Raw genomic sequence first — 225330 nt, 5'->3', positions numbered from 1 at the left:
GTCATACAGCGAGTTGGAGCCGCCCTCGTCTCTGGGGCAAAGCTCAGGACTGTGAACCTGCGTGATGTGGAACAGCACTGATCCTCCTCATGCACCCGCTCCAGTTGGAGACTCCATGGTGGACCGGGTTGGCGCCGATGTCACTGGAGACGACGACTGCGCGGCGCCCCGCACTGGGCGGTCGCCGGCTCCTGCACCGTGCGGTCAGCAATCGCCGCCACCGCCACCCCCACAGTCGCCGGATCCGAAGTCCTGGATGAACCCGATCCAGGCGCCAGGTATGCCCCGACCGGGGTCGCCACCCGTGGTCCGCTTTCCCTCCGTGTACGCGCTGGCCGGAAGGTCAAAGACGGTTCCGCAGCGCTGGCAGGTGGACACGATCCAGTCGTCGAGCTCTCGGTACTCCCACAGGTGACCATGAATCGCGCATCCGACCTTCTGTCTCAGCCTCATGGTCCGAGTGTCAGGGCCCTCGGGGCGCCCGTCTGTTCCGCGCGCGACACAGCAGCACGCGATTCTCGCTGCCGCCGAAGGTGCAGGGCAGGGACCCCAGGCTCAACCCATCCATCGATCCGTAGCCCGCGAGGCCGCTGACTCTTGGGCCGGATGAGGATGTTGTCGCGCGGGGCCGCCGGCCAGACAATGGGCCATGACCCGGCGCAGGCTCACGGACATCCTTGCGGTTTCGCTTGGAGGTCTGTACATCGTCGCGGGGATCGCGGAGACGACTCGCGCCGTGGTCACCGGTGACGGAGGGATCCCCTTCTGGTTTGGATCCCTGGTCGGTGGTGGCGCACTGATCCTGCTCGGAACGCTGGCTCCCCTTGGGCGACCGAGGTTGGCCCGCGGCCTCGTCACGGCGGGATGCCTCGCCGGGATTCTCGCGACCATGTGGACGCTGGTGATCCCTCTGTTCGCGCTGGCTGTCGTGGTCCTCGTGCACCTGAACGGCGAGGATGCCCTGCCCCGACAGTCGGCCTCCTGATGATCTCGATTCTCGGATCCTGGAGAGTTGCCGACGGCAACGGTGCCGCGCGTCAGCCCACGGAGCAGGTCGACATCTCGGTGACGCACTGGGCAGGGCAGTACGTGCCACCGAGCGCCTGGCCCCGCGTCTGCGGCCCGGACGGCTACACCGACCCGCCGGTCACGGATGCGACCGGTAAGGACTGCAACGTGTTCGACGGTGTCTTTCTCGACGACGGCCGAGGGCCGAGGCCGCGCTAGCGGCTCGCTTCGACGGCCCGCTGCTCGTCGTCTGCGGCCTCTTGAGCGACCGCCGCACCCTTGAGCTTGCGCGGCCAGGCACTGAAGTCGCCCAGCAGCGTGAGGAGCGCCGGCACCAGGATCGTCCGCACGACCAGGGCGTCGATGAGCACGCCCAGCCCCATGACGAACGCCAGCTCACGGAACTGCCGCAGCGGGATCAACGCAAGCATCCCGAAGCTCGCCGCCAGGGTGATGCCGGCTGCGGTGATGGCGCCAGACGTCTCCGGGATCCGCTCAGCGATCGCCTTGCGCAGCGTCGTGTGGTTGGCCCGGGTCCAGACGTGGCCGACCCCGTAGATGTTGTAGTCGGACCCCAGCGACAGCAGCAGGACCGAGGCGGCGAACGGGACGTAGAACGCCACGCCCTCGTGGCCCAGCCGGTCCTGGAAGACCAGCGTCAGACACCCCAGCGAAGCGGCGAGGGCAAGCACGCTGCAGCCGAGGAGGAGGACCGGTGCCACGATGGCACGCAGGAACACCATGAGCAGGACCAGGTTGACGAGCAGCACCGCGATCGCGATCCGCTGGAGGTCGGCGTTGGTCGCCGCCACGAGCTCGCTGGCCACGGCCGTGTCCCCTGCCACGCCGTAGCGGGCTCCTTCCAGCCCCGCCCGCTGCAGCATGCCGGGCATGGCCGCCGACAGGCGGTTGAGGTCGTGGATCGCCGTCGGGCCAAGCGGGTCGTGGTCGAGGATCACGAGGAGGCGAGCGGCATCGCCACTCTTGGTCACCAGCGCGCCTCGCACGACTTCGTCGGGCAGCGCGTTGGGACTGAGGACGCCGGCTACCCCCGGCTGTTTGTCCAGCTCCTGACCGAGGCGGGTGAGCTTCTCCCGGTCGGTGCCGACGCCGCTGCCTTGCAGCAGGAGCTCGGTCGGCGCGACGATCCCGGGCGCGAAGCCCGAGGACGCGGCCTGCGCGGCGGCATGCGGCTCGCTGTCCGTGGGGAGCGAGGCGACGAAGGAGACGCCCAGGTGGAGGCGCCCCACGTCGGCGGAGAGGGCCGCGAGCCCGAGCACACAGGCTCCTCCGAGGACGAGCGCCACCACCCTGACAGTCAGCACGCGGGCGGCGGCGCGCGCCACGGGGAGAGTGCGGCTCCGCTTGGGTCGGGTCGGCCAGAACAGGGCGTGACCAAAGATCGCCATGAGTGCCGGCAACAAGGTCAGCGAGACGACCACGGCGGACAGCACCGACAGCGAGAGCACGGGTCCGAAGGCGCGGAAGAAGCCCGACTTCGCCACCAGCATCGCGGCACTGCCCGCCGCCACCGCGATCCCCGCCACGAGGACGATCCGGCCGGTCTGCGCGGCCGAGGCCTTGGCCGCCGTCAGCTTGTCGAGGCCGTCTTCGAGGCCGGTGCGCATGCTGGAGAGGTAGAAGATGGCGTAGTCCGTCACGATGCCCAGCACCAGGGCGAGCACCAGTGGTTTGAGCTCCTCGGGCGCCCCGCCCTCCACGAACCCGCCGGCGTAGTTGGTGATGCGCACGGCCAGGAAGTACGACGCCGCGGCCGTCACCAGCGCGACGAGCGGGGCGACGACCGAGCGGAACTTGAGGGCGACGATCCCGATGACCGCCACGAGGGTGGCGCCCTCGAGCAGCAGCAGGTGGTCGTAGAGGATCTTCGACTGCGCAAGCTGGGCGGGGACGGTGCCCGTCACCCCGACGAGGTGGTCATCGGGCTGGTTGACGTGCTCTCGACCGAACGCGCCGGCAGCGGCGACCTCCGCGCCGAAGGTCGTGCCCGGCTTGGTGAAGACGTAGCTCAGCGCCGTGGTGCCCTGCTCCGACGACGACGGGAAGGCGCCCTGCGTGTTGGCGATGGGCACGACGGCCACGATGGGGCCGACGTCACCAATCGTGCGCTGGGCCACGCCGACCGCGCGCTCCAGTGCTCGCTGCTGCGCGGCCTGGGTCAGGCCGTGCTCGTCGCGTTGGACCAGCATCGTGCGCGACAGGATGGGGAACCCGAAGGCCTTGGCCGACGTGGTCTCCGTCGCGATGGCTCTGCTGTTGGGCGGTGCGAACCCGCCCAGATCCGCGTTGGGGGTGGTTGCCGGGAGCCAGACGGCGGCCGCGATCGCGCCGGCTGCCCACCCCAGCACGACGAACCAGCGGAGCCTGACCACCAGCCAGGCGTAGATCCTGGCGAACGAGCCGGCCTCGGACTTGCGCCACGACCTCATTGATCAGCCTTCCGTGTATGGAGAAAGGACTATCCCATTTCAGGGCCTGCCACATCCCGGGGCGTGCCTCGGGAGGTGGCAGGCCCACGCTGGGGCCAATTCTGGGTATGCCGCGTCGCGACGGTGCACGTCGCGACGGCGCGCCTCGCGCGGCATACCCCCCAAGCGGTCCATAGACGCGCCGACCGGGAGCGTGGCAGCGTGGATTCATGATGCGCACTATCGACGCTGACTATCTCGTCGTGGGGGCCGGTGCCATGGGGATGGCATTCACGGACGCGCTCATCGACCATGCCGACGTCCGCGTGGCCCTGGTCGACCGTCGCCATGGGGTCAGTGGGCACTGGCTCGAGGCGTACCCCTTCGTGCGCCTGCACCAGTCCTCTGCCTTCTACGGCGTCGCGTCGACCCTGCTCGGGGGAGGCCAGCTGCAGCAGCGTGGTCCCGAAGAGGGTCTTCAGGAGCGAGCGTCCCAGTCGGAGATCTGCACCTACTACGCGCGGATGCTCGACCGGATGGTGGAGTCGGGGAAGGTCGAGTTCTTCCCCAACTGCGAGTATGTCGCTGACCGCGGAGTCGTCTCGCGGATCTCGGGTGAGCGGTTCGAGGTGTCCGAGGGGTGCCGCATCGTCAACGCCGCCTACCTCGCCCCCAGCATCCCTGCGGAGAAGCCGGCGCCCTTCGATGTCGCCGACGACGCCAGGGTGCTGCCGGTCAACAACCTCGCCCGGCTGGAGGAGGCACCGAGCCAGTACGTCGTCGCCGGGTCGGGCAAGACCGCGACCGACGCCTGCATCTGGCTGCTGTCGCGCGGCGTCGACCCCGACGCGATCTGCTGGGTGCGGCCCCGCGACCCGTGGATGGTCAACCGGGCCGTGGTCCAGCCCAACCCCACGATCTTCCTCGGCATGGCCGCCGACACGATGCGGGCAGCGTCCCAGGCGACTTCGCTCGACGACCTGTTCCTCCGCCTGGAGGAGGCCGGCATCATGCTGCGGGTCGACCGGACGGTTCTGCCGACGATGGCCAAGGCCCCGACCCTGGCCACGTGGGAGCTCGAGCAGCTGCGCACGCTCGAGAACGTCGTGCGACGGGGGCACCTCAAGACCGTGGACCGGGGGAAGCTCTCCTTCGCCGACGGATCGGTCGCCGTCGCGGAGGACGCCCTCGTCGTGCACTGTGCGGCGGACGGGCTGAAGTACCCCCCGCTCGTCCCCGTCTGGCGTCCCGAAGGGATCACCCTGCAGGCGATCCGGGCCGGCTTCCCGTGCTTCGGTGCGGCCCTGGTCGGGTACGTCGAGGCGACCCGGCAGGACGACGAGGAGAAGAACCGGCTCTGCCCGCCGACGCCGTACGGCAACTCAATGGCGGAGTGGGCGAAGATGAACGTCCTGGGCACGCGGGCCGCCATGTCCTTCATGGCCGAGCCCGACATCAAGGAGTGGTCGAACCAGGTCGCGCTCAACCCGGCGCGCATCCCGCCCGGACACCCCGAGTCGGCAGCACTGGATGACGCGCGTGAACGCCTGGCCACCCACACCGGTCCCGGGTTGGCAGGGTTCGCCGCGCTGATGGGAGCCAACGGCTGAGGTGAGGTGAGGTCAGGCAGGCTTGGACCCCCACGCCCGCATCTGGCCGGCCACGGCATCAGCCTCGCGAGAGTCTTCGTGCAGCAACCCGTCCACCACTCCTGCCCGGTCCGCTGCCGAACGGTTCTGGCTGAGCTTGGCCTTCGCCTCGACCCGCTCGACCGAGATCTCGACCCCGACGATCGCGCGCAGCTGCCCCTGGAGGTACTTCTGCGGCGCATCGGCACTGCGCCACGGCGCCGCACGATGGCCCTCGTGCCGCTCGACCAGCTCGTCCACCGCCCCGCGGACCCACTCGCCGTCGTCGTGCACCGTCGCCCGCCCGCTGAGCTGCACGACCGAGTAGTTCCACGTGGGCACGACCCTGCCGTGCTCGGCCTTGCTGGCGTACCAGGAAGGAGAGATGTAGGCCTGCGGACCGGTCACGACCAGCAGGACGGGTTCGTCTGCGCGGATGGACCTCCAGTGCGGGTTCGCCCGCGCCAGGTGGGCGATGACGGTGTCACCGCGCCACACGATCGGGAGCAGGGTCGCCAGCGGGTAGCCGTCCGGACCAATCGAGACCAGCTGCGCCGAGCCGATCTCCTCGACCATCCGTCGGATGGCCACGACGTCGTCCAGGGCGTTGAAGTGCGGCAGGTACATGGCCGTCAGTCTCCCTCCGCGCTGAGCCGCACCCGGACGGCAGCACCCGCGCACAGGACGACGACCAGCCCGCCGACGATCGTGACCCAGGTCAGGTCCTCCCCCAGCAGCAGTCCCGCCCAGGCGATCGAGAGCACCGGCTGGACGAGCTGGACCTGGCTCACCTGGGCCATCGGGCCGATGGCCAGGCCGTGGTACCAGGCGAAGAAGCCGAGGAACATGCTGACCACACCGAGGTAGGCGAACGCCGCCCACTGCGTCGCAGTCGCGGACGGAGGCTGGTGCGACGCGGACAGCCCTGCCAGGAACACCATCAGCGGCGAGCACAGCACGAGCGCCCACGAGACCGTCTGCCACGCACCGAGCTCCCGCGCCAGCAGGCCACCTTCGGCATAGCCGACTGCCGCAGCCACCACGGCGCCGAAGAAGAGCAGGTCCGACCACCGCAGGTGCCCGAGGCCGCCCCACTGGGCCGACGCGAAACCCATCGCCGCGACCGCCCCCACCAGGGCGATGACCCAGAAGGCGACCGGCGGGCGTTCGTGACCGCGGAGCACGGCCATCGTCGCGGTGGCAGCCGGCAGCAGCGCGATGACGACGGCTCCGTGGCTCGCGGGCGCTGTCGTCAGGGCGAAGGACGTCAGCAGCGGGAAGCCGACGACCACCCCGCCGCCGACCACCGCGAGCCGCGCCCACTGGCGACCACGCGGCATACGTTGGCGGGTCAGGGCCAGTGCCGATCCGGCCAGCACTGCCGCGACCACGGCGCGACCCGATCCGATGAACAACGGCGACAGGCCGCCGACGGCCACCCGCGTGAACGGCACGGTGAACGAGAAGGCTGCTACCCCGACCAGTCCCCACAGCATCCCGGCCAGTGGCGTCGCGGATACCGCCGAGCCACGAATCAGAGTAGCGCTACTATGTTGCGTCATGGACAACGATAGCAGTTCCCGGATCGCGGCAACACTGCGCGACTGGATTGCCAGCGCTCCACCCGGGGCGCGCGTCCCCACGACGCGGGTCCTGGTCACCCAGCACCAAGCCAGCCCGGTCACCGTCCAGAAGGCCCTGCGCGAGCTCACGACCCAGGGACTCGTCGAGACCCGCCCCGGCGTCGGGACGTTCGTCCGAGCGGTCCGCACGGCACGCCCGTCGGACTACGGCTGGCAGACGGCGGCCCTGCGAGCACCCCAGTCACGCGGCCAGGCCGTCTCCACCGCGATGCGGAGCGCGCCCAACGACGTCATTGCCCTGCACTCCGGCTACCCCGAGCGCGAGCTGCTGCCCGAGCGGCTCGTGCGATCGGCCCTCACCAGGGCGGTGCGTGGGGACACGGCGACCTCGCGCCCACCGGCGGCCGGGCTCCCCGAGCTGCAGTCGTGGTTCGCGCACGAGCTGGGCGCCGCAAGCTCCGTGGGGGTCACGCCACCCGCCGCGAGCGATGTCGTCGTGCTGCCGGGGAGCCAGAGCGGACTCAGCTCGGTGTTCCGCGCCCTGGTGGCCGGCGGACAGCCGGTGCTCATGGAGTCGCCCACCTACTGGGGTGCCATCACCGCCGCTGCCCAGGCCGGGGTGCGCGTCGTCCCGGTGCCGTCAGGACACGACGGCCCCGACCCCGACGAGCTCGCGCGGGCCTTCGAGGAGAGCGGCGCCCGGGTGTTCTACGCGCAGCCCAACTACGCGAACCCCACCGGCGCCCAGTGGTCGACCGAACGCGCGGAACAGGTGCTCGACGTCGTCCGCGACCACGGCGCGTTCTTGGTCGAAGACGACTGGGCCCACGACTTCGGCATCACCACGACGCCCAGACCCGTTGCGGCGCATGATGATTCGGGCCACGTGATCTACCTGCGCTCACTGACCAAGAGCGTGTCGCCGGCGCTGCGCATCGCCGCCGTCATCGCTCGCGGACCGGCGCGGGAACGCATCCTGGCGGACCGCGGAGCCGACTCGATGTACGTCAGCGGCCTCCTCCAGGCGGCAGCTCTGGATGTCGTGACCCAGCCCGCGTGGCAGACGCACCTGCGCAGCGTCCGCGAACAGCTCCGAGCCCGACGCGACCTCCTCCTCGACAGCCTTCGCGAGCACGTCCCGCAGGCCCACGTCGAGCACGTGCCGACGGGTGGCCTGAACCTCTGGGTACGCCTCCCCGACGGGACGGACCTCGAGCGGCTCGCGGCGGACTGCCTGCGCGACGGCGTCCTCGTCGCCCCGGGGACAGAGTGGTTCCCCGCCGAGCCGGCGGGGGCCTACCTGCGACTGAACTACACCGGGCCCAATCCCGGAGCCTTCCCCGAGGGCGCGCGGATCCTGGGCGCGGCCCTCGAGCGGCTCCGCGCCTAGCGGGAACCACGTGAACCGGGCCTGCGCGTGACGCTGAACTTCCACCCTGACCGCCAGCACCGCGGCATACCGATCCTGCTGGCCATGGCGCGCGACGGGCGCTATCGCAACCAGTTCGAGACCGGCACCAGCAACGGTGGCCTCACGGCGCACCAAGGCGGCGATCAGGCCGGGGCCTGCCGCTCGACGAGGGACTTCAGGTTTGCCAGCTCCTTGCGAGCCTCAGTAGGGCTCAGGATCGCCAGCTCAATGACCTTGCCGACAGGACCGAGGCGGCGGCGCCACTGTGTGGAAACGTGGAGCTGCAGGTCGGTGCCACCCGATCGCCCGCTGAGGCGTGAGGTCACCTCGAGCTGCAGGCCGAAGTAGGCGTCAGTCCTCGTGACCAGTTCGTGGGGTGCGTCGGCGCGCAGCACCGTCGTGCGCGCGGACAGCGGGCCACGCCTCGAGACGTACGTGGAGCCGGGCTCGCCATGGCCACCCTGCAGCTCCCCGATGGACGGCTTTCCAGTCTGCCACTGCGGAATGCGGGTGGGGTCGACATAGGTGTGCCACACCTGCTCAGGTGTTGACTTGATCCAGACGGAGTGCTCCAGCTCGCCCACGCGATCCACCTCCGCGCCGACGACGACGCCGACACCCACAAGCGTACGCATCCGGCGCCCGCGCAGCCTAGGACCGCGTCCCCCCATCTGGCGGGCCTCGCGCGGGTCAGGCGGAACGGCGCAGGGCGGCGACGGGAGGCAGGTCGTCGAGCGCCGAGAAGACCGCCGTGTCGCAGACCGTGCAGCAGAAGCCGCCGGGCAGGTCGTCGATCACGGGCACGAGGATCCGCTCGCCCTGGCACTCGTCACACCAGGCCTGGACCGCGTGCAACAGCAGCACATCCGAGGTGTTGTCCATGCGTCGAGAGTGACAGGAGCCACCGACAGCCGGGTGGACCCACGCCGTTCAGCCGGGGACCATCCAGCCCAGGAGGGTCACGAGGCCGATGACGGCGCACACCACGAACAACCCTGCCAGGGCCACGGCAATGATCGTCGCAGCATCCGGGCCACCCTCTCCGGCGCTCGAGCCGGGCGGCGCGTCCGCACCCGGGGGCCGCGGCGAGCTGGTCGCGGTGGTTGGCGTCTTGGCCTGCTCAGCCCGTCGCCGCAGCGCGTCGACCCGCTTGTTGCCCTCCCGCTCCCGTACCGACCGCGGCAGGCTGCTCCACATCTGGCCGAAGTGGTCGCCGTGCCGTTCCCGCCACGCCTCGACCGCCTCGTCCACGTCCTTGCCGCGTCGGGCCGTGCCGAACCAGGCGGCCCCCGCCGCCGGCAGGTCACGCATCGCGTAGTTGACCTCGCCCAGCAGCTCCAGCGCCTCGGCGTCGAACTCCCCCGCCAGGTGTCCGACAAGGCGCTCGCGCGCCTTCCACTCCCGCCCGGCGTCGAGGTCGGCCCGAGCACGCTGGACCGCGTTGCTCGGCTGGCTCGAAGGCTGCGTCTGGGGTTCCTCGGTCACACCACGTGAGTATGCCGTGCCCTCCCCCGCGCGCCCGCGTCATCGGGGGCACGCGGCATACGTCATCCGTTTGGTGGGGAATCCCACAGAGGGGTTGCAATTGTTACCCACCGGTAGAATCATGGAAGTTACCGGCCGGTACGGGCCGGTCGACCACAAGTCACCACTCGGAGGGTTCCCCGACATGGGCCACTACAAGAGCAACCTGCGCGACCTGGAGTTCAACCTCTTCGAGGTCTTCGGCCGCGGCGACGTCCTGGGCACCGGCCCCTATGCCGATGTCGATGCAGACACCGCCAAGGAGATGCTGAAGGAGGTCGCGCGGCTGGCCGAGAACGAGCTGGCCGAGTCGTTCGCCGACGCCGACCGCAACCCTCCGGTCTACGACCCCAAGACCTACTCGGTGACCATGCCCGAGTCGTTCAAGAAGAGCTACCAGGCCTACGTCGACTCCGGCTTCTGGAACATCGACGTCCCGCGCGAGCTCGACGGCACCGTCGCCCCGCCGAGCCTGAAGTGGGCCATGAACGAGATGGTCCTCGGCGCCAACCCGGCGATCGCGATGTTCGCCGCCTCCTACTCGTTCGCCAACCTGCTCTACATCCTCGGCAACGACGAGCAGAAGAAGCTCGCCCACTGGATCGTCGACAAGGGCTGGCACTGCACGATGGTGCTGACCGAGCCTGACGCCGGTTCCGACGTGGGCGCCGGCCGCACCAAGGCCAGCGAGAACGCCGACGGCACCTGGAACGTCACGGGCGTCAAGCGGTTCATCACCTCCGGTGAGTCCGACATGACCGACAACGTCATCCACTTCGTGCTGGCCCGCCCCGAGGGCGCAGGCGAGGGCACCAAGGGACTGTCGCTGTTCATCGTCCCGAAGTTCCACATCGACCTCGAGACCGGTGAGCTCGGCGAGCGCAACGGCGCCAACGTCACCAACCTCGAGCACAAGATGGGCCTCAAGGTCTCGACGACCTGCGAGATCACCTTCGGCGACAAGGAGCCGGCCGTCGGCACCCTGCTCGGCGACACCCACGACGGCATCGCGCAGATGTTCCGCGTCATCGAGCACGCGCGAATGCTGGTGGGTACCAAGGCGATCTCGACGTTGTCGACCGCCTACCTCAACGCTCGCGACTACGCCAAGGAGCGCGTCCAGGGCGCCGACCTCACCCAGATGAACGACAAGGCCGCGCCCCGCGTGACCATCACGCACCACCCCGACGTGCGCCGCTCACTGATGACGCAGAAGGCGTATGCCGAGGGGCTGCGCGCGCTCGTGATGTACACCGCGACCCAGCAGGACATCGTGCACCAGGCGTTCCTCGAGAGTGGCTCCGAGGAGCTCGCCGAGGGCTCCGCCGCCGAGATCGCCAACCGGGTCAACGACCTCCTGCTCCCGATCGTCAAGGGCGTCGGCTCCGAGCGCGCATGGGTCCTCCTCGGGACCGAGTCGCTGCAGACCCTCGGCGGGTCCGGCTTCCTGCAGGAGTACCCGATCGAGCAGTACATCCGCGATGCCAAGATCGACACGCTCTACGAAGGCACCACGGCGATCCAGGGCCTCGATTTCTTCTTCCGCAAGATCATCAAGGACAAGGCCCAGGCCCTGTCGCACGTGGCCCTGCAGATCCAGGAGTTCGCCAAGGACCTCGGCGCCAGTGGCGGACGGCTCGACGCCGAGCGCGAGCTGCTCGGCACGGGCCTCGAGGACGTCCAGGGCATCATCGGCTACATGGTCGGCGAGCTGATGAAGTCCGACCCGCGCCAGGAGGGTGGCGAGCTGGCCAACCTCTACAAGGTCGGCCAGAACACCTCACGCCTGCTGCTGTCCGCCGGCGACCTCGTCATCGGCTGGCTCCTGCTTCGCCAGGCAGCGGTTGCGGCCAAGGCCCTTGAAGCAGAAGGGGTTTCGGCCAAGGACCGCGACTTCTACGAGGGCAAGATCGCTGCCGCGTCGTTCTTCTCACGCAACGTCCTGCCCAAGATCACCGCCGAGCGCGCGATCGCCGAGGCGACCGACAACGCCCTGATGGACCTCCCCGAGTCCGCGTTCTGACCCGTTCCCACGCAGGTATGCCGGGTGGTCCCGGCACGACGAAGCGGCACCGGATCAGTCCGGTGCCGCTTCGTCGTCGGTCAGGTGATGCCTGTGGGGTTGGTCAGGCGCGCGGGTCCACGTCGACCTCGTCGACACGGGTGCCGGTGGCCGGGTCGGTGTGGCTCACGCGGCGCGACGAGTAGCCGGCGCCCGTGGTGGTGCGGCGGGTGACGATCAGCGACAGCAGGATGGCCAGCACGCCTGCAGCCATGCAGATCCAGCCGATCATGCCGAGGTTGACCACGTCGGTGGACGCGTTGAGCGCGAAGGTCAGGATCGCGCCGACGACGATCAGGAAGGTGCCGACTCCGATGTACATGCTCACTCCTGGGGATTGCGGGCACTGGTCACCCGTTCCCTCAACTCTAATGGCCAAAAGCTCCTGACCTGCAGTGACGCGGCGCATTCTTCTCATACCGCCACGTCGCGACAGGGGCCGGAGAGCGGCACCGACTCGCCACCCCTTCCGGCAGCCCGTCGCGAGACCTGACCACCTTTCTGGCCAGTCTCTCTGTGGATTGTGCTTGTGTTCGAACAGATGTTCGACTATGGTTGCCTACATGTCAGCAGCCGCCAGCCTTCTCACCGCCCCACTCGGGACGGTCGAAGTGCTGCGCGAGATCGACGAGCTGCTGGATCGGGTCCACACCGGCGACGTGAGCGGCGGCACTGCCGCGGCGGCGGCCCTGGGCGACGTCGACCGGGTGATCACACGGCTGCAGGCCGTTCGGCTCTCACTCGTCGCCGAGGCTGACCGTTCTGAGGTCGCCGCCGACTCCGGGCTCACCGACACGTCAGCATGGTTGGCGGCGAGCACGCGGCGCGAGGGCGGTCAGGCGGCCCGTGACGTGCGGCTCGCGATGGCCCTGGATAACGGCCTTGACGCCACCCGTGAGGCCCTGGCCGCCGGCGACGTCTCCACCGAGCACGCCCAGGTGATCGCGACGGCCACCGCCCAGCTGCCCCACGGCGTGAGCACGCAGGAGCGGACGGCCATCGAGGCAGATCTCGTGCGCCGAGCCAAGCTGGTCGACCCGGGCACCCTGCGCAAGCAGGGCAGGCGGATCCTGTCGGTCGCGCAGCGTTCGCAGGCCGAGGTCGACGCCCACGAGGACCAGGTGCTGCGCAGCGAGGAAGATGCGGCGTTGGCCAAGGCGCGGCTGACGTGGCACCACAACGGCGACGGCACCACGACCGGCCACTTCACGCTGCCGACTCTTGCGGCTTCGATCCTGGCCAAGACCGTTCAACAGATCGCATCGCCCCGTCGGTTCGCCCAGCAGGCTGCCAAGGCGGCCAAGGCTGCAGGTGCCGCCACGCCTGCCGATGTCACAGCGGCCACCTGGGAGGCCTTCCAGGCGGACGGTGACTGGGCACACCGCTACGGCACGGCATTCGTCGAGCTGCTCGAGCACCTCCCCACCGACACGCTCAGCGGCAAGGTCGCAGCCACGGTGGTCGTCACGATCGACCACGACCAGCTCAAGGCTGCTGTCGGAGCCGCCCACCTTGACACCGGCCACGACATCTCCGCCGGGGAGGCCCGCCGACTGGCCTGTAATGCCGGCATCCTTCCGGCGGTTCTGGGTGGACGATCGGTTCCGCTGGACCTCGGGCGCCAAGAGCGATTCTTCACCGAGGCGCAGCGGGTCGCCCTCGCCACGACCTACGACACCTGTGCGGCGACAGGGTGCGATCGGCCCTATGCCTGGTCAGAGCTCCATCACGAGGATCCGTGGGCAAGCGGTGGTCGGACCGATCTGGCGCTGGCAGTCCCGGTGTGCGGATACCACCATCGCCGGATCCACGACCCGCGCTACTCACACCGGATCGACACGGACGGCCAGGGGAAGAAGTCCGTCATCTTCGCTCTCCGGACGTGAGGCGAGGACAGTTGGGCGGGGCGGCGCGGCGGCGCGGGCTGTGGCAGGCCCTGCGGGAGTTCGGCGGCGCGGCGGCGCGGGCTGTGGCATGCCCGGCGGGAGTTTGGCGGGGGCCGCGACTCAGCCGGCGAAGCCGCCTGAGTTGCCGCCGCCTGCGCCGGGAATCTTGAAGGATTCGGGCGGGCGTCCCGCGTCCCCTCGGTCGTCTTGTCCGTCGAACGTCGCCCCACGCCGCTGGAGTACCCAGGCAAGGACGCCGATCGCGACCAGCACTGCAAGCAGCCACCACATGTCGCCCACCCCTTCGCAGCGGCCCGCGCGGGAGCGAACCGATGACCCGAGGGTAGGCGCTGCGGCAGGATCTTGGGGGCCAACCGGGAACGCTACGCGCGCGCCCGCCCACTCGTAGGTCAGACGCCTCGCAGGTCGAGGGTCAGTTCGGTGGTGGCGCCGTCGACCAGCACGACGGGGATACCCCAGTCCTGTTGGTAGAGGTGGCAGGCGGCGTGTTCGGGCACCTCGCCGGTCTCGGGGTCGCCGTCGCACGACGCGGCCTGCACCGAGATGTGCAGCACTCCGTCGCCGGCCGCCGGGTCGAGGGTCAGCGTGCGCGTCAGGCCTTCGGCGCTGCCGGCACCTTCGCGCAGCAGGCCCTCGGGGGTCGCCGACACCATCAACCGAGTCGGGTCGCCCCAGCGGAAGTCGAGTTTCTGCCCCGTGGGCGGGGAGAAGCTGACCGTCAGGGTCAGGGGACCTGGCGCGACCTCGGTGCGGGGTCGCTGGGTGCGCTGGGCGAGGCCGTCGACGCGCTGGGCCTTGTCGGGCAACGGGATCCGCACGAGCTGGTGGGCCGCCGACTCGACCACCACCAGGCGCGCTCGAGGCGCGACACTCGAACGGTTCGGGGACTGGGTGTCGCCGACCTCGGTCAGCTCGATGACGGCATCGGAGGGCTCGCGCAGGCCGGTGGCCAGGGTGCTGACCTCACGGGTGACCGGATCGAACCGGCGGATCGCGCCGTTGTAGGTGTCGCTGATGGCCACCGAGCCATCCGGCAGGACGGTCACGCCGAGGGGGTGCTGGAGCAGCGCGTCGTCAGCCGTGCCGTCCCGGTGGCCGAAGTCGAACAGGCCCTGACCCACGTGGGTGGTGACGACGAAGCCTTCGTCGGTGACGTCGAGCGATCGCAGCGCGGAGGTCTCGGAGTCCGCGACCCACAGGCGCGACCCGTCCTCCGACACCGCGAGCCCCGACGGCTGGGCAAACCACGCCTCGTCCGCCGCTCCGTCGCGAATGCCCTCCGCGGACGTGCCCCCGAGCACCGCGACCGTGTTGTCAGCCGGGTCGGTGGCCAGGTGCAGGGCCCACAGCTGATGGGTCCCGGCCATCGCGATGACGACCCTGCCGATGAACCAGGCCAGGTCCCAGGGCGTCGAGAGGTCCTGCTTGAGGGCCGGGCCGCTGCCAGACCGTTCGCGCAGCTGGCGGCCCGTCCCGGCGAGCACCGTCCAGGTCCCGTCGGCGAGCCGCAGCCCGAGGATCCGGTGGTTGACGGAGTCCGCGACGACCACGTCGTAGCCGACTCGCTCAGCCGTGTCCGCCGGAAGGACCAGCACCCCCTGCGGCTCGTTCAGCGGACCGGACTCGTTCGTGCCGGCGAAGCGTCGGCGTTCGGTCTCCAGGTCGGGTTCGAGCCACACGAGCTCGTGGTGCGCCGTGTCGGAGACGAGGAACGAACCGTCCCGCAGGGCGGCCGCCTTGCCGGGGAACCGCAGCGCGGTCTGGGCGGGCGGCGGCGCGGCATACGGCGAGTTGCCGTGGCGCAGGGTGCCCTTGGCGCTGTGTTCGGCGATCAGCTCCTCGATGAGGACCGACAGGCCGTGGCCGTGTCCTTCGCCGGACATCGAGGCGACGATGTAGCCCTCGGGGTCGATGACGACCAGCGTCGGCCACGCGCGGGCGGTGTAGGCCTGCCAGGTGACGAGGTCGGGGTCGTCGAGCACCGGGTGGTGCACGGCGTAGCGCTCGACCGCAGCGGCGAGGGCGTCGGGGTCGGCCTCGTGCTCGAACTTCGGGGAGTGGACCCCGATCAGGACAAGGGAGTCCGCATACTCCTCCTCGAGCGGACGGAGCTCGTCGAGGACGTGCAGGCAGTTGACGCAGCAGAACGTCCAGAAGTCGAGCACGACGATGCGCCCGCGCAGGTCGGCCAACGTCACCGGCTCGCCGCCGGTGTTGAGCCAGCCCCGCCCGACCAGCTCGGGCGCGCGCAGGCGAGCTTCTCTCTTCACGGCAGCACTCTTCACAGGGGGTCTTTCAGTCGCCGGTCCTGCAGGACGGGGAACTGCTCGCGCCAGGTGGTCACCGCAGCCAGGTCGACGTCGACGCTGAGCACTTCCTCGCCGCTGCCGGCCATGGCCAGCGCTTCGCCCGTCGCCGAGATCACCTGCGAGTGGCCGCCCATCGCGGTGCCCGCGTGGGTGCCCGCGGTGTTGCAGGCGATGACGACGCACTGGTTCTCGATGGCACGCGCGTGGGCGAGCAGGGTCCAGTGCCGCACGCGCGCCGCGGGCCATGCGGCCGGGATGACGAAGACGGTGGCGCCGGCGTCGAGCTGGCGGCGATAGAGCTCGGGGAACCGCAGGTCGTAGCACGTCGACAGCGCCGCGCGGTGCGGAGCGCTGACCTCACTGAATTCTCCGCTGGGCAGGTCGACCAGGACGATGTCCTCGCCGGCGTCCATCAGCTTCGGTTCGCCCGAGCCGAAGCCGAACCGGTGGATCTTGCGGTATGCCGCGACGAGACTTCCGTCCGCGGCGTAGACGAGCGAGGTGTTCCAGAGTCCGTGGCCGTCCGAGCTCTTCTCTTTCCAGCTGGTGTCTCCCGCGGCGGGGCGCTCGACGATGGACCCGGCGTGGAGCATGACCCCGGCGTCACGGGCGGCGGCGGACATCGCGGCACCGATCGGGCCGTCGACGGGCTGGGCGCGCGCCTCCCACTCGCGGTAGGAGAAGCCGCCCGGCGCCCAGAGCTCGGGCAGCACCACGAGGTCGTGACCGGCCTGGGCGCGCACCAGGTCGGCGACGCGCGTGACGCGCTCCGCCATGGGTTCGTCGTCGCCGTACCCGATCTGCAGCACCGCAACCCGCATCGTCACCGCCGCCCCTCGCGTGGTCCTTCGTCTCGACGTTGGTCGTCTCGACGTCTCAGCTCCTTCAAGTGTGCGTTGTAGGCGGCCAGCTCTGCATCCCCGTCGCGGTCGGCCTGCCGGTCCTTGCGCTTGGTCTCGGCGCGGTCGGTGCGCACCCAGGCCATCGCGACGAGCAGGGTGAGGATCACGGTCGGCGCCTCGCCGATGCCCCATGCGATGGCGCCGGCTTCGCGCTGGTTGCCGAGGACGTCGCTCATCCACGGCAGCTTGAGCGCCTCGAAGAAGTCGGGGGCCAGCACCGTCGTGCTGCCGGTCATGACCACGCCGAAGAACGCGTGGAACGACATGGTCGCGAACAGCACGACGAGCAGCATGATCGGCGGCCACTTCTTCGGGCCGGGGTCGATGCCGATGAGCACCCAGGTGAACAGGTAGCCCGTGAGAAGGAAGTGCACGACCATCAGGACGTGCCCCGTGTGGGTGCGCAGGGCCAGCTCGAACAGCGGTGAGTAGTAGAAGATCGCGAGGCTGAAGAAGAAGAGGGCCGCCGCGACGACCGGGTTGGCGACCACTTTGAGCACCCGCGACTGCACCACCTGGAGGACGACCTCGCGGGGCCCCCAGGTCTTGTCGGTGCGGGCCGGCAGGGCGCGCAGGGCGAGCAGGATCGGCGCTGCCGGCACGAGCAACAGGGGCACGAGCATCGCGATGACCATGTGCATGACCATGTGCATCGAGAACAGCACGCGACCGTAGACCCCCGGCGCGCCCGAGGTCGCGTAGGCGAACACCGCCCAGCCCAGGACCCACACGACCGTCCGGTGCACCGGCCACGCGTCGCCACGGCGGCGCAGCCGCAGCACGCCGGCGACGTAGGTCCCCACAGCCACGACCGCGAGGCTCAGCCACAGCCAGTCGGTCGTCCAGGTCGTCAGCCACGAGGACCCCGAGAGCGGCCCGGGGTCGGGATAGCCGGTCAGGGCGAAGGTGCGGGAGGCGTCCGCGACGGGCACGTCAGGCACCGGTGGCGCACTGCGCGAGAGGGCAACCGCGGTTCCCAGCGCCACCCCCATGACGACGAGCTCGGCCGCGACGAGGCGCAGGAAGGTGGTGGTCCGGCCCCGCTCGAGGCCCGCCAGGAGCGAGCGACGGTGGCGCCACCCGGCATACCCGAGCAGGAGGAGCGCCACGCTCTTGACGACGAGGAGCACGCCGTAACGCGTGCCGAGGTCGCTCCACGTGCCCACCCGGATCAGGGCACTCTGCAGGCCCGACAGGGCCACCGCCGCGAAGCACCAGCCGGCCAGGGTCGAGAATCGCGCCGCCGTGGGGGCGAGGTCGCGGCCCAGGATCGGCTTCAGCACCGCGAGGGCGAGCAGGCCACCGACCCAGACGGTGACTGCGACGAGGTGGGCCGCGAGCGCGTTGACGGCGGTGCTGTGGTCGGTCGCCCCGGCCGCGTGTCCCGCGAGCGCGAGAGGCAGCAGGCCGAGCACCGAGATCACCGAGAGCCAGGCCATCGCGGCCCGGCTGGTGACGACCAGGGCGAGGACGGAGACGAGGGCTGCGACGCCCGCCGTGATCAACGCGACCCGGGTCGGCTCGATCCGCCAGGCGAAGGTCGTGAACTGCTGCGCGAACGACGGGTCGGAGAGCGGGACCCCGATCAGGTCGGCCATGCCGAGCACGGACCCGGCGGCGCCGGCGAGCGCCCACAGCCCGGCGGCGATGCCCGCAAGCCTGGTGGCGGTCAGCCGGCGGCTCGTGCGCGTCGTCTCAGGCACGAGGTATGCCGCGTGGACGAGCAGCCCCACCGTCACCGCGGCGGCGAGGTCGTGGACCACCCGGGCGTAGAGCAATCCCCACCGGACGAAGCCCCCGGGGTCGCCGATGACCGGGGCCGTCGCGGCCTCGCCGATGACGGCCGCCAGCGGGAGCGCCACCAGGGCCGCCAGCACGAGCGCCAGGAGCGCCAGCCGCCCCAAGGGAGCCGAGGGCGCCGCGGGGGCGTTCACGGTCTTGGCGACGGGAGAGGTCATGGCGACAGCCTAAGTATGGTGGAGCCATGTCCTTGCACCCGGCAGCACCCGAAGACCTGGCCGGACTCGTCACGGCCTACCAGCAGACGACCCAGGCAGTCATCGACCTGGGTCGGTCCTGCTCGGATGCCGACTTCGACCTCCCGACGGCCTGCCCCGGCTGGACGGTGAAGGACCAGATCTCGCACGTGGTGGGCCTGGAGTCGTGGCTGCACACCGGTGACGTCCCGCGCGTGGACCTGCCCGACTACGACCACGTGCGCCACGAAGCCGGCAAGTTCATCGAGCGGTCGGTGGAGCTGCGGCGGGGGATGCTGGGGGCCAAGGTGGTCAGCGAGCTGGAAACCATTGTGGCGCAACGGGTGGAGCAGTTCAGCGCGCCGGACATGACGCTCGAGACCATCGTTCGGGGAGCGTGGGGGCCGGCGCCGGCGGGCGAGAACCTCCGCACCAGGATCCTCGACATCTGGACCCATGAGCAGGACATCCGCCAGGCGTTGCGTCGGCCCGGCAACCTCGACTCCGGTGGCGCGACCGTGTTCATGGAGCAGCTCTTCGCCTCGCTGCCGAGGATGGTGGCACGCGACGCGGGCATCGAGCCCGGCAACGTCGTGATCATCGACAGCACCGGACCGGTGACCGGGCGAGCAGGCGTGTGGGTGGAGGCCAGCGACGACGGCAAGCCGCGCGGCATACCCCTGTTCTCGGGCATTGCCCACGACGGGGACCCCGACGACGTCTTCACGACGATCACCCTCTCGACCGACGCCCTCACCCGACGGGCTGCCGGGCGCGGTGGGCTGGAGGACATCCACTTCACGGTGCAGGGCGACGAGGACGTGGCCCGCCGAGTGCTGGAGAACCTGGTCCTCGTTCCCTGACCCACCTCTCCGCTCGTCGGCCGTCGGCCGGGTCGTTGCTTGCACCACACAACCATCTCGTGATACTTGTATGTCGCAAGCAACTTTCTGCACAGATCCCAGGTCGCCCATGTCCACGCACCACCTCGACCGGCAGACGGCTGAACGCGTCAGCGTCGGCCTGATCCGGCTGATGAAGCTCCTGCAGGCCCTGCGCCAGCACGCGCCACGCATCCACCCCGCGGTGGACGCCACCGCCTACCCGATCCTGTTCAACCTGGCCGCCGAGCCCCGGCGGGTCTCGGTGCTCGCCGAGTGCGTCCACTCCGACGTCTCGACGGTCAGCCGGCAGGTCAGCACCCTCGAGGCCCACGGTCTCGTCGACAAGGTCAGCGACCCCGACGACGGCCGCGCCCAGGTCGTCCGTCTCAGCGACGAGGGCCAGACCCTGCTCGCCGGCATCCAGCAGCAGCGGACCGAGTGGTTCGGTGAGCTGATGGCCGACTGGACCGCCGAGGAGGCCAGCGACTTCGCCGGTCACCTGGAGCGGTTCGGCGCCGACCTCGAGGGCTTCCGCGAGCAGCTGGTCGCCCGCCGCCCCGGCTCCACCTCCACGCCCACCTCCACGCTTGTTGGTCCCGCACCGTCCAGCCCCCCTCTTTCCAGCCCCACTCTTTCCACGGAGAACTGACATGGCAGCCGCCGCCCCCGCCCGTCCAGACGGACCCCTCACACACCGCCAGATCATCACGATCCTGACCGGCCTGATGATGGGGATGTTCCTCGCCGCCCTCGACCAGACCATCGTGGCCACGTCGATCCGCACGATCGCCGACGACCTCAAGGGTCTCGACGAGCAGGCGTGGGCGACCACGGCCTACCTGATCACCTCGACGATCGTGACGCCGCTCTACGGCAAGCTGAGCGACATCTACGGTCGCAAGAAGTTCTTCTCGGCCGCGATCACGATCTTCGTCGTCGGCTCGGTGCTCTGCACCCTGTCCCAGTCGATGCTGCAGCTGGCGTTCTACCGCGCCGTCCAGGGCCTCGGCGCCGGCGGTCTCTTCTCGCTCGCCCTCGCAATCATCGGCGACATCGTGCCGCCGCGTGAGCGCGCCAAGTACCAGGGCTACTTCCTCGCCGTGTTCGGCACCTCGAGCGTCCTCGGTCCGGTCATCGGCGGGTTCCTCGCGGGCCAGTCGAGCATCCTCGGTGTCGACGGCTGGCGCTGGGTATTCCTCGTGAACGTGCCGATCGGCATCGTCGCGCTGCTCGTCGTCTCACGCACGCTGCACCTGCAGCACACCCGCCTCGACCACCGGATCGACTGGTGGGGGGCGGCCACGCTGACCCTCGGGCTCGTCCCGCTGCTGCTCGTCGCCGAACAGGGCCGCGACTGGGGCTGGGGCTCCGGGCGGTCGATCGCCTGCTACGTCGTCGGGATCATCGGCGTCATCGCCTTCCTGCTCGTCGAGCGCGCCATGAAGGACGAGGCCCTGCTGCCGCTCACGCTGTTCCAGGAGCGGACCGTCGCGGTCGCGTCCGGGGCGTCGGTGCTCATCGGGATGGCCATGTTCGGTGGCCTCGCCTCGCTGCCGCTCTACCTGCAGATCGTCAAGGGCGCGTCGCCGACCAAGGCCGGTCTGCTGTTGCTCCCCCTGACCCTCGGCATCATGGTCGGCTCGATCGTCTCGGGCCAGATCATCAGCCGCACAGGGCGCTACCGCCGGTTCCCGATCATCGGCTCGGCCCTGCTGGCGCTCGCGCTGTTCGTCTTCCACTTCATCAAGGCGGACACCCCGCTGTGGCAGACCAGCATCGTGATGGTGGCCTTCGGGCTCGGGCTCGGCTTCAACTTCCAGCCGCTCACCCTCGCCGTGCAGAACGCCGTCTCACCGCGGCTGATCGGTGTCGCGACCTCGTCGGCGACCTTCACCCGGCAGATCGGCGGCACGCTCGGCACCGCGGTGTTCCTTTCCATCCTGTTCTCGACGGTGCCCGACAAGATCGCCACCGCGCTCAAGGCGTCGGCCGGCACCAAGGACTTCCAGGCGGCGCTGGCCGACCCGGCCAACGCCGAGTTCGCCAAGGGCCTGTCGTCGGCGGCCGGTCAGGCCGGCGGCACCGCGGGAGGGGTCCTCAAGGACAGCTCGTTCCTCAACGACCTCGACCCGCGGCTGGCCAAGCCGTTCCTCCAGGGATTCTCGAACTCGATGGACCTGGTCTTCCTCGTGGGTGCCGGGGTGATGGTGGTCGGCTTCCTCGTGATGCTGCTGCTGCCGCACGTCGAGCTGCGTGGTGGCTCGGCCTACTCGGAGCGCGGCGCTGCCGACAAGGCCGACTCCGACAAGGCTGACTCCGACAAGGCCGACGCTGAAGCCGCAGACGCCGCTGTCACCGCACCTCCCGCCATCGGTCACTGACGTAGGGGTCTTCCCTGACCCCGCCCTGAATCTGCACCGAACCTCCCCTGAATCTCCACGTAGCCGCGCCGGTCGACCCGACCTGCGCGGCTACTGTGGCTCGCGTGGAATCAGTTCACGCGGGGGTCGTGGTGCAGACCCAGCGCCTCACCAAGGACTACGGTCCGGTGCTCGCGCTGGACTCGCTCGACCTCGAGATCGGCCCGGGGATCACGGGACTGGTGGGAGCCAACGGGGCCGGCAAGTCGACGTTGCTCAAGATCCTGCTCGGCCTGGTCCCCGCGACCGGCGGCAGGGCGCACGTGCTCGGCCACGACATCGCGAGCCAGGGGTCGGCCATCCGGGCGGCCGTCGGCTACCTCCCGGAGCACGACTGCCTGCCCCCCGACGTGAGCGCGAGTGACTTCGTCGTGCACCTGGCGATGATGTCGGGGCTGCCCAAGGTCGCGGCCCGTGAGCGAGCGGCCGAGGTGCTGCGCCACGTCGGGCTGGCCGAGGAGCGCTACCGGCCGATGGGCGGCTACTCCACCGGCATGAAGCAGAAGGCCAAGCTCGCCCAGGCCCTGGCCCACGACCCCCGTCTGGTGCTGCTCGACGAGCCGACCAACGGCCTCGACCCCGCCGCGCGCGAGGAGATGCTCGGACTGGTCCAGCGGATCGGGCACGACTTCGGGATCGCGGTCATCGTGACCTCGCACCTGCTCGGCGAGCTGGAGCGGGTGAGCGACCACGTCGTCGTGCTCGACGGCGGCCACCTCCTGCGGGCCTCGCGCACCGACGAGTTCCTCGACGCCACGGGCGTCCTGCTGGTCGAGGTCCTCGGTGACGACGCGACCGCGCGCATGGCGCGGGCGCTGGCCGCTGCCGGCGTGGCCACCACTCCTCGGGGCGCCCTCCTGACCGTCGACGCCACGGCTGGGCAGCCCGACGGGCACGAGGTGCACGACCTGATCCGCGACACCGCGAGCGACCTCGGGGTCGGGCTGGTGCGGCTCCAGGTCGACCACCGTCGCATCGAGGATGTGTTCGTTGATGGGCCTGGCGCTGTCGAGGGGCATGGCGCTGTCGAGGGGCATGGCTCTGATGAGTGAGCTCTCCACCGACCCGTCATCAGCCACCCCCGAGGGCCGCAGCGTCATCCACGACCTCGGGTACCGCCCGTACACCGGTCCACGGCTCGGACCCACGGCCATTGCCCGGGCGTTGCTGGTCACCGGGTTCCGCAACGCGTTCGGCCTCGGCCGCTCCGGCCGGTCGAAGGTGCTGCCCTTCATCCTGCTCGGCCTCAACGTCCTGCCGGCCGTCATCATCGGTGGCGTGATGGTGCTGGTCGGCCTCAAGGAGCTGCCGGTCGGCTACGCGCAGTACGCCTCGACGACGCAGGTGCTGCTCGGCATCTTCGTCGCCTCGCAGGCGCCGGTGCTCTTCTCGCGCGACCTGCGGCACGGCACCATCTCGCTCTACCTCGCGCGCCCGCTGCCGTCTGCCACCTACGCCGTCGCCCGCTGGGGCTCCCTCCTCGGCGCGACCCTGGTCTTCCTGCTGCTCCCCGTCCTGATCCTGTATGCCGTGGCGCTGCTGGGGGAGCTCGACGTGTCCGACCAGTCCCGCGAAGCTGCCGTGGGCGCCGGGTTGGCAGTGCTGCTCGCCCTGTCGCTGGCCGGCGTGGCCGGGCTGATCGCCTCGTGGTCGACCCGACGTGGGTTTGCCGTGGTCGCCACCATCGCGCTCCTGTTGCTGGGCAACGGGATCGTGACGGCGATCCAGGGCATCGCCGGCGAGGAGCACCACCCACGGGTCGGTGAGGTCGCGGGGCTCTTCTCGCCCTACTCCCTCTACCGCGGGCTGATGGCGATGTGGGCCGACGGCGAGATCGCGACGCCACCGACGGGCGTGCCGATGCAAACCGCCTACGTCGTCGTGTTCGTCGGCCTGTCCGCCGCCTGCCTGGGCGGCCTGGTGTGGCGCTACCGACGGGTCGCGACGGCATGAGCGTCATCACGATCGACCAGGCCTCCAGGTGGTACGGCAACGTCGTGGCCGTCAACGGCATCTCGATGACGGTGCGACCCGGAGTGACCGGCCTGCTCGGACCGAACGGTGCGGGGAAGACCACGCTCATCGCCCTGATGAGCGGCTTCCTGGCGCCGTCGGCCGGCTCGGTGACCCTCGACGGCACACCGATCTGGCGGCACACCGACGCCTACCGCGCGATCGGCCTGGTGCCCGAGCGCGAGCTGAGCTTCGGTTACCTCACCGGTCGTGAGTTCGTGCAGGCGAACGCCGAGCTGCACGGGCTGGCCGACCCCGGCGCCGCGACCGAACGCGCCCTCGACGTGGTCGAGATGGGCGAGCCCGCAGCCCGCCGGATCGGGACCTACTCCAAGGGCATGCGGCAGCGCGTGAAGCTCGCGTCCGCGCTCGTGCACGACCCCGCCGTCCTCCTGCTCGACGAGCCGTTCAACGGCGTCGACCCCCGCCAGCGGCTCCACCTGATGACCGTGCTCCGTCGGATGGGGTCCGAGGGTCGCACCGTGCTCTTCAGCTCGCACATCCTCGAGGAGGTCGAGCAGGTGGCCCGGCAGATCGAGGTCGTCGTGTCCGGACGTCATGCGGCGTCGGGCGACTTCGGCCAGATCCGCAGGCTGATGACCGACCGCCCGGTGCAGTACGTCGTGGTGGGCGACGACGACCGTGGCCTGGCCAGCGCGCTGATCGCCGAGCCGTCCGTGGTCGCGGTGTCGCTGCGCCCGAAGGGCGGCGTGGACGTGTCCGTCTCCGACTTCGGCGCCTTCGCGGTCCGGCTGCCGCAGGTGGCCCGGCAGCACGGCATACGGATCCTCGAGCTGACGCCGACCGACGAGTCGCTCGAGAGCGTCTTCGCCTACCTGGTGGGGGGCTGACCGTGAACCAGACGATCCTGCGCCTTTCCCGCCAGGCCCTCCTCGGCCGTCGCCGCGGCCTGGTGCTGGTCATCATCCCCGCCGTGCTGCTGGCCCTCGCCGTCATCGTCGCGGCGCTGACCGACGACGCCGTCGGCTACGACGCCGTGCTCCATCTGGGCTTCACGCTCGCGCTGCCCCTTGTCGCGCTCCTCGCCGCCACCGCGGTGCTCGGTCCCGAGGTCGACGACGGGTCGATCGTCTACCTGATCTCCAAACCGGTGAGCCGACACGTCATCGCCCTCAGCAAGTTCGCGGTCGCGTGGGCTGCCACGGTCGCGCTCGGGGGTCTGCCCCTCCTGGTCGCAGGCCTGGTCCTCGACAGCGCGGACGCGCGCCAAGCCGTCGCGTGGGGTGTCGCCGGGGTGTTGGCGGGCACGGCGTACACGGCGTTGTTCCTCGCACTGGCAGCCTTCACCCGGCACGCCGTCGTCATCGGGCTGCTCTTCGCCCTGCTGTGGGAGGGGCTGCTCGGCTCGCTCCTCGGCGGGATCAAGTGGGTCTCCATCGGGGCGTGGGGGCGCGGGGTCGCCCAAGAGATCAGCCCGCAGGTGAGCGGTCCCGGCACCGGGCTGGCCTACGCCCTGGTCGCCGCGACGGTCCTCACCCTCGCGTCGCTCTGGTTCACCGGTGACCGGCTGCGGTCGTTCACCCTGCGCGGCGACGAGTAGCCCATGCGCGAAGGCCCGCACCGTCTCCGGTGCGGGCCTTCCAGGCGTTTGCTGAGCGGTCTTCTCAGCCCCAGACGAGGCCTCGCGCCGGGTCGGCCAGGATGGCGCCGACGTCGGCGATGAACTTGCTGCCGAGCTCGCCGTCGACCAGCCGGTGGTCGAACGACAGGGCCAGCTGGGTGACCCAGCGAGGCTCGATCGTCTCGGTGCCGTCCGCGGCCGTGACGACCCACGGCTGCCGACGGATCGCACCGAACGCCAGGATCGCCGACTCGCCCGGGTTGATGATCGGGGTGCCGGTGTCCACGCCGAAGACGCCGACGTTGGTGATCGTGATCGTGCCGCCGGACATCTCGGCGGGCTGGGTGCGGCCTTCCCGAGCGGTCGCCGTCAGCGCGCCGATGGCCTCGGCCAGCTGGCGCATCGACAGCTGGTCGGCGTCCTTGATGTTCGGGACGATCAGGCCCCGCGGGGTAGCGGCGGCGATGCCGAGGTTGACGTAGTTCTTGACCACGATCTCCTGGGCGGCCTCGTCCCACGTGGCATTGATCTCGGGGTGGCGTCGGATCGCCACGGTCATCGCCTTGGCCAGCACCAGCAGCGGCGTGACCTTGACGTCCTTGAACTCGCGGTCCTTCTTGAGGCGCTCGACGAGCTCCATGGTCGCGGTCGCGTCGATGGTGACCCACTCGGTGACGTGCGGAGCCGTGAACGCGCTGCCGACCATGGCCTGCGCGGTCATCTTGCGGACCCCCTTGATCGGGATGCGCGTCTCGCGCTCGCCACCACGGGTGAAGACCGGTGCGACGTATGCCGGCTGGCCGGCTCCCGTCGGAGCGGCCGGCGCCGTGGTGGCCGGCTGGGAGGTCCCCGCGGCGTGGGCGTCGATGTCGGCGCGGCTGATGATGCCGCCCTCACCGGAACCCGCGACCGCGGCCAGGTCGATGCCGAGGTCCTTGGCGTACTTGCGGACCGGCGGCTTGGCCAGCGCGCGGGCGCCACCCTCACGGGCGACGGGCACAGCCGGCACGGTCGCGACCGGCTGGTCCTCGGCCGGGCTGCTGGCCGGCTGGACGGCCGGTGCCACTGGGGCTGCCGAGGCGGCGGAGTCGCCCTTGCGGGGGCGGCGCTTGGCCTCGGTCTGCTTGACGCCGTAGCCGACGAGGACGGCCGTGCGACCGGTCGACGTGGTGCCGCCGATCTTGCCCTCCTCGATCTCCTCGTCATCCGAGGCGGCTGCCGCTGCGGCCGCCATCTTGGGAGCGGGCGAGCCCTCGATGCCGGGCTCGACGGCGCCGGCTGCTGGGGCGTCCTGCACCGGGGCAGTCTGGACCGGTCCACCTGCGGTGTCGACGGAGATGATCGGCGTGCCGACCTCCACCGTGTCGCCCTCGGAGACGTGCAGCGCCGTCACGGTGCCGGCGAACGGCACCGGCAGCTCGACGAGCGACTTGGCGGTCTCGATCTCGACGATGATGTCGTTGACCTTGACGGTGTCGCCGACCTTGACGTTCCAGGTGACGATCTCGGCTTCGGTCAGGCCCTCACCGGGGTCTGGAAGCTTGAACTCTTTGACAGCCATGCGTTTTCGCGCCTCTCTCAGAAGGCCAGTGAGCGGTCGACGGCGTCGAGCACCCGGTCGAGGTCGGGGAGGAACTCCTCCTCGAGCTTGCTCGGCGGGTAGGGCAGGTTGTAGCCGCCGACCCGGAGCACGGGAGCCTCGAGGTGGTAGAAGCACCGCTGCTGCAGGGCTGCCGCGATCTCGGCACCCATGCCGAGGAAGGTCGACGCCTCGTGCACGATGACGGCCCGGCCGGTCTTCTCGACGGACGCCGCGATGGTGTCGAGGTCGAGCGGGCTGAGCGTCCGCAGGTCGATGACCTCGAGGTTCTTGCCCTCTGCGGCGGCGGCCTCGGCCGCCTGGAGGCAGGTCTTGACCATGGGGCCGTAGGCGACAAGCGTCGCGTCGGTGCCCTCGCGGCATACCTGCGCCTTGAGCAGGGCGCGGGGGGCGGCGGACTCGTCCACGTCGCCCTTGTCCCAGTAGCGGCGCTTGGGTTCGTAGAACAGCACCGGGTCGTCGGACTCGATGGCCTGCTGGATCATCCAGTAGGCGTCCTCGGCGTTGGAACAGCAGACGACCTTGAGGCCCGCGGTATGCGCGAAGTAGGCCTCGTTGGACTCGGAGTGGTGCTCGACCGCTCCGATGCCCCCGCCGACGGGGATGCGGATGACCATCGGCAGCTTGACCTTGCCGAGCGAGCGGGCCCGCATCTTGGCGACCTGGCTGACGATGTGGTCGAACGCGGGGTAGATGAACCCGTCGAACTGGATCTCGACGACGGGGCGGTAGCCGCGCAGCGCCATGCCGATCGCGGTGCCGACGATGCCGGCCTCCGCGAGCGGGGTGTCGATGACGCGGTCCTCGCCGAAGTCCTTCTGGAGGCCGTCGGTGACGCGGAAGACGCCACCGAGCTTGCCGATGTCCTCACCCATGAGGACGACCTTGGGGTCGCGCTCCATGGCGGCGCGCAGGCCGTTGTTGATGCCCTTGGCGATCGTCATGCTGGTCATCAGTGGCTCCCCTCGCCCTCGAAGCCGGCGTGGTAGGCGGCGAACTCCTTGCGCTCTGCCTCGACGACGGGGTGCTCCTCGACGTAGATGTGGTCGAACATCGAGTCCGGGGTCGGGTCGGGCATCGACAGGCAGCCCTCGCGGACGGCGACGGCCAGCTCGTCGGCCTCGGCCTCGATCGTGTCGAAGAAGGCCTGGTCAGCCTTCTGGGTGTGCACCAGGTAGGACTTCAGCCGCTCGATGGGGTCGCGGTGCTTCCACACCTCGACCTCGGCGGAGACGCGGTACTTGGTCGGGTCGTCCGAGGTGGTGTGCGCGCCCATGCGGTAGGTGTAGGCCTCGATGAAGGTCGGGCCGTTGCCGGAACGGGCCGCGTTGAGCGCCTGCTGGGTCACGGCATACACGGCCAGCACGTCGTTGCCGTCGACCCGCACGCCGGGGAAGCCGAAGCCGCGCGCGCGCTGGTAGAGCGGGATGCGCGTCTGGCGCTCGTTGGGCTCGGAGATGGCCCACTGGTTGTTCTGGCAGAAGAAGACGACCGGGGCGTTGTTGACCGCGGCGTAGACGAACGACTCGTTGACGTCACCCTGGGCGGTCGCGCCGTCGCCGAAGTAGGCGATCACGGCGGCGTCGCGCTCGTCGTCGCCGGTGCCGACGTCGCCGTCGCGCTGGATGCCCATGGCATAGCCGGTCGCGTGCAGCGTCTGCGCGCCGATGACGATCGTGTAGAGGTGGAAGTTCTTCTCGTTCGGGTCCCAGCCACCGTGGTTGACGCCACGGAAGAGGCCGAGCAGGTTGAGCGGGTTGACCCCGCGGCACCAGGCGACGCCGTGCTCGCGGTAGGTCGGGAAGGCGTAGTCCTGCGGGCGCATCGCACGACCGGAGCCGACCTGGGCGGCCTCCTGGCCGAGCAGGCTGGCCCAGATGCCGAGCTCGCCCTGGCGCTGCAGCGCGGTGGCCTCGGCGTCGACGCGGCGGATGAGGACGAGGTCGCGGTAGAAGCCGCGCAGGTCCTCGTCGGTCAGGTCCTTGACGTACTCGTCGTACTCGGTGTTCTCGACGCGCTGGCCCTCGGGGGTGAGCAGCTGGATCATCTCGGGTCCACCGTCACCGACCTCCGGGACCGGGGCAGTGAGCTCGGCCAGCACCTCGTCCTCGGCGGGACTGGTGGCCGAGGTCGCGGCGTCGTTGCTGCCGGACTTGGCGACTGCGTTGTCGCTCACAGGCACTCCTTCTTCCGTCGAGCCGCGGGTGGCGGATCGTCGGCTCGGGCCGCGGTAACCCTGGCGGGGTCTCCGCTGCTGGATCTGCGGCAGGCTTGGGGCGCCGGTTTGTGGCGGCGCCCACGTGTGGGCCTTGCTGAGGCCCAAGATATCGGCAGCACCGGGAAATCTCAGAATCCGGACTCCTGCGTGCTCACCACCTGCACCTTTGTATGCCGCGCGGCTGGCTCGCCGCGGCATACCCCACCTTTATCGGGTGACCCGATAAAGGTGGGCTTCACCCGGGAACGGTTCCGGGGGGAAGCCGCCCTTTGTCCCTAAACCCGATAAAGGTGGGGTCACACCTCAGGTGAGGCGGGACTGGGAGCGCCAGAGGTCGATCCCGGCGTCGACGGCGTCGCGGTCGATCTCCTCGAGCTCGGCGTCGCTGAACCGCAGGTTGCTGACCGCGGCCGCAGAGTCCTCGAGCTGGCCGACCGAGGACGCCCCGATCAGGACCGAGGTGACCCGCTCGTCGCGCAGGGCCCACGCCAGCGCCAGCTGGGCGAGGGACTGGCCGCGCTCGGTGGCGAGGTCGTCGAGCTTGCGGATGTGGGTCAGCGACTCGTCGGTCAGCAGGTCGGGCGACAGCGACTTGCCCTGGCTGGCGCGTGACCCCTCGGGTATGCCGCCGAGGTACTTGTTCGTCAGCATCCCCTGGGCCAGTGGGCTGAACGCGATGCAGCCGATGCCCCGCTCACCCAGGGTGTCGAGCAGGCCGCCCTCGATCCAGCGGTTCACCATCGAGTACGACGGCTGGTGGATGAGCAGCGGGACGCCCATCTGCTCGAGCACCTCGGCCGCACGCTCGGTGCGCTCGGGCGAGTAGCTGGAGATACCGGCATACAACGCCTTGCCCTGCTGGACCGCGGTGGCGAGGGCCCCCATCGTCTCCTCGAGCGGGGTGTCCTCGTCGGGGCAGTGGCTGTAGAAGATGTCGACGTAGTCCAGGCCCATCCGGGTCAGGCTCTGGTCCAGGCTCGCCAGGAGGTACTTGCGGGAGCCGCCGATGCCATAGGGGCCGGGCCACATGTCGTAGCCGGCCTTGGAGCTGATGACGAGCTCGTCGCGGTAGGGCTTGAAGTCGGCCGCGAAGTGCCTGCCGAAGTTGGCCTCGGCCGCGCCGTAGGGCGGGCCGTAGTTGTTGGCCAGGTCGAAGTGGGTGATGCCGATGTCGAACGCACGGCGCAGGATGGCGCGCTGGACGTCGAGCGGCTTGTCGTCGCCGAAGTTGTGCCACAGGCCGAGGCTGACCGCCGGGAGTCGCAGTCCGCTCTGACCCACCTTGCGGTAGGGCATCGGGCCGTAGCGGTCCGGGCGGGCGAGGTACGGGGGGAGCCAGGTGTCGACCATGGCCCCAGTCTGTCGCGCCGGGAGGCGCTCGACTACCTGGGGCTGCTCGGCCCCGGGATGGGTGCGGCGCTCAACCCGCAGGTGCGATGTTCTGGTTGTGCCGGAAGACGTTGTCCGGGTCCCACTGCGCCTTGATCGCCCGCAGCCGGGCCAGCTTGGCCTCGCCGAAGGAGCTCTCGATCCGTTCGCGGCCCTCGTCGCCGATGAAGTTGAGGTAGACAGCGCCGGTCGTCCACGGCTTCATGGCGCCTGCCAGGGTGCGGGTGTGCGCGATGTTCGCCTCGGTGTCGGCCGGGTCGGGCCACATCGACAGGTAGTGGATGTTGAACGCGGCCTGCCGCTCGCCGAACGCCGTGGCGTCCTCCGGCACGCGCGCGACGGCACCGCCACCCGGCACGATGATGACCTGGCTGAGCGGCGACACCGGCGCGCTCGCCAGGGACGCGAGGGTCTCCACCGCCTCGTCCGGCAGCGCGTCGAAGAAGTCGGCGGTCCAGTAGTTCTGCATGCCGTGCGGGTTGGCGTCGTCGAGCATCTGCTGGAGGGCCAGGTAGGGCATCGGACCCACCTGCGCGAAGGCCGGCGGGCCGAACGTCAGCAGCGGCGCCAGCACCGTCTCGGCGTCCTCGAGCGGGCCCGTGTAGCTCACGATCACGCCGACGGCTGGCTTGCCACGAGCCGGCTCGGGCACCATCTCGATCGGCGGGGCGGTGATGAAGGCGACGCCGCCGCCCACCTCGTCGGGGGCGCTGGCGATGAAGTCACGGAAGTTGCGCAGCACCGCGGCACCCATCGGCGCCGGGTACATGAGCATGCCGCCGAAGACCAGCGGGCCGATCGGGTGCAGCCGCAGGGTGAAGCGGGTGACGACGCCGAAGTTGCCGCCACCGCCGCGCAGGGCCCAGAACAGGTCGGGGTGCTCGGTCTCCGACGCGGTGACGACGCTGCCGTCCGCGGTGACGACCTGTGCCTCCAGGAGGTTGTCGCAGGTGAACCCGAGCCTGCGCTCCAGCCACCCGCTGCCGCTGCCCAGCGCCAGGCCGCCGACGCCGGTCGACGAGACCCGCCCACCGGTCACGGCGAGCCCGTGCTCCTGGGTGGCGGCGTCGAGCTCTCCCCAGGTGCACCCGCCGCCCACCTGCGCCGTCGATGTCGCCGGGTCGACCTCGATGTCGCGCAGGCCGCGCAGGTCGACACACAGGCCGCCGTCGACCACGGCCGAGCCCTGGACCGAGTGACCGCCGCCGTAGACGGAGATCGGCAGGCCGGACGCCCGCGCGTAGCTGATCGCGGCCGCCACGTCGGAAGCGCTGCGACAGGTCGCGATCAGGCTCGGCGACCGGTCGACCATGCCGTTGAAGACGCTGCGGGACTGGTCGTACCCGTCGTCGCCCGGCGCCAGCTGCCGGCCCGAGAACTCCGGGATGGTGGGGCGGACATCAGTCACATCGGTCATGGCAGAACCCTCCGGGAGTGTTCAGCCGACTGTCCTCCCGCCGTCACGCCCTGCGCCTCCCCCAAAGGGACGACGAGCCCGGGCAAGGCCCGACCTACCCCGCGAGGGCGGTCAGGCGGGGTCGATCGGGTGCTCCGTGAGGAACTCGCCGGCCACCCGGATCAGCACGTCGTTGGCCTCCGTCTCGCCGATGGTCGCGCGGACGCCGTCGTTGCCGTACTGGCGCAGCATCAGGCCCGCCTCCTGGGCAGCGGCCGTGAAGTCGCCGGACCGGTCTCCGAGCCCGAACCACACGAAGTTGGCCTGCGTCTCGGGGATGAACCAGCCCTGGCCGCGCAGCATCTCGACCACCCGAGTGCGTTCTGCGACCAGGGCGTCCACGCGCTCCTTCAGCTCGTCGAACGCCTTGAGCGAGGCCACCGCCGCGGCCTGCGCGATCGAGTTCACGCCGAAAGGCGTCGCCGTCTTGCGCAGGGCAGACGCGACCGGGGGGTGCGCCACGGCATACCCGATGCGCAGGCCGGCCAGGCCGTAGGCCTTGGAGAAGGTGCGCAGCACCATCACGTTGGGGCGGTCGCGGTAGAGCTCCAGGCTGCGCGGCGCCTCCTCGTCCGTCACGAACTCGACGTAGGCCTCGTCGATGACGACCAGCACACGGCTCGGGACGGCCTCGAGGAACCGCTCGAGCTCGGCGTGGGTCACCATCGGGCCGGTGGGGTTGTTGGGGGTGCAGACGATGACGACCTTGGTGCGGTCGGTGATCGCGGCCTGCATCGCGTCGAGCCGGTGGCGGGCGTGGTCGTCGAGCCCGACCTGGACCGAGCTCGCCCCCGCGAGGGCCGTGACGATCGGGTAGGCCTCGAACGACCGCCACGCATAGACGACCTCGTCGCCGGGGTCGCAGGTGGCGGCGATGACCTGGCCGAGGACGCCGACCGAACCCGTGCCGGTGGCGATGTGCTCGGCCGGGACCCCGAGGGTTTCGGCGAGTGCCTGGGTGAGCTCCGTGACGGCCATGTCGGGGTAGCGGTTGATCGCACCGGCCGCCTCGCGCACCACGTCGAGGACCGACGGCAGCGGCGGATACGGGTTCTCGTTGGACGAGATCTTGTATGCCGTGACGCCCGCGGGCGCGGCCGCGGGCTTGCCGGGGACGTAGGCGGGCACCTGGTCGAGGGCCGCGCGCAGGCGGACGTCACTGTCGTTCGCGGAGACACTGTCGCTCATGCCTTCACTCTAGGCGCGGGCCACGGCGGGGCATGTCGCGTGGTCCCGCACCCTCGGTCAGCCCAACCTCTCGACGAGGTCCTCGCGCACATCCTTCGCGAGCTCGTCGTCCACGCGGGCGACCGGCGAGATGGTGGGCCAGAACTCGCCGATCCGGAGCTGGATCGCTCCGCCCTCCTCGAGGTCGCCGCGGACCCCGCAGCGACCGACGGGCGGCGGGTGCCCGGGGCCGTCCAGCGCCACCATCCAGTGCGCGGTCGGGCCGAGGAAGAGCAGCGCGAACCACTCGTCGTCCAACGACCTCACCAGCCGGTAGTCCCACTCGCTGGTCACCTGCCCGACGTACGCCCGGCGAATGGCCAGCCAGGCAGACACGGCGCGGAAGGCGGCCCACAGCAGGACAGCGGCGGCGCCGGCCACGAGGGCGGCGCGCACCGCCCTCGGCAGGCCCTCGACGAGGAGCCCGACGCCTGCCAGGACCACACCGGGCCACCACGTACCGGCGCCGACGGCCATGAGGTACCGGGCGTACCAGGGCTGGACCGGTGGGGTCGTGTGCCCTTCGTCGTCCCACCCTTCGCGCGCGGCGACTGCTGCGAGGAGCTCCTTCAAGGGGGCGTCGCGGCTCAGCTCCACGGTCGCGGGCTCCGCCGGTGCCACGACGTGGGTGACTGGACGCGCCTCCAACGGGGTGAGAAGCACGGCCGGTCGACGCATTCGTCCCACGGCGAAGAACGTCCCGATAGCGGCCAGGACCAGGGCCGCGCCCGCCAGCAGGAGGGTGGCCATGAGGTACGTGTCCTCGTGGTCCATGGCGCTCTCGTCGAACGGCCAGGCGAGCGCCCGGATCTGCACGGGCGCACCGACGGGCGGGAACGGTGCGTAGCAGTCGACCTGGGCGTACTCGTCGCGACCGTCTTCGTTCCAGCTCACCCCACAGCTCTCCAGGCCTTCCTCGCCGACGACCCGCACCATCGAGGCCTGCACGTCGTGACCGGCGACCCACAACGACTGGAACGCGACGAGGGCCAACAGGGCGAGGCACAGCGGTGCCAGGGCTTTTACGGGGAAGGAGGCCAGGAACAGGCGGACTCGCCCCGCGGGCTGCGGCAGTGCCTGGAGGGAAGCCGTGAACGCCTCGTCCCACTCCTCCACCGGGCCCAGCAGGTACCTCGTCCCGGCGGCGTCGGCGAAAGCGCGTTGCTCGGCATACTCGAGCAACTCGCTGTCCACCTGGCCGCGCCGCACCGTCGCCGACTCGTAGCCGCCGCGTCCGACGCGGAGGTTCACCCCCGCACCCACCACGCGGATGGTGTCCGCGTCGAGGACTGCCCTGCCGCGACGCTGGTCACCGTTGATGGTGACGAGCATCGGGACCGTGATCGCCCGCCCACGCCGGACCACCCCGAGACTGCGACCAGCGAGGCGGTCGGTGAACACGGCATACAGGAAGCCGCCGGCGGCGCAGGCCACCACCATCGCAGCGGGGAGGACGAGGGCTGACCAGGGAATCACGCAGGCAGCGTACGGACGACGCCCGGACGACGAATCCGCATCGCCACGGGCGATGCGGATTCGTGACTCGTCAGGACAGGAGGCGCGTCAGTCGTCGTCGCCGTCCGGGATGACCCAGCCCAGGACCATCGAGACGATCGTGATGATGATGGCGCCGAGCACCGCGTCCCAGAAGAAGTGGTCGATCGTGAAGCTGAGCCCCAGCGGTTCGGCGATCCACTCGGTCAGCTGGAGCATGAAGGCGTTGACGATGAAGGTGAACAACCCGAGCGTCAGGATGATGAACGGGAAGCTGAGCAGCTTGGCGATCGGCTTGACGACGGCGTTGACCAGCCCGAAGACCAGGGCGACCAGCAGCACGGTCGCGAACTTCGAGCCGAACTTGCCCTCCCCGAAGCTGATGCCCGACACGAGCCACGCGGCCACCCACAGTGCCACCGCGTTGACTGCGACCTTGATGACGAAGTTCATGGACCCGATCGTGCCAGATGCGCGGACCTTGACGAGCTAGACGTGGCGGCGGGAGGTGACGACCCGGAACCGGTTGGCCACGAACGCGGCGTCGACGTAGGCCGCGTTGGCCGCCGGGTTGGCGCCGGTGCCGTGGAAGTCGCTGAACGCCGCGGTCTGGTTGACGAAGACAGGACCCGTGAGGTTCTCCGACAGCGCGACTCCCGCGTCCGCCGCGGCATCGCGGGCGGCGTCGAGGACGTCCTCGCTCGTGGAGTAGACCGCCGCCGTCATCGCCCCGTGCTCGCGCACCGTGTCACGGAACTGTGCCAGCGACTGGTCGGTCCCGGACGTCGCGATGAGGAAGGTCACGGGCCCGAAGCACTCCTGGGTGTAGACGTCCTCGCGGCTGGCGTCCATGCTCACGAGGCCGGGGGCGCGGACCACCGCGTCGGGGTATGCCGGGTGGACGACCTCGCGCGAGTCGAGGACCACCGTGCCACCCGCCTCCTCGGCGAGCGCGGCGAGACCCGCGGCGTTGGCACGGACCCCGTCGTTGACCGTCGCACCGAGCAGCTCGACGGCGCGGGCGTCGTCACCGGTGAGCTTGCCTACCGCCCCGGCGAGCTTCGCCCCGAAGTCCTCGAAGGAGACGTGTCCCTCGTCGGTGGCGATGCCGTCGCGCGGGACGTAGATGTTCTGCGGGGTCGTGCACATCTGACCCGAGTAGAGCGCGAGCGAGAACGCCAGGTTGCCCAGCACCCCGCGCAGGTTGTCGGTCGAGTCGACGACGATCGTGTTGACGCCGGCCTTCTCGGTGTAGACCAGCTGGGCACGACCGGCGCCGTTCTCCTCGAGCCAGCCGCCAAAGCCCGGGCCGCCGGTGTAGTCGATGATCCGGACCTCGTCGCGCTCGGCGAGCACCTTGGCCAGGCCCTCACCCTCGGACTCGGGCGCGAGCTGGACCAGGTCGGGACTGAAGCCGGCAGCGGAGAGAACCTCACGGCACACGGCGACGGAGATGGCGAGGGGAAGCACGGCCCGTGGGTGCGGCTTCACGATGACGGGGTTGCCGGTGACCAGTGAGGCGAACAGCCCCGGGTAGCCGTTCCACGTCGGGAAGGTGTTGCAGCCGATGACGAGGGCGACACCGCGCGGCACCACGCGGTAGTCCTTCTGCATCCGCAGCGGTGCGGGGTTGCCCTCCTTGTCGCGGCCGGGCTTCTCCCAGACCACGGACGCGGGCACGCGCTCCTGCTCGACGAGGCCGGCGACGATCGACTCGAGCGCCCGGTCCTGCGCGTGCGGCCCGGCGGCCTGGAACGCCATCACGAACGGCTGCCCGGTCGTGTGCATCACCGAGTGGGCGATCTCGAACGAGCGCGCGTTGATCTGTTCGACGATCTCGACGCAGACCGCCGCACGGGTGCGGGCACCGGCGTCACGCCATGCGGGCGTTGCGTCGGCCGCAGCCGCCAGGGCCGCGTCGAGGTCGAGGTGCGGGTAGGTGATCCCCAGGGCGGGCCCGTAGGGCGAGACCTCCTCGCCGACCCACCCACCATCGGTGCGCACCTCACCCAGGCCACCAAAAGCACTGTCCCGCAAGGCTTCGTATGCCGCCTGGCCGGCCTCGGCCGACCCCTCGCCGTAGACGCGGGGGGAGGGCGACTCGGGGAACCGGCTGAAGTAGGACCGCTCCGCCAGGGCCGTGGTCGCCTGCGCGAGCAGCTCGGCGTGCTTGTCGACGAGGGGGTGGGTGCTGGGCGCCGTTGCCGTGGTCATGCCCTTCATCGTAAGGGGGTCTGGACATGACCTTAACCGTCGCTCTAGAGTAACCGTTGCCCATGAGTAACCAATCAGCCCTCGCCCTCGACGCCCTCGGCGACCCCAGTCGGCGCCAGATCCTCGAGCTCCTCACCGAGCGGCCCCGTGCCGTCGGCGAGATCGCCGCGGCCATGCCGATCGGCCGGCCCGCGGTCAGCAAGCACCTCAAGGTGCTCCAGGGCGCCGGCCTGGTGGACCACGAGAGCCGGGGCACGCGGAACCTCTACGCGCTCGCCCCCGACGGGCTCGTCGACCTCCAGCAGTGGCTGGTCGCGACCTGGGACACCGCGCTCTCCTCGTTCGCCACGTATGTCGATCAGCACGTAGAGCAACACCGCGTCGATGAACAGGAGTCGTCATGAGTGAAGCCCCGACCCTCACACCCGTGCGTCGCGAGATCCGGGTGCGCTGCGACGTCGACACCGCGTTCAAGCTGTTCACCGCCCACCTCGGGGCCTGGTGGCCGCTCGGAACGCACAGCGTCTTCGGTGCGCAGGCCAGTGTCGCCTTCGAGAACGGGTCCCTCGTCGAGCGCCATGGCGCTGAGAAGGCGGTCTGGGGCACGGTGCTGCGTTGGGAGCGACCGAGCGGATTCGCGATGACCTGGCATCCAGGGCACGGGCCGGAGCGGGCCACCGAGGTCGCGGTGGCGTTCGAGCCCCACGGCGACGGCACCCTGGTCACGCTGACCCACACCGGGTGGGAGCGACTGGCCGAGCCGGAGGCGGCGCGGGCGGAGTACGACCGCGGCTGGCCGCTGGTGCTCGCCCGGCTCGCGCAGCGGGTCGAGGCGGCGTCGGACACGGGCGCGCAGCCCGAGCCCGCCGGGGAGTGGTTCGCGCTGCACCACCGACCAGGGGCCAACCTTCCCGAGGGCGCGTCGATCTTCGCCCACCCGGGCTTCTCCGAACACGTCGCGTTCCTGCACCGACTTCAGGAGCGCGGCTGGCTGGTCGCGGCCGGTCCCGTCGACGCCGCCCGGGGTGAGGGGATGGCGGTCGTGCGCGTCCCGCCCGGGGAGGCCGACGAGCTGGTCCGCCTCGCCCACGAGGACGACGGCTCGGTCACCCGTGGAGTGCTCACGGTCGACGTGCAGCCCTGGGACGTGCGCTTCACGGGGTGAGCAGAAAGGCTCCGCCCCGTGGACGCGAGGGTATGCCGCGGGCTCGCCCCCCGCGGCATACCTCGCGGGTCCGTCGACCCGCGCCTGCTAACTGGGCGCGTTGGTGAACTCCTGCCACCCCGAGCCGAGCGCTGTCAGCCACCCGACCCTCACCCGGGCGGGCGGCGCGGAGCCCGACAGGGCATCTGCGCCGTTGTCGATGCGTTCCCTGAGAGCCGGCGGCGCGACGTCCCCGGGTGCCTGGTGGTCCTGGATGACCCAGTCCCCGGGGGTGCCGGCCCACTGTGCCTTCCGGGCAGCGGCGTAACAGGCGGTGAGGTGGTCGGCGACGTGTCGGGAGCAGGTGAGCAGCTCGACCGTGGCCGTGCGACCGGGCTGGCAGGTGACGACCCTGAACCCGCCCCACTCCGGATGGGTCGTCATGTCCAGCTGGGAGAGGCGGTCCCGGGTGACCCGTTGGATGGAGGCGTCGGTCGCGGCCCGGCGGACGATGCCGAGGTAGTACTTAGCAGTGGGAGTGTCCTTGCCGTGGACCTGCTCGATCGTCAGCCGCCACTGCTCGTCGGTGACTCCCTTCACCTGGCCCAACACGGGGAGCAGCTGCTCGGCCGAGGCGATGGCCGCGACGGCGCCCGTGCACGTCGCGGGGAACGCGACGGGAGTGAAGCCGTTCGCGGCGACTGCGGTGGCGCCTTCGCCGGGGCGGACGGTGATGCGCGCAGCTCCGGATGGTGGCGTCAGCCGGGTCGCGGACTCAGACTCGGGACTGTCCGTGTCACGACCGAGGGTGAACGCGGTGACGGCGACGGCTGCGATGGCCACGGCGGTGCCCGCCGCGAGGAGGCGCCGGTTCACTGGAGTTCCTTTCCGTGAGTCGACCACGCCGGGGGAAGGGCCCCGGGCATCTGCGGAAGAAGTCACTGCTGAGGGGACGGGGCGAGGGCGAAAGGGTGACGCGCCCTGCCGTTCCTTCTCTGCCAGACTCCGGACCATGGGCGAGCAGGCGGCACGGTGACCACGGACCTCACGCACGTCCTCCGGATGTGGGAGGACGACGAGGCTTCCCGGGCCCTCGGCATGGAAGCGACCGTCATCGAGGTCGACCACGCGGTGGTCCGCATGACGGTCACCGCCGAGATGGTCAACGGTCACGACATCGCCCACGGTGGCTACCTGTTCACGCTCGCCGACTCGACGTTCGCCCTGACGTGCAACAGCCGCGGTGCGTTGACCGTGGCGGCAGGTGCGGACATCACGTTCGTCACCTCCGTCCGCCTGGGCGAGGTCCTCGTCGCGGAGGGCCGGGTGCGGACGGCCTACGGGCGCAGCGGGATCACCGATGTCACCGTGACGCGCGAGTCCGACGGTGCGGTCGTCGCCGAGTTCCGCGGACGCTCGCGCTCGCTGCGGTCCGCGCTCCCGCCCGGGGAAGGACGACAGGCCTAGGGCACCCGCCGGCATGCCGCCCACGTGGTGGCCGCCCACGTGGTGGCCGCGCGCGCTGGGAGCCCGCCCGGCGGCATACGGTAGGCGCATGCGCGTCCTCGTCACCGGCGGTGCCGGCTACATCGGGTCCCACACCGTCGTCCAGCTCGTGGCGGCAGGCCACGAGGTGGTCGTCGTCGACAACTTCTCCAACGCCAAGCCGACGGTGGTCGGGCGGCTGGAGTCGTTGACGGGGGCGCACCTGGAGGTGCACGCCTTCGACCTGACCGACCGGGACAAGATCGAGTCGCTGTTCGCCGCGCGGCAGTTCGACGCGGTGATCCACTTCGCCGGGCTCAAGGCGGTGGGCGAGAGCGTGGACGTGCCGCTCGAGTACTACCAGAACAACCTCGACTCGACCTTCGCCCTGGTCCGCGCCATGCACCGGCACGGCTGCCACCGCCTGGTGTTCTCCTCCTCGGCCACCGTCTACGGCGACAACGCCCCGGTGCCGATGAAGGAGGAGTACCCGACCTCGGCGACCAACCCCTATGGCTGGACCAAGGTGATGATCGAGCAGGTGCTGCGCGACGTCGCCGCCACGGACGAGCGGTGGCGGATCGCGCTGCTGCGCTACTTCAACCCCGTCGGCGCCCACGTCTCCGGGACCATCGGCGAGGACCCGCAGGGCATCCCCAACAACCTGATGCCGTTCATCGCGCAGGTCGCGGTCGGCAAGCTGGAGAAGCTCAACGTCTTCGGCGGCGACTACGACACCCCGGACGGGACGGCCCTTCGTGACTACATCCACGTCGAGGACCTTGCCGCCGGTCACCTCGCGGCACTGACCAGGCTCGGCAGCACTGACGAGCGCGTCTCGACCTGGAACCTCGGCACCGGTCACGGGACGTCGGTCCTCGAGGTGCTGCACGCCTTCGAGAAGGCCTGCGGCCACGAGCTCCCCCACGAGATCGTCGAACGTCGGCCCGGCGACATCGCCGCCTCGTATGCCGACCCGTCCCGTGCCGAACGCGAGCTCGGCTGGAAGGCCACCCGCACCATCGAGGACATGTGCGCCGACCAGTGGCGCTGGCAGCGCGGCAACCCCTTGGGCTACCCCGACTGACCGGGAAGGGCCGCGACGACGTCGATCTCGACGAGGAAGTCGCCGAGGAACGAGCCGACGGTCGTGCGAGCCGGGTAGGGCGGCGTGACGAAGCGCTCGTAGGCAGCGTTGAAGCCGGGGAAGTCCCTGCCGGGGTGGTGCAGGTGCGCCGTCGCCTTGACCACGTTGTCGAAGTCCAGCCCATGGGCCGCGAGAACGGCGAGGACGTTGGTCAGGGCATGCGTGGTCTGCTCCTCGATCCCGTCGCCGACGACTGCTCCGCTCACGGCGTCGTGCGGGGTCTGGCCGGCGGTGAAGAGGAAACCGTTCGCGACGACGGCCTGCGAGTAGGGGCCAGCAGGGCCGGGGGCGGCTTCGGTGGTGACCTGGACGATCTGGGTGGTGGACATGCAAGGGCTCCGTTCGGGCGGGGGGCTAGAGGACCTTCGAGAGGAAGGCTCGGGTGCGGTCATGGCTGGGGGCACCCAGGACGACCTCGGGCGGCCCGCTCTCGACCACGACGCCCTGGTCCATGAACACGACCTGGTCGCCGACCTGTCGGGCGAAACCGAGCTCGTGGGTCACGACCACCATCGTCATCCCGGCCTCGGCCAACGACTTCATGACGTCGAGCACCTCGCCGACCAGCTCGGGATCGAGGGCGGACGTGGGCTCGTCGAAGAGCATCAGCTTCGGCCTCATCGCCAGCGCCCGGGCGATGGCGACCCGCTGCTGCTGACCACCGGAGAGCTGCTGCGGGTAGGCGCTGCCGCGATCGCCCAGTCCCACCCGCGCGAGCAGCTCGAGCGCCTCGGCGGCGACCTCGTCCCGCGGGCGTCGAAGGACGTTCACCGGGGCCGCCACGATGTTCTCCAGCGCGGTCAGGTGCGGGAACAGGTTGAAGCGCTGGAACACCATGCCGGCATCGAGGCGGGATCGTGCGGTCTGGCGCTCCTTCATCTCATGGAGGCGGCCGTTCCGCTCGGCGTAACCCACCAGCTGCCCGTCCACGGAGAGCCGACCGGCGTCGACCTTCTCGAGATGGTTGATGCAGCGCAGGAAGGTCGTCTTCCCTGAGCCGGAGGGCCCGATCAGGCAGGTCACGGATCCACGCTCGACAGTGAGGTCGATGCCCTTGAGGATCTGCGTGTCGCCGAAGGCCTTGCGGACCCCGACCGCTTCCACCATGGGGTTGCTCATCGTGCGAATCCCTTCCAGGCGCGGCGAGCCCGTGAGGACGAGGTGTCGAACCCTCGGCCGTAGCGCCGTTCGAGCCTGGTCTGGAAGAAGGTCAGGACGGTGGTCATGGCGAGGTACCACAGGCTGGCGACGATGAGCAGTGCGATCGTCTGGTAGTTCTCCGAGTAGATGATCTGGGCCTGGTAGAGCAGGTCGGCGATCGCGATGACGCTGACGAGCGAGGTGCTCTTGAGCATCGAGATGACCTGGTTGCCGGTGGGCGGCAGCACCACCCGCATGGCCTGCGGCAGGATGACGAGCCGCATCCGCTGCTGGCCGTTCATCCCCAGCGCCCGGCCGGCGTCGTACTGACCAGAGTCCACCGACTGGATCCCGCCGCGGATGATCTCGGCCATGTATGCCGCCTCGTTCAGCGAGAGGCCCACGACGGCGGCAACCAGCGGCGTGATCAGGGAGTTCGCGGAGGCGATCTCCCACGACGGGCCGGACGGGATGCCGATGGAGATGGTCGGGTAGAGGGCGGCGGTGTTGTACCAGAAGACCAGCTGCACCAGCAGTGGCGTTCCCCGGAAGAACCAGATGTAGCCCCGGCTCACCGTGCTGACGATCGGGTTGGCCGAGAGGCGCATGATGGCCAGCCCCGTGCCGAGGACGATCCCCACGGCCTCGGCGACCACGGTGAGCACGACGGTGAGACCGGCACCCTCGAGGATCGGGCGCGCGAAGAGGTACGACAGCACGACGTCCCAGTGGTAACCGGGGTTCTCGGCGATGTCCCACCCCACTCCCACAGCCGACACCAGCAGGAGCAGGCCGATCGCGGTGCGCACCGGGTGCCGCAGGGGTACCACTGTCGGCACCTCCTGCGTCGGGCCAGACACGCTGTCGACAACGCCTCCGGCGACTTGTTCGCGCATGACTCCTCCTACTGCGCGAAGTTGACGCGGGCGTCGTGGAGGGCGGCGGACTCGAGCCCGTAGGTGCCCAGGGCCTGCTGGTACGCCGGGGTCGTGATCACGGAGCTCAGGGCTGCCGCCACGGCCTTGACGAGTCCGGAGGACTTCGGCATGCCCACGCCCACCGGCGCGAGCTCGAATGTGGACGCGACGGCGATCGCGGGGCTCTGCTTGGCGGCGTAGCTGAGGATCGGCGAGTCCGCGAGCACGGCCTCCTGCCGTCCGCTGGTGAGGGCCGAGACCGCCTGACGCGTGTCCTGGTACTGGGCCGTCCTGATCGCAGGCTTACCGGCTGCCGAGCAGGCCTTGTCGAGGGTCGGCACGTCGACCGTCAGCTGGTAGGAACCGGTGAGCACTCCGACTGCCTTGCCGCACAACGAGTTCTGGTCGAGCTTCAGGGGGTTGCCCTTCGGGACTGCCACCGAGGTGCCGATCTGCATGTAGTCGACGAAGTCGAGCACCTTCATCCGCTCAGCGGTGGGGGTCATCGACGAGACCGTCAGGTCGTACCGCCCTGCGGCGATCCCGGGGATGATCTGGTCGAAGTTCACGACCTTGATCTCCACCGTGACCCCGAGGGCCTGCCCGAGCAGGCGCGCCAGGTCCGGGTTGATCCCGGTCATCTCCTTGGTGCCGGCGCGGTAGAACTGGACCGGCGGCTCGTTGGTCGGGATCGCGACGCGGAGCGTCTTGCTCGCCTTGATGGAGGACGGCAGGAGCCCTGCGGCCGAGGCGTCGACTGCAAGGGTGGGGCCCGCGGTGGCGGGGTGTGCGTCCGCCGTGGCGGGGTGTGCGTCCGCCGTGGCGGTGCCGCCCGGACCACAGGCGGTCAGCAGCAGCGCGCTCAGGGCGGCCGCGATCGAGCCTATGGAGCTCATCGAGCCGATCGACCTGCGGCGCCGGGCCGAGCCGGGCAGGGTCGACGTGTTCATGCGGTGCTCCTCTCGCCCGCGGAGCCGGTACGGACCCGTGGGGTGTCGACGAGTGGACGGTCCACTCGCGCTGGGGTGGGGGTGACGACGTCGCCGCGGTGCCTGAGCAGCTCAGGACCTCTCGCGCGGAGCTCGTCGATCGTCGTGACGCCGAGCAGCGCCATGGTGCGAGTCATCTCCTCGCGGAAGAGGCGCAGGACGTGGGCCACGCCCGCCTCTCCGGCCACGGACAAGCCATAGAGGTACGGCCGGCCGATCGAGCAGGCGGTGGCACCGAGCGCGATCGCCTTGACCACGTCGGAGCCGCGCCGGATTCCTCCGTCGACGATGAGCTCGACCCGACCGGCGGTCGCCCGGACGATCTCCGGGAGGACGTCGAGGGGGGAAGCCATGTGGTCGAGCTGGCGCCCGCCGTGGTTGCTGACCTGGATCGCGTCGATGCCGAGGTCGGCGGCCCTGACGGCGTCGGCCGCGTTCACACACCCCTTGAGGACGATGGGACCGGCCCAGCGGTCCCTGAGCTCGGCGAGGTCGGTCCAGTCCGTGGGTTCGTAGCTGCCCGCGAGGAGGGTGCGCCACATGGCCGGTGAACTGGCCAGTGGACCCTCGGGAATCGTGGCGTCGAGGTTCGGGAAGGCGATCGCGTCCTGTCTCAGGAAGCCCACGCTCCACGCGGGGTGCAGGGCACCCTCCACCAGGGTCCGCGGCTTGATCGACGGGGGTGCGGTGAAACCGTTGCGGTAGTCGCGTTCACGGTGCCCGATGGCCCGACAGTCGACATTGACGAGCAGGGCCTCGTAGCCGGCCCGCGAAACCCGGTCCAGAACGGCCTGGAGGGCGACCTTGTCCCTCGTGGGCTCGAGGTTGAACCACCGCCGCAGGCCGGGGGTCCCCGCACTGACCGACTCCATGGTGGTGGTGCTGAGGTGTGCCAGGCCGTAGGGGATCCCCGCGTCACGGGCAGCGCGGGCGGCCCCGATCTCGCCGTCAGGGTGGAAGAGCCGCGTGCCGCCGGTCGGGGAGAGCGTGAGCGGCAGGGCGACCGGGCCACCCAGGAGCCGTGAGCCCAGGTCGAGGTCAGCCACCGAGCCCCAGCGGGGCACGAACGTCCAGTCGTCGAAGGAGGTGCGGTTGCGCCGCAGGGACACCTCGTCCTCGGCGCCACCCTCGAGGTAGTCGAAGACGCTGCGGGGCAGTCGACGGCCGGCAGCGCGCCCCATGTCCTCGACGCTGAAGTACTTGCGGGACAGGCGTTCCGACCGCGTGGTCGGGGGGCCCTGCACCGTGACCAGTGCCCTGATGTCGCTGAGTCTCACACTGCCTCCGTCCTCGCCGATCCGGGTTGGGTCCAGATCGTGTCCCAGACGAGCGACTCAGGTCATGGAGGAAAGAACAGAAGAACGGAGGCGCGCTGGTGATAACGTCCAAGCGTGGACGAGGCCACTGAGCCGACACGTGCCGACGCACCCGATGCAGCCGCTGCAATCGATGCAGCCGCAACAGGTGCGCCCGACGCGCAGGTCGTCCGCCTTGCCGACTTCATCGAGCTCACGCATGCCGAGCTCCTGCATGCCAATCCCACGACCGACACCCTCGAGCACCGGGTCTCCGACGTCCTCATGTACGACCCGCTGGACGACTGGACCAACAGCGACGACCGCATCATCCTCGCGGTGGGCATCGCGGTCGGCACGCCGGACTTCGACCAGCTGCTGCACCGGGCGGCCAACAGCAACGCAGCGGCCGTCGTCGTGAAAGCCCACCGCGCCTCGGTCGAGCAGCTCCGCGAGGCAGGTGTCCGCCACAGCCTCGCCGTGCTCGTCGCCCCCGACTCGGCCGACTGGTCGCGCCTGGCGACTGTCGCCAGGGCCTCGGTGACCGGGGCTGCCGCGGACTCCGTCTCCGGTGCCCGGCTCGGCGACCTGTATGCCTTCGCCAACACCATCGCGTCGATCACGGACGGTGCCGTCAGCATCGTCGACCCGCGTGGGCAGATCCTGGGCTACTCCACGCTCCCTGGGCAGGAGATCGACGAGCTGCGCAGGGCGACCACGCTGGCCCTCCAGGAGACCACCCCTCCGGCGTTCGACGACGACTACAAGGTGGTCTACGCCTCCCCGCGAGCGGTCCACATCCCGCTGCACGAGGGTGGTTCCGACCGGCTCGCCCTGGCGGTCCGAGCCGGTGGTGAGCTGCTGGGGTCCGTGTGGGTCATCGACCCGGGAGGGGACCAGCGGGCGGCAGCGCTCGACGCCCTCGACCGGATCGCTCCGCTGATCGGGCTGCACATGCTCCACGCGCGGTCGGCGGCCGACTTCGGCGAGCGACGCAACGGCGACCTCCTGAGGACCCTCATGGAGGATCCCGCGCACGCCGCCTTCGCAGCGGCCCAGCTGGGCCTGCGCCCGGGAGGCGGCCTTGCGGTCGCGGCGTTCTCGGTCGTGCGGCCCGAGCCGGCGCGGCTCGACCTGGCGCGGGAGACGCACCGGCTCCTCCACCTGGTCTCCACGGTGTGCGACGTCTACGTCACCCAGAGCACCACGGCGCTCATCGAGTCGACCGTGTATGCCGTCCTCACCGGATCCGGGGAGGGCGCCCGTGCCAGACACCGTCGCGTCGTGCAGGAGGTCGCGTCCCACGCCCACACCATCAGCTCGTTCCCCATGGTCGCGGCGGTGGGGAGCATCGCGACGTCGGTCGACGCCCTCCCGAAGTCCAGGAGGGAGGCGATGGACACGCTCGCGTACCTGTGGGACCGGACGTCGGCACCCGCAGGCGCTCCGGCGGTCGGGCCAGTGGCGCTCTTCGAGGACCACCGCATACCCCTCAACATCCTCAAGGTCCACGCGTTCATCACCGACAACGAGCTCGGCGAGGGCGACGCGGTCGAGACCATCAGCGCCCACGACCGCCGGCACCAGACGGACTACCTCCAGACCCTGCGCGCGTACTGCTCGACGAACGGCAACATCTCCGCCATGGCGGACGCCCTCCACGTGCACAAGAACACCGTCCGCTACCGCTTGACCCGACTCGTCGACGAGTTCCACGTGGACCTCGACGACCCCCACGTCCGGCTCTGGCTCTCCCTCCGCGTAGCCACCGCCGATCTGGCGGACGAGGTCGACAGCCCGGCCTGACCCTCCTCGACCACGCCGACGCCTCGACGTCGGCGCCCGGGGCGAAATGTCGCGGATATGCGGAAAGACCCCTGACTCCTTGGTCCAGGGACCAACCACCGCACGCCATTTCCGTACGAGCGCCCAAGGTGTGGCGTCGGCCGCGATGTCATCCTCGTCGTGCGCCGATCGACGGCAGCAGGCAACAGGTGGCTCGACCGCTGAGTGCTGTTGACCAGTCACTCCCGGCCCGGCTCAGCCAGGGTCCGCGAGCACCGCCCCACTTGACCGACCACCTGACGCAGCACCTGGAGCCATACCGCCATGCCCGCCTACGCACACCCCTGGGCCGATGCCCTCTCTCGGCACGATGCACCTTCTCGGCACGATGCGGCTGCTCACCCGTCGAGCCGGCCCCTGCCCTCCGACGCGCCGCTGCCCTCCGACGCGCCGCTGCTGGCCGCCGCCCGCAACGGTGACACCCGAGCCGTTGCCGAGCTGTACTCCCGTCACCACGCGGCCCTGATCCGGATGGCGCGGCGCCGCGCCTTCCCCGACTACTCCGCCCAGGACCTGGTCTCCGAAGCCTTCGCCAAGATGCTCCACGCGCTGGCGACCGGGCACGGACCCGACGACAACGCGCTGGCCTACCTGGCCGTGACCGTCCGCAACCTGTCCGTCGCGCACATCCGGCGGCGCAGCCACCGCTACGCGCCGTCGGTCGCCGCGGACGAGACGCTGCTCGCAGTTCCCGACCCGCGTCCGGGAGTGGAGCACGATGTCCTCACCCGGGAGGGGCACGACGAGATGCGCGCCGCCCTCAACAGCCTGCCTCCCCGCTGGCGGGAGGTGCTGCTACTCACCCACGTCCAGGAGCTCAGCGTCGCCGAGGCCGCACACCGGCTCGGCACGACCCCCACGGGCTTGAGGGCCTTGTCCTACCGCGCCCGTCGAGCACTGCGTACCGCCTATGCGGCCCAGACGCAGAGCCAGCTGACCGCCGACGTGGGCTGACGCACGACAGGCGGGTCGCAACCGGACCAGGCCGAGGTCGTTGGACAGCAATGTCGTTGAATGGACGCATGGCAGAACAGCTGGCAGCCCAGCGTCCCTATCGGGTCACCGTCGTCTGCACCGGCAACATCTGCCGCTCCCCGATGGGCGAGTTCGTGCTGCGCGAGCGTTTCGAGCGGGCCGGCCTCGGGGACGCCGTCGTGGTCGACTCGGCGGGCACGCACTCGTGGGAGGTCGGCAGCCCGGCCGACCCGCGCACCCTGGCGGTGCTCGCCCGCAACGGCCACGACGACTTCGGGGGACGTGACCACGTTGCCCGACGGTTCGAGGCATCGTGGTTGCCGCACGTCGACCTCGTCCTGGCCGCAGACGCGGGGCACCTGCGTGAGCTGACCAGGCTCGCCCGCACCGAGGAGCAGCGAGCCAAGCTCAGGCTGTTCCGCTCGTTCGACCCGGATGCGGAGCGATCGGGGGCACTCGACATGGACGACCCCTGGTACGGCAACGACTCGGCGTTCGACCAGACGTACGCCGAGGTGGTCGCGGCCGCCGACGGCGTCGTGGAGCACGTCCGCCGCCAGCTCGTCGCCCGGAATAGTTGAATATCGAACTAGTGTTGTGCGGGCATGACCATGACCAGCAGGACCAGCACTCCCTTCATCCTCCGGCTCGAGTGGGCTCGCGGCCTGGTCGACGCCGGTGACTACGGCGCCGCGGCCATCGCGTTGAAGGAGCTGGTCGACGAGTCCGACGCGACCGAGACCGTGCACGGCACGGCCGAGCTCCGAACCCTGCTGGCTCGTGCCTACTTCGGCTCCGCCCAGCTGGGGCGTGCCGAGGCGGTGGTGCGGGGACTCGTCGAGGACGCCCCCGACGACGGCTACCTCCACCTCCTGCTCGGACGCACCCTGCAGCGTCAGTCGCAGCACGAACAGGCCTGGCGGCACCTCGCGCTGGCCCAGGTCCTGGGCGACTACGAGCGACCCGCCGCCTACGGTGAGTCCACCACCATGCCGACCAGCTGAGGGATGCCATGACCGACTACGGGCAGGACCTGCAGTTCGGGATCTTCCCGAGCCCTGACGCCACCGCTGCCGACCTGACCCTCGAGCTCAGCGAAGCCGCCGACGTCGGCGGCCTGGACCTCGTCACGATCCAGGACCACCCGTACCAGGCCAGGCACCTCGACGCCTGGACCCTGCTGACGGTCATCGCCGCGCGTACGACTTCGGTCCGCGTCGCCCTGAACGTCGCCAACCTGCCGTTGCGGCCACCGGTCGTGCTGGCCCGCAGCGTCGCGACCCTCGACCGGCTCAGCGGCGGACGCGTCGAGCTGGGCCTCGGCGCGGGTGCCTTCTGGGACGCCATCGTCGCCGCCGGCGGCACCCGCCTGTCCCCGGGTGAGTCGGTCGAGGCGCTGGCCGAGGCGGTCGCGGTGATCCGGGAGGTGTGGGCCGGGGCAGGGGCACCGTCCGTGCGGGTGGAGGGGGACCACCACCGCGTCGTGGGCCTGCATCCCGGCCCGGCTCCCGCGCACCCGGTCGAGATCTGGCTGGGTGCCCTCAAGCCGCGGATGCTCCGCCTCACCGGCACCGTGGCCGATGGCTGGCTCCCGAGCATGGGGTATGCCGCGCCGTCGGCTCTGCGGGGCATGAACCAGACCATCGACGACGCGGCCCGCAAGGCCGGTCGCGACCCGGCCGAGATCCGCCGGCTCTACAACATCGGCCCGCGGACCGGCGCCGAACAGCTGGCCGACCTCACGCTGGAGGAGGGGATGAGCACGTTCATCGCGCCGGTGTCCTCCCTCGCGGACGTCCAGCGCTTCGCGACCGAGGTGGCACCTGCCACGCGCCAGCTGGTCGAGGCCGAACGGGCACGGCGGGCCGCCGTGCCCGGCGCGGTGACCACCCGGCATACCCAGGGCGCTGCCACGGCAGCTGCCTCAGGGGCCGGCGCCCACCTCGTCGAGGTGCACGACGGCTTGCGGGCCGAGCTCAGCCGGTTGCGCGACATCGTCGAGCAGGTGGTGGCCGGCGAGGAGCAGGCGCACCGCGCACGCAACGCGATCAACGAGCTGACCATGCGGCAGAACAACTGGACGCTCGGGGCCTACTGCGCGCAGTACTGCCGTTTCGTCACGGGACACCACACCCTCGAGGACCGCTCGGTCTTTCCCCACCTGCGACGAAGCGACCCGGCCCTCGCCCCGGTGCTCGACCGCCTGGAGGCCGAGCACCTCGTCATCCACGACGTGCTCGAGCAGCTGGACGACGCCCTCGTCGGCCTGGTGTCGGGAGCCTCAGGGGGCTCTGCGACCGTCGAGCTGCAGCGCGTCGTCGACCGCCTGTCGACGACCCTGCTCGACCACCTGTCCTCCGAGGAGGAGGACCTGGTGCCTGCGCTGGACCGCTACGGGTTCGCCTGACCGGACAGCCCGCCGCGAGGAGCGGTCCGGGCGGCTTCAGCCGGCCAGGCCGCGGTGCCTCTGGTCCACGCCTGCGGCGCCGTACGGGTAGTCGTCCACCTGCGGGGCGCTGACCGTGGACAGCCGCTCGACGTGTTCGCGGCTCAGCTCGAGGTCGGCCGCCGCGAGGTTGTCGCCCAGCTGCTCGACCGTCCGGGCACCGAGGATCACCGAGGTGACGCCCGGCTGTGCCCCGACCCACGCGAGGGCGACCTGTGCGGAGCTCACGTCCAGCTCGGCCGCGACCTGACCGACCGCGTCGATGACGGCCCAGGTGCGCTCTTGGGCGTTGCGCGGTCCCCACGCCTCCATGCCCCGGGTCGGGTCGTCGCCGAGCCGGGACTCCCCGGTCGGGGTCGCGTCGCGCTGGTACTTGCCGGTCAACCACCCACCCGCGAGCGGCGACCACGGGAGCAGCCCCAAGCCTGCGTCAAGGCAGGCGGGGACGACCTCGTGCTCGATGTCGCGAACCAGCAGGTTGTACTGCGGCTGCAAGGTCACAGGGGCGGTCCACCCGTGCTCGCGGGCCGTGAAGACGGCCTTGGTGACCTGCCAGCCGAGGTAGTTCGAGAACCCGTAGTAGGAGATCTTGCCGGCGCCGACCGCGTCGTCGAGGAACCGCAGGGTCTCCTCCACCGGGGTCAGCGCGTCCCAGGCGTGCATCTGGTAGAGGTCGACGTGCTCGACGCCGAGCCGGCGCAACGAGTCGTCGAGGGCGCGCCGCAGGTGGCGGCGCGATAGCCCGAGGTCGTTGGGGGCGTCGCCCATGCCGAAGCGGCCCTTGGTGGCGATCACCACGTTCTTCGCATCCTCGGGGTGGGCCTTGAGCCAGCGGCCGATGATCGCCTCGGACTCACCGTCCTCGGCGTAGACGTCGGCCGTGTCCACGAAGTTGCCACCCGCCTCGACGAACGCCTCGAGGATCGCGCCGGACGTCGCCTCGGAGGCCTCGGCGCCGAAGGTCATGGTGCCCAGGCACTGGGTGGAGACGACGGTGCCGCTGCGGCCGAGAGTGGTGTATCGCATGGTGTTCACCGTATGCCGCCGCTCCCCGGACCGCGCGCCGCGGCAAGACACGTGGCCGGCGACAGCCACCGACCGCGCCGGACCGCGTCCACAGCGCTCTCGCCACTCTGGGAGACTGTCGCCATGGCTTCGCTTGCTGACGCGACCCCTCCCATCGCGCTGGGCGCCCTCGACGGCCGCTACCGCGGTGTGGTGGCTGCTCTCGTCGACCACCTCTCCGAACCGGCGCTCAACCGGGAGCGGGTGCGGGTCGAGGTGGAGTGGCTGATCTTCCTCACCACGCACCAGGTCCTCCCCGGCGTCCGGGCCCTGACCGACTCGGAACAGCAGCGGCTGCGCCAGGTCGTCGAGGACTTCGGTGCCGACGAGATCGCCGAGCTGGCACAGATCGAGAGCGACACCCAGCACGACGTCAAGGCCGTCGAGTACTTCCTCAAGCGTCGCCTCACCGCGATCGCCCCGGGTGACGAGGACCGCGGCCTCGCCGAGCTGATCCACTTCTGCTGCACGAGCGAGGACATCAACAACCTGTCCTACGCGCTCATGGTCAAGGGGGCCGTGACCGAGGTCTGGCTGCCGCGCGCCACCCAGCTCGTCGAGTCGGTGGCGACGATGGCGTCCGACCTGCGCGACGTGCCCCTCCTCGCGCACACCCACGGCCAGCCCGCCACGCCGACCACCATGGGCAAGGAGCTGGCGGTGCTGGCCCACCGGCTCGGCCGCCAGCTGCGACGCATCGGTGCAGCGGAGTTCCTCGGCAAGCTCAACGGCGCGACCGGCACCTACGGCGCGCACCTCGCCGCCGTCCCTGATGCCGACTGGCCGACCCTGAGCCGTGAGTTCGTCGAGTCCCTGGGTCTGCAGTGGAACCCGCTCACGACCCAGATCGAGTCGCACGACTGGCAGGCCGAGCTCTACGCCGACATCGCGCGCTTCAACCGGATCCTGCACAACCTGTGCACCGACGTCTGGACCTACATCTCGCTCGGCTACTTCGCCCAGGTCCGCGGCCAGGGCAGCGTCGGGTCGAGCACGATGCCGCACAAGGTCAACCCGATCCGCTTCGAGAACGCCGAGGCCAACCTCGAGGTCAGCAACGCACTCCTCGACGTGCTCTCCTCGACCCTCGTCAACAGCCGGCTCCAGCGCGACCTCACCGACTCCTCGATGCAGCGCAACATCGGAGTCGCCTTCGGCCACTCCCTGCTCGCCATCGACAACGCCGCGCGGGGACTGGCCGGGCTCGACGCCGTACCCGCCGCGATGGCCGCCGACCTCGACGCCAACTGGGAGGTCCTCGGCGAGCCGATCCAGTCGGCGATGCGGGCGCTGGGCGCCCAGGGAGTCGCGGGCATGGAGAACCCCTACGAACGCCTCAAGGAGCTCACCCGTGGCCGCCGCATCACCGGCGACGACCTGCGGGAGTTCGTCGCCGGCCTGGGGCTTCCCGAGGACGTCGCGAAGCGCCTCGCCGAGCTGACCCCCCAGAGCTACATCGGCGCGGCTCCCGCGCTGGTCGACTACCTCGACTGAACCACCTCGACCGACCCGTATGCCGCGGGGTCACCGCTGGGTGAGCGCGCGGCATACCCCATCGCCTGCAAGGGCGGACCACGCGGAGGTGACGTGAAGGCTCTCGGTTGGCTCGTGCTGGCACTGGTGTTCGTCGACGAGCTGCTCGCTGCCGCGGCGGCTGCCGTCTGGGGCAGCCACGTCGGCGGGGTGCTGCTGGCGACCGCGATGCCCCTCGTCGTGGTCGCGGTGTGGTGGACGTTCGCGTCACCCAAGGCGCCTCGGGGTGGCCCCGTCGTGCGGCCGGTGACCAAGGTGCTCGTGTTCGGGCTGGCTGGTGCCGGGCTGTGGGCCTCCGGCCACCCCGGCTGGGCGGTGGGGTTCCTGGTCTTCTCGGTCCTGGTGAACGGGCTCGCCCTCCTGCCGTCGATCCAGGCGCTGGTCTCCGAGGCCGACGCGCGGGGCGGACAGTCGGCGTAGCGTCGCCGTCATGGCCGCACGCAAGGCGAAGCTGTCGGACCTCGCTGAGATCGCCCTGTCCCTGCCCGAGGCGGAGGAGGGGAAGTCGTGGGGCAACCCGGCCTACGTGGTGCGGAAGAAGTCGTTCCTGCACTTCCGCGAGCCGCGCCCGGATGCCGTCGACCCCGAGACCGGTGAGCGGATGCAGGACGTGATCATGTTCGTCGTCGCCGACCAGAGCGACAAGGAGGCGCTGGTCGAGGGCGACGGGCCGTGGTTCACGACGCCGCACTTCGACGGCTACAACGCAGTGCTGCTGCGCCAGCGCGACCTCGGCCGACTGACCCGCGCCGAGCTCGCCGAGGTCATCACGGATGCGTGGGCGGCGAAGGCGCCGAAGAAGCTGGTCGAGTCCTACTTCGGTGAGGCCTGACGTTCCGCTCTCGGCGAAATCCGTTGTGCGGCAATGGTTTTCCCTGTGGATCGCTGGACCCAGCCGTTCGAACAGGTGTACGATTGAGGTATGTCAGTCAGCCCCTTGGCCGCCCAGCGCGATGAGGTCCAGCGCGATCTCTGGGCGCGCACGGCCGAGGTCGCGGGGCGACTCAACCGAGCGCAGGGCGAGCTCGTCGACCTGGCCGCGGAGGTCGTCGACGGCAACCACTGGGGTGACGGCGGGTTCCGCCCGCCGGAGCACTACTTCGTCGTGCGTGCCGGTCTGTCGCCCTCGCACGCGCGTGACGTCGTGGCAGTCGCGAAGCGCCGGCACGAGCTGACCGCGGCCTCGGAGGCTCTACGCGAGGGGCGCCTGTCGCTCGACCAGACCGCCGTCGTGGCCCACCACGCGCCGGCGAGCCACCAGCAGTCCGCCGCCGACTTCGCCCAGCACGCCACCGTGCCCCAGCTGCGTCGCGCCCTGAGCCGGCACGCGTTCGCCCCCGCGCCGGTGGCCGAGACCGAGGGGCCCGGTGACGACACCCCGACCGACTCACCCGGACTCGGCCCAGCTGCCGGGCTGCCCGGGCAGGAGGACTCGGAGCGGCGGGCCTGCGCTCGCCCTGACCTGTCGATGCACTACGACGTGGACGGCCGGTTCCAGCTGCGCTACAGCGCACCGGCGCCGATCGGCGCGCTCGTCGAGCAGGCCCTCAAGGAGGCCAAGGACGCGCTGTTCATGGCTGCGTCCAGTGCCAGCGAGGGCGAGGCCACAGGTGCCGACCAGACCGAGTCTCGCGGCATCGCGGCGACAGACCGACCGACCTACGCGGACGCGCTCGAGGAGCTGGCTCAGCGATCGCTCTCGTCCGTGAACTCGACGGGTCGGGCCAGCCACTACCGGGTCTACCTGCACCTCTCGACCGATGGCGCCTGGCTCAATGGTGGCGGAGCCATCCCGCAGCGACTGCTAGGGCGGTTCGTCTCTGACGGCGTCGTGCAGCCTGTATGGGAGACCGAGGGCCGACCCGTCAGCGTGGGACGCGCGATGCGGATCCTGCCGGAGCGGTCTCGTCGACTCATCGAGGACCGCGACCGGGGATGCCGGTTCCCCGGCTGCACGGCCACTCGGTTCGTCGAGGTCCACCACCTCCACGAGTGGGCCGACGGCGGCTCGACCGACGTCGACAACCAGGTCAGCCTCTGCCCGTTCCACCACGACGCGATCGGCCGGGGCGACTTCAGCATCGCGGGTGACCCGACCAGGCTCGACGGCCTGGAGGTCACCAACCGCCACGGCCTGCACGTGCGACCGCCCACCGCCGCCGAGCTCGCGCCACCACTCGGCGGCGACCCGCCGTCGAGGTGGCAGACCGGGCGCGGCGAACCTCCGGCATACCAACCACCCACTGGCGAACGCGCTCGATGGTCCGACATCGAGATCCTCCCCGACGCTGCGACGCGATGGAGACGGGAGCTTCACCTCGTCAACCCGCGTGACGACATCAACCATGGCGATGACGCCGACGACCCTCCCTTGACGTCAACTGGTGCGGACGACCAGCGGGTCCCCAGCAGCTACGGCACCTGGGACGGCTAGCCAGCGAGGACACTGCGCCCTAGAGCGAGAGCAGCACGAAGGCTTCGATGGCCTCGGCTTTGCCCTTGAGCTCCAGGGACCCGAGCGGCTCGGTCCGAGCACCCGGCAGCAGGTCACGGGTCGCGGCGCTGACGGCGACGCCTCCGACCGGTGCTTTGCCCTCGAGTCGGGAGGCGGTGTTGACCGCGTCGCCGATGACCGTGTGGGTCCGCCCGCCGCCGGCGCCCAACAGGCTGACCGAGACCTCTCCGGTGTTGACCGCTGCGCGGAAGCGGGGCCAGCCCGGGTGCTCGGCCGCCACCCGGGCGGTGGCTTCCTGCATGTCCAGTGCTGCGGCCGCCGCACGGCGGGCGTGGTCGGGCTGGTCGCCGCGGCGGTTGAAGGTGGCCATGATCGCGTCGCCGATGATCCGGTCGATGTCGCCGCCGTGGGCCCTGACGACCGGCGGGATGGCCACCTCGAAGTAGGTGTTCAGCATCGCCGTGACCTCTTGCGGCTCGTGTGTCTCGGAGAACGTCGTGAACCCCTGGAGGTCGGCGAACAGGATGCTCATGACCCGTCTCCCCGAGGTGGTCTGGTCGAGGTAGAGGCCGGCGAACCGCTCCTCGTGCCACTGCCGCTGCGCCCCCCACGCGACGAGGGCGAAGGCGCCCAGCATCAGCACGTGCCACTCCCACCAGCTGAGCCGCCAGTTGGGCGCGAACACCAGCGCCACCATCGCCTCGGCGAGCAGCACGACCGCCGCCGCCACCGCCAGCGGCATCGTCCCCCGTCGCCGACGCCACAGTGCCAGGTAGTGCAGCGCGGTCCAGGCGTACAGGCCGATCGACACCACGGCGAGGGCGACGAGCGGACCCGACGCGCGCTCCGGAGCGGTGTGGGAGTCGAGCGGCGGCAGACTGGCCAGCGACGCGACAGCCCACAGCACCATGACACCGACCAACGCCACGCGCAGGAGGGTGACCCGCACGATCACCCGGACCCCTGGCGGTCCGTCGAGAGGTGCCGTGGACCAGGCGGCGAACACTGAGGCGATGCCGAGGCCGACGGGCGTGGCCACCATGAAACCGGCGTTGGGGTGCGCCACCAGGACCCCTGGTGTGGCGAGCGCGTGCAGCCCGAGGAAGCCTGCGGCAGCGAGGAAGCTCTGGGACACGAGCAGGACCCGCGCGTCGCCGCGACGCGTGGCGGCGACGCCGGTGCCGTAGGCGACGATGGCGCTGAGCACGCCCGCCCCGAGCACGAGCCAGAAGTGTGACGGGTGGTGTTCCCAGGTCAGGTCGAGCGAGGGACGGCGCCGCAGCAGCACCAACCCACCGAGCGGTGCGCACGCTGCCAGCACCCCCAGCAGGATCGTCGTCCCCGGGGTGGCCGGGCGATCCCGGCCCGGCGTCGCCGTCACGGTCCGGCACCGGGAGGGGCTGCGCCAGCTGCGCCACCGGCGGCAGCGCCGGCGCCGCGCACCTGGGCGAGGTACTGGTGCAGCTGGGACACCACGACCGACCCCTCGCCGACCGCCGACGCCACCCGCTTGACCGAGCCGTCGCGGACGTCACCCACGGCGAAGAAGCCCGGCAGGGTCGTCTCGTACGGCATGGGCGGGCGTTCCAGCGGCCACCCCACGGACCCCATCGCGTCGGTGCCGCACACCACGAACCCCTTGTTGCGGTGCACGCGCTCCGGCAGCCAGTCCGTGCGGGGCTCCGCGCCGATCATCACGAACAGCCCGTCGGCCTCGAGGCGCTGCTCATCGCCGGTCGAGCGGTCGCGGACGACGACGTGGTCGAGCCAGCCGTCACCCCCGCCGCCGGACACCTCGCTCTCGGTGTGGACGGTGATCGTCGGGTTCTGCTCGATCTCCCCCACGAGGTACTGCGACATCCCCTCGCCCAGGGAGCCGGACCACACGACGAGGCGCACGTGCGCGGCATACCTGGCGAGGTGGAGCACCGCCTGCCCGGCCGAGTTGCCCCCTCCCAGGACCACCACGCGCAGTCCGGTGAGCCCTTGGGCCTCGGAGACGCTGGCGCCGTAGTAGACCCCCGCACCGCTGAGCGCCTCGAGCGGCTCGATGCCCAGCCTGCGGTAGGACACCCCACTGGCCAGGACCACCGTGCTGGCGTGCACGGCACCGACTCCGCTGATCTCGACGTCGAACCCTCCGGGCGCCGCGCGTACCTCGACGACCTCGCGGGTCAGCAGGAAGTGGGCGCCGAACACCCAGGCCTGCTGGTAGCCGCGCTGGGCCAATTCGGCCCCGCTGAGCCCTCGCGAGAAGCCGAGGTAGTTGCGGATGAGCGAGCTCGAGCCGGCCTGACCGCCCAGCGAGTCGCGCTCGACGACCAGCACCCTGAGCCCCTCGGATGACGCGTAGACCGAGGCGGCTAGGCCTGCCGGGCCGGCGCCGACCACGACGACGTCGAAGTCGCGGTTCTCGCCGTCCAGCGTGGTGCGGATCCCCCAGGCCTCGCACAGCTCGGCGTCGGTCGGGTCGAGCAGCACTGCACCACCGATCGCCGGCATCCACACGACCACGGGTCCGGTGAGGTCCTCCGGATCGCGGACCCCGACCTGGCGCAGCGCCGTGATCGCGCCCGGTGAGCCCCGCTCGAGGTAGGTGTGGGGGATGCCGTTGCGGGTGAGCAGGCTGCGTATGCCGTGCCCCCGGGGGGCGCGCCGTTCGGCGACGACGACGACCTCGCGGTCCGGGGAGATCACTGTGCGGGACCACTCGTGGACGAACTCGCCGATGGTGCGGCTGAAGAGCTCGTCGTGGTCGGACCAGGGCTTGAGCACGTAGTAGTTGATGTCCCCGACCGCCATCGCCCGCAGGATCGCGTCCGCCGTCGGGCGGTCCGACCAGGCGCCCCAGCGCACGAGCAGGGCGCGGCGTGCATCGGGGTGCATGGTCCGGACCCGCCCGAGGAGCTCGGCGCCGGACGTCCCGCCGAGCCACTGGTCAGCGAGGACGGCGACCACCGGTTCACCGCGGTCGCGCGCTGCCTCCAGCTGGACCATCGCCTCCGCCGAGCCCAGCTCGCCACGCACGCGGTACTCGGCCCCGAACCGTCGTTGCAGGTGAGCCTCGATCCGGGACAGCGACTCGGGGTCCGCATCGACGGCAAGCAGGAGGGGACGTGCCATGGCAACTTCCAGCGGTCGGGGCCAGACGTCCCTCCACGCTAGGCGCGCCCCCGCTCCCCGGACTCGTGTCGATGACGTAGAAGCCATCGACGAGTGCGGTCATTCGGTGGTGCGGTCAGACGGTGACCTTGCCGCTCGGGGTGTCGAACGTGACTGCCAGCAGGCCCGGGGTGCCGTGCGGCGCGACGAAAGTGAAGTCGATGACCGAGGAGGTCTGGTCCACGGGGAGGTCGAGCCACTCCCGGACCCGGGCGGGGTCGCCGGCGATCTGCAGGCCGTCGATGGTGACGTGCGTGTGCGCCGCCGTGGAGGGGTGCAGGGACGGGTCGTCCCACTGGATGAAGAAGGGCAGCTGCGGATCGGAGATCAGGCCCTTGACGCCGAGCTGGCGCCAGCGGAGCTCGACCCCGTCGGGGCGGTGCCGATTGCCGACCACGGCCTCGCGGCCGATGCGCGCCTCATAGGGTGCGAGGTCGTCCACCGCGACGACCCACCCGAGCCAGCCCCCGCCGGCTTCGGAACGGGCGCGGACGGCCTGCCCGAAGGGCGCCTTGTCCGATGCCGGGTGGTCCAGGACTTCGACGATCTCGACGTAACGCTCATGCGCCAGCGGGAGGATCACGTTGCGCGTACCGAACCGCGGGTGGATTCCCCCATCGACCGGGTCGACCCCGATCAGCTTGGCGAGGCGTTCCGCGGTCGCCTGCAGTCCGTCGTGCTCTGCTGCATACGAAACGTGGTCAACTCGCATACCCGACATCGTGACATACGTCAGGGGGTGCTCCTGACACGGGTGTGCTCAGTGGGCTGGGGCGGGGCCGGAGGTGCCGCGCTGCCGCACCGCCTCGTAGATCACGATGGCGGCGGAGGTCGCGACGTTGAGCGAGTTCGCCTTGCCCACCATCGGGATTCGGACCTTGTATGCCGCGTGGTCGAGCACCTCGTCGGTCAGTCCGTACTTCTCGGCACCGACCGCGATGGCCACCGGACCGGTGTAGTCGACCTCGGTGTGCAGCACGTCCGTGTCGGGCGTGGTGGCGACGAGGGCGATGCCGTGGGCGTCGAGCCACGCCAGGGTGTCCTCGGTGGAGTCGCTGGCCACCGGGACGCTGAAGACGGTGCCCTTGGAGGCGCGCACGAGGTTGGGGTTGCCCCAGTCGGTCACAGGGTCGGCCGCCACGACGGCCTCCGCCCCGGCAGCGTCGGCCGTACGCAGCATCGCGCCCAGGTTGCCCGGCTTCTCGACCCCCTGGCACAGGACGGTCAGGGCAGCGGGACCCACGACCAGCTCCGCGCACCGGCGCACGACCGACGGCACGACCGCGATGAAGCCGTCAGGCCCCTCGCGGTAGGCGGCCCGCTCGAACGCCGTGCGCGACACCTGGACCGTCTCGACCCCGTCGCGCCGCACCTGGTCGACGACGCGCGTCTGGCTGGTCGGGTCGAGCATCAGCTCGGGGCAGTAGTAGAGGGCCTCGGGCCGCACACCCGCGCCGAGGGCTAGGGTCAGCTCCTCGTACCCCTCGATGAGCGTCTGGCCCGTCTCCTCGCGCGTCCGGCGACGCCGGAGTCCGGTGAGCGACTTCAGGCGCGGGTTCGACGGCGAGGTGATGATCAGGTCAGCCATGGCGGGCCCAGTCTGTCAGTCCGAACAGGTGCGCCGCCGATCATGTCCGTCGCCGATCGTGCAGACTGTCGGCCATGAGCCAGCCCGCGGTCACCGAGCACTTCTCCCTCCGCCAGAAGATCACGATGATGGTCAACCGCTACGAGATCCGGTCGGTGGACGCCTCCGGGGTCGAGGGGCCGGTCATCGCGGTCGCCCAGCAGAAGCGGATGGCGTTCAAGGAGCAGGTCACGTTTTACGCCGACGAGGCACGCACCCAGCCGGTGTTCTCGTTCAAGGCCAGGACCCGGATGGACCTCGGCGCAACCTACGACGTGTTCGACGCCTCAGGTGCCGCGATCGGCTGGTTCCGCAAGGACTTCGGCAAGTCGTTGCTGCGCTCGTCGTGGCACCTCGGCACGCCCGACGGACTCCAGGCGTTCGGGACCGAGCGCAACCAGAACATCGCGATCCTGCGCCGCGTGTGGGACCTCCTGCCGGTTGTCGGCGAGATCCCGCTGCCCTTCATCTTCCACTTCGACTTCACCGCGCCGGACGGCAGCGTCGTGCTGTCCTCGGAGCGCAAGCGCTCGCTGCGTGACCGCTACGACATCCGCATGCCGCAGGCCAGCAACGGCTGGCAGCTCGACTGGCGGGTGGGCCTGGGCATGGCCGTCGCGCTCGACGCACTCCAGGGCCGCTGACGGCACAGCCGCCGGCGCGGGACTAGAGCAGGGAGCGCAGGACGGGCACCAGCCCGTCCTGGTCGACGTCGAGGGTGACCTCGTCGGCGATTTCCTTGACCGAGTCGGGGGCGTTGCCCATCGCCACTCCACGGGCGGCCCAGTGCAGCATCTCGATGTCGTTGCGCTGGTCACCGATGGCGACGGTATGCCGCGGCTCGACTTCCAGCCGCCGGCGCAGGATCTCGAGGGCGGAACCCTTGGAGACGCCTTCGGGGTTGAGATCCAGCCAGGCGCTGAAGCCGACGGCGTAGTTGACGCCGTGCAGGCCGATGCGTTCGGTGAGGGCCAGGAAGTCCTCAGCCGTGCCGCCGGGCGCCCGGAAGGTCACGCGGGTCACGGGTTCGGCGACCAGCTCCTCCCACTCGACGACTCGCAGCTCGCCCTGGAGCTCACCGTCCGGGAACGGTGCGCTCAGCTTGAACCCGACCCCGAGCTCCTCGACCGCGACGACCGCCCCCGGCCACTCGTGGCGCAGCAGGTTGAGCGCCGGAGCGGGGTCGAAGGTGACCGCCTCGATGATGCGGAAACCGTTGTCCTCCAACGGATCCAACTCGATGGTGACCGCGCCGTTGGAACACACGGCATACCCGCTCTCGATCCCGAGCTCGGCGAGGATCGTCGTCGTCGCCACGATGGAACGCCCGGTGGCGACGATGACGTGGTGACCGGCAGCCACCACGGCGTGCACGGCCTCGCGCACGTCCGGTGACAGCTCGCCGGCGTGGTTGATCGTCGTGCCGTCGACGTCGAGGGCGATGAGGTGGGGGACGCTCACCTGCGGGGCATCGGTCATGCGGGCAGCCTACGGAAGGCGGACGTGCTGCGGCCCGAGGTCCGCGATCCGGCGGGCGCCCAGCAAAGCCATCGTGCGCCTCACCTCGGTGGCAAGGATCTGCGCGGCGCGCTCGACGCCGTCCTCTCCCCCGGCCATGAGTCCGTAGAGGTAGGCGCGTCCGACGAGCACCGAGCTCGCGCCGAGCGCCATCGCTGCGACGACGTCCGAGCCGGACATGACGCCGGTGTCGACCATGACCTCGGGCCCGTCGCCCAGCGCCTCGCGCACGTCCGGGAGCAGTCGCACGGGCACCGGCGCCTTGTCGAGCTGTCGGCCGCCGTGGTTGGAGAGCACGATCGCGTCGGCGCCGGCGTCGAACATCCGGCGGGCGTCGTCGACGGTCTGGATCCCCTTGACGATGAGCGGGCCGTCCCACGTCGACCGCACCCAGTCGAGGTCCTTGATCGTCATCGTGGGGTCGAAGAGCGCGTTCATCATCTCGGCGACGGTGCCGTCCCAGCGGTCCAGGCTGGCGAACCGCAGCGGCTCGGTCGTGAGGAAGTTGACCCACCAGCTCGGGTGCATGGCGCCGTCGAGGACGGTCCGGGCGGACAGGGCCGGCGGGATGTTGAAGCCGTTGCGCACGTCGCGCAGCCGCACTCCCGCGACCGGGACGTCGACGGTGAGGATCAGCGCCTCGAACCCGGCGGCCCTCGCCCGGGCCATCAGGTCCTCCGCCGGGCCGTGGTCGCGCCAGACGTACAGCTGGAACCACTTGCGCGCGCCCGGCGACGCCTGCGCCACGCCCTCGACGTCGGTCGTGCCCAGCGTCGACAGGCCGTAGGGGATGCCGAACCGTTCGGCCACGCGGACCACGGCACGCTCGCCCTCGTGCTGCATCATGCGGGTGAACCCGGTCGGGCCGAAGCCGAACGGCAGCGCCGAGGGCGCGCCCAGGACGGTGGTCGTCGTGTCGATCTCGCCGACGTCGCGCAGCACCGACGGCTGGAAGGTCAGGTCGCGGAACGTCGCCCGCGCCCGCTGCAGGCTGAGCTCGCCCTCGGCGGCGCCGTCGGTGTAGTCGAACACCGAGCGCGGTGTGCGGCGTCTCGCCACCTCGCGCAGGTCCGCGATCGTCAGGGCGGACGCGAGCCGCCGCTTCTTGGCGTTGAGCTCGACCGGCTTGGGCCGCAACAGGGGTTTGAGCTCGGACCACTTGGGCAGCTGGCGATCGCTCACCTCGCCGACGCTACCCGCGAACTGCTAGACCGGCTTGAGGACCTCGAGGCCGAGGAAGGGCTGGAGGGCCTTGGGCACGACCACCGAGCCGTCGGCCTGCTGGTGGTTCTCGAGGATCGCGACCATCCACCGCGTGGTGGCAAGGGTGCCGTTGAGCGTGGCCACGGCCCGGGTGCCCTGGCCGTTCGGGTCGCGCTCCCGGGTGTTGAGCCGGCGGGCCTGGTAGGTCGTGCAGTTCGAGGTGGACGTCAGCTCGCGGTAGCGGCCCTGGGTCGGCACCCACGCCTCGCAGTCGAACTTGCGGGCCGCCGGGCCACCGAGGTCGCCGGCCGCGGTGTCGATGATGCGGTAGGGCACCTCGATCTTGGCGAGCATCTCCTTCTCCCAGCCGAGCAGCCGCTGGTGCTCGGCCGCCGCGTCCTCGACGCGGCAGTAGGTGAACATCTCGACCTTGTGGAACTGGTGGACGCGGATGATCCCGCGGGTGTCCTTGCCGTGCGACCCGGCCTCGCGGCGATAGCAGGCCGACCACCCGGCATACCGCTTGGGGCCGTCGGAGAGGTCGAGGATCTCGTCGGCGTGGTAGCCGGCGAGCGCCACCTCGGACGTCCCCGTGAGATAGAGGTCGTCCGCCTCGAGCCGGTAGACCTCGTCGCCGTGCTTGTCGATGAAGCCGGCACCGGCCATCACGTCGGCCTTGACCAGCGTGGGCGTGATCATCGGCGTGAAGCCGTGCTCGACGGCTTGGGCGATGCCCATGGTGAGCAGCGCGAGCTCGAGCCTGGCGCCAACCCCCGTGAGGAAGTAGAAGCGCGACCCGCTGACCTTGGCGCCCCGCTCCATGTCGATGGCGGCGAGCGACTCGCCCAGCGCGAGGTGGTCCTGGGGCTCGAAGTCGAACTCCGGCACGGTCCCGACGGTCTCGAGCACCGTGTAGTCGTCCTCGCCGCCCACCGGCACACCGTCCTCGACGATGTTGCCGACCTGGCGGATCAGCACGTCGAGCTCGGCCTGCGCGGCATCGGCGTCGGTCTGCAGCTGCTTGACCCGCGCCGAGAGCTCCTTGGTCTGGGCGAGCAGCGCCTGCTTGTCGTCCCCGTGCGCCTGCGCGACCTGCTTGCCCATCGACTTCTGCGTGGCACGGAGCTGCTCGAACTCGGTGAGGGACGACCGGTGGGCCTGCTCGGCAGCGAGGATCGAGTCGACGATCCCCTCGTCCTCACCGCGGGCGCGCTGGCTGGCGCGGACGCGGTCCGGGTCCTCACGCAGGAGCTTGATGTCGATCACCGGGCAAGACTACCCAGCAGCGCGCGCCCTCTCGGAGGCGCTGCCCCACCGCACTCCTCGAGGGATCCGACGGGCGAGGCGCCCGCTGGATCGCCCGATGACCCGGGGGTGAAAGGGGCGCGCGCTGCCCGTTGCAGGTCACAATGCGTGCATGCTCACGCGGCGGCACCTCCTGCTCCTGGCGCCGCTCGGCGTCGCGGCAGCATGTGGCCGCGAGCGCGCGCAAGGGACGCCGTCCCCCACGACCGGTCTGGCGGACGAGACGTCGAGCCCGCCGACGCCTTCGACGACCACCGCCATGCCCACCACGCTGCCCACCACCGGCACCGCGTCCGCGACCAGCCGGGTCCCCGCTCCGACGAAGGCATCCGCCCGACCCGCCCCCACGCTGGCGGCACTGCGCGACGAGCTGTCCGCCCTCTCCCGCCGCCATGGCGTCGACCTGGGGGTGGCGGCCACCGAGGCACGGTCGAAGCGGTCCTTCGCCTGGGGCGCCGACACGACCATCGAGACGGCCTCGATCGCGAAGGCCGACATCCTGGCGGCTCTGCTGCTCCAGCTGCAGGACCGTGGCTCCCGCATCTCGGCCCGCCAGCTGGCCGTCGCATCCCAGATGATCCGGGTCAGCGACCACGAGTCCGCCTGGACGCTGTTCCGCGAGATCGGGCTCGCGGACGGCATGGAGGACGCGAACGAGCGCTTCGGGATGAGGGCGACCCAGTGCTTCGACTACAGCTGGGGCCTGACCCGGACGACCGCTCGCGACCAGCTGCGGTTCGTCGAGGCGGTCAGCGCGGCGGGGACGAAGGGCTCACCACTCAACGCCCGATCGGGGGCGGTGCTCCTCGACCTCATGGAGGACGTCATCGCCGAGCAGAAGTGGGGCGTGAGCGCCGCCGCCCACCGGGGCGACAGCGTCAGCCTCAAGAACGGCTGGCTGCCCCGCTCGACGCTCGGCAAGCGGTGGATCGTCAACAGCATCGGACGCATCACCGGCCCGTCGCTGGACCTGCGGCTGGCTGTCCTCAGCCAGAAGGCGACGTCCCTGGCCCAGGGCATCGAGATCGTCGAGCAGGCAGCGACCCTGACCCGCAAGCATCTCGGGGTCTGACGAACCATCTCGGGGTCCGAGCAGACGCCGAATCCCGTTGCCCTCGGGGCCGGCCGGGCGCGATCCTTGCGGGTATGCCGTCCACGCCCACCCTCGCGTCGTTCGCCCTCGCCGCGACCGCGCTCATCCTGCTGCCCGGTCCAGCGATGCTGTTCCTCATCTCCCGGGGGATCGGGCAGGGCAGCCGCCGGCTCGCGGTCGCCTCGATGGCCGGCATCGAGACGGCGACAGCGGTGATGGTGGTGGCCACGGCGTTCGGTCTCTCCGCGGTGATCAGCTCCTCGGTCCTGGCCTTCTCCGTCGTGAAGTACGCCGGCGCGGCATACCTGGTGTGGCTCGCCATCCGCGAGTTCCGCAGCAAGGGGCACTTCTCCCTCGACCGCGCCCCGGTCACCAACTCCCGCCGTGCGTTCGGCGACGCGTTCCTCGTGGGCATCTCGAACCCCAAGACGGCAGTCTTCTTCGTGGCCTTCTTCCCGCAGTTCCTGCACCGTGAGTCCGGCGCGATCTGGTCGCAGGTGCTCGTCCTCGGCGCGATCTTCGTCGTGATCGGGGCCGTCTTCGACAGTGTGTACGCGCTCACCGCCGGCTCGCTGGGCCTGTGGCTGGCCCGCCACCCGCGGGCGGTGGAGCGGCAGAAGTACGTCTCAGGGGGCATCTTCCTGGCGATGGGCGGGGCTGCCGCCCTCACGGGCCACCCCCAGAAGGCCTGACCAGCAGCCGCGTCGCCCCGTGCGCCGCGGCGCGGCGGACCCTCGGACCGGGGTATGCCGCGCGGTGGGCTCAGGCGCCGACGTCGACGAGGTGGTGGGCGAGGTCGTGCAGGAAGTACTGCCCCAGGGTGTGCACCGTGAACCCGGACCCGTCGCTGCGCAGGCCGGTCCGCTCCCACGCGTCGTCGGGCACCGCCGCGAACACCGCCGCGACGGCGGAAGCAGCCTGCTGGACCTCACCACTGACCACGGCCGGGTCCTGCTCGCCGTAGCGGTCGGCCACCGCTGTCTCGTCCTGGTCCCAGTTGGCGAACTGCGGCCCCTCCTGCTCCAGCATCAGCTCGACCCTGCCCTTGAAGACCCTGCACACGTCCCTGACGTGGCACGCGTACTCCAGTGGCGACCACACGGTGGGAGCCGGCCGTTCCCGGGCGGAGGCGCGCTCGAGCACGGCGGTCCACGGCGCGGTCGACGCCAGGGTCAACGGTGCGATGTCGGCCCGCGCTACCGATCCCGCGTCGAATCCGCAGTCAGGACAGGGCCTGTCCAGGGTCCAGGTCCAGTCCTTGGTGTCGGGGACGATCTGGTCGTTCGCGGCGGCGTCGAGGTCACCCATGCCGACCACGGTAGCCGCCGACCGCGGCACGCAACCCCCGAGAGGGCGTCACGGGGCTCTGACCTGTGGCGATGGCACGCCGCCCGTGGGGTAGCGTCGGCCCGTGCTTCGCGAACACTCCGGCTGGATCGCCCTCGGGGCGATCGTCCTCGTCATCCTGCTCGCCCTCGGCGTCGCCGGGTGGGCCGGGATGCGCGGGCTCGGTGCCGGCGGAGCCCACCGTGGCCGTCGGTGGGGCCGTCGTCCGCACCGCAACGACTTCCGCCCTGAGGGCTCCGTGCCCGACTCGCCCGTCCGCCGCGCAGCGATCATCGTCAACCCGACCAAGTTCGACGACGTGGCGGCGGTACGCAGGAAGATCACCGAGCAGTCCGTCAACCACGGCTGGGCCGAGCCGCTGTTCATCCTCACCACGGAACGCGACCCCGGCACGGGACAGGCCCAGCAGGCCCTGGCCAAGGGCGTGGACCTGATCTGCCCCCTCGGCGGTGACGGCACCGTGCGCGCCGTGGCCGAGGCGATGGTCGGGAGCGAGACCCCCATGGGCCTGCTGCCCGGGGGGACCGGCAACCTGCTGGCCCGCAACCTCGACCTGCCCGTGGACGACCTCGGCGACGCGCTGCGGATCGCCCTGACCGGCCAGAACAAGCGGGTCGACGTCGGGCGCCTCACGATGGACACCTCCGGCGAGGATGACCGGCCGGCCAGCCACATCTTCCTCGTCATGGCCGGTCTCGGCTTCGACGCCGCGATCATGGCCGATGCCCCGGAGGGGCTCAAGGCCAAGGTGGGCCCCGCGGCATACGTCGTCTCGGGCACCCGGAACCTCCGCGGCCCGCAGTTCAAGGTGCGCGTCAAGGTGGAGGACCAGGAGGAGTTCACCCGGCGGGCCCGCACCGTCGTCATCGGCAACTGCGGCAAGCTGCTGGGCGGACTCGTGCTGATGCCCGAGGCCGAGGTCGACGACGGCCAGCTGGACATGGTCATCCTGTCGCCCAAGGGGGTCGTGGGGTGGGCCGCCGTGGCCGCGCGGCTCGCGTCCAAGAAGCGCAAGGGCCACCAGATCGTCGACCACTACACGAGCCCGTCGGTCCGGGTGCGCAGCGATCGTCCGCAGGAGGTCCAGATCGACGGTGACACGCTCGGCAAGGCTCGCGCGATCGCCGCGGAGGTCGTCCCCGGCGCCCTCGTCGTTCGCGTCGGATCGCTGGACTGATGGCCACCACCACGTCACCAGCCCGCACGTCGCGCACCGCGCGGCTGCTTCGCGGGGCCGCGGCCATGGTGCTGTTCGCGGTGCCGTTCGCCATGCTCGGGTTCGCGGTGCGGCAGAAGTTCGACCCCCTCGTCCACCTGGACAACGCCATCGCCGACCGGGCCACCGACCTCACGCGGTCGGTCGGAGCGGGCAGCGCCCTCATTGCGCTTCAGGCGGTGAGCCAGCCATGGGTCGTGTACATCGTGGCGACGCTGGTCTGCCTGTGGGCCTGGCTCGCCAAGGGGCTGCTCAACCGCGCGCTGTGGGCGTTCGTCACGATGATGATCGGCTGGAACCTGGCCCTGGACGCAAAACTGCTCGTGCAGCGGACCCGGCCGGTCGTCGACGACCCGATCTCGCACGCCCCGGGATACTCGTTCCCCTCAGGTCACGCCTCGAACGCCGCGATCGTCGCGACCACCCTCGTCTTCCTGCTGTGGCCGCTGCTCTCGCCGGTGGCCAGGCGCGTGGCCACGACCGTCGCTGTGGTCTTCGCCCTGGCCGTGGGTCTGGACCGCATCTTCCTCGGTGTGCACTTCGCCAGCGACGTGCTGGCTGGGTGGATTCTCGGAGTTGGCATTACGTTCTCCTCATGGCTCGGATTCATTGGCAAGACGGCCGCGACCTCCTCACCCGGACCGTCGCACCCGGCGTAGTCCTCTTCGGGGTGCTGGCCGGCCTCGGCCTGCTCATCACCGGACCGCTGTCGGCGATCGACAAGGCCGAGGACCGGACGGCGAGGGCGCTCAGCCGTGACCGGACCGACTTCTGGAACCCGGTCAGCTGGGTCTTCTCGAGGCTGGGCAACACCGAGATCGTCATCGGCGTGTGCCTCATCGCCGTCGCCCTCATCTGGTGGCGCACCCGCGAGTGGCGGTGGTCAGTGGTTCCGCTCATCTCGATCTCGCTGCAGGCGACGATCTTCCTGTTCCTGACCTTGGCGGTCGGACGGGCGCGCCCGCCGGCCAACCCCATGGACACCTCGCCGCCCACGACCAGCTATCCCAGCGGTCACACCGGTGCGTCCACCGCGTTGTACTTCTCGCTGCTCCTCATGGCAGCAACCCGCATCGAGCGCCCCTGGCTCCGCCGCCTGTCGATGGCCGTGTGCGCGGTCCTCCCGTTCCTCGTCGGGATGGCCCGGCTCTACCGAGGCGCCCACCACATCTCCGACGTGGTCGCCGGTTTGGTCAACGGGGTCGTCTGCGCGGTGCTCGTCTTCCAGTGGTATCGGCACCGCGCCCGCGCCGAGCGATCCGATGACGTGCGCGAGTGGGGGGTGGTGGCGGTCTCCCGCCMCCACCCCCGTCTGCCGTCGGTCGTCTCAGTGGTGCGTCGTCAACCGTCCGTCGGTTGCCGCGTCGTAGTCACGTTGGCGTCGCGTCAGCCGGTCTGCCACGCGCCGGCGGCCGAAGCGGTGATACAGCCACGTCAGCGCGAAGCAGACGGCCACCGCGACGAGCCAGCTCTCCGTCCACCAGAGGCACAGCGCTCCGGCGGTCCAGGCCGCGAGTACGGCGAGGAAATCGACAGTCCTCATGGCGCCCACCTCATCCAGTGCAGTTTCGCAAGGCTACTTGGTACCACCCGGTGGAGGGTCCGACGATCCGCCTCTGGTAGCACGTGGAGCTCGAGGTGCTTCCTCCAGTGCGCCAGAGGGAGACGATCGAGTTGAGGATGGCTCGGATCGTGGGAACGCCGACCACCGTGCACAAGAGCTGCACGACGCGACCAACGAGGACCGGGAACTTCGACAGCCCCGAACAGGCCACCACGGCTCCCGCCCCACCCATGGCGATCACCGCGCTGCCGATCGCCTTGGCCTCAGCTCCGGTGACGTTCAGGTAGATCCCCCACCCGTAGGTCAGTCGGGGGTCGGCCGCGATCGGGTAGGTCGCTCCCGACGTGTCGACGTGCTGGGTCAGGAGCCGGCGGGACGAGTCGAGCACGTACCAGGTCGCCAGTGACCTGCCGCTGGCATCCTTGGCCCACGGTGGGGCGATCCCGGCAGTCATCCGCACTCCCGGGGACACCTCCCTGCTCAGGACGACCGAGCCGTCCGCCTGGAGCTCCCCCGCCGCCGACAAGCCGAACGCCGCGGTCGTCTGTCCCTCCTCCAGCGCCGCGATCACGGCGTCCTGCGTCGCGTAGGCCCTGCGATCCCGCGGGGCGGTGATGGTGACACCCGCCAGGTCCACCGCACCGGTGACCTCTCGGACCTCCTGGTCCAGACCCACTGAGTGCTGCACCACTCCGTCCGTGGTGTGGTCGGCTGCCTGCGCCCCTGACGCCTGACCGATGAGCAGTACCGCAGCCGCAACGGTCACCAGGACCGCTTTCCAACGTCGCATGTGTTTCCCCCCTGTACTTCCGCGCCGGCGAGCCCGGACACGAAATGGATATGGACATACACCCAAGCATTCGGATGCATGCCCAAACAAACCACAGAAGAAGTGCCTATGCAACTCTAGGTTTCTGGTCAGTCGCGCTCCGCTGACCGTGGGCCTGGCCCACGAGCGACCTCAGCCGAACAGCGCTTGACCCCAGTGTTCGTCCGGGCCGAGGCCGGGCGGGCAGGCGAAGACTGCCGAGCCGGTGTGCTCGATGTACTCGTTGAGCCCGTCCTTTGCTGCCAGTGACCGCTGCATGGGCACGAACTGCGCGTGCGTGTCGCGCATGAACCCGATGAAGAACAGGCCCGCGTCGAGGTGTCCCAGCCCGTCCGACCCGTCGGTGAAGTTGTAGCCACGGCGCAGGATGCGTATGCCGTTCAGCCGGCTCTCGTGGGCGAGCGCCACGTGGGCGTCGACCGGGATGGCGGGGTTTCCGTCGGCACCCTTCTTCGTGAAGTCCACGGCGTCGAACTCGGCCTTCTGGCCCAGGGGAGCGCCCTCGCCCTTGTCCCGACCGATGATCTCCTGCTGCTCCTGCAACGTCGTGCGGTCCCAGATCTCGATGTGCATCCGGATGCGACGGGCCACGAGGTAGGAGCCGCCGGCCATCCAGGCACTCGCGCCCGGGACGTCGTCCGGCTGCACCCACACGTGCTTCGCCAGGGCGGCGGTGTCCTCGGCCTTGAGGTTGTTGGTGCCGTCCTTGAACCCGAACATGTTGCGAGGGGTCACCTGGCTGCGAGTGGTCGAAGAGGTCCGCCCGAAGCCGAGCTGGCTCCAGCGCACGGACACCACCCCGAAGCCGATCCTGACCAGGTTGCGCACGGCGTGCACGGCGACCTGGGGGTCGTTGGCGCAGGCCTGGATGCAGAGGTCTCCCCCACTGCGGGCCGGGTCGAGGTCGTCGCCCACGAAGCCGGGGAGGTCCTTGAGCGCGGCTGGGCGGCGATCGGCGAGCCCGAACCGGTCGTCGAAGAGGGACGGCCCGTAGCCGATGGTGATCGTCAGGTCCGACGCGTCCAGGTCGTAGGCCTCGCCGGTGTCCTCGGGTGCGCGGTAGGGGCCGCCCCCGACGACACCGCCCGGCGCCGCCTCGGCCCCGACGGTCATCCGCTCGGCGGCCCGGGTCCACGCCTTCAGCATCTCGGCGACCTCTGCCCGGTCCTTGGTGACCACGTCGAGGGCGACGAAGTGCATCCGGTCCTGGGCGGGGGTGATGATCCCCGGCTGGTGCTCACCCCGGAACGCCACCTCGGCGTCCCCGGCCCCAGCCGAACCCACCACAGCGGAACCGTCGCCCACGCCGGAAGCTGCCCGCGCGGCATACGCTCCACCGACGCCCGCGACCGCGCCGGCGACGGCGGCGCCCGCGCTGACGCCCAGCAGCCGCCGACGGGAGAGGTCGGTCACTGGGCGACCACTCCGGCGACCTTCGAGATGTCCTCGCCCACCGCGTCGACGGCGACGGACAGCGCCTTGACCTGGTCCTTGGTCAGGGCGGTGTAGAGCTGGAAGCCGGCGTCGGTGCGGTACTCGTCGAGCTCGGTGTCGAGGGCCGCGAACCCGGCGTCGATCCTCGCGAGCAGGGCGGCGTCGCGTGTCTTCAGCACGGGGCGCAGGGCGTCGAGCGCGGCCTTGGACCCCTTGACGTTCTCGTCGAAGTCGTAGAGGTCGGTGTGGCTGTAGCGGTCCTCCTCGCCGGTGATCTTGCCCACGGCGACCTCGTCGAGCAGCCCCTTGGCGCCGTTGGCCAGCTGCAGCGGGTTGAGCGTGACGGCCTTGGCCTTTGCCACGATCTTCGTGACGTCGACCAGCAGCTTGTCGGCGATCGCACCGGAGTCGGCCTGCAGACCGGTGACCCACAGGTCCTTCTCGAGGCGGTGGAAGCCGGTGAACTCGATGCCCTCCTCGACGACGTCCTCACGGCCGTCGATCATCGGGTCGAGGTCGCCGAACGACTCCGCGACCGGCTCGATCCGCTCCCACGGTCCTCGGGCGACCGGGAACGCAGCCTTCGCCTCCTCGACCTTGCCGGCCTTGACCAGGCCCACGAACTCGGTGGTCCGGGTGAGCAGCTCGTCGGACTGCGCCGACACGAAGGCCTGGTAGGTCTTCACCGCGGCGCCCATGGCGGCATCGGGTGCCTGGCTGCTCTTGCTGCTGGGGCTGCCCGTGACGGCGAAGTCGGCCCGGATCCCCTTGCCCTTCATGCCCGGCTTGCACGCGGTCTGGTAGGTGCCGGGGCTCGCGACCTCGACGTGGAACGTGCGGGTCAGGCCGGGGGTGAGGTTCTCGACCTCACCGATGATCTGGTCACCGTCGCCGTAGAGGTAGAACTCGTTGACCTTGGAGCCGGTGTTCCTGACCGTGAACTCGACGGTCCCGGTCGCGGCCTCGCTGCGGGCGACCTTGCACGAGGTGTCCGTCGCCTCGACCGCGATCGGACCCTTCCCACCGGCGGCGCCGGCCTCGTCGGAGCTGCCACACGCGGAGGTCGCCAGCAGGACGGCCACCCCGAGGGCGGCGGGGACGGGGAGGATGCGCATGGTGCTCCTAGGTGAGTGGTGAGGTGGCGTGCGATGGGTATGACGGCTGGACCTGTCGGGCTGGAGCCGGCCGCAGGAAGAGGGTCATGACGACGGCGAGGTAGGTGGTCCAAGCGATCGCCTGGAGCCAGGTGGTGTTGGGCGTGAAGTTGACGGTGCCCTTGAGCAACGTGCCGTACCACGAGTCGGGCGGCACGGCGTTGCTCACGTCGAAGGCGAGCGAGCCCAGCCCGGGCAGGAAGGCGGCTTCCTGCAGGTCGTGGACGCCGTAGGACAGGATTCCGGCAGCGACCACGATGAGCGCGATCCCGGTGCAGCGGAAGAACATCGAGAGGTTGATGTGCACGGCGCCGCGGTAGATGAGCACCCCGAGGACGATTGCGACGGCGATGCCGAGGAGGAAGCCCACCAGGGGCTGGACCGTGCCGCTTCCTGCCGTCTGGACGCTGGCGTAGAAGAACAGGGCCGTCTCGAGTCCCTCACGACCCACGCCGAGGAAGCCGACCAGGGCCACGGCCCAGCCACCGACCGACAGCGCCTGGTCGAGCTTGCCCTTGAGCTCGCCCGAGATGGTCCGGGCCGCGGTCCGCATCCAGAAGACCATGGCCGTGACGAACGCGACCGCGAGCACGGAGGCGCTGCCGCCGATCAGCTCCTGGGTCTCGAAGGACAGCTGCCGGGTGCCGAAGGTGAGCAGCGCGCCGAGCCCGACCGAGAGGACGACGGCCAGCGCGACGCCCGTCCAGACGGCCTTCAGCGCCCAGCGGCGGTCGGTCCTGACGAGGAAGGCGACGAGGATGACGACGACGAGCGCGGCCTCCAGTCCTTCACGGAGTCCGATGAGCGCGTTGCTGACGAGCACGTTGACCTGATTTCCGGCATGTCGATGGTGCGTTATTGGAACCAAGGTAAGCCTTACCTAAGCCTGCGCGTCAAATCGCTGGACAACCGGGTGCGCGGGCCCGGCTGCGGTGGAAGTATCGGAAGGTGCCCGAGCAGACCGCGCCCAGCGCCCAGACGATCTCGTATCCCGCCGCTGACGCACGCAGCTCGCGCGGCGCCGTGGAGAAGGCCGATCCGCACGTCATCGTGCTGTTCGGGGCCACTGGCGACCTGGCGCGTCGCAAGCTGCTGCCCGGCATGGCCCATCTCGCGACGTCCGAGCTGGCGCCCGCCATCCGGGTCGTGGGTACCTCGCTCGAGGAGATGACCGACGAGCAGTTCCGCGAGTTCGCGCGCACGGCCGTCGACGAGTTCGCGACGCATCCCCTCACGGCGGAACAGTGGGAGCGGTTCGACGACAACCTCGTCTACATCCCCCAGTCGGCCGGCCCCGAGCCGCTGGCAGAGGCCGTCAAGCGCGCCGAGGAGTCGCTCGGGCCCGATGCGCTGCGGCTGCACTACCTGTCGGTCCCGCCCAAGGCAGCGGTCGCGGTCATCACCATGCTGCGGGACGCCGACCTCGTGGCCCGCTCACGGGTCGTGATGGAGAAGCCGTTCGGCACGGACCTCGCGAGCGCGATCGCCCTCAACAACACCGTGCACGAGACGTTCGACGAGAGCCAGGTCTTCCGGATCGACCACTTCCTCGGCAAGGAGGCGGCGCAGAACATCCTCGCCTTCCGCTTCGCCAACGGGCTGTTCGAGCCGATCTGGAACCGCAACTTCATCGACCACGTGCAGATCGACATCCCCGAGACCCTGGGGCTGGACGAGCGGGCCAACTTCTACGAGGCCACCGGCGCCTACAAGGACATGGTGGTCACCCACCTGTTCCAGGTGCTCGCGTTCGTCGCCATGGAACCCCCGACCGCCTTGGAGCCCCGGGCCATCTCCGAGGAGAAGAACAAGGTCTTCCGGTCGCTGCTGCCGATCGACCCCTCTGACGTGGTCCGGGGTCAGTTCGCCGGCTACACCGGGCTGAACGGCGTCGCCCCCGACTCCGACACCGAGACGTTCATCGCGCTCAAGGTCGGGCTGGACAACTGGCGCTGGGCCGGTGTTCCGTTCTACCTGCGCACCGGCAAGAAGATGGCCGACGGTGCACGCATCATCTCGATCGCCTTCAAGGAGGCGCCACGGTCGATGTTCCCGACCCACTCCGGGGTCGGGAACGCGGGCCCGGACCACCTGACCTTCGACCTCGCCGACGAGTCGAAGGTGTCGCTGTCGTTCTACGGCAAGCGACCTGGCCCCGGCATGCGTCTGGAGAAGCTGTCGATGCAGTTCTCCACCCGGGAGACCGAGCGGGTCGGCGACGTCCTCGAGGCCTACGAGCGGCTCATCCTCGACGCCATGCGCGGCGACCACACGCTCTTCACGACGGCCGAGGGCATCGAGTCGCTGTGGGAGCGTTCGCAGCCGCTGCTCGACAACCCGCCGGAGGCCAAGCCCTACCCCGTCGGCAGCTGGGGTCCGAACGCGATCCACCAGCTGATCGCCCCCCACGCCTGGCGACTGCCCTTCGAGCGCGTCTGGCGCGAGAAGAAGTAGCCAACAGGGCGTCGTCAGGTACCGCGCAGGGAGCGCAGCCAGACGCGGGCCTCGCCGAAGGCCGCGTCGCTGGTGTGGGGCGTGACGTGCACCGCGGCACCGTGGGCGGCGGGATAGCTGCCGAGGAACCGCACGTCCGCACAGACCCGCTTGAGCCCGAGCAGGGCCTCGCCGACGCGCTCGTCGAGGACGTGGCCCTCGATGTCGATCGAGAAGCAGTAGTCGCCCATCGAGGACTTCGTCGGGCGGGACTCCAGTCGCGACATGTTGATGCCGCGCACGGCGAACTGCTCCAGCAGCTCAAGCAGCCCACCGGCGTGGTCGTCGCGCTGGAACAGCACCAGCGTGGTCTTGTCGGCGCCGGTGCGTTCAGGCAGCTGCCCCGGCCGGGCGACGGAGACGAACCGCGTCACCGCCGACGCGTTGTCGCCGATGTCCTCCGCGAGCACCTCGAGGCCGTGGTTCGCCGCGGCGATCGGAGCACAGACCGCCGCCTGGTATGCCGCGTTCGCCGGCTGTCCATCAAACGCAGGGCTGCCGGCCAGGCCGGCTGCGGCGGCCGCCGTCGACAACGTCGGGACGTAGACCGCGTCCGGAAGGTGGGCGCCCATCCAGCCGCGGACCTGTGCCCAGGCGTGGCTGTGGGTGCCGACGGCGCGGACCTCTTCGAGCGGCATACCGGGAGGGGCGGCGAGCACGAAGGTGATGGGGACGAGGACCTCGCCCACCACCACCAGCGGGTCACCGCTGGCCAGCGCGTCGAGGGTGGCGCTCACGCCGCCCTCGACGGAGTTCTCGATCGGCACCATGGCCGCGTCGATGTCGCCGGCGCGCAGGGCACCCAGGGCGGCCTCGACCGACGCGATGGCGACGTGCTCCTGGCCTTCGGCCGGACCCCACGCGTTCAGCGCCATCTGGGTGAAGGTGCCCGCGGGGCCGAAGTAGCCGTGTCTGGTCACTGGTGTGGTCACGGAGGTCAGGCTCCTTGGGATCCGGTGCGGGCGGCAGCGAGGGCCTGCTGCTCCTCGGGGGTGAGGGTCGCGTCGGAGCCACCGCCGACGATGCCCTTCGCGTAGGTGCGGGACTCGCCGCGGGCGTGGATCGAGGAGAAGACCAGTCCGTCACCCTGGTCGTCGATCACGGCAGCACTGAAGGACAGCCGGCCACCCATGTCACCGAACGCGTCGTAGCGGACGACGGCGACGTGGCGGAGCGCCTGGGCGATGTCGGCCCGAAGAGCGGCGAGGTCGCCGGTGCCGACGGGGCGCTGGCCCTCGATCACGCGCAGCCTGGCCGTGACCCGCGCGATCCTGACGACGGCGACGAGTGCGACCACCATCGAGACCACGGCGACAACGAGCGCTGCCGCGGCGAGGGTCTGGGGGTCGGACACCCCGTCAGCGTATTGGGGCGCCGCGGATACAGTCGACGCGATATGGATTTCGACCTCGCCACCATGGCCATCGTGTTCGGCTCGATCTTTCTCGTCGAGCTGCCCGACAAGACCTTCATCGCGACCCTCGTGCTGGCGACCCGGTTCCGGCCGCTGTACGTCTGGATCGGGGTGTCCCTGGCGTTCCTCGTGCAGACCGCCGTCGCAGTCACCGTCGGAGGGCTCCTGTCGCAGCTGCCCAAGCGACCGGTGGAGATCTTCGCGGCGGTGATGTTCCTCGTGGGTGGGTTCATCCTGCTCCACGGCGCTGCCAAGGCTGACGAGGAGGAGGCCGAGACCGAGGAGGAGTTCGCCCACAAGGGGGCGGCGACCGCCGTCGGCCTCAAGGCGATCGGGGTGTCGTTCGGCGTGCTCTTCCTCGCCGAGTGGGGCGACCTGTCACAGCTGCTGACGGCTTCGATGGTGTTGCAGTTCAAGGAACCCGTGTCGGTCTTCATCGGGGCGTTCCTCGCGCTGGCAGCCGTGTCCGGCCTCGCAGCCGTCCTCGGACGAGCCCTGCTCGCCAGGGTGAAGCTCGCCACGATCCGGCGCATCGGTGGTGCCGTCTGCCTCCTGTTGGCTGCGCTGACCGTCCTGCAGATCTTCGAGGTCATCACCATCTGAGGCAGGGCGCGGACGGCGCAGTGGGGTCAGGCGGTCAGCCCTCGGCCGGGCGCAGCGGCAGCCGCACCACCACGACCGCGCCGCCGCCGTCCCCGGGCTCCAGTGAGATGTCGCCCCCATGGCGCTCGACGACGATCCGACGGGAGATGTCGAGGCCGAGGCCGGTGCCCTTTCCGACCTCCTTGGTGGTGAAGAAGGGTTCGAACGCGTGGGCCGCCACGTCGTCGGGGAACCCGGGACCGTCGTCGGCGATCTCCACGACGACGCCGTCCTCGATGCCCCGCACCGTGATCCGTAGGCTGCCCGAGCCCTCCATGGCATCCACCGCGTTGTCGATCACGTTGGTCCAGACCTGGTTGAGCTCGCCGGGGATCGCCTCGACGAGGGGGAGGTCGGGGGCGTAGTCGCGGACCACGGTGACCCCGCCGCGGAGCTTGTGGCCGAGCATGACCAGCGTGCTCTCCAGGCCCTCGGTGACATCGGTTCGCTGCACGAGCGCCCGGTCCAGCTGGGAGTAGGAGCGGACCGCGGCCACCAGCTCCGAGACGCGGTGGGTCGCCTCCCGGATCTCGCCCAGCAGCCCCACCACGGTGAGTGAGCTGGCGATCCACTCCAGGCCGGGCTCGAGCTGGCCCGGGTGCAGGTCGGCAGCGGCCCGTTCGAAGAGGTCGACACCGGTTCCGGCCGCGGCGAACGGCGGGGCGATGACCCAGTCACGCTCGACGTCGTGAGCGGCGAGCCACTCGGCCAGCTCCTCCTCGCGATCGGCGATGGCCAGTGCGTCGAGGTCCTGAGCGGCTGGAGAGATGCCTCGACGCAGGGTGTCCAACGCGACGAACTGCTCTGCGGTCATGGCGTTCTCGCCGAGCCGCCGCAACGAGGCCAGCAGCGCCTCCGTGGCCTGGTCCAGGGCGTCGACGGCGCGGGTCGCCGCCGAGGCCGGGTTGTTGATCTCATGCGCGAGCCCTGCCGCCAGGGTGCCGAGCGCGACCAGCGACTCGCGCTGGCGGGCCTTGGCCTCGATGCTCCGAACCGTGTTGACCAGCCCCGAGATGAGGTGGACGCCGAACGGAAACCACTCCCGCGCGACATCGCCGAGTGCTTCGGCCGGGACGCGGAGCAGCCGCCCGGGGACCACGCCGCGGGCCGTGGCCATGTAGACGCCGTGCGCGTCCCAGGCCTGGAAGCCACCAGCCCACTGCCCCGGCGAGCTCATCACCCCGAGCTCGGTCTCCTGCTGCCCCACCCGACGCGCCAGGCTGAGCGACCCCTCGAGGAGCACCCACCAGAAGTCGGCCGGCTTCCCCTCGCGGAAGGGCACGTCGCCGGTCTCGAAGGGCCACTCCGTGCCCGCGGTCCAGAGCCGGTCGAGCTGCTCGTCGGCGAGTCCGTCGAACAGCGTGAGGTCCCTCAGCTCACCGGCGCCCATCGAGCCTCCCCATCACGTCGTCCCCACGTCGGCGCCTCACGTCGTCGCCAGGAAGCGGTGGACGAGGTAGACCGCCATGCCGCCCTCGCCCACGGCCGAAGCCACGCGCTTCATCGAGTCGAGGCGCACGTCCCCCGCCGCGAAGACGCCGGGGATGCTCGTCTCCAGGGCATAGGGCGGACGGTCCGCCGTCCAGGCCGGGCGGCCGGGGCCAACCAGCAGGTCCTGGCCCGTCACGATGAAGCCGTGGTCGTCGCGAACCACCTCGTCCCCCAACCAGTCGGTGCGTGGCATCGCCCCGATGAAGATGAACAAGGACGAGGTCTCGACCTCCTCGGTCGCGCCGGTCGCCCGGTCGCGCAAGGTCAGGGACTCGAGGTGCCCGTCGCCGCGCGCAGCCACGACCTCGCACCCCACCCGCACCTCGATGCTGGTGCAGGCCCGGATCCGCGCGACCAGGTACTGCGACATGGTCAGCTCGAGCCCGGCGCCGCGGACCAGCATCACCACCTTCTTGGCGAAGCGCGCGAGGTTCAGCGCCGCTTGGCCCGCAGAGTTCGCGGCTCCGACGACGTAGACCTCCTCACCCTCGCACTGGGCCGCCTCGCTGGCCGAGGCACCGTAGTGGACCCCCCGCGCCCCCAGCTCGTCCAGGCCGTCCGCCTCGAGGCGGCGGTAGGACACTCCCGTCGCGACGACCACGGCCCGTGCCTCGAGCTCGTCGGCACCGTCGATCACCACCGAGCGCACCGGACCCCTGGTCCGCAGGCCGACCGCCTCACGCGCGACCACCATCTCGGCGCCGAACCTGGCCACCTGCGCCACGGCCCGGTGGGTGAGGTCGGCCCCTGACAGCCCCTTGGGAAAGCCGAGGTAGTTCTCGATGGACGCGCTCTGTCCCGCCTGCCCGCCAGGCGCGTCGCGCTCGACGACGACGGTCCGCAGTCCCTCCGACGACGCATAGACGGCGGCGGCCAGTCCCGCCGGGCCACCACCCACGATGCACAGGTCGTACAGCGGGGCGTCGGCCAGCGTGTGCAGACCAAGCGCGTCGGCGAGCGCGCGGTTGCTCGGGCTGCGCAGCGGCTCGGCGTCCGGGACGAGGACCAGGGGCAGGTCGGAGGCCTTGGCCCCTGCGAGCTCGGCCAGCTCACGGGCGCCCTCGTCCCGCTCGACGTCCAGCCACCGGTACGGCACGTGGTTGTGCGCGAGGAAGGTCTTGACCTCCTGGCTGCGGTCGGACCAGCGGTGGCCCACCACCCGCAGCTGACTGGCGTCGTCGCGGTGGGTCTCGTGCCAGTCCCCGAGCAGGTCCTCGACCACGGGGAAGAACTTGTCCTGCGGCGGGTCCCAGGGCTTGAGCATGTAGTAGTCGAGCCCGATGTCGTTGATGGCCCGGATGGCGACGTCCGTGTCGGCATAGGCGGTCAGCAGCAACAGCTTGGTGTCCGGGCTCAGGCCGCGCACCTGCTCGAGCAGCTCGATCCCGGTCATCCGCGGCATCCGCTGGTCGGACACCACGAGCGCGATGGAACGCCCCCGCAGCGTGAACTCGGTCAGCAGCTCCAGCGCACCCGCCCCCGACGTGGCCCCGACCACGCGGTAGTCGGCGCCGAAGCGGTCCCGCAGGTCGCGGGTGATGGCCTTGGACACGACGGGGTCGTCGTCGACGGCCAGGATCGTCGGCTTGGCCACGGGTCACTCCGTTCCCCGGTCGCCGGGCCCGGCGCTGCACCCGGGGCGGCGGTCCGCTGCTCGGAGGCTACCTGCACGCGCCGAAGCAGCGCCATGGTCCGGACCCCCGGAGGACGTCTTGCGTGAGGCAGTCTTGGGCGAAGGACGTCGGGCGCGGACGGGTCAGGCCTGAACGAAAGTCAGCTCACGACGTTGACGGGCGCACCCGCCTCGAAGGCCAGCACCTGGTCGACCGCCGCGTCGTAGAGCCGCTCGAGGACGTCCCACTCGACGTACCCGAGGTGCGGGGTGGCCGTCAGGTTCGGCAGGGCCAGCAGCGGGTCGGCGGCGTCGAGCACGGGTTCGACCTCGAACACGTCGACGGCGGCCCGTCCGGGGCGCCCGGCCCCCAAGGCCGAAGCCAGCGCTCCGGGGGCGACGATCGAGGCACGCGAGGTGTTCACGAACAGCGCGTCGGGCCTCATCAGGGCAAGATCGGCCGCCGTGACGATCCCGGTCGTCTCCGAGACCAGAGGCAGGTGCACGCTCAGCACGTCGCACTCGGCGAAGAAGGCGGCGCGACTGGCGGCCGCGGCATACCCGGCCTCTGTCGCTCGGGCGAGCGAACCCTCGCGTCCCCACACGAGGACGCGCATCCCGAAGGCCCGCCCCACCTCGGCCACGAGGCTGCCGATGCGACCGAAGCCATAGACACCAAGGGTTTTCGCGTGCAAGCCCGTGCCCACCGAAGCCTGCCACTGCCCGGCGCGCAACCGCTGCACCTCGGCGGGCACGTGGCGGAGGGCAGCCAGGATCAGTGCCCAGGTCAGCTCGGCGGTGGCCTGTGGACCTCCCGCGCCTCCCGCGGAGACGGTGATCCCGCGCTCGGCGCAGGCGGCGACGTCGAGGTGGCTGGTGTTGCGCCCCGTCTGGCTCAGCAGCCGCACCGTGGTGAGCCGCTCGACCACATCACGAGGGACGGGGGTCCGCTGCTGGAGCAGGATCACCGCGTCGAAACCGTCGAGCCGCTCGGCCAGCGCCTCCCCGCGCGCCGAGTCGGTGAACACCACCACGTCGTGGCCCTCGAGCCGCCGCGCCGCGGGGAGCCGCGCGAACGCCCCGGAGTAGTCGTCCAGGACCGCGACCCTCACGGCGTGGCCTCGGCGCGCTCCCCAACCTCCGAGCCGCGGGTATGCCGCGTGGCCGGCTTGCTGTGCAACGCCAACCACAGCAGGGCGAGGGCGAGCAGGGAGCCGAACGTGTCGGAGTTCTGCAGGACCCGGCCGAACCAGCGTGGCCAGTCCGGGTGGCTCAGCCAGGTGATGCCCCACCACGGCAGCCGGCACAGGAAGAAGCCCGTCACGACCGCAGCGGCGGCGAGGCGACGGCGGTCGCGCAAGGGGTCTGCACCCAGGACGGCGAAGATGACCACGACCATCCAGTGCAGGTGGTGGATCCAGGCCACCGGCGACAGCAGCACGGCCATCAGCCCGATGGCCGCGACCTCGCTGATCGAGTCGCCCGCGAGGTAGGCGCGTCGCGCGAGCTGGTACCCGACGAAGCCCACCACGGCGACCAGCAACAGCCAGAGGGCATCACCGGGCAGTCCGTGGGGGCCGAGCCTCAACAGGAAGCCGCGGATGCTCTGGTTGGAGGTGCCGGCGTTGGGACCGAGTCGAGCGGGGTCCTGGAGCGCGCCGCCCCAGAAGGCGAACGACGCCTCGGGCAGCAGCACCCACGATCCCAGGGTGACGGCGACCGCGGTCACCACGGCGGTGATGGCTTCCTTCCACCGCCGGTTGACCAGGTAGTGCACGACGAAGACACCGGGGGTCAGCTTGATCGACATCGCCAGGCCGACGAGGACACCAGCGGGGACGCGGCGCAGCAGCCCCGGACGCGGGGTGCGCAGGTCCATCAGGCAGGCGAGCACCATGAACGCGTTGACCTGGCCGAACCGGATCCCGTCCGACACCGGGTGCAGCCACAGCATCGGCACCGTGAGGAGCGCCAGGGTGATCGGCGCGAGGGTGCCGGTGCGGTGGATCAGGCGCCACCCGGCATACCAGACGATGGCGGCAGTCGCCGCGATCTGGGCCAGGGTCCACAGCCAGCCGATGGCACCAAAAGGCAACAACGCCAAGGGAACCGCAAGCACTGCCGCAAAGGGTGGATAGGTGAAGGGCAGCAGCTGGGGGGCTTCGGTCATGGCCGAGTAGATGGGTCGCCCGGTGAGGATCGAGACGCCTGCCTCGCGGTAGACCTCGACGTCGACCTGCCACTGGTCCAGCGGCCAGAAGACGAGGTAGCGCAGCACCGGTATGGACGCGCCGGCGAGGACGACCACGACCGCGAGGCTCCACCGCGCTGCCGGCGACCAGCCGGCCACTCGGGAGCCGGCTGAGCGACCCAGGGTGCGGAACCGGTGTCCTCGACCTCGGGCCACGGCGGCGGTGGGGGTCGCGGTGGTCACGCCCCCATTCTGTCCTGCGCCGCGACCCGTAGCCTGTACGGGTGACCCGCCGCGCCCGACTCTCCCTCGCCGGCCTGTTCTCCCTCCTCCTCGTGACCCTGCTCTCCGTGCTGCTGCCAGGCGCGACCGCCGCCGCGGACCAGCCCACCTCGGTCGCCGCCACCCCAGCCACCGCGACCAACCCGATCATCCTGATCGGCACGGGCGGCCTCACGTGGAGCGACGTGAACGCGAAGGGCACCCCCGCCCTCTGGTCGTTCCTGCGCGACGGGTCGACGGCGGCGCTGTCCGTGCGTTCGGTCTTCCCCAACACGTGCCCCGTCGACGGTTGGCTGAGCCTGTCGGCCGGCAACCGCGCGGCAGCGCCGGGCACTGGCAAGAACGGCGCCCGCAGCACCACCGACCCGTGCCCGCCCGTGCCCGAGGTCAGCAGCGGCGTCGTGCCCGACTGGAACACCTACGTCAAGGCTGCCGACGCCCTCAAGTTCGACTCCACGCTCGGCACCCTCGGCGAGCAGCTCGCCTCCAACAGGCAGTGCGTGCAGGCCGTCGGGCCGGGTGCCGGGGTCGGCGCGGCCTACCTCTCCGGCGCCGTGCCGAGGTATGCCGCGTTGCAGCCCAGCGAGCTCACCGGCCTGCTCTCGCGGTGCCGGGTCACGCTCGTCGACGTGGGTTCCCTGCGCGACCCGAACGACCTGCCCGACCGCGAGGTCACCAGCGAGCCGGACACCCGGCAGGCGCAGGCCACCGCCATCGACCGGCGGATCGCCGAGGTCCTGGCGGCCGCCCCCAGCGGGTCCGACCTGGTCGTCGCCAGCCTGTCCGATGCGGGCATGAGCGAGCGGCTGCGCCTGGTGGCGGCCAAGGGTCCGAGCTATGGCTCCGGCACGCTCTACTCCCCCTCCACCCGCCAGGACGGCCTGGTCCAGTCGGCCGACCTGACCGTGACCGCCCTGAGCGCGGCCGGGGTGCCGGTCCCCGACGCCCTGGGTGGGTTCGCGCTGCGGAGGGGACAGGAGGGCCCCAACTCCGAGGCCGCGGCCCGCGACCGGCTGCGGCACCTCCTGGACTTCGACCAGGCCAGCCACGAGGTCCACCCGCTGGTGCCACCGTTCTTCAACGCCGTCGTGATCGCCCAGATCGCGATCTACCTGCTGGCGGCTGTCGTCTGGCGCCGGGACTTCGGGTCGATCGACCTACGACTGCGACTGCTGCGCATCACCCGACGAGTGGCGGTGGTCGCCGCCACCATCCCGGCGGCGACGTTCCTGGCCAACCTCCTGCCGTGGTGGCGCTTCCCCATCCCGATGGTGGCGGCTGTCCTCAGCGTCGGGCTGTTCGTGGCCCTCATCTCGGCGATCGCGCTGCTCGGACCGTGGGCCCGTCGCATCACCGGACCCCTGGTCGTGGTCGCCCTGGCCACCCTGCTCGTCCTCGGTGGCGACGTGATGTTCGGGTCGCACCTCCAGATCTCCTCGCTGATGGGGCTGCAACCCGTTGTCGGCGGCCGCTTCTACGGCATGGGCAACGTGACGTTCGCGCTGTTCGCCACGGCTGCCCTGCTGCTCTGTATCGCGGTGTCCAGCCACTTCGTCCGCCGTGGCAGGCCGCGCGTGGCGGCTGCGGCGGCGTTGGCCATCGGGCTGGCGGCCGTGGTCGTCGACGGCTACCCCGGGTGGGGTGCCGACGGCGGTGGTCCCCCAGCGTTGCTGCCGGGCCTGGTCTACCTCGTGCTCGCCATCCTCGGCATCCGGATGACCTGGCGCCGCGGCGCCCTCCTCGCCGGAGGGACCATCGCCCTGTTCCTCCTCGTCGGCTTCCTCGACTCCCTGCGAGGCACCGAGAACCAGTCACACCTCGGGCGGTTCTTCCGGTCGATCTTCACCGGCAAGGCGGGCGACATCATCGTGCGCAAGCTCCAGCAGAACATCGACATCCTCTTCGGCAACTACCCCCTCGCGCTGCTGGTCCCGATCGCGCTGGTCTTCGTCATCGTGATCCTGGCCCGCCCGACGTCCTGGGGGTCGCGGTCGCTGCAGCGCTCCTACGAGGCGATCCCGACCCTGCGGCCCGGCCTGATCGCCCTGCTGATCACGATGACCATCGGCTTCGCCATCAACGACTCGGGCGTGGCGATCCCGGCCAACGGCGCGATCATCGCGGTCCCGCTCATCATCGCCGTCAGCGTCAGGGTGCTGGAGGACGAGGCTCGGGGTTCTGCGACGACACGCGCCTCGCGGCGAGGGTGAGCCACCCCCACACCAGCAGCGCGGCATACGGCACCGGGGTGCGGCGCACCCACAGGGTGACGCGTTGGACCGCCGGTGTCATGCCGACCACCCGACCCGGCACGTAGGCGACGGCCATGGCGACCAGTCGCACCAACAGGATCAGGTCGAGCACACTGGCCGCGAGGACCGGCAGCGTCGCCCAGGTCAGCAGGTCGTACCACGGCAACGAGTAGGGCGCACCGACGGTGTAGGCCGTGCTGAGCACGAGCACCCACCGCACCGCGGTCCCGGTCGAGGTGGCCGGCGCGAGGTGTCTGGTGAGCCTGGCGAGGACCACGACGAAGACCAGGACCGACAGCGTGGCCAGCCAGGTCACCACGGTGCGGGCGTGGCCCGAGGTGAGCGGGCCGCTCAGGGCTTCGTAGAGCAGCCGCCACGGTGTCGCGAGCGAGATCGACCGGCGAGCGCGGTCCAGCTGGTCGAACACGTGCGGTCCCGCCCACAGGTGCAGGGGAACCACGAGGACGAGGGCGGCGAGCGCGAACCGGCCCGCCCGGCTGAGGAACCCGGACCGCTCGTGGGCCCACCAGCCGAGCAGCACCGCGAGCGCCACCACGCCGTAGGTGACCTTGCAGGACACTGCCAGCCCCGCGAAGGCACCGGCCGCCCAGGGATTTCGCGCCGCCAGCACCAGGGCTGCAACTGCCAGCGCGGCAGCGACGAGGTCGACATGGGCACCGAGCACCCCGACCCCGAAGACCACGGGGTTGAACGTCCACAGCGTGTCCACGCGTCGCGGCGTCGCACCCGCCCGCAGGAGGAGGAACCGCACCGCCAGCCAGGCCAGCACGACGAGGACCTGCCAGCACCACACGGTCTCGCGGACATTGGCCCCCGCCACGTGCGAGGTCAGCGCCTGGAGGAGCGTGGCGAACGGTCCGTAGACGCTGACCGTATGGGTCCACGGGGGTTCGACCGCCGAGGTCACCGGGTCCAGGGCGGACCAAGCGCTCGGCGGGGTGAGGTAGGGGTCCCCGCCGAGGGCGGCGATCCGGCCGTAGGCCGCGTAGTTCGTGTGGTCGGCGGAGCCGAACGGCCCGGTGAGCAGCGCCAGCGCCGCGAGGCCCACCGGAAGGGCCCAGCCGCCCGGGACGAGTCGGCGTCGGGCCCGGGTGGCGACGGCACCGAGCATCGACGCCCCCGACACGACGGAGGGCTCTGCGCGAAGTCGCGCCACGACGCCCAAGGCGCCGACGAGGTATGCCGTCCACAGCAGCCCGGTCACGAGCGCCGCGCCGGGTGACCAGGCCAGGTCTCCCGGCGCCCAGCCGCGCGGGCCCAGCGGGGGTTTGGCCGCGCTGGGGCCGGCCAGTCCCACCAGCAGGAGGAGCGCGAACGACAGGGTCAGGGCGGGCGTCGCCAGCCTGCCCCGCAGGGACGTCGAGGCCCCACCCGCCGTCGTCATCGTCGCGCCGGTCAGCGCAGCCCGCGCCGGGCCCGGCGGCGCGCCAGGGCGAGGGCGACGTCGCGGTACTGCTTGGCCCGGTGCACCTGGCCGCGCCAGTCGGAGCCGCTCACGCGGTGGTGCAGCTCGCAGGGCACCTCCTCGACGCGCAGGCCCGCCATCAGCACGTCGACGGTCAGCCCGACCTCCACACCCCAGCCTCGGGCCAGCGGACTGGCCGCGTCGAAGGCCTGCCGCGAGATGCACCGCATCCCCGACAGCGGCTGGTGGGCCACGAAGCCGGTGAGGTCCTCGATCCCCTTGCGGGCCAGCCTGACGACGAACCCGTGCCCGCCGCCCGCCGTCTTCTGCGGCGGCAGGGTCGCGATGGTCATGTCGGCGCGCCCCTCGAGGACCGGCGGCACGAGCACTGCGACGTTGGCAGCAGTGTCCTCGAGGTCGCCGTCGACGAAGAGCAGGGGTCGCCGGCCGCCGGAGTCCCCGACGCGGCCCTCGACCCCTTCGTGGCGGGCGACGTAGCCCGCCCCCGTCGTCATCGCCGCGGCCTTGCCCCTGTTGCGCGCGTGCCGCACGACCTCGGCGCCGGCTTCGCGGGCGATCTCGGCCGTGTCGTCGGAGCTGCCGTCGTCGACGACCACGACAAGGTCCACCCCCGGTATGCCGCGGACGGCACGAACCGTCGCAGCGATCCGGTCTGCCTCGTCCTTGGCCGGGATCACGGCGGCCACGGTCGGGGTGGTGGGCTGGGTCGTGGGTGGGGTCATGTCAGCTGGGCCATTGTCAGCGGAGTCCCGTCGGCTCGGTCATGTCAACCCCAGCCCGTCAGCGCAGGGTCACCTGGCGGCTGAGCAGTCCGGACCGGGCCCGACGCTCCTCCGCGGTGAGGGGCGAGTCGGCGGCCGAGGCCGCGGCATACCTGGTCATGAACTCCGCGAGCGGGGCCTCGTAGTCGTCGGAGGTCTTGTCGGGCTCGAGGTCCCAGACGGGCACGAGCAGGCCGCCCGCGCGGAACGCGCCGAGCAGGCGGGTCGGCTCGCCGAGCCCGCTGTCGCCGCTCGCGTGCAGGCGGGCCAGGGCGTCGGTGGCGACATCCTCGTCCTCGGGCAGCACGAGCCGGATGTGGGTGCGCTCACCGATGCGGCACCAGTAGGCCGACGGCGCCGCGGCCATCTTGACGGTGGGGATGACCGACTCGTTGGCGCGGTCGAGCGAGGCCTTCGCCTCGTCGTCGAGCTCGGTGTCACCGACCCAGAAGTCGAAGCCCTCGTGCACCGTCACCTCGAACGGCGCGGAGGTGTCGAGGAGGTCCTGCAGCCGCGGAGTCTGCGCCGTCGAGGCTGGGGTGCTGGTGATGGGCACGCCCTGCTCTGCAGAGGCGGCCGCCAACAGCGAGGTCGCGAGGTCGCGCGACGCGTCCCCGGAGATGGACCCCGACTGGGTGCCGACGAAGACCGCACCGTCGGCGCGGTGCAGGCCCGGCCACGCGAGGGGCAGCACCGTGGCGATGGTCACCTCGGTGGGCGCCCCCTCGGGGGCCTGGCCCTTCGCGAAGGTGACGGTGGCCGTGGCGGCCGGGAGGATCTCGCGCATCGCGACCCAGTCGGTCTCGCCGGGCAGGCCCTCGAAGGGCCGCGCGACGAACGGTGCGGGGTCGACGCGCGTCGTGGCGGTGCCGTGGTCTGCGCCCTTGCGGCGCCGTGATGCCTTGCCCATGGCGCAAACCCTAGTGGGAGGGGTGCGGGGGCGAGGGGTGGGGAAGGCGGAGGTGGAGGTCGCGCTCAGTGGCTGCGGCGCCGGGAGGGGCCGCCCAGGGAGGCCCACACCGTCGACCCGTTGCGGTCCTCGGTGACGCCCCACTCGTGGGCGAGGCTGCGGACGATGCGCAGGCCTCGACCCGAAGGCGCCCAGATCGTGCGGGGAGCCGGACGGGGTGTGCTCTCGCTGCCACCGTCGGTCACCTCGACCTCGACGACGCCGCCCTTGACCTTCCAGTGCACCCGCAGGTTGCCGTCGGCGAGGGCGCGGGCGTGCCGGACCGCGTTGGAGACGAGTTCCGACACCACGATCTCGGCCTCGTCGATGACGGCCGCGGGCACGTCACGACCCTCGAGGTCGTCGACCAGCGCCTTGCGGATCTGGGCCACCGAGGTCGCACGCCACGGGACCCGGACAGTCCGGGACGCGTCTCGGCCGCGCCCCGCCGACGACGGTTGCGAGCGGTGGGGGCGTTCCCCCAGTGGTGCTGCTGCCATGCCCAGTGCCCATGTCCGATCGTTGCGAGTTCGCACGGAGACTATCTACTGACCTCCACAGCGTCGAGGACCGCGCGCGGACGGTTGCTGATGATCGCGTCGACGCCGAGCTCCAGGCAGAGCTCGATGTCGGCCGGTTCGTCGACCGTCCAGGCATAGACCTCGTGGCCGTGGCGGTGCTGCCGAGCCACCGTCTGGGGGTAGCGCCGAAGGATCTTGATGTCCATCCCGACCGTGTGGATGCCCTTGGGCAGCGACCCGTCGCGGAACCGCAGCGGCACCGACTCCTCGATGAGGTAGACCGCCGGCACGCCCGGACACAGCTGGCGCATCCGCTGCACGGCCAGCTGGGAGAACGACATGACCCGCACCCAGTGCTGGTCGGGACGGCGGGGACCGTCGAGGTCGAACTCGGCCAGCACCCGGGCGAGCTGACGCTCGACCAGCCCGGCATAGCGGGTGGGGTGCTTGGTCTCGATGGCCAGGCCGATGGGGCGTTCGGACTCCAGGACCGTGGTGAGCAGGGCGCGCAGCGTGAGCAGGCGGTTGCGGTCGCGATCGGGGAGCTCGAGGTCACCAGCGTGGTCCTTCTTCCACGAACCCCAGTCCAGGCCCTCCAGCTCCGCCAGCTCGAGGGTGGACACGATGCCGCGTCCGTTGGAGGTGCGGTTGACCCGGCGGTCGTGCACGCAGACGAGATGCGAGTCGGCGGTCAGCCGCACGTCGCACTCCAGGGCGTCCGCACCCTCCTCGATGGCCCGCATGTAGGCCCGCAGCGTGTGCTCCGGCTCGGCGAGGCTGGAACCTCGGTGGGCGATCACGAGTGGGGTGTGTCGCGCAGCGCCCCGGAAGGGCGCAGGGACGACGTCGTCGAGCACCAGACCATGTTTCCACACGAGGCCGATTCCCACCCGCTGCTCGGGACTTCGGGCCGAGATGCGGCACGATGGCTGCCCCGGCACACGCGGCATACGGTGGCGGTTGGCTCGCTGGCTCGGGCCCACGCGGGCCCGCCGGTCACGGGACTCACGCGACTCACACGATGGGGAGGTGCGGCGTTCCATGGGTGTGAAGCTGCCCGCCTTCCAGACCCTCGTGGACGCGCACTGGCGTGACGTCGCGCGCCTCGCCCACGCCCTCGCCGGCCCCGTGGACGGGGACGACGTCGCCCAGCAGGCGTGGACGCAGGCGCTCGCGGCCTACCCGACGCTGGGCTCGGCACGGAACCTGCGCGGCTGGCTGCTCACGATCACGCACCGGTGCGCGATGGACGTGCACCGGCAACGGGCCCGCCGGGCGGTGCCCCACGACGACCCCGCGTCGTTGTCGACGGCCAGGGAGGCCGCTCCGGCCGCTGACGCCGAGCTGCCCGACGGACCCCTCTGGGCCTCGGTGGCGGCGCTGCCAGCCCGGCAGCGCGAAGCCGTCGTCCTCAAGTACGTCGCCGACCTCGACCACCCCACCATCGCCACCGTGCTGGGCACCTCGCCCGCCATGAGCCGGCGCCTCGTGAGCGACGCGCTCGCGACCCTGCGTAAGGACGTGTCATGACCGACCCCGCTGCCCGCCTCGCCGGCTTCCAGCCGAGTCCTGCCCACCTGCACCCTCCGGTGCTCGCTCCGAGCGATGTCTCCTACGTCGTGGAGGAGACTCCGATCGGCCGAATGCTGTTGGCCCGCAACGACACTGGCGCGCTCGTCGCCTCGGCGTTCGTCCCGACCACCGAGGACGAGGACCATGTCCTGACGCGTCTCAGTGAACGCGTGTCGCCGCGGGTGTTGCGTCAACCACGCGAGCTGGACGACGCCCGCAGCGAGCTCGAGGACTTCCTCGCCGGACGGACGCGGGAGTTCACGCTGCGCACCGACCTGGCGCTCGCGTCCGACTTCCAGCGGACCGTGCTGCCCCGGCTCGCGGCGACAGTCGGCTACGGAGACCGGGCGACCTACGGCGAGCTGGCTGCCCGCGTGGACCGGCCCACGGCCGCGCGAGCCGTCGGCGCCGCCCTCGGGGCGAACCCCTTGTGCGTGGTGCTCCCGTGCCACCGCATCGTCGCCTCCAGCGGTGCCCTGACCGGGTATGCCGGTGGGCTGGCCGCCAAGCGCTACCTCCTCGAGCTGGAGGCCGGCCACCGCTGAGGTCGCAACAGGCTGAGGTCCGCAGCACGGCGGTGGCTGGGTGCGGCGTGGGTCTGCGAGCATCGGGGGCGTGTCCCTCTCCGACGTCGACCTCACCCACCTGCGCCAGTGCGTGGACCTCGCCCGTGAAGGGCTCGAGGCGGGCGACGAGCCCTTCGGCTCGGTGCTCGTCGACGGTGCCGGGGCCGTGCGGTTCGCCGACCGCAACCGGGTCCAGGACGGCGACCAGACCCGTCACCCGGAGTTCGAGGCGGCCAAGTGGGCGGCCCAGCACCTCGCCGCCGACGAGCGCGCGGCCTGCACCGTCTACACCTCCGGCGAGCACTGCGCGATGTGCTCGGCCGCGCACGCATGGGTCGGCCTCGGTCGCATCGTGTATGCCGTGTCCACCCGGCAGCTCGTCGGCTGGCTCCGCGAGTGGGGTGTGCCGCCAGGCCCCGTGCTGCCGCTGGCGATCCAGGCCGTTGCGCCGGGGCTCCAGGTGGACGGTCCGGCTCCCGAGCTCGAGCAGGAGGTGCGGGAGCTGCACCGGCGACTGCACGGCATACCCGAAGGTCGGTGATCAGACGGGAGGGGTTGCGCCTCCCTGCGCGTCGAGGCGGGCGGTGAGCGCGTCGACCGCGCGTCGCAGGTCGCCGATGGTGGCGCTGCGCGCGTCGGGCCGCAGCTCGACGGTGATGGAACCGCCCGGTTCGAGCGCGACCCGCTGCACCTCACTGAGTGAGTCGGCACCCTGGGTCTGGATCGCGTTGTTGAGCTCCTCGGGACTCATGCCCACATGGGCGAGGGCGCGGGAGTCGAGCACTCCGTCGTCGACCACCACGGTGGGCCGACCGTCGAGCAGCCAGGCGACCCGGGGGCTGCGCAGTGACCAGCGGTCCAGTCCCGCGTTGACGAGGACGAGGACGGCGGCGCCCAGGAGGCCGCCGACGAGCGAGTTGTCCTGGCCGATGATGGCGTTCTGGACCACGTTGGACAGCAACAGCACCACGACGAGGTCCTGCGAGTTCATCTGTGCCATCAGGCGTTTGCCCGCGACGCGGATGATCAGCAGGATCCCGAGGTAGATCGCGACGGTCCGGATGACCTTCTCCGCCGGAGGCATGTCCAGGTGGAGGAGGTCGTCGACGACTCCCTGCGGCGCTGCGGCGACGAGCTGTTCGAACACGGTGGCTCCTCAGGCTGGATGGCTCTGGCCGCCAACCTAACCCGGGCTACAGCCTCTGCACTGGTGACGCGGCTACTCGCGCCCGGACGAGATCCAGGCCGGGTCCGTGCTGAGGTTGCGTCCACCCTCGGCGAGGTCGGCAGCGGCCTCCAGCCGCCCCAGCTGGTCGGCGTCGAGGTGGATCGCGAGGGCTCCGAGGTTCTCGTCCACGCGCTCAGGGCGACGGGTGCCGGGGATCGGCACGACCGGCATACTGAGGCGCTCGCCCTGGGCGAACAGCCACGCCAGCGCGACCTGGGCGGGAGTTGCGCCCAGCTCGGAGGCGACGGCCGTGACGACCCCGACGACCCGCTGGTTGGCCTCGAAGCCGGCGTCGAACCGCGGGTGACCCTTGAGCATCGAGGCGGCTACGGCCTCCTTCGTCATCGCCCCGGTGAGGAACCCGCGCCCGAGCGGCGAGTACGGCACGAAGCCGGCCCCCACCTCGTGCGCAGCCGGGACGACGTGGTCCTCGACGTCCCGCGACCAGATGCTCCACTCGCTCTGCACCGCGGTGATGGGGTGGACCGCGGCGGCCGCACGCAGCTCGTCAGCGGTGACCTCGGACAGCCCGAGGTGGCGCACCTTGCCCGCTGCGACGAGCTCGGCCATCGCGCCGACGGTCTCCTCGATGGGGACGGTCACGTCGCGACGGTGCAGGTAGTAGAGGTCGATGACGTCCGTCCCGAGACGTCGCAGGCTCGCCTCCGCAGCACTGCGCACGTATGTCGCGTCGCCGCGGACCGCGGTCGCGCCAGGCCCGTCGTTCGGGATGCCGGTGATGCCGAACTTGGTCGCGAGCTGCACCTCGTCGCGACGGGTGCGGAGCAGCTCGCCCACGAGCTCCTCGTTGGTGCCTGCCGGTCCGGACTCGCCCTCACGTGGACGGCCGTAGACGTCTGCGGTGTCGATGAAGGTGACGCCTGCGTCGACGGCGTGGTGGAGGGTGCGCAGCCCTTCGGCGGGGTCGGTCTCGCCGTAGACGTGCGTGATCGCCATGCCGCCGAAGCCGAGTCGGCTGACCTCGAGGCCGTGGCCCAGGTCGACCCTGGTCGTGGCGTGGGGGCTCTGTCCGGCGTGGTCTGTGGTCTCGCTCATGGGGTGAGGATCCTCCAGCACTCCGCCGAGGAGCTCCGTGGACCGCTCGGAGGTCGCCATGGCGGGAACAGTACGCCCACGACGCCGCACGGGGCTCGGCCTACGACTCGGGTTCGACGAGGCGCAGCGCCAGGGTGTGCAGCTTTTCGTTGAGCCGGTTGGATGAGCGACGCAGGACGTCGAAGGCCTCCTCAGGGCTGAGGTTGAGCCGCTCCATCAGGATCCCCTTGGCCTGACCGATGACATCTCGGGACAACAGGGCCTCGTTGAGGTTCTTTGCCAGATCCTGCAGGGCGTCGCGTTCACGGACCGCCCCGGCAGCCACCGACGCGTGTGCGGCCAGGATGAGTCCGATCTGCTGCGCCTCGTCGCTGAACGCATCCGCCTCCGTGCCGTAGGTGTTCAGCGATCCTCCGGTGCCGGCGGTCGCAGGACCCGCCGCCGCCAGGCGGTAGGAAGCGGCTGAGTGCGCACCCAGGTCGGCCGGACGGGACGCGAGCGTGGGCCAGCGGGTGTCCGGGAACGACTGCGCATAGACGACCGGGGTGTCGACCGCGTCCAGGATGGGCCCCTCGTGCGCGTCGTACTGCGCCTGGTCGACCACCGACGCGGCCAGGTCCGTGGTCGCGGCCGTCTGATACGACCCTCGCCCACTGAGCGTGACGCTCGCCATCTCGCAGCCCGCAACCGTGCTCACCGCGGTCTGGGCGATCCGCAGAAGGACATCATCGAAGGAGTCGGCTGCGTAGAGATGCTCCGCAATGGCGGCGAACGCCGACGCCAGCCGCGTGGTCGGAGTGGCCTCCGTTCGCAGCTGTGTCGCCTCGTCGCGAGCACCAGCGGCAGCATCGCGCTCGCCCGCCAGCTCGTCACGGTCCTGCCGCGCCTGCTCCCGAGCAGCGCGGGCATCGACGTGCTGCGCTCCCGCCTCGGCACCGTCAGGCGGGGCACCGAGCTCGGCCGCGCGGACGTCCACGCGCAACTCCCGCTCGTCCAGCGCCGCCTCCCGCGTGGCGGCTGTCCGGTCCCTCGCATCGCCAGTTCGGTCGCGCCGCGCCGCCAGCTCGTCACGCCGGTCCGCAACGAAGTCGCGCTTCTCAGCAGCCCACTCTCGCTCCTCATCAGGCAGTTGGACGGCCATCAGATCTGCTCCTCCGCCGAGCGACACGTGGCTTGATCCTATGCCTTGGTCAAACCACGTCGACCGTCCCGAGCACGCCGGGTTCAGCCGGCTGGGTCTCGGACCTGTTGCACGTTGGACTGGTGCGGGACGGAGAGCCAGTCGTGCTGCTGCAGACGCGCGTCGGCCGGTTCCTCTCCTCGCCGGAGTGCGTCGAGGTAGGCACGATCGGCCTCGAAGCGGACCGCGACCTCGACCCCCCGCGCCACCGCGCCGTGGCCCGGGACCACGACCTCGACCTGCCGGGCAGCCTCACCCAGCCGGTCGAGTGCCGACTCATAGGCGTCCAGCTGACCAGGACGGCGGGCGTCGAGGAGCGGGATCAGGACGTCCGAGAGCATGTCACCCGCGATCAGGACGCCACGGTCCGCCAGGAGGATCGCCCCGTGGCCGGGGGCGTGCGCCTGGTGCTCGATGATCTCGCCCGGCACGAGTGCCCCGTCCGAGGGCAGCGGGGTGAGCAGCGCCACCAGCTCGAGCGGGATGCCCGTCGCGCTCTCCGCCGCCATCGCCTGCGCCCGCTCCCGGGCCTCGGTGGCAACCTGGGCGCCGGCAGCGGTGGCGTAGCGCGGGACGTCTCCGAACCGCGAGTGCCAGAGCAGGTGGTCCCAGTGGGGATGGGTGCAGAACCCCGCGACCACCGGGATGCCGAGCCCGTCCACGTCATCGGCGAGCTGGTCGAGGTCGGAGCCGTCGATGCCGGGATCGACGACGGTCAACCCGGCCTCTCCGCGAACCACGATGGCGTTGCTCCAGACCCACTCGCTCTGCCGCACCCAGACACCGTCGGCCACCTCGTTCAGCATCGAGTCACTGTGTCAGGTGTCGGAGCCCGACGCGAGGTGCCCTACCGTTGCGAAGGCGCTTTCGGGTTGCGGATGCGCAATCGGCACGACGGGAGGACGGGCCCATGTCGCACCTACGACGCTTCGACCACATCGGCATCACGGTCGCGGATCTCGACCTCGTGACCGACTTCTTCGTGGCGCTGGGCCTGGAGGTCGAGGGCAGGACCTTCGTCGAGGGCGAGTTCCTCGACACGGTCTGCGGCATTCCCGGCTCCCGCACCGAGATCGTCATGTTGAAGCCACCCGGCGATGGCACCCGCCTGGAGCTCGCGAGGTTCGTGCGACCCGACTCCGTGCCCGGCTCCCCGGCCGCCATGGCCAACGAGCTGGGGTTGCGCAACGTGTCCTTCGAGGTCGATGACCTGCAGGCAGCTGTGGACTGGGCTGCGACACAGGGCTACGGACTGGTCGGGGGCGTCGGCGAGTACGAGGGCTCCTGGCGGATGGCGTACGTCCGGGGGCCGGAAGGGCTCGTGGTCTCACTCGCCCAGCGCCTCGGCTGACGCCTCGCACCAACCGTGGCAACGCCATTGCGCAGAACGGCGTTGCCACGGCATGGTTCAGGAGGCCGTCACCACCAGGGTGTGCGAGCCGGCCTTGGTCGGGACGGTCACCTCGAGGCCACGGTTGGTCGTACGGCTGGTCCAGTCGGACAGCACCCGCCCGTCGAGCACGACCTGGGTCACCGTGCTGCCGCGCGGGACGGTGTGCCCGATCCAGACCTTGTCGGCCCCGACGGCGCTGTCGACGGCAAGGGTCGTCGTGTAGCGCGAACCAAGGACGGAGGCCGTCACGCCGGCGAACCCGCCGCCCAGCCGGATGTGCTCACCGGAGGCCGATGGCTGACCGGCCGGTACCTGCGGCACCACGACCAACTCGCCGTTGCCGAGGTCGGGCTGGAGGCCGAGCCACTGGTGGACGACCGCCCACGCGGTGCCGTAGTTGCCCCACGCCTGCATGAACATCGAGCGGCAGGTCCAGCAGCGGTCGATGTTGGCGCCCTGGTCCGGCGAGGGGAAGATCTCGGGCATCGCGCCCGGCTGCTCGTCAGGTGTCCCGCCCGTGGCGGGCTCGGCGAACATCGGGTCGGCCAGGGCGTGCGTGTAGCGCTGCTGCTGTCCGGCACCGAGCCGGCCGTAGTTGCCCTCACCGATCGACTGGATCGACGTGGTCAGGCCGAAGACGACCTTCTCGCCCTGGCCGTTCTGGCCACCGCCGCACCCCGTGTGGAACAGGCCGGTAGACAGGGGAGCCGTCCCGCTGTAGCAGGGGTCCTCGCGGCCGGCGAGCGCGGTGTTCCCGTGGGCGAACGGCGCGAGGCCGGGCACGGTGCGCCCGTTGACCTGCAGCTCGGCCTCCATCGGCGTCTGGCCGATCCAGTGCTTCTGGAACGACTGAACGTTGCCGGGATCGGTGAGCGAGTCGGCGTACTGGGACGCCGCGGCATACCACCACGCCCCGTCGAAGCGGTCGCTGATCTGGCGGGCGAGGGTGTTGGCCCACGAGAAGGTGGGGCCGTCGTGCTTTGCCTTCGCCATGGTGGCCAGGTCGTAGAGCCCGCGGATGTAGTAGACGGTGTTGTCGAGCTTCTCCGTGCCCATGCCGCCGCGCTCGACGTTGCCGAGGCCCTCGGGGAAGCCGTCGTGGTCGGCGTCGAGGGTGCGGGTGACGTACTTGAGGTTGCGCACCGAGAAGTCGTACATCTCGTCGCGGAACCCGTTGTCACCGGTCCAGCGCCACAGGAGCGCCACGGTGCTGGGGAACTTCACCGTCTCATCGGTGTTGAAGTTGTATGCCGTGGTGCCGTCCGGGTTGGTGCTGCGGGAGTCCTGGCCGTACCAGATCGACCCGTCCGACACGACCTCGTGCGTCACGACGCCCGAGCGGTTGTTGAGGATGTCGGACACCTCGCGCAACGCCCGTAGGTGGTCCTTGATCGCCTCGAACTGCCCGACCGACACCGATGCGAACGCGGTGTACTCGGCGTCCGTGCCGAAGATCCACGGGTAGTCGGGGAAGCCTGCCCCGATCCAGGTCGCCTTGGCGACGGTCCCGGAGGGTGCGGGGAACTGCTTGCCCTGGTTGGTCCAGCGGATCTGCAGGTCGGTCGCCGTCTGGGTGAGGTCGGCAATGTTCTGCTTGCCCCACTGCACTGCGTCCTGCACCAGCGGGTCGCCGGGCAGGGAGAGCTGCGTCATCTGCGACAGCGCCAGGCGTGAGGCCTTCTTGGCGGCCAGGGCCGCACCGGGGTCGGCCAGCGCCTTGGCGAGCTCGCCACGGGCCGAGGTCAGTCCCTGGTCGGAGCCGGCGACGGCCAGCCAGATCGTCGTCGAGCCGCCGGCCGGCAGGTCGAGGCTGTAGGTCAGCCGGCCGCCGGTGCCCTTTCCGAAGGGTCCGTCGTCGCAGGCGGAGGGCTTGGGGTCTGCCGGGGCGCCCGTCTCGTTGCCGGTGCAGCGGTGGCCGGGCTGGGCTCCGTAGAACTGGCTGCCGATCTGCCCGGTGCTCGGGGTGGCTGCGGTGCCGACGACCGCGGCGTAGTGGTGGACAGGGGCCCCGGGCAGCGCACCGTCGTCGGTGAAGACGAGGTTCTTGCCGTCGTAGGCACCGGTGTCCTGGAGGTTGTCGCTCGCGTTCGGGGTCACGCCGCCGAAGCCCCACGGGTACTGGCCCATCAGCTCGGAGTGGGCGTCGACCGAGAGCTTGGCCGTCCGGGCCGCACCCGGGTTGGTCACGGTCAGGCCGAAGAGCGCACCACGCACGCCGTCAGGCACGAAGTCCGTGCGCGCGACCTTGAGGCCTGCGGTGTCGGGCAGGTCGTAGCGGCTGTAGCCCCATCCGCTCGTGAACTTCGTCGCGGGCCCCACCCACTGGTCGTCGAGGCCGAACCACACGCCGTCGACCATCTTCATCGGAGGTGTCCAGACGCCGCCCATCTCACCCGTGATGTGCCAGCCGTTCGCGTAGAACCGGCCGTCCTCGAAGCCGATGGAGTAGGCGCGGGTGCCGGCCGAGACCTCCCGTCGGTCGGCCAGGCGCGTGCTCACCGACAGCTCGTCGCCGGCCGCGGCGACCGCCGCTGCGGTCCCCCCTCCCCTCGGCGTGGCAGTGGCGGGCACCTGTGCCGCCATGACGGCCACTCCCAGCAGCAGCGCTGTTGCACCGGCAACGTGAGATCGAGACATCGTCGTCCTCCGACCCAGAAGGGGGAGCGGCGCCGGGTGGCGTCGCCTGGGTGGTCTGGACGGTTCGCCCGAGGTTTTCGGACTACTTTGTCCGGACCTTGGGACGCTACACCCGGCCCTGCGGACCGGCAACGCAAGATCTCGTGCTAGCCAGCCGACGTCCGGACCGCCGCACTGGGGCTAGCGATCGCCCTCGTCAGCAGCGCCTGGGCCGACTCGCACATCAGGTCCGCAGCCTCGTCCCGCGACAGTCCCGCAATGTCGGTGAGCCAGACCAGCGCTTCGATCCCGGCGGCACTGCGGATCGCCAGAACGAGCCGGTGCAGCGCCTGGTCGCCGAGCTGTCCGCGCAGCGGTTCGAGGGCCTCGGTGATCCAGGCGATCGCCCGACCCTGCCGCAAGGGCAGCGGCGAGCCGTCTGCGTCACGGGGCTCGAGGGACAGCCGCAGCATGGTGCGCTGCTGGGCCTCGGTCTGCACGATCAGCGTCGTGAAGGCGCGGATGACGATGTCGAGCCGCGCGGCAGGCTCCGCGGGAGGGTCGTCGCCGAGCAAGGAACGCGCGCCGGTCTCGGGATGGGCGGCAGCCAGGAGGGACCCGTGGTTGGGGAAATAGCGGTATGCCGTGGCGCGCGACACCGAGGCCGCGACGGCGGCCTGGTCGACGGTCGGGATCTCACCCCTGGCCACCATGGCGCGCGCGGCGTCGACGAGCGCCCTGCGGGTGCGGCTCTTCTGACCGGTCCGGCCGTGGGTCTCGTAGGGCATTGACACACCGTTCATGATACGTCAGTCTCATCATGAGACTCCAGTCTCACGGACGGTGTGTCCGACCGGCGTGGCCACACGGCGACTCCGGTCGACTCCGATCCCCACGCAAGTCCGACGAAAGTGGGCGTCATGTCCAGCACGACCACGGTTCCCGCAGCCATCATCAGGGCCGAGGGCGAAGGAGAGCGTCGCTGGTTCTTCGGCGGCGGCGTCCACACCTGGAAGGTGCGCGCCCACGAGAGCAACGGCGCCTTCCTGCTGTTCGAGGACTCGATGTCCGGCGGGAAGGCGACCCCGCTGCATACCCATCCGGACTCCGACGAGACCGCGCTGGTGCTTGAGGGCGAGATCCTCATGCACGTCGACGGAGTCGACCACCACGTCGGTGCCGGCGGTGTCGCGGTCGCACCACGGGGAGTGCCGCACGCCTTCCGGGTGCTGTCGGCGAGCGCGAAGATCCTGTTCCTGCACACGCCGGGGTGCTGCGAGGCGTTCTACTGGGATGCGAGTGAACCGCTGGCCGAGGACGGGGTCGACGGCGCAGACGGTGTCGTCGACTTCGACCGGGTCCGCGCCTCCGCGCAGGCGAATGGCGGGATCGTGCTGCTCGGCCCGCCGCCGTTCGGGTGAGGCCCCAGGGTCACCCTCCCTGCGAAGCGGTCTCCTCGGACAGGACGGTGACGGCGCGCTGACGTCGTGTGTCGACGGTCAGCTGGAAGACGTCGGGGCGGTGGTAGTGGCCGACGGGGTCGAACATCCGTCGTCCGGAGGCCACCGCGGTGAGGTCGACCTCCGCGGTGAGGATGCCCTCCTCGTGACGCAGCGGACCGGCGACGATCTCGCCGTTGGGATTGCAGATCACGCTGTTGCCCGGCTCGACCCACTCGGCCTCGGCACCCTCCTGAGCCCGCCACACGCGGTCGCGGTCCGGGAAGTCGACAGGGATCTGGTCCACGCGCAGGCAGGGGTTCACCCCGAGCACCCACACCCGACCCTCCCGGGCGATGTGCCGCATCGTCGCGATCCAGCCGTCACCCTGGGCCAGGGTGGGCGCGACCCAGATCTCGACCCCCTGGGCGTACTGGTGGAAGCGCGCCAGCGGCATGTAGTTCTCCCAGCAGATGAGGCCACCCACCCGGCCCAGGTCGGTGGGCACCACGTCGAGCATCGAGCCGTCACCCATCCCCCACACCGTCCGCTCGGATCCCGTGGGCATCAGCTTGCGGTGCTTGTTGAGCAGTCGTCCATCCGGCCCGAAGTACAGGAGCGTGTTGTAGATCGTGGTCCCGTGCGGCTCCCGCTCGTCGACACCGACCACCACGTATGCCGCCGCCTCCCGGGCGGCGGCGCCGATCCGTTCCGTGGTCGGCCCTGGTACGACGACCGCCTGGTCGACGAGGCGGGCGAACCAGGCCTCGTCGCCGTCCCAGATGGGGACCGAGTCGATCCAGATCGGCGTGCCGGGCACGAAGACCTCGGGGAACACGATCAGCTCGGCGCCCCGAGCGGCGGCCTCCGCGATGAGCTGCACGACCTTGTCGGTCGTCGCCTCGCGATCCATGAGCACGTAGGACGCCTGCACCGCAGCCGCCGTGAAGACTCTGCTCATCGAGGCACCTCCACCCGACGTCGCTCAGGCCAGGCCCAGGACGGGCGAGCCCTGCTCCTCACGGTAGACCGGTCGCCCTCGTGATGACCTACCTCAGCTGGCGGAGCGCAGGTAGCGGCCGAAGTGGGGGACGGTGAACGCGATCCGGCCTCGCTCACCGGAGTAGATCAGGCCCTTCTTGAGCAGCGCATCCCTTGCGGGAGAGAGGGATTGCGGTTTGCGGTCAAGGACCTGCGCCACCGAGGCGGTCGGCACCGACTCGGTCTCGTCGACCTCCTCACCGGCTTCGGCCAGCGTCAGCGCAGCGTCCGCCATGGCTCGCAGGTACTCCCGCTCGGCAGGTGTGGCCCGTTCGAACCGGGACCCGAAGAACCCCACCGCCAGCTCCGCCTCTGCCTCGGGTGCGGCCACCGTGATGTCCTCGGCCGTGATCGGCGAGCGCGGGGCGACGTCCCACGCGACCTTGCCGTAGGCCTGGACGAAGTACGGGTAGCCGGCGGTGGCGGCATACATCGCGTCCAACGCCTCGGGCGTGAACTCGGCCTCCTCGTCGGCGGCCGGCGCGACGAGGGCGAGGTCGGCCGCGGCGCGGTCGAGCCGGTCGATGCGTTGGTAGCGGAACAGGCGCTCGGAGTAGGACTTCGACGCGGACAGCACCGCCGGGAGGTGCGGGAGCCCGGCACCCACGACGATGACCGGCAGGCCCGACTGGGAGATCTCGTGGCAGGCCGCACAGATCGCCGACACGTCGTCGGGGGACAGGTCCTGCATCTCGTCGATGAAGATCGCGACACCCCGGCCCACGTCGGCCGCCAGCCCGCCCACGTCGGTGAGGAGCTCGACCAGGTCGATCTCGATGTCGCCGGAGTCCGCGCGGCCACTGGCCACGGGAACGTCGATGCCCGGGTTCCACTTCTCCCGCAGCTTGGCGCCCGGAGCGGCATCGCGCTGGGCAAAGGCCTTGATCACCCCGAGGACGTGGTCCACCTCGTCGCCCGCGGGATGCCCGAGCTCCCGGACCGCCACGTGCAACGCCGCGGACAACGGCCGGCGCAGGCCCTGGTCGGGACGCGCCTCGAGCTTGCCGGTCCCCCAGCGGGCGCGGACGGCGGCCGAGCGCAGGGCGTTCAGCAGCACCGTCTTGCCGACCCCACGCAAGCCGGTGAGGACGATCGACCGCTCGGGCCGACCGCGCGCGATGCGTTCGAGCACCACGTCGAAGGCGTGCAGCTGCTCGTCACGACCGGCGAGCTCGGGCGGGCGCTGGCCGGCTCCGGGCGCGTACGGGTTCCGTATCGGGTCCACGATCGCAGGCTATGGGGGTTTCTAGCGTTTCCCTGAGATTTCGGGATACGCACCGATCGTGTCGCCCTCGACGGTTTCGGGTCGGAGGCAGGTCGAGCTCAAGTCCGGCTTCAAGTCCAGCCCAAGTGCCGCCCAAGAGGCACTGGCCACAGTGGTCCCACCAACAGCGCCGGACCGCCCGGCCAGACCAAGGATCACTGGAGTCATCCCATGAACGTCCGCACCATCACCGCCGTCGCCAGCGCCACCTTCGCGCTCGTGGCACTCGTCCCTGCCAGCGCTCACGCCGCCACCGTCGAGCGTCTCGACCGCAGCCTCTTCGACGGCACCCCGAGCGTGTCCGCCTCGAGCTGGCACTTCGACGGGCCGACCTCAGGGCCACTCGGAGGCGCGCTCGACCTGGTCGTCACCGCCTCCGACGGCACCTTCCCGACCGTCCCGGGTACCTGCGAGCCGGTCGACGTCCACGCGGTCCTGCAGGTCAGCCCCGGCGAAGAGCTCACCATCAGCACCACCGGTGAGGCCTGCGCCCACATCATCGACGCCAGCCTCAGCGTGAACGCCTACTTCGACAAGGCCGACCTCGCGTACGCCGGCGCCGAGCACAAGAAGGCCAAGGTCGTCGGGGACGGCCTCATCGCGGCAGCGCACAGCTGGCTCGGGGGACAGGCGAGCGTCTCGACGTCCGTCCGCTGGTGAGACCTGGGGGTGGGTCGCGCGGGTCTGCGCGGCCCACCCTCCTCCTCGCTGCGCGTCAGTCGCGGGTGCGGCGGCGGACGATGTGCCCCACCACGGCAGGGATCCAGCCGGTCTCGCCGCGCATCCAGCGTCCCGCCACCAGGTTGTGCGGGACGACGACGAACGAACCCTTGAAACCCTCGGTCAGCGACAGGTCGGTCCCGAAGACATCGGTGACCACCTGCCAGTCGAGGTCGGTGTGGCGGTCGAGGTGCTCGCCGATCCCCACCGCGTAGCGCTCCACGACGGCGGCGTGGTCGGGACGGTCGTCCTCCGGCGCGGCCGACCACGCGGCATACGCCCGGTCGAGGCCGGCACTGAGCGAGTCGAGGTCGTCGACGTCGACTCCTTCGGCGGTCAGCGACTCCAGGGCGGCGGTGATCCGGCCTCGCTCACCGTCACCGAGCGGGTCCACCAGCGGGCGCAGCGAAGCGCCCGGGTCGAGCGTGTCACCGGCATCGGGGAGCGTGCGCTCCTCCGTCTGGGGCACGTCAGCAGCGGAGTCGTCGCGGCCCCGGCCGAACCACGCCATGGCCGTGACCTACTTGACCGTGGCGGAGCCCGAGTCGGCGACGAGCTGCTTGCCCGCGCCCTGCCACGCCTTCATGCCGCCGTCGAGGTTGGCGACGTCGAAACCCTGTTGCGACAGCCACGCCACGGCCCTCGACGAACGGCCACCACCGCGGCAGGCCACGGCGAGCGTGCCCGCATCGGTGTCCGGCAGCTCGCCGAGCCTGGACGGCAGCTCGCCGAGCGGGATGTGCAGGGCACCGGGTGCGTGGCCCGCGTCCCATTCGTCCTGCTCGCGCACGTCGAGCAGTACGGCGTGGTCGTGGACGTCCGTGACGGGAACCTGGGGGATGGTCATGCCCCCAATGAAACACCCCCGCCAGACCGCGCGGAAATCCAGTGGGCAGACCGTCCCCGCGGGCGGCACAGTGTGGCCATGACGAGCAGCGCGGCGGCGATCGCCCGGGTGGTGGCCACGGCTCGCGCCCAGGTGGGCGACCATCCCGCTCTCGTGCCGGTGCTCGACGGCCTGCCCGAGCTGCTCGCGGACCTGGTCGAGCGCTGGTCGCTCACCCTCGGCGAGGTGTACGCCGAAGGCCTGGGCGTCCCCGTGGTCGCCGTCGACGCCGACGGGACGCCTGCGGTCCTCAAGATCGAGCAGGTGGGCCCCGGCTTCACGGCCCAGGTCGCCACTCTCGAGGCAGGACACGGGCGCGGGTATGCCGCGGTGCTGGCGTCCGACGCCCCTCACGGCGCCGTGCTGCTGGAACGCCTCGGTCCCAGCCTCGCCTCCTCGCGGCTGCCTGCGGTGACCCAGGTCGACCACCTGGCCGCCACGCTGCGGTTGGCGTGGGAGGTGCCGGTGTCCCTGGCTCCCGAGGTCGCTGCCGGGGAGGACAAGGCCGCGGTGCTGGCGGGGATCGTGCGCCGGTTCCGTCGGGGCGACGACGAGGAGCGTTGGGGCGCAGCACTGGACCGCGCCCACGAGCTGGCCCGTCACCTGTCGGCGACCCGCGATCCCGCGCGCGACGTCCTCTGCCACGGCGACCCCCACCCCGGCAATGCGTTGCAGGCCAACGGGATCCCGCGCTACAAGCTCGTCGACCCCGACGGGTTCCGGTGCGAGCCCGAGTACGACGTCGGCGTGACCCTGCGTGACTTCAGCAGGGAGGTCCTGGCCAGCCGTGACCATTCCCTGGCCCGCGAGCGGCACGAGGCCCTGTGTGCGCACGCGGCCGAGCTCACCGGCACCGACCCCGAGCGGGTGGGGCAGTGGGCCTTCGTCGAGCGGGTCACCACCGGCCTCTACCTGCGGTGGTTCGACGACGACGAGGCAGCCGAGACCTTCCTCGACGCAGCCACGGTGCTGCTCCGGGACTGACCCCGGCGAGAAGTGGGCCAGCGGTGGACCACGAGCCTCAGTCCTTGGCGTCGCCCCGCGCGCGACCGTGCCGCGCGTGACGATAGGTGAACGCTCCGACCGCGATCGCGACCAGTCCGACCACGGTCAGGCTGGTCGAGTCGAGGGGCTTGTCGATGGCCGTGACCGGGACCACGAGGACCACACAGAGGAAGAGGGAAGCGCCCAGAGCCCGGAGGACTGCCCGTGCAGGCCTCACAGTCCCCCTCAGACGTCTCGTCGCCGTTCTCTCACCCTCTAGAGTCCGTGGACGCTGCTCGGTGACGGACGAGCGGACGACGGGACGCCGGCCACGGGTGGATGATCGGGAGATGGACCCCCCACGGCCACTGGTGGGACGCGCTGCCGAACAGGCGCGGCTACTCCGCGCGCTGGACGAAGCCGTGGCTGGGAAGCCGGGGGCGACGCTGCTCCACGGCGAGCCCGGCATCGGCAAGACCAGCCTCGTCCGCGACCTGGTCGAGCGCGCACAGGCGCGAGGGTTCCACGTCCTGTTCGGCCAGTGCCTCCGGTTCGGGGCCGAGGTCACCACGCACCTGCCGTTCACCCAGGCATTCGACCGCTGGGGGCGAGGCGTCGGCGCCGAGACCCTCGACCGGGTGTTTCCGGGTGCGGTTTCCCACGGCAACGTGCTGGGACCCCGCGGCGGCGTTGCCGACCCCGGGCCGCAGGGACTGCTCTTCCAGCTTGCTGGTGCCGTGGACCGGCTGGCCGACGACGCACCCACCCTCGTGGTCGTGGACGACCTCCAGTGGGCTGACCCGAGCTCCCTCGATGTCCTCTCCTTCATCGTCGCCGGACTGCACCCGGGTCAGCACCTCACGCTCGCCCTCACCTACCGGGACACCGAGCTGGGTGATGGGCACCGGCTGTACGGCTGGTTGGCCGACGTGCGACGCCTCACCGCCGTCCACCACCTCCGCCTCTCGCGCCTCAGCGCCGGCGAGACGGAGCAGCTCGTGCTGCGGCTGCCAGGCGTGCAGGCCGATATGGCGCTGGCAGAGAGGGTTTTTGCCCGTTCCGAGGGAAACCCCTACCTCGCGGAGCTCGTGGCGCAGGAGGTCGGCGATACCGACGGTGCCGGCGGCCGACTCGCCCAGGCGCTGCTCGCTTCGTGGCACCGACTCGGTCCCACGGCCAGGTCGGTCACCCAGCTGGTGGCCGTCGCCGGGCGTCCCGTGGCGTTCCGCGTGCTCGAGGACCTCGCCCGACGGCGTGGAATGGCGGCCGACGAGGTGACGGCCGCCGTGAGCGAGGCGGTCGGCGAGGGCATCACCGTCGTTCAGGACCGTGAGGACGTCTGGTTCCGCCACCCCCTGCTGGCCGAGGTGGTGGTCACGACGCTGCCCCCGTGGGAGCTCCCCGAGGTCCATCGCGCCTTCGCCGCCGGCTGGGAGGCCGCCGAAGGCGTCACGGACGCCGAGCGCGCGACCCACCTCGCCCTGCACTACGCCGCCGCCGAGGACGTGGAACCGGCCTTCAGATGGGCTCTGCGCGCCGCGGACGAAGCCCTCAGGCTCCACGCGATCAGCGAGGAGGCGACACACCTCGCCACGGCCGGCGACCTGCTCGAGCTGGTTCCGGCTGAGTCGAGGCCGTCCAGGACCGAGCTGCTCACGAGGGCCGGGCGGTGCCTGATCGCCGCCGGCAGACCGGCCCTGGCCGTGGAGTTCTACGAGCGGGCGCTCTCGGCCGTCGATCCCCAGGAGGGGCCCCTGGCCGCCTGCCGCGTCCTGATGGCGCTGAACTTCGCCAAGGGGACCAACATCACCGGCAGCTCGTCGGCCGTGGTCGCCGACTTCGAGCGAGCCGTCGCCCTGACCGACCCCTTCCCGGACTCGAAGGAACGGGTGCTCGCGCTCGCGCACCTGGCCAACTTCGAGGTCTTCGAGGGGATCGCCGCCGGTGCGGGACACGCAGCGGAGGCCGTCCACCTTGCCGAGGCACTGGGTGCCGACGACGCCCTCGCCTGGGCTCTGGTGGTGCGCGCGCAGACGTCGTGGGGCACCCATGACGGCGTCGTCGATGCGGAGCGGGCGTGGGCTCTGGCCCGTGGGGTCGACGAGACCGAGCTGCTCATCAGGGTGTCGGTCAACGTCTGCAACAGCTTCGAGTCCGTGGGACAGCTCGCAGCGTCGGCGTCGCTCTCGCGCGAGGTCTTTGCGCTCATGCGGGAGCGCGGCAGCGCCCAGGGCATCTCCTGCACCGGTGCGCGCGCAGCGCTGACGCTGGTCCAGCTCGGCCAGTGGGACGTTGCGCGCTCCATCATCCGCGAAACGCTGGCCCTGCGGCTGAACACCCGCTGGGGAGCGGCCGCCCGGTGCGGCGCGGCCGTGCTCAGCGCCCTGGAGGGCGACGTAGCCGCAGCCGACGCGCACCTGTCCCGCGCCAGGGAGCTGATGCCCGTCAGCGGCCTGGGGGACGAGTTCATCCTGAGCGAGATGCTGGTCGCCCTCGAGCTCGGACGACCTCGACGCACCCTCGAGCTGGTCGAGACCTGGATGACCCAGGCCGTCGCCCTCGACCACTCCGTGGCCGACGAACTCCTCCGGCTGGCGGCGCGCGCCGCAGCCGACCTGGCGGACGCCGGTGCGGGCGCGTCCGACGAACCGAGGACCTCCGCGATCTCCTGGCTGGAGCGCATCGAGTCCCTGCGTGGTGGCTCGCCGCCGCCGTTCCTGCCCTCCGGGCTGGAGGACGCCGTCCACCCGGCGTGGGGCGCTCTCTACGCCGCAGACCGGGCCAGGTGCCACGGCGAGGACCCGACGTCGCTGCCCTTGTGGCAGGCGGCGGCTGAGGCGACCGACCGGGCCGGACTCCGGTTCGACCACGCCAGGTCGCTGTACTTCCTCGGCCGGACGCTCCTGGCAGAGCCGAAGGGTCGCGAGAGGGCGGCCGACGCGCTGGGCCGAGCGGCTGCCATCGGCGACGAGCTCCGGGCGGCCCCGCTGGTTGCCCTCGTCGAACAGCTGGCCCTGCAGGCGCACCTCTCCCTGGTCGACCCCGGCGAGCACCACCCCGCAGCCGAGCCGGTCACCGAGCTGGTGGGCGTGGCCCTGACCCCGCGCGAGGCCGAGATCCTGGACCACATCGTCGCCGGGGAGACCTATGCGCAGGTGGCGCGCCACCTGTTCATCAGTGAGAAGACGGTGAGCGTCCACGTCTCCAACCTGCTCCACAAGACCGGTACGTCGAGCCGAATCCAGCTCGCCGCCCTGGCCGTGCGATCGCACGGGGTCCGGGACACCGCTACTTGAGGAGGCGGGACATCCGACGGTCGGCCAGCGGCTTGCCACCGGTCTGGCAGGTCGCGCAGTACTGCAACGACGAGTCGGCGAACGACACCTCGCGCACCACGTCGCCGCAGACCGGGCAGGTCTCCCCGGTGCGGCCGTGCACCCTCATCCCCGCGCGCTTGGCGTCCTTGAGCTCCTTGGCCGGCTTGCCCGAGGCGGTCGCGACGGCCGCGGACAGCGTTCCCCGCAACGCGGCATACAGGCGATCCACGGCCTCGTCGTCGAGGCTGGCGGCCATCGCGAAGGGCGACATCCTGGCGACGTGGAGGATCTCGTCGGAGTAGGCGTTGCCGATCCCGGCGATGAACCCCTGGTCGCGCAGCAGCCCCTTGATCTGTGAGCGTCGCCCGGAGAACAACGCCCCGAACGCCTCACGGGTGAACTCGTCAGCCATCGGATCGGGTCCGAGGGAGGCAATCCCGGGGACGTCGTGCGGGTCACGGACGAGATAGGCGGCGAGACGCTTCTTGGTGCCCGCTTCGGTGAGGTCGAAGCCGGACGCATCGGAGAACCGGGTGCGCAGGGCGATCGGTGACTTGCCCGGACGCAGCACCGTGTTGGGCATCGCGTCGGACCACCGCAACCAGCCGGCGCGGGCGAGGTGGAAGACGAGATGCACTCCGTCGCAGTCGATGTCGACGAACTTGCCGTGCCGGGACACAGCGTCGACGGGAGCTCCGCTGAGCGCCTGCGGTGGCGGGTCGAAGGTCTTCAGCACCGAGAAGGACCCGAGCTCGACCCCTGTCACGGCGAGCCCGACGGTCCGCTCGGCGAGGAAGTCGACGAGCGCCTGGACCTCGGGCAGCTCCGGCACAAGGCCGAGTTTGTCAGAGATCCGCAGCGGATCCGCGGGAATCCCAGCACCGACAGCCCCCTTGCGCGGCGGTGCGACGATGGAGCCATGACGACGACGGCCGCCCCCCACGAGCTGCTGCGGCTCAAGTCACACACCGGACGGCTGGCCCTCACCACCACGGTGCTGGGGAGCGGGATCGCCCTGCTCGACAGCACCATCGTCAACGTCGCGCTCCCGACGATCGGACGCGACCTCGAGGCCGACCTCGCCGGGCTCCAGTGGGTCGTCAACGCCTACGCGCTGACGCTGGCCGCCTTCATCCTGCTCGGCGGCTCACTGGGCGACCGGTTCGGGCGACGGGCGATGTATGCCGTGGGCGTGGGCGGGTTCGGTGTCGCCTCGGTGCTCTGCGCCCTATCGCCGACGGTCGAGGTGCTCATCGCGGCACGTGCCTTCCAGGGTCTGTGCGCTGCACTGCTGGTTCCCGGCAGCCTCGCGATCCTCCAGGCGTCCTTCCACCGGGACGACCGGATGGCTGCCATCGGCGCCTGGACCGGCCTGCTGGGCGTCGCCACGGCTTCGGGACCTGTCATCGGCGGCTGGCTCGTCGAGCGTGACTGGAGGTGGGCCTTCTGGCTCAACGTGCCACTGGCGGTGGTGGTCGTGGTGCTGAGCCTCAAGTTCGTGCCCGAGTCGCGAAATCCGTTGGCCAGCAAGCACGTCGACGCAACCGGGGTCGCCCTGGCCGTGGTCGGACTGGCCGGCCTCACCTATGGCCTGACGTCCCTGTCCGACGGGCTCAGCGCCTCGGCCCTGACCATCGGTGCGATCGGCGTGATCGCGCTGGGCGGGTTCGTCCGGGCTGAGCTGCACACCCACGACCCGATGGTTCCGCCCTCGCTGTTCGCCAACCGGGTGTTCACCACCATCAACCTCGTCACGCTCCTCGTCTACGCGGGACTGTCCGCCGCGCTGCTGTTCCTCGTGCTCTTCCTCCAGACCGTGGCTGGCTGGTCCGCGCTCGAGGCTGGTGCCGCGACCTGCCCCTCAGTGTTGTCATGCTTCTTCTCGCCGGCCGCTTCGGCAGACTGGCCGCCAGGTCCAGCCCACGCCCCTACATGATCGGCGGAACCCTCGTCGCCGCAGCGGGATTCGTGCTGTTGGCCATGTCGCCGAGAGAGGCCTCCTACGTCACCAACGTCTTTCCCGGCATCACGCTGGTGGGGCTCGGCCTCGCCATGACGGTCGCCCCCCTGACCGGCACCGTGCTCGCCGCCGCGCCGGACGAGCTGGCCGGCACCGCGAGTGGCGTCAACAACGCGGTGGCGCGCACGGCCGGCCTGCTCGCCGTGGCAGCCCTTCCCCCGCTGGTCGGGTTGGGCGGCGCCGACTACGCGTCGGCCGACGCGCTCGCGCCCTCCTACCGACTCGCCATGCTGGTCTGCGCCGGGCTGCTGGTCGGCGGTGCAGCCCTGACTGCCTTCGGCCTGGCCCAGCGCGAGACGCCGTGCGCGGACGCACCCCACCTCGACGTCACGGCTCGCTAGCTGCGCGGGCCGTGCCCTACAGGTCGAGGGCGATGCGCAGCAGCCGCACCAGCCCGTAGCCGTCGCCCGCGCGGCATACCGGCACCTCGCGCTCGTGGCGGCCACGCGGTGCGGCGAACTCCTCCAACGACACGGGTATGCCGTGGGACAGCACCTGCTCGCCCGGCGTCAGCTCGCGGATGGCGATGGCTGCGACCGTGTGCGGCCGTTGCTCGGCGAAGTCGCCGTAGATCTTGGGGTCGTGCTGGCCGTCGTCACCGACGAGGACCCAGCGGATGTGGGGGAACTCGTTGGCGAGCCGGTGCAGGCAGGCCTGCTTGTGCTCCTGCCCCGACCGGAACCACCCGGTGTTGGTCGGACCCCAGTCGGTGAGGAGCAGGGGGCCCGGCGGGTAGCCGTGACGTCGAAGGAACCGGGTCAGGGTCGGCGCGGTGTTCCACGCGCCGGTGGAGACGTAGACCATCGGTGCGTTCGGGTGTCGTTCGAGCAGCTCGCGGTACATCGTCGCCATGCCGGGCACGACGTGTCGGGCGTTCTCGCTCTTCACGAAGGTGTTCCAGGCCGCGATCATCGGGCGAGGCAGGGACGTCGAGATGACCGTGTCGTCGATGTCGCTGATCAGGCCGAAGGTCTCGTCGTCGCCCACGATCATGACGGCCGCCACCACGTCCTCGGCGTCGGCCGCGCTCACCCTGACCTCGTGCCAGCCGGGCTCGAGTCCGTGGCCCTTGACCTTGGTGTCGATGTAGCCGCTGCGGTCGCTGCGGGTGTGCACAGTCTTGGCGCCGACGGTGATCGTCACGGGGACGTTCATCGCCGGTGCGGTGACGAACGCGCGCCAGCCACGGCGCTCGTCCTCGGCGGACCGGAGCTCCGCTGCGGAGGCGCCGGCGTCGGCGCGCTCACCGGGCTCGGGTCGCCGGGTCAGCAGCACCCTGCCGAGCACCCGGGCGAACTCCTGCGAGCCGTAGCCGGTGTGGGCCACGATCCGGGTCTGCCAGCCGCGGCGTCTCAGCGCCGAGTCGACCCGACGGTGCCAGGCGTCCTCGACGATGGAAGCGCGATGCGGTCTGGCCATGGACAGACCCTATGGCCTCGTGAGCACCGTCCTGAACTGGTCGACGAGTCGATCACCGGTGGCGCCGGGGCCGTCGAACTCGAAGATCTGCTCGCCACGGCTGGCGATGAGCAGTGGCCCTCCGCCGAGGTCGAAGTCCTGGGCGAGCTCGAAGTCCTCGGCGGCCAGCTCACGGGCCCGCTGGCTGGCCGCGAACAGCTCGACAGCGGGACCGTCGAGACCGAGACCCGCGCAGATCGACTCGAGGACACCCGGTGCGTCGAGCGGGCGCGACTCGACGAAGTACGCGTGCTGCACGGCACCCAGGACCGTCGAGACGGGCAGCTCGCCCGCAGCGAGGAGGGCGATGAGGCACGCGGCCGGTGCGTTGGCGGCATACCGGCCGGACTGCACGACCTCCACGTCGACGAGCGAGCAGGCGGCACTGAGCACCGCGCTGACCGAGGGCAGGTAGGCCCACGAGTCGGGATCGTAGATGTCCATGACGTAGACGAGCAGGGTCGACGGGTCGGCCGTCGACGGCAGTCCGTGTCCTGTCCATCCGGTGGTGGAGCGGCCCGGAACGCCGAGTCCGGGGAGTCGCGGCTCGTGTCCGCAGCGCAGGCCCAGCCTCGTCGACGGGCGGGGGGTGCCACAGCCGGTGAAGCCGCCGCGGCAGGTGCGGGGAGCACCCTTCATCTCGCAAACCTCCTGGGGCAAGACCGCTGCCCGTGGATGCACAGTCCCGGTAAAGCAAAAAGCAACCGGGATGGCCGTGTGGCCAAACCCGGTTGCTTCAGGTGAAGCCGAGACTAGCTCACAGCGCCTCGGAACGCGAGGATCGAGCTTCGGCGACGATCTGGGAAGCCAGCACGCGCAGCTTGAGGTTCTGCTCCTGGGACTGGCGCCGGAGCAGCTCGAAGGCCACGATCTCGCTGATCGAGTGCCGGCCCATGAGCACGCCCTTGGCCTGTTCGATGACGGCGCGACTGGCCATCGCCTGCTCCATCTGCGCCGCCACCTGACGGGCGCCGGCGACCTGCACCGCAGCTGCCAGGGCATCGGCCGCGCGAGCGGCAGCCATCCGCACGAGCACCAGGTCGCTGTGGTCGAACGCGTGCCGCTCGTAGCCGTAGAGGTTCAGGGCCCCGAACCGCCGCCCCCCGGACTCCAGGGGCAGCGCGAGCAGGGACTGCACCTCGCCGGCCTCGCAGCCTGCCATGAAGGCGGGCCAGCGCTCCTCGCCCCCGGCGAAGTCGACGAGGTTCTCGCGCCCGTTCCGGAACGCGTCCAGACAGGGCCCGTCGCCGACGGCGTACTGCACGGCGTCGATCTCGAGCGTCCCGGCCGTGGTGTACGCCGCGGTGCGCGGTCGGTCCTCCATGACCACCGTGACCCCCACCGCGTCGCAGCCGTCGATGTTGGCGTTGACCGCAGCCACCAGCCGGTCGAGGTAGGGAGCGAGGTCGTCGAGACCTTCGAGTGAGCCCGCGAGCTCGGACATCAGGCGCTGGGCCGCGGCCAGGCTGCGGGCGCCGGCGTCCTGGTGGAGCGCCTCGGCCTCGCGCGCGTCCTGCTCGGTGATCCGCGTGGCGGGTGTGGTGCTCGAGAGGTCCCCGGCATTCGCACCGTCCGCACTGCTCGGGATGCTCGGGGTGTTGTCCGGAGTGAGGTCCGGGACGGAGGCCAGCTCGGCCATGGGCGCTCCTAGGCGACGTGGTGTTCACGCTCACCGTACCCGCCAGTCGGCGTCCCGGGACCACAAACTTCCGGTATGCCGTGTGGCCGCCCGAGCGCGGACGTGCGGTGACGTGGACACGCGGTTAGATGTCGGGATGGCACACGCGCGGCTCCGACCCGGGGCCCCCCGGTGAGCGAGCAGCCCTCGTCGGTCTTCCGCAAGGGCAGCCGGTCGGCGCCGGACGGCTACTTCCGGTGGGAGGCGGCCGGGCTGGCCTGGCTCGCGAGCGCGCCGGGCGGGGCCGAGGTGGTCACCGTGCTCGACGTGGCCTCCGACCACCTGGACCTGCGGAAGCTGACCTTCGCCAACCCGGACCCGGCGATGGCCGAGGCGTTCGGCGCCGCCCTGGCCCGGACCCACGATGCCGGCGCCGCGGCATACGGGAGCCCTCCGGACGGCTGGGAGGGCGACGGCTTCCTCGGCCCGGCGACCGAGCTGCTGCCCCTGCCGCTGCGGCCGACCGAGACGTGGGGCGAGTTCTACGCCGAGCAGCGACTCCTCCCGATGCTGTCGATGGGGGTCGATAGGGGTATCTACCACCATTCCGATATTGCGCTCTTCGAGCGGTTGGCGCGCCGGGTGAGCCACGGGGAGTTCGACGACGGGGCGACGCCGGCCCGCATCCACGGCGACCTGTGGTCGGGCAACATCGCGTGGACCCCGAGCGGGGGAGTCCTCATCGACCCGGCGGCGCACGGTGGCCACCGCGAGACCGACCTGGCGATGCTCGCGCTGTTCGGGTGCCCGCACTGGGACTTCGTCATCGGCGGCTACCTCGAGCAGCACCGCCTCGACGCCCAGTGGCCCCAGCGGGTGGCGCTGCACCAGCTGCACCCGCTGATGGTCCACGCGGTGCTCTTCGGTTCCGACTACCCGAGCCGGGCGGTCGAGCTCGCCCGCCGCTATCGCTAGGGGTCGCGCTCAGCCGTCCAGCAGCCCGCGGAGGAAGGCGGCCTGACCGACGTGCTGCTGGTCGTCGTTGACGACGCTGACCAGCCGGACCCCCAGCGTGACCGGCGGGTCCCAGCGCTCGTCGACCACCCGGCCGAGGTCGTCCGGGGTGAGCGGCCGGACGTAGTCGACCGTGACGGCGTGCACCGCGTCGAGGTAGCCGACCAGCTGGTCCGGGTCGAGGCCGCGCACCCGGGCGACCTGGTCGGGGGTGTGGCCGTAGCCGGTGTCGGCCGGCACGAAGGGCAGCCCGAACCGCTCGTGCCAGCCCGCGCTCGTCCACACCTGCTCGTGGTCGGCGACCTCCGCGATGTGGTCGTCCTGGATGCGGGTCAGGTGCCAGACCAGCCACGCGATCGAGTTGGAGTTCGGCGTCGGACGCTGCGCGAGCTGTTCCGGCGACAGTCCTCGGACGGCATCCTCGGCACCCTGGCGAATCCGCGTGAAGGCGTCGACGAGCAGGTCACCGAGGGTCATGTCCGGATCCTAGGCAGATCGCTCAGGACGCGCCTCCCGGCCGGCTCGGGAGCAGCAGGGCCGAGTCGCCGAACTCGTGCCACAGGTAGCCGCCCCGCGCCGCCTCGTCGTAGGCGCGCTGGGTCAGGTCCTGCCCGGCCACGGCCTCGACGAGCAGCAGGTGCGAGGCCTGGGGGTCGTGCCACCCAGTGACCAGCCCGTTCACCACCCGGGGCGGGTCGTCGCGGGTGACCACCCGGGTCGTCCACCCAGACCTCGCAGCCACCTCGCCGCCGCCGCCGCTGTCGGCCCCGTCAAGGACCGCGGACTCGAGAGCGCGGGTCACCGTCGTCCCGACCGCCACGACGCGGCCACCGGCGGCTCGAGTGGCGTTGACCAGCCGGGCCACCGTCGCGGACACCTCGAACCACTCGGGCTGTGGCGCCTCGCCCGCCTCCTGCGACGAGACCCCCGTGTGCAGCGTGACCACCGCGACGCCGATGCCGGTCGCGACCAGCCTGGTGACCAGTTCGGGGCTGAACGGCCTTGCGGCACTTGGCATCTCGGCGCTGCCCGGACGCGTGGCGAAGACCGTCTGGTAGGCCGCCAGCGGGTAGCTCCGGTCGAGATGGCCGTAGGCGATCGGCCTTCCGTACCTCACGAGGTGCTGCTCGAGCGCGCGCGGGCCGCTCACCGCTGCCCGCCAGAGCCGGTTGCCGCTGCCGGTGGGGGAGGAGTCGGCCCGCGGGTAGGGCGCCAGCAGGGTGAGTCGCCCGCCGGCCGGGAGCTCGAGCTCCTCGCCGACCTGCGCGTCCAGGACGGCGCGGGACGCATCAGGCGGGGTGCGCAGCTCGACCACCCAGGTGCCGTCGTCGAGCCTGGTCGCGGCGTGGACGACGACCGGGCCGCGACCGCCGGCCAGGGCGTCGAACTCCGCCGCGAGGGTGGCCGAGTTGTTGACCACGACCAGGTCACCGGGCGCGAGGTATGCCGGCAGGTCCCGGAAGCGTGCGTGCGCGACTCCCTGGTCGGTGGCCACGAGCATCCGCACCTCGTCCCGGGCGACGCCACGCTCCTCGGGTGGCCCGGGAGCAGTGGTGGCGTCGGGGCTGTCGACGCGGGTCAGCGGGGCGACGGACAGGCGGGTCACGCCGACGCCTCCTGGGCGAAGTCGGCGGCCCGGTACCGGCCGCTGGCCGGGCGCTCGCGAATCAGCGCTCGAATGGCCGGCACGACCGTTTCCGGGAGCGGTCGGTCGCTGATGTCCTGGCCGGGGAAGGCGGCCTGGTGCATCGCCGTCCGCATGTCCCCCGGGTCGATCGCATAGGCGGCGACCTGCGGGTTCTCGACGCCCAGCGTCAGGATGACGTGGTCCAGGGCGGCCTTCGACGCGGCATACGCACCCCATCCCTCGTAGTGCTCCACCGCGGCGTCCGAGGAGATGCCCACCAGCACCCCGCCCGAGGCGCGCAACGCCGGGAGGACGAGCTGGGTGAGGGCCAGCGGGGCTGCGACGTTGGTGAGCCAGACGTCGTCGAGGCCGTCGGGGTCGACCTCGGCCAGTGGCGGCAGTGGGGTGGGTCCGAGGGTGCTGGCGTTGTGCACCAACAGGTCCAGCCGGCCGCTCGTCGCCACCGCGGCAGCGAGCGCCTCGCGGTGCGCCGGGTCGGTCACGTCCCCGGCGACCTGGGTGATGGTTCCGGGCAGTGAGCCGACGGCCTCCTGGAGCCGGGTGGTGTCCCGGCCGTCGACGACCACGTGCCACCCGTCTGCGGCGAGGTCCCGGGTGAGGGCCAGGCCGAGCCCGGCCGAGCCACCCGTGATGAGGGCGGTGTGCATGGTGCCTCCAGTTGCGCTGTTCGGCTGATGGAGACATCATCAAAGTTAAAGTGAACTTGAAGTCAAGCCCCGATCCGAGGAGGAGTGGAGGGCGTGGACACGACCGACGTGCTGACCGTCTCCGAGGTCGCCGAGCGCAGTGGGTTCGCGGCCTCGGCGCTGCGCTACTACGAGCGCGAGGGGCTGATCGAGGCGTCCCGCACGTCGGGCGGCCAGCGACGGTACGCCCGCAGCGTGCTGCGCCGGCTGGCCTTCATCCGGGCTGCGGGCAATGTCGGGCTGACCCTCGACGAGATCCGACGCGAGCTGTCGAACCTGCCCGCCAACCGCACGCCCACGAAGTCCGACTGGCACCGCATCTCGGCCCACTGGAGGACGAGGCTTGACGAGCAGGTCGCGGCCCTGGAGGCGTTGCGCGACAAGCTCGACTCGTGCATCGGGTGCGGCTGCCTCTCGCTGCGGCAGTGCGGCATCTCGAACCCCTCCGACTACGCCGCCTCCACCCCCGACGCTCCCGGGGCCGCCTACCTGCCGCCGCTCCTGCGGCGACCCCCGCGCTGACGGCGGAGAGGCGTTCATGACCCTCACCCTGCTCAGCTACAACATCCACAGCGGGGTCGGCCTCGACGGCGTGCTGGACCTGCGCCGGATCGCTGACGTCATCGCGGCCACCGACGCCGACCTCGTGGGGCTTCAGGAGGTGGACCGGCGCCGCCGGGCACAGAGCCGGTTCGAGGACCAGCCGGGTCTGCTCGCCCAGCTCCTGGGCTGGCACCTCGCGTATGCCGCGAACCTCGACGCCGAGCCCGCCCACCCCGGATCACCGCGAGCCCAGTACGGCACTGCCCTGCTGAGTCGCCTGCCGCTGGAGTCCGTGACCAACACCCTGCTGCCGTGCTTCCCCGGCAGTGAGCAGCGCGGCATGCTCGAGGCCACCGTCCTCGTGGACGGCACCGCCCTGCGGGTCCTCGGCACCCACCTGCAGTGGGACAGCGAGACCGAGCGGACCCGGCAGGCGGAAGCGATCGTCGCCACCCTCGACGAACGCCCGACCGTCCTCCTCGGCGACCTCAACACGACACCCGGCTCCCCGGCACACAGCTGCCTCGCCGGGCGGCTCGAGGATGCCTGGACCGTCGCGGGTGACGGCGACGGGCACACCTTCGAGGCCGAACCTCCGCCACGTCGCATCGACTACGTCTGGGTGGGCGGGGGTGTGCGCCCCCTGTCGGCGCAGGTGGTGCGCTCGGATGCCTCGGACCACCACGCCCTTCGCGTCGAGGTCGCCCTGCCCGGCTGAGGGTCGCTGCCCGGCTGAGCACCCCAAGTCAGTCCCAAGTGGCGCACAAGCAGGTGAGCCGACGCTGGTCCCGACCAGTTCACCTCTGCCTTCGAAGGACGACCCACCATGACCCGCTTGCTCTACCGACTCGGCCGCGGCGCCGCTGCCCACCCGTGGCGGACGCTCTCCGCCTGGCTGCTCATCGCCCTCGTGGTCGCCGGTCTCGCCGCGACCCTCGGCGGCACACCCCAGGACGACTACGACGTCCCGGGCGCACGCTCCCAGGTCGGCATCGACCAGCTGCGCGCCCACCTTCCCGGCGCCGGCGGCACCGCCGCCCGCGTGGTGGTGCACGACCGCTCCGGCGACCGGCCCACCGACGGGACCCTGTCCGGCCTCTCGAGCCGGTTGGAGCAGATGCCGCACGTCGTGCAGGTGTTCCCCGCACAGCGTTCGGCCGACGGCGACACGGCAGTCGTCAACGTCAGCTACGACGCCCCTGTCACCGACCCCGACCTCATGGGCCACCTCGAGCCGCTGGACGCCGCCGTCGCACCACTGCGCGCCGCGGGTCTGCAGGTCGAGCTCGGGGGAGAGCTGCCCGAGAGCGCGGCCGCCCCGATGGAGGGTCGTGGCGAGATCATCGGCATCGTCGCAGCGCTCGTCATCCTCGTCTTCGCCTTCGGGTCCGTGGTCAGTGCCGGCCTGCCGATCGCCACCGCACTCGTCGGACTCGGTGTCGGCACCGCTGGCGTCACCCTGCTCGCCGCCGTCATGGACGTCAGCACGGCCGCCCCGATGGTCGCGACCATGGTCGGACTCGGCGTCGGCATCGACTACGCGTTGCTACTCGTCACGCGCCACGCCGAGTACCTCGCGCAGGGCTTCAGCGTGACCGAGTCCGCCGGGCGCGCCGCCGCGACAGCCGGTCGGTCGGTGGTCTTCGCGGCCAGCACGGTGCTCGTCTCGCTGATGGGCCTGCGGCTCGCCGGGCTGCCCGTCTACAGCTCCTTCGGCTTCGCGACCGCCATCGCCGTGCTGTGCGTGATGGCCGCCTCGCTCACCCTCGTGCCGGTGCTGTGCCGCTTCGCCGGCCGTCGGCTGCTGCCCCGCACGGTCCGGCGCGGAGGCGCCACCCGGCGTGGCCGCGCGGCACGGGCCAAGGGCGCCCCAGCCCGTATGCCGTTCACGGCACGGTGGGCGGTCAAGGTCGCCAGGCGTCCGCTGCTGTGGGCGATGGCCGCCGCGATCGTCATGCTCACCCTGGCCGTTCCGGCCCTCGAGATGCGGACCTGGCCGCAGGACCCGAGCAGCCAGTCCACGGAGCTCACGACCCGTCGGGCCTACGACCTCGTCAGTGCCGAGTTCGGGCCCGGGAGCAACGGGCCGCTCACCGTCGTGGTCGACCGCTCCAGGCTCGGGGACGCCGCTGTGGCTTCGCTGGCCCGAGCCCTCGAGGAGCGCTCCGACATCGTCGACGTGACGCCTGCGGTCACGTCGCCCGACTCGGCCATCAGCGTGTTCGACGCGATCCCCGCCTATGGGCCGACCGACGAGCGCACTGGTGCCCTCGTGCGCAGTGTGCGCGCCCAGCTGCCTGCCGGCGCTGAGCTGACGGGGGGCACGGCGTTCTTCGCCGACATCGCCCAGATGCTCGCCGGACGCCTGTGGGTCGTCATCGCCTTCGTCGTCGCCGTCTCGGTCCTCCTGCTGGCGCTGGTCTTCCGCTCGGTCGTGATCCCGCTCAAGGCGGCAGTCATGAACCTGCTGAGCATCGGTGCCGCCTATGGCGTCCTGACGGCCGTGTTCCAGTGGGGCTGGGCCACCGACCTGCTCGGCCTCGACCACCCCATGGCCGTGTCGAGCTGGGTGCCGATCCTGATGTTCGCCATCCTCTTCGGCCTCTCCATGGACTACGAGGTGTTCCTGCTCTCCCGGATCCGCGAGGACTGGGCACGCACGGGCGACTCGCACGGCAGCGTCGTGCGGGGGCTGTCCGCCACCGGGCGGGTGATCTCGAGTGCGGCGGCCATCATGGTCGCGGTCTTCCTCGGCTTCGCCAGCGAGGTGGACGTCGTGGTCAAGCAGCTCGGCATCGGCATGGCAGCCGCGATCCTGCTCGACGCGACGGTCGTCCGGATGGTCCTGGTGCCGGCCACCATGTCGCTCCTGGGCGACTGGAACTGGTGGGTCCCCCGGTGGCTCGACCGCCTCCTGCCGCACGTGCGAGCAGAGGTCACGGACGAGGACCTCGACCTCGAGCCGGCCCCTCTGACCACGGCGCCCGCGGTGACCCGCGGCGGCGCGCCGGGCAACCCGGCATCCCTGCCCGTGGCTGTGGGGGTGAGCGGCACCGAGGACGTGGGCCTCTCGGACGAGGACCTCTGGGACGACGAGCTCGAAACCGTCACCAGCCGCTGACCGCGCCTGACCACCTGACCCAGAACCGTTGACCTGAGAGGAAACCTGTCATGACCACCACCACTGCACCCACCTGGCCGGAACAGCTCACCTTCCCCGGACAGACGGCCGCCCACCCGGGACCGGTCGACATGACGATGATGTACGTCATGCACCACGGGTTCCGCCGGGACCTGGCGGCCTTCGCCACGGCGGCCGCGGCCACCCCCACGGAGGCGCGGTCGACCTGGCGAGCGCTGGCGGCGCGCTGGGAGCTGTTCGCCGAGGTGCTCCACCACCACCACGCGGGTGAGGACGCCGGTCTCTGGCCGGCCCTCCTCGAGCGCGCCGACGAGGCGGACCGCCAGGTCCTGGAGGCCATGGAGGCGGAGCACGCGGAGATCGACCCGATCCTGACAGCGTGCGCCGCCGGCTTCGAACGGCTCGCGCACCAGGCCGACGAGGACGCCCGGGCGGCCCTGGCCGTGCGGCTGTGCGCGGCCCGGGAGAGCCTCGGACGGCACCTGCGGCACGAGGAGACCGAGGCCATCGCGATCATCCAGCGGGTGCTCACCCACGAGGACTGGGAGCAGCTCGAGGAGGAGCACTTCAGGGCCGGGGTCACGTTCGCCCAGGTGCTCGCCCTGGTGCCCTGGGCCGCCCACGACGTGCCGGGACCGTTGCGGCGTCAGGTGTTCGCGAAGACCGGTCGGCCCAACCACATCCTGTGGCTGCTCACCCGCCGGGCCTTCGAGCGGCGCGAGGCCATCGCCTTCCGCTATGTCGACTAAGCAGTCTGGGCGTCAGAAGGAGTAGCGCTCCCGCTGGTCACGCAGCCACTGCGCGGCCAGCGGGATCTGCCATTCCTCGCACAGCTCGAGCGCGCGATCGGCGTGGCTGGCGGCCAGGTCCGCCTCGCCGACCGCGGCCGCCGCCTGGGCGAGGTAGGCGTCGACGGGCCCCATCGCGTTGCCCGATCCGGCGCAGCACGAGTAGCCGGCGTACGCCGCCAGCCGGTCGTAGGCAGCCGACGCCATCGCGTGGTCGTCAAGGCCGAGGGACGCCTCGGCCGCGGCACACCAGTTGAGCATCGAGAACCAGTCGTCGTCGTCGACGCGCACGGCGTGGGTGGCGGCAAACTCCCTGGCACGGTCGAGCTCACCGGCCCGCAGCCAGAACACGAGCATCGTCGAGGTCACCGGCAGCACACTGTGCTCCACGAACTGCTCGAGCACCGGGGCCACCTCGAGGGATCGGCCCTGCCACAGCCGCAGCGACATGAGGGCGCCGGCCGTGGCGTCCTCGGTCTGCGACAGCGTCATCTCCTGGTCCAGCCGGACGATGTCGTCCATCCTCTCGACGCACTCGTCGAACCGCCCCGCCATCGCCAGCCACGGCAGCTCCAGGCTGTCCAGCACGATGAGCCCGTACGGCAGCCGCAGCCGCTGGGCCCAGTCGCGCGCCACCACCGCGTGCTCCCACATCTCCTCGACCAGCCCGAGTTCCCCGGCCACCACGGCCCGCAGCGTCGTGGTGACGACGTACGCGCGTTCGTTGCCGAGCCGGTGGGCCAGCTCCATCCCCTCGGTGACGAGGTCTCGGCGCAGCGGTGCGGTGGACGTCCGCCAGACGGCGACGTAGGAGAGCTGGCAGGCGTCGAGCAGCAGGTCGTCGTCGCCGATCCGCCGGGCCATGGCCAGACCCTCCTCGACGAGCGCCATCCGCTCCTCGAAGGTCGAGCCGTAGTAGATCTCGAGGGCAAGGCCGAGCATCACCCGGCAGCGCAGCCCGCCATCGGCGGGAGGCAGCCCCGCCAGCGCACGACGCAGCGCCTCGACGACCACCGCGTTGACGGTGCCGTGGGGTCCCGACTGCCACAGCGCCCCCACGGAGGTCACGGTGGCGGCCCGACCGAGGAGCTCGACGTCCGCAAGCTCGTCCGCGACGGCGATCGCCGCCTCCGCTGTCGCCACCAGCCCCTCCCAGTCGCCCGACCAGCGCTGGGCGTCCGCGAGGTCCATCAGCACGTCGTACCGCTCGCGTGCGGTGGAGTCAGGGTCCTGCGGCAGGGTGTCGAGGGCCGACCGGAGCAGGTCTGCGGACTCCTCGTAGGCGTGCAACCGCCGCGCCAGGGCCGCTGCGCCGACGGCTGCGAGCCAGGCACGCGACGCGTGGGCCGGCCCGGCGGCCAGCCAGTGTCGCGCGACCTCGGTCTCTCGCCCTGGCCCGCCGGCCAGCGACTCCGCGACCCGGGCGTGGGCTCGCGCGCGACGGGCAGCGGGGATGGCTGCGTAGATCGTGTCGCGCACCAGCGCGTGACCGAACAGGTAGCGGTCGATGCCGTCCTCACGGACCAGCCCCGCCTCGAGTGCGGGGTCGAGCTGGTCGAGCAGGTCCTCCTCGTCGAGGCGCGAGACCGCGGAAAGGGTGGCGAGGTCGAACTGCCGGCCGACCAGCGCCGCCCACCGCAGGGCCGACACGCTCTCCTCGGGCAGCCGTTTGAGCCGCCGGGCGAGCACGTCGTGCACCGCGGCCGGGGGGTTGGCTTCGGCCAGCAGGGCGGACAGGTCGCCGCCCTCGCGCGCCAGCCGGGCGTACTCCACGAGGAAGAACGGGTTGCCGTCGGTCCGCTTCCTCAGCGACGCGGCCTCGTCAGGGGAAGGCGTCGACTCGCTCACGGCCTCGACGACGCGCGAGGCCTCACCCGCCGTGAGCCCGTGCAGGTCGATCCGCACCGCGTGGCGACGGGCGAACATCTCCACCGCGTCGAGGAGCGCGTCAGTGGGTTCGGGGTGGCTGCGCCACGTGCCCACCACGAGCAGCCGGCCGTCCTGCACTGTCTCTCCGAGCAACCGCAGCACGCGCAGCGACGCGACGTCGGCCCAGTGCAGGTCGTCGAGCAGCACGACGACGGTGCGACCGGTCGCGGCCTCGGCCACCGCGCCCGCGATGGCCTCCCACGTGCGGAACCTGCCCCCACCGTCCTCGTCCTGGTCGGTCATCTCGGGCAGCTCACGCCCGAGCCCGCGCAGCACCTGCTGCCACGGCCACAGCGGGGGCGCCCCGTCGTCCTGCGAGCACCGTCCGAGCAACACGGTCGCACCGCGTTCGTTGGCCACGCGGGCCAGCTCGCCCGCAAGGCGGCTCTTGCCGATGCCCGGCTCCCCGACCAGCGCGGCGAGGGCCACCGTGCCCGACTGGGCCTGGTCCAGCGCGCCGACCAGCTCCGCCAGCTGCGGTGACCGCCCGACGAGGGGCCAGGGCGGAAGCGTCGGGACGAACGACTGGATCCGGGTCGGCCCGCCTCCGCCCACGGACTCGGTGCCGCCGGTCGCCACGTCGGGTGTCCAGGACGCCGGCTGCCCCGCAGGCGACGCCGGCTGCCAGTCCAGGGCGGGGTCCTGCCGAAGCACCGCCGCCTGCAGGTCGCGCAGCTCCTGCCCCGGTTCGAGGCCGAGCTCCTCGGCGAGGACCTCGCGGACCTCGCGCAAGGCGTCCAGGGCCTCGGCCTGACGGCCCGCCCGGGTCAGGGCCAGCGCGCGCAGCCCCCAAAGTCGTTCGCGCAGTGGGTATGCCGTCGTGAGGGCCTCGAGCTCGCCGGCGACAGTAGCGTGTTGCCCGAGCTCCAGGGCGGCGACTGCCCGGTCCTCGAGGGCGACGACGCGCAGCTCCTCGAGCCGGGCGCGCTCGGCCACCGCGAAGGGTGCGTCCTCGAGCTCGAGGTAGGGCGTGCCGCGCCAGAGGGCGAGAGCCCGGTCGAGGTCGGCGACGATCGAGCTCAGCTCCTCGGTGGTGAGCCCACTGGCATCGTGCAGGCGCGCCAGCTGGCCGATCCGACGGTGGGCGCGGCTCACGGCGCGGTCGAACGAGGCGGCGTCGAGGTCGTCCTCGCCCACCCGCAGCGCATATCCCGGCGCCACCGTCACCAGGACCGTCGACGGTGCCCGGGCCGCGCGCCCCGGCTCGAGCGTCCGGCGCAGGCCGGCGATGTAGGCCTGCAGGGTGCCGGTCACCCCGGGTGGCGCACCGTCCGCCCACAGCATGTCGACGAGGGCGTCCACCGACACCGGGCGCCCGTGGTTCATGGCGAGCGCGGCCACCAGGGCGCGCTGCTTGCGCGTGCCGAGATCGACCGGCGCGTCGCCGAGATGGGCCTGCACGGCGCCGAGGACACCCACTCTCATTCGCCCGAGAGTACGCGCGGGGCGCGCCGTGACGCTCGTGCTTTCAGGCGATATCGGCGACGCCGACCCATCACGCCGAGAGGCGGTATGCCGCGTGGTGACCACGCGGCATACCGGTCCCCCTCTGTCCCCCGTCCCCGGTCCCCGTCAGGACTCTCTCTGCCCACCCTCAGTCGGTGACGCGACCGTTCTCGACGAGCCGCGGGATGCGGTGGTTGCCCACGAACAGTCCGTGCGGGTCGACGGCCGAACGAATCCCCTTGAGCTGCAACCAGGTCCGCTCCGTGTAGGCAGTGCGCGGGTCGACGTCGGTCTCGGCGAAGTTGAGGTAGCTGCGGCCGTTGGACCAGGGCGACAGCACCTTGGTCAGCCGGTGGGCGTCCTGCTGACCCTGGGCAGCCATCTCCGGTGTCATCGCCATGGCACCCGCGAAGGTGACGAACTGCCCGTCGAGCCTGGACAGCGCACCGCCGCCCTCGTGGGTCCGGCCGAGCGCTCCTCCGAGCTGACGCAGCTCGGCCATCAGGAGCGAGGACGACGTGCCCGGCCCCACCTCGGACAGGAAGGCGTCGATCGCCTCGTCCGGGAGGGAACCCAGCATCGCCGAGTCGGACACCACCGGCGTCGGCCCCTCGGGGTCCATGTGCAACCGCACCAGGGACTTCGCCGGCACCCGCCCGAACGTGTCGATCTCGGGGGAGAGGGCCCGCAGGTCGGCGATCGCGGCCTGGCCGGCCTCGTCCGAGCCGAGCACGGCACCGTCGATGACGACGACCGAGCGGCCGCGCAGCATCTCGGGGATGTCCGGGATGGGCGGGAGGTTGAGGACGCGGAAGGACGTGGTGACGTCGTCGGGCGCGCCCGGAGCCCACTGGGCCCACCGGCGCAGCACGGGGTCCGCGAGCTCCCGGTCCCAGATGAGCATCCCCGCATAGGCGCTCTCGATGGCGTAGAGCCGGAACTCCAGGGCGGTGACGACGCCGAAGCTGCCGCCTCCGCCACGCAGTGCCCAGAAGAGCTCGGCGTTGCGGTGCACATCGGCCCGGACGTGCTCACCGTCGGCCATCACCAGCTCGACGGCGGTCAGGCTGTTGGTGGCCAGGCCCAGACGTCGGGCGTACCAACCGATGCCCCCGCCCAGGGAGTAGCCGGCGATGCCGACGTCGGGGGAGCTGCCGTGCAGGGCAGCCAGGCCGTGGTCGCCGGCGGGCTCGGTGGCGTGCATCCAGAGGGCGCCGCCCTCGACGCGGGCGATCCGGCGCACCGGATCGATGCTCACGCCGGTCATCGCCGACGTGCGCAGGACGACGACGTCGTCCAGGCCCTGGGCGACGAGGGGTCCCGCGTTGTGTCCGGTGCTCTGCGGGGCGACCCGCAGGTCGGCGGCGGCGGCCGCGCGGACCACCTCTTGCACCTGGGCGACCGTGGTCGGTTGCGCCACGGCCGCCGGCCGCTGGTCGAGGGCCGCGTTCCACGGCAGGCGTGCCGCGTCGTACCCGGGGTCGCCGGGCAGGTGAACCGCACCGTCGCACAGGCCGCGCAGTGCCTCGGCGCGGCGGGTTGAGGTGGTGAGGTCGATGGTCATGGGTGACTCCTTGTTCCGCAGGTCAGAAGGTGTGCGGAACACGGTGCCCCCACCCACTTGGGCGGCACTTGGAGCCGGCTTGGGGTCGCCCGCCGGCTCGACAGATCAGCCGGTCATGACCCTCGCGCGTGCGGCCGGCTCCGGGGTGCTGGTGCGCTCGACCCGCGAGGCGACATCGGCCACGGTGTCCTGGAGCAACCCGACCAGCCGGTCGGCGACGTCGTCGACGCAGGCAACCGCGAGGCCCTCGACGGCATACGCGACCGTGTGTGGCGCGGTCTGGCGTCGATAGGTCCGCTCGCTGACCAGGGCGACACGCGCGTAGCGCTCCGCCCAGGCGTGGGCGTCGGGAGCCGACGCGAACGCGGTGGCGCACCAGCCGTCCACGTCGCCCCGCACGGCGGGGCGGGTCGCGGCCAGCCGCTGGGCCGTCAGCAGGCCCACGGCGAGCACGTTCTGGCGGGTCGACGGAGCCACGGGAAGCGCCGCGGCGGCGGCGCGGGTCGCGATGACCAGGTCGAGGTCGAGGTCGGTCCCGGTGAGGCCGACCACGTCGGGGATGAGGGTGACCAGCCTGGGACGGTCGACGTCCCCGAGCGAGTCGTTGACCATCCGGGCGAGCGCGGCCAGCAACGGGTGGGTGCACGCGGGGTGGTCGCTCCAGCGCTCGCCGGCGAGGAAGGAGGCCATCTCCATGAAGCAGGCGCCCTTGCGAGGGTTGCGGTGCCGTCCCGCGGACAGGACAGGGACCAGGTCCGGCAGGGTCGTCTCGCGGCTCATCGCATCTCCCAGCGCACGGTCGTGGTCACCCGCCACGCCGCCATTTCCACTATGCGCCGGGGACGCTCGGGGCGCCACCCCTACTCGGTGCGATGACGGTCCGGTGGCGGTCGGCGCCGCTGAGGGGTCGTCCGGAGCCAAACCGCCGCATCCGCAAGGATCGCCTCGTCCTCCTGATGGAGAAGGCGCGCCCCTCCCTGCCGGATGTGTCGTAGTACTCCTGGCCCGACGATGGTGACTGCCGGGGGGACATCACCTGATCCGCAGCCCCGTCACCCATTCCTCGCCAGCATCTGGCTCTTGTGCAGGGAGTCCCGAATGACGGTCATCGAGCGCCTCTTCGACAACGCGTGGTACGTCGCCAACGCCTCGCCGACAGCCCGCGACCAGCTCGCCGCCGACGTGACGCGGGCGTGGATGGCCCGGGAGTCGGCGATGAGCGACGCCGCCAGCGCGTGCAGCGTGGCCGGCGTCTCCCCGGCTCGATCGGCCCTGGCCCTGTCGCTGAACAACGCCACCCAGGCGGCGTACGACCGGGCACGGTCCCGGGCCGCCGAAGCCGCACGCTGCACCGACATCATCGGCGGCCACGCCTTCTGCGTGCGCCGGGAGGTGCACCCGAACGGCGCCATGTCCGTCGAGGTGACCTCGTGCACGCTCATCCGGCGGGCGTCCCTGTCGGTGAATGGTCGCGGGCACGAGTGGAACGCCACCTTCCACGACCCGCAGGGCCGGCTGCGCGAGTCGTTCTCGACCGTGCTCGGCACCGATCCGTGGGCAGCCCTCCACACGGCGTGTGAGTGGATCGTCAGCGGTCAGCTCTGAGGCTCGCGAACCAGGGGGCCGAGACCGACTTGGGCACGACCATCGCCCAGGCGTCCAGCACGATCTCGGGAAGCCGCTCCAGCTCGATCGCCGCTGTCCACGCCTCGACCCACTGGTAGCGCAGGTCGACCTGTCCGGGCATGAAGAAGACGTCGGGCTCCGACTCGACCAGGGCCGCCCGCTCCTCGCGAGGAAAGGCGAAGCCCATCTCGGTCTCGTCGCGGGAGAAGGCCAGCCACACGATGCTGCCGACCCGCCACTTCACCCGGTCGCGGACCAGTACCTCGTAGGCGCGCGGCAGTGGCGCCGCGATGCGGCGCACGTCCTCGACGGTGACGGCCACCCCACCACTGTCGCACCCGTCACTGACAGCACAGTCATGCAGGAGTGCGAGAAGACGTCAGCTCTCCGGGACGCTGGTCCGCAGCTCCTCCAGCCACGCGCGGGCGGTGACGTCGGACGGCATACGCCAGTCGCCACGGGGCGAGAGTGAGCCACCCGCAACGACTTTGGGGCCGTTGGGGAGCGCGGAGCGCTTGAACTGGTTGCTGAAGAACCGATGCACGAAGACCTCCATCCAGCGCCGGATCGTCGCGAGGTCGTATGCCGTGCGGCGGCCCTCGGGGTATCCCGCGGGCCACTCGCCGGACTCCGGGTCGGACCACGCGTGGAGCGCCAGGAACGCGATCTTGCTGGGGCGGTAACCGCGACGCAGCACGTGGTACAGCGTGAAGTCCTGCAACGCGTAGGGCCCGACGGAGTCCTCCGTGGACTGGAGCTTCTCGCCCGCCCTGGTCGGGACGAGCTCGGGGCTGATCTCCTGGTCGAGGATCTCGGTGAGGGTGCCGTTGACAGGGCCCTCGAACTGGCCGCTGCCGACCACCCACCGGATCAGGTGCTGCATCAACGTCTTGGGCACGCCGCTGTTCACCCCATAGTGCGACATCTGGTCGCCGACGCCGTACGTGCACCACCCGAGCGCCAGCTCGGACAGGTCGCCCGTGCCGAGGACGATCCCACCGCGCTGGTTGGCGGCGCGGAAGAGGTAGTCGGTGCGCAGGCCTGCCTGGACGTTCTCGAAGGTTACGTCGTAGACCTCCTCGCCGCGCCCGAAGGGGTGAGCCAGGTCCTTGAGCATCTGGGTCGCGGCCGGCCTGATGTCGAGCTCCTCCCACGTGATCCCGAGGGAGTCCATGAGGTGGATCGCGTTGGTCTTGGTGCCGTCGCTCGTGGCGAAGCCCGGCATCGTGAAGCCGATGATGTCGGTGCGCGGCCTGCCGAGTCGGTCCATGGCCTTGGCCGCGACGATGAGCGCGTGCGTGGAGTCGAGCCCGCCGCTGACGCCGATGACGATCTTGGGCTGCCAGGTGTCGGTGGCGATGGCCCGCAGCCGCTGCTCGAGCCCGGACACCTGGATGTTGTAGGCCTCGTAGCAGTCGAGCGCCAAGCGGGCCTCGTCGTCGGGCACGAAGGGGAACCGGTCGACCTTGCGGCGCAGCCCGATGTCACCCGACGGTGGCTTCAGGGCGAAGCCGAGGGTGCGGAAGTCCGCGCCGTCGCTGGCGTCGATCCGCTCGGCGCGGCGGTTGTCGTCGAAGGAACCCTGTCGGATGCGTTCCTGCCGCAACCGGTCGAGGTCGACGTCGACGACGGTGGCGCGGGCACCGTCCGGGAAGCGCTCGCTCTCCCCGAGCAGGTCGCCCATCTCGTAGACCATCGTCATGCCGTCCCAGGACAGGTCGGTCGTGGACTCACCGGCCGACGCCGCGGCATACAGGTAGGCCGCGTTGCACCGCGAGCTCGCCGAGCGGGCGAGCAGGTGGCGGTCCTCGGCGCGGCCCACGGTGATGGGCGACGCGGAGAGGTTGAGCAGCACGGTGGCTCCCGCCAGCGCGGCCTTGGCGCTCGGGGGGACCGGCACCCACATGTCCTCGCAGATCTCGACGTGGACGGCGAGGCCGGGGACGTCGTCGGCCTCGAAGATGAGGTCCGGGCCGAACGGGAGGTCGCCCTCCTCGTCGGCACCCGGCCAGTGCGGCGCGTGGAACCAGTCGCTGCGGGTGTCGTCGCCGGAGGCGAAGTGTCGCTTCTCGTAGAACTCGCGGTAGTTGGGCAGGTTGGACTTCGGCACGACGCCGAGGACCTCGCCGCGGTGGATGACGACGGCACAGTTGAACAGCCGGTTGCCGTGCCGCAACGGGGCGCCCACGACGACGACGGGAAGCAGGGTCCTGGTCGCCACGGCGAGGGTGACCACTGCGCGGTCGACCTCGTCGAGGAGGACGTCCTGGAGGAGGAGGTCGTCGATGGCGTACCCGGACAGGCTCAGCTCGGGGAAGAGGGCCACCGCAACACCCTCCGCGTGCCGCAGCCGCACCTGCTCGACGACCGCCTCGGCATTGCGGGCGGGGTCGCCCGCGTGGACGGGGAGGGTGCAGGCCGCGACGCGGGCGAAGCCGTGGCGGTAGGCAGACGCGAAGTCCGACGATGAAGCCCCGTGGTCCATGGCCCGAGTCTGTCAGAGGGTCCGGTGCGAGGACCGGCGAAGGGTTCGCGTCGAGCCCCGCCGCCCGCCGTTCGTCCCGTTCAGCCGCGCAGTCGGGCCGCCTGACGGGTGAGGTGGTCACGCTCCGCCGCGCTGGTCGCCGCCCTGGCCGCCGCGGCATACAACGTGTGTGCCTGATCGAGGTCCCCGGCCTTCTCGTGCAGGTATGCCGCGACGGCGACGTGGCGGGGGACGGTTGCGTCCACCGCGGCCAGGGCTCGGAGGCCTGCGAGCGGGCCGTCGACCTCGCCGACGGCGACGGCGCGGTTCAGCGCGACGACGGGGCTGTCGGTGAGCCGGGTGAGCTCGTCGTACCACTCCAGGATCTGCGTCCAGTCGGTCTCGGCCGCGGACCGGGCGTCGGCGTGCAGCGCCGCGATGGCGGCCTGGGCCTGGAACTCACCGAGCTGGTCGCGGGCCAGGGCGTCCTGCAGGATCCGCACCCCGTCGGCGATCGCGGTCGTGTCCCACCGGGAACGGTCCTGGTCGGCCAGCGTCACGAGCTCGCCGGCCTCCGTGCGGCGCGACGCCCGCCGGGCGTGGTGCAGCATCATCAGTGCCAGCAGCCCCGCCACCTCGGGTTCGTCGGATGCCGCAGCCAGCTGACGGGTCAGCCGGATCGCCTCCGCTGCCAGGTCGACCTCGCCCGTGTAGCCCTCGTTGAACACGAGGTAGAGGACGCGCAGCACGACCGCGAGGTCGCCCGGATGGGTCAGCCGCTCGCCCGAGATGGTGCGCTTGGCGCGGCTGATCCGCTGCGCCATGGTCGCCTCGGGGACGAGGTAGGCCTCCGCGATCTGGCGCGTGGTCAGCCCGCCGACGGCGCGCAGGGTCAGCGCCACCGCGGAGGTCGGCGAGAGCGCAGGGTGGCAGGAGAGGAACAGCAGCAGGAGCGTGTCGTCGGCCTGTTCGGTGGCGCCCGGCCCCGGCTCCTCGTGGAACCGCTCCTCCCGCCTGCGTCGCGCGGCCTCCGATCGCACCGCGTCGACGTACCTGCGCGACGCCACCGTGACGAGCCACGCCTTGGGTTCGTCGGGCTGCGCGGACGGCCAGCGACGGAACGCCTCGACGAGGGCCTCCTGCACGGCGTCCTCGGCCGCCGCGAAGTCTGCTCCGCGGCGGACGAGGATGCCGAGCACCTGAGGTCCGAGGTGCTTGAGCAGCTCGTCGAGCTCGCTCATCGCCTGGTCACTCCGTGATGACGGGCGGCTCGGACATGAACGCCCGGACCTCGATCCACTCGTTGAGGGGGACGCCACCCGGGCCGGGGGCCGACGAGAGGAACGCCGCCGCCTCGTGGGCGCGCTCCACCGAGTCGACGTCGATCACCATCCAGCCGGCGATCAGGTCCTTGGTCTCGGCGAACGGGCCGTCGGTCACCGGCGGCTTGCCCTCGCCGTCGTACCGCACGAAGGCGCCCTCGGGTGAGAGCCCATCGGCGTCGACGAACTCACCCCGCTCGCGGAGCGTGTCGGCGACGTGGTGCATGAACCCGATGTGGTCCGAGATCTCCTGGGGAGTCCATTGGTCCATGGGGATGCAGCCCTGGGGGCTGCGCTCCGGACCGCCTCGGTAGTGCTTCAGCAGCAGGTACTTGGCCATCGTCATCTCCTTCGTCCGTGCCGGCCATTCTGGCCGCCATCACCCCCAGGACGGAGCCGTCGGTCGGTTCTCGACATGGTCGGCGACACAACTTTCGGCCCACGGGGGGGAACTTCGGGTATGCCGCGTGGCTCAGCCCTGCACGGGGAGGTGGGCGTCGAGCCAGCCCACCACCTCGTCCATCACCTCGTCGCGGTTGGTCTCGTTCAGGACCTCGTGGCGCGCCTCGGGCCACAGCTTCACGCTGACGTCCTGCACGCCGAGACGGCGGTACTGGTCGGCGACCTGCTGGACGCCCTTGCCCTTGGCGCCGACGGGATCGAGTGACCCGGCGATGAGGTGGATGGGCAGCTCCTTGGGCACGCGGGCCACCTCCGAGTCGGCGTTGATGGCAGCGAGGCCGCCCAGCAGGTCGACGAAGAAGCCGCTCGTGAACACGTTGCCGCAGCGCTCGTCGGCGACGTACTTGTCGACCTCGGCCTCGTCACGGGAGAGCCAGTCGAACTTGGTGCGGTTCGGCTTGAAGGCCGCGCCGTACTGGCCGAAGGTGAGCTGGTCCATCAGGGCGCTGGGGTGGCGACGGCCGCGCAGGCGGGCCTGGGCGGAGGCGAGCGCGAGGCCCACCTTGCCCAGCGCGCCCGGGTCGCCGGCCGTGCCGGAGAGCACCAGCCCGTCGAGCTCCCCGCCGAACCGCGTGACGAAGGAGCGGCTGAGGAACGAGCCCATGCTGTGGCCGAAGAGGAAGAACGGCAGACCCGGGTGCTCGGACAGCGCGTGCTCGGTCACGAGGTGCAGGTCGTCCACCACGGTGTCCCACCCGTGGTCGTCGGCGAAGTAGCCCCCGTCCTGGGCGGCGCGCGCCGTGGAGCCGTGGCCGCGGTGGTCGCTCGCGTACACGGCATACCCCGCTGCGGTCAGCCGTTCACCGAACCGGGCGTAGCGGTCAGAGTGCTCGGCCATGCCGTGCGCGACCTGGACCACGGCCTTGGGTGGGCCCTCGGGCAACCACCTGTTGACGTGCAGCTGGGTTCCGTCGGGAGTGGTCAGGGTGCTCGTGCTCGACTGCATTGCGCCTCATTCGCTCGGAAAGGTGTCGCCAGGGCCGCTGCGCTGACAATAGCCACGCGCGGGAGCCGTGACGGACCGTTGCCCGGCATTTGGTGGGGCGATGAGTTCTGCCGGGTGGCATGGTCTGTATCGACGAATCCCACCCTCGTGCGAAAGGCTCCGACCATGGCCAGAAAAGTCTCGGCCCACCTGTTCAACTCCGTCAACGGCGTCGTGGAGGCCCCCGACCAGTGGCAGTTCGACCGCTTCGGGCCGGAGGAGATGGAGATGATGGGCAAGGCCATCGGCGGCGTCACCGACGTGGTCATCGGCCGCAAGCTGTGGGACGAGTGGTCGCAGTACTGGCAGTCCGCGGGTGCCGACGACCCGTTCGGCCAGTTCATCAACCCGGTGCGCAAGCACGTGGTGTCCTCGACGCGATCGGGTGACCTCGGCTGGAACAGCACCGTCATCGACGGCGACCCGGCCGCCCACGTCCGGGAGCTCAAGGAGTCCGAGGGTGGGGACATCTCGGTCGTGGGCGGCATCGACACCATCCGGTCACTGTTCCTGGCCGGTGTCATCGACGAGCTGACGCTGACCACCCACCCGGTGGCTGGCGTCGGTCGTCGGCTCTTCGACGAGTCCGTGCCGGTCACCCGGCTCGACCTCGTCGACAGCCAGGTCACGTCGGTCGGGAACGCCGTCCTGACCTACCGGTTGCGGCCGCAGGACTGAGCCGAGCCACCACCTCCGGCCGGGTGAGGACCAGGCCCACCAGCTGGGTCCGACTGGTCAGCCCGAGCTTGTCGCGGATGCCGTCGAGGTGTCCCTCCACCGTGCGGACGGTGATCACCAGGGCGTCCGCGATCTCACGGTTCGACAAGCCCTGCGCGACGAGGGTCGCGATCTCCTTCTGGCGCTCGGTCAGGGCGGTGGCGGCGCGGTTGACGTCCCGGTCCCTCGGAGCCTCCCGCCGCGGCCCGCGGGTGACCTCGGCGAGGAACTCACCGGGGGACCCGGAGGCGATCTCGACCACGTCGACGGTCCCTATCGAGATGTTCGGCGTCACCGAACCGGCCGAGGGGAGGGTTGCCACCTCCCTGCGCAGGGCCAGGGCCAGCCGCTGCGCCGCACCGGCTGCCGTGGCACTGACCAGCACCGCGAAGTGTCCGAAACCCAGGGCAGCGACGAAGCGGTCGGCCCCGCGCAGCCGGTCGGCGAGTCCGACCATGACCGTGTCGGCGGCGTCGATGCCGTCCGCGTGCACGATCCCGCCGACGTTGGTCACCTCGATGATCGCCATGACCACCTGCGCTCCGGGAGCCTGACCCGGGTGTCGTTCCAGGCTTCGCTGGACGCGGTACTCCAGCTCGACGCGGGTGGGCAGCCCCGTCATCGGGTCACGCGAGAAGAAGGGGTCGACGACGTGGGGGGCCGGCACCGCGGAGTCGGGCAGCACCCAGTGACTGCCCACGATGGAGACCACGCGGTGCGCGTCGTCGTGAAGGCCCCGCGCGGTGATCCGTACCAGGGCATTGCCGTCCGGGCCGGGCACGAGCACCGCCAGGCTCAACGTCCGGGTCCGCCCCTCGGCAACGGCGGCGATGCCGTCGCCCAACGGCGAGCGCTGGTCCTCCGGGAAGCCGTCGAGCCACTGGTCGATGGACCAGCTGCTCGCGTCAGCCATGCCGTGGTGTCGGAGGATGGAGGGGGACAACCTCAGCAGGTCGTTCGCCGGGTCGTAGTCCCACGACCCCATCGGCGCCCGGACCGCGGCGCCCTGGTCGACACGCTGGGTCGCCATCGCCACGCCCAACGAGTCGTGGATGGCGTCGCGGGCTGACAGCAGCAGCCGTCGATCGGCCTGGCTGAAGTCGCGAGGCGAGTCGTCCAGGACACAGATGGTCCCGAAGACGTCACCGTCGGGCCAGTAGACGGGGAAGCCGAGATAGGCCAGCAGCCCGCGCCGGGCATCGGGGTTCTCCACCCACTCCGCCTCGCTGCGGCTGTCAGCCACGACGAGCTCGGCCTGGTTGGTGATGACGTACTCACACAGCAGGCCCGGCTCGAGAGCCAGCCGCTCTCCCGGGTCGTAGTAGTCCTGCTCAAGGCTCGGTGCGGTCATCTCGATCGCACCGTCTTCCGTGTGCCGGGTCACGAGCCCCAGCTTCACGTTCATCGACCGTGCGAGGACGGTCATCACCAAGCGCCACGAGGCCACCGTCTCCTGCGACGGCGCCCTCGTGGTCATCGACTCCTGGTCCGGCATCTCCTGATCCCCCTGCATCGAGTTGTCTCCCCACCCGACGAGGTACCCAGGACGGCCCGCACCGTCGTGGCACCAGGACAGGTAGTTCCCCCCGTGTGTGCGGAGTCCTCGGCAGCCAGTCTGGAGTCGTCCTTCAGCACCAAGGCTGGTCCACAACTCGACAGAGACTGCACAGCACGTCGACCGGCCGCAGCCGGTATCCCCAGACGGCCCGGGTCGACATCCCGGAGGCGGGTGCGGTGACACTCGCCACCTTGAGCTGGTTGCCTCACCCGTCCTCCCCTTCCGGGTGCATGGGTCGGTATGCCGTCGGCCTGCTCACCGACCCGCGACCCCTGCAAAACGTTCGACAACCCCGCCCGAAAGTAGCACCACCCCTCGCGTCGACGTCAACACGCGGCATCGCTGGAGCAGTCGAACCATGACAACGAACATCGAGGTCCGGACCCGGACCTCTGGACGAGGAGGTACCGATGTCAGCGCTACCCGTCGGTTCGGACGCGCCACACCCTCGGCGCGGCACCGACGCCGATGAGCAGCACGACTCCGGTGTCGGGCAGCACCACGCTCCTGGCGAGGAGGTTGACTCGGCCCTGATCGAGGCCGTCCGGGCGGGCGACGAGTCCGCGACGGCGACGTTGTACACGCGCTACCACGCGTCGGCGCTGAGGGCGGCGAGGGGCATCGCGGGGCACGGGGTTGCCGAGGACCTCGTCTCCGAGGCCTTCACCAAGGTGCTGGTGGCGATCCTCCACGGGGCCGGTCCCAAGGTCGCGTTCCGCCCCTACCTGGTCGCGACGATCCGCAACCTCTACGTCGACGGAATCCGCCGGAGCGCCCGGGAGTTCCTGGTCGATGATCCTGACGTCCTCGACAACGCCGAGCCCGATGCGGCAGAGGCGTTCGTGGAGCACACCGTGATGATGGATGCCCTGGCCACGCTCCCACCCCGGTGGCGGGAGATCCTGTGGCGGACCGCGGTGGTGGGCGAGCCCCTGGGTGTCGCGGCCGCCAAGATGGGCCTGAACCCCAACGCGGCTGCCGCCCTGAACTTCCGTGCGCGGGGTGGCCTGCTCAAGGCCTACCGCGAGGCCCAGGACCAGGAGACCGGCTGGTAGCAGCGGCCCGCGTGCTCGGTGCCCGGTCAGGGGAGTGCCGTCAGCGGACCACCTTGAAGTTGAACTGGCCGGTGCCCAGCGTACCCATCAGGCGAAGCCACAGGGGCAGCAGCATCTCGGCACCCCGAGCGGTCTCCAGGGCGCCGAGGTCGATGACGTCGTCGTGCCCGAAGGCCTGCAACAGCGCGACGACCTCGGCCTTGGCGTCCGCGTCGTCACCCGACACGAACACGGTGCTGGACTGACCGAGGGACTGCGGGTCGACCATCAGGGAGGCGGTCAGGGTGTTGAGGGCCTTGACGACCTTCGCCCCGGGGTAGGCCCGCTGCACCTGCTCGGCCAGGGAGTCGCTGTCCTTGACGAAGAGCGTGGGCGGGAAGCCGGCGGTGAAGTCGAGCGGGTTGGAGATGTCGAGCAGCACCTTGCCGTTGAGGTTGTCCGCTCCGGCCAGACCCAGGACGCTGAGGGCGACCATGCCGGAGGAGGCGTTCACGACCAGGGTGGCACCGGCTGCGGCGTCGGCGAAGCTGGTCAGCTCGACCCCGGGGTGGGCGGCGTGCCAGGTCGTGAACGGCGGGTTGCCCATCTGGTCGGGGTCGACCCGGGCCGCGGTCGCCTCGGGGTCACGGGTGCCGATGGCCACTGAGTGGCCCAGCTCGTCGAGCTTGCCGGCGATGGTCTGGCCGACGATGCCGGTGCCGAGCACTGCGATTCTCATGAGGCGATAGTAGGCACGTGCCACGGGTCCGTCCCAGGACGCCGTGGGGCGCGCCTGCAGAGGGATCGAGCGAAGGCCCCCAACCGTGGTGGTTGGGGGCCTTCAGCTCACGTGCGCGAGGGGGGATTTGAACCCCCACGCCCTTTCGGACACTGCGACCTGAACGCAGCGCGTCTGCCGTTCCGCCACTCGCGCGTGGGAACGGCCAATTGTGGCGTACGCGCCCTGCGTTCGCCAAACTGGCCCATCGCGCCTCCGACGGACACGCGGCCACGAGGACCGTCTGCCCCCTTCGGCGCGGCGCGCGTGACCAGTCTGCCCAGACCAGCCCGTTACGATCGGGTCCAGACGTGACCAGACATCGCAGGGCAACAGGTGAGGAGGTGCCAGCAGTGGGACTGTTCGACCGGGTCGAGCAACGCCTCGAACGCGCCGTCAACGGTGCCTTCGCCCGTGCCTTCAAGTCCGAGGTCCAGCCGGTGGAGATCGCGTCCGCGATCCGCCGGGCGATGGACGACCGCGCCGCCGTTCTCGGCCAGGGCCGGACCATCGTCCCCAACCTGTTCACCGTCGAGCTGTCCGACACCGACTACGAGCGGCTCGGTGGCTACGACGAGGAGCTCGAGAACGAGCTGATCGCCGCGGCGCAGGAACATGCCGAGTCCCAGCGCTACCAGCCCGGCGGTCCCCTCCAGGTGAACTTCGCGAGCGCCAACGACCTCGAGACGGGCGTCTTCCGCCTCCGCACCTCCACTGCCCGGCGCCCCGGAGCCGCCCCCAAGCGGGGCGAGGAGGGGTATGCCGCGACGCCGGCTCCCAGCCCCGCCGCACCGGCCGCGCCAACCCCCGCCGCGCCGACGCCGGCCGCCCCACGCCCACGGCATACCGAGGACGACGGGTTGGAGGCGACGCAGATGCAGGCACCGGTCGCACCGGCAGCCCCGCCACGCCGGGTCAACCCGGCCGACCGCCCGTGGCTGGACGTCGACGGCGAGCGCTACCCGCTGATGGGCGCCATGACCGTGCTCGGCCGCGACGACAGCGCCGACATCATCCTCGACGACCCGGGCATCTCCAGGCAGCACAGCGAGATCCGCGTGACCAACGACGGGCCGCACCTCGTCGCGAGCATCCGGGACATGGGGTCGACGAACGGCACGTTCGTCAACAGCGAACGCATCACCAGTCAGCGCCTGTCCGACGGGGACCGGATCACGGTGGGGCGCACCTCCGTCATCTACCGCGCCGGTCGGCGGTGAACGCCACGCATGAGTGAACTCACCCTCACGATCATCCGCCTCGGGTTGCTCGTCCTCCTGTGGATCTTCGTCTTCAGCGTCGTCGGCGTGCTCCGGGGAGACATCTACGGCACCCGCGTCGTCAGCCGCACGCCCCGCAAGCCCGCGCCAGCCGCACGTCAGCCCGACTCGCGCTCGGCCGCCCCAGCGCCGGCCACACCCGCGAAGCGCCCCAAGCGGCAACCACATTCGTCCGTGCCGCACTCCCTCGTCGTCACGCAGGGGCCGCTCACCGGCACGAGCCTTCCGCTGCGCCAGGCCGGCACCATCATCGGCCGCAACCCCGAGTGTGCGCTGATCCTCGACGACGACTTCGCCTCCGGCCGGCATGCCCGCATCTTCCAGCGCGACAACGCGTGGTTCGTCGAGGACCTCGGCTCCACCAACGGCACCTTCGTCGGCACGGAACGACTGACCGGCCCCGTCCGGGTCGAGGCAGGCAGCACGCTGCGGATCGGCAAGACCGTCATCGAGCTGCGGCGATAGGTAGCCACGACGATGCCCTTCGCCTTCCACTACGCCGCGCGCTCCGACGTCGGCATGGTCCGTTCGGAGAACCAGGACTCCGGGTACGCCGGGCCTCGCCTGTTGGCGATGGCCGACGGCATGGGTGGTCACGCCGGCGGTGACATCGCGTCGTCCACCGTGATCGGTGCGCTCGTCGACCTCGATGGAGAGGCCCTGGGCAGCGCCGAGGCGAGTTCGGCTCTGCTGCAACGGATCACAGCGGCCAACAACCAGCTCGCTGACATCGCGAAGGCCGAACCGGCCCTGCAGGGCATGGGCACGACGCTGATCGCGATCCTGCGGTCCCACAACAAGCTCGTCCTCGCCCACATCGGTGACTCCAGGGCCTATCTCGCCCGCGACGGCAAGCTCACCCAGATCACGAAGGACCACTCGTTCGTCCAGAGCCTGGTCGACGAGGGGCGGATCACCGAGGACGAGGCCATCGGTCACCCGCAGCGGTCGCTGGTGACCCGGGTACTCACCGGACAGGACGACGACGAGCCCGACGTCACCGTCCGTGAGGCCCGCATCGGCGACCGCTACCTCATCGCGTCCGACGGCCTCACCGACTACGTCGCCGGCGACACGATCGCCGAGCTGGTCCTCGCCGGACAGGCTCCCGGCCCCACGGCCGACCGCCTCGTCGACCTCGCCCTCAAGGCGGGAGCCCCCGACAACGTCACGATCGTCATCGGTGACGTCGTGGACATCACCAAGGTGACCGCGCCGCCGACCCAGCCCCAGATCGTCGGGGCCGCCGCCACCCGCACCAAGGGCGGCACCCGCCCGATCCCGGTGACCCCTGCCGCGAAGGCCGCCGCCCTGTCCCGTGAGGCCTCGGGCCAGGACGACGAGAGCCAGGACGTCACACTCGCCGAGGAGGGCCCCGCCTCCGGGCCGGGCCGCTGGCTGCGTCGCGTCGCCCTGCTCGGCCTGGTGCTCATCGTGCTCGGCGGTGGCGCGTATGCCGCGTACACCTGGTCCCAGCGCCAGTACTTCGTGGGCGCCCACCAGGGCAATGTCGCCATCTACCAAGGGGTTTCGCAGGACCTCGGGCCGGTCAAGCTGTCCCACGTCGAGTCCGGGTCCGACGTCATGGTGGCCGACCTCCCCGATTTCGAGCGCCAACAGGTGCAGCAGACCATCGCCAAGGACTCGCTGGCCGACGCGCAGGCGCTGGTCAACCGCCTGCGCACCGACGCGCTGCGGTGCGCGGCGAGCCGGGCCACCGGCGGGGCCTGTGAGGACGCCGGCACCCCGTCGCCCTCCACCACCACCTCGACCACCTCGACCACCACCACGGCGCCGACCACCGCTGCGACCACGACGACGAGATGACCACCGTTTCGAGCTTCGCCCCCCGAACCCGCCGCAACGTCGAGCTGGTGCTGCTCCTGCTGGCCGTGAGCATCGTGGTCCTGGCCTACGTCAACGTGGGGCTGTCCGTCTCCGGCGCGTTCCCCCCGGGTCTGGTCACGCACGGTGCCGGCCTGCTCGTCATCTCGCTGGCGTTCCACCTGCTGCTGCGGTGGAAGGCGGCGTACGCCGACCCCCTCCTGCTCCCGATCGTCACGCTGCTCAACGGGTTGGGGCTGGTCATGATCCACCGCCTCGACATCGCCAAGGGACGCGACATCAGCTCGGGCCTGGCCCTCAAGCAGCTCACGTGGAGTGCCCTCGCCGTGGCGATCGCCGCGGTGGTGCTGTGGTTCCTGCGTGACCACCGGATGCTGCGGCGCTATACCTTCACGGCGGCCGTCGTCGGTTTCGGGCTGCTGATCCTGCCCCTGATCCCCGGTATCGGTCGCACCGTCAACGGGTCGCGGATCTGGATCGGGCTCGGACCCTTCACCTTCCAGCCCGGTGAGGTCGCCAAGATCGTGCTGGCCGTGTTCTTCGCCGGCTACCTCGTGCAGACCCGCGACGCGCTGTCCCTCGCAGGTCGCAAGGTGCTCGGGTTCACGTTCCCCCGCGGCAGGGACCTGGGGCCGATCATCGTCGCCTGGGTGCTCAGCCTGCTCGTCCTCGTCTTCGAGAAGGACCTCGGCTCGTCGCTGCTGCTGTTCGGGCTGTTCGTGTCCATGCTCTATGTCGCCACCGAACGCACCTCGTGGATCGCGATCGGCATGACGCTGTTCTGCGGTGGGGCCTATCTCGCGTTCCTCGTGTTCGGGCACGTCCAGCAGCGCGTGCACCTGTGGCTCGACCCGTTCGCGCCCGACCAGTCGGACCAGGTGGCCAAGGGCCTGATGGGCATGGCCGCCGGTGGCCTGCTCGGCACCGGTCTGGGTCGTGGCCGTCCCGACCTCACCTACTTCGCCGAGTCCGACTTCATCATCCCGAGCTTCGGCGAGGAGCTCGGCCTCATCGGGCTGTTCGCGCTCCTGGTGCTCTACGTGCTCCTGGTCGAGCGCGGACTGCGCACCGCGCTCGGTGTCCGCGACGGTTTCGGCAAGCTCCTCGCCGCAGGGCTCGCGTTCTCGGTGGCCCTCCAGTGCTTCGTCGTCGTCGGCGGAGTCACCCGGGTCATCCCGCTGACCGGTCTGACGATGCCGTTCCTGTCCTATGGAGGCTCCTCCCTGCTCGCCAACTGGACCCTCGTCGCCCTGCTGCTGCGCATCAGCGACGTCGCCCGGCGCCCGGTCGCCGAGATCCAGCCCGGTCCCACGCCGTCCGGCCAGGCCAGGACCGAAGTGGTGGCGATCCGGTGAACGCCCCCATCCGCCGGCTCTCGACCGTCGTCGCGCTGTTGTTCACGGCGCTGCTGATCTCCTCGACCTACATCTCGTTCGTCCAGGCCAAGGCCCTCCAGGACCGCCCGGAGAACCGCCGCACCCTGCTGGCCAACTACGCCCGCGAACGCGGCCAGATCCTCGTCGGTGGCACCCCGGTCGCGAAGTCCACCGCCACCAAGGACGAGCTCAAGTGGCTGCGGACCTATCCGCAGGGCGACCTCTACTCGCACATCACCGGCTACTACTCGTTCACCTACGGCGCGGGCGGTGGCATCGAGGGGGCCGAGAACAGCCTGCTCGCCGGGTCCTCCGACAAGCTCTTCTACCGCCGCGTCTCCGACATCCTCACCGGCAAGGAGCAGACGGGCGCGAGCCTCGAGCTCACCATCAACGCCAAGGCGCAGGCCGCCGCCGACAAGGCGCTGGGCGACCAGCGCGGAGCCGTCGTCGCCCTCGACCCCACGACCGGTGAGATCCTCGCCCTCGTCAGCCACCCGGCATACGACCCCTCCGTGCTGAGCAGCCACGACACCGACAAGGTCGTCGCAGCCTGGAAGCAGCTCAACTCCGCCCCCACCCAGCCGATGGTGGACCGCGCCATCGCCGGAAACCTCTACCCTCCGGGGTCGACGTTCAAGATCGTCACCGCCGCGGCGGCGCTCGAGTCCGGCAAGTTCACCGAGGAGAGCCAGATCCCCGGCCCGGCCGTGCTCGACCTGCCGCAGACCAGCTCCGACCTGCCCAACGACTTCCGGGGCAACTGCGGTCCCAACGACAAGACCACCCTCACGCACGCCCTCGAGATCTCGTGCAACACCGCGTTCGGGTGGCTGGGCATGCAGGTGGGGGCCGACGGCTTCCGCGCCCAGGCGGCGAAGTTCGGCATCGGTGACCGCCTGTCGGTGCCGATGTCGGTCACGCCGAGCTCGGTGCCGGCGGAGCTCAACCAGCCCCAGCTCGCGCAGTCCGCGATCGGTCAGTACGACGTTCGCGTGACGCCGCTCCAGGTCGCGATGATCTCGGCCGCCATCGCCAACAACGGGATCGTGATGCGACCTCACCTCGTCAAGAAGGTCACCTCCTCGGACCTCGAGGTGATCGACGAGACGCAGCCCGAACAGCTCTCGCAGGCCGTCTCGGCCGACACCGCGGCAGCCCTGACCCGGATGATGGAAGCCGTCGTGAAGAGCGGCACGGGCCGCGCCGCCCAGATCAGCGGTATCGACGTCGCGGGCAAGACCGGCACCGCGCAGCACGCCGCAGGCAAGGCGCCGCACGCCTGGTTCACCGGGTTCGCGCCGTCGAGCGACCCCAAGGTCGCCGTCGCGGTCGTCGTCGAGGACGGCGGCAATGCCGGCAACGAGGCCGCGGGCGGCCGGGTCGCGGCACCGATCGCCAAGGCAGTGATGGAAGCGGTGCTGGGCAAGTGAGCCACGAGACCGGCCAGGTGCTGGCCGACCGCTACCGCCTCGTCGAGCGCATCGCCCTCGGCGGGATGGGCGAGGTCTGGCGGGCCCACGACGAGACGCTCGATCGCGAGGTCGCCGTCAAGGTCCTCCTGCCCGGCAGCGCACAGGACGAAGGCTTCCTCGAGCGCTTCCGCGCCGAGGCACGACACAGCGGCGGACTGTCCCACCCCAACATCGGCACCGTCCACGACTTCGGCGAGGAGGACGGCAGCGCCTTCCTCGTCATGGAGCTCCTGCAGGGCGAACCCCTGTCGACGCTGATCCGCGAGCGCGCACCGATGCCCCAGGCCGAGGTCACGGAGATCCTCTACCAGGCGGCCCTGGCCCTTCAGGCCGCCCACGAGGCGGACGTGGTCCACCGAGACGTCAAGCCGGCCAACATCGTCGTCGACGCCAACGGGTACGCCAAGCTCACCGACTTCGGCATCGCCCGCGCCCTCAACGAGGCGCCGCTGACCCAGACCGGAGAGGTGCTGGGGACACCCCACTACCTGGCTCCCGAGCAGGCCAAGGGGGAGGTGGCGGGTCCACTGAGCGACGTCTACGCCCTGGCCGTCGTCGGCTACGAGATGATCACCGGCCAGCGACCGTTCTCCGGCGACACCTTGGTGACCACCGCCCTGGCGCACATCAGCCAGCCGGCCCCACCGCTCTCCGACGACGTCGAGGAACCGCTGCGCACCACCGTCATGGCGGCGCTGGCCAAGGACCCGACCCTGCGACCCCAGAGCGCGGCCGCCTTCGCCGAGGCGCTCAGGCTGACGCCCGGACAGGCCCCCGCACACCTGGTCGCCGGCGCGGCCGCGGCCGTCGCACCCTTCATCGTCGGCGTCCCGGCCGACCTCGGGCCCGAGGGCACCCTGCCGACCTCGGTCATGCCCACGCCGGCAGCCTCCGGTGCCGACATCACCACGGACTCCGACCGCGCCGACACGGCGGTGCACGACACTCGGCGGCCGGGWTGGCTGATCCCGGCCGCGGCCGCGGTCGTCGTCCTCGTCGTCATCGTGGTGGCCATCGCCCTCGGCGGTCGAGGAGCCGGAGCGCGGCAGGGCAACCCCGGTGCCACCACACCCAGCACGGCCACCACGACACCAACGACACCATCCAGCGCGACCACGACGGCGACGACGGCGAGCCGGACCACAGCGCCCGCCACCACTGCCGCGCCGAAGGCGCCCGCCAACGCGGGCAACGGCAAGGGCAAAGGGGGAAAGAAGAAGTGACAGCACCACGCCTGCTCGGGGGACGCTACGAGATCGGTGAGCTCCTCGGCCGCGGTGGCATGGCCGAGGTCCACCTGGGGCACGACACCCGCCTGTCGCGACCCGTGGCGATCAAGATGCTGCGCTCCGACCTGGCGCGGGACCCCGCGTTCCTCGCCCGGTTCCGCCGGGAGGCGCAGTCCGCCGCAGGCCTCAACCACGCATCGATCGTGGCCGTCTACGACTCGGGCGAGGACTACGCCACCGAGGCCGGAGGCGCCAGCGTTCCCGTGCCCTTCATCGTCATGGAGCACGTCGAGGGTCAGACCCTGCGCGAGCTGCTCAACAACAGCTCACCACTCGCGCCGGCCGAGGCGGCCCGGATCACCGAGGGTGTCCTCGACGCCCTCGCCTACAGCCACCGCATGGGCATCGTGCACCGCGACATCAAGCCGGCCAACGTCATGATCGGCCCCCAGGGCCAGATCAAGGTGATGGACTTCGGCATCGCCCGCGCCGTCGCCGATGCCAACGCGACGATGACCCAGACCCAGGCCGTCATCGGCACGGCGCAGTACCTCTCCCCTGAGCAGGCCCAGGGTCACCACGTCGACGCCCGCTCGGACCTCTACTCCACCGGCTGCCTGCTCTTCGAGCTGCTCACGGGACGGCCGCCGTTCCAGGCCGACTCCCCGGTGGCCATCGCCTACCAGCACGTCGGGCAGCCCCCGCCGCGCCCGTCGACCCTCACCCCCGGCATCGACCACGCCCTCGACGCCGTGGTGCTGCACGCGTTGGCCAAGGACCGTGAGTCCCGCTACCAGGACGCCACCGCCTTCCGTGCCGACCTGCAGGCGGCGCGCCTCGGCCGCCCGATCAGCGCAGCTGCTCGTGGCACGGCAGGCGCCGCGGCCGGCACCGCCGACGCGACGGTGGCCCTCGCGCCGGCCAGCGCGACCGCAGCCACCACGGTGATCCCGGCCGGGGGGAAGTATGCCGCGCCGGCGGGGTCCAACACGGCGACCCTTCCCGCCATCGGGCACGACCCCGACGACGAGCCCCGCAAGCGACGGGGCCTGGCCTACTTCCTGCTGGTCCTCGCCGTGCTCGGTGCCCTCACCCTGATCGCCGTGGCCGGGAAGGCCCTGCTGGACCGGCCGGGACAGAACCAGCCGAAGGTCGCGGTCCCCTCGGTGATCGACCTGCCCGTCGACACGGCCGAGGCCAAGATCCGCGCCCTCGGACTGGTGCCCGAGCCCACCGATGTCAACAGCGCCAAGGAGGTCGGCACCGTCGTCGACCAGAACCCCAGCGCCAGCGAGATGGTCACGAGCGGCAGCAAGGTGGGCATCAGCGTGTCGATCGGGCCGAACACCGTCGACCTGCCCGACCTCAAGGGCTTCAGCAAGGACGAGGCCGCCGCCCAGCTGGCTGACCTCAACCTGAAGGTGGGCAGCATCAAGGAGGTCGATGACACCGGACTGGACAAGGGCAAGGTCTCGACGACCTCGCCGGCGGCGGGCGAGGCCGTCGCGGTGGGCTCGGCCGTCGACCTGAACGTGTCGTCCGGCAAGGTGACGGTGCCGGATGTCGTGGGCAAGACCCGCAACGAGGCGGCCGACCTGCTCGGCGAGCTCGGGCTGAGCGTCAAGACGACCTACGTCGACAGCACCCAGCCGGAGAACACGGTGCTCAAGCAGAGCATCAAGGCCAAGACGAAGGTGAACGACGGCTCGACCATCACCTTGACCATCGCGCAGCCACCACCCCCGGTGCAGACACCCACCACCCCACCCACGACGGCGACGACCACGGCGCCCCCCACTCTGCCGACGGGAACGGCGACCACGCTGCCGTAGCCAGGCGGCCCCAGACGAGGCCCCGTGGCGCGGCCCGGCGAAGCGGTGGAGTCAGCCGGCGGCGACGGCTCGCGCCACGCCCTCGGCGTCGCGCACCAACGGGCTGAGTCCTGCCGAGCGGGCGACCGCGTCCTCGAGGCCGCACAGGGTCAGCCAGTTGGCGAGGATCCGGTGGCCGCCCTCGGTGAGCACGCTCTCGGGGTGGAACTGCACGCCGTGCAGTGGCAGGTCGCGGTGGCGCGCGGCCATGATGATGCCGGACTCGGTGTGACCGTTGGCGACCAGCGTCTCGGGAACGGTCGCGGGGTCGATCGTCAGCGAGTGGTAGCGCGTCGCGGTGAACGGCGACGGCAGCCCCGCGAGCACCCCCGTGTCGTCGTGGAGCACCCTGGAGGTCTTGCCGTGCAGCAGCTCCGGGGCGCGGCCGACCGTTGCCCCGGTCACGACTCCGAGAGCCTGGTGACCGAGGCACACGCCGAGCATCGGCTGGGCACGCTCCCCGCAGCCCTCGATCATCGCCATCGAGACGCCGGCCTCCTCCGGGGTCCCTGGTCCGGGTGAGACCAGGACGCCGTCGAACTCCGCGCCGTCGGCGGGACGCACGGCGTCGTTGCGCACGACCTCGCACTCGGCACCGAGCTGCTGGAGGTAGCCGACGATGGTGAAGACGAAGCTGTCGTAGTTGTCGACGACGAGGATGCGGGTCATCGGTGGTCCTCCGTCATCGGTACTCCTGTTTCTTGGGCCCGGACCAGGTGGTTCGGCGCACGCAGTGCGGTGGGGTCGACCGTGTTCTCGTTGAACGGCATGAGGGGGGCGATGCGCGGGAAGAGCCACAGGAAGCAGAAGGCGACCACGAGCAGCACGAGCACGGCGGCGAGCAGCACCCGCACCACGAGGGGACCGGGCAGCGCGCGCCAGATCGCGGCATACAGCATCGGTCAGGCTCCCTTCGGGGCGGCGAGGGTCCCGGCAGGCAGGCCCTCGGCATGGGGGTAGGTCTTCACCAGCTGGGCGAACACGACGTAGCGCTGGGCGGCGCTGTACTTGGGGTGGCACGCGGTCATCGTCAGCCAGCGCTCGGTGGGCTTCGCGCCAGGCTTGTCGGGCACGGGCGCGATCACCCTGACGTCGCTGGGCGCCACGATCTCGTGACGCCGCACGGCATAGACGTTGTATGCCGCCTTGGTCTCCACCACGACCAGGTCACCGCTGCGCAGCTTGTCGATGTCGTGGAAAGGACGCCCGTAGGTCGTGCGGTGCCCGGCGATCGCGAAGTTGCCGACCGCCCCGGGCCCCGCGGTGCCGTCGTAGTGGCCGATGCCGTCCTGGAGGATGTCGCGGCCGGTGCCCTCGAGGAGCGGGCGCGCGTAGTGCGCCCCGAGGCGCGGGATCCGCACGATCGCGAACGCCGCCCCGAACGGGGCAGCCGTCGGCTGCCCGGCGGGGCTGGTCGGCGCCGCGGCCGCGAAGTCGCGGGTCAGCGTGGAGACCGTCGCGTCCTGCGTGCGGTTGGCGGTGACGTCGGTCCACCAGAGCTGCCAGCCGACGAAGAGGAGAAGCAGCAGCCCCGCCGTGACCATCAGGTCGCCGGCGACACCCAGGACCCAGCGGGCCACCCTCATCGGCCGGCCCGGGCGCGCTGCAGGTTGATCGAGCCCGCATAGGCGGGGAAGGTCTGCTGCACGTTCGTCCTCACGTCGTATCCCACGCCGACCTCGCCCACCCACTGCCGGTAGATGGACACCGACGGGCTGCGCTCCAGCGCTGTCTTGAGGTTGGACTGGTCACCCATGGCGGAGATGACGTAGGGAGGGGAGTACACCCGTCCCTGGAGGATGAGGGTGTTGCCGACGCAGCGGACCGCGCTGGTGGAGATGATCCGCTGGTCCATCAGCATCATCGCCTCGGCTCCGCCCTCCCAGAGCGCGTTGACGACGGCCTGGACGTCCTGCTGGTGCACGACGTAGTCGTCGACCGAGAAGCCGTCGGGCAGCACGGCGGGGACGTTCTTGGCATCGGTGAGCGACACCTGCACCGTGGGGCCGGCCACGGCCTGGGTGCCGGCCGCCAGGGTCAGCTTGTCGGCCTCCGTGGTCAGCTGGGTGACGCGCAGGTCGCCGGGGGCCTGCTGGGCCGAGAGCCGGTCCACCTCGGCACGCAGCTGCGCGAGCCGGCTTGCGAGGACGGTGTTCTGGCGGGTCTGGTTGCGGATCAGGCCCGGCAGGTCACCGCCCGACGAACGCAGGTCGGTGCCCCGGGCCGTGGCCGCGCTCAGGGCGAACAACAGTCCGGCGACCAGGGCGACCAGCGGGACCACGGCCGACCAGAGAGTGGGGCGGCGCGTCAGCCACGTGAGCCGCTGGTCCGCCATGGCACTACGCTATGCCACACGTCGAGACGGTTGACGCTGCCGTCCGAGTTTCGAGGAGTGTTTCCGTGCCTGAGTCCAAGGGTCGCGCCAAGCGCGCTTACACCCCGCCGAGCAAGCCCGCGAAGGCCAAGGTCGGCAACCCGCCCTGGTTCGTGCCGGCGATGCTGACGCTCATGGTCGTCGGCCTCCTGTGGATCGTCGTCTTCTACATCACCAGCCAGCGCTTCCCGCTGGAGTCGCTCGGTCGCTGGAACCTCGGCGTCGGCTTCGGCCTGATGCTCACGGGTTTCGCGATGACGACCCGCTGGCGCTGACCGCACCGTCCCGCCTGACCGCCTGACCCGCACGTTATCCACAGGGTTGTGCACAGCTGGGGACAAATGACAGGCGTGTAATACGGGCCCGACGCCCGGGTCAGCCGAGGAGCGAGGCCGGCGACGCGGCATACTTGCCGATCGCGACCGCGACCACGACGAGCAGCACCAGTGCCACGCCGGGCCACTGCCAGCGGCGGCGTTCGCGGGCGGAGGTCGCCGCGATCACCCCCGCCACGGCAGCGCCGGTGAGCAGACCACCGAGGTGGGCCTGCCACGCGATCCCCGGCACGACGAAGCCGATCACGGCGTTGATGCCGATCGTCGCGTACATGCCGGCCGAGGAACGGCCCAGGTGCCGGTTGAGCACGAGCAGCGCGCCGAACAGGCCGAAGACCGCTCCCGACGCACCGACCGCGCCGATGTACCAGGAGCTGGGGTCGAGCTCGTCGAAGGGCACCGCCGGTGACAGCAGCAGGTAGCAGGACGATCCGCCGATGGCGCTCACCAGGTAGACCGCGGCGTACCGCGCTCCGCCCAGCAGCCGCTCGAGGTACTGCGCCCCCACCATCCACAGCGCCAGCATGTTGAACAGGATGTGCGTGATCGTCGCGTGGGCGAACGCCGACGTGAGGAAGCGCCAGGGCTCGTGCGCGCCCAGGTAGGGCACGAAGGAGATGTCGCCGCTCAGGCTCGGTTCGGCCGTCTGCAGCACGAAGACCAGGACGCAGATCGCGATGATCGCGTAGGACACCAACGGGGTGTCACTGACGCTGCCGCCGAAGACGGTCCGCGTGCTGCGGACCGTCTTGGCCTGTTCCTTCACGCAGTCGACGCACTGGACGCCGACCGCGGCCGGTCGCTGGCACTCGGGACAGACCGGCCGCGCGCACCGCTGGCAGCGCACGTAGGAGACCCGGTCGGGGTGCCGCGGGCAGACGGGGGTCGTCTGCTGTTGCGGGTATGCCGTGGGCTCACTCATGTGCGGACCTTGCCTTGGGGGCCGCCGTGGACGGCGGCCTTCGAGGGGTGGTGCGGGTCGACGTCAGTCGTGGACGACGACCGACTCGATGACAACGTCCTCGACCGGCTTGTCGTTCGCACCGGTGCGAACGGCGGCGATCTTGTCGACGACCTCGCGACTGGGGCCGTCGGCCACCTCACCGAAGATGGTGTGCTTGCCCTGCAGCCACGTGGTGTTGCCCACGGTGATGAAGAACTGCGAGCCGTTGGTCCCCTTGCCCATCCGCTTGCCGGCGTTGGCCATGGCGAGCATGTACGGCTTGGTGAAGTCCTTGTCGGGGCTGATCTCGTCGTCGAAGGTGTAGCCCGGACCACCGAAGCCCTGCCCGAGGGGGCATCCGCCCTGGATCATGAACCCGGGGATGATGCGGTGGAACACCAGGCCGTCGAAGAACGGCGTGGGGTTGGATCGGCCGGCGTCGTCGCGGTACTCCTGCTCGCCCTTGGCCAGTCCCACGAAGTTCTTGACGGTCTTCGGGGCGTGGTCGGGGAACAGCGTGACGTTGATGTCGCCGTGGTTGGTCTTGAGGGTGACGTCCATGTCGGCCATCCTTCCATGCGCGGTCTCGTGAGATGGCCCTCAGTACCCCCACGGGCTTGCTCACCAGCGGAAACAAGGCAGGATGGGTCGAGAGAAGTCGTCCGTCCGGTCGTCGTGCAGAGCCCTCCGCGGCACTGGTTCGCCGATCGTCCGGACTCCATCCCACGCCAAGTCACAGGAGGCACGGTGTTCCGCACCAAGACCAAGACTGAGCAGGCCAGCGACGCTGTCAGCAGCTCCGCGCAGAGCGCGGTCGACTATGCAGCAGCCCTCAGGGAGCGCGTCGGCCCGGCCGCCGAGGTGGCCAAGGAACGCGCCGCCCAGGCCAAGGACTGGAGCAAGCCCCACGTCGAGCACGGCCTCGAGGCCGCCCGCGAGTGGGCCAAGCCGCGGGTCGACCACGGCATCGAGGTGGCTGCCCCCAAGCTGCAGGGCGCCGTCGAGGGGCTGGCCCCCAAGGTCGACACCGCCCGCGACACCATCGTCGACACGCTGCTGCCGAGGGTCGCCGAGGCGATCGCGGCCGTCGCCGCAGCCTCCGCCGCCGCCAAGTCGGCCGCTGCCGACACGGCTGACCGGTCCTCCGACGCCTACTCGGTGCTCAAGGGCGACGCCGTGGCCAAGCCCCGCAGGCGCAAGGGCAAGATCCTGCTGTTCCTCGGTCTGGCCGCCGCCGCAGCAGCCGCTCTCGCGGCCTTCAAGAAGTCGGCACCGCGCGAGGACCCGTGGGCCACGCCCCTCGACGACCCCTACACCGCACCGACGGCCGGCCGAGACTCCAGCGTCAGCACGACCAGCAAGGTCGCCAGCCTGACCGACGCCGCCAAGGAGAAGGCCACCAGCGCCGCCGAGACGGTCAAGGACAAGGCCGCTGAAGCCAAGGACAAGGCCACCGAGGCTGCGTCCGACGCCAAGGACAAGGTCACGAGCAAGGGCAAGCACGTCGCCACCGACGCCGCCGACGGGGTCTCGGACGCCGCCGACGAGGTGTCGGACGCCGCGCAGGACGCCAAGGACAAGGTCGACTGACCCGATCTGACCCGGCGCCCCGCCCTGGCACCCGCCCTCGCAAAACGGCGGTTGCTCGCGAAACGGCAGTTACAAGCCCCGTTTCGCGACGCAACCGCCGTTTTGCGTTGGGGGGAGGGCGGGAGCGGACGGTAACGTGGGTGCGGATGTGGGACGTGGTTGCGGGACCGTTCCTCGCTGCGGCGGGGCTCCTCGTGCTGGCCGGGGTCCCCAAGGTCCGCGATCCGCTTCCGCTGGTTCGGGCGCTGCGCGCAGCAGGTATGCCGGCCGGCCGCCATCTGGTGCGCGCCTTCGCCGTCGTCGAGATCGCCGTCGGCGGCTGGGCCCTGGTCGCGCCCGGCCGGGCGAGCGCGGCCCTGGTGGCCGCGGCATACCTCGTCTTCACGGCGTTCGTCGCCCGCGTCCTCACGAAGGGTGGCGTGCTCGGGTCGTGCGGGTGCTTCGGCAAGCCCGACACCCCCGCGACGCGCACCCACGCAGCCCTGACCGCCCTCGCGGCCCTCACCGCCCTGGCGGTCACCCTCGACCCTCCGGTGGGTGCCTGGTCAGCCGTGGACGCGACCAGCCTGACCATCGTGGGGCTCGCCGGCGTGATCGGGTTCCTGGCCTGGCAGGTGATGGCCGTGCTGCCGACGACGTCCCCCGCAGCCATCCGCAGCACCGTCCCCCCGACCTCCCGCGTCTGACCAGGAGAAGCCGACCTGATGCTCGCCGCCGTCATCGCCGAAGCCGTGGCCATCGTGCTGCTCGGTGTGCTCGTCCTCGGGCTGCTGCGCAGCCACGCCCTCATCCTCAAGGCCCTGCACGAGCTCGGTGCCGGGCTCGAGCTGGAACGCGAGGCGGGCACCGGCGTCACCACCGCCACCACCGGTGGCAAGCCCGGTCCCGTGCCGGTCGAGCTCGAGACGGGCGTGGTGCAGGCGACCCGCAAGGACTCCGCGACGGCCCACGACATCATCGGCACCGACCTGGACCGGGTCGAGCAGCGGGTCGCCGTGACCGCGGCCGGGTCGAGGACGCTGTTGGCCTTCCTCACCAGCGGGTGCAGCGTGTGCCAGACGTTCTGGGACGAGTTCCAGGGATCGGTGGACGTGCCCGGCGACGGCGACCTGCGCATCGTCGCCAAGGGCGCGGCAGAGGAGTCGATCTCGACCCTGCGCACCCTGGCCGGCGACCGTGACGTCATCCAGTCCTCGGGTGCGTGGCTGGACTACGACATCCCCGGATCGCCCTACTTCGTGTACGTCGAGGGCGGAGTCGTGACCGGCGAGGGGTCGGCGACCACGTGGGCGCAGGTCCGCGACCTGATGGCCCAAGGGGTCGCCGACAACGCCGAGGCGCGCGCCGCAGCCGGGCGCACCGGTCCCGGGCTGCTCGTGGGCGCCCACGTCGACAGTGACATCGGACGGGGCGAGCGCGACAGCCTGCCGCGGATGGACGCCGAGCTGCTGGCCGCTGGCATCGGACCGGGCGACCCGAGCCTGCACCGCTCGCCGGACGCCGAACCGGTATCCGACGACGGTCACGACCACTCGCATCACGAGCACCACCACTGACATGTCCGTGACCGTGCTCGCCCTGGCCCTGGGTCTGCCGATGGCCGCGGTCGCCGCCGTCCGGGCCACCTGGTCCCCTTGAGGCGAGTCGATGCTTTCGAGCATCAGCCCGCTCGGCGAGCGGGCCCGCAACTCCCGCTGGTGGCTGACCACCACGGCATACCTCCTCGGGTCGCTGGCCGGGGGACTGGCCATGGGCGGCCTCGCCGGCGCCCTCGGCTCGGCCCTGCCCGACGCGGCGCGCACCTCGGCCTGGACGCTGGTCCTCGTCGCGGTCCTGCTGCTGGTCGGGCTCGCCTCCGACCTGCGCGGCGCCCAGTCGTTGCCCTCCTGGCGCCGGCAGGTCGACGTAGCCTGGCTGACCCGCTACCGCGGTTGGGTCTACGGCGTGGGCTTCGGTGCGCAGCTCGGTTTCGGTCTCGTCACCATCATCACCAGCGCGACGACGTATGCCGCGGTGCTGCTGGCCGCCCTCGCCGGTCACCTCGGTGCCGGGCTGGCCGTGGGAGCGACGTTCGGGGTCGTGCGGGCGCTGCCCTCGCTGCTCATGGCGCGGGTTGCGGACCGCGACGACCTGCACCGGGTCTTCATCCGCGTAGAGCAATGGACAAATCCGGCAGCGGTCCTCGCTAAGGTGGCCCTGGGAGGAGCGGCCGCGATCCTGCTGGCCGCCGCCGCATTTGCGAGTTGAGGGCAGTGGAGTTGAGGGCAATGGCTGACAACTACGGCTTGAGGGCCGACGCGCCCCACGGTTGGCAGGTGTCCGTGACCCGAAGGGCCGGCGCCGAGCCGGGCCCAGCGACTTCGCCGGCTGCTCCGGGCGCCCGGAGCGCGGCGCCGGGGACCACCCCGGCACCCCAGGCGGACGTGACCCGGGCCGTGCTGCACGCGTGCACCCGGACGATGCCCGCCGACCGTGGCGACTTCGGCAGCAACGTCGTCGACCTGCTGGGACCGGACGACGTCTTCGTTGCCCTGGTCGACTACGGCGCCGAGGTCGCGGACCGCGGGCTCTTCGAGAACCAGGGCATGCCGCGCCTGGCGCCCTCCCAGTTCGGTCCCAACCGGCTCCAACGCCCGCTGCCGGGGATGAGCGCCTCGCAGCACTTCTTCAGCTCGGGCGGACGCGCGTTCTGCCTGTTCACCGTCGTGGGCAGCCACGCCCGACGGATGGCCTCGGTGCCCCGCGCCGCGGCCATGGTCGCCACGATCCGGATCACCGACCGGGCCACCCTCACCCGGCAAGGAGGACGACCATGAGCACGCTGGACGACCTCAACGCCGGTCCCGGCGGCATGGCCGGCTTCGTGGGGACCCTGGCGCGACGGCTGCGTCCGGTGTCACGCCGCGACGTGCTCGTCGGCGCGACCGTCGCGGCCACCGCGCTCGCCACGAAACCCAAGGAGTACGCCCTCACTCCCGTCGCGGCATACGCCACCATCTGCGGCCCTGGCAACACGGCGGGGAGCGGCTGGACGGTCTTCTGCGCGACCATCAACAAGGGCGTCAACACCTGCCCGCCGGGCAGCTTCGCCGCAGGGTGGTGGAAGGCCGCCGACTCCTCGTGGTGCGGGGGTGGCTACCGCTACATCGTCGACTGCAACGCGAGCTGCTCCAAGTGCACGACCGGGTGCAGCGACAACATGTGCGACTCGAGGTGCTGGAGCTGTTCGTGCGGCACCGGGTCGTCGGCGACCTGCGACCAGCGACGCGTCTGCTGCAACGCCTTCCGCTACGGCCAGTGCAACACCCAGGTCAAGTGCAGCGGTGGCGTGCACTGCCGCGTCGTCAGCTGTCGGCCGCCCTACCAGTGGACCAGCTGCACCACGACCTCCCTCAGCGACAACCGCACCGGCGAGCACAGCGCACCGAGCCTGCCGAAGTGGAGCGCGATCACGGTCAAGTACCACGCCATGGGCGACCAGGGATCCTTCCTCAAGGCCTCGACCGGTCCACAGCGCGCAGTCGGCGACGGCCGCGGGCAGTACGTCGCCTTCCAGGGCGGCCGCATCTGGTGGAGCTCGAAGACCGGGGCGAGGGCGATGTCGTCGTTCGTGGACTCGCTCTTCGTCGCGGACGGAGGAGTCAGGGGCCACTTGGGCTACCCGACCTCCGACAAGATCACCGGGCTCACGGGCGGCGGCTGGATCCAGCTGTTCGAGAAGGGCGCCATCACGGACAGCGCCTCGACCACGACCCAGCTCGTGTGGGGCATCCGCTGGCCCGTGTGGCAGAGCGCCGGGCGGGAGTCGGGCGTCCTCGGCTATCCCGTGGCGGCCAAGCAGGACCTGGGCGGCGGCGCGTGGATCCAGCGGTTCCAGAAGGGCGCCATCACCGACTCGGTGGCCACCTCGACCCAGGTGGTGGCGGGAGCCATCTACGCAGCCTGGTACCTCGTCGACCGGTACATCGGACCGCTGAAGTACCCCACGTCGTCGGCTGTGGCGACCAACCGCGGCTCGTACCAGGTGTTCCAGGGCGGCGAGATCTGGGGGCTGAGCGGGGCGACGGCCTACGAGGTCTACGGCAACGTCCTCACCGAGTGGAAGTCCGCCGGTGGGGCGACCGGCAATTACGGCTATCCGGTGAGCCGCACGCAGGCCGCCGGTAACGGCCAGCTGACCTGCGCCTTCGAGGGCGGCACGATCACGGCCTGACCCGCAGCTCCCTGCGTCCGTCGGCCAGGCGTCGCGTCACCATCGCGGTGTCGAGGCGCTCCAACAGGGGCACCGCCACGCGTCGGGACGTCCCCAGTGCCCGGCTGGCGTCGCCCACGGCGAACGGCTGCGGCAGCCGGCGCACGACCTGCTCGGCGACCCCGATGGCGTCACCGGCGAGGACCACCCCACCGAGACGGACGATCTCGCCACGATCGGCTGCGTCGGCGAGATCGCGTGCGGTGAGCGCCCACTCGTCGAGCTGGTCACGGGACGGCGCCTGCAACGGGTGCGTCGCCAACCAGGCGACGAGCGCTTGTATGCCGTCCGGTGCGGGGGAGGCGTCTCCCGACGGGTGCTGGTGCCGACGGTCGCGGCGAATGGGGGGATCCACCGCGACCACCTCGACGCCGGCGAGCACCTCGCGAAGACCGGGGTCACGCAGCACCGCCCGGTCTCCCGGGACCAGGGGGACGGGCCGCGGCAACCGCAACCGGACCTTCCCGTCGGTGAGCCGCTGGGTGCGGACGGGCAGGGCAGCGGTCCCGACGTGCAGGGTGAGCGTCCTCGGGAGCCGCGCCCCGGCGCCAGGCCCGGTGACCGCACCGGGCTCGGTCACCCCGCCTGTCCGGGTGACGTCGACGACGGTCGCCGGAGAGGGCCACGACAGGCCCAGCAGCGCGTCGCCGCGGGAGACCTCGGCGGCAGCCACACCCCTCAGGTTGACGGCCACCCGAGCCGGGCCGGTCACCGCCTCCACCTGCTCGCCGCAGGACTGCAGGCCGCGCGCGCTGACCTGTCGATCGCGCAGGACGAAGACGTCACCCACCCGGATCGTCCCGGCCTCGAGCGTGCCCGTGACCACGGTGCCGGCACCCCGGATCGTGAAGGACCGGTCCACCCACAGGCGGACGGGCGCCCCGACCTCGGCGTGGCCCACCGGCGTAGCCGCGGCCAGGCGGCCCAGGGCTGCTCGCAGGTCCGTCAGGCCCTCGCCGGTGGCACCGGACACGAGGACGGTCTCCGTCACCGGGACTCCCAAGGAGGCGAGACGCGTGACCGCCTCCCGCGCGGCTGCCTGACCCGGAGCAAGATCGCACCTGGTCACGACCAGCAGCACCCGTGCGATGCCGAGAGCAGCGATCGCCAGGGCGTGTTCCTGCGACTGGCGGCTCCACCCGTCGTCCGCCGCGACGACGAACATCACCGCGGTCACGGGCCCGAGCCCCGCGAGCATGTTGCCCATGAAGTGCTCGTGACCGGGCACGTCGACGAGGCTGACCCGGCGCCCGCCGATCTCGGTCCAGGCGTAGCCGAGGTCGATCGTCAGCCCACGTCGGCGTTCCTCCGCCCAGCGGTCCGGTTCCTGACCCGTCAGGAGCCGGACCAGGGTCGACTTCCCGTGGTCGACGTGACCAGCCGTCGCGACAACCGCCATCAAACCCCGCTAACCGACGACGTCGCGGATTGCCTGCGCCACCAACGGATCTGCGGACTCCGGGATGCAGCGCAGGTCGACCAGGCACTGCCCCTTCTCCACCCGCGCCAGGACGGGACGGGCCTGGAGACGTAGTGCCGCGGCATACGCCTCGGGGAGGGCAACCGCCCACCCTGGCAGGGTGTGGCCCGGAGCGCCGCCACCACCGACGACCCCGTCGGCGGGGACCACGGTGGCCAGCCCGGGGAGCAACGCCGCGACGACGGCGTCGCAGCGAGCCCGGAGCCGATCGGGGTCGGCCTCGAGGGCGTCCCAGACCGGCGGGCGTGGACCGCGCAGCGTGGCCTCGAGTGCCGCGAGGGTGGTCTTGTCGGCCCGGACCGCCCTGGCCAACGGGTGGCGGCGCAGCCGCGACACGGTGTCGGCGCGACCGAGCACCAGCCCGGCCTGGGGGCCGCCGAGCAGCTTGTCGCCACTGCAGGTCACGACCGCCGCGCCGTCGGCCAGCGAACGTGCCGCGTCGGGCTCGTCGGGCAGCAGGCGGTGCGGGCGCAGCAGTCCGCTGCCGATGTCGTGCACCACGGGCGGCCCCAGGACGGCGAGGGCGGCGACGGGGACGGCGGAGGTGAACCCCTCGACGCGGAAGTTGCTGGGGTGCACCTTGAGGATGCAGCCGGTCTCCGGACCGATGGCGGCCTCGTAGTCGGCCAGGGTGGTGCGGTTGGTCGTGCCGACCTCGCGCAACCGGGCACCTGCGCTCGCGATCAGGTCCGGCAGCCGGAAGCCGTCGCCGATCTCCACCATCTCACCGCGGCTGACGACGACCTCCCGTCCGGCAGCCAGGGCCGTGGTGGCCAGGACCAGTGCCGCCGCCCCGTTGTTGACCACGAGGGCAGCCTCCGCCTCCGGCAGCACCTCGAGGATCGCCGCGATGGTGCCGCGCCCGCGGGTCGAGCGTCGACCGGTCGCCAGGTCCAGCTCGACGTCGACAGCGCCCGCGGCCGCGGCCATCGCCTCGACGGCGGCCGCTGACAGCGGTGCCCGACCCAGGTTGGTGTGGATGACGACGCCCGTGGCGTTGAGGACGGGACGCAGCGTCGTGGACAGGGCCGGCAGGGCCGCGAGCGCCGTCGCCGCCACCTGGTCGGGGGCGATGGCACCGAGCCTCGCCTCGTCCTGGGCCGCCTGGACAGCGGCCCGCACAGTGTCGCGGCCGTAACGCGAGATCGCCTGTGCCACAGCCGGTTCGGCGAGGACGGTGTCCGTGCGAGGCACGAGGCGGCGGGCGTCCGGTTCGCGACTGGACTCGCGACTGGACTGCGGCTGCGGCATACGACCTCCTGTCCCTTGGCGGAGGCGGACGGGAATCGAACCCGCCCAGCCGAGGTGCTCGGCTGCACCGGTTTTGAAGACCGGGAGGGCCACCAGGCGCCTGTACGCCTCCGCTGGCGAGGCTAGCGTAGGAACCGTGACCCAACCGAGCGTGCACCCGCTGCTCACCGACCCGCGCCAGCCCGTGCGACTGACGCAGTATGCCGCGGGCGGCGGCTGCGCCTGCAAGATCCCGCCGGGCGAGCTCGAGGAGGTGGTGCGCGGGCTCGGGGGGCAGACCGGCGACGACCTCCTCGTCGGGCTCGACGACGGGGACGACGGTGCGGTCGTCCGGGTCGCCGACGGCACGGCCGTGATCAGCACGGCGGACTTCTTCACGCCGGTGGTCGACGACGCGTATGACTTCGGTCGGATCGTCGCGGCCAACGCGCTCTCGGACGTCTACGCCATGGGTGGCCGCCCCGTGGTGGCGATCAACCTGGTCGGCTGGCCGCGGTCGGTGCTTCCGCTCGAGCTGCTCCGTGAGGTGCTGCGTGGTGGCCTCGACGTGGCGGGGCAGGCGGGGTGTCCCGTGGCCGGCGGGCACAGCATCGACGACCCAGAGCCCAAGTACGGCATGGCCGTGACCGGCCTCGCCGACCCGGATCGCTTGCTGCGCAACGACTCTGCGCGCGCCGGTCTCCCCATCTCGCTCACCAAGCCGATCGGGGTGGGCGTGCTCAACAACCAGCACAAGGCCACCGGGCAGGTCTTCCCACAGGCCATTGCCTCGATGGTCGAGCTCAACGACACCGCGAGCGCTGCGGCCCTGGCGGCGGGGGTCGAGGCGGCGACCGATGTCACGGGGTTCGGACTGCTGGGACACCTGTTCAAGCTGCTGCGTGCCTCCGGGGTCGGGGCGGTGCTGGACTCAGCGGCCGTGCCGGTGCTCGAGGGCGCGTGGGAGGGCCTGCGCGCCGGCTTCGTCAGCGGGGGCACGCGACGCAACCTCGAGTGGGTGCGTCCGCACCTCGACGGCGGAGCCTCGGAGGACGTGCTGCTCATGCTGGCGGACGCCCAGACCAGCGGAGGCCTGCTCGTCGTCGGCGAGGTGCCGGGAGCGGCGGTCATCGGCCACACCGTGGCCGGCCCGCCGCGGATCGGGATTCGCTGAACGGCTTGTGAGTGAGTGCTGTTCGGCGCACGCTGGGGGCATGGCCAGGTACGAGCTCATCGCGCACAACCTTGCCGGGCAGCCGCACGGCCGTCCGGTGTTCGTCACCGCGGACAGTCCGGGTGAGGCGGTCATGATCGGCGCCCCGACGCTGCGCCGCGTCATCGAGCGCGACCACCTCCACGCCGACCTGTATGCCGTGTACCGCCACCGCCGCGTCCGTGGGCGCCGCCTCGTGGGGGCGTTCTCACCGGACGGTCCGGAGTCCGGGACGGCAGGGGTCCGTGAGCCCCGGCGGCCGCTCCCCGCCCCGCCGAGCCTGCGCGCGGAGGCCGAGCTGCCGGCCTACCCGGACAGCTGACGCCGGGCACTCCTCGGGTGGGGCCCGCAGGCAGTAGCGTGTGCCCACTTCACTTCCCCCGGAGGCCACCATGCCGCAGTTCGCCCACACGCTGTCCGTCAGCGCCCCGCCGTCGGCCATCTTCGCCATCGTCGACGACTTCACCAAGACCCCCCAGTGGCTGTCCCGCTGCACCGGGATCGACAAGCTCGACGAGGGCGCGAACGACGTCGGCACGCGGCTGAAGTACCACTACAACGACGGTCGCCGCAGCGGCACGATGGACGGCCAGATCATCGCGCACGAGCCAGACCGTCACTTCGCGATGAAGTTCACCGACAAGATGATGGACGTGACGGTCGACTTCGTCGCCGCGTCCGACGGGGTGGGTTCCACGCTGACCCACTCGATCGACATTGCCACCAAGGGATTCGGCAAGCTCTTCACGCCCATGATCAAGCGGAGCCTGCCCAAGCAGACGATGGACGCGATGGCCAAGCTCAAGGCGATGGCGGAGGCCTCCTGAGGCTGCGCCCCGCGGAGTCCTGGGGGCTTCGCTCGAAAGGGTTCACGCGGCATACCTGCGGCTCTAGGCTGCAAGCGTTCGCTGGTGTTGGACCACTCACGGAGGTGCACTGATGGCGGGGAAGTTCGAGCTCTACCAGGACAAGGCTGGCAAGTACCGCTTTCGGCTCAAGTCCAGCAACGGCCAGGTGATCGCCGTGGGCGAGGCCTACGAGTCGAAGTCGGCGGCGGAGAGCGGCATCGCCTCCGTGCAGAAGAACGCGCCCGGTGCCGACATCGTCGAGGTCGACAGCTAGTCGACCAGGTCGACGGGCCGCGGCCCGTCTGCCTCGACCCGGCCCCGCGAGGCACCCCATCGGGTATGCCGCGCGGGGCCTCGTCGTGTGGACGGGCGGTGGGCTCATGCGTTGGCTGGAGTTGCGGACTGCCCCGATGCCGCGAGGATTGGCCCGGTGACCGGGGAGCAGTGGAGGGCGTGGACGGCTCGCGTCGCCGTCGTGGTGGCCGGCGTCCTGGTCTACGTCGCGCTGTCGCGGCTGTGGAGCTTTGCCAACACCGACGACCCGGACCTGATCGAGAACGGCAGCATCGCGCGGGCGGCGGCGAGCGCCTGCGCGCAGATGCGCGACTCGGCAGCGGCTGCGGCGGTGGCGACCACCGCGCCCATCTCGCAGCGGGTCGGCGCGATCAACGCGCAGAACGACGCCGTCGTCGAGCTCGTCACCACGATGAACCAGCTCGGACGGGCACGGCTGGACGCGGACCAGCCCGCCGCGCAGTGGCTCGAGGACTGGCACCGGCTGGTCCTGGCGCGTGATGCCTATGCGCGCTCGCTCGCTGCCGGGAAGCCGAGGGTGATGGCGCTGCCGACGATCGACGGCAGGGGACTGGTGGACCGGCTCAACAACGTCGGCCTCAACTGCCGCGTCCCCCTGGTCCTGCTGGCGCCCTGACCCAACCCTCTTCCCGACTTGTTGCCGCCTGCTGGTCACCCATCTCCGATCTGCGCCTCCGGTGACCACCAGCGCGCAACAAGTCAGCCTTGGGTGAGCTCCGCGATCTGGGTGCGGGCGGCGGCCACGAGCTCGGCGTTCGTGTGGGCGTGACCCCACAGGCCCCAGCCACCCTCGGCCGCCTCGGTCAGCATTACCCAGGTCCGTTGCGCGAGGGATTCGTCCCCGCCGGCGGTGGCGACGATGGCCGTCAGCCGCTCGACGACAGCGATCTGCTTGTCGCGGTCGAGGGCCCCGGCGTTCGTGAGCACCTGCACCCGGACGTAGGTGGAGTCGCCGTCGACGTTGGCGAGCGCGTCTGCCGGCAGGTCGTGCACGAAGGCGGCCGTGTTCTGGCGGAACATCGGGATGTCCGGCACCTGCTCGACCTCCTTCACGGCGCTGGCGAGGTCGACCGCGAGCTGATGCTTGTCCGCGAAGGTGCCGGTGGCGGCATACACGTCGATCATGGGCATGGTCACTCCCGGTGACATAGTAGGACGGTCGTCATAGTCCTCTATGATGGCCGTCATAGTCAAGGGATGGGGTGGACGCAGGTGGCAGGGTCAGCGGACACGGAGCGGCCGGGGGACTCCGCGCGATCAGCGCGGGAGCGGATGGTGGACAGCGCCATCGTGCTGCTGGCGCAGGGCGGCTACCAGGCCACGTCGTTCTCGTCGGTGCTGGAGGTGTCGCAGGCGCCGCGCGGCTCGATCTACCACCACTTCCCGGACGGGAAGGACCAGCTCATCGCCGCGGCGGTGGAGCTGGCGGGCGCGCGAGCCGTCGCGGTGCTCGACAGCCTGGACGGGTTGCCTGCGCCGGAGGTCGTCGAGGGTTTCATGGTGCTGTGGCGGACGGTGCTCGAGCGCTCGAACTTCGGGGCCGGCTGCTCGGTCCTGGCCGTCACGGTCTCGAGCGGGTCGGACGAGCTGCTCGACGCTGCCGCGGACGTGTTCCGTTCGTGGGGCGCGCGGTTGGCCGCGCTGCTGGAGCGCGGGGGGCTCGGGCGCCAGGACGCCGCGGCGTTCGCGACGATGGTGATGGCCGCGTCGGAAGGGGCCGTCGTGCTGGCTCGCGCACGACGCAGTTTCGAGCCATTCGACCAGGTCGCAACCCAGTTGCGCGAGGACGCCGAGCGCCGAATGCGCTGAGCGCCCCGGTGTGCCTCAGTTCGCCCGGGGGATGACCACCGTTCCACACTGGTCACAGCGGAAGGCGGGGGCGCTGTGGTTGAAGAAGCCCCTCGTCAGCAGGATGCCGGTCAGGTCACCGGCCAGTCCGCGCGCCTGCTTGAACTTCACGCCGGGCGAGCGACCCACCACGAGGCCCTTGCTCATGCCTGGCGTCGAGCAGGTCGGACAGCCTGTTGGGGTACCGGTCACCTGTCAGATGATGCACGACTCGATCAGCAGGGGTACGAGGTTCAGTCGATGACGGCAATCCGCAGGGCGGGTCGAGGGGGTTAGGCGTGGGCCAGGATCTGGGTGACGGCCCGGTTGATGACGTCGAGTCCTTCACGGGTGACCGTCGGGCCGCCGCTGGTGGGGGTGGCCCGGTTGTGACAGGCGGCGCCCCACGGGAGTCCGGCCTGCTTGGCCAGCGCGCGGCCCATCGCCGGCACGGTCCCGACCTTCACGCCACAGCGCACGGCGGCCTTTTCGAAGACGTCCAAGGGAAGCTGGATTCCCTCGCCGACGACCTGCGAGGGGACACCCAGCTGGCGGCAGAGGCGGTCGACCTGCTCCTGCTCGGAGACCCCGCCGCGGGTGCCGCTGCCGTTCAGGCCGGGGAATGCGCGATCGTCATCACCGAGACAGGAAGAGCACCATGCAGGGTTCATTCCGTGTCTACAGTCATCGCTCATGTGCTAACTGTACGGCCCCCAGCGGCCGGCGGATCCCTCGACGAAGACCGACGGCAGGTTTTCGCCCGACTCGTACGCCTTTCGTGGGATGACCTCGGGTCCGGCCGGAGTGATGCTGGGCGGGACATGGAGGTCGACATGGGTGCATTCACGATCAGGGGAAGCCTGGCCGCCGTCCTGGCAACACTCGGCGCAATGGTGGTCGCAGGGTCAGCGGCCCAGGCCGACCATGCGGAGTACCGCTTCCCGCTGCCGGGCGCGACGTCTACGGAGGGCATCGCGAGCGGTGCCGGCACGACGTTCTACGCCAGTGACCTCTTCGCGGGGGACATCTTCCGTGGAGACATCCGCACGCGCCGGGTCGAGAAGTTCATCGACAACCCGCCGGGTCGCAATGCGTTGGGGCTTCGGGTGGACCTTGCGCACCGCCTGCTCTTCGCCGCAGGCGGGTTCGACGGACGCGGATTTGTCTACGACCTCGACAGCGGGGCGACCCTCGCGACCTACCAGTTCTCGACAGCTGCCTCGGTGATCAACGACGTCGCCGTGACGGCGGACGGTGCCTGGTTCACCAACTCGTCCCAGCCCGAGCTGTACTTCGTCCCCGTGGTGGGCGGGCGACCTGGCGCTTTCAGCACCCTGCACCTCAGTGGTCCGGCCGCCGACACCAGTGGCGCCTTCAACAACAACGGCATCCAGGCCACGCCCGACGGTTCAACACTGGTCGTGGCGCACAGCAGCCAGGGGGCGCTGAACACGGTCGACCCGGCCACGGGCGCCAGCCGCGCCGTCCAGGGAGTGAGTGTTCCGAACGTCGACGGCATCCTGCTCGAGGGTCGGACCTTGTATGCCGTGGAGAACTTCAGCAACGCGATCGCCGAGGTCCAGCTCAGTGGCGACCTGTCCTCAGGGTCCGTGCAGAAGGTGGTGACCAGCGGCCTGTTCCAGACACCGACGACGGTGGCCCGGTTCGGCGACCGGCTGGCAACGGTGAACGCGAAGTTCGACACGGGGTTCCCGCCCGCAGCGAGCAGCTTCGAGGTCGTGGTCGTCGACCGCTGATCGTGCGTGGTCTGGGCACTGCTGGCCCGACATGCCTCGAGCCACCCCCCGGCTGGGGGGCTTCACCGCCAACAGGTGGTCAGATGTGCGACAAAACTGTGGTGGAGCCAAGGGGACTCGAACCCCTAACCCCCTGCTTGCAAAGCAGGTGCGCTACCAATTGCGCCATGGCCCCGTCGGATCACGGTCCGGCACGAGTCCGGCCCGGTCACCTGGGTGTTGCCGGTTTTAGTTGCCTAGTTCGGGGAGTCCGTCGCCTCGGCCCAGAGGTCCTTCTCGGCCTTCTGGGCCTTGAGCTTCCGCTGGATTGCCGTGGCGCCGATGGCCGTCACGATGAGGAGCAGGAGCTTCTTCATTGGGCCGTCGCCTTCCCTCGCAGAGCAACCGCGGGGATCGGGATTGGTGGGCCTAACAGGACTTGAACCTGTGGCCTCTTCCTTATCAGGGAAGCGCTCTAACCGTCTGAGCTATAGGCCCGTGAGCCCAATCTCCGCTGCGCCACGGGAGGTGGCGCGAGGCACGAGGTTACAGCACCGGCATCCGCACAACCAAAACGGTTCCGGGAGGCCGTCCCGGGCGACGATCGTCACGCAAAACGGCCGTTGCGACGCAATACGGGGGTTGTAACTCCCGGGTTGCGTCGCAACGGCCGTTTTGCGAAAGAGGGGGCCGGTTCAGTCGTCCGTGAGGGTGAGCTGGAGGCCGCCGACCAGGGCCGAGCAGATGTTGTAGAGGAAGGCGCCGAGCGTCGACAGGGCCGTCAGCAGGATGACGTCGATGACCCCGATCACGATGGACAGGGACAGCACCCGGCCGAAGCCGAGGAAGTCCATGATGTCGAACGGGTTCTGCGAGTCGCTGATGATCGTGCCCACCAGGCGGTTGACCTCGCTGAAGACTCCCATGCCGGACAGGATCATCCACAGCACCGCCACCATCACGACGCCGGCGATGCCCAGGGCCACCGAGATGAGGAACGACATCTTCATCGCCGACCAGGGGTCGACGCGTGAGACCGTGAGCTTGACGCGTCGGGCGCGGGCGGCCGCGGCGGCGGACTGGGAGCCCGTCGGGCGACCCTGCGCGCCGGCAGGGCGTGCGGCGCCCGGGTTCGGGCCCGCCTGACCCTGGCTCACAGTGGGGGCGGAACCTCCCTGGGGGAGGGCCGACCTGCTGGTCTGGCCTGCCGTGCTCACTCGCTACCTCCACTGGGGTCGCTCTCAGGTGCGTCGGACGCCTGCTCGGCACCACCGGCAACCTGCTCGTCTCCCGACGACGTTACGGCATCTTCGGCCGAGGAGGCGCCTTCAGTCGTCGCGTCGGACACACCAACTGCGTCAACTGCGCCGACGACTCCGGCATCGACTGCCTCGACGTCGACGACCTCGCCCTCGTCCACGGCCCGTTCGGGATTTCTCGCCAGCGCGACGACCGAGTCACCGGTGCCGGGGTTGGCGAACTTCATGCCCTGGGTGTTGCGGCCACGCCGCGTGACGGGGCTGACCGGCATACGCACGATGTTGCCCTTGCCCATGATGACCAGGACCTCGTCGTCCTCGCCGACCGTGAGGGCGCCGACCAGGTCACCGTTGCGTTCGGTGATCTTGGCGACCGCGACACCGAGGCCTCCGCGGCCCTTCGCGTTCCACTCCGAGGCCGGCGAGCGCTTGGCCATGCCGTTCTCGAAGACCACGAACACGTCGGGGTCCTCGCCCTCGTGGATGACGCTCAGCGACAGCAGCGAGTCGTCGCCGCGGAACCGCATGCCCGTCACCCCGCTCGTCGCGCGACCCATCGGCCGGAGCTGGGCGTCGGTCGCGTGGAAGCGGACCGACTGCGCCTTGCGCGAGACCAGCAGGAGGTCGTCGGTCGGCGACGCGAGGTCTGCGGCCACGAGCTCGTCGCCCTCCTTGAGGTTGACAGCGATGAGGCCGCCGCTGCGGGGGGAGTCGTAGTCAGCCAGTCGCGTCTTCTTGACCAGGCCGTTCTTGGTGGCGAGCACGAGGTAGGGCTGCTGGGCGTAGTCGCGCACGTCGAGGACCTGGGCGATCTTCTCGTCGGGCTGGAACGCGAGCAGGTTGGCCACGTGCTGGCCCTTGGCATCACGCCCGGAGTCCGGCAGCTCGTAGGCCTTGGCGCGGTAGACCCGGCCGAGGTTGGTGAAGAAGAGCAGCCAGTGGTGCGACGTCGTGGTGAAGAAGTGGTCCACCATGTCGTCGCCGCGCAGCTGGGCACCGCGGACGCCCTTGCCGCCCCGGCCCTGCGAGCGGTAGGCGTCGACCCGGGTGCGCTTGGCGTAGCCACCACGGGTGATGGTGACGACCACGTCCTCCTCGGGGATGAGGTCCTCCATCGACATGTCGCCGTCGAAGAACTCGATCCGGGTGCGCCGGTCGTCGCCGAACTTGTCGACGATGTCGCCGAGCTCGGTGGACACGATGGTTCGCTGACGCTCCGGCTTGGCCAGGATGTCCTCGAAGTCCAGGATCATCGCCTCGAGCTCGTTGTGCTCGTCGATGATCTTCTGGCGCTCGAGGGCGGCGAGGCGGCGCAGCTGCATCTCGAGGATGGCGCGGGCCTGGAGCTCGTCGATGCCGAGGAGCTCGATCAGGCCGTCTCGGGCCGACTCGACGGTGGGCGAGCGCCGGATGAGGGCGATGACCTCGTCGAGGGCGTCGAGCGCCTTGAGCAGGCCACGCAGCACGTGGATCTGGGCCTCGGCCTTGCGCAGCCGGAACGTCGTCCGCCGCTGGATGACCTCGATCTGATGGTCGACCCAGTGCCGGATGAACGCGTCGATCGGCAGGGTGCGCGGCACCCCGTCGACGAGGGCGAGCATGTTGGCGCCGAAGTTGTTCTGCAGCTGGGTGTGCTTGTAGAGGTTGTTCAGCACGACCTTGGCCACGGCGTCGCGTTTGAGCACGATGACCAGGCGCTGGCCGGTGCGACCAGAGGTCTCGTCGCGGATGTCGGCGATGCCCGAGAGGCGGCCGTCCTTGATGAGCTCGGCGATCTTCTGGGCAAGGGTGTCGGGGTTGACCTGGTAGGGCAGCTCGGTGACCACGAGGCACTGCCGGCCCTGGATCTCCTCGACCTCGACCACCGCGCGCATGATGACCGAGCCACGGCCGGTGCGGTAGGCGTCCTCGATGCCCTTGCGACCCAGGATCAGCGCGCCGGTCGGGAAGTCGGGGCCGGTGATCCGTGCGAAGACGGCGTCGAAGGTCTCCTCGCGAGTCGCGTCGGGGTGCGCGAGCAGCCACTGGGCCGCGTCGGCGACCTCACGCAGGTTGTGCGGCGGGATGTTGGTGGCCATGCCGACCGCGATGCCGGAGCTGCCGTTGACGAGCAGGTTGGGGAACCGGCTCGGCAGGACGACGGGCTCCTGCGTCTTGCCGTCGTAGTTGTCGCGGAAGTCGACCGTGTCCTGGTCGATGTCGCGGACCATCTCCATGGCCAGCGGCGCCATCCGGCACTCGGTGTACCGCGGGGCGGCGGCCGGGTCGTCGCCCGGGCTGCCGAAGTTGCCCTGGCCGTCGACCAGTGGGTAGCGCAGCGACCAGTCCTGCACGAGCCGGACGAGGGCGTCGTAGATCGAGGAGTCTCCGTGCGGGTGGTACTGACCCATCACCTCACCGACGACGCGGCTGCACTTGTTGTAGCCGCGGTCGGGCCGGTAGCCACCGTCGAACATCGCGTAGACGACGCGCCGGTGCACCGGCTTGAGGCCGTCCCGCACGTCGGGCAGCGCGCGGCTCACGATCACCGTCATCGCGTAGTCGATGTAGCTGCGCTGCATCTCGGTGTTGAGGTCGACCGCTTCGGTGCGGTCGTACTCGATCGGCGGTATCTCAGTCATGAATTCCCTTGTCCGTCATGCCATTCAACAAAGCAGTGGGTATGCCGGGTGGCGGGTTCCACGTGAAACGTGGCCACCGGCATACCGGGGTCAGATGTCCAGGAACCGCACGTCGCGGGCGTTGCGCTGGATGAAGCCGCGCCGGGACTCGACGTCCTCGCCCATCAGGATCGCGAAGATCTCGTCGGCGGCCGCCGCGTCGTCGAGGGTGACCTGGAGGAGCACTCGGTGATCGGGGTCCATCGTGGTCTCCCACAGCTCCTGGTAGTCCATCTCACCGAGACCCTTGTAGCGCTGGATGCCGGCGTCCTTGGGCAGTCGCCAGCCCTGGCCGAGTCCCGCCTGGACCATGGCGTCGCGCTCACGGTCGGAGTAGGCGAACTCGTGCGGGTGGTTGCTCCATTTGAGCCGGTAGAGCGGGGGCTGCGCGAGGTAGACGTAGCCCTCCTCGATCAGCGGGCGCATGAACCGGAACAGCAGCGTCAGCAGGAGGGTGCGGATGTGCAGGCCGTCGACGTCGGCATCGGCCATCAGCACGATCTTGTGGTAGCGCGCCTTGGTCTTGTCGAAGTCCTCGCCGATGCCGGTGCCGAACGCCGAGATCAGCGCCTGCACCTCGTTGTTGGCGAGCACCTTGTCGATGCGAGCCTTCTCGACGTTGAGGATCTTGCCGCGGATCGGCAGGATCGCCTGGTTGTGCGGGTTGCGACCGCGAACCGCCGAGCCGCCGGCCGAGTCACCCTCGACGATGAAGACCTCGGAGATCGCGGGGTCCTTGCTCTGGCAGTCGCGCAGCTTGCCCGGCAGACCACCCGACTCGAGCAGGCCCTTGCGTCGCGTCGCCTCGCGCGCCTTGCGGGCGGCCATGCGAGCGGCCGCGGCCTGGACCGACTTGCGGACGATGTCCTTGCCCTCGACCGGGTGGGCCTCGAGCCAGTGGCCGAACTCGTCGGTCATCGCGCGCTGGACGAAGCCCTTGACCTCGGAGTTGCCGAGCTTGGTCTTGGTCTGGCCCTCGAACTGCGGCTCGCCGAGCTTGACCGACACGACGGCGGTCAGGCCCTCGCGGATGTCGTCGCCGGTGAGGTTGTCGTCCTTCTCCTTGAGGAGGTTCTGCTTGCGCGCGAAGTCGTTGATGAGCTTGGTCATCGCCGCGCGGAAGCCCTCCTCGTGGGTGCCGCCCTCGTGGGTGTTGATCGTGTTGGCGTAGGTGTGCACCGACTCGGAGTAGGCGGTGGTCCACTGCATGGCCAGCTCGAGCGACAACTGGCGCTCGGTGTCCTCGGACTCGATCGAGATGATCTCGGCGTGCACCGGCTCGGACTTCTTCGAGGTGACGAGGTGGGTGACGTAGTCGACCAGGCCGTTGTCGTACTTGTAGGAGACCTTGCGCTGCTTCTTCTCGCTGACGTCGACCGTGTCGGCGTCCTCGGCGCGCTCCGGCTCGCGCTCGTCGGTGAGGTTGATGCGCAGCCCCTTGTTGAGGAACGCCATCTGCTGCATCCGGGCGCGGATCGTCTCGAAGTCGTAGGTGGTCGTCTCGAAGATGCCACCGTCGGCCCAGTAGGTGATGGTCGTGCCGGTGCGGTCGGACGCCTCCATCTTCTCCAGGGGGGCGACCGCCTCACCGCGGTCGAAGGTGACCCGGAAGACGTGGCCCTTCTGGAAGACCTCGACGTCGAGCCGGGTCGACAGGGCGTTGACCACGGAGGAGCCGACGCCGTGCAGGCCACCGGACACCTTGTAGCCGCCGCCACCGAACTTGCCACCGGCGTGCAGCTGGGTGAGCACGAGCTCGACCGCCGACTTGCCCTCGGCCGGGTGGATGTCGGTGGGGATGCCGCGGCCGTTGTCGGCGACGCGCACGCCGCCGTCGGCCAGCAGGGTCACGTCGATGGTGTCGGCGAAGCCGGCCAGCGCCTCGTCGACCGAGTTGTCGACGATCTCCCAGACGAGGTGGTGCAGCCCTCGCTCACCCGTGGACCCGATGTACATGCCGGGACGCTTGCGCACCGCCTCGAGACCCTCGAGGACCGTGATCTGGCTGGCGTCGTACTCTGACCCGGGAGCGGCGCCGGCGAGGTCGGCCTCGACCACCTCGCGGGCCGCCTCTGCCTGGGCGGCGGTGAGGTTCTCGGTGGTGGGGGGTGTGGTGCTGTCTGCGGGGGCGTTCTGGTCTGGCGTGTGGTCAGCCTCGGACACGGTGCTCCTTCTCCGGTGGCGCAGCGACCAGGGGTGTCCCCCGTGGTCGCTGAACCCGCTCATGGCACGCGACCAGACTGGGAACCAGCTGGTCGCGAATTCACTCCAGAGTCTACCTGTCGGGACTGTCATAACTCACGTCAGGAGGCCCGGGAACGCGGATTTGGGACAAAAAAGTGCCCTCGCACGGGTGGGGATACGCGGACGGCCCCCTGAGCGCCCGATTCAGGCGTTTCTGGTCCGCCGTCGACCCACGACCGCCGGCCGCCGACCGCCTACCGCCGGATCCTCGACAAACCACCCACTCGCTGGCTCCCGGCTCCCTATCCTGCGGACGTGCGACCTCGTCGGGCCTTCGCGGCGGTCCTCGCCGCGCTCATCATCGGTGGCGCCGGCGGGCTGGGTGGGATCTGGGTCGTGGACCGGGTCCTCGAGCGGGCGCGGGCGCCGCACGAGGTCGTGGTCGCGAGCCCGCCGCTCCGCTTCGAGGTCCCCCACGACTGGCACGCGGCCGATCGCCACGGAGACCCGGCCGACGAGTGGGTCAAGCAGTCCGCCGCCCTCCAGCGCCTGACCCCCGAGGACTACCTGGCCGGCCTCGAGGCGACCGTCGTCGCCACCGAGGTCGGACCGGCATCGGGCGGCCGCGGGCAGAGCCTCGACGTGCAGCGCACCACGTTCGCCGCCCTGCCCACGCGCGAACAGGTCACCCAGCAGCTGGCCGGCCAGGGGATGCGGGTCGACGACGTGCGCAGCGTGACCACCCCGGCCGGTCCCGTGGTCGTGAGCAGGACGACCCTGGTGCTGCCCGTCGGCAGCGTCTCGATGGAACTGCTCCACGTCGTCAGCGCCGGTCACGTGGTCGTGATCACCATCAGCGCCGTGGACGGCGGAGACGTCGAGCTGGTCACCTCCGGCGTCCTCGCGACCCTGCGCACCTCCTGACGAGGCGCCCCTGGTCTCGGATCAGAAGATGATGACCTGACGGACCGCTCGGCCCGCGGCGAGCTCGTCCATCGCGGAGTTCACGTCGTCGAGCCCGATCCGCGCCGACACCAGCGCCTCGACGGGGAGCCGACCCTCGCGCCACCACCGGGCGAAGACCGGGATGTCGCGCGCCGGCACCGCGGAGCCGAGGTAGCTGCCGGTCACGGTCTTCGCCTGGGCCACCAGGGCCAGTGGCGAGATGCTCGCCCGCGCGCAGGGGTGGGGGAGCCCGACGGTCACCGTCCTGCCACCCGGTGCGGTCGCGTCCAGCGCGGCCTCGAAGGCTGGCACTGTGCCGGCTGCCTCGACCACGACGTCGGCGGTGGCCCCGGTGCCAGCCAGCTCGTCGGGACTGAGAGCCCGCGTGGCACCGAGCTCGAGCGCCCGCTGACGCTTGGACTTCATCGTGTCGACGGCGACGACGTCACCGGCTCCGAGCGCGATCGCCGTGAGCAGGGCCGCCATCCCGACCCCGCCGAGGCCCACCACCATCACTGTCTGCCCGGACTCGGGAGGCGCCGCGTTGAGCAGCGCCCCTCCCCCCGTGAGCACGGCACACCCGAGCACTGCGGCCACCTCCGGCGGCACGTCGTCATCGACCGCGACCACGGACCTGGTGTCCACCACTGCGTGGGTCGCGAACGCCGACACCCCCAGGTGGTGGTGCACGGGAGCTCCGTCGCGGGACAGCCGTCGCCCGCCGCCGAGCAGCTCGCCGGCGTTGTTGCTCGCGGAACCCGGACCACACGGCATACGCCCGCCGGTGGCGCAGCCGGCGCACTCGCCGCACCGGGGCAGGAAGGTCAGCACCACCCGCTGGCCCACGACGAGGTCGGTGACTCCCGGACCCAGCCGCTCGACGCGGCCCGACGCCTCGTGGCCCAGCAGCATCGGCACCGGACGGGCGCGGTTGCCGTCCACCACCGAGAGGTCGGAGTGGCAGACCCCGGCGGCCTCGATGCGCACGAGCACCTCGCCGGCCTCGGGAGGGTCGAGGTCCAGGGGGCCGACGGTGAGGGGTCGGCTGGCCGCGTAGGGAGCAGCGCGCCCGACCTCCTCGAGGACCGCGCCGGTGACCTGCATCAGCGCCCCTGCATCAGCGGGCCTGCACGGCCTGGTCGAGCAGGTGGCGCACGACCTCCGGGATGGGCACGGTGCCGCGTGAGTCGCGGTCGATGTAGACGTGCACCCAGTGGCCGAGCGCCGCGAGCTCGGCGTCCTGGGCGTCGAACAGGCCCAGGGCGTAGGTGATGCTGCTGCGCCCGAGACGTTCCACGCGGACGCCGACGTCGAGCGGCCGCGGGTACTCCAGCTCGCGGAAGAAGCGGCAGCCCGACTCGGCCACGACCCCCAGCTCCGGCAGCGCCATCACGTCGGCGCCCGTCCCCGTGATCAGCCAACCGTTGATCGCCGAGTCGAAGAGCTCGTAGTAGACGGCGTTGTTGAGGTGGCCGTACATGTCGTTGTCCGACCAGCGCGTCGTGACCCGCACGACGTGGTCGAAGTGCGCGCGGGTGAGCATTCGGTCAGCATCGGCCGTCATGCGTCGATCCTAGGCAGCGGTCGGCTCAGCCGTAGGTGTCGCGCGGGCCCGGCCCGGTCGACCGGCGAGGGCCCTTGGACCAGGACGGTGCGCTCGGGCCGACGATCTTCAGGGCGGTGACGGTGCCCTTGCCGACCTCCCCCTCGAGGCGGGACATGATCGAGGACTCCAGGAGCTTGAGCTGCGTGGCCCAGGCGGTCGAGTCGGCCCGGACCGTGAGGATCCCGTACTCGAACGTCACCGGCGTGCAGTGCTGGGCAACCTCTTGACCGACGATGTCCGGCCACCGCCCCATCACGGACCCGACCGCCACGTCGACCTTCCACCCGCGGTCGGCCATCAACCGGTCCATCTGGTCACCGAGCAGCAGCGGGTCGCGCCGATCCGTCTTCGCCCCCGGCGACTGGACACCGATCTGGCGGCGCCGCATGGGCTTGAGTCCCGGTCGAAGCCCCTTCTCGCGAGCGGCCGCCCGGGCCCGCGACAGCGCGGCCCCCGCGGCGTCGTCGACCAGGGCGGTGGGGTCCGGCTCGACGCCGGGGGCCGGTTCGCTGCCCGGCTCGACGTCCGGTTCGATGTCCGGTTCCGCTCCCGACTCCGGTCCCGGCTCGGGCAGGGTCTCGTCACTCACGCCTGGTCACCTCCCCGAGGCTCACCGCAAAGGTCTGTCCCACCAGGCTCTTCGGCACGTCGGCATCGACCGCGGCCGTGATCAGCACCTGCTCGCAGTCGGCGACCATGGTCGCGAGCCGCTCGCGACGGCCGGTGTCGAGCTCGGCGAAGACGTCGTCGAGGATGAGGACCGGGTCCTCACCGAGGTCGTGCCGCAGCAGCTGGTATGCCGCGAGCTTGAGTCCCAGCGCGAACGACCAGCTCTCGCCGTGGCTGGCGTAGCCCTTGGCCGGCAGCTCACCGAGCGACAGCACGAGGTCGTCCCGGTGCGGTCCGGCGAGGGAGATGCCCCGCTCGACCTCCTTGTCGCGCGCCTCCTCGAGGGTGCCCAGGAGCTCGGCGCGCAGCGCATCGATCTCCGGGACCTCGCCGGCAGCCAGGGACGCGGCAGCCGCTTCGCGCAGGCTGCTCTTGTAGGAGACTCGCGCGTCGGACTGACCGGCGCTCACCTCGTCGTAGGCCTTGGCCAGGTAGGGACCCAGGTCACGCAGCAGCCGCAGGCGGGCGTAGAGCAGTTGGGACCCGACCGTGGCGAGGTGGTCGTTCCAGATGTCGAGGGTGTGCAGGGCGGTCGCGCGGGCGTCGTCGACGGGCTCGTCGCTCGGTCGCGAGGGCGGTCGGCGCCGGGATCCCCTGCGCAGCAACGGTTGCGCAGACTTCAGGAGCGCGTTCCGCTGCTTGAGGATCTTGTCGTAGTCGCTGCGCACCCCGGCCCAGCGCGGCTGGCGGGCGACCAGCAGGTCGTCGAGGAAGCGACGGCGCTCCGACGGGTCGCCCTTGACGAGCGCGAGGTCCTCGGGCGCGAAGAGCACCGTGCGCAGGGTGCCCAGCACGTCGCGCGGCCGGGACACGGGGGACCGGCCCAGTCGCGCCCGGTTGGCCCGGCCCGGGTTGAGCTCCAGCTCGAGCATCGTCTCGCGACCACCCCGCATCACGGCCCCGCGGATCACCGCCTGCTCGGCACCGAACCGCACCAGCGGCTGGTCGGTCGACACCCGGTGGCTGGACAGGGTGGCGAGATAGCCGATGGCCTCGACGAGGTTGGTCTTGCCCTGGCCGTTCAGGCCGACCAGCGTGGTGACACCGGGCTCGAGGGGCAGGTCGGCGGCGGTGTAACTGCGGAAGTCGGCAACCGTGAGGTGCCGGACGTACACAGGCGGCTAGGACTCGTCGCGGCGCAGCAGGCTCATCGCGCCGCGCGCTTGCTCGCCGACGCCGACCGCGCAGACCCCGACGGTGCAGACCCCCGCGTCGAGCCGGTGCCCGAGGAGGGACCGGCCGAGGCTGCCTTGCGACCCTTCGCAGCCGCCTTGGCAGGGCTCTTGGTCGGCTTCTCCTTCGTGGCGGCCTTCGCCGCGACCGCCTTCTCGTGCTTCGGGGCTCCCTCGGCGCGGAGCTTCTCGCCCTCGGCGACCGACATCACCTGGTGTCCACCGAAGCCACCGCGCAGCGCCGCGACGGCCTGCATGGTCGGGGACTCCTGCTGGCGGGAGGCGAACCGGGAGAACAGCGACGCCGAGATGACCGGCATCGGGACCGAGTTGGCGATCGCCTCCTCGACTGTCCAGCGACCCTCGCCCGAGTCGACGGTGTAGCCGGAGACGTCCTCGAGGTGCGGGTTCTTCTCCAGGGCATCGACCAGCAGGTCGAGCAGCCAGGACCGGACGACCGTGCCGCGGGTCCAGGCCTTGAAGGCGCCCGGGACGTCGGTGACGATGTCCTTGGCCTCGAGCAGCTCGTAGCCCTCGGCATACGCAGCCATCAGGCCGTACTCGATGCCGTTGTGGACCATCTTGGTGTAGTGCCCGGCGCCGACCTTGCCGGCGTGGACGAAGCCCTCCTCGCGCGGACCCTCGGGCCGCAGGGCGTCGAAGATCGGCATCGCCTTGCGCACGTTGGCAGCCGAACCGCCGACCATCAGGCCGTAGCCGTTGTCCAGGCCCCAGATGCCACCGCTGACCCCGCAGTCGAGGTAGCCGATGCCCTTGGCCTTCAACAGCTTCTCGTTCTCGAAGTCATCGGTGAACCGGCTGTTGCCGCCGTCGATGACCATGTCGCCCTTGTCGAGCAGCTTGGCCAGCTGGGCCACCGTGTCGGTCGTCGGCGCGCCCGCGGGGACCATCACCCACACCGTGCGCGGGGCGTCGAGTGCCTTGACGAGGGCGGCCAGGGTCTTGACGTCCGCCACCGCAGGGTTGCGGTCGAAGCCGACGACTTCGTGCCCGGCGCGGCGGATCCGCTCGCGCATGTTGCCGCCCATTTTGCCGAGACCGATCAGACCGAGCTGCATGTGACGACTCCCGTTCGTGTGGGTGGTTCGGTATGCCGCCACGCTGGCTTCGCGGCATACCTCGCGGTGCGCGTGCTCAGGCTACGCCCGGGGGCGGTCAGCTCGCGAAGCGAACGGGCATCAGGACGTAGCGGTAGGAGCTGTCGGCGTCGCCGTCGAGCTCGTCCTGGCCGGACAGCACCGCCGGGCGTGACGGCTGGGTGAAGGAGAACCGTGAGTAGTCGGTGCCGACCGCGCCGAGTCCGTCGAGCAGGAACTGCGGGTTGAACGCGATCTCGATCTCGGGACCGGTGAGGGTCGACTCGACGGCCTCGGAGGCCTGGGCGTCGTCACCGGTGCCGGCCTCGATGGCCACCTGGCCGTCGGAGAACTTCAGGCGCACCGGGGTGTTGCGCTCGGCCACGAGGGCGACCCGCTTCACGGCCTCGATGAGCTCGGAGGTCTTGAGGACGGCCTCGGTGTCGACCGTCGTGGGGAAGATCGAGGTGACCTTGGGGTACTCACCGTCGAGCAGGCGGGTGGTGGTGCGGCGCTGCCCGGCCTCGAAGCCGACCAGCCCGTCGCCACCGGCCGACGAACCGAGGGCGACCTCGATCGACCCGGAGGCGCCGAGTGCCTTGGCCGTCTCGGACAGGGTGCGGGCCGGGACCAGGGCCAGGTGGCTGGCGTCGGTGGCCTCGGGGTTCCAGGTCAGCTCACGCATGGCCAACCGGTAGCGGTCGGTGGCGAGGAGCGTCATCTTGTCGCCGTCGATCTCGACGCGGACGCCCGTGAGGATCGGCAGGGTGTCACCGCGGTCGGCGGCGATCGCGACCTGGGCAACGGCCTGGGTGAAGACGTCGCCGGCGATCGTGCCGCTCGCCGTGGGGGAGATCGGCAGCGTGGGGTAGTCGTCGGCCGGCATCTGCATCAGGCTGAAGCGCGAGGACCCGCAGACCACGGAGACCTTGTTGCCCTCGGTGGCGATGTCGACCGGCTTCGTGGGGAGGTTGCGGGAGATGTCGGCGAGCAGTCGGCCCAGGACGAGCACCGTGCCGCCCTCGGCGACCTCGGCCGCGACGGTGATCTTGGCGGAGACCTCGTAGTCGAAGGCCGAGAGGGTCAGGGTGCCCTCGTCGTTCGCCTCGATGAGGACACCGGCGAGGACGGGCACCGGGGGACGGGCCGGGAGGCCACGGGCCACCCAGGTCACGGCGTCGGCGAGGACCTCACGTTCGACCCGAAACTTCACCGTGACTACCTGCCCTTTCGCACGCGGCCCCGCCGCCGAACTTCAAGAATGTGACTTCACAAATGTGATTGCGCACTGACCCTAGTGCTCACGATGCACTCGGCCAACCCGGATGGGGCAATCCGTCCCAGCTGTTTCCTCCGTGTCATTTCAGTGGGTAGCGGTGTGGTCTGGAGGTGGGCAGGGTCAGGATTGGTACTCGGGGCTGGATGGCTGATGGGAGATGGGTAGTCGTTGTCATAGGGGGTGTGGATCCTGTGGACGACCGACATCGGTGCAGGTCAGCGCGGCGCGTCCCCTGTGCATGCCGGGTGGACAAGCGGTGGCACAACCTGGGCCGGGTTGTGGAGGCGCCGGCTGCGCCCACACGGTCTCCACACGGCATACCCCGGTTGTCCCCAGCTGAAGGCTGGTCGTGCACGGGTTGTCCACCGGTTGTCCACAGGGGTGGATGTGCGGGGAAACGGCTCCGGAACAGAAATCATCCGTTTGGTGGATAGGCGTAGGGCCGAACCACATACCCACAGAGTTGTCCACAGGTGTGGACCATGGGTCGGGTTCCTCAAATGTCCGAATCTGCTGCGGGATTCGTGCTCACCTGAGCACGAACTCGACTGAGGTGTCGGGGAGGTGAACAGGCCCCCACACCTGTGCACAAGGCTGTGGACAACCAGTTCCTGGTGCAGAGAAGTCGGATCGGGCGTCAGCGAGACTGCTGCTTGATCCTGTTGGTCAGCTCGGTGACCTGGTTGTAGATCGCGCGCCGCTCGGCCATCAGCTGGCGGATCTTCTTGTCGGCGTGCATGACCGTGGTGTGGTCACGGCCACCGAACTGCTGCCCGATCTTGGGCAGGGACAGGTCGGTCAGCTCGCGGCACAGGTACATCGCGATCTGGCGGGCCGTGACCAGGACCCGCGAGCGCGACGTGCCGCAGAGGTCCTCGATGGTCAGCCCGAAGTAGGCCGCGGTCTGGGCCATGATCGTCGCGCTGGTGATCTGGGAGCCCTGCTCGTTGGGGATCAGGTCCTTGAGGACGATCTCGGCCAGGCCCATGTCGACGCTCTGCCGGTTGAGGCTGGCGAAGGCCGTGACGCGGATCAGGGCGCCCTCGAGCTCGCGGATGTTGGTCGAGATGCGGCTCGCGATGAACTCGAGCACGTCGTCGGGCGCGCTCATGCGTTCCTGGATGGCCTTCTTGCGCAGGATCGCGATCCGGGTCTCGAGGTCGGGCGGCTGGACGTCCGTCAGCAGGCCCCACTCGAACCGGCTGCGCATGCGTTCCTCGAAGCCGGACAGCAGCTTGGGCGGCAGGTCACTGGTGATCACGACCTGCTTGTTGGCGTTGTGCAGCGTGTTGAAGGTGTGGAAGAACTCTTCCTGCGTCTGCACCTTGCCCTGCAGGAACTGGATGTCGTCGATGAGGAGCACGTCGACGTCGCGGTAGCGGCGCTGGAAGTTGCTCGCCTTGTCGTCGCGGATGCTGTTGATGAAGTCGTTGGTGAACTCCTCGGAGTTCACGTAGCGCACCTTGACGTGCGGGTAGAGGTTGCGCGCGTAGTGCCCGATGGCGTGCAGCAGGTGGGTCTTGCCCAGCCCGGACTCGCCGTAGACGAACAGCGGGTTGTACGCCTTGGCCGGCGCCTCGGCCACCGCGACGGCGGCCGCGTGGGCGAACCGGTTGCTCGCGCCGATGACGAAGGTGTCGAAGGTGTACTTGGGGTTGAGTCGAGTCGCCGACTCGTCGGTGACGCTCATGACCTCGTCGCGCGGGCGGCGCTGCGCCTCGGCGGGCGGCGTCAGCGGGTAGACGTTGTCCACCGAGAGGTGGGCAGGCGGCTGGCCGTGCGGCTGGCCAGGCTGGGCGAGGGGAGGGATCGACAGGGGCTGCTCGTCGACGTAACCCGTGGTGTCCTCACCGTGGTGCGCCTCGTCCAACGAGGTGTCGACGGTGACGGCCAGCTGCACCTGCTCGCCGAGCTGGGAGGACAGTGCCTGGGTCACCGCGTCGCGCACCCGCTGCTCGACGACGTCCTTGGTGTACTCGTTCGGCACCTTGACCAGGGCGGTTCCGTCGAGCAGTCCGGCGAGGCGGGCCAGCGTGAGGAACGCGCGTTCGCGGGCCGGGAGTCCGTCGGCGTCGAGGGTGGCGATGGTGTTCTGCCAGATCTGCGTGTAGTCCAGATCTGTGTCACTCACCGGTCCCACATCCCTTTCGACGGTTTGGCTGCCCTGTCGCAGGGTCATGGTGTCTGTCCCCTGTGCCTCATCGACACTGTGCCTTATCCACATAGTTATCCACAACCTGTGGGCAAGGGATGGGACGAGGAGGGACGGTAACAACAGCGGCGCAGGGCGGCAACCGAAACGGCGGAAATTGGGTCTCGTTCGGGGAAATTGGTGCCCTACGCACGGCGTGTCTGGGTCGAAATGGCCAAGAGTGGGTGCTATTGGCGCCTCGCCAGCCCAGCTGTTCCCCGCGGTTTGCCGCGTGGCCGGCGCTGGTTTGACCCTGCGGTGGGCGCTCGCGTACCTTGGAACCGGCCTGTCGGCCGTTTTCGCATGCCCGTGACGCCCTGGATCCTTGGTGCCAGCCACCGAGGATCGGTTCTCGCGGGTCTCCGATTGCGGCCGACCACCCAGCCGCCCATGCACTCAGCAGGCCACCCGGGCCTGATCAGTAACGGAGATCCTCGTGAGCAAGCGTACTTTCCAGCCGAACAACCGTCGTCGGGCCAAGACCCACGGCTTCCGCCTGCGTATGCGGACCCGTGCGGGTCGCGCCATCCTGTCGGCCCGCCGCGCTAAGGGCCGCACCGAGCTCTCCGCCTGAGGCCGACCCCGTGCTGCCCGCGGGGCACCGGCTCCGTGCGAGTTCGGACTTCGCGGCCACCTTTCGGGGGCCCAGGGGAGCCCGAGCTGGCTCCACGCTGATCGTGGTCCACGCCAACCAGGCCGACGCGCGTGCGGGACAACCGCCGCGGGTCGGTTTTGTTGTCTCCAAAGCCGTCGGCGGAGCGGTGGTCCGCAACCGCACCAAGCGCCGGCTGCGGGCGCTGATGGCGGCTCGGGTTCGCGCACTGCCGCTTGGTACGGATCTCGTGATTCGCGCGAATCCTGTTGCGGCGCAAGCGAATTCGTCGTCACTGGGCGTCGAGCTGGATGGTCTCCTCGCTCGGGTGACCGCACGACTCGGGGCGGGGCGCGCGTGAGCACGCTCAAGCGGGTGACCGCGGCACCCCTGATCGGGCTCCTGCTCTTCTACCAGCGCTTCATCTCACCGATGACGCCCCCGACCTGCCGGTACTACCCCTCCTGCTCGGCCTACGCCGTCACCGCGATCCGGCGCTTCGGTCCGGTCAAGGGAACCTGGCTGGCCGCCAAGCGGTTGGCTAGGTGCCACCCCTGGGCAGCAGGTGGGGTCGACCACGTTCCAGCACCACCCCCGCACGCCGCCCACGCCGCCTAGCGGCAAGGCACCAGACCTGCCGGCCGCGCGGCATACCCACTGCGCGGCCGGAACCACCGGTGGACCGTCACCTCGACGGCCCACCACCAGATTGAGGACGACATGAGTTTCAGTGATCTGATCTTCCCGTTCGAGTGGATCGTCTCGTGGATTCTTTTCGGTTGGCACTGGGTGTTCACGAACCTGCTCGGCATCCCGTCGGACTCCGGCGTCGCGTGGACGTTGTCCATCGTCGGCCTCGTGGTGGTGATGCGGGCCGCGATGATCCCGCTGTTCGTCAAGCAGATCCACGCGTCGCGGCGGATGCAGCTCATCCAGCCCGAGATGCAGAAGATCCAGGCCAAGTACAAGGACAAGAAGGACCCGGACTCCCGTCAGGCGATGACGCAGGAGACGATGGACCTCTACAAGCGCACGGGGACCAACCCGTTCAGCTCGTGCCTGCCGATCCTGCTGCAGTCACCGTTCTTCTTCGGACTGTTCCGCGTGCTCAACGGGCTCAAGAAGATCGCCGACGGCACGAACGATCCGATCGGCCCGATCTCGGCCAAGCTCGCCGGTGAGGCGGAGTCGTCGACGTTCTTCGGTGCACAGCTGTCCGACAAGTTCGTCGGAGCGAACAGCCTCACCGTCCAGATCGTCACTGTCGTGCTCATCATCGCCATGTCTGCCAGCACGTTCACCACCCAGCGCCAGCTGATGATGAAGAACATGCCGGCCTCGGCGCTGGACAACCCGTTCGCCAAGCAGCAGAAGATGCTGCTCTACCTGATGCCGATCTTCTTCGCGATCTCCGGCGTCAACTTCCCGATCGGTGTCCTCCTGTACTGGCTCACCACCAACGTGTGGTCGATGTGCCAACAGTTCTACGTGATCCGCAAGATGCCCGCCCCCGGCTCCCTCGCGGAGAAGGCGATGCAGGAGCGGCGGCGCAAGAAGGGCAAGCCGATCGAGGAGTTCACCGTCAAGGGGCTCGACAAGGTGGAGGACACCGAGGCGCCCAAGGCGGGCGGTCAGCGCGTCCAGCCTTCGCGGAACAAGAAGAAGAAGGGTGCCGCAGGTCCGGCCAAGAAGCCGGCGCCCAGCTCCACCACAGACACCAAGCCCCAGACCGACAACTGAGAGTGACCACCATGACCGAGCACAACAACACCGTCGTGGACGACACCCAGACCACTGAGACGTCCATCGACGAAGGCACCGACCAGGGCACCGGCGAGGGCCCCGACCAGGGCACCGGCGAGGGGACCGATCAGGGCACCGACGAGCACACCGATCAGGGGGTCGATCAGCTCACCGACCAGGGCGCCGACGACTCCGACGACTCCGACGACACGGCAGCGGACGCGCCCTCTGACCACGAGCACGGGGCGCCGCGGCGTCGCCCGGCCAAGGTGGCCGACCTCGAGCGTGAGGGCGAGGTGGCGGCGGACTTCCTGGAGACCCTGCTCGACATTGCCGACCTCGATGGCGACATCGACGTGGACGTGGACGGCGACCGTGCCGCGGTGTCCATCGTCGACTCCGACGAGGGCCGGGTGCCTCGGCGCCTGGTCGGCCAGGACGGCAAGGTGCTCGACGCGCTCCAGGAGCTGACCCGGCTCGCCGTCCAAGCGGCCACCGGAGAGCGCAGCCGACTGATGCTGGACGTAGCCGGCCACCGGGCCGAGCGCCGTGCGTCCTTGGTCGAGGTCGCGCGCGGCGTCATCGAGCAGGTCAAGGCGACGGGCGAGCAGGCCTCTCTCGAGCCGATGACGGCTTTCGAGCGCAAGGTCGTTCATGACGAGGTCCTCGCTGCCGGTCTCACGTCCGAGTCCGACGGCGTGGAGCCCCGCCGCTTCGTCGTCGTCCTGCCGGCGTGATCGCGCCGCAGGCGAGTGTGTTTCACGTGAAACAGAGCGCATGACGGCGCACGAACGCACCGACGACGGGCGCGGGACCGGGGAGACCGGGACCGCGCCCGTCGCGTCGTCGACGGGTCCCGCCGCTCCTCCAGCCGTTTCAGACCCAACCGCTTCAGCCCCGCCCGCGTCAGACCCAGCGGCTCCGGCTCCGGTGGCACCACCGGCGGCTGCGGCAGTGTTCGGTACGCACCTGGCCCTGGCCGAGCGGTTCGCCGCGATCCTGGCGGACACCGGGGTTTCGCACGGTCTGATCGGCCCCCGCGAGGTGCCGATTCTCTGGGACCGGCACATCCTCAACTGTGCGGTCGCGCACGAGGCCTTCCCCGAGGGGGTGGCCGTGGTCGACGTGGGTTCCGGAGCCGGGTTGCCCGGTTTGGCCCTGGCCATCGTGCGGCCTGACCTGCACCTGCACCTGGTCGAGCCCATGTTGCGTCGCACCACGTGGCTCTCGACCACGATCGACGAGCTCGGCCTCTCCAACTGCACGGTCCACCGGGGCCGGGCCGAGGAGTTCAACGGGGTGCTGACGGCGCCCTATGCCACCGCGCGAGCGGTCGCCCGCATTGACAAGCTCGCCCGGTGGACCTTCCCGCTGCTGGCCGACGACGGCACCCTCGTGGCCCTCAAGGGCGAGTCCGCCGCCCAGGAACTGGCCGCCGAGGAGAAGGTGCTGCGCAGGCTCGGAATGACCTCAGCGCGGGTCGTGACCTTCGGCGCCGGCCTGCTCCCCGTGCCCACCACCACGCTGCAGCTCACGGTGGGCGCTCGTCCGGCAGCCAAGCGCGGTCCCGCGCGACGCGCCAGGAACCGGACCTGATCAACCCTGCTGACAGGGCGCTGCCTCCCGCGTTGTGACGCACGCGCGAACTAGGGTTGGATGATGCCCATGGCCAACGAGGAGACTGCGTGAGCACAGCAACGCTGCACTTGACCAGGGGGCTCGGATGGCCGCAACGGCCGGACCGCCCCAGCAGCGCACTCGGGTGGCCGGCAGGGGACCGGAGGTCGCAGAGCGACCCGGCTTCACGTGAAACGGAGCAGCTCTCCACCGCGACGACAGCGCTGGACGAGCGCGCGGGGCAGGCCGAACCGACGGCGAACGGTACGACCATCACGACAGGTGACGCCTCCATGACCGGCACAGTCGACAGCAATACGGCCTCTGTTTCACGTGAAACAAACGGCGCCCGCGACCTCCATCCCGACGCCCACGCGGGCACCCACCCCAGCACCCACCCCGTGGATTCGGCCGCGGCTGAGGAGGCGCTGGCGGCCGTTGTTTCACGTGAAACGGACGAGCGTGAGGAACTGGCCTCCTCCTTGCCGACCGCTGACCGGGACACCCCCTTGGCGCAGGCCGTCGCCGCTGATGCCCGCAAACGAATAGCCCTCACCGGGCGAGTCTTCCCCAAGCCGACGGCGACGCGCGTCCTGACCGTGGCCAACCAGAAGGGCGGGGTAGGCAAGACCACCACCACCGTGAACGTCGCGGCGGCGCTGGCCCAGGCGGGCTTGACCGTGCTGGTCATCGACATCGACCCGCAGGGCAATGCGAGTACGGCCCTCGGTATCGACCACCACGCCGAGGTGCCGAGCATCTACGACGTGCTCGTCGACGGCACACCGATGGCGGATGTTGTCCAGGAGTGCCCGGACATCCCCGGCCTGTGGTGTGCGCCGGCCACGATCGACCTCGCCGGCGCGGAGATCGAGCTCGTCTCGCTGGTTGCGCGCGAGACCCGCCTCCAGAAGGCGATCGCGGCGTACCTGGAAGCGGACGCCGACACCGATCGCCCGGCGCCGGACTACGTCCTGATCGACTGCCCCCCGAGTCTGGGCCTGCTGACGGTCAACGCCTTCGTCGCCGCCCAGGAGGTCTTTATCCCGATCCAGTGCGAGTACTACGCGCTCGAGGGTCTCTCACAGCTGCTCAAGAACATCGAGCTGATCCGCAACCACCTCAACCCGTCATTGCACGTGTCGACCATCCTGCTGACCATGTACGACGGCCGGACCCGCCTGTCGGCCCAGGTCGCCGAGGAGGTGCGCAACCACTTCCCGGCGCAGGTCCTGCGCAACACCGTGCCTCGCTCGGTGCGCATCTCGGAGGCGCCGAGCCACGGCCAGACCGTGATGACCTACGACCCCAACTCCAGTGGCGCCCTGTCCTACCTGGGCGCGGCTGCTGAGCTTGCCGATCGCGGCGCCGCCACCGCCGACCACTCGACCGCGTCCACGCAGAACTGAGAGAAGACACCATGAGCGAGAAGCGCCGCGCACTCGGCAGGGGCCTGGGTGCCCTGATCCCCAACGCCCCGACCTCCCCCAATGGCCGTCCCGTGGACGTCTTTTTCCCTGACCAGCGTCCCGGCGCGACGGCGTATGCCGGTGGGACGCCGTCCGGGCGCGACGGTGCCGGCGAGGCCTCGGCTGGGGCAGGGACGACCACGACGACGATGGAGCCGACCAGCGACGCCGGTCACGGTCCGGACGGGGTGTCCGACGATGACCGTGCTGCCGGCAACGGGCAGGCCCGCACCGGTGAGGCGTCAGGCTCGGGTGACGCGAGCGACACCGACGACGCAGATGGCGCGGTGGCGGCAGACACGGACAACCCGCACGGGCTGGCGCCGGTCCCGGGAGTCTCCTACGGCGAGATCCCGGTCGAGCAGATCCGCCCCAACCCGCGTCAGCCCCGGTCGGTCTTCGACGAGGACGACATGGCCGAGCTGGTGCACTCCATCTCCGAGATCGGGGTGCTTCAGCCGATCGTCATCAGGCCCATTCCTGCAGGTCAGGGGCCCGACCAGCTCGACAACGCCCCCGAGGGCGTGCGCTACGAGCTCATCATGGGTGAGCGCCGCTGGCGCGCCTCGCAGGAGGCTGGGCGGGCTACCGTGCCAGCGATCGTCAAGGAGACCGAGGACGACGACCTCCTGCGGGACGCCCTCCTGGAGAACTTGCACCGCAGCGAGCTGAACGCTCTCGAGGAGGCGGCGGCCTACCAGCAGCTGCTCGAGGACTTCGGCTGCACCCACGACGAGCTCGCCGCTCGGATCGGCCGTTCCCGGCCCCAGATCTCCAACACGCTGCGGCTGCTGAAGCTGCCGCCGCTCGTGGCCCGCCGCGTGGCTGCGGGCGTGCTGTCGGCCGGCCACGCGCGGGCCCTGCTGTCGCTGCCCGACGGTGCCGCGATGGAGCGCGTCGCGCAGCGGATCGTGGCCGAGGGCCTGAGCGTCCGCAACGTCGAGGAGATCGTCGCCGTCGGCGGGCCGGACGACGTGGCCAAGCCGCGACGCCCGCGCGCGGGCAACCGGCACCCCCAGCTCGACGACCTGGCGGCCCGGCTGTCCGACCGGTTCGACACCCGGGTCAACATCGCCCTGGGTCAGCGCAAGGGCAAGCTGACGGTCGAGTTCGCCTCGGTCGAGGACCTCAACCGGATCGTCGACATGCTCGGCCTCGACCGCCGCAGCTAGGACCGAAGTAGCTAGGACCGCAGACCGACCGACCGCCGCGACCGCGGGCTTGGAGTAGGTCGGCTGCTGCTCAGCGGTCGGGGAATTCCCTTGGGGGAGTAGCCGATTCGTGGTCGTTGTCAGCTGTGTGAGGCGAGGTAGGCGCGCAGGTCGCCGAGTCTCAGGACGCCCGTCGTGGCGGTGTCGTCATCTCCCAGGTAGAGCCGCTGCAGGCTGACCAGCACGGCCTCGGCGATCGTGTCGCGGAACGCCGGGTCGGCCAGGCGTGCGGCGTCGCTGGGGTGGGACAGGTAGCCGGCCTCGATGCGCACGGCAGGCATCCGGGTCTGCTGCAGCAGGGCCCAGGAGCGGCCGTGCGAGCGGCAGTTCTCGAGACCGGTGCGCGCCACGACTTCGCGCAGCACCAGGTCGGCGAGGTGCTCACCGACGGCCGACCACGACGTCTTGCGGTCGCGGCCGAAGAAGAAGGTGGCGACCCCGCTGGCCTCGGCGGCATCGTGGGAGTCGCAGTGCAGTGAGAGCACGAGGTCGGCGCCGGCATCGTTGGCCAGGGCGGCCCGCTCGTCCTCGGTCGGGCAGGTGTGCTCGGTTCGGGTGTAGACGACCGAGACGCCGATGGCGGTCAGCCGACCCTCGATCCGGCGGGCGAGGTCCATGACCAGCTCTGCCTCGACCAGCCCGTGGGCCACGGCGCCGGAGTTGCTGCCACCGTGGCCCGGGTCGAGCACGACGGTGCGGCCACTCAGGCTGTGCCCGGAGCGGCGGACCAGCTCCTGCTCGCGCAGCACGTTGGCCGAGCCCCCCGACACCGAGCGACGCAGGTCCTTGAAGGCACGCAGCGTGTCGGGACCGACCGATCCGTCACCGGAGAGGCCGTAGGCGCGCTGGAAGCTGCGCACCGCACGCTCCGTCTCGGGCCCGAAGCGGCCGTCGACGCGGCCAGCGGCGAAGCCGAGGGTGTTGAGCCGCTCCTGCAGGGTGACGACGTCCTCCCCGCGCAGCAGGTGACCCGGCGTGTGCATGAGGATCCGGTCGCCGAGGGCCCAGCGGGCACCGTCGATGGCCGTGAACGTCTCGACCCCGACCACCCCGTCGACGATCAGCCCCTTGTGCTGCTGGAAGGCCCGCACCGCACGCTCGAGGGAAGCGTCGAACAGGGCGGGGTCGAACGGGGTCTGGTCCCCCTCGCCAGCGTCCTCGGCGTCAGGGCCGCCGAGGTGTGGCGGTTCGGGCAGCTGGTCGAGTGGCAGCGCTGCCAGCCTGGCTCGCACGTCCACGACGGCGGGTCCGTGGCTGCCGAGGCCGAGCAGGCCGCTCTTGCTGTCGGACACTCGACCTCCTCGGGTGATCGCGCACCCAGCCAGGTTCTTGGCCGGTGTGCGGGTGGCTGGCTGTTGGGGTATTTGTGCAGGTCAGCGGTGGTGCGCCCGGGTTGCGGGGCATGGTGGCTGACGCCCGAGCCTAAGTCAGAACCGGGCTGCGGACCAACCGGACGACCCCTGGTCCGAAAGCCTGGTCCGAAGGCCTCGTCCGGTCGCCTGGTTCGTCCGTGGTCCTCACGCCCTGGCCCGAAGCCAGGGGGCGACGATGCCGGCCGCACCCACCATCGGGCGCGGCCGGCACACGGTCACTGCGGTGCTCAGCCGAGGTAGTCGGCGAGCTCGCGCACCAGCTTGGGCTTGGGCATCGCACCCACGAGGGTCTTGACGACCTCGCCGCCGACGTAGACGTTGAGCGTCGGGATGCCAGTGATGCCGTAGCGGCTGCTCACCGCGAGGTTCTCGTCGGTGTTGAGCTTGACGATGTCGATCTTGTCGGCGTGCGCGATCGCCAGCTCCTCGAGGACCGGGGCGACGGCGCGGCACGGGCCGCACCAGGGCGCCCAGAAGTCCACCAGGACGGGCTTGTCGTTCTGGAGGACGTCGACCTCGAAGGTGGCGTCCGTGGTGTCCTTGATGGCTCCCACTCGGGGGCTCCTTTCGGTGGTGCTGCGGTTGGGGCTGGATGGGTGGTGAGGTGTGCCGGTTGTGGCGTGGGGCTCGGTCTGTCCGTCAGGATCCCAGCGGGGTCTGACAGGCAGACCGGGTGGTCAGTGGGTGAGGGCGGGCTCGTCGGTGAGGGCGGTGTCGCCCGCGGGTGCGCCCGCGTGCTCGCGGTCGGCGAGGTAGCGCTCGGCGTCGAGGGCCGCGGCGCACCCGGAACCGGCCGCGGTGATGGCCTGGCGGTAGGTGTGGTCGACGAGGTCGCCGGAGGCGAAGACACCGGGCAGGTTGGTGAGCGTCGTGCGGCCCTGGACCAGGACGTAGCCCTCGTCGTCGAGCTCGACGACGCCCTTGACCAGCTCGTTGCGCGGGTCGTGCCCGATCGCGACGAACAGGCCGGTGACGGGCAGCTCACGGGTCTCGCCGGTCACGGTGTCGCGCAGCGTGATCCCGGTCAGCTTGGCATCACCGTGGATCGCCTCGACGGCGGAGTTCCAGGCGAACCTGATCTTGTCGTTGGACAGGGCGCGCTCGGCCATGATCTTGGAGGCGCGCAGCTCGTCGCGACGGTGCACGATCGTCACCGAACGGGCGAACTTGGTGAGGAAGGTCGCCTCCTCGACGGCCGAGTCGCCACCGCCGACCACGGCGATGTCCTGGTCGCGGAAGAAGAAGCCGTCACACGTCGCACACCACGAGACCCCGTGGCCGGAGAGTCGCTTCTCGTCGGGCAGCCCGAGCTCACGGTAGGCCGACCCCATCGCCAGGATCACGGCGTGCGCACGGTAGGTGTTGCCCTCGGCGTCGACGACCGTCTTGACCTCGCCCTCGAGGTCGACCGACTCGACGTCGTCGGTGATGATCTCGGCGCCGAACCGCTCGGCCTGGGCCCGCATGTTCTCCATCAGGTCCGGGCCCATGATGCCGTCGCGGAAGCCGGGGAAGTTCTCGACGTCGGTGGTGTTCATCAGCGCGCCACCAGCGGTCACGGCGCCCTCGAACAGCAGGGGCTGGAGGTTGGCCCGCGCCGCGTAGACGGCGGCGGTGTAGCCCGCTGGACCGGAGCCGATGATGATCAGACTGCGGATGTCGGCAGGTGCGGTGGTGCTCACGCGGTTACAGCCCCTTGTGGTCGAGAAGGCGGTGCACCGCAACATACGGTGCCTGTGTCTGCAACCGATCGTAGGCCCTCGATGTTCCCCACCGCTGCGGTGCGCCACGACGCGCCGTGAGGCGGCCCCTGCAGGCTCAGGGGACCGCGAGCGGGCCGGCCAGCACGAGGGGGTGCGCGGCGTCGCAGGCCGGGGACACGGCATACACGGTCCGTCCGGTGTCGTTGCTGACCACGGCGACCACCGCTGGTGCGCCGTCGAGAGTCGCGACGTCAGCCGCGACCGGCATCCAGGCCTGCACGCCGATCGCGGTGAGGCAGGCGCGCAGGCCGGTCTCGCTGTCGGCGGGACCGCGGCTGGCCTTGGGTGCTGCTGCGCTGTCGCGGGCGGTGTAGTCGACGGCAGCAGCCTGCGTCGCCAGCGCTGCCGCGGTGTATGTCGTGCCGCTGGCCGCCAGCGACACCTGGCCCAAGGGCCCCCTGACCCGCAGGTCCGGGCCCGAGGACGACTGGGTGCGCGGCGCGACGCCCGACCCCGAGTTCGTGTCCGACCCGCTCTCGCTACTGGCCGCCGCCCCGCTGCCGCTGTCTGCGGCGGAGCCGCCGCTGAGGGAGGCCATCACGTCGCCGGGGCCGGTGCCGGTGAGCAGGGCGGGGAGGCCGAAGCCGAGGATGGCGGCTGCCGCGGCGGCGACCCCCACGTGCTGCCAGCCCCAGCGGCGCGGCCGCAGGGGCACGACCGTGGCGCCGCCCTCGCGGGCCGACTGCTCGGCGGCGATGGAGGCGTTGATCCGGGAGACGAGGTCCGCCGGCATGGGGCCGGGGTCCGGCAGCGCCGACAGCAGCTCGCGGATGCCGGTGGGGTCGTGCTCGGGGCCCCCCTTGTCCGCGGGGGGCACGGGTGGGGTGCTCACCACGAGAACCTCCAGACGTCGGGGACCAGCATTCGGGACGCACGGATGCCGGTGGACACACGGCAGGGGCGACATGTGTACGACGTCACGGCTGCCCCGATGGTTCCCTGAGCAGCTCGGCCATGGCCTCACGGCCCCGACTGCAGCGCGACTTCACGGTGCCCTCCGCGACCTCGAGGACGGCGGCGGCCTCCGCCACCGAGAGGCCGTGCATGTCGACGAGGATGAGCGCCATCCGCTGGCCCTCGGGCAGTCGGTCGAGGGCCTCCCGCACGTCGAGCCTGGTGTCGACCGAGGCCTGCGCGTCGCGCTTGTCGGAGAACTCGTACTCGGGCAGCGGACTGGTCGGCTTGTCGCGCCGCAACCGGTCCAGGCACGCGTTGACGACGATGCGGTGGAGCCACGTGGTCACGGCCGCGTCGCCTCGGTAGGACTCGGCTCGCCGGAACGCCGAGATGAAGGCGTCCTGCACGCAGTCCGAGGCCAGCTCGCGGTTGCGCGTGGTCCGCAGCGCGACAGCCCACATCCGGTCGCGGTGACGACGGAACAGCTCCCCGAAGGCGTCCGGGTCGCCGGCGATGTGGGCGCGGAGCAGGTCGCGGTCGTCGCGCTCGCGCAGCGGGAGGGTGCTCATGGGTATGCCGCCCTGCCGACCTTCCCGGTCAGCTGACCGTGACCTCGGCCAGCGTGGCGCGGAAACGCCCGTCGCTGACCTGGGTCACGCTGGTGAACCAGACGAAGACGAACTGGCCCTTGACCGCTGCAGGGGCGGTCAGGGTGACGTCGCCGGACTTGCCCTTCGAGGAGCCGACCTCCTTGGCGCTGTCGAGGCTCTCTCGGTCGTCGCCGACGTAGACCGTCACGTCGGAGGCGTTGGGCAGGACCAGCTTGACGGTGGTCACGTCGCGGTTCTGGCCGAGGTCCAGCCGCACGCCGACGCCCTTCTTGAGGCCACCGAGGTTGGCCGACGCGTAGCCCTCCGAGCTCCAGAAGGTGTTGTCCTTGCCGTCGAAGACGCGGGCCGCCTCGCCGTTGCGCTCCGCACCGTCGCCGGCCGGGTCGAACCCGGTGGCGCTGAGGACGGCGAAGGACTGGGTCCCGGACTCCTCGGGCTGGGTCGGCGTGACGGTCACCGCTGGGGCGGTCACCTTGACGGTGCTCCTCGGCGTGGGGGGGTCGCCGAGCCCGAGGTCGGTGTTGGAACCGATCTTCGAGGCTCCGTAGAACCCGACCACGATGGCCAGGATGAGGAACGCCGCCACGACGGCCAGCACGAGCTTGGACTGGTCGCGCGTGGGTGCCTCGCCGGTGTCGGCGTGGAGCATGGGGAGCGGAGGGTCCAGTGGCTCCTGGCCCTCGACGAGGGCCTGGTCGAGGGAGATCCGGCGTTGCTCCGCCCGCTCCTCGGCCGCCTGGCGCTGCGCCCGCCGCTCGGCGGCCTTGTCCGCCGCCGCGCGGGCGAAGCTTCCCACGCGGTGGGCAGCGGCCCCCGCTGCCTGACCGGCTGCCTGACCTGCCGTGCCGATCGCGGACCCGACCGCACTCGCTGCCGCAGCGGCCTGGGCGGCTGCCGCCGCGCCGGCGCCCGGCTCACCGGGCTCTGTGGATGGCTGGGTGGATGGCCCTGCGGCCGGCTCGGACAGCTCGGAGGGCGGGCCGGGGAGGACCGGGTCGAACCGCGTCTGGGTCGGGCGGCTCGCCGGACTGCTCGTCGGGCTGCCGCCACCTGCGGGACGAGGGCCACCCGCGGCCGGGAGCAGCGCTGTGTCGACGTCCGCACCGGTCGCGTGGTGCTGAGACGCCGCATCCTGCTCGTCTGCCGCGTCCCACTCGTCCGCGGCAACGGACGGTCCGTCGACAGGTGCGTCGACCGGTGCGTCCTGGCCGGTCGGCAGGGCGACGGTGCTCTCCGAGGCGGGGGAGGACGCGGATCCCGGGGTTGCTGGCGGGATGGGCACCGTGGCGAGCTCGGAGCGCAGTTGCTCCATGGCCAGCGGAATGGTCCGGGTCGTGCCGTCGTCCACCGGGGTCGTGCCGCCGAGACCGCTGACCTGCGCCATGGCCCACGGCGCGATCTGGGAGGCGAAGTCACCGGGGGTGAGCGGCCCCTGGTCCTCGTTGAGGGTGAGGCGGCACAGGGCGTCGAGGTCACCGGGGACACCCGCCGCGATCTCGGACGGCGCGGGGACGCCGCCGACGACGTGCGGCGCGGACTCCAGGCCGGGGACCGAACCGGGCAGTGGCCACCGGCTGGTCAACGCGGCATACGTGAGGGCAACCACGCCCACGGCGTCCAGCCGAGCCGCCTGGGTGGCGTCGAGGTCGTCCTCGTCGGCCATCGCGGCGAGGGTGGCCACCCCGCGGACCTTGATGGTGCCGTCGTGGGAGCGCAGGACCGAGTGCGGGGTGAGGCGCAGGTGGTGCAGGCCCCGGCCGCGCGCGGCCTCGAGGCCGGTGGCGGTCTCGCCGACGACGCGGCGGACCTCCTCGGCGGGCAGTCCGCCCTGTTCGAGGATCTGGGCGAGCGAGTGGGCGTCGTGGATGGCTTCCTCGACGAAGAACGCGATCCCCTCGGACCGGCCCACGTCGAGCACGCGCACGAGGCGGTGGTTGTCGAGTCCGGCGACGCGACGCGCGGCGTCGAGGGTGGCATCGGCGTGGGACTCGTCCTCGGAGAAGCACACGATGACGACGTCGCGCTCCAGCGTCGTGTCGTGGGCCGACCAGCGTTCGGCCCTCGGCAGCTGCTCGAGCCGACGCTGCACGGCATAGCGGCCGCCCAGCACCGTCGATGGGCCTACCCCGTGCACGCTGCCTCCTACGGTGTCGATGGACGCGTCGCCCCTATTGCACCAGCACGGTGCGGGCTCATCCTAGGGCGTGCCCGATCAGGAGGGGCGGCGCCGCAGGCGGCGCAACACGGGCTCGAACAGCTGGCCGACCTCCTCCACGCGCAGGAGGTGGGCGGTCCCGAAGCACAGGACGAGGAACAGCACCCCACCCAGCACCATCTCGACGAGGGCGCCCGACCAGCGCTCGCCGTCGATGCCGAAACCCTCGAGACCGACGAGCATGAAGGCCGTGGCCGCGGCGGCCAGCAGCCCGGCCAGCGCGAGCCTGACGTAGGTGCGGATGCTCGATCCGAGCCGCAGCAGGCCCAGCCGCCGACGCAGCAGCATGAACCCCAGGAGGGCCGCGGCGAGGTTGCTCAGCGTCTGTCCGATGCCGACGACGATGCCGGCGCGTCCAGGGTCCACGGTGAGGGCCGTGATGTTCACCGCGGTGGCGACGACGGTCACCACCACCTGCAGCAGGAACGGTGTCCTGGCGTCCTCGTAGGCGTAGAACACGCGTTGCACGAGGTACAGCCAGCCGAACGGCACCAGTCCCAGCATCATCGCCATCATCACGTGCGCGATCGCCAGGCTCTCGGCGTGGTCGTTGCCGGGGAAGGCGACCCGCACGGCCTGGGCGCCCAGCACCAGGGCGAGGAAGGTGCCGGGGACCAGGAGCACCGCGGGCATCCGGATGCCCCGGCCGAGGTCGGCGACCACCTCCGCCGTGTCGTCGCGGTGCGCGGCCTGGGAGAGCCGGGTGAACAGGGCGGTGACGAGGGAGACCGTGATCAGGGAGTGGGGGAGCATGAACAGCAGGAAGGCGAGCCCGTAGGCAGTGACGCCCGCGCCGACCTGACCGCGCTCGTCGAGCAGGTCGCCCGCCCGGGTCATGACCTTCGACGTGACGATGAACCCGAGCTGGCTGACGGCCACCGCCGCGAAAGTCCACAGCGCGACCTTGGAGGCGGACCGCAGCCCCACGCCGCGGAAGCCCCACACGGGTCGATACCGGAAGCCGCTGCGGTGCAGCGGGAGCCACAGCGCGAGTGCCTGGGCTGCGACGCCGAGGGTCGCGGTGCCCGCCAGCAGCCAGATCATGGTGTCGGACCAGTTCTCGACCTTGATGTCCTTGCCGTAGGCCGCGCCGAACCAGAGCAGCCCGCCGATCGCGACCACGTTGGCCAGGGCCGGCGCCCACATGTATGCCGCGAACTGACCTCGCGCGTTGAGCACCTGGCCGAACAGGGTGTAGAGGCCGTAGAAGAAGACCTGTGGAAGGCAGATGAAGGCGAACGCGGTGGCCAGCCCCAGGGTCGTGGCGTCCCACCGGTTGGAGAACAGCCGGACGAGCAGTGGCGCGGCCGCCGTGACGACGATGGTGGCGCCCAGCAGCAGGGCGATCGAGAGGGTGAGCAGCCGGTTGACGAACTCGTGACCGCCGTCGTCGTGGCTCGCGGCCTTGGTGATCTGGGGCACCAGGACGGCGTTGAGGACACCACCGGCGAGCAGCAGGTAGAACTGGTTGGGCAGGGTGTTGGCGACCTGGAACGTGTCGGCCGCCAGGGCGATGCCCACGGTGGCCGCGAGCATCGAGGCCCGCGCGAACCCGAGCAGCCGCGAGACGACCGTGCCGGCGGCCATGACGGCGCTCGACCGGGCAAGGCTGCGCTCGTTGCCGGTGGTGGCGTCGCTCATTCGGGGATGGCCTCTCGGGGGAGCCGGGCGCCGGGGCGACGTCGGACGGTGCGCACGATACCCAGCAGCAGGATGAGCCCGCCCACCGCGGCGAGCCCCCAGTAGACCCAGTTGCCCGTGGGCGTGACGCGGACCTGCACGTCGGCGCCCTGTCCGATGACGGTGCCGTCCGGCGTCGTCAGGGTGGTCCGCAGCGGCACAGAGCCCGCGGCCAGCGCCGTGACGCCCACGAACACGGTGGCCCTGCTCTTGGGGCCGATCCGCAGGACGGCGGGCTGGCTGTCGATCCGCAGGCGCGGGTTGGAGGCCTCCACCGTGAGCTTGACGTTCTCGACCGGCACTGCCAGGTCGTTCGTGACGGTGATCTGCAGCCGACCGGAGTCGGCGAGGAAGTTGATCGTGCTGGCCGACACCTTGACCGACGTGGTCGTCTGCCTGGCGGCCTGGGTGACCCGGCCGCTCAGGGTGTCCCACGCGGTCGGGGCGGCTCGCCAGCGGGTGGAGGCGAGCTGTTCGGCCGCCCGGGTCCAGGTGCGCAGGAACTCGTCGCCGTCGTCGCGGATCTGGGCGACACCGCGCACCGTGCGGACGGTCTGCTCCAGCTGGCTGATCCGGGCACTGGTGAGGACTGCCCGGCCGCCGCTGGGCGCGACCGTGGGCCGGGTGACCGGGGCGGCTGGAGTGCCCACGGCGCGCCTGGCCCTGGCCAGCACGTCGCCGGTCGTCGTCGGGGTGAGCCACGGGATGCTGGCGGTGGCGGAGAGGAAGGCCCGGGCGGCGGTCGGGTCGGGGTTGAACGAACGGGGCGCCGCCACGAGGACCGAGCGCCCCTGTGTGCCGGGGAGCTCGTTGAGCAGCGCGACCGAGTCGGCGACGAACTGCTGGGTGCTCAGCACGCCTTCCGCCGACGAGGTGGTCCGCCGCAGGAGCGCGCTCAAGGCGTCGTCGTAGGCCAGCAGGGGCAGCCCGGTGGTGCTGCGTTGCGCCGAACCCGGGGTCGCGGCCGACCCCGGCGTGCTGAGCACCGCGGCCGACGTGACCTGCCCGGCGAGGGCCGGCACGCGGAAGAGCCGGCGCAGGGCCGTCTCGCGGCTCGTGGTGTAACCGCCGTCGGCCGGCCAGGCCACGTCCGCGCGGCCGCCCAGCTTCTCGGCCACCGCCTGCGAGCGCCCCACCAGGGTGCGCATCAGGGACTGGCCCGTGCTGGCCCCGGCGACCGCCGCGAGGTCGGCGTCGGTGTCCGGCAGCACCCACGGGGTATGCCGCGCGGCCGCGTCGGTGATGCGGGCCTGGGTCGCGGCGCGCATCGCCGTCTCCTGGTCACCCTGGGTGGATTCACCACCGAGGTCGACGCCGGTCGGCAGCAGGCCGGGCAGGAGGGTGGGGTCGATGGCCCAGGTCACCGGCGCGTCCTGGGTCGCGTCAAGGACCCGGTTGACCCGGGATCCCTCGGCGAGCGCCTCGCCCCAGGCGGTCTCGCGGCTCGCTCCCCGGCCACCGAACAGGTTGGGGTCGGGGTCGAGGGTGAGCGGCACCGCCCAGCTGATGGAGATCGGCTCGTACTGCTTGGTCCGCTGGTAGCCGGCGAAGGTCCGCACGCTGGACGTGCCGGTCTGGATGCTGAGCGGGATGGCGCCGTACGCCGCACCCCCCAGCGAGGCGAGGCGGGGAACGGTGAGCGAGAACGACGCCGTCCCGCCCGCCGGCACGGCACCGGCGAGCCGGGTCTGGGCGATGACGGTTCCCTGCGCCGGGCCGGTCGCCGTCGCCCAGGCCTGGACGGCCTCGCGGGTCGACTTCAGGGCGGCGTCGGCGGTGGGCATGACCACGGACACGGTGGGCCGGTTCAGCGGGCCGGTGCCGTCGTTGTGCACCGTGCCGGTGACGACGAGGTCCTGGCCGCCCGTCACGACGGCTGGGGTCACGGCGGACAGGGCGAGGTCGACGCCCGCTGCCGACGCAGGCCCGGACCCGGCCGCCCACGTGGGCAGCGCGAGCGCGGCCGCGGCGAGCACGCGGCATACGGATGCGCGGTGCATCACCCGTCTCCGGCCAGACGCGCCCAGGCCTGCCTCGCGATGCGTCGCTCGTTGGGGAAGGTGAGGTGCTCGTGTGCCTCGCGCAGGGGCAGCCAGGCGACGTCGATCGCCTCGTGGTCGGGGTCGTTCTCGATGGTGAGGTGACCGCCGGTGGCTTCGAGCAGGTAGTGGTGGACGAACTTGTGCACCCGGCGCTGGTCGGTGGCGAACCAGTAGTCGATGGTGCCGAGCTCGGTGAGGACGCGGCCCTCGATACCGGTCTCTTCCTCGACCTCACGGGCGGCGGCCTGCTGGAGCGTCTCGTCGTTCTCGAGGTGCCCCTTGGGCAGGCACCACTCGATGCGGCCGGCCCGGTTGCGACGCGCGATCACGGCGATCCGGGCGACGCCCTCGTGCACGTCGACGACGATCCCGCCCGCCGATCGCTCCTCGACCGCGGGCAGCCGGGGCCGCTGGGGCACCAGCCTCTCGGGGTCGCGAGCGGGGGAGGTCACCGTGCCACTCTAACGAGCGCCTACCCTTGACCTCCGTGTCCACCGCCGATCCCCGCGAGCCGCAGACCGGCCCTCCCTCCCAGACCCGGGCAGTGCTCCTGCCCGAGCTGATGCGGCGGGCCGCTGCCCACCTCGCGCCGGTGGTGCCGCTGCTGACCGAGCTCGGCGACCTGTTCGTGGCGCAGGGTCACGAGCTGGCCCTGGTCGGGGGCCCGGTGCGCGATGCGTTCCTCGGCCGCCTCTCGCCGGACCTGGACTTCACGACCAGCGCGACTCCCGACCAGACGCTGGCGATCCTCAAGCCCTGGGCCGACGCCCACTGGGACATCGGACGCGAGTTCGGCACGATCGGCGCGCGTCGCGGCGAGCACACGGTCGAGGTGACGAGCTACCGGGCCGACGCCTACGACGGCCAGACCCGCAAGCCCGTCGTCGCCTTCGGAGACAACCTCGAGGACGACCTCGTGCGGCGCGACTTCACCGTCAACGCGATGGCGATGCGGCTCCCCTCCATGGAGTTCGTCGACCCGTATGCCGGGTTGGCCGACCTCGCGGCGCGGCGCCTGCGCACGCCGGGGCCCCCAGAGGTGTCGTTCGGCGACGACCCCCTGCGGATGATGCGGGCGTGCCGGTTCGCGGCGCAGCTCGGCGTCGACGTCGCCCCCGAGGTGAGCGCGGCCATGACGGCCATGGCGGGATCGATCGGGATCGTGTCGGCCGAGCGGGTCCGCGACGAGCTGACCAAGCTGGTGCTGGCTCCGGCACCCCGCGCGGGACTGCGACTGCTCGTCGAGTCCGGGCTGGGCGACCACGTGCTGCCGGAGCTCCCGGCGCTCAAGCTCGAGATCGACGAACACCACCGCCACAAGGACGTCTACGAGCACTCGCTGACCGTCCTCGACCAGGCGATCGCGCTCGAGGGGGCGCCGGACGGCCCCGAGTCGTCGGTGCCCGGGCCTGACCTGGTGCTGCGACTTGCCGCGCTGCTGCACGACATCGGCAAGCCGGCGACCCGGAGGTTCGAGGCCGGCGGCGGCGTCTCGTTCCACCACCACGAGGTGGTCGGCGCCAAGCTCACCGGCAAGCGGCTCAAGGCCCTGCGCTACGACAAGGACACCGTGAAGGCGGTCTCGCGCCTCGTCGAGCTGCACCTGCGGTTCCACGGCTACGGCGACGGCGCCTGGACCGACTCCGCCGTGCGCCGCTACGTCACGGACGCCGGGCCGCTGCTCCAGCGCCTCCACCGGCTGACCCGCTCCGACTCCACCACCCGCAACGCCCGCAAGGCGGCACGCCTCTCGCAGACCTACGACGCCCTCGAGCTCCGGATCGAGGCGCTGATGGAGGCCGAGGAGCTGGCCAAGGTGCGGCCCGAGCTCGACGGCAACGAGATCGCGGAGGTGCTCGGCATCCGTCCCGGCCCCGTGCTCGGCCGGGCCTACGCCCACCTGCTCGAGGTGCGCCTCGACCGGGGCATGATCGGCCGCGACGCCGCCGAGCAGGAGCTGCGCGACTGGTGGGCGCAGCAGCCGGAGTCGAGCCGGGCCGACTCGAGCCAGCCCCCGTCGAGCTGACCCACCCCGACGTGGTGCGTCCCGGTGGTCACCAGGGCCCGGTTTCGGGGGTTCGGTGACGACCTGCGCGCAACAAGTCCGAGGCGGGACGCGAAAGGGGCACCTCCCGCGTGATGCGGAAGGTGCCCCTCTCGTATGCCGTGTGGCTGGGGCGCTGGGTCAGCGCTCCTCGGTGCCGGCGATGAAGGCCTCGAGCTTGGTGCGGCCCTCGGTGTCCTCGCGCTGCACGGGCGGGGACTTCATGAGGTAGGACGAGGCGCTGATGAGCGCGCCGCCGATGCCACGGTCCTTGGCGATCTTGGCCGCACGGATGGCGTCGATGATGATGCCGGCCGAGTTGGGGGAGTCCCAGACCTCGAGCTTGTACTCGAGGTTGAGCGGCACGTCACCGAAGGCGCGACCCTCGAGGCGCACGTAGGCCCACTTGCGGTCGTCGAGCCACGCGACGTAGTCGGACGGCCCGATGTGGACGTTGCGGCTGTCGGTCAGCCCCGCGAGGGCACCGGTCAGGTTGGACGTCACGGCCTGGGTCTTGGAGACCTTCTTGGACTCGAGGCGCTCGCGCTCCAGCATGTTCTTGAAGTCCATGTTGCCGCCGACGTTGAGCTGGTAGGTGCGGTCCAGCGTCACGCCGCGGTCCTCGAACAGCTTGGCCATCACGCGGTGGGTGATGGTGGCGCCGACCTGGCTCTTGATGTCGTCGCCGATCACCGGCACGCCGGCGGCCTCGAACTTCGCGGCCCACTCGGGGTCGGAGGCGATGAAGACCGGCAGCGCGTTGACGAAGGCCACGCCCGCGTCGATCGCGCACTGTGCGTAGAACTTGTCGGCGACCTCGGAGCCCACCGGGAGGTAGGAGACGAGCACGTCGGCCTTGGTGTCCTTGAGGACCTGGACGATGTCCACCGGCTCGGCGTCGGACTGCTCGATGGTCTGGGCGTAGTACTTGCCGATGCCGTCGTAGGTGTGACCGCGCTGCACGGTGACGCCGGTGGGCGGCACGTCGGCGATGCGGATGGTGTTGTTCTCGGAGTTGCCGATGGCCTCGGAGAGGTCGAAGCCGACCTTCTTGGCGTCCACGTCGAAGGCGGCGACGAACTCGACGTCCTTGACGTGGTAGTCACCGAAGGTGACGTGCATGAGCCCGGGGACGTTGCCAGCCGGGTCGGCGTCCTTGTAGTACTCGACACCCTGCACCAGCGAGCTGGCGCAGTTGCCTACGCCAACGATGGCGACGCGAACGGATCCCATGGGAATACTCCTTCTAGAGGGTTTTGGGGGTGGTGGATTTCGGGGTTCTGCTGGTGGTGCTCTTGGTGGTGACCGAAGCGGGGACGTTGCGCTCGGCGGTGATCAGCTCGTTGAGCCAGCGGACCTCGCGCTCGGCGGAGTCCAGGCCGTGCCGCTCGAGAGCGGTCGTGTAGGTGTCGAAGCGCTCGCGGTTCTTGGCCGCACTGGTGCGGATGTTGTCCAGCCGCTCCTCCAGCCGGCTGCGGCGCCCCTCGAGGATGCGCAGCCGGACCTCGGCCTCGGTGCGGGCGAAGAAGGCCAGGTGGACGTCGAAGGTGTCGTCCTCCCACGCGGTCGGCCCGGCTTCCTTGACCAGCTCCTGGAAGTGCTCCTTGCCGTCCGCGGTGAGCTCGTACACGATGCGGGCGCGCCTGGACCCGGAGGTGGCCGCGTGCTGAGTGCCAACCGCCTCGGCGATGAGGCCCTGGTCGAGCAGCCCGCGCAGGCAGGGGTAGAGCGTGCCGTAGGACAGGGCGCGGAAGACGCCGAGCGCCGCGTTGAGGCGCTTGCGCAGCTCGTAGCCGTGCATGGGGCTCTCGTGCAGGAGGCCGAGAACGGCGAACTCGAGGAGCTCGGAACGACGGCTCATGACTGGTCAGCACCTCCCTTCGCGATCGGCGGACGGAACTCGCCCGTGGGTGTCCTCGTGGCTTCGACGACTGGGTAAGCGTACACCAGATATATCGAGCCGATATATCTGGTGAACCCAGCCCGAACAGCCGGCCAGCCGGCATACCGGGGACACCGAATGCACGATTCAGAAGTCCGCCAGTCATACTGAGGGCCACTTGACTGCGCGCAAGGGCGGCCCGAGGGTCGGTGCCTGCGCCAGCTGTATGCCGATCGGGAAGGTCACATGAGTACCCCACGTCCGAAGACGCGAGCCCAGGCCAAGGCGGGGCAGACCCGCCGAGCCAAGGCAGCCAAGACGGCCCGGCCCAAGGGCGGCGCCGGCAGGCGGTGGGCGAAGTGGCTCGGCCTCACGGCGCTGGCAGGGTTCCTGCTCCTCGCGATCGGCTTCTTCGTCGCCTACTCGATGATCGACGCCCCCAAGCCGAACGACCTGGCCGCTGCGCAGGCATCGATCATCTACTACGCCGACGGCAAGACCGAGATCGACCGGATCAGTGAGGTCAACCGCGAGTCCGTGCCGTTGAAGCAGGTGCCCAAGGCCGTGCAGGAGGCCCACCTGGCTGCGGAGGACCGCAACTTCTACCAGAACTCCGGGATCAGCCCGACCGGCATCCTCCGGGGTGCCTGGACGACCCTGTCCGGCGGCACCGCCCAGAGCGGGTCGACGATCACGCAGCAGTACGTCAAGAACTACTTCCTGACCCAGGACCAGACGCTGTCGCGCAAGGGCCGGGAGATCATCATCTCCATCAAGATCGCCAAGCAGCAGTCCAAGGACACGATCCTCGAGAACTACCTCAACACGATCTACTACGGTCGCGGGGCGTTCGGCATCCAGACGGCGTCGAAGGCCTACTTCAACAAGGACGTGTCCAAGCTGACGCCGTCCGAGGGCGCCCTGCTGGCGTCGGTCGTCAAGGGACCGTCGTTCTTCGACCCCGGTCTCGGGGAGTCCCAGAAGGCCAACGCCGAGGCCCGGTGGAAGTACGTGATGGACGGCATGGTGACCAAGGGCTGGCTGACGCCTGAGGCGCGGGCCGAGGCGACGTTCCCGACCAAGTCCCTGGTGAAGTACCAGCCGAACCGCAATGCCGCCGGACCGAACGGGTTCATCACCGACGCGGTCAAGCGCGAGCTCAAGGCCAAGCTCAAGCTCACCGACACCGACATCGACAAGGGTGGCTACCGGATCGTCACCACGATCGACCAGAAGGCGCAGAAGGCCGCCGTCGACGCGGTCAAGGCCCGGATGCCCAAGGGCAAGGGCACGTCGTCGTTGCGGGTCGGCCTGACCTCGATCAAGCCCGGGGACGGCTCCGTGGTCGCGATGTACGGCGGTGCGGACTACCAGAAGGAACAGTTCAACACCGCTACCCAGGCCAGCATGCAGGCCGGGTCGACGTTCAAGATCTTCGCCCTGCTGGCGGCCCTGTCCCAGGACCAGCCGATCAGCACCAAGACCAAGTTCGAGGGCCGCAGCCCGCAGTACTTCAAGGAGTTCGAGGACTCCGCGGCGAAGACCGACTTCCTGCGCCGCGGCGGCGTCCGCAACTTCGGGCCCGGCTCGGGTGAGCAGTTCGGCAACATCGACCTGCGGACGGCCACCGGCCACTCGGTCAACACCGTCTACGCGCAGCTCAACATCAAGGTCGGGCCCAAGGCCACCCGTGACGCAGCGGTCGCAGCGGGTCTGCCGGAGAAGGGGCTCGGGACCAACTACGCCAACGTCCTCGGCACGTCGCACGTCACGGTGACGGACATGGCCAACGCCTACGCGACGATCGCGAGCCAGGGCACCAGGGTGACGCCGTACTACATCCGCTCCGTGAAGGGTGGACCCGGCGACCTCAACTACAAGGCCAAGCCGGTCAAGAAGGCGGCCTTCGACAAGGACGTCACGGCCGACACGGTCGACGCCATGGAGCAGGTGGTCAAGGACGGCACCGCCGTGTACGCCCAGAACCTCGGGCGGCCCGTCGCAGGCAAGACAGGCACCACGACCGACAACAAGGCGGCTTGGTTCGACGGGTTCACCCCGCAGCTGGCCACCGCGGTGGGCATCTACAGCACCGGCCCCAAGGGCGAGGAGCTGTCGATGAACAACATCCCCGGCGTCGGGGAGCTCACCGGTGCGACCGTGCCGCTGCACATCTGGACCGACTTCATGACCGCGGCGCTCAAGGGCCAGAAGGTCGTCGACTTCCCCAAGCGCGCCGGCCTCGGTGACGACAAGGTCTACACCCCGCCGCCGACGACGACGTCCACCACGACGACCACGACTACCACGACCACGACGACCACCACGACGACGCCCACCCCGACCAAGACCAAGGGCACGGGCAAGCCGACGACCACGGTCCCGCCGCCGACGACGATCACGCTCGGCGCCGGCGGACCACCCCCGACGACACAGTGACCCGGCCGCACGACCCGGCGCCGCACGTCTCCTCGACGTCGGACCTCCTGCCCGGTGGTGCGCTGGCGGTCGCCGGCGGGCCACTGGGCCGGCACGTCTCGGCCCGGGCGGTCTCGTGGGTCGCCACGGTCGTGCCGTTGCTCGTCGCGACGGCTGCGACCATGTCGCTGTCGGTGGCGGAGCGTGCCCACTGCATCCAGAAGGGCTGGACCGGCTCGGACCAGTTCTGGCACGCCTGCTTCTCCGACCTGCCGGCGCTCTACCAGCTGGGCAACCTCGACGACGGCCTGGCGTCCTACCTCGCTGGTGACGGTGCGCGGGCCGACCACCCGGTGCTCACGGGCTCGGTGATGGCCTGGGTGGGAGGTCTGGTGCCGGACGGGTCGTTCCTCGACCAGACCCGGTGGTACTTCGCCCTGTGGGCCCTGCTCGGCACCGGCCTCGCCATCGCCATCGTCTACCTCACCGCCGCCTCGCGTCCGCGGCACTCCGTGAACGCCGCGCAGGTCGCGCTCAGCCCCGTGCTGCTGCTCACGGCGATGCTGTCGCCCGACCTGTTCGGGGTCGCCCTCGCCAGCGCCGGCATCTGGGCCTGGAGCCGGCGACGCCCCGCGCTGGCCGGTGCCCTCCTGGGCCTGGCAGTCGCCGCCCGGACCTACCCCGTCCTGATCCTGCTGGCCCTCGTGGTCCTCGGGCTGCGCACCGGCCGCCTCGAGGCGGTCGGTCGGACGCTGGCCGCCGCAGCCGGGGCCGTGGGTGTGGTCCTGCTGCCGTTCCTGGTCGCGAACCCCGGCGCCATCGTGGTGTCGTACGAGAAGTGGTGGGACAGCCCCGCCGGTCTGGGCTCCTTGTGGATGGTGCCCGACCTGGTCGGTCACCCCCTCCCCGCCGGAGTCAGCACCCTGCTCACGGTGGTGGGGCTGGTGCTGGCCGCGTTGACGGGCGCGATGTTCGCGCTGAGCACCCGACGTCGGCCCACCCTGGCCGAGGTCGCATTCGTCCTGGTCGCCCTCGCCCTCCTGGCCGGCAAGACCTTCCCCGTGCAGTCCTCCCTCTGGCTGCTGCCGCTGGTGGCGCTGTGCGGGCTCCGCTGGCGGGACCACCTGCTGTGGGCAGGGGCCGAGGCTCTCCACTTCGTCGCCGTGTGGCTCTATGTCGGCGGCCTGTCCAAGCCCGACCGGGGCCTCCCGGCCGGTTGGTATGCCGTGACCCTCACCCTCCGCGTCCTCGCCGTCGGCTACCTCGTGTGGCGGGTCTGGTACACCGCCGCGCAACGCGCGGAGGCCCCGGAGGTCTCTTCCTCCGAGGAGCTGCGGGGCCAGGACACGGGGGACCTTCCCAAGGACGACTCCCGGGACTTCGACCAGGCCGACGACTCCGACGCAGTGGTCGACGAGCTGGCCGGCGACTTCACGGACGCCCCCGACCAGCTGCTCGTCCGCCTCGCCTGAGGGGCGCCCGCCCGGAATCGGGGCCTGTGGACAACGATTCGGTCGATGTCCCTGTGTCCCGGTACTCTGTTCCAGGTTCCCCGGCGGCGCACCTCGACGGTGCTTCGCAGGGGATCGCACTGCAACCCTCCTGTCACGGAGAGACCGTGACCGCCATAGACCAAAGGAGGCGGGTTATCAGCATGCGTCAGTACGAACTCATGGTCATCCTCGACCCCGAGCTCGACGACCGGACCGTCGCGCCGTCGCTCGACAAGTTCCTCACCGTCGTGACCAAGGACAAGGGCACCGTCGACAACATCGACATCTGGGGCCGCCGTCGCTTGGCGTTCGAGATCAAGAAGAAGGCCGAGGGCATCTACGCCGTCGTCAACTTCACCGCAGAGCCGGCCACGGCCAAGGAGCTGGACCGCCAGCTCGGCCTCAACGAGTCGGTCATGCGCACCAAGCTCCTGCGCCCCGGCGCCTGAGCTGCACCCGATCTGTTTCTGAACACTGAGCCGGCTCTGAAGAGCTTGCTCGACCAGACCTGACCCAAACGAACAGGGGACCTGCTCCATGGCTGGCGACACCATCATCACCGTCATCGGCAACATCACCGGCGACCCTGAGCTGCGCTTCACCCCCTCGGGTGCTGCCGTCGCGAACTTCACCGTGGCCTCCACGCCGCGGCAGTTCGACCGGCAGTCCAACGAGTGGAAGGACGGCGAAACGCTGTTCATGCGCTGCTCGGTGTGGCGTGACGCGGCGGAGAACGTCGCCGAGTCGCTGCAGCGCGGCACTCGCGTGCTCGTCACCGGTCGCCTGAAGTCTCGCTCGTACGACACCAAAGAGGGCGAGAAGCGCACCGTCATGGAGCTCGAGGTCGACGAGGTCGGCCCGTCCCTGCGCTACGCCACTGCGAAGGTCAACAAGACCCAGCGCGGCGGAGCGGGTGGTGGCGGCTTCTCCGGTGGTGGCCAGGGTGGCTCGCAGGAGGACCCGTGGGCGACCGGCCCGTCCGGTGGCCAGCAGTCCGCTCCGCAGTCGGCACCCCAGGGTGGCGGCCAGCAGGGTGGCGGGTGGGGCGGCGGCGCGCCGTCCTACGACGAGCCCCCGTTCTGATCGGTCACAGGCACAGATCACTCGGTATGCCGGGTGGTGAGCCTCCGCAGGGAAGCCGGCCACGCGGCATACCCACCGTTTGAACAGCATCATCCAGAAGACGTGAAACACACCATCCCTGGGAGACCAGGGCTCATCCGCTGAGACTCTCAGCAGAAGGAGAGCACCACGATGGCCAAGCCCGTTGTGCGCAAGCCCAAGAAGAAGGCCAACCCGCTGAAGGCGGCGAAGGTCGAGAACATCGACTACAAGGACACTGCGCTGCTGCGCAAGTTCATCTCCGACCGCGGCAAGATCCGCGCGCGTCGGGTGACCGGTGTGTCCGTCCAGGAGCAGCGACTCATTGCCACCGCGGTCAAGAACGCCCGCGAGATGGCGCTGCTGCCCTACTCGAGTTCGTCCCGCTGAGCTCGGGCGCTAGGAGGATCTGAACCATGAAGGTGATTCTGACCCACGAGGTCTCCAGCCTCGGGACCGCCGGTGACGTCGTCGACGTCAAGGACGGCTACGCCCGCAACTTCCTGTTCCGCCGTGGCCTGGCCACCGCGTGGACCAAGGGCGGGCAGAAGCAGGTCGACTCGATCAACAAGGGCCGCGAGGTCCGGGCGATCAACTCCCTCGAGGAGGCCAAGTCGATCAAGGGCAACCTCGAGGCCAAGGCCGTCAAGGTCGTGGCCCACGCTGGTGGCTCCGGTCGCCTGTTCGGTGCCATCTCGACCGCCGACATCGCTGCCGCCGTGAAGGCGGCCGGTGGCCCGGAGCTCGACAAGCGCAAGATCGAGGTCACGACCCCGATCAAGTCCGTCGGCAGCCACGAGGCGCTCATCCGCCTGCACCCCGAGGTGCAGGCCAAGGTGACGCTCGACGTCGTCGCCGGCTGACCCAGCCGCTGCACGAAGGCCCGGTTCCCGCTGCACAGCGGGGCCGGGCCTTCGTCACGCCCGGCACTCTTTCGGGGTCCGTTCGGGCGCGGGTGGCCCCGTGCGAGAGTTCGGGGCATGGGACAGAATCGGGCGCATGACACCACGCGTGGCGATCGCGGCGACCGGACCGGCGTCTGCTGAGGCCGGCCTCGCGGCGGCCGCTGCCGGCGGCAACGCCGTCGACGCCGCCATCGCGGCGATGGTCTCCGCGATGACCACCGAGCCGGGCATCGTCTCGGCCGCGGGCGGCGCCTTCGTCAGTGTCTGGCCCGCCGGCGGGGACCCCGAGGTGATCGACGGCAACGTCGAGATGCCCGGTCGTGGGCTGGACTCCTCGCAGTTCGGGACGGGGCTTCGCGAGGTCACCACCTCCTACGGCGGCGGCCTCACCCTGTATGCCGGTCACGGCTCGGTCGCGACCCCCGGCGCGTTCGCAGCCCTGGGCGTGGCGCACGACCGTCATGGTGCGGCGACGTGGCGGGACGTCCTGGATCCCAGCATCGTGGCGGCCCGGACCGGCTATGCCATCGGTGGCGCCGCGGCGAGCTACCTCGCCATCACCGGGGAGCTGGTCTTCGGGTGGGACGAGCACACCAGGCCCTTGGTGAGGGGCGACGACGGAGAGATCGTCATCGCCGGTCAGCAGGCGACCAACCCCGACCTCGCCGACACCCTCGAGCAGATCGCCACCGAGGGAGCCCGCTCCCTCTACACCGGCGACCTGGCCGCCCGCATCGCTGCGGACAGTGACGCGCGCGGTGGCCTCATCACCGCCGCTGACCTCGCGGCCTACCGGGCGGTGGTCCGCACGCCGTTGCGTCTCACCCTCGGGGAGTGGGACCTGGCCCTCAACCCGCCTCCCTCGGTGGGTGGGCCGATGCTCGCCGTGATGCTGCGTGAGCTCGCGACCGGCGGCTGGGACTGGTCGCGCATCATCGAGATCCAGCGGCGGGTGCTGTCCTACCGCCACCAGGTGCACGACCTGTCGACCGATCTCGAGGAGGACGGCTACGCCCTGCTGGAGTCGGTCGACCGCAACGGGCTGGCCAGCCTGCCGACCTCCTCCTCGACGGCCCACGTCTCGGCGGTCGACAGCGAGGGCACGCTCTGCGCGATCACCGCATCGAGCGGATACGGTTCCGGCGCAACGGTTCCCGGCACAGGACTCATGCTCAACAACTGTCTGGGCGAGCCCGAGCTGAACAGGCTCGGGCTGCACGCGCTGGCTCCCGGCACCCGCCTCGCCTCCAACATGTCCCCGTCCGTGGCGCGTTCGCGGTCCGGCGGGGCGCTCGCGATCGGCAGCCCTGGCGCCGACCGGATCACGACAGCCCTGATGCAGGTGCTCGGTCGCTACTGCCTCGAGGGCCTCCCGATGCAGGAGGCGATCGACGCGACGCGGGTGCACGTGCGGATCCTGGACGACGGGACGACGCGGGTCGATCACGAGGACGACGACGCAGTGTCTGCTGCGGTGGAGAGCCTGGGGTTGCCGTCGTTCTCGCACGGCCCGAGGTCGATGTTCTTCGGTGGTGTCGGTGCGGCCCGGCGACTGGCCGACGGCACGCTCGACGCCGCCGGCGACTCCCGCCGCGAGGCCGCGACCCGCGTCGCCTGACCCCGCCCGCCCGCCCGGCCCGGCGACCCGCCCGGCCTCATGACGACTTGTTGCGCGCAGATCGTCACCGGGCCCCGAACTGGCCTTCTGTGACCACCCGCCGGCAACAAGTCGGCGAGGCCGTGGACTTGTTGCGCGCAGATCGTCACCGGGCCCCCGAACTGGCCTTCGGTGACCACCAGCCGGCAACAAGTCGCCGAGGCCGTGGACTTGTTGCGCGCAGATCGTCACCGGACCCCCGAACTGGCCTTCGGTGACCACCAGCCGGCAACAAGTCGGCGCTCCGCGCGAGGGGTCAGCGGGCTGCGCCGGTCACGGCCCAGGCGTCGCCGCGGATCCGCCACCAGAAGAAGCACGCGCGGATCGCCATGAACGCCGTGAAGACGACCCAGAGGACGACGACCGCTCGCGGCGCACCGTGGGCCAGCAGCTCGTCACCGGTGGCGTGCACCCAGAGGGCGACGGGCAGGTAGAGCACCAGCGTCGCCGCCATGGCCTTGGCGAGCCAGCGACCGTCACCCGCACCGATCAGCACCCCGTCCACCACGAAGACGTAGCCGGCCAGGGGCTGCCCGAGGGCCACCACGATGAGGGCGGCGGCCAACGCCGACCGCACGGCGGGGTCGGTGGTGAAGAGCGCGGGCAGCAACGAGTGCACCGCCAGGACGACCAGCCCCAGGAGTGCTCCTCCCCAGATGCCCCACCGGATCATCGTGGTGGTTGCGGCGCGTGCCGCAGCTACGTCACCGGCGCCGAGCGCCTTGCCCGTGATCGCCTGCGCAGCGATGGCGAGGGCGTCGAGGGCGAACGCCAGGAAGCTCCACACCGTCGCCGCCACCTGGTGCGAGGCCAGCGGCACGTCACCGAGGCCGGCGGCGACCCAGGTGGTGACCAACAGGATCGCGCGAAGCGCCAGCGTTCGCACGAGCAGAGGTATGCCGGTCAGCGCGGCGCGCAGGACGCGGCCCGGATGCGCGTGCAGAGTGGCGCCTGCCCGGCGCGCGTGGCGCACCAGGACGGTCACGAGTCCGATCGCCATGCCGGTCTGCGCGATCACGGTGCCCCACGCGGATCCGGCTATGCCCCAACCGAATCCGTAGACGAAGAGGAGGTTGAGAACCACGTTGGAGGAGAATCCGGCGACCGAGGCCACCAGCGGTGTCCGGGTGTCCTGAAGCCCGCGAAGCACCCCCGTGGCGGCCAACGCCACGAGCATCGCGGGGATGCCGAGGGCCGAGATGCGAAGGTACGTCGCGGCATACCCGATGGCGTCCTCGGACGCGCCGAAGACCCGGCAGAGCGGTTCGGCGGCGAAGGCGACGGCGATGGAGGTCGCTGCCCCCAGCCCGACCGCGAGCCAGGTGCCGTCGATGCCTGCTTCCAGGGCGCCGCGCTCGCTGCCGGCGCCGATCTGGCGCGACACGATCGAGGTGGTGCCGTAAGCGAGGAAGACGAAGATGTTGGCCGCGGTGATGAGGGTGGCACTCGCGACTCCGAGGCCGGCGAGCTGGGCGGTGCCGAGGTGGCCGATGATCGCCGAGTCGGCCAGCAGGAACAGGGGTTCGGCGACGAGGGCGAGGAACGCGGGGACCGCGAGGCGCAGGATGTCGCGGCTCTGCGCCGACCTCGCACCGACCTGCCCTCTGCTCACCGCGCCACGCTAACGGTTGGCCGGAGACCTGTTCGGTGGTGGTCGCCCAGCGGTCGCCCAGCGGTCGCGCAGCCCGGCGACGTAGGACTCGACGTCGGCAGCCATGTCCACCTGGTCGGGGGCGACCAGCCATTGCAGCTGGAGCCCGTCCATGAGGGCGACGAACTGCCGGGCGATGGCCGGCGCTGGCAGCCCCGGCTCGGCACTTCCGTCGGCCACGGCGTCGGTCAGGGCGCGGGTGAGTGAGTCGACGGCACTCGCGTGGTGCCGCCGCAGCCAGTCGTGTCCCGGGTGCGCCGGGTCGACCGCTTCGCCGGCCAGGCTGGTGAAGAGTCGGACCATCGCCTCGCGACGGGCGTTGAGCCGCACCAGCTCCACCATGTCGTCGAGCACCTCCCAGCCGCGGGCGGGTGCCTCGCGTCGGGCGGACAGGCTCGCGAGGTCGCGCAGGTCGCGCTGCTCGAGCACCGCCGCGAGCAGGTCCTCCTTGGAGGCGAAGTGGTGCAGCAGGCCGGTCTGGCTCAAGCCCGACGCGGTGGCGATGGCGGTCATCGGCGTCGCGTGGAAACCGCGCTCGGCGAAGAGCTCGGTGGCTGCCTCGACGATTCGTTCACGGGTGTCGCCGGTGCCGGCCGCACCCCTGGGCCGGCCGCGCCCCCGTCGTGCGGTGCTCACGACCGTTGTGCGGGACGGTGGTGCGGGAAGGTCACGACCGTCAGGCCAGGGGGAGCCGAGTGCGGATGTCGCCCAGACCGCGGGCGACCAGGAGCTCGCCTCCGGTGAGGGGGGCGCCCCACTCGCCGGCCGCCGTGTCCCACCGGCGCCACAGCCTCGCGTCCGTGGCGATCTCCACCTCGACGCGCTCACCCGCTGCCACCGTGGCCGAACCCCAGCCGACGAGCCGGACCGGCTGGTCGGGGTCGGCGGGCTGGAAGTACGCCTGCACGACCTCGCGAGACTGTCGTTCGCTGGTGTTTCGCACCGTGACACGCACGCCTGCTTCGGTGAGCTCGGCGGACTCGTAGTCCCACGACCCGTACCCGTCACCAGCGCCGAGCCAGTGTGCGGGGGCGTCCGCGTGACCGGCGTGGAAGCCGCGATAGCCGACGAACAGCCCGTCCGTGTAGTCGAGCTGCAGGTCGGTCGGCTCGACGTCCCACGCCGGGGCCGCGCCGTCCGCTGCCGGCCAGGACGTCACCAGTCGGCCGGCGGGCTCCCGCAGCCCGAGGAGGGCATCGGCCACCGCGTGTCCACCCTCCTGCCCCGGCAGCCCGACCACGATGACGGCGTCGACGTCACCGGCCCACGGCATCAGCACAGGGGTGGCGGCGTTGACGACGACGACCGTGCGGGGGGCCGCGGCGGCCACCGCTGACACCAGCCGGTCCTGGTCGCCAGGCAGGACGAGGGTGGACTTGTCGGTGCCCTCGGTCTCCTGCTCCGGGGTGAGCCCGACCACGACCATGGCCACCTCTGCGCTGCGCGCGGCCTCGACCGCCGCCTCGATGACGTCATCCGCCGGGGGCGGCACCGGGCCGGCCACGAGCGACTTGACGCCCATGCCCGAGGCCAGCACGTGCGACAGCGTGCTCAGCTTGCCGTCGGGGCCGGGTTGGGGTTCGGACCGCACGATGGTGAGGACGGCCTCGACGAGCGAGCCCGGCTCCGCGTCGACCTCGGTCGTCCAGCGCGGAGGCTTGAACATTCCCTCGCCCGGGTCGGCGCCACTGGCGGCGAGGTCTCCTCCACCGAGCTCCACACCGTCGAGGCTGACCGTCCACCGACCCGTGCCGAGAACCCCTAGCCGCACGTGGCCGCCCTCGACCAGCCGGGCGCGCAGCCGCAGCTGCTCGGTCGGGCGGGGCAGGGTCTCGTCCCAGCCCGTCGTCACGTCAGCGCCGCCCACGTGCTCGGAGAGCATGACCACACCGTCCGCGTCGACGTGCTCGACCTGCATGCCGGGTGCGCCGGTCTCGGGGTCGCTGATCACCGTGGCCGAGGCGGGGAGGGGCCGTTCCCGGACCTCGACACCGTCCGCCACTGTCAGCCGGTCGCCGATCGCGGCACGCAGACCTTCCTCGATGGACACCTGGTAGGGCGGGTTGACCTGGGCCGAGCCGCCACCCATGCAGACGGTCTCCACGGCGTGCCGCCCGATGAGGGCGACCGTGCCGGAGCCCGAACCCGAGAGCGGCAGGACCCCGCCCTCGTTGCGCAGGACGACCATGCCGTCGGTGGCCAGTCGGCGCAGCTGCTCGCGGCGCGCGAGTGCATCGGGTGCCGGCGAGTCCGTCGGCCACGCCCGGTGACCTTCCGGACCACCCAGGGCGCCGACCCGCTCCGCGAGCCGGAGCAGCCGGCATACGTGCTCGTCGATGACGGACTCGGGCACGGCGCCCGACTCGACGTCGGCCACGAGCGCCTCGCCCCATGGCCCGTCAGGGCCGGGCATGACGAGGTCGAGGCCACCGAGCGCCGCCGGGGCGGAGGTCTTGGTCGCGAACCAGTCGCTCATGAGCAGGCCGTCCCAGCCCCATTCGCCCTTCACGACCTCGTTGTTGACGTGGTCCTGCTCGGTGGCCGCGGCTCCGTTGATGTCGTTGTAGGCCGCCATGATCGACCAGGGCTGCGACTCCTCGACAGCGATCTCGAACGGCAGGAGGTAGACCTCGCGCAGCGCCTCCTCGCTCACGACCGAGTTCATGTAGTTGCGCAGCGTCTCGGACTCGTTGGCCACGAGGTGCTTGAGGCAGGCACCGATTCCCTTGCCCTGCAAGCCCTTAACGTATGCCGCGGCGAGACGACCGGTGAGCAGCGGGTCCTCGGAGTAGGCCTCGAAGAGCCGGCCCCCAAGGGGGGACCGGTGCAGGTTGATGGTCGGCCCGAGGACGACGTGGATCTGCTGCCGCTCGGCTTCCTCGGCCAGCATCTCTCCGACCTCGTGGGCGGTGTCCTCGTCCCAGGCGCTCGCGAGGAGGGTGGCGTTGGGGAAGAGCGCCACGTGGTCGCCGCCGGTGAACTTGAGGCCACGGACGCCGGTGGGGCCGTCGGAGAAGGCCATCGGCGCGAGCCCGATCGAGTCCTCGCCGTGGAGGGTGAAGGAGGTGGCGCCGGTGAGCAGGCGCACCTTGGTGTCAAGGTCGAGGGTGGCGACGAGGGCGCTGAAGTCGGTGGAGGTCACGGCTCCCAGTGCAGCGGAGCATGGGCAGCCAGTAAATAGTTACCGCTAACTATTTCGCGGACTGAGACACCGGGGCGGAGGCGGTTGGCATGATGGCGTCGTGTCCACGATCGTCTTCCTCCACGCCCACCCCGACGACGAGGCGTCCCAGACCGCCGGCGCGATGGCCCGTGCCGTCGCGGAGGGCAACCGCGTCGTCACCGTCTTCGCCACCAATGGCGACCACGGCGAGCTCCCGTCCGGCGGCCTCCCCGAGGGCGAGACCCTGGTCCACTGGCGTCGTCGCGAGGCCCAGGCCAGCGCGGATGCCCTGGGGGTCCAACGGATCGCGTGGCTGGGCTACCGCGACTCGGGCATGACCGGCTGGGCGCAGAACTCGGACGAGGGCGCCTTCACCGGTGCCGATCTCGACGAGGCGGCGACAAGGCTCGCGGCGATCCTCGATGAGGAGGATGCCGACGTCCTGGTGGGCTACGACTGGCACGGCGGCTACGGCCACCCCGACCACGTCAAGGTCCACGCCGTGGTCCACCGCGCAGCCGAGCTGGCCGCCCGTCGCCCTCGACTGCTCGAGTCGACGATGAACCGGGACGCCGTGCGCGGGGTCTTCCAGGCGGCGGTGGCAGCCGGTGCCGGGGACAAGGCGTTCGACCCCGACAGCCCCATGGACGACGGCAACCCGCTCGGCACGCCCGAGGCCGAGATCACCTGGCAGGTCGACGTGGGCGACTACCTCGAGCAGCGTCGCGCCTCCCTCGAGGCGCACCGGAGCCAGGCGAGTGACATCGAGGGGATGCTCTCGATGCCCCCGGACTTTTTCGCGATCTTCTTCGGGCGCGAGCACTACCTCGAGCCCGGCCTCGACCGTGCCCAGCACCCAGGGATGCAGGTGGGCTGGCCGTTCGGTGACTGACGCCGCCCGGGCAGCCGCGCCGCTCGGTCCTGTCGCCCTGCTCCGCCTTCCCCAGGTCGCGCGGCTGTTGTTCTCCGCCGTGGTCGGGCGACTGCCCAATGGCATGGTCCCGCTCGCCCTGGTGCTCTTCGCCCGCGACACCGGCAGCGGCTACGGCCGGGCCGGTCTGCTCACCGCGGCATACTCCCTCGGGTGTTGCCTGGGTGGGCCTGCCCTCTCGCGCGTGATGGACCTGCGTGGACAGCGCGCCGCGCTGGTGCTGGGTGGGCTGGTCTCGTCGTTCGCGCTCGCGGTGCTCCCGTGGGTGCCGTCCGGAGGCGCGCTGTTCGTGGCGCTGGTCGCCGGGCTGGCGACGCCACCGCTCGAGCCGGCCCTGCGCACCCTGTGGCCATCCGTGCTGTCGCCGCGCCAGGTGCCGTCGGCGTTTGCGCTCGACGCGGCGGCCCAGGAGCTGATCTTCGTGATCGGTCCGCTGGTCGTCCTGGTCGCCCAGCTGGGTGGCAGCGGTGGCGGGCTGGTGGCGGCCGCTGCCATCGGGTTGGCCGGCACTGCCTGGTTCGTCGCGTCGCGCGCCTCAGGTGCGTGGGTGCCGCCGGTGCACGAGGACAGGCACTGGCTCGGACCGCTGCGTTCGCGCCGGCTGTGCGTGCTGTATGCCTCGGTTGCGCTCGTGGGACTGACCATCGGGGTGCCGGCCGTCGCGCTGGTTGCCTATGCCGAGTCGACCGGCGACCGCGGGCTGGCACCTTGGCTCGTGGCCGCCAACGCCCTCGGAGCCCTCGTCGGCGGGGTCGCCTACAGCCCGCGCGCGCCTCACCGCGATCCGCGCCGTGACCTGCTGCTGGGGCTGGGACTGGTCGCGCTGACGTATGCCGCGCTGGCCTGGGTGCCGTCGAACGCCCTGGTGATGGGTCTGCTCGCCGTCGCCAGCGGGGTCGGCCTGCCGGTGGTCCTCACGTGCGTCTTCCAGCTGGTCGACCGGCTGGCCCCGGTCGGCACAACCACCGAGGCGTTCGCGTGGCTGATCTCCGCGTTCCTGGTGGGTTCGTCGCTGGGTGCCGCCGCCGCAGGCTCGCTGTCGGACGCAGGGCGGATCGGCGCAGCCTTCCTCGTGGCCGCGGGGTCCGCGCTGGCCGCCCTGGCAGTGGCGCGGGTCGTCGTCCGTCCGGCCCACCCCGTCAGAGGTGCTTGAGGGCCTCGCGCCGGCTCAGTCCGCTCAACCTGTCGCCGTACTCCGCAACGGTCGCCCGTACCCAGTCCGGGTCGGTCCGCGCGTGCTGGCGCAGTGCCCATCCGATAGCCTTCCGGATCCAGAAGCTGGTGTCCGCGAGGTTGGGCTCGATGGCCTCACGCAGCAGCGCGAGGTCGGTCTGCTCCTTGAACGTCAGCTGGCTGATGATGGCGGTCCGGCGCAGCCACTGGTCGTCGTCCGTCGCCCACCCGCGCATCACGGGTGTCATGGTCGCCTTGTGGGACAACAGGATCGGCCCGATGCGGTTGCTCGCGACCTCGTCGACGTGGTCCCACCAGGCGCCAGTCACAAGGAGGTGGCGGTAGAGCGGGACCACGTCCGGGTCCTGCCAATCGCGGTAGGCGCGGTGTCCCGTGAGCGCTGTCGCGGCATACCGCTCCTCGCGGTGGGTGGCACCGTCCCAGAGCTCGCGCACCGCGCTGTCCCATTCACCGCGCCCCTCGATCCGGTATGCCGGGTCGGCCAGGATCGGTCGCAGCAGCGCCTTGAGCTCGGGGGAGGTCAGGCCGCGATAGGGCATCGACGACTTCATGTAAGCCTGCTGGCTCACCGCACGCTCGGGGTCGCCCGCCCCGGCGAGGGCGGTCCGGACGGCGTCGACGACGGGGTGGGTCACGCAGGCAGCATCCCAGCCTGCTCCGACAGCGGCAGGGACTGCGCCCAGGCATCGCGCGGGGATCGCAGCGATCAGGTGCCGGTGGCAAGGGCCTCGTCGCGTCGCGCCACGAGCAGGGCCCGGGTGGACCCGAGCAGGGCCCCGGGCAGGCCGGTCGGCCGCAACCGCGGCGCGCCCGGTGGTGCCACGACCAGGTCGGCGCCCGGCGCCAGCCGATCGAGCAGGGCCGCCCCGCGCCCGGCAGCGGACGGTGCGACGCCCAGTCGCGGCCACAGGTCGCGCGCCAGCAGCTGACCCGTCGGCCCGATCAGTGCGTTGGCCTGGGCGGCTGCCCACACGAGTGCCCCCATCGCGGAGTCGTCACGGGTGCTGCGCAACAGCATGCCGGGGTCGGCGGTCAGCGCTGCGGCGAGCAGGTGACGCAGAGCGGCCACCAGCTCCTCGAGCCCGAACGCCTCGACAGCCAGGCGGTCGCACTCGGCACTGATCCAGCGCGCCCTGACCAGCAGGTCGACGGGCAGTTCAGGCAGGTCGAGAGGTCGTGTGACGAGTGGGCGGTCGTCGAGGTCGAGCAAGGCGCGACGACCCCCGACGAGGCAGTCCAGCCACCGCAGCTCGCGGTCGAGGTGGTCGGTCGCCATCGTCAGCGCCGGGCGGCGACGCCGCGCCGAGGGCTCCCACCGGCCGTCGCTGCCGTCCTCCACCCAGTGGTCGGCGGGCAGCCCGTCGACGAGGACCAGGTGGGTGATACGGGCCCGACGACCCAGGGTCTGTGCGCGCGCGTCGCGGGCTGTGGTGGCTGCCTCGGCTTCCGCCTCGTCCGTCCACCGGGTCGACCAGTCCGAAGGGTCGTTCAGCGGCGCCCCGGCCGCAGCGGGCGGCGTGCGGTGGCTCGGCGAAGGTGGTGGCGACGTCATGTCCCCACGATGACAGCGACAGCGGGACCACCCGGCAGATATCCACAGCCCGCCCCGCGGGGCTCACGGCGCGAGGCTCAGGCAGCGTGGCTCAGGCGGCGCCGTAGCGCGCCTGCGCGCGGGCCCTGGCCTTGGCCGCCTCGGTCTCACGGTCCTTCGGCGGCGCCGTCGTGGTGAGGTGCTCGAGCAGGTGCTGGGTCGCGTGCGCGACCTCGGCGACGGCCTCGTCGAAGGCGGCCTGGTTGGCGGCGCTGGGCTTGGTGCTGCCGCTGACCTTGCGGACGTACTGGAGCGCCGCGGCGCGGACCTCGTCGGAGGTGGCGGCGGGCTCGAAGTTGTGCAGCTGGCGGATGTTTCGGCACATGCGGTCAGGCTACGTCGGGGCGGCCGAGTGTGTCGCGCGTCATGTGGACGAGCCACAGCGTGGACACGCCCGAAAATTTCCTGGGTCCACACCCGGTGGATCACGAACCTGCAGGTCAGCGGCGGGTTGTGCGACCAGGCGTCGCGAAATCCACAGGGTTATCCCCCGACTGTGCACAAGCAAGTCGGGCGTTGCGCACACCTTGTCCCCACCCTGTCCACAGGGCTGGTTTGAGGTGCGGGGCGGGCGGCCATACGTTGTGCCGGGTCACATGGTTCTGGTGTCGCAGACGCGAGATGTCGGTGGGCACTGGTGTACTCGAATCACACCGGTGGAAGTCGCCGCCAGTGGGCGTCGGATGTGGTGCCGTGGAGTGCGGTGACCTTTGAAATGCATGGCGGATGCGGTGCACGTCGAATGAAGTGACAGGGGAGTTGCGCGGGTGTCTCTTGCGGAGTTGAGCACGAGTGCGTTCGGCACCGGCGGTGACGGACCGCCGCCGAGCGACGAGCGCGTTCCCCCTCAGGACCTGCATGCCGAGCAGTCCGTCCTCGGCGGCATGCTGCTGTCCAAGGACGCGATCGCCGACTGCGTCGAGGGGCTGCGCGGCACCGACTTCTACCGACCCGCTCACGAGCTGATCTACGACGCGATCCTCGACCTCTACGGGCGGGGTGAGCCGGCCGACGCGATCACCGTGTCGGACGAGCTGTCCAAGCGCGGTGACCTGCAGCGGATCGGCGGCCAGGCCTACCTGCACACCCTCATCCAGGCTGTCCCGACGGCTGCGAACGCGGGCTACTACGCCGAGATCGTCAGTGAGCGGGCGGTGCTGCGCCGCCTCGTCGAGGCCGGCACCCGCATCGTGCAGCTCGGCTACCAGCAGGGCAACGGCGACGTCGAGGACATCGTCAACGCCGCCCAGGCCGAGGTCTACGCGGTGGCCGACAAGCGCGGCGGTGAGGACTACCACGCGCTCGGTGACATCCTCGAGGAGACGCTCAACGAGATCGAGGTGGCCGCGGGGCGCGACGCCAGCGAGATGCTCGGCGTGCCGACCGGCTTCATCGAGCTCGACGAGCTCACCCACGGCCTGCACCCTGGCCAGATGATCGTCCTCGCTGCCCGGCCGGCCGTCGGAAAGTCGACGATGGGCCTGGACATCGCCCGGTCGGCTGCCATCAAGCACAAGATGGCGACCGCCGTCTTCTCGCTCGAGATGAGCCGGTCAGAGATCACCATGCGTGTGCTCTCGGCCGAGGCGCAGATCCAGCTGCAGGACCTGCGCAAGGGCACGATCGGTGATGCGGGCTGGAAAAAGCTCGCGCGCATCATGGGTCAGATCTCGGATTCGCCCTTGTTCATCGACGATTCGCCGAACATGTCACTGATGGAGATCCGGGCCAAGTGCCGCCGGCTCAAACAGCAGCACAACCTCAAGCTGGTCGTGATCGACTACCTCCAGCTGATGAGCTCGGGCAAGAAGGTCGAGTCGCGCCAGCAGGAGGTGTCGGAGTTCTCGCGTGCGCTCAAGCTGCTCGCCAAGGAGCTCGAGGTGCCGGTGATCGCGATCAGCCAGCTGAACCGTGGTCCCGAGCAGCGCACCGACAAGCGCCCGCAGATGTCCGACCTGAGAGAAAGTGGATCGATCGAGCAAGACGCGGACATGGTGATCCTGCTCCACCGCGACAAGGCCGACCCGGGCCGCGAGGGTGAGGCCGACGTGATCGTGGCCAAGCACCGTAACGGTCCGACCAAGGACATCGTGCTGGCCTTCCAGGGCCACTACTCGCGCTTCGCTAACATGGCCCGCGACGGCTTCTGACCGGCCCACCCCGCCGGGGGCGTCAGACCCAGATCGCTGCGGGTATGCCGTCGGAGAAGGTCTCGGGCGGCTCCGGGAGCGAACGTGCGAGTCCGGTCGTGCGACGGGCCGCCGTCCACGCGGCGGCACACGCGTCGAGGACGTCGTCCGCGGCATACCCGTCGCCCTTGAGCACTGACGGTGACGCGATGCCCGCGGAGGCAAGGGCCGCCAGCCGGGCCGAGCGTCCCTCGTCGGTCTTCTTCGCGGCGATCAGCGGTGCGCCGGCCATGACGGCGAAGCTCAGCTCAGGGTGCACCTCGAAGACGGCCACGGTCGGTCGGCTGCGCACCCAGGCGTCGACTTCGAGGATCTTGTCGCGCAACCCGAAGGCGTGGGCGCCCACTCCCTGACCGGACCTGGTGCGGTTGACCGCGTCCGCGGCTTCCCGCGAACCCTGCTCGTAGGCCGCCCGGGTCAGCGTGGTGAAGACCGAGGAAGCCTTGCCCTTCAACGCTTTTCGCGCCAGGACGTCCGCCTGACGGGTGCTGTCGTCGGGAAGGCCGATGGGGATGTCGATCGCCACCGCCTGGAGGTCGAGGGTCTGGCGCACCATCTCCACCAGCGCGGCGATGGTGGCCGCGACGGCGATGCGCGGCCGCGGCGCGCCGGGCTCGAGGATGGCGCCCACCCAGCCGGCCTTGCACGCGTCGACGCCGAGCACGGGCACGGTCACCTCCACGCGCGGCGCCGGCGTCGGCCCGCCGGGTGGCTTCGTCTCCGGATCGGTAGGCCGCGTGGCGAGGTCGCCCACCTCCACCCCGAGCGCGTCGCCGAGGCGTCGCAGCGTGGTCGCGATCGCCGCCACTGCCTCCGCCACTGCCTCCGCCACCTCTCCGCTCGCGGCGGGCTCGACCGCCGTGAACCTCGCCGCTGCGGCCGCAGGTGCATCGAGCCTCGTGGCCAGGGCGGCCGCCTGCTTGGACAGCTCGAGGGACAGGTCGTGCGCGCTCGCCTCGCCCGCCATGTCTGCTCACCGCCGTTCGGTCGTGTCTGCCGTGCGCCGTGCGCCGTGCGCCAGCGTGCCACGACTCGCGCCGAACCTTCGATCAGGGTGTGCCGGAGTCGGCCCGAGCGCGGGATGGCACAGTGCAAGGTATGCCGCCGACCGAGTCCCAGCCGAACTCCCCCCCGCTCGCTGCGGAGGCCTCGCTCGCTGCCGAGGCCTCGTTCGACGTCGAGGCTCTGCGCGGCCAGTTCCCCGCGCTGCGGGGAGGAGCGGCGCACTTCGACGGACCAGGTGGCTCGCAGACCCCGCAGGCGGTGGCCGATGCCATTGCCCGCCAGCTGACCTCCCCCATCTCGACCAGGGGCGCAGTCACCCACGCGGAGCGCAACTCCGACGCTGCGGTGCGCGATGCCCGGACCGCGGTGGGGGACCTGCTTGGCGCGGACCCGACTGCAGTGGTCTTCGGCCGCAGCATGACGGCGCTCACCTTCGAGATGGCGCGGACCCTGTCCCGCGGCTGGGGTCCGGGTGACGAGGTGGTCGTCAGTCGGCTCGACCACGACGCGAACATCCGCCCGTGGGTACTGGCCGCCGAGGCGGTCGGTGCGACGGTGCGCTGGGCAGAGTTCGACCCGGGCACCGGTGACCTCGATCCTGCGGCCTTCGCCGAGGTGGTCGGCGACCGGACCCGGCTCGTCGCCGTCACTGCCGCGTCCAACCTGATCGGAACCAGGCCCGCCCTTCCGGAGATCGCCGACATCGCCCATGGCGCTGGAGCCCTGCTCTACGTGGACGCCGTGCACCTGGCCCCCCACGGGCTGATCGACCGGGCGGCCATGGGCGCCGACTTCGTGGCCTGCTCGCCCTACAAGTTCTTCGGCCCGCACTGCGGCGCCCTGGCGTCGACCCCGGAACTGCTGGAGACGCTTCACCCCGACAAGCTCCTGCCCTCCTCCGACGCCGTTCCCGAGCGGTTCGAGCTCGGGACGCTGCCTTACGAACTGTTGGCCGGAGTGACTGCGGCCGTCGACGTGCTGGCGGGGATCGTGCCCGGTGACGGCAGTCGGCGCGAGCGGCTCGCCGGCTCGATGGCAGCTGTGAGCCGGCACGAGCTGGGCCTGCGCGAACGTCTGGAGACCGAGGTGTCGGCGCTCCCCGGCGCGACCCTGCACTCGCGGGCTGACCACCGCACCCCGACCATCCTCGTGACGTTCGAGGGCCAGGACAGCACGGCGCTGTCCCGCCACCTGTCCGATCGGGGAGTCAACGCCCCTGCCGGGAACTTCTACGCGGTCGAGGCGTCCCGGGTCCTGGGGCTCGGGGACGCCGGCGGTCTCCGCCTGGGCGTCGCGTCCTACACGACGGACGAGGACGTCGACCGGCTGGTGACGGGTCTGCAGGCGTACCCCTTCTGAGGAACTCGGCTCTCGATGGGTTCAGCGCCGCCCGCTGACAGTCGCGGCTGGGCTCTCGCCCGTCTCGGCAAGGGCGTCCGCGATCATCTGGTGGCCGTGCTCCTCGAACTCCGCGTCGCCGACCTGGTGCGCCCACACTGCGGTGCCGACCGCCTCCCGGACCCGGTTGCGACGCCACCCGGCCGCCTCGCGTGGATCGCGGCCGTAACCCTCCAGGAACGCCGCCTCGAGGGCAGCGTCCCCGCGGAACTCCCGCGCCGCCATGCGCGTGAAGTCCGACATGGCAGGCCGCAAGGCAGCCCGGCCGAAGTCGATGACGCTGACCAGCCCCTCGTGCACGATCCAGTTGCGCGGCTGCCAGTCGCCGTGGGTTGGCACGAGCACCGCGGGCGCCTCCGGCCACGTCGCTATCTCGTTTCGCAGCGCCCTCTCCACGTCTGGGGCGATCCGATGCGGTTTGTCGAGCCAGGCAAGCGACTTCGCGTTCTCCGCCGCCTCGTACCCCCAGTCGCTCACGGACGACTGCGAGTGCAGCAGGGCGAGCAGCTCACCGGCCTGCCGGTATGCCGCGGGGTCGCGGGCGCTGTCCGTTCCCTCGACCAGTTGGCCGGGCAGGAAGTGGGTCACAAGGAGGTTCGCGGCCGCGTCGTGGTGAATGAGTATCGGTGCCCGGCCGCGAGACGTCCAGGGCTCCAACCAGTGCAGGTGTGCGTGCAGCTCGCGAGTCATGTGGTGGTCGTCCGGCCCTCCGGCCTTGACGATGAACCGGTGCGCCTCGTGGGTAACCTCCAGCACGACACGGTCGACCAGACCCCAGCTGTGGTCGCGCTCGACGACCGCGCCGGGTAGCAACCGGTGGAGCAGCGTCCGCTGGTCGGGGGTCAGTTTCGCGATGCCGGACGCCATCCGGCGATCGTAGACAAGCGCCAGCGCCAGGTCGCCGCTTCGCGCGTAGACTCGACGAGCAAGGCTGCCCCGGACCCGGTGGCGTACCACCACGGCGCATCACCACCGGGAGTCCGTCATGAGCACCCTTCCCAGTCCCGTGTCCTCGACGGCGGACGCCCCTCGACGGCTGTACGCGGACGTGAATGCGGCCGTGCGCGCCGCAGGACTGATGGATCGGCGGCTCGGGTCCTACGCCGGCCACTTCGCGTTCAACCTCCTCGGACTCCTCACCGTGGTGGCCGCGATGGTGCTCTGGCGCAACTCGTGGTGGCTGATCGCGTGGGCGGCGGTGCTGGCGGTGGTGTCGGTGCAGATCGGGTTCCTCGGTCACGACATCGCGCACCGTCAGGTCTCGCGCAGGGCCAGGACGGCCACCCTGCTCGGTCTGCTCCACGCCAACCTGCTCAGTGGGCTCAGCTACGGGTGGTGGGTCGACAAGCACAACGCCCACCACGCGCACCCCAACGACCTCGACACCGACCCCGACGTGCGTGCCGGAGCCCTCGTGTTCGACGTCAGCCAGGCGGTCGGACGCCGGGGGCTGGCCGCGACGGTCACGAGGTACCAGGCGTGGCTCTTCTTCCCCATGCTCACCTTCGAGGCCGCGAACCTCTATGTCGCCGGCCTCCGCACGCTGGTCCGCCCGGGTTCCCGTTACCGGACGACCGAGATCCTCCTGATCGGCTGCCACACGCTGGCCTACGTCTCACTCGTGGCGGCCACCATGACGTGGGTGCAGGGTCTGGTCTTCGTCACCGTCCACCAAGGGCTTCGCGGTCTCTACCTCGGCGTGTCTTTCGCCCCCAACCACAAGGGAATGCCCGTGCTCTCCAGGGCCGACGAGGCGGACCCGTTCCTGCGCCAGGTGCTCACGTCCCGCAACATCCGCGGTGGCCCGGTGGTCGACTGGGCCCTGGGCGGGCTGAACTACCAGATCGAGCACCACCTCTTCCCGAGTATGCCGCGGGCGAACCTTCCCCGGGCGCAGGTGATCGTGCGCTCGTTCTGCGACCGCAACGGCGTTCCCTACGTCGAGGCCTCTGCGCCCTCCTCGTACGCGGACGTCGTTCGCCACCTGCATGCCGTCGGCGCCTCGTTGCGCGAGCGTGCCTGAGCCTGCGGACTTCAGCGACCTCAGCGACTTCAGCAACCTCAGCGGGCGACGACCAGGCCGAGCCAGTCCGCCAGGTCCTCGATCTCGGCGTCGACCGCGGACCGCAGCCCGGCAGGGAACGGCTCGTCCTCGTGGACCGCAGCGATCCGCAACACCCCCGCCGCCAGGTCGGCGGTGGCGTCGACCTTTCCGACCAGCCGGTCGGCGTGCAGGATCGGCAGCGCCCAGTAGCCCCACCGGCGTTTGGCAGCCGGCTTGTACATCTCGAGCTGGTACTCGAACTCGAAGAGCTCGGTCATCCGCTTGCGGTCGAACACCAGCCGGTCCAGTGGGGACAACAGCACAGTGCGTCCGGCGAACGGCTCGTCGAGGCGCTCCAGCTGCCGCGGGTCGACCCGCCAGGGCCCACGCAGGCCCTCCACGAAGACCACCTCGCCGACCTGGCCCACGTCGTTCGGCTCCCCGGAGACCTCGACTGCCTTCTCGCGGGCCAGCCCGATTGCGGCCAGTCGCCGCCGGGCGCGCTCCCCAAGGGCCTCGTCCACGGGCACGGCCCTGGTGTCGGGGAAGACCCGCCTGGCCAGGTCCCACTGCCGTTCGCGCCCCTCGCGGCTGGCCACGGCCACCTCGCCCCGGGCCTCCATGAAGTCGAGCATGCGCTGGGTGTTCTTGTTGTTGGTCCAGCCGGTCGACCGCCACGGCACGACGCACGAGTCCGGCAGGTGTCGCGCCGCGAGGGGTGCCTCGGACTCGAGCTGCTCGAGGATGTCGAGGCGGCAGTCGTCGTTGGCCGACACCCACTCGGCGACGTCCATCTGCCAGTCGCGAAGCGGTTCGGGGCCAGGCCACTGGGCCATCTCCGCGCGGTAGAGGGAGATGTCCTCCGCTGGGCGCAGGAACCCCCTCAGCTCGACCACCGCCCGCTCCTGGAACAGCTCGTCGAGGTCGCCCACGGCGTAGCGACCGCCGAGGCGGCTCCAGCACACCAGGTCCGCGCTGGGCGCGACCGCCGCCGTCAGGTCGACCTGGACCGCCCCCAGGCGCCGCACCACGTCGAGCAGGTCTGTGGGCCGCGGTGCGTCGAGCAGCTGCGCCCGCACCGCGATGCGTCGCGCCTCGGCGCGGGACAGCACGATGTCGCCCATCAGCCTCGGCCGGACTCCAGCGCCAGCCGCCGCTTCAGGATCTTCGCGAGGTAGTTCATCTGCGCGACGTGGGCCGAGTCACCGTCGCTCTGGAGCACCGCCGGGCCCTGCGCGTCGGTGATGATCGCGACGGCATACCCGTCGACGATCCCCATCTGTCGGGTGACCGTGTTGCTCCGCAACCAGCCTCCCTTGAAAGGGCCGGCGCCGATGGTCCCCAGGCCCCACCGGTGCGCGGAGATCGGTCGCATCGACGACAGCAGGTAGGCGCTCGCAGCCCTGGACACCACTCGCCCCGCGCTGAGGGCGGCCATGAACCGGACCTGTTCGCGGATGGTCCACAGCATCCCGCCCTGGGAGGTGTCGGGGGCCACGGTCCGGGTGTCGCCGATCGACCGCAGGACCCTGGTGATGGCTGCGCCAGGGCTTCCCGGGATCGCGTCACGCAGGGCGACGACCGCGTTCGCGTCGGAGGCGGTGAGGGCGGCGGTCACCCAGCGCTTCTGCTGCGCGGTGGCCCTGGCCGGGTCGCCGTCGCACACGGTGTCGAGGAAGGCGGCGACCACCAGCACCTTGGACGTCGACCACGCCTTGTAGCTCGACACCGACCCCTCGACGGTGACCTTGCCCGGGTTGCTGAGCGGGGCGAACGCGAAGGCGTCGTTGGGGTCCCCCGCGAGGCTGGTCCGCAGCGCGCCCGACGGCGCAGGGGAGGACGGCCTGGTCGACCGGGGTGGCTTCACCGCGGGTGCCTTGGTCTTCGGAGCGGCCCGGGTCGCCGTGGTCGTCGTGGAGCTCGTGGT

Annotated in this window: 217 protein-coding genes and 4 tRNA genes (2 of these 221 only partly in view); 96 read left to right on the top strand and 125 right to left on the bottom strand. The window is 70.9% G+C overall.

Annotated elements, in window-relative coordinates:
• On the bottom strand, window positions 1-78 hold the 5' end (the start) of the coding sequence (locus AC1DWP_RS10385; RefSeq protein ID WP_477614384.1) for a DUF3303 domain-containing protein. It extends 177 nt beyond the left edge of the window; only the first 78 of its 255 coding nucleotides appear in the window; the start codon lies at window positions 76-78; its stop codon lies beyond the left edge, outside the window.
• A 126-nt stretch (window positions 79-204) separates the two neighbouring features.
• Entirely contained in the window at window positions 205-453 is a 249-nt protein-coding gene (locus AC1DWP_RS10380) for a hypothetical protein (RefSeq protein WP_477614383.1), read from the bottom strand.
• Between the two features lie 196 nt (window positions 454-649).
• Between AC1DWP_RS10380 and AC1DWP_RS10375 the strand changes: the two genes are divergently transcribed.
• Both AC1DWP_RS10375 and AC1DWP_RS10370 read left to right on the top strand, forming a co-directional pair.
• The gene (locus AC1DWP_RS10375; RefSeq protein ID WP_477614382.1) at window positions 650-985 is read left to right on the top strand and encodes a hypothetical protein; all 336 of its coding nucleotides are present in this window, start codon (window positions 650-652) and stop codon (window positions 983-985) included.
• Window positions 985-1227, top strand: a complete 243-nt coding sequence (locus tag AC1DWP_RS10370; RefSeq protein WP_477614381.1) for a hypothetical protein — start codon at window positions 985-987, stop codon at window positions 1225-1227. Before AC1DWP_RS10375 ends, AC1DWP_RS10370 begins: the two co-directional genes overlap by 1 nt.
• On the opposite strand, the gene AC1DWP_RS10365 is transcribed toward AC1DWP_RS10370, so the two are convergent.
• Entirely contained in the window at window positions 1224-3458 is a 2235-nt protein-coding gene (locus tag AC1DWP_RS10365) for an MMPL family transporter (protein WP_477614380.1), read from the bottom strand. The two genes, AC1DWP_RS10370 and AC1DWP_RS10365, sit on opposite strands and share 4 nt — an antisense overlap.
• A 209-nt stretch (window positions 3459-3667) precedes the next feature.
• On the opposite strand from AC1DWP_RS10365, the gene AC1DWP_RS10360 reads away from it, so the two are divergent.
• Window positions 3668-5047: a pyridine nucleotide-disulfide oxidoreductase gene (locus AC1DWP_RS10360; RefSeq protein ID WP_477614379.1), complete on the top strand. Its 1380-nt coding sequence runs from the start codon at window positions 3668-3670 to the stop codon at window positions 5045-5047.
• A gap of 12 nt (window positions 5048-5059) precedes the next feature.
• Here AC1DWP_RS10360 and AC1DWP_RS10355 read toward each other — a convergent pair whose 3' ends face one another.
• Window positions 5060-5692, bottom strand: coding sequence for an FMN-binding negative transcriptional regulator (locus AC1DWP_RS10355; protein WP_477614378.1), 633 nt, complete (start codon window positions 5690-5692; stop codon window positions 5060-5062).
• Between the two features lie 5 nt (window positions 5693-5697).
• On the bottom strand, window positions 5698-6627 hold the full coding sequence (locus AC1DWP_RS10350) for a DMT family transporter (RefSeq protein ID WP_477614377.1): 930 nt from the start codon (window positions 6625-6627) through the stop codon (window positions 5698-5700).
• Here AC1DWP_RS10350 and AC1DWP_RS10345 point away from each other — a divergent pair.
• On the top strand, window positions 6626-8038 hold the full coding sequence (locus AC1DWP_RS10345; protein WP_477614376.1) for an aminotransferase-like domain-containing protein: 1413 nt from the start codon (window positions 6626-6628) through the stop codon (window positions 8036-8038). The genes AC1DWP_RS10350 and AC1DWP_RS10345 overlap by 2 nt on opposite strands.
• A 164-nt stretch (window positions 8039-8202) precedes the next feature.
• On the opposite strand, the gene AC1DWP_RS10340 is transcribed toward AC1DWP_RS10345, so the two are convergent.
• Genes AC1DWP_RS10340 through AC1DWP_RS10330 form a run of 3 tightly spaced genes read right to left on the bottom strand, consistent with a single transcriptional unit; the run spans window position 8203 to window position 9544 of the window.
• Window positions 8203-8694 (bottom strand): SRPBCC family protein, encoded by a 492-nt coding sequence (locus tag AC1DWP_RS10340; protein WP_477614375.1) that lies wholly within the window; start codon window positions 8692-8694, stop codon window positions 8203-8205.
• Between the two features lie 55 nt (window positions 8695-8749).
• Window positions 8750-8941, bottom strand: a complete 192-nt coding sequence (locus AC1DWP_RS10335) for a hypothetical protein (RefSeq protein WP_477614374.1) — start codon at window positions 8939-8941, stop codon at window positions 8750-8752.
• 48 nt (window positions 8942-8989) lie between these two features.
• Window positions 8990-9544 carry a DUF6584 family protein gene (locus tag AC1DWP_RS10330; protein ID WP_477614373.1) on the bottom strand — a complete coding sequence of 185 codons (555 nt, stop codon included), beginning with the start codon at window positions 9542-9544 and terminating at the stop codon, window positions 8990-8992.
• Window positions 9545-9728: 184 nt separating this feature from the next.
• Here AC1DWP_RS10330 and AC1DWP_RS10325 point away from each other — a divergent pair, with 184 nt between their 5' ends.
• Window positions 9729-11606 carry an acyl-CoA dehydrogenase gene (locus tag AC1DWP_RS10325; RefSeq protein ID WP_477614372.1) on the top strand — a complete coding sequence of 626 codons (1878 nt, stop codon included), beginning with the start codon at window positions 9729-9731 and terminating at the stop codon, window positions 11604-11606.
• Window positions 11607-11709: 103 nt separating this feature from the next.
• Here the strand turns inward: AC1DWP_RS10325 and AC1DWP_RS10320 are convergent, their stop codons facing one another.
• Window positions 11710-11967 carry a DUF6458 family protein gene (locus AC1DWP_RS10320; protein WP_477614371.1) on the bottom strand — a complete coding sequence of 86 codons (258 nt, stop codon included), beginning with the start codon at window positions 11965-11967 and terminating at the stop codon, window positions 11710-11712.
• Window positions 11968-12208: 241 nt separating this feature from the next.
• Here AC1DWP_RS10320 and AC1DWP_RS10315 point away from each other — a divergent pair, with 241 nt between their 5' ends.
• Window positions 12209-13531: an HNH endonuclease signature motif containing protein gene (locus AC1DWP_RS10315; RefSeq protein ID WP_477614370.1), complete on the top strand. Its 1323-nt coding sequence runs from the start codon at window positions 12209-12211 to the stop codon at window positions 13529-13531.
• A gap of 410 nt (window positions 13532-13941) precedes the next feature.
• Here AC1DWP_RS10315 and AC1DWP_RS10310 read toward each other — a convergent pair whose 3' ends face one another.
• From AC1DWP_RS10310 to AC1DWP_RS10300, 3 genes are read right to left on the bottom strand one after another with little or no spacing between them, the layout of a single operon-like run.
• The gene (locus AC1DWP_RS10310; RefSeq protein ID WP_477614369.1) at window positions 13942-15837 is read right to left on the bottom strand and encodes an NHL domain-containing thioredoxin family protein; all 1896 of its coding nucleotides are present in this window, start codon (window positions 15835-15837) and stop codon (window positions 13942-13944) included.
• The gene (locus AC1DWP_RS10305) at window positions 15834-16682 is read right to left on the bottom strand and encodes a carbon-nitrogen family hydrolase (RefSeq protein ID WP_477614619.1); all 849 of its coding nucleotides are present in this window, start codon (window positions 16680-16682) and stop codon (window positions 15834-15836) included. The genes AC1DWP_RS10310 and AC1DWP_RS10305 overlap by 4 nt, the downstream gene beginning before the upstream one ends.
• A gap of 2 nt (window positions 16683-16684) precedes the next feature.
• On the bottom strand, window positions 16685-18721 hold the full coding sequence (locus AC1DWP_RS10300; protein WP_477614368.1) for a bifunctional copper resistance protein CopD/cytochrome c oxidase assembly protein: 2037 nt from the start codon (window positions 18719-18721) through the stop codon (window positions 16685-16687).
• Between the two features lie 26 nt (window positions 18722-18747).
• Between AC1DWP_RS10300 and AC1DWP_RS10295 the strand changes: the two genes are divergently transcribed.
• The 7 genes from AC1DWP_RS10295 (at window position 18748) to AC1DWP_RS10265 (ending at window position 25617) form a co-directional block, all read left to right on the top strand.
• Window positions 18748-19602: a maleylpyruvate isomerase family mycothiol-dependent enzyme gene (locus tag AC1DWP_RS10295; protein ID WP_477614367.1), complete on the top strand. Its 855-nt coding sequence runs from the start codon at window positions 18748-18750 to the stop codon at window positions 19600-19602.
• 109 nt (window positions 19603-19711) lie between these two features.
• The gene (locus AC1DWP_RS10290) at window positions 19712-20272 is read left to right on the top strand and encodes a MarR family winged helix-turn-helix transcriptional regulator (protein ID WP_477614366.1); all 561 of its coding nucleotides are present in this window, start codon (window positions 19712-19714) and stop codon (window positions 20270-20272) included.
• A 1-nt stretch (window position 20273) separates the two neighbouring features.
• Entirely contained in the window at window positions 20274-22004 is a 1731-nt protein-coding gene (locus AC1DWP_RS10285) for an MDR family MFS transporter (RefSeq protein ID WP_477614365.1), read from the top strand.
• A 104-nt stretch (window positions 22005-22108) separates the two neighbouring features.
• Window positions 22109-23095, top strand: a complete 987-nt coding sequence (locus tag AC1DWP_RS10280) for an ABC transporter ATP-binding protein (RefSeq protein WP_477614364.1) — start codon at window positions 22109-22111, stop codon at window positions 23093-23095.
• The gene (locus AC1DWP_RS10275; protein ID WP_477614363.1) at window positions 23088-23996 is read left to right on the top strand and encodes a hypothetical protein; all 909 of its coding nucleotides are present in this window, start codon (window positions 23088-23090) and stop codon (window positions 23994-23996) included. The genes AC1DWP_RS10280 and AC1DWP_RS10275 overlap by 8 nt, the downstream gene beginning before the upstream one ends.
• Window positions 23993-24907 carry an ABC transporter ATP-binding protein gene (locus tag AC1DWP_RS10270; protein WP_477614362.1) on the top strand — a complete coding sequence of 305 codons (915 nt, stop codon included), beginning with the start codon at window positions 23993-23995 and terminating at the stop codon, window positions 24905-24907. Before AC1DWP_RS10275 ends, AC1DWP_RS10270 begins: the two co-directional genes overlap by 4 nt.
• Before the next feature lie 2 nt (window positions 24908-24909).
• A complete protein-coding gene (locus AC1DWP_RS10265; protein ID WP_477614361.1) occupies window positions 24910-25617 on the top strand; it encodes an ABC transporter permease in 708 nt (235 codons plus the stop codon).
• Between the two features lie 64 nt (window positions 25618-25681).
• On the opposite strand, the gene AC1DWP_RS10260 is transcribed toward AC1DWP_RS10265, so the two are convergent.
• The 9 genes from AC1DWP_RS10260 to paaN all read right to left on the bottom strand — a co-directional run bounded on the left by AC1DWP_RS10260 (window position 25682) and on the right by paaN (window position 37236).
• Complete coding sequence (locus tag AC1DWP_RS10260; protein ID WP_477614360.1) at window positions 25682-27199, bottom strand: dihydrolipoamide acetyltransferase family protein; 1518 nt, start codon at window positions 27197-27199, stop codon at window positions 25682-25684.
• 17 nt (window positions 27200-27216) lie between these two features.
• Window positions 27217-28191: an alpha-ketoacid dehydrogenase subunit beta gene (locus AC1DWP_RS10255; RefSeq protein ID WP_477614359.1), complete on the bottom strand. Its 975-nt coding sequence runs from the start codon at window positions 28189-28191 to the stop codon at window positions 27217-27219.
• Window positions 28191-29414, bottom strand: a complete 1224-nt coding sequence (gene pdhA, locus AC1DWP_RS10250; protein ID WP_477614358.1) for a pyruvate dehydrogenase (acetyl-transferring) E1 component subunit alpha — start codon at window positions 29412-29414, stop codon at window positions 28191-28193. Before pdhA ends, AC1DWP_RS10255 begins: the two co-directional genes overlap by 1 nt.
• A gap of 345 nt (window positions 29415-29759) precedes the next feature.
• Window positions 29760-30806, bottom strand: a complete 1047-nt coding sequence (gene mgrA / locus AC1DWP_RS10245; RefSeq protein WP_477614357.1) for an L-glyceraldehyde 3-phosphate reductase — start codon at window positions 30804-30806, stop codon at window positions 29760-29762.
• Between the two features lie 70 nt (window positions 30807-30876).
• Complete coding sequence (locus AC1DWP_RS10240) at window positions 30877-32262, bottom strand: FAD-binding oxidoreductase (protein ID WP_477614356.1); 1386 nt, start codon at window positions 32260-32262, stop codon at window positions 30877-30879.
• Window positions 32263-32373: 111 nt separating this feature from the next.
• Entirely contained in the window at window positions 32374-33489 is a 1116-nt protein-coding gene (gene hisC, locus AC1DWP_RS10235; RefSeq protein WP_477614355.1) for a histidinol-phosphate transaminase, read from the bottom strand.
• A gap of 57 nt (window positions 33490-33546) precedes the next feature.
• Window positions 33547-35004 carry a hypothetical protein gene (locus AC1DWP_RS10230; protein ID WP_477614354.1) on the bottom strand — a complete coding sequence of 486 codons (1458 nt, stop codon included), beginning with the start codon at window positions 35002-35004 and terminating at the stop codon, window positions 33547-33549.
• Window positions 35005-35091: 87 nt separating this feature from the next.
• A complete protein-coding gene (locus tag AC1DWP_RS10225; RefSeq protein WP_477614353.1) occupies window positions 35092-35475 on the bottom strand; it encodes a phage holin family protein in 384 nt (127 codons plus the stop codon).
• Window positions 35476-35511: 36 nt separating this feature from the next.
• Window positions 35512-37236, bottom strand: coding sequence for a phenylacetic acid degradation protein PaaN (gene paaN / locus AC1DWP_RS10220; RefSeq protein WP_477614352.1), 1725 nt, complete (start codon window positions 37234-37236; stop codon window positions 35512-35514).
• 62 nt (window positions 37237-37298) lie between these two features.
• On the opposite strand from paaN, the gene AC1DWP_RS10215 reads away from it, so the two are divergent.
• Both AC1DWP_RS10215 and AC1DWP_RS10210 read left to right on the top strand, forming a co-directional pair.
• A complete protein-coding gene (locus tag AC1DWP_RS10215) occupies window positions 37299-37640 on the top strand; it encodes an ArsR/SmtB family transcription factor (protein WP_477614351.1) in 342 nt (113 codons plus the stop codon).
• Window positions 37637-38401, top strand: coding sequence for an SRPBCC domain-containing protein (locus AC1DWP_RS10210; RefSeq protein WP_477614350.1), 765 nt, complete (start codon window positions 37637-37639; stop codon window positions 38399-38401). The genes AC1DWP_RS10215 and AC1DWP_RS10210 overlap by 4 nt, the downstream gene beginning before the upstream one ends.
• Window positions 38402-38488: 87 nt before the next feature.
• On the opposite strand, the gene AC1DWP_RS10205 is transcribed toward AC1DWP_RS10210, so the two are convergent.
• On the bottom strand, window positions 38489-39256 hold the full coding sequence (locus AC1DWP_RS10205; RefSeq protein ID WP_477614349.1) for a hypothetical protein: 768 nt from the start codon (window positions 39254-39256) through the stop codon (window positions 38489-38491).
• Between the two features lie 156 nt (window positions 39257-39412).
• On the opposite strand from AC1DWP_RS10205, the gene paaI reads away from it, so the two are divergent.
• On the top strand, window positions 39413-39847 hold the full coding sequence (paaI, locus tag AC1DWP_RS10200) for a hydroxyphenylacetyl-CoA thioesterase PaaI (protein WP_477614348.1): 435 nt from the start codon (window positions 39413-39415) through the stop codon (window positions 39845-39847).
• Window positions 39848-39935: 88 nt separating this feature from the next.
• Window positions 39936-40952 (top strand): UDP-glucose 4-epimerase GalE, encoded by a 1017-nt coding sequence (gene galE, locus AC1DWP_RS10195; RefSeq protein ID WP_477614347.1) that lies wholly within the window; start codon window positions 39936-39938, stop codon window positions 40950-40952.
• Here the strand turns inward: galE and AC1DWP_RS10190 are convergent.
• From AC1DWP_RS10190 to AC1DWP_RS10170, 5 genes are read right to left on the bottom strand one after another with little or no spacing between them, the layout of a single operon-like run.
• Window positions 40940-41341, bottom strand: a complete 402-nt coding sequence (locus AC1DWP_RS10190) for a RidA family protein (protein ID WP_477614346.1) — start codon at window positions 41339-41341, stop codon at window positions 40940-40942. The two genes, galE and AC1DWP_RS10190, sit on opposite strands and share 13 nt — an antisense overlap.
• 25 nt (window positions 41342-41366) lie before the next feature.
• On the bottom strand, window positions 41367-42131 hold the full coding sequence (locus tag AC1DWP_RS10185; protein ID WP_477614345.1) for an amino acid ABC transporter ATP-binding protein: 765 nt from the start codon (window positions 42129-42131) through the stop codon (window positions 41367-41369).
• Complete coding sequence (locus AC1DWP_RS10180) at window positions 42128-43048, bottom strand: amino acid ABC transporter permease (RefSeq protein WP_477614344.1); 921 nt, start codon at window positions 43046-43048, stop codon at window positions 42128-42130. Before AC1DWP_RS10180 ends, AC1DWP_RS10185 begins: the two co-directional genes overlap by 4 nt.
• A gap of 8 nt (window positions 43049-43056) precedes the next feature.
• The gene (locus AC1DWP_RS10175) at window positions 43057-44019 is read right to left on the bottom strand and encodes an ABC transporter substrate-binding protein (protein WP_477614343.1); all 963 of its coding nucleotides are present in this window, start codon (window positions 44017-44019) and stop codon (window positions 43057-43059) included.
• Window positions 44016-45335: an alpha-hydroxy acid oxidase gene (locus tag AC1DWP_RS10170; RefSeq protein ID WP_477614342.1), complete on the bottom strand. Its 1320-nt coding sequence runs from the start codon at window positions 45333-45335 to the stop codon at window positions 44016-44018. Before AC1DWP_RS10170 ends, AC1DWP_RS10175 begins: the two co-directional genes overlap by 4 nt.
• Window positions 45336-45449: 114 nt before the next feature.
• Here AC1DWP_RS10170 and AC1DWP_RS10165 point away from each other — a divergent pair, with 114 nt between their 5' ends.
• The 5 genes from AC1DWP_RS10165 (at window position 45450) to AC1DWP_RS10145 (ending at window position 50580) form a co-directional block, all read left to right on the top strand.
• Entirely contained in the window at window positions 45450-47159 is a 1710-nt protein-coding gene (locus tag AC1DWP_RS10165; RefSeq protein WP_477614341.1) for a PucR family transcriptional regulator, read from the top strand.
• A 303-nt stretch (window positions 47160-47462) separates the two neighbouring features.
• Window positions 47463-48152 (top strand): RNA polymerase sigma factor, encoded by a 690-nt coding sequence (locus AC1DWP_RS10160; RefSeq protein ID WP_477614340.1) that lies wholly within the window; start codon window positions 47463-47465, stop codon window positions 48150-48152.
• Window positions 48153-48220: 68 nt separating this feature from the next.
• Window positions 48221-48754: a low molecular weight protein-tyrosine-phosphatase gene (locus tag AC1DWP_RS10155; RefSeq protein WP_477614339.1), complete on the top strand. Its 534-nt coding sequence runs from the start codon at window positions 48221-48223 to the stop codon at window positions 48752-48754.
• A gap of 24 nt (window positions 48755-48778) precedes the next feature.
• Complete coding sequence (locus AC1DWP_RS10150; RefSeq protein WP_477614338.1) at window positions 48779-49177, top strand: tetratricopeptide repeat protein; 399 nt, start codon at window positions 48779-48781, stop codon at window positions 49175-49177.
• Between the two features lie 8 nt (window positions 49178-49185).
• Window positions 49186-50580 carry an LLM class flavin-dependent oxidoreductase gene (locus AC1DWP_RS10145; protein WP_477614337.1) on the top strand — a complete coding sequence of 465 codons (1395 nt, stop codon included), beginning with the start codon at window positions 49186-49188 and terminating at the stop codon, window positions 50578-50580.
• Window positions 50581-50616: 36 nt separating this feature from the next.
• Here the strand turns inward: AC1DWP_RS10145 and AC1DWP_RS10140 are convergent, their stop codons facing one another.
• Window positions 50617-51645, bottom strand: coding sequence for an aldo/keto reductase (locus tag AC1DWP_RS10140; RefSeq protein ID WP_477614336.1), 1029 nt, complete (start codon window positions 51643-51645; stop codon window positions 50617-50619).
• A 123-nt stretch (window positions 51646-51768) separates the two neighbouring features.
• Here AC1DWP_RS10140 and purB point away from each other — a divergent pair, with 123 nt between their 5' ends.
• The 4 genes from purB to AC1DWP_RS10120 all read left to right on the top strand — a co-directional run bounded on the left by purB (window position 51769) and on the right by AC1DWP_RS10120 (window position 55651).
• On the top strand, window positions 51769-53178 hold the full coding sequence (gene purB, locus AC1DWP_RS10135; RefSeq protein ID WP_477614335.1) for an adenylosuccinate lyase: 1410 nt from the start codon (window positions 51769-51771) through the stop codon (window positions 53176-53178).
• Window positions 53179-53271: 93 nt separating this feature from the next.
• Window positions 53272-53637: a YrdB family protein gene (locus AC1DWP_RS10130; protein ID WP_477614334.1), complete on the top strand. Its 366-nt coding sequence runs from the start codon at window positions 53272-53274 to the stop codon at window positions 53635-53637.
• 10 nt (window positions 53638-53647) lie between these two features.
• Window positions 53648-54049 (top strand): MmcQ/YjbR family DNA-binding protein, encoded by a 402-nt coding sequence (locus tag AC1DWP_RS10125; RefSeq protein ID WP_477614333.1) that lies wholly within the window; start codon window positions 53648-53650, stop codon window positions 54047-54049.
• 90 nt (window positions 54050-54139) lie between these two features.
• On the top strand, window positions 54140-55651 hold the full coding sequence (locus AC1DWP_RS10120; protein ID WP_477614332.1) for an HNH endonuclease signature motif containing protein: 1512 nt from the start codon (window positions 54140-54142) through the stop codon (window positions 55649-55651).
• A gap of 19 nt (window positions 55652-55670) precedes the next feature.
• Here the strand turns inward: AC1DWP_RS10120 and AC1DWP_RS10115 are convergent, their stop codons facing one another.
• The 4 genes from AC1DWP_RS10115 to AC1DWP_RS10100 form a co-directional block, all read right to left on the bottom strand.
• On the bottom strand, window positions 55671-57053 hold the full coding sequence (locus AC1DWP_RS10115; RefSeq protein ID WP_477614331.1) for an adenylate/guanylate cyclase domain-containing protein: 1383 nt from the start codon (window positions 57051-57053) through the stop codon (window positions 55671-55673).
• Window positions 57050-58795: an NAD(P)/FAD-dependent oxidoreductase gene (locus AC1DWP_RS10110; RefSeq protein WP_477614330.1), complete on the bottom strand. Its 1746-nt coding sequence runs from the start codon at window positions 58793-58795 to the stop codon at window positions 57050-57052. Before AC1DWP_RS10110 ends, AC1DWP_RS10115 begins: the two co-directional genes overlap by 4 nt.
• Window positions 58796-58910: 115 nt before the next feature.
• On the bottom strand, window positions 58911-59546 hold the full coding sequence (locus AC1DWP_RS10105; RefSeq protein ID WP_477614329.1) for a VOC family protein: 636 nt from the start codon (window positions 59544-59546) through the stop codon (window positions 58911-58913).
• Window positions 59547-59594: 48 nt separating this feature from the next.
• Window positions 59595-60422, bottom strand: a complete 828-nt coding sequence (locus AC1DWP_RS10100) for a TrmH family RNA methyltransferase (protein ID WP_477614328.1) — start codon at window positions 60420-60422, stop codon at window positions 59595-59597.
• 74 nt (window positions 60423-60496) lie between these two features.
• On the opposite strand from AC1DWP_RS10100, the gene AC1DWP_RS10095 reads away from it, so the two are divergent.
• Window positions 60497-61105: an LURP-one-related family protein gene (locus AC1DWP_RS10095; RefSeq protein WP_477614327.1), complete on the top strand. Its 609-nt coding sequence runs from the start codon at window positions 60497-60499 to the stop codon at window positions 61103-61105.
• Window positions 61106-61127: 22 nt separating this feature from the next.
• Here AC1DWP_RS10095 and AC1DWP_RS10090 read toward each other — a convergent pair whose 3' ends face one another.
• From AC1DWP_RS10090 to serS, 3 genes are read right to left on the bottom strand one after another with little or no spacing between them, the layout of a single operon-like run.
• Window positions 61128-61940 (bottom strand): HAD family hydrolase, encoded by an 813-nt coding sequence (locus AC1DWP_RS10090; protein ID WP_477614326.1) that lies wholly within the window; start codon window positions 61938-61940, stop codon window positions 61128-61130.
• Between the two features lie 9 nt (window positions 61941-61949).
• A complete protein-coding gene (locus tag AC1DWP_RS10085) occupies window positions 61950-63161 on the bottom strand; it encodes an alpha-hydroxy acid oxidase (RefSeq protein WP_477614325.1) in 1212 nt (403 codons plus the stop codon).
• Window positions 63162-63185: 24 nt separating this feature from the next.
• Window positions 63186-64448: a serine--tRNA ligase gene (gene serS / locus AC1DWP_RS10080; protein ID WP_477614324.1), complete on the bottom strand. Its 1263-nt coding sequence runs from the start codon at window positions 64446-64448 to the stop codon at window positions 63186-63188.
• A gap of 151 nt (window positions 64449-64599) precedes the next feature.
• On the opposite strand from serS, the gene AC1DWP_RS10075 reads away from it, so the two are divergent.
• Window positions 64600-65559 carry a serine hydrolase gene (locus AC1DWP_RS10075; RefSeq protein ID WP_477614323.1) on the top strand — a complete coding sequence of 320 codons (960 nt, stop codon included), beginning with the start codon at window positions 64600-64602 and terminating at the stop codon, window positions 65557-65559.
• A gap of 74 nt (window positions 65560-65633) precedes the next feature.
• Window positions 65634-66272 carry a LysE family translocator gene (locus AC1DWP_RS10070; RefSeq protein ID WP_477614322.1) on the top strand — a complete coding sequence of 213 codons (639 nt, stop codon included), beginning with the start codon at window positions 65634-65636 and terminating at the stop codon, window positions 66270-66272.
• A gap of 70 nt (window positions 66273-66342) precedes the next feature.
• Here AC1DWP_RS10070 and AC1DWP_RS10065 read toward each other — a convergent pair whose 3' ends face one another.
• The gene (locus AC1DWP_RS10065) at window positions 66343-66888 is read right to left on the bottom strand and encodes a DinB family protein (RefSeq protein ID WP_477614321.1); all 546 of its coding nucleotides are present in this window, start codon (window positions 66886-66888) and stop codon (window positions 66343-66345) included.
• A 103-nt stretch (window positions 66889-66991) separates the two neighbouring features.
• Here AC1DWP_RS10065 and AC1DWP_RS10060 point away from each other — a divergent pair, with 103 nt between their 5' ends.
• Genes AC1DWP_RS10060 through AC1DWP_RS10050 form a run of 3 tightly spaced genes read left to right on the top strand, consistent with a single transcriptional unit; the run spans window position 66992 to window position 69821 of the window.
• Entirely contained in the window at window positions 66992-68104 is a 1113-nt protein-coding gene (locus tag AC1DWP_RS10060) for a diacylglycerol/lipid kinase family protein (RefSeq protein WP_477614320.1), read from the top strand.
• Window positions 68104-68802 (top strand): phosphatase PAP2 family protein, encoded by a 699-nt coding sequence (locus tag AC1DWP_RS10055; protein ID WP_477614319.1) that lies wholly within the window; start codon window positions 68104-68106, stop codon window positions 68800-68802. The genes AC1DWP_RS10060 and AC1DWP_RS10055 overlap by 1 nt, the downstream gene beginning before the upstream one ends.
• Entirely contained in the window at window positions 68739-69821 is a 1083-nt protein-coding gene (locus tag AC1DWP_RS10050) for a phosphatase PAP2 family protein (RefSeq protein ID WP_477614318.1), read from the top strand. Before AC1DWP_RS10055 ends, AC1DWP_RS10050 begins: the two co-directional genes overlap by 64 nt.
• A gap of 847 nt (window positions 69822-70668) precedes the next feature.
• On the opposite strand, the gene efeB is transcribed toward AC1DWP_RS10050, so the two are convergent.
• The 3 genes from efeB to efeU are packed head-to-tail and all read right to left on the bottom strand — an operon-like array spanning window position 70669 to window position 73947.
• On the bottom strand, window positions 70669-71949 hold the full coding sequence (gene efeB / locus AC1DWP_RS10045) for an iron uptake transporter deferrochelatase/peroxidase subunit (RefSeq protein ID WP_477614317.1): 1281 nt from the start codon (window positions 71947-71949) through the stop codon (window positions 70669-70671).
• Window positions 71946-73085, bottom strand: a complete 1140-nt coding sequence (efeO, locus tag AC1DWP_RS10040; RefSeq protein WP_477614316.1) for an iron uptake system protein EfeO — start codon at window positions 73083-73085, stop codon at window positions 71946-71948. Before efeO ends, efeB begins: the two co-directional genes overlap by 4 nt.
• A gap of 7 nt (window positions 73086-73092) precedes the next feature.
• Window positions 73093-73947, bottom strand: a complete 855-nt coding sequence (efeU, locus tag AC1DWP_RS10035; RefSeq protein ID WP_477614315.1) for an iron uptake transporter permease EfeU — start codon at window positions 73945-73947, stop codon at window positions 73093-73095.
• A gap of 200 nt (window positions 73948-74147) precedes the next feature.
• Here efeU and zwf point away from each other — a divergent pair, with 200 nt between their 5' ends.
• Window positions 74148-75578: a glucose-6-phosphate dehydrogenase gene (gene zwf / locus AC1DWP_RS10030; protein WP_477614618.1), complete on the top strand. Its 1431-nt coding sequence runs from the start codon at window positions 74148-74150 to the stop codon at window positions 75576-75578.
• 14 nt (window positions 75579-75592) lie between these two features.
• Here the strand turns inward: zwf and pheA are convergent, their stop codons facing one another.
• Both pheA and AC1DWP_RS10020 read right to left on the bottom strand, forming a co-directional pair.
• Window positions 75593-76558: a prephenate dehydratase gene (gene pheA, locus AC1DWP_RS10025; protein WP_477614617.1), complete on the bottom strand. Its 966-nt coding sequence runs from the start codon at window positions 76556-76558 to the stop codon at window positions 75593-75595.
• The gene (locus AC1DWP_RS10020; RefSeq protein ID WP_477614616.1) at window positions 76555-76917 is read right to left on the bottom strand and encodes a DUF4446 family protein; all 363 of its coding nucleotides are present in this window, start codon (window positions 76915-76917) and stop codon (window positions 76555-76557) included. Before AC1DWP_RS10020 ends, pheA begins: the two co-directional genes overlap by 4 nt.
• Before the next feature lie 96 nt (window positions 76918-77013).
• Here AC1DWP_RS10020 and AC1DWP_RS10015 point away from each other — a divergent pair, with 96 nt between their 5' ends.
• The gene (locus AC1DWP_RS10015; protein WP_477614314.1) at window positions 77014-77634 is read left to right on the top strand and encodes a TMEM165/GDT1 family protein; all 621 of its coding nucleotides are present in this window, start codon (window positions 77014-77016) and stop codon (window positions 77632-77634) included.
• A gap of 34 nt (window positions 77635-77668) precedes the next feature.
• Here the strand turns inward: AC1DWP_RS10015 and AC1DWP_RS10010 are convergent, their stop codons facing one another.
• From AC1DWP_RS10010 to AC1DWP_RS09995, 4 genes are all read right to left on the bottom strand, one after another.
• Window positions 77669-79063 (bottom strand): ATP-binding protein, encoded by a 1395-nt coding sequence (locus AC1DWP_RS10010; protein WP_477614313.1) that lies wholly within the window; start codon window positions 79061-79063, stop codon window positions 77669-77671.
• Between the two features lie 36 nt (window positions 79064-79099).
• The gene (locus AC1DWP_RS10005; protein ID WP_477614312.1) at window positions 79100-80758 is read right to left on the bottom strand and encodes an FAD-dependent oxidoreductase; all 1659 of its coding nucleotides are present in this window, start codon (window positions 80756-80758) and stop codon (window positions 79100-79102) included.
• 179 nt (window positions 80759-80937) lie between these two features.
• The gene (locus AC1DWP_RS10000) at window positions 80938-81888 is read right to left on the bottom strand and encodes a D-2-hydroxyacid dehydrogenase family protein (protein ID WP_477614311.1); all 951 of its coding nucleotides are present in this window, start codon (window positions 81886-81888) and stop codon (window positions 80938-80940) included.
• The gene (locus AC1DWP_RS09995; protein WP_477614310.1) at window positions 81885-83210 is read right to left on the bottom strand and encodes a glycosyltransferase 87 family protein; all 1326 of its coding nucleotides are present in this window, start codon (window positions 83208-83210) and stop codon (window positions 81885-81887) included. Before AC1DWP_RS09995 ends, AC1DWP_RS10000 begins: the two co-directional genes overlap by 4 nt.
• A 41-nt stretch (window positions 83211-83251) precedes the next feature.
• Here AC1DWP_RS09995 and AC1DWP_RS09990 point away from each other — a divergent pair, with 41 nt between their 5' ends.
• On the top strand, window positions 83252-85459 hold the full coding sequence (locus AC1DWP_RS09990) for a hypothetical protein (protein WP_477614309.1): 2208 nt from the start codon (window positions 83252-83254) through the stop codon (window positions 85457-85459).
• On the opposite strand, the gene AC1DWP_RS09985 is transcribed toward AC1DWP_RS09990, so the two are convergent.
• The 5 genes from AC1DWP_RS09985 to AC1DWP_RS09965 form a co-directional block, all read right to left on the bottom strand.
• Window positions 85398-86906 carry an MptA/MptB family glycosyltransferase gene (locus AC1DWP_RS09985; RefSeq protein WP_477614308.1) on the bottom strand — a complete coding sequence of 503 codons (1509 nt, stop codon included), beginning with the start codon at window positions 86904-86906 and terminating at the stop codon, window positions 85398-85400. The two genes, AC1DWP_RS09990 and AC1DWP_RS09985, sit on opposite strands and share 62 nt — an antisense overlap.
• Before the next feature lie 11 nt (window positions 86907-86917).
• Window positions 86918-87670, bottom strand: coding sequence for a glycosyltransferase (locus tag AC1DWP_RS09980; protein WP_477614307.1), 753 nt, complete (start codon window positions 87668-87670; stop codon window positions 86918-86920).
• Window positions 87671-87728: 58 nt separating this feature from the next.
• Window positions 87729-88619, bottom strand: coding sequence for a DUF5926 family protein (locus AC1DWP_RS09975; RefSeq protein WP_477614306.1), 891 nt, complete (start codon window positions 88617-88619; stop codon window positions 87729-87731).
• 65 nt (window positions 88620-88684) lie between these two features.
• On the bottom strand, window positions 88685-89158 hold the full coding sequence (locus AC1DWP_RS09970) for an ATP-binding protein (protein WP_477614305.1): 474 nt from the start codon (window positions 89156-89158) through the stop codon (window positions 88685-88687).
• 41 nt (window positions 89159-89199) lie between these two features.
• A complete protein-coding gene (locus tag AC1DWP_RS09965; RefSeq protein WP_477614304.1) occupies window positions 89200-89979 on the bottom strand; it encodes a glycerophosphodiester phosphodiesterase in 780 nt (259 codons plus the stop codon).
• Window positions 89980-90208: 229 nt separating this feature from the next.
• Here AC1DWP_RS09965 and AC1DWP_RS09960 point away from each other — a divergent pair, with 229 nt between their 5' ends.
• From AC1DWP_RS09960 to AC1DWP_RS09950, 3 genes are all read left to right on the top strand, one after another.
• Window positions 90209-90709 carry an RNA polymerase sigma factor gene (locus AC1DWP_RS09960; RefSeq protein ID WP_477614303.1) on the top strand — a complete coding sequence of 167 codons (501 nt, stop codon included), beginning with the start codon at window positions 90209-90211 and terminating at the stop codon, window positions 90707-90709.
• Window positions 90706-91296 carry a methylated-DNA--[protein]-cysteine S-methyltransferase gene (locus AC1DWP_RS09955; protein ID WP_477614302.1) on the top strand — a complete coding sequence of 197 codons (591 nt, stop codon included), beginning with the start codon at window positions 90706-90708 and terminating at the stop codon, window positions 91294-91296. The genes AC1DWP_RS09960 and AC1DWP_RS09955 overlap by 4 nt, the downstream gene beginning before the upstream one ends.
• Window positions 91297-91366: 70 nt before the next feature.
• Window positions 91367-91858 (top strand): nucleoside deaminase, encoded by a 492-nt coding sequence (locus tag AC1DWP_RS09950; protein ID WP_477614301.1) that lies wholly within the window; start codon window positions 91367-91369, stop codon window positions 91856-91858.
• Here the strand turns inward: AC1DWP_RS09950 and AC1DWP_RS09945 are convergent, their stop codons facing one another.
• The 4 genes from AC1DWP_RS09945 to AC1DWP_RS09930 all read right to left on the bottom strand — a co-directional run bounded on the left by AC1DWP_RS09945 (window position 91859) and on the right by AC1DWP_RS09930 (window position 95587).
• Window positions 91859-92464, bottom strand: a complete 606-nt coding sequence (locus AC1DWP_RS09945) for a DUF421 domain-containing protein (protein ID WP_477614300.1) — start codon at window positions 92462-92464, stop codon at window positions 91859-91861.
• 72 nt (window positions 92465-92536) lie between these two features.
• Window positions 92537-93601, bottom strand: a complete 1065-nt coding sequence (locus AC1DWP_RS09940) for an aldo/keto reductase (RefSeq protein ID WP_477614299.1) — start codon at window positions 93599-93601, stop codon at window positions 92537-92539.
• Window positions 93602-93701: 100 nt separating this feature from the next.
• Entirely contained in the window at window positions 93702-94742 is a 1041-nt protein-coding gene (locus AC1DWP_RS09935; RefSeq protein ID WP_477614298.1) for an ANTAR domain-containing protein, read from the bottom strand.
• An 83-nt stretch (window positions 94743-94825) separates the two neighbouring features.
• Entirely contained in the window at window positions 94826-95587 is a 762-nt protein-coding gene (locus AC1DWP_RS09930) for an MBL fold metallo-hydrolase (RefSeq protein WP_477614297.1), read from the bottom strand.
• Window positions 95588-95691: 104 nt separating this feature from the next.
• Between AC1DWP_RS09930 and AC1DWP_RS09925 the strand changes: the two genes are divergently transcribed.
• Window positions 95692-96132, top strand: coding sequence for a VOC family protein (locus tag AC1DWP_RS09925; RefSeq protein ID WP_477614296.1), 441 nt, complete (start codon window positions 95692-95694; stop codon window positions 96130-96132).
• 57 nt (window positions 96133-96189) lie between these two features.
• Here AC1DWP_RS09925 and AC1DWP_RS09920 read toward each other — a convergent pair whose 3' ends face one another.
• Window positions 96190-98811 (bottom strand): glucosidase family protein, encoded by a 2622-nt coding sequence (locus tag AC1DWP_RS09920; protein WP_477614295.1) that lies wholly within the window; start codon window positions 98809-98811, stop codon window positions 96190-96192.
• Window positions 98812-98957: 146 nt separating this feature from the next.
• Window positions 98958-99578, bottom strand: a complete 621-nt coding sequence (locus AC1DWP_RS09915) for a TetR/AcrR family transcriptional regulator (protein WP_477614615.1) — start codon at window positions 99576-99578, stop codon at window positions 98958-98960.
• A 132-nt stretch (window positions 99579-99710) separates the two neighbouring features.
• Between AC1DWP_RS09915 and AC1DWP_RS09910 the strand changes: the two genes are divergently transcribed.
• The gene (locus tag AC1DWP_RS09910) at window positions 99711-100211 is read left to right on the top strand and encodes a cupin domain-containing protein (protein ID WP_477614294.1); all 501 of its coding nucleotides are present in this window, start codon (window positions 99711-99713) and stop codon (window positions 100209-100211) included.
• Between the two features lie 10 nt (window positions 100212-100221).
• Here AC1DWP_RS09910 and AC1DWP_RS09905 read toward each other — a convergent pair whose 3' ends face one another.
• Window positions 100222-101190 (bottom strand): carbon-nitrogen hydrolase family protein, encoded by a 969-nt coding sequence (locus tag AC1DWP_RS09905; protein ID WP_477614293.1) that lies wholly within the window; start codon window positions 101188-101190, stop codon window positions 100222-100224.
• A gap of 93 nt (window positions 101191-101283) precedes the next feature.
• Window positions 101284-102495 (bottom strand): ATP-binding protein, encoded by a 1212-nt coding sequence (locus AC1DWP_RS09900; protein WP_477614292.1) that lies wholly within the window; start codon window positions 102493-102495, stop codon window positions 101284-101286.
• Between the two features lie 210 nt (window positions 102496-102705).
• Here AC1DWP_RS09900 and AC1DWP_RS09895 point away from each other — a divergent pair, with 210 nt between their 5' ends.
• Complete coding sequence (locus AC1DWP_RS09895) at window positions 102706-103194, top strand: hypothetical protein (protein WP_477614291.1); 489 nt, start codon at window positions 102706-102708, stop codon at window positions 103192-103194.
• A 55-nt stretch (window positions 103195-103249) separates the two neighbouring features.
• On the opposite strand, the gene AC1DWP_RS09890 is transcribed toward AC1DWP_RS09895, so the two are convergent.
• Both AC1DWP_RS09890 and AC1DWP_RS09885 read right to left on the bottom strand, forming a co-directional pair.
• Complete coding sequence (locus tag AC1DWP_RS09890) at window positions 103250-103765, bottom strand: DUF3806 domain-containing protein (protein WP_477614290.1); 516 nt, start codon at window positions 103763-103765, stop codon at window positions 103250-103252.
• A gap of 9 nt (window positions 103766-103774) precedes the next feature.
• Entirely contained in the window at window positions 103775-104101 is a 327-nt protein-coding gene (locus AC1DWP_RS09885) for a rhodanese-like domain-containing protein (protein WP_477614289.1), read from the bottom strand.
• Between the two features lie 78 nt (window positions 104102-104179).
• Here AC1DWP_RS09885 and AC1DWP_RS09880 point away from each other — a divergent pair, with 78 nt between their 5' ends.
• Window positions 104180-105124, top strand: a complete 945-nt coding sequence (locus tag AC1DWP_RS09880; protein ID WP_477614288.1) for an aminoglycoside phosphotransferase family protein — start codon at window positions 104180-104182, stop codon at window positions 105122-105124.
• Between the two features lie 37 nt (window positions 105125-105161).
• On the opposite strand, the gene AC1DWP_RS09875 is transcribed toward AC1DWP_RS09880, so the two are convergent.
• Window positions 105162-105362, bottom strand: a complete 201-nt coding sequence (locus tag AC1DWP_RS09875; protein ID WP_477614287.1) for a hypothetical protein — start codon at window positions 105360-105362, stop codon at window positions 105162-105164.
• Window positions 105363-105474: 112 nt separating this feature from the next.
• Between AC1DWP_RS09875 and AC1DWP_RS09870 the strand changes: the two genes are divergently transcribed.
• Window positions 105475-108420 carry a helix-turn-helix transcriptional regulator gene (locus AC1DWP_RS09870; protein ID WP_477614286.1) on the top strand — a complete coding sequence of 982 codons (2946 nt, stop codon included), beginning with the start codon at window positions 105475-105477 and terminating at the stop codon, window positions 108418-108420.
• Here the strand turns inward: AC1DWP_RS09870 and AC1DWP_RS09865 are convergent.
• Entirely contained in the window at window positions 108413-109273 is an 861-nt protein-coding gene (locus AC1DWP_RS09865) for an Fpg/Nei family DNA glycosylase (RefSeq protein WP_477614285.1), read from the bottom strand. The two genes, AC1DWP_RS09870 and AC1DWP_RS09865, sit on opposite strands and share 8 nt — an antisense overlap.
• 87 nt (window positions 109274-109360) lie before the next feature.
• On the opposite strand from AC1DWP_RS09865, the gene AC1DWP_RS09860 reads away from it, so the two are divergent.
• Both AC1DWP_RS09860 and AC1DWP_RS09855 read left to right on the top strand, forming a co-directional pair.
• Entirely contained in the window at window positions 109361-110377 is a 1017-nt protein-coding gene (locus tag AC1DWP_RS09860; RefSeq protein WP_477614284.1) for an MFS transporter, read from the top strand.
• The gene (locus tag AC1DWP_RS09855) at window positions 110374-110802 is read left to right on the top strand and encodes a hypothetical protein (protein WP_477614283.1); all 429 of its coding nucleotides are present in this window, start codon (window positions 110374-110376) and stop codon (window positions 110800-110802) included. The genes AC1DWP_RS09860 and AC1DWP_RS09855 overlap by 4 nt, the downstream gene beginning before the upstream one ends.
• A gap of 16 nt (window positions 110803-110818) precedes the next feature.
• Here the strand turns inward: AC1DWP_RS09855 and AC1DWP_RS09850 are convergent, their stop codons facing one another.
• The 3 genes from AC1DWP_RS09850 to AC1DWP_RS09840 all read right to left on the bottom strand — a co-directional run bounded on the left by AC1DWP_RS09850 (window position 110819) and on the right by AC1DWP_RS09840 (window position 113558).
• The gene (locus tag AC1DWP_RS09850; RefSeq protein WP_477614282.1) at window positions 110819-111880 is read right to left on the bottom strand and encodes an App1 family protein; all 1062 of its coding nucleotides are present in this window, start codon (window positions 111878-111880) and stop codon (window positions 110819-110821) included.
• 9 nt (window positions 111881-111889) lie between these two features.
• A complete protein-coding gene (locus AC1DWP_RS09845) occupies window positions 111890-112558 on the bottom strand; it encodes a DsbA family protein (RefSeq protein ID WP_477614281.1) in 669 nt (222 codons plus the stop codon).
• A gap of 118 nt (window positions 112559-112676) precedes the next feature.
• Window positions 112677-113558 carry a GAF and ANTAR domain-containing protein gene (locus tag AC1DWP_RS09840; RefSeq protein WP_477614280.1) on the bottom strand — a complete coding sequence of 294 codons (882 nt, stop codon included), beginning with the start codon at window positions 113556-113558 and terminating at the stop codon, window positions 112677-112679.
• 171 nt (window positions 113559-113729) lie between these two features.
• Between AC1DWP_RS09840 and AC1DWP_RS09835 the strand changes: the two genes are divergently transcribed.
• Complete coding sequence (locus AC1DWP_RS09835) at window positions 113730-114512, top strand: fructosamine kinase family protein (RefSeq protein ID WP_477614279.1); 783 nt, start codon at window positions 113730-113732, stop codon at window positions 114510-114512.
• A gap of 9 nt (window positions 114513-114521) precedes the next feature.
• Here AC1DWP_RS09835 and AC1DWP_RS09830 read toward each other — a convergent pair whose 3' ends face one another.
• The 3 genes from AC1DWP_RS09830 to AC1DWP_RS09820 are packed head-to-tail and all read right to left on the bottom strand — an operon-like array spanning window position 114522 to window position 116846.
• Entirely contained in the window at window positions 114522-115028 is a 507-nt protein-coding gene (locus tag AC1DWP_RS09830; RefSeq protein WP_477614278.1) for a mycothiol transferase, read from the bottom strand.
• Window positions 115029-115050: 22 nt separating this feature from the next.
• Window positions 115051-116157, bottom strand: coding sequence for an S-adenosylmethionine:tRNA ribosyltransferase-isomerase (locus AC1DWP_RS09825; protein WP_477614277.1), 1107 nt, complete (start codon window positions 116155-116157; stop codon window positions 115051-115053).
• Entirely contained in the window at window positions 116154-116846 is a 693-nt protein-coding gene (locus AC1DWP_RS09820; RefSeq protein ID WP_477614276.1) for an SDR family NAD(P)-dependent oxidoreductase, read from the bottom strand. Before AC1DWP_RS09820 ends, AC1DWP_RS09825 begins: the two co-directional genes overlap by 4 nt.
• A 93-nt stretch (window positions 116847-116939) precedes the next feature.
• Between AC1DWP_RS09820 and soxR the strand changes: the two genes are divergently transcribed.
• The 4 genes from soxR (at window position 116940) to AC1DWP_RS09800 (ending at window position 121319) form a co-directional block, all read left to right on the top strand.
• Window positions 116940-117407 carry a redox-sensitive transcriptional activator SoxR gene (gene soxR / locus AC1DWP_RS09815; RefSeq protein ID WP_477614275.1) on the top strand — a complete coding sequence of 156 codons (468 nt, stop codon included), beginning with the start codon at window positions 116940-116942 and terminating at the stop codon, window positions 117405-117407.
• A 16-nt stretch (window positions 117408-117423) separates the two neighbouring features.
• Window positions 117424-118146 (top strand): endonuclease/exonuclease/phosphatase family protein, encoded by a 723-nt coding sequence (locus AC1DWP_RS09810; RefSeq protein WP_477614274.1) that lies wholly within the window; start codon window positions 117424-117426, stop codon window positions 118144-118146.
• Between the two features lie 108 nt (window positions 118147-118254).
• On the top strand, window positions 118255-120549 hold the full coding sequence (locus tag AC1DWP_RS09805) for an MMPL family transporter (RefSeq protein WP_477614273.1): 2295 nt from the start codon (window positions 118255-118257) through the stop codon (window positions 120547-120549).
• 50 nt (window positions 120550-120599) lie between these two features.
• On the top strand, window positions 120600-121319 hold the full coding sequence (locus AC1DWP_RS09800) for a hemerythrin domain-containing protein (RefSeq protein WP_477614272.1): 720 nt from the start codon (window positions 120600-120602) through the stop codon (window positions 121317-121319).
• Window positions 121320-121331: 12 nt separating this feature from the next.
• Here AC1DWP_RS09800 and AC1DWP_RS09795 read toward each other — a convergent pair whose 3' ends face one another.
• The 3 genes from AC1DWP_RS09795 to AC1DWP_RS09785 all read right to left on the bottom strand — a co-directional run bounded on the left by AC1DWP_RS09795 (window position 121332) and on the right by AC1DWP_RS09785 (window position 127077).
• Complete coding sequence (locus AC1DWP_RS09795) at window positions 121332-124712, bottom strand: BTAD domain-containing putative transcriptional regulator (protein WP_477614271.1); 3381 nt, start codon at window positions 124710-124712, stop codon at window positions 121332-121334.
• Between the two features lie 169 nt (window positions 124713-124881).
• A complete protein-coding gene (locus AC1DWP_RS09790) occupies window positions 124882-126297 on the bottom strand; it encodes an FAD-binding oxidoreductase (protein WP_477614270.1) in 1416 nt (471 codons plus the stop codon).
• Window positions 126298-126402: 105 nt separating this feature from the next.
• On the bottom strand, window positions 126403-127077 hold the full coding sequence (locus AC1DWP_RS09785; RefSeq protein ID WP_477614269.1) for a hypothetical protein: 675 nt from the start codon (window positions 127075-127077) through the stop codon (window positions 126403-126405).
• A 318-nt stretch (window positions 127078-127395) separates the two neighbouring features.
• Here AC1DWP_RS09785 and AC1DWP_RS09780 point away from each other — a divergent pair, with 318 nt between their 5' ends.
• Window positions 127396-127902 (top strand): hypothetical protein, encoded by a 507-nt coding sequence (locus AC1DWP_RS09780; protein WP_477614268.1) that lies wholly within the window; start codon window positions 127396-127398, stop codon window positions 127900-127902.
• Here AC1DWP_RS09780 and AC1DWP_RS09775 read toward each other — a convergent pair.
• The 5 genes from AC1DWP_RS09775 to AC1DWP_RS09755 form a co-directional block, all read right to left on the bottom strand.
• The gene (locus tag AC1DWP_RS09775) at window positions 127886-128245 is read right to left on the bottom strand and encodes an MmcQ/YjbR family DNA-binding protein (RefSeq protein ID WP_477614267.1); all 360 of its coding nucleotides are present in this window, start codon (window positions 128243-128245) and stop codon (window positions 127886-127888) included. The genes AC1DWP_RS09780 and AC1DWP_RS09775 overlap by 17 nt on opposite strands.
• A gap of 57 nt (window positions 128246-128302) precedes the next feature.
• Complete coding sequence (locus AC1DWP_RS09770; protein ID WP_477614266.1) at window positions 128303-130408, bottom strand: NAD(+) synthase; 2106 nt, start codon at window positions 130406-130408, stop codon at window positions 128303-128305.
• A gap of 80 nt (window positions 130409-130488) precedes the next feature.
• Entirely contained in the window at window positions 130489-131628 is a 1140-nt protein-coding gene (locus AC1DWP_RS09765) for an RNA polymerase sigma factor (RefSeq protein WP_477614265.1), read from the bottom strand.
• Between the two features lie 7 nt (window positions 131629-131635).
• Window positions 131636-132049: a YciI family protein gene (locus AC1DWP_RS09760; RefSeq protein WP_477614264.1), complete on the bottom strand. Its 414-nt coding sequence runs from the start codon at window positions 132047-132049 to the stop codon at window positions 131636-131638.
• A 132-nt stretch (window positions 132050-132181) separates the two neighbouring features.
• Window positions 132182-133117 (bottom strand): lysophospholipase, encoded by a 936-nt coding sequence (locus tag AC1DWP_RS09755; RefSeq protein ID WP_477614263.1) that lies wholly within the window; start codon window positions 133115-133117, stop codon window positions 132182-132184.
• Window positions 133118-133282: 165 nt separating this feature from the next.
• Between AC1DWP_RS09755 and AC1DWP_RS09750 the strand changes: the two genes are divergently transcribed.
• A complete protein-coding gene (locus tag AC1DWP_RS09750; RefSeq protein WP_477614262.1) occupies window positions 133283-133834 on the top strand; it encodes a dihydrofolate reductase family protein in 552 nt (183 codons plus the stop codon).
• Here AC1DWP_RS09750 and AC1DWP_RS09745 read toward each other — a convergent pair.
• Complete coding sequence (locus AC1DWP_RS09745) at window positions 133782-135368, bottom strand: LuxR C-terminal-related transcriptional regulator (protein ID WP_477614261.1); 1587 nt, start codon at window positions 135366-135368, stop codon at window positions 133782-133784. The genes AC1DWP_RS09750 and AC1DWP_RS09745 overlap by 53 nt on opposite strands.
• Before the next feature lie 473 nt (window positions 135369-135841).
• On the opposite strand from AC1DWP_RS09745, the gene AC1DWP_RS09740 reads away from it, so the two are divergent.
• Window positions 135842-136486, top strand: coding sequence for an RNA polymerase sigma factor (locus AC1DWP_RS09740; RefSeq protein WP_477614260.1), 645 nt, complete (start codon window positions 135842-135844; stop codon window positions 136484-136486).
• A gap of 40 nt (window positions 136487-136526) precedes the next feature.
• On the opposite strand, the gene AC1DWP_RS09735 is transcribed toward AC1DWP_RS09740, so the two are convergent.
• Together AC1DWP_RS09735 and AC1DWP_RS09730 are read right to left on the bottom strand one after the other, a co-directional pair.
• Complete coding sequence (locus tag AC1DWP_RS09735; protein WP_477614259.1) at window positions 136527-137204, bottom strand: NADPH-dependent F420 reductase; 678 nt, start codon at window positions 137202-137204, stop codon at window positions 136527-136529.
• A 112-nt stretch (window positions 137205-137316) separates the two neighbouring features.
• Window positions 137317-137399 (bottom strand) — tRNA-Leu (locus tag AC1DWP_RS09730).
• Window positions 137400-137596: 197 nt separating this feature from the next.
• On the opposite strand from AC1DWP_RS09730, the gene AC1DWP_RS09725 reads away from it, so the two are divergent.
• From AC1DWP_RS09725 to pknB, 7 genes are read left to right on the top strand one after another with little or no spacing between them, the layout of a single operon-like run.
• Window positions 137597-138463 (top strand): FhaA domain-containing protein, encoded by an 867-nt coding sequence (locus tag AC1DWP_RS09725; RefSeq protein ID WP_477614258.1) that lies wholly within the window; start codon window positions 137597-137599, stop codon window positions 138461-138463.
• Window positions 138464-138472: 9 nt separating this feature from the next.
• Window positions 138473-138988, top strand: coding sequence for an FHA domain-containing protein FhaB/FipA (locus AC1DWP_RS09720; RefSeq protein ID WP_477614257.1), 516 nt, complete (start codon window positions 138473-138475; stop codon window positions 138986-138988).
• A gap of 12 nt (window positions 138989-139000) precedes the next feature.
• Complete coding sequence (locus AC1DWP_RS09715; protein ID WP_477614256.1) at window positions 139001-140350, top strand: PP2C family protein-serine/threonine phosphatase; 1350 nt, start codon at window positions 139001-139003, stop codon at window positions 140348-140350.
• Entirely contained in the window at window positions 140347-141723 is a 1377-nt protein-coding gene (locus AC1DWP_RS09710; RefSeq protein ID WP_477614255.1) for an FtsW/RodA/SpoVE family cell cycle protein, read from the top strand. The genes AC1DWP_RS09715 and AC1DWP_RS09710 overlap by 4 nt, the downstream gene beginning before the upstream one ends.
• Window positions 141720-143177, top strand: coding sequence for a peptidoglycan D,D-transpeptidase FtsI family protein (locus tag AC1DWP_RS09705; protein WP_477614254.1), 1458 nt, complete (start codon window positions 141720-141722; stop codon window positions 143175-143177). The genes AC1DWP_RS09710 and AC1DWP_RS09705 overlap by 4 nt, the downstream gene beginning before the upstream one ends.
• Complete coding sequence (locus tag AC1DWP_RS09700) at window positions 143174-144442, top strand: serine/threonine-protein kinase (protein ID WP_477614253.1); 1269 nt, start codon at window positions 143174-143176, stop codon at window positions 144440-144442. Before AC1DWP_RS09705 ends, AC1DWP_RS09700 begins: the two co-directional genes overlap by 4 nt.
• A complete protein-coding gene (gene pknB, locus AC1DWP_RS09695) occupies window positions 144439-146280 on the top strand; it encodes a Stk1 family PASTA domain-containing Ser/Thr kinase (protein WP_477614252.1) in 1842 nt (613 codons plus the stop codon). Before AC1DWP_RS09700 ends, pknB begins: the two co-directional genes overlap by 4 nt.
• Window positions 146281-146331: 51 nt before the next feature.
• On the opposite strand, the gene AC1DWP_RS09690 is transcribed toward pknB, so the two are convergent.
• From AC1DWP_RS09690 to AC1DWP_RS09675, 4 genes are read right to left on the bottom strand one after another with little or no spacing between them, the layout of a single operon-like run.
• Window positions 146332-146988 (bottom strand): aminodeoxychorismate/anthranilate synthase component II, encoded by a 657-nt coding sequence (locus AC1DWP_RS09690; RefSeq protein ID WP_477614251.1) that lies wholly within the window; start codon window positions 146986-146988, stop codon window positions 146332-146334.
• Window positions 146985-147218 carry a hypothetical protein gene (locus AC1DWP_RS09685; RefSeq protein WP_477614250.1) on the bottom strand — a complete coding sequence of 78 codons (234 nt, stop codon included), beginning with the start codon at window positions 147216-147218 and terminating at the stop codon, window positions 146985-146987. Before AC1DWP_RS09685 ends, AC1DWP_RS09690 begins: the two co-directional genes overlap by 4 nt.
• Window positions 147219-147221: 3 nt before the next feature.
• Complete coding sequence (locus tag AC1DWP_RS09680) at window positions 147222-147905, bottom strand: class E sortase (protein WP_477614249.1); 684 nt, start codon at window positions 147903-147905, stop codon at window positions 147222-147224.
• Entirely contained in the window at window positions 147902-148654 is a 753-nt protein-coding gene (locus AC1DWP_RS09675; RefSeq protein WP_477614248.1) for a DUF881 domain-containing protein, read from the bottom strand. Before AC1DWP_RS09675 ends, AC1DWP_RS09680 begins: the two co-directional genes overlap by 4 nt.
• A gap of 65 nt (window positions 148655-148719) precedes the next feature.
• Between AC1DWP_RS09675 and AC1DWP_RS09670 the strand changes: the two genes are divergently transcribed.
• Window positions 148720-148968 carry a cell division protein CrgA gene (locus tag AC1DWP_RS09670; RefSeq protein ID WP_477614247.1) on the top strand — a complete coding sequence of 83 codons (249 nt, stop codon included), beginning with the start codon at window positions 148720-148722 and terminating at the stop codon, window positions 148966-148968.
• Window positions 148969-149068: 100 nt separating this feature from the next.
• Here AC1DWP_RS09670 and AC1DWP_RS09665 read toward each other — a convergent pair whose 3' ends face one another.
• Both AC1DWP_RS09665 and AC1DWP_RS09660 read right to left on the bottom strand, forming a co-directional pair.
• Window positions 149069-149950 carry a rhomboid family intramembrane serine protease gene (locus AC1DWP_RS09665; protein ID WP_477614246.1) on the bottom strand — a complete coding sequence of 294 codons (882 nt, stop codon included), beginning with the start codon at window positions 149948-149950 and terminating at the stop codon, window positions 149069-149071.
• 63 nt (window positions 149951-150013) lie between these two features.
• Entirely contained in the window at window positions 150014-150532 is a 519-nt protein-coding gene (locus AC1DWP_RS09660; RefSeq protein ID WP_477614245.1) for a peptidylprolyl isomerase, read from the bottom strand.
• Between the two features lie 186 nt (window positions 150533-150718).
• Here AC1DWP_RS09660 and AC1DWP_RS09655 point away from each other — a divergent pair, with 186 nt between their 5' ends.
• From AC1DWP_RS09655 to AC1DWP_RS09630, 6 genes are all read left to right on the top strand, one after another.
• The gene (locus AC1DWP_RS09655; protein WP_477614244.1) at window positions 150719-151561 is read left to right on the top strand and encodes a hypothetical protein; all 843 of its coding nucleotides are present in this window, start codon (window positions 150719-150721) and stop codon (window positions 151559-151561) included.
• Window positions 151562-151707: 146 nt separating this feature from the next.
• On the top strand, window positions 151708-152247 hold the full coding sequence (locus AC1DWP_RS09650) for a MauE/DoxX family redox-associated membrane protein (protein WP_477614614.1): 540 nt from the start codon (window positions 151708-151710) through the stop codon (window positions 152245-152247).
• Between the two features lie 18 nt (window positions 152248-152265).
• A complete protein-coding gene (locus AC1DWP_RS09645) occupies window positions 152266-153117 on the top strand; it encodes a hypothetical protein (protein WP_477614243.1) in 852 nt (283 codons plus the stop codon).
• Window positions 153118-153208: 91 nt separating this feature from the next.
• A complete protein-coding gene (locus AC1DWP_RS09640; RefSeq protein ID WP_477614242.1) occupies window positions 153209-153808 on the top strand; it encodes a hypothetical protein in 600 nt (199 codons plus the stop codon).
• A 20-nt stretch (window positions 153809-153828) separates the two neighbouring features.
• A complete protein-coding gene (locus AC1DWP_RS09635; protein ID WP_477614241.1) occupies window positions 153829-154377 on the top strand; it encodes a hypothetical protein in 549 nt (182 codons plus the stop codon).
• Window positions 154374-155774: a hypothetical protein gene (locus AC1DWP_RS09630; RefSeq protein WP_477614240.1), complete on the top strand. Its 1401-nt coding sequence runs from the start codon at window positions 154374-154376 to the stop codon at window positions 155772-155774. The genes AC1DWP_RS09635 and AC1DWP_RS09630 overlap by 4 nt, the downstream gene beginning before the upstream one ends.
• Here the strand turns inward: AC1DWP_RS09630 and AC1DWP_RS09625 are convergent.
• The 3 genes from AC1DWP_RS09625 to AC1DWP_RS09615 form a co-directional block, all read right to left on the bottom strand.
• Window positions 155764-157212 carry a SelB domain-containing protein gene (locus AC1DWP_RS09625; RefSeq protein WP_477614239.1) on the bottom strand — a complete coding sequence of 483 codons (1449 nt, stop codon included), beginning with the start codon at window positions 157210-157212 and terminating at the stop codon, window positions 155764-155766. The genes AC1DWP_RS09630 and AC1DWP_RS09625 overlap by 11 nt on opposite strands.
• 9 nt (window positions 157213-157221) lie before the next feature.
• The gene (gene selA, locus AC1DWP_RS09620; protein ID WP_477614238.1) at window positions 157222-158544 is read right to left on the bottom strand and encodes an L-seryl-tRNA(Sec) selenium transferase; all 1323 of its coding nucleotides are present in this window, start codon (window positions 158542-158544) and stop codon (window positions 157222-157224) included.
• Window positions 158545-158560: 16 nt separating this feature from the next.
• Window positions 158561-158656, bottom strand: a tRNA-Sec gene (locus AC1DWP_RS09615).
• Window positions 158657-158728: 72 nt separating this feature from the next.
• Here AC1DWP_RS09615 and selD point away from each other — a divergent pair.
• The 5 genes from selD to AC1DWP_RS09590 all read left to right on the top strand — a co-directional run bounded on the left by selD (window position 158729) and on the right by AC1DWP_RS09590 (window position 161515).
• Window positions 158729-159697, top strand: coding sequence for a selenide, water dikinase SelD (gene selD / locus AC1DWP_RS09610; protein WP_477614613.1), 969 nt, complete (start codon window positions 158729-158731; stop codon window positions 159695-159697).
• Window positions 159698-159737: 40 nt separating this feature from the next.
• Window positions 159738-160058, top strand: a complete 321-nt coding sequence (locus AC1DWP_RS09605) for a hypothetical protein (protein ID WP_477614237.1) — start codon at window positions 159738-159740, stop codon at window positions 160056-160058.
• Window positions 160059-160128: 70 nt separating this feature from the next.
• The gene (locus AC1DWP_RS09600; protein WP_477614236.1) at window positions 160129-160563 is read left to right on the top strand and encodes an SRPBCC family protein; all 435 of its coding nucleotides are present in this window, start codon (window positions 160129-160131) and stop codon (window positions 160561-160563) included.
• 112 nt (window positions 160564-160675) lie between these two features.
• Entirely contained in the window at window positions 160676-160858 is a 183-nt protein-coding gene (locus AC1DWP_RS09595) for a YegP family protein (RefSeq protein WP_477614235.1), read from the top strand.
• A 156-nt stretch (window positions 160859-161014) separates the two neighbouring features.
• Window positions 161015-161515 carry a hypothetical protein gene (locus AC1DWP_RS09590; protein ID WP_477614234.1) on the top strand — a complete coding sequence of 167 codons (501 nt, stop codon included), beginning with the start codon at window positions 161015-161017 and terminating at the stop codon, window positions 161513-161515.
• Window positions 161516-161598: 83 nt separating this feature from the next.
• On the opposite strand, the gene AC1DWP_RS09585 is transcribed toward AC1DWP_RS09590, so the two are convergent.
• Window positions 161599-162030, bottom strand: coding sequence for a hypothetical protein (locus AC1DWP_RS09585; protein ID WP_477614233.1), 432 nt, complete (start codon window positions 162028-162030; stop codon window positions 161599-161601).
• Window positions 162031-162096: 66 nt separating this feature from the next.
• Between AC1DWP_RS09585 and AC1DWP_RS09580 the strand changes: the two genes are divergently transcribed.
• Window positions 162097-162708, top strand: a complete 612-nt coding sequence (locus tag AC1DWP_RS09580) for a TetR/AcrR family transcriptional regulator (protein WP_477614232.1) — start codon at window positions 162097-162099, stop codon at window positions 162706-162708.
• 15 nt (window positions 162709-162723) lie between these two features.
• Here the strand turns inward: AC1DWP_RS09580 and AC1DWP_RS09575 are convergent, their stop codons facing one another.
• Together AC1DWP_RS09575 and AC1DWP_RS09570 are read right to left on the bottom strand one after the other, a co-directional pair.
• Entirely contained in the window at window positions 162724-162939 is a 216-nt protein-coding gene (locus AC1DWP_RS09575) for a PF20097 family protein (RefSeq protein ID WP_477614231.1), read from the bottom strand.
• A gap of 80 nt (window positions 162940-163019) precedes the next feature.
• Entirely contained in the window at window positions 163020-163421 is a 402-nt protein-coding gene (locus AC1DWP_RS09570; protein ID WP_477614230.1) for a hypothetical protein, read from the bottom strand.
• A 138-nt stretch (window positions 163422-163559) separates the two neighbouring features.
• Here AC1DWP_RS09570 and AC1DWP_RS09565 point away from each other — a divergent pair, with 138 nt between their 5' ends.
• Window positions 163560-164483: an SMP-30/gluconolactonase/LRE family protein gene (locus AC1DWP_RS09565; protein ID WP_477614229.1), complete on the top strand. Its 924-nt coding sequence runs from the start codon at window positions 163560-163562 to the stop codon at window positions 164481-164483.
• 99 nt (window positions 164484-164582) lie between these two features.
• On the opposite strand, the gene AC1DWP_RS09560 is transcribed toward AC1DWP_RS09565, so the two are convergent.
• From AC1DWP_RS09560 to gyrB, 6 genes are all read right to left on the bottom strand, one after another.
• Window positions 164583-164658 (bottom strand) — tRNA-Ala (locus AC1DWP_RS09560).
• A 61-nt stretch (window positions 164659-164719) separates the two neighbouring features.
• Window positions 164720-164839 carry a DLW-39 family protein gene (locus AC1DWP_RS09555; protein ID WP_477614228.1) on the bottom strand — a complete coding sequence of 40 codons (120 nt, stop codon included), beginning with the start codon at window positions 164837-164839 and terminating at the stop codon, window positions 164720-164722.
• Window positions 164840-164883: 44 nt separating this feature from the next.
• Window positions 164884-164960: transfer RNA gene (locus AC1DWP_RS09550), tRNA-Ile, on the bottom strand.
• A 197-nt stretch (window positions 164961-165157) separates the two neighbouring features.
• The gene (locus tag AC1DWP_RS09545) at window positions 165158-165619 is read right to left on the bottom strand and encodes a DUF3566 domain-containing protein (RefSeq protein ID WP_477614227.1); all 462 of its coding nucleotides are present in this window, start codon (window positions 165617-165619) and stop codon (window positions 165158-165160) included.
• A 56-nt stretch (window positions 165620-165675) separates the two neighbouring features.
• Window positions 165676-168342: a DNA gyrase subunit A gene (gene gyrA, locus AC1DWP_RS09540; protein WP_477614226.1), complete on the bottom strand. Its 2667-nt coding sequence runs from the start codon at window positions 168340-168342 to the stop codon at window positions 165676-165678.
• Between the two features lie 90 nt (window positions 168343-168432).
• Complete coding sequence (gene gyrB, locus AC1DWP_RS09535; RefSeq protein WP_477614225.1) at window positions 168433-170544, bottom strand: DNA topoisomerase (ATP-hydrolyzing) subunit B; 2112 nt, start codon at window positions 170542-170544, stop codon at window positions 168433-168435.
• 336 nt (window positions 170545-170880) lie between these two features.
• Here gyrB and AC1DWP_RS09530 point away from each other — a divergent pair, with 336 nt between their 5' ends.
• Window positions 170881-171489, top strand: coding sequence for a hypothetical protein (locus AC1DWP_RS09530; RefSeq protein ID WP_477614224.1), 609 nt, complete (start codon window positions 170881-170883; stop codon window positions 171487-171489).
• A 21-nt stretch (window positions 171490-171510) separates the two neighbouring features.
• Here AC1DWP_RS09530 and AC1DWP_RS09525 read toward each other — a convergent pair whose 3' ends face one another.
• The 7 genes from AC1DWP_RS09525 to dnaA form a co-directional block, all read right to left on the bottom strand.
• Window positions 171511-172614 carry an alcohol dehydrogenase catalytic domain-containing protein gene (locus AC1DWP_RS09525; RefSeq protein ID WP_477614223.1) on the bottom strand — a complete coding sequence of 368 codons (1104 nt, stop codon included), beginning with the start codon at window positions 172612-172614 and terminating at the stop codon, window positions 171511-171513.
• A gap of 13 nt (window positions 172615-172627) precedes the next feature.
• On the bottom strand, window positions 172628-173074 hold the full coding sequence (locus AC1DWP_RS09520; protein WP_477614222.1) for an acyl-CoA thioesterase: 447 nt from the start codon (window positions 173072-173074) through the stop codon (window positions 172628-172630).
• Between the two features lie 25 nt (window positions 173075-173099).
• Complete coding sequence (locus tag AC1DWP_RS09515; RefSeq protein ID WP_477614221.1) at window positions 173100-173705, bottom strand: DciA family protein; 606 nt, start codon at window positions 173703-173705, stop codon at window positions 173100-173102.
• On the bottom strand, window positions 173698-174900 hold the full coding sequence (gene recF / locus AC1DWP_RS09510; protein WP_477614220.1) for a DNA replication/repair protein RecF: 1203 nt from the start codon (window positions 174898-174900) through the stop codon (window positions 173698-173700). Before recF ends, AC1DWP_RS09515 begins: the two co-directional genes overlap by 8 nt.
• Window positions 174901-174932: 32 nt before the next feature.
• Complete coding sequence (gnd, locus tag AC1DWP_RS09505) at window positions 174933-176036, bottom strand: phosphogluconate dehydrogenase (NAD(+)-dependent, decarboxylating) (RefSeq protein ID WP_477614219.1); 1104 nt, start codon at window positions 176034-176036, stop codon at window positions 174933-174935.
• Window positions 176037-176133: 97 nt separating this feature from the next.
• Complete coding sequence (dnaN, locus tag AC1DWP_RS09500; protein WP_477614218.1) at window positions 176134-177267, bottom strand: DNA polymerase III subunit beta; 1134 nt, start codon at window positions 177265-177267, stop codon at window positions 176134-176136.
• A 703-nt stretch (window positions 177268-177970) separates the two neighbouring features.
• A complete protein-coding gene (dnaA, locus tag AC1DWP_RS09495) occupies window positions 177971-179464 on the bottom strand; it encodes a chromosomal replication initiator protein DnaA (RefSeq protein ID WP_477614217.1) in 1494 nt (497 codons plus the stop codon).
• 496 nt (window positions 179465-179960) lie between these two features.
• Between dnaA and rpmH the strand changes: the two genes are divergently transcribed.
• The 8 genes from rpmH (at window position 179961) to AC1DWP_RS09455 (ending at window position 186117) form a co-directional block, all read left to right on the top strand.
• Window positions 179961-180098, top strand: coding sequence for a 50S ribosomal protein L34 (gene rpmH / locus AC1DWP_RS09490; RefSeq protein WP_140739978.1), 138 nt, complete (start codon window positions 179961-179963; stop codon window positions 180096-180098).
• On the top strand, window positions 180037-180477 hold the full coding sequence (rnpA, locus tag AC1DWP_RS09485) for a ribonuclease P protein component (protein WP_477614216.1): 441 nt from the start codon (window positions 180037-180039) through the stop codon (window positions 180475-180477). The genes rpmH and rnpA overlap by 62 nt, the downstream gene beginning before the upstream one ends.
• A gap of 14 nt (window positions 180478-180491) precedes the next feature.
• Entirely contained in the window at window positions 180492-180734 is a 243-nt protein-coding gene (gene yidD, locus AC1DWP_RS09480; RefSeq protein ID WP_477614215.1) for a membrane protein insertion efficiency factor YidD, read from the top strand.
• A gap of 102 nt (window positions 180735-180836) precedes the next feature.
• On the top strand, window positions 180837-181856 hold the full coding sequence (yidC, locus tag AC1DWP_RS09475; protein ID WP_477614214.1) for a membrane protein insertase YidC: 1020 nt from the start codon (window positions 180837-180839) through the stop codon (window positions 181854-181856).
• Window positions 181857-181867: 11 nt separating this feature from the next.
• Complete coding sequence (locus AC1DWP_RS09470; RefSeq protein WP_477614213.1) at window positions 181868-182596, top strand: Jag family protein; 729 nt, start codon at window positions 181868-181870, stop codon at window positions 182594-182596.
• A 217-nt stretch (window positions 182597-182813) separates the two neighbouring features.
• Window positions 182814-183455: a 16S rRNA (guanine(527)-N(7))-methyltransferase RsmG gene (rsmG, locus tag AC1DWP_RS09465; RefSeq protein WP_477614212.1), complete on the top strand. Its 642-nt coding sequence runs from the start codon at window positions 182814-182816 to the stop codon at window positions 183453-183455.
• Between the two features lie 314 nt (window positions 183456-183769).
• Window positions 183770-184885, top strand: coding sequence for a ParA family protein (locus AC1DWP_RS09460; protein WP_477614211.1), 1116 nt, complete (start codon window positions 183770-183772; stop codon window positions 184883-184885).
• An 11-nt stretch (window positions 184886-184896) separates the two neighbouring features.
• Complete coding sequence (locus AC1DWP_RS09455) at window positions 184897-186117, top strand: ParB/RepB/Spo0J family partition protein (RefSeq protein ID WP_477614210.1); 1221 nt, start codon at window positions 184897-184899, stop codon at window positions 186115-186117.
• 119 nt (window positions 186118-186236) lie between these two features.
• Here the strand turns inward: AC1DWP_RS09455 and AC1DWP_RS09450 are convergent, their stop codons facing one another.
• The 9 genes from AC1DWP_RS09450 to AC1DWP_RS09410 form a co-directional block, all read right to left on the bottom strand.
• Entirely contained in the window at window positions 186237-187448 is a 1212-nt protein-coding gene (locus tag AC1DWP_RS09450) for an N-acetylmuramoyl-L-alanine amidase (protein WP_477614209.1), read from the bottom strand.
• Window positions 187449-187756: 308 nt separating this feature from the next.
• Complete coding sequence (gene trxA, locus AC1DWP_RS09445) at window positions 187757-188083, bottom strand: thioredoxin (protein ID WP_477614208.1); 327 nt, start codon at window positions 188081-188083, stop codon at window positions 187757-187759.
• Window positions 188084-188206: 123 nt separating this feature from the next.
• Window positions 188207-189256, bottom strand: coding sequence for a thioredoxin-disulfide reductase (trxB, locus tag AC1DWP_RS09440; protein WP_477614207.1), 1050 nt, complete (start codon window positions 189254-189256; stop codon window positions 188207-188209).
• 91 nt (window positions 189257-189347) lie between these two features.
• Window positions 189348-190124, bottom strand: coding sequence for a hypothetical protein (locus AC1DWP_RS09435; RefSeq protein ID WP_477614206.1), 777 nt, complete (start codon window positions 190122-190124; stop codon window positions 189348-189350).
• Between the two features lie 85 nt (window positions 190125-190209).
• The gene (sigM, locus tag AC1DWP_RS09430) at window positions 190210-190758 is read right to left on the bottom strand and encodes an RNA polymerase sigma factor SigM (protein WP_477614205.1); all 549 of its coding nucleotides are present in this window, start codon (window positions 190756-190758) and stop codon (window positions 190210-190212) included.
• A 28-nt stretch (window positions 190759-190786) separates the two neighbouring features.
• Complete coding sequence (locus tag AC1DWP_RS09425) at window positions 190787-192934, bottom strand: hypothetical protein (protein ID WP_477614204.1); 2148 nt, start codon at window positions 192932-192934, stop codon at window positions 190787-190789.
• 78 nt (window positions 192935-193012) lie between these two features.
• Complete coding sequence (gene murJ / locus AC1DWP_RS09420) at window positions 193013-194656, bottom strand: murein biosynthesis integral membrane protein MurJ (protein ID WP_477614203.1); 1644 nt, start codon at window positions 194654-194656, stop codon at window positions 193013-193015.
• A complete protein-coding gene (locus AC1DWP_RS09415) occupies window positions 194653-196695 on the bottom strand; it encodes a DUF6049 family protein (protein ID WP_477614202.1) in 2043 nt (680 codons plus the stop codon). The genes murJ and AC1DWP_RS09415 overlap by 4 nt, the downstream gene beginning before the upstream one ends.
• Complete coding sequence (locus AC1DWP_RS09410) at window positions 196695-197189, bottom strand: NUDIX hydrolase (protein WP_477614201.1); 495 nt, start codon at window positions 197187-197189, stop codon at window positions 196695-196697. Before AC1DWP_RS09410 ends, AC1DWP_RS09415 begins: the two co-directional genes overlap by 1 nt.
• Window positions 197190-197299: 110 nt before the next feature.
• On the opposite strand from AC1DWP_RS09410, the gene AC1DWP_RS09405 reads away from it, so the two are divergent.
• Window positions 197300-198763 carry a CCA tRNA nucleotidyltransferase gene (locus tag AC1DWP_RS09405; RefSeq protein ID WP_477614612.1) on the top strand — a complete coding sequence of 488 codons (1464 nt, stop codon included), beginning with the start codon at window positions 197300-197302 and terminating at the stop codon, window positions 198761-198763.
• 159 nt (window positions 198764-198922) lie between these two features.
• Here AC1DWP_RS09405 and AC1DWP_RS09400 read toward each other — a convergent pair whose 3' ends face one another.
• On the bottom strand, window positions 198923-200014 hold the full coding sequence (locus tag AC1DWP_RS09400) for an inositol-3-phosphate synthase (protein WP_477614200.1): 1092 nt from the start codon (window positions 200012-200014) through the stop codon (window positions 198923-198925).
• A gap of 13 nt (window positions 200015-200027) precedes the next feature.
• Entirely contained in the window at window positions 200028-200642 is a 615-nt protein-coding gene (locus AC1DWP_RS09395; RefSeq protein ID WP_477614199.1) for a PadR family transcriptional regulator, read from the bottom strand.
• 267 nt (window positions 200643-200909) lie between these two features.
• Between AC1DWP_RS09395 and AC1DWP_RS09390 the strand changes: the two genes are divergently transcribed.
• The 7 genes from AC1DWP_RS09390 to AC1DWP_RS09360 all read left to right on the top strand — a co-directional run bounded on the left by AC1DWP_RS09390 (window position 200910) and on the right by AC1DWP_RS09360 (window position 208198).
• Window positions 200910-203102 (top strand): transglycosylase domain-containing protein, encoded by a 2193-nt coding sequence (locus AC1DWP_RS09390; RefSeq protein WP_477614198.1) that lies wholly within the window; start codon window positions 200910-200912, stop codon window positions 203100-203102.
• A complete protein-coding gene (locus tag AC1DWP_RS09385; protein ID WP_477614197.1) occupies window positions 203099-204553 on the top strand; it encodes a glycosyltransferase 87 family protein in 1455 nt (484 codons plus the stop codon). The genes AC1DWP_RS09390 and AC1DWP_RS09385 overlap by 4 nt, the downstream gene beginning before the upstream one ends.
• Window positions 204554-204735: 182 nt before the next feature.
• Window positions 204736-205023 carry a 30S ribosomal protein S6 gene (gene rpsF, locus AC1DWP_RS09380; RefSeq protein ID WP_056921396.1) on the top strand — a complete coding sequence of 96 codons (288 nt, stop codon included), beginning with the start codon at window positions 204736-204738 and terminating at the stop codon, window positions 205021-205023.
• Between the two features lie 88 nt (window positions 205024-205111).
• Entirely contained in the window at window positions 205112-205657 is a 546-nt protein-coding gene (locus AC1DWP_RS09375; protein WP_477614196.1) for a single-stranded DNA-binding protein, read from the top strand.
• A gap of 171 nt (window positions 205658-205828) precedes the next feature.
• The gene (gene rpsR / locus AC1DWP_RS09370) at window positions 205829-206065 is read left to right on the top strand and encodes a 30S ribosomal protein S18 (protein WP_056884210.1); all 237 of its coding nucleotides are present in this window, start codon (window positions 205829-205831) and stop codon (window positions 206063-206065) included.
• Between the two features lie 26 nt (window positions 206066-206091).
• Window positions 206092-206538 carry a 50S ribosomal protein L9 gene (gene rplI / locus AC1DWP_RS09365; RefSeq protein ID WP_477614195.1) on the top strand — a complete coding sequence of 149 codons (447 nt, stop codon included), beginning with the start codon at window positions 206092-206094 and terminating at the stop codon, window positions 206536-206538.
• Between the two features lie 136 nt (window positions 206539-206674).
• Window positions 206675-208198, top strand: a complete 1524-nt coding sequence (locus AC1DWP_RS09360) for a gamma-glutamyltransferase (RefSeq protein WP_477614194.1) — start codon at window positions 206675-206677, stop codon at window positions 208196-208198.
• Window positions 208199-208493: 295 nt separating this feature from the next.
• Here AC1DWP_RS09360 and AC1DWP_RS09355 read toward each other — a convergent pair whose 3' ends face one another.
• The 3 genes from AC1DWP_RS09355 to AC1DWP_RS09345 are packed head-to-tail and all read right to left on the bottom strand — an operon-like array spanning window position 208494 to window position 213030.
• Window positions 208494-209849: an MATE family efflux transporter gene (locus tag AC1DWP_RS09355; RefSeq protein ID WP_477614193.1), complete on the bottom strand. Its 1356-nt coding sequence runs from the start codon at window positions 209847-209849 to the stop codon at window positions 208494-208496.
• Window positions 209850-209858: 9 nt separating this feature from the next.
• A complete protein-coding gene (locus tag AC1DWP_RS09350; RefSeq protein ID WP_477614192.1) occupies window positions 209859-210524 on the bottom strand; it encodes a TetR/AcrR family transcriptional regulator in 666 nt (221 codons plus the stop codon).
• 40 nt (window positions 210525-210564) lie between these two features.
• On the bottom strand, window positions 210565-213030 hold the full coding sequence (locus AC1DWP_RS09345; RefSeq protein ID WP_477614191.1) for a glycoside hydrolase family 3 protein: 2466 nt from the start codon (window positions 213028-213030) through the stop codon (window positions 210565-210567).
• 100 nt (window positions 213031-213130) lie between these two features.
• Here AC1DWP_RS09345 and AC1DWP_RS09340 point away from each other — a divergent pair, with 100 nt between their 5' ends.
• Complete coding sequence (locus AC1DWP_RS09340; protein ID WP_477614190.1) at window positions 213131-213943, top strand: PIG-L deacetylase family protein; 813 nt, start codon at window positions 213131-213133, stop codon at window positions 213941-213943.
• Window positions 213936-215135 carry an MFS transporter gene (locus tag AC1DWP_RS09335; RefSeq protein ID WP_477614189.1) on the top strand — a complete coding sequence of 400 codons (1200 nt, stop codon included), beginning with the start codon at window positions 213936-213938 and terminating at the stop codon, window positions 215133-215135. The genes AC1DWP_RS09340 and AC1DWP_RS09335 overlap by 8 nt, the downstream gene beginning before the upstream one ends.
• Here AC1DWP_RS09335 and AC1DWP_RS09330 read toward each other — a convergent pair.
• The 3 genes from AC1DWP_RS09330 to AC1DWP_RS09320 form a co-directional block, all read right to left on the bottom strand.
• Window positions 215122-215811: a DNA alkylation repair protein gene (locus AC1DWP_RS09330; protein ID WP_477614188.1), complete on the bottom strand. Its 690-nt coding sequence runs from the start codon at window positions 215809-215811 to the stop codon at window positions 215122-215124. The two genes, AC1DWP_RS09335 and AC1DWP_RS09330, sit on opposite strands and share 14 nt — an antisense overlap.
• Before the next feature lie 71 nt (window positions 215812-215882).
• On the bottom strand, window positions 215883-216728 hold the full coding sequence (locus AC1DWP_RS09325) for a hypothetical protein (RefSeq protein WP_477614187.1): 846 nt from the start codon (window positions 216726-216728) through the stop codon (window positions 215883-215885).
• A 91-nt stretch (window positions 216729-216819) separates the two neighbouring features.
• On the bottom strand, window positions 216820-217092 hold the full coding sequence (locus AC1DWP_RS09320; protein ID WP_477614186.1) for a DUF2277 domain-containing protein: 273 nt from the start codon (window positions 217090-217092) through the stop codon (window positions 216820-216822).
• A gap of 457 nt (window positions 217093-217549) precedes the next feature.
• On the opposite strand from AC1DWP_RS09320, the gene dnaB reads away from it, so the two are divergent.
• Window positions 217550-218917 (top strand): replicative DNA helicase, encoded by a 1368-nt coding sequence (dnaB, locus tag AC1DWP_RS09315; protein ID WP_477614185.1) that lies wholly within the window; start codon window positions 217550-217552, stop codon window positions 218915-218917.
• A gap of 22 nt (window positions 218918-218939) precedes the next feature.
• On the opposite strand, the gene AC1DWP_RS09310 is transcribed toward dnaB, so the two are convergent.
• Window positions 218940-219923: a DUF429 domain-containing protein gene (locus AC1DWP_RS09310; protein ID WP_477614184.1), complete on the bottom strand. Its 984-nt coding sequence runs from the start codon at window positions 219921-219923 to the stop codon at window positions 218940-218942.
• A 131-nt stretch (window positions 219924-220054) separates the two neighbouring features.
• Here AC1DWP_RS09310 and AC1DWP_RS09305 point away from each other — a divergent pair, with 131 nt between their 5' ends.
• Entirely contained in the window at window positions 220055-221320 is a 1266-nt protein-coding gene (locus AC1DWP_RS09305) for a cysteine desulfurase-like protein (protein ID WP_477614183.1), read from the top strand.
• A 21-nt stretch (window positions 221321-221341) separates the two neighbouring features.
• Here the strand turns inward: AC1DWP_RS09305 and AC1DWP_RS09300 are convergent, their stop codons facing one another.
• Complete coding sequence (locus AC1DWP_RS09300; RefSeq protein WP_477614182.1) at window positions 221342-222226, bottom strand: phosphotransferase; 885 nt, start codon at window positions 222224-222226, stop codon at window positions 221342-221344.
• A gap of 118 nt (window positions 222227-222344) precedes the next feature.
• Between AC1DWP_RS09300 and AC1DWP_RS09295 the strand changes: the two genes are divergently transcribed.
• A complete protein-coding gene (locus AC1DWP_RS09295; protein WP_477614181.1) occupies window positions 222345-223382 on the top strand; it encodes a fatty acid desaturase family protein in 1038 nt (345 codons plus the stop codon).
• 38 nt (window positions 223383-223420) lie between these two features.
• Here the strand turns inward: AC1DWP_RS09295 and AC1DWP_RS09290 are convergent, their stop codons facing one another.
• Both AC1DWP_RS09290 and AC1DWP_RS09285 read right to left on the bottom strand, forming a co-directional pair.
• Window positions 223421-224527, bottom strand: coding sequence for a DNA glycosylase AlkZ-like family protein (locus tag AC1DWP_RS09290; RefSeq protein ID WP_477614180.1), 1107 nt, complete (start codon window positions 224525-224527; stop codon window positions 223421-223423).
• A protein-coding gene (locus AC1DWP_RS09285) for a serine hydrolase (RefSeq protein ID WP_477614179.1) crosses the window boundary here: on the bottom strand, window positions 224527-225330 show its 3' portion. Its footprint extends 141 nt past the window's final position; the window shows 804 of its 945 coding nt (coding positions 142-945); the start codon falls outside the window, past its right edge; it ends in the stop codon at window positions 224527-224529. Before AC1DWP_RS09285 ends, AC1DWP_RS09290 begins: the two co-directional genes overlap by 1 nt.

Source organism: Pedococcus sp. P2_F6 (genome assembly GCF_056403675.1).
Note: the sequence above shows the minus strand (reverse complement) of the source record. Positions and strands in the feature narration are given on the sequence as shown.

Coding starts and splice junctions, on each gene's coding strand:
- AC1DWP_RS10380 (WP_477614383.1), bottom strand. CDS start 453: ATGAGGCTGAGACAGAAGGTCGGATGCGCGATTCATGGTCACCTGTGG.
- AC1DWP_RS10375 (WP_477614382.1), top strand. CDS start 650: ATGACCCGGCGCAGGCTCACGGACATCCTTGCGGTTTCGCTTGGAGGT.
- AC1DWP_RS10370 (WP_477614381.1), top strand. CDS start 985: ATGATCTCGATTCTCGGATCCTGGAGAGTTGCCGACGGCAACGGTGCC.
- AC1DWP_RS10365 (WP_477614380.1), bottom strand. CDS start 3,458: ATGAGGTCGTGGCGCAAGTCCGAGGCCGGCTCGTTCGCCAGGATCTAC.
- AC1DWP_RS10360 (WP_477614379.1), top strand. CDS start 3,668: ATGATGCGCACTATCGACGCTGACTATCTCGTCGTGGGGGCCGGTGCC.
- AC1DWP_RS10355 (WP_477614378.1), bottom strand. CDS start 5,692: ATGTACCTGCCGCACTTCAACGCCCTGGACGACGTCGTGGCCATCCGA.
- AC1DWP_RS10345 (WP_477614376.1), top strand. CDS start 6,626: ATGGACAACGATAGCAGTTCCCGGATCGCGGCAACACTGCGCGACTGG.
- AC1DWP_RS10350 (WP_477614377.1), bottom strand. CDS start 6,627: ATGACGCAACATAGTAGCGCTACTCTGATTCGTGGCTCGGCGGTATCC.
- AC1DWP_RS10340 (WP_477614375.1), bottom strand. CDS start 8,694: ATGCGTACGCTTGTGGGTGTCGGCGTCGTCGTCGGCGCGGAGGTGGAT.
- AC1DWP_RS10335 (WP_477614374.1), bottom strand. CDS start 8,941: ATGGACAACACCTCGGATGTGCTGCTGTTGCACGCGGTCCAGGCCTGG.
- AC1DWP_RS10325 (WP_477614372.1), top strand. CDS start 9,729: ATGGGCCACTACAAGAGCAACCTGCGCGACCTGGAGTTCAACCTCTTC.
- AC1DWP_RS10320 (WP_477614371.1), bottom strand. CDS start 11,967: ATGTACATCGGAGTCGGCACCTTCCTGATCGTCGTCGGCGCGATCCTG.
- AC1DWP_RS10315 (WP_477614370.1), top strand. CDS start 12,209: ATGTCAGCAGCCGCCAGCCTTCTCACCGCCCCACTCGGGACGGTCGAA.
- AC1DWP_RS10305 (WP_477614619.1), bottom strand. CDS start 16,682: ATGCGGGTTGCGGTGCTGCAGATCGGGTACGGCGACGACGAACCCATG.
- AC1DWP_RS10300 (WP_477614368.1), bottom strand. CDS start 18,721: ATGACCTCTCCCGTCGCCAAGACCGTGAACGCCCCCGCGGCGCCCTCG.
- AC1DWP_RS10295 (WP_477614367.1), top strand. CDS start 18,748: ATGTCCTTGCACCCGGCAGCACCCGAAGACCTGGCCGGACTCGTCACG.
- AC1DWP_RS10290 (WP_477614366.1), top strand. CDS start 19,712: ATGTCCACGCACCACCTCGACCGGCAGACGGCTGAACGCGTCAGCGTC.
- AC1DWP_RS10285 (WP_477614365.1), top strand. CDS start 20,274: ATGGCAGCCGCCGCCCCCGCCCGTCCAGACGGACCCCTCACACACCGC.
- AC1DWP_RS10275 (WP_477614363.1), top strand. CDS start 23,088: ATGAGTGAGCTCTCCACCGACCCGTCATCAGCCACCCCCGAGGGCCGC.
- AC1DWP_RS10270 (WP_477614362.1), top strand. CDS start 23,993: ATGAGCGTCATCACGATCGACCAGGCCTCCAGGTGGTACGGCAACGTC.
- AC1DWP_RS10260 (WP_477614360.1), bottom strand. CDS start 27,199: ATGGCTGTCAAAGAGTTCAAGCTTCCAGACCCCGGTGAGGGCCTGACC.
- AC1DWP_RS10255 (WP_477614359.1), bottom strand. CDS start 28,191: ATGACCAGCATGACGATCGCCAAGGGCATCAACAACGGCCTGCGCGCC.
- mgrA (WP_477614357.1), bottom strand. CDS start 30,806: ATGGTCGACACCTGGCTCCCCCCGTACCTCGCCCGCCCGGACCGCTAC.
- AC1DWP_RS10240 (WP_477614356.1), bottom strand. CDS start 32,262: ATGACCGATGTGACTGATGTCCGCCCCACCATCCCGGAGTTCTCGGGC.
- hisC (WP_477614355.1), bottom strand. CDS start 33,489: ATGAGCGACAGTGTCTCCGCGAACGACAGTGACGTCCGCCTGCGCGCG.
- AC1DWP_RS10225 (WP_477614353.1), bottom strand. CDS start 35,475: ATGAACTTCGTCATCAAGGTCGCAGTCAACGCGGTGGCACTGTGGGTG.
- paaN (WP_477614352.1), bottom strand. CDS start 37,236: ATGACCACGGCAACGGCGCCCAGCACCCACCCCCTCGTCGACAAGCAC.
- AC1DWP_RS10215 (WP_477614351.1), top strand. CDS start 37,299: ATGAGTAACCAATCAGCCCTCGCCCTCGACGCCCTCGGCGACCCCAGT.
- AC1DWP_RS10210 (WP_477614350.1), top strand. CDS start 37,637: ATGAGTGAAGCCCCGACCCTCACACCCGTGCGTCGCGAGATCCGGGTG.
- galE (WP_477614347.1), top strand. CDS start 39,936: ATGCGCGTCCTCGTCACCGGCGGTGCCGGCTACATCGGGTCCCACACC.
- AC1DWP_RS10190 (WP_477614346.1), bottom strand. CDS start 41,341: ATGTCCACCACCCAGATCGTCCAGGTCACCACCGAAGCCGCCCCCGGC.
- AC1DWP_RS10185 (WP_477614345.1), bottom strand. CDS start 42,131: ATGAGCAACCCCATGGTGGAAGCGGTCGGGGTCCGCAAGGCCTTCGGC.
- AC1DWP_RS10180 (WP_477614344.1), bottom strand. CDS start 43,048: ATGCGCGAACAAGTCGCCGGAGGCGTTGTCGACAGCGTGTCTGGCCCG.
- AC1DWP_RS10175 (WP_477614343.1), bottom strand. CDS start 44,019: ATGAACACGTCGACCCTGCCCGGCTCGGCCCGGCGCCGCAGGTCGATC.
- AC1DWP_RS10160 (WP_477614340.1), top strand. CDS start 47,463: ATGCCCGCCTACGCACACCCCTGGGCCGATGCCCTCTCTCGGCACGAT.
- AC1DWP_RS10155 (WP_477614339.1), top strand. CDS start 48,221: ATGGCAGAACAGCTGGCAGCCCAGCGTCCCTATCGGGTCACCGTCGTC.
- AC1DWP_RS10150 (WP_477614338.1), top strand. CDS start 48,779: ATGACCATGACCAGCAGGACCAGCACTCCCTTCATCCTCCGGCTCGAG.
- AC1DWP_RS10145 (WP_477614337.1), top strand. CDS start 49,186: ATGACCGACTACGGGCAGGACCTGCAGTTCGGGATCTTCCCGAGCCCT.
- AC1DWP_RS10140 (WP_477614336.1), bottom strand. CDS start 51,645: ATGCGATACACCACTCTCGGCCGCAGCGGCACCGTCGTCTCCACCCAG.
- purB (WP_477614335.1), top strand. CDS start 51,769: ATGGCTTCGCTTGCTGACGCGACCCCTCCCATCGCGCTGGGCGCCCTC.
- AC1DWP_RS10125 (WP_477614333.1), top strand. CDS start 53,648: ATGGCCGCACGCAAGGCGAAGCTGTCGGACCTCGCTGAGATCGCCCTG.
- AC1DWP_RS10120 (WP_477614332.1), top strand. CDS start 54,140: ATGTCAGTCAGCCCCTTGGCCGCCCAGCGCGATGAGGTCCAGCGCGAT.
- AC1DWP_RS10110 (WP_477614330.1), bottom strand. CDS start 58,795: ATGGCACGTCCCCTCCTGCTTGCCGTCGATGCGGACCCCGAGTCGCTG.
- AC1DWP_RS10105 (WP_477614329.1), bottom strand. CDS start 59,546: ATGCGAGTTGACCACGTTTCGTATGCAGCAGAGCACGACGGACTGCAG.
- AC1DWP_RS10100 (WP_477614328.1), bottom strand. CDS start 60,422: ATGGCTGACCTGATCATCACCTCGCCGTCGAACCCGCGCCTGAAGTCG.
- AC1DWP_RS10095 (WP_477614327.1), top strand. CDS start 60,497: ATGAGCCAGCCCGCGGTCACCGAGCACTTCTCCCTCCGCCAGAAGATC.
- AC1DWP_RS10090 (WP_477614326.1), bottom strand. CDS start 61,940: ATGACCGATGCCCCGCAGGTGAGCGTCCCCCACCTCATCGCCCTCGAC.
- AC1DWP_RS10075 (WP_477614323.1), top strand. CDS start 64,600: ATGCTCACGCGGCGGCACCTCCTGCTCCTGGCGCCGCTCGGCGTCGCG.
- AC1DWP_RS10070 (WP_477614322.1), top strand. CDS start 65,634: ATGCCGTCCACGCCCACCCTCGCGTCGTTCGCCCTCGCCGCGACCGCG.
- AC1DWP_RS10065 (WP_477614321.1), bottom strand. CDS start 66,888: ATGGGTGACCTCGACGCCGCCGCGAACGACCAGATCGTCCCCGACACC.
- AC1DWP_RS10055 (WP_477614319.1), top strand. CDS start 68,104: ATGGCCACCACCACGTCACCAGCCCGCACGTCGCGCACCGCGCGGCTG.
- efeO (WP_477614316.1), bottom strand. CDS start 73,085: ATGCGCATCCTCCCCGTCCCCGCCGCCCTCGGGGTGGCCGTCCTGCTG.
- AC1DWP_RS10020 (WP_477614616.1), bottom strand. CDS start 76,917: ATGGTGGTCGCACTCGTCGCCGTCGTCAGGATCGCGCGGGTCACGGCC.
- AC1DWP_RS10015 (WP_477614314.1), top strand. CDS start 77,014: ATGGATTTCGACCTCGCCACCATGGCCATCGTGTTCGGCTCGATCTTT.
- AC1DWP_RS10010 (WP_477614313.1), bottom strand. CDS start 79,063: ATGGGCGCCGGTGAGCTGAGGGACCTCACGCTGTTCGACGGACTCGCC.
- AC1DWP_RS09985 (WP_477614308.1), bottom strand. CDS start 86,906: ATGACGACGGCGGGTGGGGCCTCGACGTCCCTGCGGGGCAGGCTGGCG.
- AC1DWP_RS09980 (WP_477614307.1), bottom strand. CDS start 87,670: ATGACCCCACCCACGACCCAGCCCACCACCCCGACCGTGGCCGCCGTG.
- AC1DWP_RS09975 (WP_477614306.1), bottom strand. CDS start 88,619: ATGGGCAAGGCATCACGGCGCCGCAAGGGCGCAGACCACGGCACCGCC.
- AC1DWP_RS09970 (WP_477614305.1), bottom strand. CDS start 89,158: ATGGCAGCAGCACCACTGGGGGAACGCCCCCACCGCTCGCAACCGTCG.
- AC1DWP_RS09955 (WP_477614302.1), top strand. CDS start 90,706: ATGACCGACCCCGCTGCCCGCCTCGCCGGCTTCCAGCCGAGTCCTGCC.
- AC1DWP_RS09940 (WP_477614299.1), bottom strand. CDS start 93,601: ATGAGCGAGACCACAGACCACGCCGGACAGAGCCCCCACGCCACGACC.
- AC1DWP_RS09935 (WP_477614298.1), bottom strand. CDS start 94,742: ATGGCCGTCCAACTGCCTGATGAGGAGCGAGAGTGGGCTGCTGAGAAG.
- AC1DWP_RS09930 (WP_477614297.1), bottom strand. CDS start 95,587: ATGCTGAACGAGGTGGCCGACGGTGTCTGGGTGCGGCAGAGCGAGTGG.
- AC1DWP_RS09925 (WP_477614296.1), top strand. CDS start 95,692: ATGTCGCACCTACGACGCTTCGACCACATCGGCATCACGGTCGCGGAT.
- AC1DWP_RS09920 (WP_477614295.1), bottom strand. CDS start 98,811: ATGTCTCGATCTCACGTTGCCGGTGCAACAGCGCTGCTGCTGGGAGTG.
- AC1DWP_RS09915 (WP_477614615.1), bottom strand. CDS start 99,578: ATGCCCTACGAGACCCACGGCCGGACCGGTCAGAAGAGCCGCACCCGC.
- AC1DWP_RS09910 (WP_477614294.1), top strand. CDS start 99,711: ATGTCCAGCACGACCACGGTTCCCGCAGCCATCATCAGGGCCGAGGGC.
- AC1DWP_RS09905 (WP_477614293.1), bottom strand. CDS start 101,190: ATGAGCAGAGTCTTCACGGCGGCTGCGGTGCAGGCGTCCTACGTGCTC.
- AC1DWP_RS09895 (WP_477614291.1), top strand. CDS start 102,706: ATGAACGTCCGCACCATCACCGCCGTCGCCAGCGCCACCTTCGCGCTC.
- AC1DWP_RS09890 (WP_477614290.1), bottom strand. CDS start 103,765: ATGGCGTGGTTCGGCCGGGGCCGCGACGACTCCGCTGCTGACGTGCCC.
- AC1DWP_RS09885 (WP_477614289.1), bottom strand. CDS start 104,101: ATGACCATCCCCCAGGTTCCCGTCACGGACGTCCACGACCACGCCGTA.
- AC1DWP_RS09880 (WP_477614288.1), top strand. CDS start 104,180: ATGACGAGCAGCGCGGCGGCGATCGCCCGGGTGGTGGCCACGGCTCGC.
- AC1DWP_RS09870 (WP_477614286.1), top strand. CDS start 105,475: ATGGACCCCCCACGGCCACTGGTGGGACGCGCTGCCGAACAGGCGCGG.
- AC1DWP_RS09860 (WP_477614284.1), top strand. CDS start 109,361: ATGACGACGACGGCCGCCCCCCACGAGCTGCTGCGGCTCAAGTCACAC.
- AC1DWP_RS09855 (WP_477614283.1), top strand. CDS start 110,374: ATGATCGGCGGAACCCTCGTCGCCGCAGCGGGATTCGTGCTGTTGGCC.
- AC1DWP_RS09850 (WP_477614282.1), bottom strand. CDS start 111,880: ATGGCCAGACCGCATCGCGCTTCCATCGTCGAGGACGCCTGGCACCGT.
- AC1DWP_RS09845 (WP_477614281.1), bottom strand. CDS start 112,558: ATGAAGGGTGCTCCCCGCACCTGCCGCGGCGGCTTCACCGGCTGTGGC.
- AC1DWP_RS09840 (WP_477614280.1), bottom strand. CDS start 113,558: ATGGCCGAGCTGGCCTCCGTCCCGGACCTCACTCCGGACAACACCCCG.
- AC1DWP_RS09830 (WP_477614278.1), bottom strand. CDS start 115,028: ATGACCCTCGGTGACCTGCTCGTCGACGCCTTCACGCGGATTCGCCAG.
- AC1DWP_RS09820 (WP_477614276.1), bottom strand. CDS start 116,846: ATGCACACCGCCCTCATCACGGGTGGCTCGGCCGGGCTCGGCCTGGCC.
- AC1DWP_RS09810 (WP_477614274.1), top strand. CDS start 117,424: ATGACCCTCACCCTGCTCAGCTACAACATCCACAGCGGGGTCGGCCTC.
- AC1DWP_RS09805 (WP_477614273.1), top strand. CDS start 118,255: ATGACCCGCTTGCTCTACCGACTCGGCCGCGGCGCCGCTGCCCACCCG.
- AC1DWP_RS09800 (WP_477614272.1), top strand. CDS start 120,600: ATGACCACCACCACTGCACCCACCTGGCCGGAACAGCTCACCTTCCCC.
- AC1DWP_RS09795 (WP_477614271.1), bottom strand. CDS start 124,712: ATGAGAGTGGGTGTCCTCGGCGCCGTGCAGGCCCATCTCGGCGACGCG.
- AC1DWP_RS09790 (WP_477614270.1), bottom strand. CDS start 126,297: ATGACCATCGACCTCACCACCTCAACCCGCCGCGCCGAGGCACTGCGC.
- AC1DWP_RS09785 (WP_477614269.1), bottom strand. CDS start 127,077: ATGAGCCGCGAGACGACCCTGCCGGACCTGGTCCCTGTCCTGTCCGCG.
- AC1DWP_RS09780 (WP_477614268.1), top strand. CDS start 127,396: ATGACGGTCATCGAGCGCCTCTTCGACAACGCGTGGTACGTCGCCAAC.
- AC1DWP_RS09770 (WP_477614266.1), bottom strand. CDS start 130,408: ATGGACCACGGGGCTTCATCGTCGGACTTCGCGTCTGCCTACCGCCAC.
- AC1DWP_RS09765 (WP_477614265.1), bottom strand. CDS start 131,628: ATGAGCGAGCTCGACGAGCTGCTCAAGCACCTCGGACCTCAGGTGCTC.
- AC1DWP_RS09760 (WP_477614264.1), bottom strand. CDS start 132,049: ATGGCCAAGTACCTGCTGCTGAAGCACTACCGAGGCGGTCCGGAGCGC.
- AC1DWP_RS09755 (WP_477614263.1), bottom strand. CDS start 133,117: ATGCAGTCGAGCACGAGCACCCTGACCACTCCCGACGGAACCCAGCTG.
- AC1DWP_RS09750 (WP_477614262.1), top strand. CDS start 133,283: ATGGCCAGAAAAGTCTCGGCCCACCTGTTCAACTCCGTCAACGGCGTC.
- AC1DWP_RS09745 (WP_477614261.1), bottom strand. CDS start 135,368: ATGCCGGACCAGGAGTCGATGACCACGAGGGCGCCGTCGCAGGAGACG.
- AC1DWP_RS09740 (WP_477614260.1), top strand. CDS start 135,842: ATGTCAGCGCTACCCGTCGGTTCGGACGCGCCACACCCTCGGCGCGGC.
- AC1DWP_RS09735 (WP_477614259.1), bottom strand. CDS start 137,204: ATGAGAATCGCAGTGCTCGGCACCGGCATCGTCGGCCAGACCATCGCC.
- AC1DWP_RS09720 (WP_477614257.1), top strand. CDS start 138,473: ATGAGTGAACTCACCCTCACGATCATCCGCCTCGGGTTGCTCGTCCTC.
- AC1DWP_RS09715 (WP_477614256.1), top strand. CDS start 139,001: ATGCCCTTCGCCTTCCACTACGCCGCGCGCTCCGACGTCGGCATGGTC.
- AC1DWP_RS09710 (WP_477614255.1), top strand. CDS start 140,347: ATGACCACCGTTTCGAGCTTCGCCCCCCGAACCCGCCGCAACGTCGAG.
- AC1DWP_RS09690 (WP_477614251.1), bottom strand. CDS start 146,988: ATGACCCGCATCCTCGTCGTCGACAACTACGACAGCTTCGTCTTCACC.
- AC1DWP_RS09685 (WP_477614250.1), bottom strand. CDS start 147,218: ATGCTGTATGCCGCGATCTGGCGCGCGCTGCCCGGTCCCCTCGTGGTG.
- AC1DWP_RS09680 (WP_477614249.1), bottom strand. CDS start 147,905: ATGAGGGTGGCCCGCTGGGTCCTGGGTGTCGCCGGCGACCTGATGGTC.
- AC1DWP_RS09675 (WP_477614248.1), bottom strand. CDS start 148,654: ATGGCGGACCAGCGGCTCACGTGGCTGACGCGCCGCCCCACTCTCTGG.
- AC1DWP_RS09665 (WP_477614246.1), bottom strand. CDS start 149,950: ATGAGTGAGCCCACGGCATACCCGCAACAGCAGACGACCCCCGTCTGC.
- AC1DWP_RS09660 (WP_477614245.1), bottom strand. CDS start 150,532: ATGGACGTCACCCTCAAGACCAACCACGGCGACATCAACGTCACGCTG.
- AC1DWP_RS09650 (WP_477614614.1), top strand. CDS start 151,708: ATGTGGGACGTGGTTGCGGGACCGTTCCTCGCTGCGGCGGGGCTCCTC.
- AC1DWP_RS09645 (WP_477614243.1), top strand. CDS start 152,266: ATGCTCGCCGCCGTCATCGCCGAAGCCGTGGCCATCGTGCTGCTCGGT.
- AC1DWP_RS09640 (WP_477614242.1), top strand. CDS start 153,209: ATGCTTTCGAGCATCAGCCCGCTCGGCGAGCGGGCCCGCAACTCCCGC.
- AC1DWP_RS09635 (WP_477614241.1), top strand. CDS start 153,829: ATGGCTGACAACTACGGCTTGAGGGCCGACGCGCCCCACGGTTGGCAG.
- AC1DWP_RS09630 (WP_477614240.1), top strand. CDS start 154,374: ATGAGCACGCTGGACGACCTCAACGCCGGTCCCGGCGGCATGGCCGGC.
- AC1DWP_RS09625 (WP_477614239.1), bottom strand. CDS start 157,212: ATGGCGGTTGTCGCGACGGCTGGTCACGTCGACCACGGGAAGTCGACC.
- selA (WP_477614238.1), bottom strand. CDS start 158,544: ATGCCGCAGCCGCAGTCCAGTCGCGAGTCCAGTCGCGAACCGGACGCC.
- AC1DWP_RS09605 (WP_477614237.1), top strand. CDS start 159,738: ATGGCCAGGTACGAGCTCATCGCGCACAACCTTGCCGGGCAGCCGCAC.
- AC1DWP_RS09600 (WP_477614236.1), top strand. CDS start 160,129: ATGCCGCAGTTCGCCCACACGCTGTCCGTCAGCGCCCCGCCGTCGGCC.
- AC1DWP_RS09595 (WP_477614235.1), top strand. CDS start 160,676: ATGGCGGGGAAGTTCGAGCTCTACCAGGACAAGGCTGGCAAGTACCGC.
- AC1DWP_RS09585 (WP_477614233.1), bottom strand. CDS start 162,030: ATGCCCATGATCGACGTGTATGCCGCCACCGGCACCTTCGCGGACAAG.
- AC1DWP_RS09580 (WP_477614232.1), top strand. CDS start 162,097: ATGGGGTGGACGCAGGTGGCAGGGTCAGCGGACACGGAGCGGCCGGGG.
- AC1DWP_RS09570 (WP_477614230.1), bottom strand. CDS start 163,421: ATGAGCGATGACTGTAGACACGGAATGAACCCTGCATGGTGCTCTTCC.
- AC1DWP_RS09565 (WP_477614229.1), top strand. CDS start 163,560: ATGGGTGCATTCACGATCAGGGGAAGCCTGGCCGCCGTCCTGGCAACA.
- AC1DWP_RS09555 (WP_477614228.1), bottom strand. CDS start 164,839: ATGAAGAAGCTCCTGCTCCTCATCGTGACGGCCATCGGCGCCACGGCA.
- gyrA (WP_477614226.1), bottom strand. CDS start 168,342: ATGACTGAGATACCGCCGATCGAGTACGACCGCACCGAAGCGGTCGAC.
- AC1DWP_RS09525 (WP_477614223.1), bottom strand. CDS start 172,614: ATGCAGGTCACCGGCGCGGTCCTCGAGGAGGTCGGGCGCGCTGCTCCC.
- AC1DWP_RS09520 (WP_477614222.1), bottom strand. CDS start 173,074: ATGACGGCCGATGCTGACCGAATGCTCACCCGCGCGCACTTCGACCAC.
- gnd (WP_477614219.1), bottom strand. CDS start 176,036: ATGCAGCTCGGTCTGATCGGTCTCGGCAAAATGGGCGGCAACATGCGC.
- yidC (WP_477614214.1), top strand. CDS start 180,837: ATGAGTTTCAGTGATCTGATCTTCCCGTTCGAGTGGATCGTCTCGTGG.
- AC1DWP_RS09470 (WP_477614213.1), top strand. CDS start 181,868: ATGACCGAGCACAACAACACCGTCGTGGACGACACCCAGACCACTGAG.
- AC1DWP_RS09460 (WP_477614211.1), top strand. CDS start 183,770: ATGACCGGCACAGTCGACAGCAATACGGCCTCTGTTTCACGTGAAACA.
- AC1DWP_RS09455 (WP_477614210.1), top strand. CDS start 184,897: ATGAGCGAGAAGCGCCGCGCACTCGGCAGGGGCCTGGGTGCCCTGATC.
- trxB (WP_477614207.1), bottom strand. CDS start 189,256: ATGTTGCGGTGCACCGCCTTCTCGACCACAAGGGGCTGTAACCGCGTG.
- sigM (WP_477614205.1), bottom strand. CDS start 190,758: ATGAGCACCCTCCCGCTGCGCGAGCGCGACGACCGCGACCTGCTCCGC.
- murJ (WP_477614203.1), bottom strand. CDS start 194,656: ATGAGCGACGCCACCACCGGCAACGAGCGCAGCCTTGCCCGGTCGAGC.
- AC1DWP_RS09415 (WP_477614202.1), bottom strand. CDS start 196,695: ATGCACCGCGCATCCGTATGCCGCGTGCTCGCCGCGGCCGCGCTCGCG.
- AC1DWP_RS09405 (WP_477614612.1), top strand. CDS start 197,300: ATGCGGCGGGCCGCTGCCCACCTCGCGCCGGTGGTGCCGCTGCTGACC.
- AC1DWP_RS09400 (WP_477614200.1), bottom strand. CDS start 200,014: ATGGGATCCGTTCGCGTCGCCATCGTTGGCGTAGGCAACTGCGCCAGC.
- AC1DWP_RS09395 (WP_477614199.1), bottom strand. CDS start 200,642: ATGAGCCGTCGTTCCGAGCTCCTCGAGTTCGCCGTTCTCGGCCTCCTG.
- AC1DWP_RS09390 (WP_477614198.1), top strand. CDS start 200,910: ATGAGTACCCCACGTCCGAAGACGCGAGCCCAGGCCAAGGCGGGGCAG.
- rpsF (WP_056921396.1), top strand. CDS start 204,736: ATGCGTCAGTACGAACTCATGGTCATCCTCGACCCCGAGCTCGACGAC.
- AC1DWP_RS09375 (WP_477614196.1), top strand. CDS start 205,112: ATGGCTGGCGACACCATCATCACCGTCATCGGCAACATCACCGGCGAC.
- rpsR (WP_056884210.1), top strand. CDS start 205,829: ATGGCCAAGCCCGTTGTGCGCAAGCCCAAGAAGAAGGCCAACCCGCTG.
- rplI (WP_477614195.1), top strand. CDS start 206,092: ATGAAGGTGATTCTGACCCACGAGGTCTCCAGCCTCGGGACCGCCGGT.
- AC1DWP_RS09360 (WP_477614194.1), top strand. CDS start 206,675: ATGACACCACGCGTGGCGATCGCGGCGACCGGACCGGCGTCTGCTGAG.
- AC1DWP_RS09325 (WP_477614187.1), bottom strand. CDS start 216,728: ATGACGTCGCCACCACCTTCGCCGAGCCACCGCACGCCGCCCGCTGCG.
- AC1DWP_RS09320 (WP_477614186.1), bottom strand. CDS start 217,092: ATGTGCCGAAACATCCGCCAGCTGCACAACTTCGAGCCCGCCGCCACC.
- AC1DWP_RS09310 (WP_477614184.1), bottom strand. CDS start 219,923: ATGGCGGGCGAGGCGAGCGCGCACGACCTGTCCCTCGAGCTGTCCAAG.
- AC1DWP_RS09305 (WP_477614183.1), top strand. CDS start 220,055: ATGCCGCCGACCGAGTCCCAGCCGAACTCCCCCCCGCTCGCTGCGGAG.
- AC1DWP_RS09300 (WP_477614182.1), bottom strand. CDS start 222,226: ATGGCGTCCGGCATCGCGAAACTGACCCCCGACCAGCGGACGCTGCTC.
- AC1DWP_RS09295 (WP_477614181.1), top strand. CDS start 222,345: ATGAGCACCCTTCCCAGTCCCGTGTCCTCGACGGCGGACGCCCCTCGA.
- AC1DWP_RS09290 (WP_477614180.1), bottom strand. CDS start 224,527: ATGGGCGACATCGTGCTGTCCCGCGCCGAGGCGCGACGCATCGCGGTG.